Genomic DNA, 167192 nt, shown 5'->3' on the forward strand with positions numbered 1-167192 from the left:
CGATAATGCTTTCATACGTAGACGCCCAGAAACCAAGCGCCAACGCGACAATCAGCGATGCGCCGGAAATGCGCACCATCTTCTTGTCAGAATCAGGCATCAGAGACGCGATGAACGCATCTTGTGTTTGTTTTGTCGTTTTCATGATTTTATCCTCCCTTTTGCAGGAAATTGGATGTTTTTGTTTTTTAGGTATCAGCAAACCAACTACTCCGTGAGCGGAGCATCAATTTGCCGAATGGCAACACTTCGGAATAAGGCTTCCCGAACAAGCCTTTATTGCGAAGTTCCACGCGATACAGTCACACGAATCTACTTCGTAATTTCTTACGAATCCAAACTCGAATGTTCAAAAATCGTTTAAGTAATTTCAGAAAAATTAATTACAAAATAATTTTATTTACTTTGTATAACCTCTTACTTTTTATTCATTTATTTGAAAGTAAGTTGTAATCCACATCCTTACCACACCCATAAAGTACCAATAAAAAAAACGCAAAAACCACAACAAAACAGTAAAGAAAATTTCATACGGAACATTGTAAACTTAGATAAGATAAGGCTTTGCCCGTAGTTATTGGGTTCGCTCGCATTTTTCGATTTTTTCTCAGCCCAAGATTTTTACAAAACTTAGCCCAGCGTAATTTATTCCAATTTGGAATTAATAGCGTTCCAAGAAGCAACTATTAACATGTAACCGTATGGATTCTCGCTTAGCGAAGACTATCGACCAAATTTTCATCCATCTACGCCCAGGTCCAACGCGTATTCTAAAAACTTGACTATATTATGACTATCATGAAACTTTTAGCTACTCCTCCTGACTTAAATAAGATTGCTCGCCCGAACTGGATTGAAATCAACCTAGACGCCCTCTGCAACAACATTCAATTTATCAGAAGCCAGATTCCGGCTTCCACGAAGATTTTGCTCCCCGTCAAGGCCGACTCTTACGGCCACGGAAGCCTCGCCTGTTCATTCGCCGCCAAGGCTGGCGGTGCCGACTACCTCGGCGTCGCCCACATCAGCGAAGGCATGCTGCTTCGCCAGTACGGCATGGACTTGCCGATTCTCGTGCTCGGCCCCTGCACACCATCTGACTTCGCCTACTTTGTCGAATACCAGCTGACCGCAGCCATAACGGACCTCCGCACCGCAGTTGCTTTTGACCAGTTCCTCGGTGAGACTGGCACAGAATGCAAGGCTCACCTCGCCATCGATACTGGCATGAACCGCTACGGTTTTGACGCCGAGGACTTCAACAACATCCGTGCAGCCCTCACCCTCAAGCATCTCAAGTTCGAAGGCATGTTCACGCATCTCGCTACAGCCGACATGCCGGGCAACCCGAAAACTGAAATCCAGATTCAGCGCTTTACGCGACTCGTCGATGTGCTTGACGCAGACGGACTCCGCCCGCCTATCTGCCATTGCTCCAGTTCTGCAGGAACGCTCACGCACCCCGAAAGCCACTTCGACATGGTGCGCCCAGGTCTCACGCTTTACGGCTACAACTGCATGGGCGCCGTCCCAAGCACTTTGCCGATCAAGCCGGTCATGAAAATCAAGTCCACCATCCGCCACGTGCACGACGTGAAGCCCGGCGAAACCGTCAGCTACGGCGGTTACTGGGCCGCCCAGCAGCTCACGCGCATTGCAACCATCGCTATCGGTTACGGCGACGGTTACCTCCGCGGCGAATACAACAAGGGCTTTGTCTTCATTCGCGGACAGCTCTGCCCGATTCTCGGACGCGTCTGCATGGATGCAACCATGGTCGATGTAAGCCACATTCCGGACGTGCAAGTTGGCGAAACCGTTGACGTCGTGAACGGCGAACTCGACTTCCGCATTTCGATGGAAAGCGTAGCCGAAGAACACCACACGATTCCGTACGAAATCACTAGCCGCGTGGCTCGCCGTCTGTACCGCAAGTACTACTGGAAGAACCGCCTCGTGCGCTGGGACTACCTCAAGGAAGAATTCGGCGTCAAGGATTTCAAGGAATATCCATTGCGCTAGGAGAAGTACCACATGGTATGAAGTTTGATGACCCGAAATTCACAAAGATAAGCCACCGGAATGTCTGGGGCGAATGGACCTTTATCTTCGAAGGATCAAAACTTTGTGGCCTAAAATTTCGGGAAACTTCAGACGAAGTAAAAGCGACTCCGAGCAATGTACAGGCTTGCGCCTATGCAAGCCCCGACATGGAAACGGAATTGAACAATCGTGTTCGCAACGCCTACCGCAAGGCGGTGAACGAACTTAATTTGTACCTCGCAGGCAAGATCTGCGAGTTTTCTATTCCCATAAAAATCTACGGCACCGACTTCCAGAAAAAAACTCTCGAAGTCACACGTCAAATTCCATACGGTAAAACTTGTACGTACAAACAAATTGCCAAAATAATTGGCCACCCACAAGCAGTCCGTGCCGTCGGGAATGTTCTGCATAGGAATCCGATTCAAGTCGTCATCCCCTGCCATCGCGTAATTGACAGCCGCGGTCGCCTGAGCGGCTATGCACTTGGCGTCGGATTAAAAAGAAGGCTCCTCTGCATGGAGGGAGCCATTCCGAATGAATTAATACTGGAATAACAAACAATATTCAAAAATGCGAATGGTTGATTTAAAATGAACCAAAAAAAAACAGGCGACCCCCAAAGTAGGAAGGCCGCCTAATATCTTTGGACTTTCACTTCGGTCAAGTCCCAAATGCTAGGCTCAGAAATGATCCCGCAAGCGGTCCCGCTTCATTCGCCTTACGCATTTGTCGTCTATAGTCTTTAGTCTCTCGTCTAAACTATGCGCACTGCAGTGCACCGAGCATGTCATAGACTTGAGCTTCGACACTCAGGAGTTCCATGTCGTAATTCGGTGCCCATTCAAGAATTGGCACATTTTTATTTTGAGCATATTCGCGAAAAAGACTTGCATCGCGAACAGAGTGACTCAGAAGAACCGGGCAGGCGTTGTTATGAATGTTCAAGCCCTCAATGAGCTTGTCGGATGTGCAACCATAAGACAAATTGAACACGAAGTCGGCATTGGCACAAGCTTCGTCGATGATATCTTTGTCGGATTCTGCATCACAGGCAAAGATCTCCCCAATTTCAATGTTACCGATAGCGTTAAAAACACCATCCTTGATATCCTTGAGCATGGACAAGAGACCATGGCCCAAAATCGTATCGGCTCCCCAGATTAAAACATTCATACACTCACCTTCTTTTTTACGAATCAAGCAATGTTCGCCGCGAAGCGTTCATTACTTTTTTCTTACGCGTCGCATATATAGAAAAATTTACTCTATTTTGGAATAAAAAGTTAAAAAAATCATACAAAAATTTGACTTTTATCACATTTTGTAAATAAATAAAGCCCTGATTTTATACTTAACTAGCGAGGCTTAATATACAAATGTATACAAAGCTTATCGTTGTGAGAATAAAAGCGTCGGCCACAACCTTAAAAGGCGAGTGCCGCGACCATACTTGTATGGTCATGGTCGAGCCGTAAGGTTGGCGCTTGCGCCAGGATGGGTTTAAGTTTTTCCGAGCTGGGGGCCCGCCCGCATGACGTACTTTTGGTTCTTGAAAAGAATAATTACTATATTTACGCCGGAATTTTAACCAAAAACCCGCCTTTTTGCGGGATTAACAAAAGGAATAAACAATGTCCGAAAATCTCTCTGTACTGACCAAGGCCCGTCAGGCCTATCAGCCGAAGCTCCCGGTCTCCCTCAAGAATGGAGCCCTGAGCGTGAAGATTAACAAGGGTGCAGCTACCGAATCCGTTAGCGACCAGGCCAAGATCAAGGAACTCTTCCCGAACACCTACGGTCTTCCGGTTGTTCAGTTCGAAGCAGCCGAAGCCAAGGCTGGCAAGGCTCTCCGCATGGGCGTGGTTCTCTCTGGTGGCCAGGCTCCGGGTGGACATAACGTTATCGCCGGTATCTACGACGGCATCAAGTCCGTTTCCAAGGATTCCGTCCTTTTCGGTTTCCTCGGCGGCCCCTCCGGTCTCGAAAACGGCAAGTACATTGAAATTGACGACGCCAAGATGGACGCCTACCGCAACGCTGGTGGCTTCGACATGATCCAGTCTGGCCGTACCAAGCTCGAAACTGAAGAACAGTTCAACAAGTGCATTGCTGTTGCCAACAAGCTCGACCTCGACGCTATCGTTATCATCGGTGGTGACGACTCCAACACGAACGCAGCTGTTCTCGGTGAATACTTCCAGTCCAAGGGCGTCAAGACCTGCGTTTGCGGTTGCCCGAAGACCATCGACGGTGACTTGAAGAACGAATTCATCGAAACCTCTTTCGGTTTCGACACCGCTGTGAAGACCTACTCTGAACTCATCGGCAACATCATGCGCGATGCTAACTCCGCTCAGAAGTACTGGCACTTCATCAAGCTCATGGGCCGCTCTGCTTCCCATATCGCTCTCGAAGCTGCTCTCCAGACCCACCCGAACATCTGCCTTATCTCTGAAGAAGTCAAGGCAAAGCAGATGAAGCTCAAGGACGTGATCAAGCAGGTTGCTGACGTTGTTTACGCTCGTGCAGCACAGGGCAAGAACTTCGGTGTCGCCCTCATTCCGGAAGGCCTCCTCGAATTCATCCCGGACGTTGGCGTCCTTATCTCTGAACTTTCTGAAGCCCTCGCCCACCACGAAGCCGAAGTCGAAGGTCTCGACACGGCTGCCAAGGTCGAAAAGCTCTGCGCATGGGTCAGCGCTGAATCCGCTGAAGTCCTCAAGAGCCTCCCGGCCGGCATCCAGGCCCAGCTCATGCTCGAACGCGACAGCCATGGCAACGTTCAGGTTTCCCTCATCGAAACTGAAAAGCTCATCATTGAAATGGTCAAGAAGGAACTCAAGAACCGTGGTGACTTCAAGGGCAAGTTCTCTGCTCTCAACCACTTCTTCGGTTACGAAGGCCGTTGCGCAGCTCCGTCCAACTTCGACGCTGACTACTGCTACAGCCTCGGCTTTGCAGCCTCTGTTCTCGCCCTCAACGGCATGAACGGCTACATGAGCTCTGTCCGCAACGTCACCAAGGGTATCGAAAACTGGGTCGCTGGCGGCCTTCCGATCACCATGATGATGAACATCGAACGCCGTCACGGTGCCGACAAGCCGGTTATCCGCAAGGCTCTCGTTGAACTCGATGGCCCGATGAGCGCTCCGTTTAAGTACTTCGCCGCTCGCCGCGACGAATGGGCTAAGACTGAATCCTACACCTACCCGGGTCCGATCCAGTACTGGGGTCCGAGCGAAGTTTGCGACATCACGAACTTCACGATCAAGCTCGAACGCGGTGCAATGAAGTAATTTTTACTTCAAAACAGCATTAAAAAATAAGATGCTCCTGGCTTCCACCGGGAGCATTTTTATTGTATATTAAAAAAATCACAATCAACAAAAGGTGTCAAAAAATGGCTTGTGCAAATTGCAAACTCCGCGCTCAATACGACAAAAACCCCAAGTCGCTGATTGGACGCATTTGGCGATTCCATATAAACTTTTGCCCAGGCTGGAAAAGCTATATCAAGAGCCTTTCCGAAGAAGAGCGCATCGCTGTCAAGGAAAAGTACAACTTAAAATAAAAGAAAAATGGCGGGCAATGCCCGCCACTTTTAACTTTAAAGGATCCTTCTCTTCGCTCAAGTCCCAAACGTTAACTTCGATTATGTCAAAAAACATTGGACATTCTCTCGTCTTTCGTCTATAGCGAGCCTTGCGAGCGTTCTTTCGTCTAATTACTGCTTATTCGCTTCGCTTGTGCTTAGCAAGTAAGCGTCGATGAACGGCTTGATCTTTCCGTCAAGTACGCCTGCGGTATCAGACGTTTCAACGCCTGTGCGGAGGTCCTTCACAAGCTGGTACGGCTGCAACACGTAGCTGCGGATCTGGCTACCCCATTCGACCTTCTTCTTCTCGGCCATGCGGGCATCGCGCTTCGCTTCTTCTTCCAAACGGTAGTGTTCTGCAACCATGGTCTTGAGCATCTTGTAGCAGGTTTCGCGGTTCTGGATCTGGCTGCGTTCCGTCTGGCAGCTCGCCATGATGCCTGTCGGCAAGTGGGTCATACGCACTGCGGAATCCGTCTTGTTGATGTACTGGCCGCCGGCACCGCTACTGCGGTACGTGTCCACGCGCACTTCGGACATGTCAAGATCAAATTCCACGTCTTCGTGTTCGGGGTACAGATAAACGGCGGTAAAGCTTGTATGGCGGCGGGCGTTCGCATCGAATGGGCTGATTCGCACCAAACGATGAACACCAATTTCAGAACGGAGTAATCCGTAAGCGTTTTCGCAAGTGACTTCAATCGTTGCACTCTTGAGGCCAGCGTCTTCGGCTTCCTGGAAGTCCACCACCTTGAAGTCCATCTTTTCGCGTTCAAAGAAGTGCGTGTACATGCGGAAAAGCATAAGCGCCCAATCCTGGGACTCCGTGCCACCTGCACCCGGATGGATAGACATGAGGCATGCACAGGCATCGTCCGGGCCGTTCAGCATCTTCTTGAATTCCATCGCTTCGACTCTGGACTTGAGGTCTGCAATGTCGGATTCGAGCGTCGCCGTGAGATCGGCAGATTCCTCGTCCTTGCTCATTTCGTAAAGCTCGGCAAGGTCGTCGCACGTCTGGGAAACTTCTTTCCAGGAATCAATAAGACCCTTGAGGTTCCCAATCTTTTTCATCATCGCCTGCGCCTTTTCCTGATCGTTCCACAGGTTCGGGTCGCCAGAATCCTTTTCAAGGACGTAGAGTTCTTCGGTCTTTGCCTCTAAGTCAAAGATACCCCCAGAGTTTATCGATGCGGCTGCGCAACTCGATAAGCCCGGTGTGAGTAGTGTTGAATGCCATATAAACCTCTATATATCAGCTAATTAAAAAAGAAGTGTCATCCTGAGTGCAGAACCGTAGGTCCGAAATCGAAGGATCCAAAAGATCCCTGGATTCTTCGACTTCGCTACGCTTCGCTCAGAATGACACGTACAAACAATTCGTGCTATTACTTAGCAGCGCCGATTGCCTGAGGCGGTTCGTACTTCTTGTCGAGGTACTGGACCTTGTAAGTCTTGCCAAGTTCGTCGAGGTAAGCCTTGAGCTTAGCCTGGCGTTCCTGTTCGCGCTGTACACGCAAGATGTAGTCGATCTGGTGCTTGTAGCTATCAAACTTGCCGTCATTCTTTTCGGTAAGCATGAAGATAGACACGCCGTCATTTTCCGTAATGACTTCAGAGATTTCACCGACCTTGATCTTGCCAACAGCCTTGGCAAAAGCAGCACTCTTGGACTTGGCGAGGAACTTGTTCATGATACCGCCAGTCTTCTTGGCTTCCTTATCGTCGCTATACATAGCGGCGAGCTGAGCAAACGTAGCCTTCTTGGAACGAACCTGGGCTGCAAGACCCTTTAACATGTCCTTGGCATCGCTGATTTCCTGAGCGCTCTTACCCTTGGTAGAGATGAAGATGCGAGCACCGCTAATGGTATCGTTGATTGCAACCTTGGACTGATTGAGCTGCCAGAAAGCCTTGAGATCTTCTTCGGTCGGATCCTTCGGATACGGAACCTTCTTTTCGAGAATCTGTTCGCTCTTGAGCTGATCTTCAATCTTGGACTTGAACTGAGCCATCGTCGTGTTGGACTTCTTGAGTTCCTTCTGGAAGGCTTCTTCGCTCGGGAACTGCTTCTTGAAGAGGTTGGTCAAGCTATCGACCTTACCGGCAGACACCTTGATCCCCATCTTCTTAGCTTCGAGCTTGATGAGTTCCTGACCCACAAGATTATCTACAACTGCATAGCGAAGTTGAGTCATCATTTCGTCAGTCAACTTCTGGCCCGGAGCTTGCTGTTGGCCAAGCATCGTTGCAAGGCTGTCGATCTTACCAGCAGAAATACCCGTCTTTTCGACGCGGATGACGTCGAGACTTTTCGAATTCATCAACTGAGCAGAGGCAATGCCAGCCGTCAAAAGAACAGCGGCTGCACCACGAGAAATGAGTTTAAGAGACATTATTTATCCTTTTATTAAAAAATCAAGGGTTATAAAAATTCAAGGGTTAATATAGAAAACTTACAACAAGCAAAAGCTCCCCCTATGTGATTTTACGCAAACAAAACAATGTTCTTACAAAAAATTGAAGTTATCACTCGTTTTTGCTAAATTATTGCACATGAACAAGATTAAAGTATACACGTTGCAAGGCAAATGGACCGGGGATTTCGATTCCAATAACAAGTGGTACAAGGACGAAGCGCTCAAGCTCAAGGGCAAAAACATCGATTTGCTCGTCCTCCCCGAACTTTTCCACACTCCGTACTTTCCGTTCGAAGAAAACGCTGACTTTTTCGACTTGGCGATTGAAAAGGATCACCCGATTGTCGCCGAATGGCAAGCAATTGCAAAGGAACTGAACGCCGTTGTCGTGTTTCCGTTCTTCGAAAAGCGCGCCCGTGGTATTTACCACAACTCGGCTTTCGTATTTGAACGCGACGGAAGCATCGCAGGGCTTTACCGCAAGAGCCACATTCCCGATGATCCCGCCTTCTACGAAAAGTATTACTTTATTCCAGGTGACACCGGCTTTGAGCCGATCAAGACTAGCGCAGGGACGCTCGGTGTGCTTATTTGCTGGGACCAGTGGTTCCCCGAAGCAGCCCGCATCATGAGCCTCAAGGGTGCCGACGTGCTCATCTACCCGACTGCTATTGGCTGGATGGATTCTGAACCCAAGGAAATTTACCCGCGACAGCAGGATAGCTGGATGACGGTCATGCGCGGACACGCGATTGCTAACCGCACATTCGTGATTGCAGCAAACCGCTCGGGCGTCGAAGGACACCTCACGTTCTGGGGCACAAGCTTTGTTGCCGCACCGGACGGATACATCTTGCAAAAGTGCGATCCTGAATTCTTAGGTGCAAGCTATGTCGAACTCGACCTTGCCGAAACCGAAGAAAATCGCCGCTGGTGGCCGCATTTCCGCGACAGACGCGTGGACTTGTACAAGGACATTTTGAAGATTTGGGCAGAGAAGTAGTTACTAAGCGCCTACGGCGCAGTTACTAGTTAATAGTTACTAGATATTGCTATATAATCACTTCTTGCAACTCAGAACTATAAACTAAAAAATAGTTGCAAAGCAACCTAGTAACTAGTAACTTAGAACTAGAAACTAGACCTTTATCTATCACATGGAATTTTTTATGACAACAAAAAAATCTGTACGTTATCCGGCGGAATGGGAAAAGCAGAGTGCCACGTGGCTTGCTTTCCCGCACAACAAGACGAACTGGTATGGTGAACGCGGCATCAACATCCGCAAGTTCTATGTAGAACTTATCCGTAACATCACGGAATTCCAGCCGGTGAATCTGTTGCTTCCCGCCAAGAACTTCTTGACCGACGAAGAAAAAGCGGCACTCGTAAACCGCCCGTTCCCGGTGAACTTTATTGTCATCAAGACAAACGACATCTGGATTCGCGACTACGGTCCGTTCTTTATGAAGAAGGGCGACAAGAAAGTCGTCACGGAAACGCAGTTTAACGCCTGGGGCGCCAAGTTCCCGCCATGGGGACTCGACAACGCCATTCCGCAGAAGATTGCCGAAAAGCAAGGACTCCCGCTCAACGAAAGCGTTCCGTTCATTTTTGAAGGCGGCGCTATCGAAGTCAACGGCGACGGTCTCGGCATCACGACTGAAGATTGCCTCGTTGGTAAGAACCGCAATGACGAGAAGGATTTGAAGAAAGTCGTGAAGGCCCTCTGCAAGGCTTTCGGCCTCAAGGAAATGCTCGTGCTCCCGCACGGATTGCATGGAGACCACACGGACGGCCATATCGATAACGTTGCTCGCTTTGTCGAAAAAGACAGAGTCGTCATGTGCATGACGGACAACAAGCGCTCCCCCAACTACGCGATATTGACCGAAGCCAAGCAGTTCATCGAAAGCTGGCTCAAGGAACATTACGAAACCGCCAAGGTCGATACGCTCCCGCTCCCGCCGCAACGTGTGCTCGATGACGGACAAATTCTCCCGGCATCGTACATGAACTACATCTACGTGAACGGAGGCCTCATCTTCCCGAAATACAAGTGTCCAAACGATGCGAAAGCCAAGAAGTATTTCGAGAGCGTGTACCCAGATCGCAAAGTGATTGGCATTGATTGCCGCACCGTGATCGAAGAAGGTGGCAGCCTCCACTGCATGAGCAAGCACGAAAGTGAATAAAGTAGGAAGTTAGAAGTAGACAGTTAGAAGGGAATGCAAAAAAAATTCTTCCTACTTCCTACTACTGTCTACCGCCTACTTTTCTTGTTTTCGTGACGTGTTTTTGCTAGTTTATTTATATGCTCTTTTCTTTTGACGCACGAATATATTTTGTACGCACGTTGCCAGTTATTCTCTTTATGTCTTGCTTAGGATTTGCAGAAACAACTGAGAATGACGTTTGCGATTTTGACGATTCCCTCGCCGTCCTGTTAACCAGAAGCGTCCAATCTCATACCAGCCATAGCGAAGTTCTCGATTACATCCTGCAAAACAGTCTCTCCGTAAACCATGTAGAGTGCAAGGACGAATACAAAGTCCAAGCCATTTCGGCAAAAGTGAAGGGCCTGTTCAACACAAGCAAAACAGCCAAGAATGTTAAAGTAGACGATATCGTCTACACAAAATACGAGCATTTTTCAGGCAAAGAAGAGGACGGCAAAACTCTTTCTGACGAAGACAATGCGGCGTTCAACATCGTCTTGGATTGCATCATCGCCAAATACGACAAGCATTTCGCAAACGTCAAGCGCAACATGCTCACGGTGGCCCTTAGCAGGAAAAATTCCGTTTACGGATTCGATTCCAAACTAGACGCGTTGCTCGACGAACTGCAAATATCCAGAATATCGATGATTGAAGGTATATCAAAATCCGCACTCCGATGGCAATGCGAACGCTCGTGGGCCAGATTATGGATTCAAGATGATGTTCCCTCTTTAAAAAAGTACAACGAGAACAACTATGAATGGCTACAAACAACTTCTCGGAATTTCATAAAACAATACCCGGAAAGTCCATATACGCCCGTTTTACAAGCCCTAATTAACGACTCGTTAATGCAGTCTCTTGTAAACAACGAAGAAAAACTCGACATCCAGCTTTATGAAGAAGACAATAGGCATCTAGCATTCGGGCTTGGATTTTTAATCGGGAAACCGTTGTTGGGAGCAGGTCTAGAAGCTGAAAAAACAACATTTTCTGCCGGTATAGCACAAGGTCGATTGCAGATTATGCGTTTCGTAGCGCAAGTGCAATGCGACATGTATTTCAACAGTAAAGCGTCAGCCGTCGGGCTAAACGGGCTTTTTGGATACAACCTCGAATTTGGCGATTACGGATTGGATTTGCTAACAGGAATCGGCATACAACAGTTTTTGGAAGATAAAGATTCCACCGTTTACAAAGCCTATTCATTCGGTTTGCAGGGCTACAAGAGAATCTTTTTTACGGGATTAGGTGCAATCACTCCCCAGATTCAATGGACTTTGAAAACATTCAAATACAAATCTCCCGAAACAAGCCGCAGGAGACGAGTCTATATCAACCAGTTCTATATAGGCGCAATCCTTGATTTCGTCATACCATTTTCTGAAATACATTAATAGAGAATTAAGAATATGCACCGATTGAGTTTCATTTTTCTCCTGATTTTATCGACTTGCAGCCTGATTTGCCATGCCGAAGAAATTGACGCCTGTGAATTTGACCAATACGTCCTTGGAATGCTTAATGAAAATGCCGTTTCGGACAATTCCTCAAGGCATCTAGAATTGCTGGATTTCATCGCCGAACATGGACACAAGACGAATGCAGAAATCTGCGCCGATAAAGGACAACGCGAGAAACTGATCCGAATCGCCTATACACTTTATGACGAAAAAAAAGGCGACAACGAATTTAAAAACGTTTATCCAAAATACGCTTTTTTCGCAGGTCAAGAAGAAGAAGGCAGAATCGCGACAAACGAAGACAATACGATGTACAACCTGCTTTTGGACTACATGATCGCAAAATACGACAACCAGTACGCTTTTCAGAAAAAAGAAATGCTGAAAAAAAATCCAGACGGTTCAAAGATTCTCGCATCCAGTATCGCCCAGAAACTCTTTACTGCCGAAAGGCTCATGAATATTGCTACCAGTTTGGCCAAAAGCACGTCCGAACTGGCTTTGGACCTGTCTACATCTTGGGCGGAGCTATGGTTCCAGGACGAAAGCCCGCTAGGACACCACGAAAAATTTGATTACGACTACTCATGGATATTGAACACTCGCGACAAGTTCTTGCAAAAATACCCCAACAGCCGTTACAAGACTGCCATTATGGCAATCATGGACGACAACATTTCTAACCAATTTACTCAATACGACAGGAACGACAGCTACTTCAGTTTCGGCTTTGGATTTTCTTTAGGGAAATCCTTAAAAAGTTCCTCGTTAAAGAAAGTAGGTGAAACCTTTACAGCAGGGTTTCCTGAAGGACGTTTGCAAATTCACAATTTTGTTATCCAATTCCAGAATGACCTTTTCGTTGCTAAAAAGGCGTCTCCCAGTTTTGACTTGTTCTTGGGATACTCTTTTGATTTCTACAAATTCAGAGCCGATGTCATGGGCGGCATTGGATTAACATCGTTCAGCTTTGATAATGATACGACAAACAACATGTCGTTCTTTGGAAGCGCTCAGATAGTCAAAAAGCTCCCTGTGGGCGACATACTCTATCTTTCTCCCAAATTTCAATGGATTGTAAAGGGAGTCCGTTTTGACGATCCGTTTTCCAACCGCAAACGCTGGGGCTTAATCAATCATTTTCTATTCGGACTAATTTTCGAAGCCCAAATGCCGTTGTCAAAGTTGAACACCAAGGACAGCGGCAAAAATCACGACCTCATCCGAAGAACAAGCATCCGAATATAGAAGAAAGCGCTACTAAAAAATTCTTCCTACTTCCTACCGCCTACCGTCTACTATTCTTCGCCTTCGCGATTGCTTCTTTTGCTAATTTATCTACAAGTTCATTCCACTTGACGCCAGTATGGGCGGCGACCTTTTCGAACTGCACTCGGTTGAGATAAGGTTTTGCAGCCGCCACATACATCTTCGCGATGTTGCTCTTGGCCTGCCATTCGCCCTTTGCCCAACGCGCAATGCCTTCGTAGTCATGGCAGATGACGCCCTTCATATCGTGCGCGTCTAGCCATTTCATCGCCTGGAACGAAGCCATCACTTCCCCATCGATATTGCGGCTTTCAGCATCGAATGCCGTAATTCCCGAGCCACGGGCAAGTTCCTTGTCGTCTTCAGTTACAACAAACGCCCAGCCGGCAGGGCCAAATCCCGGCGAAAACGAACCATCGACAAAAACACGGATCCCATCGGGCGCAGGAGCCTCCATTCCGTCGAGCCAAGCCTCCGCTTCTTCGCGGGAACCGAAGGATTTGAACAAAACACCTTTAACCCCATGCGTGAGCTTAAGGCATTCATCCCACGTGGTTACAATTTTCTTTTCATTTTCGCTTTTTACGGCATAGAACTTCTGTTTAGGCATGGCGCAAATTTATATATTTTTGTCGAATTTAAATTAGGAGTTCAATTGTTTTCTTCACGGTACTTCGCCGATAGCAAGAAATATTTTGCCATGCGCTTACTTTGCAAGCCATTACTGTATCGATGGTTTGCGTATAAGGCGCGGAAAACAAGGAGTTCCAAGACATTTTCATTCCCCAAATGCCTGCAAGACCATGAAAAGACTGTGTTCTTCATGCCAGAAGAGAAGGAAATCGCAAAGATTATCCTGAACGAACTTCCCGAAGAAAGCCTAAAAAAAATCCTGTTCATCGCACATGGCGATCTAGAGATTCTTTTTTCAAAGAAATCAGCTCAAGTATCTTACTACACAGACAAGGGATGCAGATACGGCGAAACGAATTTTGAAAAACTTGAATACCAAGTCAAAACATACGCCCCAGTCGCTTGCGTCTATCCAGGCCCTTACAAGCCACAATTTTTATACCTAGCCCTGATCAGCGGCGCTACTTGTCGAGTCGGTTTTGAATGCGTCAAGGAGTACCCATTCTTAAACGTGAGTCTCCACCAGCTTAAAACGATTTCGCCAGCCAAGATGATCGCTCGCTATTTTATAAAGGGTAAAAAAGGCTAGCCATGCAAAAGATGTTTTCGACAATCATCACTGAAAATGGCGGCTATGCAGACTTGCACATGCACACCAAGCTTTCCGATGGCACTCTATCCGTTGATGAGTTGCTCATGCTCTGCAAGCGCAAGGGACTTCGTTGCATATCCATCACGGACCACGACAATCTCGATAGCTACAAGCTCGCCGAAGAACCGGCCAAGGAAATCGGTCTCGAAATCATCCCGGGAATTGAAATTTCAGCCGTTTGGCAAGGCAAGGACATCCATATTCTCGGATACTTCTGTGACCCGACGAACCTCGCCTTGAACATGGAACTCGAAGATTTCGCAAAGCAGCGCATCGCCCGCGTCAAGGCGATCATCAAGAAGCTGAACGCGCTCGGCATCGGCATCACGTTCGAAAAAGTGCATTCATACTGCAAGGGTAAAATCATCGGTCGCCCGCATATCGCGATGTCGCTCGTCGATGAAGAATACATTTCGAACTTTTCCGAAGCGTTTACGAAATACCTCGGGGATGGCTGTATCGCCTTTGTAGAAAAGAAGGGCCTTAACCCGCAAGAAACAATCCGCTTGATAGAAAATGCAGGCGGCATCGCCGTCCTTGCGCACCCATACAAGTCCGGCCTCAGCGACCAGTTCATCGAAAACATGGTGGAATGGGGCATACAGGGCATGGAAGTCTACAGCCCGGCACAAAAGGGTGCTGTTGGCCGCAAGTACAAGGAAATGGCGCAAAAGTTCGGACTTGTGGGAACAGGCGGTTCCGACTTTCACACCGAAAGTGGAACCTACCCCCCTGGTTGCATGAAAATGCCATACACTGTTGTCCAGGCACTCCGAGAAAGGCGCGAAAAATCTCGTGCAGAATGGTTCTAATGAATCGTGGAATTCTTCTAATTGCTGTTTTGTCTACGCTTGTCTCAAGCGTTTTTGCTGACGTTATTCACGCTAAGCAGAGCAAGCTCCCCGCTCCGCAAGACTCCGTTTTTGAAACGCCGAACTCCCCAGACCCAGCTCCGCGAGAAACCGACGCTGGACGTTGGGTCATTCCGCTGCGCGAAGTCATGCAGCGCACGTACGACGTCTCGGGTCAAAAGTCCGAATGGGTGCTAGGCACATCCATCCTCGGAAGTCCAGAACTCCCCGCCAAAGCTCTCGGCATCGGGAGTCTCAGCAAGCGTTACCCGAGCAAGCTTGCCGGCATTTACACCACGCGTTTAAGCTTCGACGCATCCACTCTCGCTCTCAATGGCGAAAACGGCATTCTCTTTGAAGAACGACACGGCATCCCGGTCGACACGCCCATTACAGACGTGAACTGGGAACGTGGAGCATTTGAAGGCAACGCTTTGCGACTCGAATTTCGCCGTCTCATTACGGACTCCGTGACGCTGGACCTCGGTGTGGCAAGCCATTCCGACTTGCTCTCCAAGCCGTATGAATACCAACCCGTAACGCATTCGCCTTTCTTCGCCCTGGGCCGCGACTCCACAGAAATTCCATTTGGCGGTCGCAATATCGCCATGAACAGCATGCACATCCAGCCAATACTCACATGGCGATTCGGCTACGGCAAGGCGTTCTTTAAGATAAACTATTTAAGTATTGATAACGCAGACAACACCTCCCACAAAGTTCTGCTGGATACGCTCGACCCGACAGTTCGCGATTTCCAGACCGATCCATACAAAATCAAAATCGAGACGCGCACGTATGGCGGTGGAGTCGAATTCTATCCTGCAAAAGACTTGACGCTTGGTACAGAACTACATTATGGCAATCACGAAATGGATTTGCGCAAGTTATCGAAAATACGGAAAGGCGTCGATACCGTTTTCAACGAATTAAAACGCCCTGTAGTGACTTACAGCTATTACGATACAACAAAAGACCGTAACCACGAAACCATTCTTGGGAATTTTGAAGCACGTTACAACATGTTGCTGAATCCAAGGCTGCGCTTTGAATACGAATTTTTAAATACCGAAGAATCAGGCCACGATAACGAAACGCATAAATACTATCAGGACAGGGAAATCGGCTACGCCGAGGTTTCCGATACGCTTTTCGGGAAGGCTTTATTCCGCATACAGGCAGGAATGCAGCGCAACAGTTCTGTCCTGGATTCTGTCGAATTTGCGCCAGCTTTTTCTCTCGATGGTACATACCTCCTCCCCTATCACCTGATGGCAACGGCATCGTACCGCCACGACAACAAGTTTCCCGACGTCAACCAACTCAAGCTTGTTGAAACCGGTCGAGTCGCATTCCCTAACGAGAACCTCAAACACGAAGTTCGCGACCGCGCGACAGCCAATCTCGTATGGCAAAAACGCGATGTCTTTTACGGTCTTGGCCTGCGCTATGAACATGCCAACAACCTGATCAAGCCCAAATGGGCTGTAAATCGCGGCATTGATACGACATACACCTACGACGAACTGTACGATACGACCTACGCAAACGTGGTTGACTCCATTCCATCGGCTTTCCGCTATGAGAACTTTGACCACGCCCATACGCTCGACTGGATCATGCAAGTCGGGTTCCGTCTCGCCAACTGGAAATTTTACCTGGAACGCGGTCAAAGAATCACGAGAACAAAGCTAATAGACACCCCATCGCTCTACTACAAAGGCAGCATCCACTGGCAAAACAGATTTGTCAAAGACAGGCTTGGTGTAAGCGTCCGTGTTGATTTTCAGTGGTTTAATGATCGCTACGACTGCACGATCAACAAGAATGGTGAACCTGAACTATTCAGGCTAAAGCATTATCTTGCTATGGATTTCGAAGCCCGCATGCAGATTCTTACATTTGAACTCTACAACCGCATCGAGAATTTCAACCACAGCATTTACATGCCGGAATCAGGATACACCCCCGAAGGGTTGCGCTTTGCCTACGGCATCGTCTGGACATTCGGGAACTAATCCGCACGTCACTGGACGCCAACACACTCGTCATCCTGAACGAATGTGAAGGATCCAGTCAAATCGAGCCTATGCAACTCAAGAAATGATTGGATTCTTCATTCCAAACGTATATACTAGAAATAATGGTTTCTATCGGCACTCAGTGCCTCCAGAATGACAGGTCGCTCAGAATGACGTTAAAAAACTAAACAGCCTGGATTCCGAGCAGCACAAGATACGCAACATACAAGCTCAAAAAGAGAGCACCGCCGATTCTTCCAAAACCGCTCACCCGCTTGCCATTCTTTTTCTTGACTGGAATGCAAATCAAGAAAAGCAAAAGCGTCAGTGCCGACATGATCGGCACATCACGGTTCATCACTGCTGGATCGGCAGCCTTGATCGGAGCAATGACAGATGCAAGCCCGACCACGACAAGCGTGTTAAAAATATTGGAACCAATTATGTTACCGACAGCGAGGTCATTCTCGCCACGGCGAGCCGCCGCAATAGAACTTGCAAGTTCCGGAAGCGATGTCCCGACAGCAACAATCGTAAGGCCAATCAGCAAGTCACTAACACCAAGCGCATGCGCCATATAAACAGCGCCCCACACCAGCATACGCGAACTTACAATCAAAAGAACGAGTCCCACAAGCAAACTCAAAACAGCCTTGCCAATGGACACGCCTTCAGCAGGAATTTCTTCAACTTCAGAAATATCGGAAGCTCCGCCAGACTTTCGACGCTTGCGCTTTGCCTTCAATTCACTTAAAATATTAAAGCCCATAATTGCCACAAAAGCAACGAGCAACACGGCTCCATCTATTAAAGAAACATTCCCGTCCACAAGCAACAGGACGGTCAACGCCGTCATGGCAATCAGAACGGGAATATCCCGCGACATAGCCTGCTTTTGGACGACAACAGGAGCAATAAGCGCCGTCACGCCAAGAATAAGCGCGATGTTTGCAATGTTTGAACCATAAGCATTGCCCAAGGCAAGCTGCGGTGTATCGTTCATTGCAGACAAAATGGAAACAACCATTTCAGGAGCGGAAGTTCCAAATCCCACGATCACCATCCCGATAAGGAAGGTGCTCATACCAAAAAATCGGGCTACGCCGACAGCCCCATCTACAAAACGGTCTGCACTCCAGACCAGGAGAAAAAGGCCAACGACGATAGCCACAATTGAAAGAATCATGTTATACTAGAAAGCGTAGAAGGAAGCACCGATGGAGAACGATTTATAGGACAGATTGTTGATTGCCCATTCGTTATAGTCATCATACTGATTGGTAAGGCCCCAATTGAATCGGGCATCGAAACCAACATAACGGTTCGCACGGATGCCAAAGCCAAGAACAATCGACCAGTCCACAATCTGACGGCAGTCATTATCCATCATGTCATCCTTGCGATTGATTTTGTTGTTCTTCGGATCTCTCGAATACTTAAACTTAAACTTGTCCGCAACAGCAAAAGAAGGCTGGACACCCACATCAAAGAACAGATTTGACGTAGCACTCTTCAAAGAAAGAAGCATCGGAACAGCAATGCGATACTGACTGAAGGAGAATCGATATTCGCCAAAAGTTTCCTTATATGTTTCATTGAATGAATTGCTCACCTTGTCGTGTTCGAAGAGGACGCCTGTTTTGAACGCCATGTTGTATTCGTCCAACGGGACAAGTGCAAACGCGCCGACATTCCAAGCCAAGCCGGAATAACGGTCATAATCATAGCGGCCATTATCGCCCGAGAGGAATCCGGCTCCAATAAACGCCTGGACGCCAAACGTAAATTTCAACGGATGACGCCCGCGAAGCTGATCCATGTCAATTGTATCCGCGCTCGGGACTTCGGAAACGTAAACGGTCTTTACAAAGCCACCGCTCGTTTCGACATCAGACGGAGAATAAACCGGCTGATAGACAAATTTCTTTGCGGTCTTCTGTGCAACAGGCTTTGCCGCATTTTCACCACGAACGGCAGTCGGTTCCGAAAAAAGATTTTCCGGAGCAAGTTCTTTTTCGACCTCCGCAAACTTATCTTGCGGAGCCGCTTGTGCAGCAGGAGCAACTTCTGCCACAGGAACATTCTGTTCAGGGGCCGCCACAGGAGCGGTAGGCACAGCCGTTTCTGCGGGAGCCACTTCCTGAGCCATCGCTGCGGAAACCGCAAGAGCTGTCAAAATTCCAGTGTACTTCAGATTCATATTAATCCTCCAATAGAAATCTTGTAATATTATAGTATTTTTGTATTCAAAAAACCAATACAAAATACAAGCGTCTCATCCATAAAATACTAGATTACGCTATATGAAAACAAATATTGTCTCTACTGCTACGGGCAAAGCCAATGCATACGCCCTATTTTTCGTCAAAAAATCCATCCAATTTTCCAACATCCTTTCGGAAGAAGCCGAAAAGCAAGTCGAATCCGTATTAAACGGGATGAATGACGGACCGTTTGAGGATCTAGAGTTCCTGGAAATCGACAACCAGCCCACAATCTTTGTAGATGCGGCCAAGGAACGAGGTCTTTCGTCACTGGACCACCTGCGTATGGCAGCATACCGCCTCGCCAAGAAAGCAAGCAAGCGCCAGATTCCGGTCGTTTCCATCATGCTTGCCGATGCCGCTCCAGAACAGTTCAAGAGCTTTTTGCTTGGATTGCATTACGCAGACTACAAGTTCGACGCCTACAAGAGCAAGCATAAGGAAGCTTTCCAGGTCACGTTCGAAATTGTCGCTGGTGAACAGGTCGCTGAATTCAAGAAGATTGCAGAAGTTGCAGCTATTGAAAACAAGGCAATCGTCCTCACCAAGAATTTGATCAACACAAGCGCATCCGACCTTACACCTGCTGAATTTGTCGAAAACGCAAACACGATTGCGAAGTTCACTCCGGGGCTTTCGATCAAAGTTCGCAACATGAAGCAGCTCGAAAAGGAAGGCTTCATGGGACATGTGACTGTCGGCAAGGGCAGCTCGCACGAGCCGTACATGATTACGCTTAGCTACGACGGAAGCAAGGGTGCTCGTGGGACTAAAGCTGCTGGTAAAAACGCAAATAAAAATGTGCGCACATCCGCAGACCATTTGGTCTTTGTCGGCAAAGGCCTCACGTTTGATACGGGCGGTCTCTGCCTCAAGCCGCCTAAATCCATGCCCGAGATGATTAGCGATATGAGCGGAGCCGCTACCGTACTTGCCGCGATCCAGGCCATCGCAACTCTTGAACTACCGATCAAGGTGAGCGCCGTGTGCTGCCTCGCCGAAAACGCCATCGGCAACAAGTCCGTATTGCCAGGCGACATCTTTACCGCCAAGAACGGAAAGACGGTCATGGTCGATAACACCGATGCCGAAGGACGCCTCGTGCTCAGCGACGGCCTTGCCGAAGCAGGCCTCATCGGAGCCACACACATTGTGGATCTCGCGACCCTCACAGGTGCCATGGTACGCGCTCTCGGATACGCCGTTGCCGGATTCTTCTGCAATGACGACGCCCTCGCCTTGAACGTCATCAACTGCGGCGAAGCCTGCTGCGAAAAGTTCTGGAGCATGCCGCTCGAAGAAGAATACGCCGACGCCTTGAAGGATCACTTTGCTGACCTCAAGAACACCGGAAGCGACGCGGGCGCCATTGCCGCCGCCCTCTTCTTGCAAGAGTTTGTTCCTGAAAACACCGCCTGGGCACACTGGGATATCGCAGGGACCGCATTTGTAAGCAAGGCCTGGAAGTACACCGACTTTGGCGCAACAGGCTTTGGTGTGCAAACGCTCATCGAACTTGCAAGACGTATGTCTAGCGCAAGCGACGAAAGCGAAGACGCAGCAAACGAAGATGCTGACGGAGAATACGCTACAGTAGAAGTGTAGTTTTCGCTGGTAGTACATGATTTGCAAAAAATGCGGACAGGAATATCCGGACGACATGTTGAATTGTCTGTGGTGCGATGCACCCAACGACCAGCATGTCGCTCCAGAAGCGCCTGAAACAATCGACTTAGCAAGTGCGCTTGATGTTCAAAAAAATATCGACACTATCATCCTTCGCCGAATAGACAAAGACATTGCCGCCCCGGACTCCGAAGAGGTCCAGAAAAAAATCGATAAGCACCCTGCCGGGAACTTTATGTGGTGCGCCGCCATTCTTGGAACAGGTGGTTTGTTTTCTGTATTGTTCGCGCCATTCTACATATACTTTTTCCACAAAATAGAAATCCGCAAGAATCACTCCATAGGGAAATTCACTTCAGCATGCTTGTCTTCGACTATAGCGCTGAAAGTTTTAGTCAACGGACTTGCGAAATTAGCGAGAAAAATATCGGAAATCCATTTCTTCCGGGAAGACATTGCAAGCCTAATCAATTTTTGCATAGACGCAGGACAAATCCTACTCCATTTTTTGGTTTGCGGTTATGTCGCAGCGTTTATCATCAAAAGAGTCACGCCGGATTATGATAAGTCCGAATACAAGGTTACATCAGCTTCTGCAACGATTTATTCCATCCCCATTATGATTGTATTATCGATGGCATCATTTTACCTTTTTAAACAATAAACTAGGAAAAGCCTAGCAAAATTTCTATCTTTGCAATGTATGAAAAACGTTGATACTATTGCCGTTTTGGACTTTGGTGGGCAGTACGCTCACTTGATTGCCAACCGTGTACGCCGTCTTGGCGTGTTTACCGAAATCCACTCCCCCGCCGCCCCGGTTTCTGAACTCGAAGGCGTGAAGGGCATCATTTACAGTGGCGGTCCGTCTAGCGTTTATGCGGCTGACGCTCCGGAATACAATCCTGAAATTTTGAACCTCCCGGTGCCGAAGCTCGGCATCTGCTACGGTCACCAGCTCATCGCCCAGCAGTTGGGCGGTCACGTTGAACCGGGCAAGGTCAAGGAATACGGCATTGCAGACCTCATCGTCGGCGACGAAAAGTGCCCGATTTTGAAGGATCTCCCGAAGGCCTCCCCCATGTGGATGAGCCACGGCGACCAGGTCACCAAGCTCCCCAAAGGCTACAAGATTGTGGCCAGCACCAAGGACTGCGAAATCGCCGCCGTCGCTTTTGACAGCGACAAGCCCGAACGCCAGATTTTCGGCATCCAGTTCCATCCGGAAGTCACGCACAGTAAGTTCGGCATGAAGCTTCTCGAAAACTTCGTCGACTTTACGGGTGCCAAGAAGACTTGGAACATGAAGAGCTACTTGCCACTTATCACGCAGCGCATCAAGGACCAGGTCAAGGACCGCAAGGTGTTCTTGCTCGTGTCTGGTGGTGTGGACTCTACTGTGGCCTTCGTGCTTTTGAACCGCGTACTCGGACCGGAAAAGGTTCTCGGCTTGCACGTGGATAACGGCATGATGCGCCTCGGCGAATCCCAGAAGATTATGGACTTCCTCACGAAGGAAGGAATGAACAACCTCAAGATCCGCGACGCAAGCGAACACTTCCTTGCAAAGCTCAAGGGCGTGACTGCGCCGGAAACCAAACGCGGTATCATCGGTAAGGAATTCTTGACGGTCAAGGACGAGGAAATGGCTAAGCTCAACCTCGATCCGAACGAATGGATGATGGCTCAGGGCACCATCTACCCCGACACCATTGAAAGCGGCGGCACCAAGAACGCCGACAAGATCAAGACGCACCACAACCGCGTGCAAGAAGTCTTGGACCTCATGGAAAAGGGTCTCGTCTTGGAACCGCTCGCCGACTTGTACAAGGACGAAGTCCGTGCTCTCGGCGAAGAACTCGGCATTCCGCACAACCTCGTGTGGCGCCACCCGTTCCCGGGTCCGGGTCTCGGCGTTCGTTTGCTCTGCAGCGAAGGCAAGCTCACAAGCGACATGGTGAAGTTCGAAGACGTGAAGGACACTGCAGGCCAGTCCCTCGCCGATTACCTCAAGGCGAACAACATTGCAGGCCGCATGCTCCCGATCAAGAGCGTTGGCGTTCAGGGTGACGGCCGTACTTACGCACAGCCGTTCCTCATCACGACTCCGGGCCTAAGCTGGAAGGACTGCGAAAAGTTCTCTACGGAACTTGCCAACCGCTTCAAGGCCATCAATCGCGTGATTTACCAGATTGGCAGCATTGCTGATGAAGATCCGAAGCTTGTCGAACAGTACGCCACCCGCGAAAACTTCGATACACTCCGCAAGTTCGACAACATCTGTACCGAATTCTTGCAGGCAAACGACCTGTACGAAAAGATTTGGCAGATGCCGGTCGTGCTCGTTCCGCTCCGCACGGCTAACAAGCCCTGCATCGTGATGCGCCCGGTGAACTCCACCGAAGCTATGACGGCAAACTTCGCCGAAATCGATCAAGGCATGCTCGCCGGTCTCTGGCGCAAGTTCGAAGCCGAAGGCGCAGGCTCGCTGTGGTACGACGTGACCCACAAGCCGCCCGGAACTATTGAATGGGAATAAGGCGAGAGTCGCGACAAAAAGCTGGCTTTTTGTCATGACCGAGCCGCGTGAACACGCGCTTGAACAAAGTGAAAGCGCCGTGGGAGTAGTGCGGAGCCGAGTGTCGCAAAAATGAGCTTGCTCATTTTTATGACCGAGGCGAACAAGCAGACGCTGAAGCCGTAAGCGTAAGCGTCAGTAAGCCGAGTGCTGCGAAAACATGCTCGCATGTTTTCATAGCCGAGCCGCGCGAACATGCGACAAGCGTAGCGCAGTCGCAATGGGAACAAACTAAGCGTTTAGAGCTAAAAAAAAATCCGAATGAGTTTACTCATTCGGCTTTTTTTATCTAGAAAATCTTACTCGCAATCCAAGCAGGTCCATTCCACCACACCATCGCCATTGCCGTCAAAGCGTTCGCGGGTGTATTTTTCGATGTCGATGAGGAATCCAATTTCGCCAGCATTTTCAGTGCAGCATCCATCGCAATCACTGTCGGAACACATATCGTAAACCACGGCGTCAATCGTGGAGCCGTTCATGCGGAGCCTAAAAGTCTTAAGCTTATACTGGTTCCAGTCCTTTTCGTGAACAGCAATGATGTTGTGCTGGCTCACCCACTCTTCAGTCATTTGGCCTTCAACGCCAGCAAAGTAGCCGGCCCAGGTGCAGCCGTTGTATTCGATGCATTCTTCGCTACCCGGTTCCGGCCAGGAGGTATACCAGGTAAGATTCGCCTGATGCCAGACCGTGTCAGCTGCAGATTCGCTTGAAGATGATGGTGCGCTTGCGGAAGACGAGGATTCCGCGATATTTTCTGAGCTACTAGAAGGTGATTCCGCCCCGGACGAAGACTCCGCAACAGTCACGCTAGACGAAGATTCCGCGACATTCCACACAATGGGAGCATTTTCATCGCTACAAGCAACGATTGAAAAGACTCCCGCAATCGCGAAAAGAGCTATACGATTCATCAGTGCACATCCATTTTAGAGAACAGGTTCAGTACTACGACTCCCGACACAATCAGGATCAAGCCAATATAAGCTCCAATATCCGGCACCTGCTTAAACGCTACAATTCCGATTACAGTAATAAAAGCGACCCCGAGTGCAGACCAAATCGCATAAGCAACAGCTATCGGGATAGCTTTTAAACACACGCTCAAGAAATATAGCGCAGCGATATAGCAAATGAGCGAAGCTACCGTCGGGACAAGGCGCGTGAACTGTTCCGAGAATTTCAGAAGCGTCGTTCCTGCAGTTTCACAGACTATCGCAAGCAAGAGCATCAGGTAGTACATAGCTTAACCCCATTTACCACAAGTTAAAGCCAAGTGAAAGGCCAAATTCCTGATGAACGGCTCCATATTTAGGAGAATATTCGCCACCATTGCTTACCGTGCTGCTTTCGGCCGTACCAAACATAATCTTGTACTTAAAGCGCAAAATCCATGCCGTTGATATAGCCCCTATACGCGAGGGATTCGTGGAAAAGAATCGGAAATCAACATTCGATCCAATAATCCAATCTGGTCCAATAGAATATTCGCCAAATCTCTCATTTTCCATTGAAGGCATGTAAGTTGCGCCGACACCCACAAACGGTTCCACGCGCAAATAATGAGAATCGTAAGCCGTAAAGCCAACGGTTACACCAAACGTCTCATCAACGGTATCATTATCATCATCATCATAAAAACGATCCAGCTTGCTGTTCGTCTCTTTATATCTAACAATCATGCCCAATTGCAAGAACGCCGAAAGCGAAATCCGTTTCACCCGGAATTCAACTTCAGCCTGGAACGGAGTGCCCATTTCCGTTTCAGTAACATCAGAAATTTCACCACACAAAAATCCAAGCCAAGAACCCAGATATATTCCAAATCCGCTAGTATAGTACTTGTGCGCAATAGGATCTCTGCGGAACTCTCTCTGTTTATCCATGTAATTCTGTACAAAAGGAACGACCTGATCTTTCAAATACTGAGCATGAACAGTATGCGAATATTTGCGGATATAGCTCTTTGCATGATTCAGGAAGTCTTCTGCGGCCATCGTATCGGCGATAACCCTATATGCAAACCCGCTACCGTCATTGAACCTGTAAGTACGCAAGCCAACAATGAGTTCTGCGTAAATAAGCGTTGTAAAAAGCTCCTTGTTTTCCTCTTTGGCATTGGAGTTTTGAACAACATTCACCATAGAATCGACAACAGTCTTGTTGAACGGACTGAACGCACGATAAAGATAGAGATGAAGAGGGTCGTCTTCAGGATTGACGCGAACTTTCTGCTTTGGATGATAAGAGGTATCAAGCACAATGCGGCGGGTATTGGCGTAAATATCGATACCTTCATCATATTCGCCCATTTCCATAAGCGCAAGGTACTCTTCAAAATCCCATAAGGGCGCCCCCTCGTCAAGATTCGCCTTAAGGTATTCAATAGCCTGCCTAGATCGTTCATAATCCTGCTGTTCAAGCGACGTCTTTAACGCATCACGAGCACGGGAGAAGAGTTCTTTTTTAGATGGATTTGCAAACGCTCCACCAAAAGCAAGCAACAGGGAAATTGCAACTAGAATTTTTTTCATAATGATTTACCAGAAATAAACGCCTAAGCCAATGGCAAAAAATGCGTCCAAGCCAGAGCCTCGCACAAGAGGTTCTCCATCACTCAAATCGAGATAGGACAGCCCGATCTTGCCAACGATCGAGAACGACACAAGTTTTGAATTTGAAAGAAACAGATACGCCGTGCCAAACTTAAAATCGACATTCGCCCCGATCGTAATCGCAGAACCCATATCCCAATGTTCAAACGATTCATTAGGGGAAAGGCCATAGTCACTATCCTTGGGGAAATAATACGGATTTACAACCGTACCATTAAACATGCTGCCCGAAAAACCTAAATACGGGCGAACTTTCAGATACCGGCTATCATAAGCGACAAAGCCAAAAGAAAAACCAAAGTTTATAAGACCTTCATGACCTGAATTGATCATTTCAAAAGAAACGGAAACACGACGAATCTGTAGGTAAAGTTCAAAGTTAATCGGATAGCTTTCGGGTTTTACAAGATCCTCACGATAGTAGTTTCCAAAGCCAAAGCCCAATCCAGGACTTAAATAAAGATTTAAGCCAAAGCCGCCCGTGTATAATTTATTTTCAATGACGGATTCCTTTTTCTCAGCACGATCCGTATAATACAAATCGCTCACGTCCATTCTATTCAGGGGATCAAGAATACTCTTTTTCACCCATGAAGCATCAGGATGGTCCGGGAAATTATCAACAAAGTCTTTTGCATAATTTCTGACAGAAGCATTGTCAGAGTCATCCTTATATGCAAAATGAAGATTCATCAAAAGCTTCAATTCGCTTTTTTCAGCTTCGCTCAAATCAGACCTGTTTACATTGGATTCAATGTCCTGATAATCATGGTTTGATATCTTGTGCTTTTCAAGATAATCTTTTGTATAAACCATGAGGCCATCATTTTCAGCACGTTGGGCATTTACGGTTTTATCGAATTCATATGCAGACTTATAATGATGGACGAGCATTTTAAGCAAAGCCCGGTACATTTTAAGATCTTTGTAAAAACATAATTTTTCGGTATCGTGCAAAGGTATTATCGAATGAGTTTGCATACCTTCGAGTTGCGCGACCTTCAAGGAAACCGTAGCAGTATCCTTATTCCTGATTGCATCAAGCAAGTCTTCACGGGCCCTATAAACAGGCTCCATTTCAGAACTACTTTGCCCCATGAGGGATTGTTCAAAATCACTAGAAGACGACGCTTCTACTTTAGACGAGTCAATACTTGCATCAGATTTATTTTCACCCATCAACGAGCGTTCAAAATCACTCATTCCAAAGGATTTGTTGCTTGTGGCATACGCTGATACCGAAAGAACAAGAGAGGCAGCCAAAATCAATTTTTTCATTTTGCACCCCATTCTTCGACATTAAAGTAATCCACCAATGCAACTTTGCAAATTCTTGACATTGTCATCATACCATTCGAATAAATAAAATTAATAGTCTTTACATTTTTAATGTAAACCATATTAGCCCCCAGCGAGCGCGCTTTTTCAACCAGCAGCTCTGCGGTATTTTCAACAGAACAATCTGCAGAAGGTTCTGTCTGCATCGTTCCCAAATAGGTGCTATTTTCGGGAACCACGGGGATTTCAGTGGCATCGACAATGCGAACCAAATCGTCTTTAGAAAGCGGTTTCGGATTTACCGGGTTTCCAACAAGAGTGTGCGGAGTAGAGCTGCAAGCCGAGAAAACAAGCAAGGCAGCAATAGCAAATAAACTTTCAACAAATTTCATAATTAGTCCTTTAGGCAGCGGATGGCGTAACCATCGGAGATATGTTCTCTTTGTATTCTGACTTGAGGATCATCTTGATTGAACAAAACGGCATAAGCATTTGAAGAACTGGTAAATGTCGATGTCCAAAACGGAGCAAAACTGTCCGCTAACGAATACCGATCCCTAGAATAAGAGGCGTCAGAATCATAGTAGCCCGATGGATAAATGGAAAAACTATAGGAGTCTTTCGATATACCGTCATTTGCCTGAAGCGCTAGACCCGCATTTTCATAGCCGCCAACTTTTTTAATCAAAATGTCCCAATCATCTTTAGAGGGTACATGGAAGCCATTCGGACAAAGATCATCTGGAGACAAGTCCGCATTCATTACATTTCTCCAAGTATACAAGCAGCCTCTGCTCCCAGACGTCATAAAGCAAATACCGTTGTAATCTTCATAACTAGAATACCCGTATTCCAAGTTCTCGGCAAACCATTCCTGATTTCCGATTTTCACTGTACGATATGTAATCCCGTCACGGTGATCTACAACATAGCCTTTTTCCACTAGGATATCAGATCCCTTTTCGGCTACCGGAGTATACTTAGGAACAGCATCAGTCTCCTCCTTGGAGGCATCCCTAAGGTATATCCACATTTTATCGGAGCAAACGAAAAGCTTATCTGAACTAAACGCCCGTACGACAAAAACAATCCCTTCCATTTTTTCATCACAATCAGGCAAGTCGCCCCTATAATCGCATTTATAAGAGGGAATACGATTCGTAGAGTATGGAGGAGGATTGACGCCACTATCAGTATGGCACCCAACCAACACGGAACAAACGATAGGAATAAGATGTTGTACTTTCATAATTTTATCTTATATCAATTTTAATAAAATATAGCATATCCCCAAAAACATCCAATACAAGCTTATTCTATATATACAAAAAAAGAACCCGCGAACGGATTCTTTTTAGACAAGAGACGAGAGACGAAAGACGAGGGATAAATCAATTATACAATGCGCGAAGCGCCATTATAATTCTTTCGTCTCTAGTCTGTAGGTCCACAGGACCGTCCTTTCGTCTAACCTTAGCAGCCGAGCTTTTCGAAGAGGTAAGCTTCGAGCTTGTCGATAGCGACGAGTTCCTGCTTCATGGAGTCGCGTTCACGAACAGTCACGTAGCCGAGCTTTGCCGGATCGGATTCACCCTCGCCCACCGTGTCGAAGTCAACAGTCACGCAGAACGGCGTACCGAGTTCGTCCTGACGGCGGTAGCGCTTACCGATGGACTGCGTTTCGTCGTATTCGACGTTCCAGCGGTTGAGGAGCTTCTGGTAGAGTTCTTCGGCCTTTTCCTTGACCTTGCCCTTCTTCACGAGCGGGAGAACAGCAACCTTGACCGGAGCAACCTTCGGATCGAAGTGCAAGACGGTACGTTCGTCGTTTTCGAGCTTTTCGACTTCGTAAGCGTTGCAGAGAAGCACGAGGAGCAAACGTTCCACACCGAGAGACGGTTCGACAACGTACGGGATGTAGCGCTTGTTCTGGACCGGGTCGATGTATTCCTGCTTGACCTTGGATTCGTTCTGGTGCTGCGTGAGGTCGTAGTTCGTACGAGAAGCGATACCCCAGAGTTCGCCCCAGCCGAACGGGAATTCGTATTCGACGTCGGTAGTGCCGTTACTGTAGTGAGAAAGTTCTTCCTTGGCATGTTCGCGGAGGCGGAGCTTTTCCTTCTTCACGCCGAGATCGTTCACGAGCCATTCGAAGCAGTACTTACGCCAGAAGTCGTACCATTCGAGTTCGGTACCCGGTTCGCAGAAGTATTCGAGTTCCATCTGTTCGAATTCGCGAGTACGGAAGATGAAGTTACCCGGAGTAATTTCGTTACGGAAAGACTTACCGATCTGGCCGACACCGAACGGGATGCGTGGGCGGACGTTGTCAACGATGTTGCGGAAGTCCACGAAGATACCCTGAGCGGTTTCCGGACGGAGATAAACCTTGTTGCCTTCGCCTTCAATCACACCGATTTCAGTCTGGAACATGAGGTTGAAAGCACGCGGTTTTGTCCAATCGGTCTTACCGCAAGTCGGGCATTCGATCTTGTTGTCCACCATCATCTGGTGAACTTCGTCAAAATTCTTGCCAGCGCAGCAGCCTTCGCCGAGCTTTTCTTCGAGGAGCTGGTCAGCGCGGAAACGTTCGTGGCAAGCGAGGCAGTCCACGAGCGGGTCAGAGAAGTTACCCACGTGGCCAGAAGCCTTCCAAACGCGCGGGTTCAAAAGAATAGAGCTATCGAGACCAAGCACATCGTGGCGGGAAGTCACGAACTTCTTCCACCAGAGATTCTTGATGTTGCGCTTGAGTTCCACGCCATACGGACCGTAGTCCCAAGTGTTGGCGAGGCCATCGTAAATTTCGGAGCCGGGGAAAATGAAGCCGCGGCGTTTGCAGAGGGAGATGATGTCCTTAAGGGCATCCTGAACTTTCTTTGCCATTATATATCCTTTATCGGCCGTGCCCATGAGGCGTGTTTTGGCCGGACTAGGAACCTACCTGGATGATAGGCCCTGACGGGTGCAAATTTAGAAAAAAGACGAGAGACGAGAGACGAGAGATAGAAAAATTTTATTGCAAAAAAGACCCCGCTTGCGCAGGGTCTCATTCACTCAGGGAGTCCTAAAACAATTCACTTATCGAGCATTCACGATTCTCTGTTGTGCCCCAACGCGAAGCACATAGGATCCGCTACGAGGAACATTCATCGAGAAGCTCATCGTATTGACGCGACCGTTGTAAATCACTCGACCTTGCATATCGAGTAAATTAACATTTGCGCCAATCCTTGCGCCAGAGACCTGTAGACTGCGACCATTCACAAACGCAGAGAACTTAGGCACCAAAACAACATCGGCAAGCTTCAGACTCGGGTCAAACTTTGTCCACATTCTGCTCTTGCAAACAAAGACAGTCTTCAAGGTGGTTACATAGAACGTCATATTTTCGCGCTTTGCAGTGCAGCTAGGCATATCTTCTTCGGTGCCCACAGCTTCAACAACAATTTCGCTTGAACTAGACGACGGCTTTGCACTCGATGAAGAAGCTTTTTTGCTGCTAGACGATGAAGGCTTTGCGCTAGAGCTAGACGAAGCTTTTTGACTGCTAGACGAAACGGGCTTTGCACTTGAGCTGGACGAGGCTTTTTGACTGCTAGAAGACGACGGCTTCGCACTAGAGCTAGACGATTTAACAGCGCTGCTTGATGCCGGCTTGGCGCTCGACGAAGAAGCCTTTTCGGAAGAACTGGAAGAAGGTTTAGCACTGGAACTAGAAGCGACAGCACTGCTAGACTTAGGCGTTTCGCTGCTCGAAGAAACCTGTACCGCACTTGAGCTAGAAGCGACATCTACGCTACTGCTTGCAGGAACCGGAGCAGCGCTTGAGCTGGACGAAACCGCCACACTGCTTGATACAGGAGCAACACTGGAGCTAGAAGCAAGAACACTGCTGGAAGAAGCCGCATCAACACTAGAAGAGTAGAGTTCTACAGCCTCTTCGTCCTTGGAGCTGCTGGATGCAACAGCAACATCGCTCGAAGAGAACAGTTCTACAGCATCTTCATCTTCAGAGCTGCTAGACAAGGTCACCGCACTGGAACTAGAAACGCTAGCCACGTAAGCAACCCACATGACCCCATTGCAGACAGAATCCTGATTTGCTGAATTGCTATGGAACAGGGCACAATTCAGACTCGAAGTACACTGAGGCAATTTTCCATCAACGGCAATCGCCTTCTGTTCCGGGCAAACGCCCTTTTCAGTCCAGATGGCATAGACGCGTTTATCGACACAAGAAGAGCCATCCAGACGATCCAGGGCATAATAGACATTATCAAGCTTATTTTCCAGAGACCAGCCAATAAAATCATAACCGTTCTTCGTCGGAACAGGGAGTTTTGCAGTCGAATCGCAAGAGAAGGACTGCGTAAACGCATCCGGAAGAGCACCGCCATTCAATTCATAGAACACGTTAAAACGATTGTTTCCGTTTTTCTGTTCCGGAGCACTTTCAGCGGTAAACACAGCCGACACTTCAACATCAAAATTCGGCATTTCAAACGTGCAACGGCCATCAACAGCGTTTTCATCCACGCCCGGCATTCCAGCACGAGCTGTATCAACCTTCGTACATGTTACCGTCGTTTTTGCATCAAGGTACTTGCTCACGATGACTGATGCAACTTTAAAGCCGTCTGCCGCATTCGGGTTTACCGTAACCTTCACCCCAGGTTTTGTACGATCCCTATAGCGATCACTGAAAGACAGCGAAACACTTCCGTTATCCGTATTCTTTACAGTAAGATAATAGCGTAGGGATTCGTAAGAAGCCGTCACATAAACATCATGATCTGGCATCAGGAACTGCAAGTCTTTTGTTTCGGTATTCGAGACTTTACGTTCACTTTGAGATGTTCCATATTGGTCATAAACGGTAAATCCCTTAAAGACTTTTCCGCTGGGAACAATTGGATTAACATAAAGCCAGGAACCAGCAGAAGCTTCTGATACCGTTTTTTGATTCAGCAAGACATCAAACGATTTCTGTTCATCGCTCCCGACTTTATTGATTTTGTATTCTTGTGCATGAACGCCCACTGAGAAAGCAAGCGTCATTCCCAGCCCCAATATGATTTTTTTTCTCATACTCTACCCTATTTTTGTACCCTAAAATTTAGTATAAATTTTTATTTTCATCATGTCTAACAATAAATGAAATATTACAAATAAGCAAATTATATACAAATAAACAATGTAAATCATTCAAAATAGCGCATTTTTAAGGCATTGAGATTGCCTCAACGAATTTCGTAAAGTAAAAAATCTATTACAACCTTTTACAGCTGAAAAAAAGATTTTCCAAGCATTGGCAAGCTTAACGAATTGTCATTTTTTGATATATTTCTACCGGGTCTTTATCAGAAAGAAAACATGGAACAACCAAGAAACAAAGGCATCAAGCCAGTCGAGCACAAGAAAGAACAGGAACGATGCATTCTAGTGGGCATCGCAACACCCAAAATTCGCCCATGGCTTGCAGGCGAGCAGCTCGCTGAACTAGGACGCCTCGCCGAAACCGCAGGAGCGTTTGTCACACGCAGCTTTTTGCAGCGAGTGCAAAACTTCAGCCCGGCAACGCTCATTGGCGAAGGCAAAGTGAACGAAGTCAAACGCGCTCTCGAAGAAGACAACGCCAAGATGGTCGTGTTTGACGACGACCTCTCGGGTTCACAAGTGCGCAACCTCGAAGAACGCATGCCCGGCATCAAGGTTCTCGACCGCACAGGACTTATTCTTGACATCTTTGCAAAACACGCCGTCACTGCAGAAAGCCGCCTGATGGTCGAAGTGGCACAGCTCCAGTACATGATGCCGCGCCTCACCGGTGCGTGGACGCACCTTTGCCGCCAGCACAACGGCGGCATCGGCACCAAGGGGCCGGGTGAGACGCAGCTCGAAACGGACCGCCGCATGATCCGCAAGCGCATCCAGGAACTCAAGAAAAAGCTCGAGAAAATCGAAGACGCCCGCGAGCAGCAAGCAGACAAGCGAAACGATATTTTCCAGGTCGGCATCGTCGGTTACACGAACGCCGGCAAGTCTACACTCACGAACCGCTTGACAGGTGCCGACGTCTATGTTGAAGACAAGCTCTTTGCTACGCTTGACAGCACCACGCGAAAGCTATTCCTCGACGGCGAAAACATCATCTTAAGCGATACGGTCGGATTCATCCGCAAGCTCCCCCACAACTTGATCGAAACGTTCAAGAGTACGCTCGGCGTGGCCGCCCACGCGGACTGCATCCTGGAAGTCGTTGACGGGAGCGCCCCGGACTACCGCGATCATTTGGAAGTCACGCACAAGACGCTCGAAAGCATTATTGCCAAGGACACGCCGAGACTCCGCGTCTTCAACAAGGTCGAAGTAGCAAGCGAAGCGCGCCGCACAGAACTCTTGCAGAACTATCCTGACGCCATCCAAATCAGTGCAAAAGAAAACATCGGCATGGAACGCTTACGCGCAGCCTTCAAGGAACAGCTCGAACGCTGGCACGAGAAGCGCGCCGTCGCAGAAGCCAAAGAAAAAGAAATTGCAGAAGCGCCATGGCCGGAGGTAGGGGGATGAGGTATGAGCACGGAGCTGAAGCTCCTCTGAGTACGCTTCGCTTTGAGCAAACGACCATTCCCCCTAACCCCTAACCACTGTTTACCAACCACTTCATCATGAACAAACAAGAACTTAAAGAAAAGTATGGCAAGAAGCGTGTTCCGCACGAATGGCGAAAGACGGACAAATTGACCGCCCTCATTGTAACATTTTTCGGCTCGGGAATGAGCCCGAAAGCACCCGGCACCATGGGAAGCCTCGCCGCAGCAATTGTCGCCTACCCCATGGCATGGCTCGCATTGCGCCTATTTGGATACTACTACGAATGGAAGATTCCCATCATAGGGTACGTAAACCAAGTTTTTCTTGCTGCCGCCCTAATCGTATTTTTTGTCGCCATCCCCTTTGTGAAAAAAGCGATGAAAGATACCGGCTCCGAAGACCCAGGCTGGATCGTGATTGACGAAGTCTGCGGGATTTTCATGAGCCTCGCATTCTATCCTACAGAAACCATCGTCGTCCACCCTTGGATTTTAGCCATCGCATTCGGGCTGTTCCGCTTTTTCGATATTCTCAAGCCACTCGGCATCCATAAAATGGAAAAACTCCCCGGAGCCTGGGGAGTCATGGCCGATGATTTACTCGGCGGAATTTACGCCGGCATCCTGCTCTGGCTCAGTACAGCCGGAATCTACGCTTTATTTCTGAAATATATTTAGAACGGATTAAACGTCACTCCTGCCTTGACCGATTTTCTTATATCCATTTTTGTATTTTGAGGCTGAGGATCATCACTTTATTCGCAGAGTATTGGAATGAAAATAAAATTGTTGTTTTTCGGGCTGGTTTGCATTGCAATCTTGTTTTCATACACTAGCTACAAAGTCATCAGCCAAACAAACGTTACTGACACTACTAACGAAAATTCGGCTATTCAAACCGATAACTCGGCAAGTAAACTCGAACTCATTTCTCTAAATGATACAATCCTCGAGCAAATAATACACAAACCTTTAACACGATATCGAGCTCTTAATTTTAACAAAGATACGACAGTTTGGGATACGTCAGACTGTAAGATTGGTAAATCGACTTTTTCCTGCAATCATATCGAACGGCATAACTACTCATTTGGCGTAAGGGATGATATTCGTCTTGAAATATTTGGGGATAAGTTTAAAAAACGCTCCAGTCACAAAAAAATCATTTACGATACAACTTATATAGATATAAACTTTGGAAAAAATGCACTAGTCCACTACACTCCAATTGCAGAAATCCCTAAACTCAATAGAGATGCCGTAGCAAAAGCACTTTCCAAGCTATCCGGCAAGCGGTGCTCTCAAATTTTTGAATTTAGATCCAATTACAATCTTGAGGTTATTGGTCTTTCGGGATTTTCATGGAAAAATCGAAAAGATGAGATATTAGGGTATGATGCATACATTGATAGGAATGATTCCGATCAAGAGATGTGCTCTGTTCAAGGTTCTCGTGATCAGTACACTATGAGTTCACATTATTCTCTTATCTATAGAAAGTCTCTTCCCGAACAACTTGACGACAAGAGACTCCAATTTTTCAATGGCACTCTTAAATCATTCCAAGATACGACTATTTCTTGGAAGTTAGTGTACACAGACCAATACCATCGTACGGATACGTTGAACATAACCACTAAATTTGAATACGATGACTCCGATTCTTTATCTAGTTTTCGCAATAGAGCCTGCTACGACGCAATCAAGCCATCTAATTGTAAATAACATTTACACACAAGACATACTCAAACCGCTCCGCCACAGATTTAAAAATCTTGTGATATATTTAGAGCGGATTAAACGTCACGCCAGCCTTGATAGCAACCGAAGACCAATCGGCCAAACCGTCTGCAAATTTTTCATTGAACTTGTGATAGAACTTGGCATCCAAAAGCAAGTCTAAAAAGATTCGTTCATTGACACGGAAGCCCACGCCCAAAAGCATGCTAAATTCCATAGACGAGTCCAGTTCCTTATCGTGTGCACCATCTAACTCCAGCTTATCAAAAAGCGGTATGGAGATCTGGGAACCAAATTCGAACGACACAAAGCTAGACCGCGGCTTGACCGCAAAAAGAATCGGGAACGCAATCCGCCCCTGCGACAAGCCACCATCAGAGACACGCTTGTATTCCCCATTACCATCTTCAATGTATAATGGCTCCGACAAATACAGCGGTGCATATTCAAACAGCACGCCAAGCCTTACCGCCAAATGATATTTCAGCAAGGGCCATTGAACAGACGCTCCAGCTTGAAAAAAAAGCACCCTCAAAAAAGACAATCCGTTCCACCTTTTCGTAACGGTTCAACTGCGTTTCGTTATTGATAACTTTAAAGCCCAAATTCATCGTCATCCCGACTAAGAAATCGAACGGGACCGAATTTTTCTGAATCATTTCCGCTTGCTTGATGCTATCGCGGTGCGCTTTCGCCTGCATCCAACGATCATATTCGTTAACACTTTCGTCTTGAGCGAAAGCAAAAGCAGCAAGCAACAGAACTAGTCCAAAAACGCGAAACATATCACAGCCCTTGATAAACGCAATTCAACAACGAACCGTCTTTAATCTATACAAAACTTTGTACAAAAAGTGATGTTCTTATAAACATCCCGACCAAAAGCAATATGACAAGATGAACTGTAAAAAAAAGTAAAGCCGGCACAGAGACCGGCATAACAATGGACACGAGAATAGCTTTTTCCTAACCACTAATTATTCAAATATCTTGTTGTACAAGCTCGGGGCGAATTTCTGCATATAACCGAGCACGAAAATCACGGAAATGATAATCGGCAGGCCCCACTTAAAGTAGAGGTGCAAAATCTTCAACTTCGGGAACTTCATGCCAACGCCCAAATTTGCTTCGGCAATGAACTTGAACTGTCCCCAACCATAGCGGGAGTTGCAGAACAACACAAAAATAAGCGAACCCAGCGGCAAAAGTGTATTCGAAACGAGGAAGTCTTCCAAATCCAAAACGCAGCTGCCAGGGCCAAACGGTTCAAAGCCCGAAAGCACATTAAAGCCAAGCGCACACGGGAGCGACAAAATCGTAATTGCGACAAAGTTCCACTTCACCGCCTTCTTGCGTTCCACATTGCGCACATCCATCCAGTAAGCGACAATGTTTTCGAACACGGCAACAAGCGTCGAAAGAGCCGCAAAAGACATAAAGAGGAAGAACGCCGCACCGCAAATACGGCCTGCTGGCATCTGCGCAAACACGTTCGGAAGCGTTGCAAAAATAAGCCCCGGACCAGCATCCGGCTTGAGTCCAAAAGCAAAGCAAGACGGAATGATGATAAGCCCTGCAATCAAGGCGACACCCGTATCGAGCACACAAATATGGGCAGCTTCGGTCAAGAGCGAATGCTTTTTCTTGATATAGCTACCGAAAATGCTCATGGAACCAATGCCAAGGCTCAGCGTAAAGAACGACTGGCCAAGAGCCGCAAAAACAACTTCGCCAATTCCCGCTTCCTTGAGTTTTGCGAAATCCGGCAGCAAATAGAACCTGAGGCCTTCGCCTGCTCCCGGGAGCGTGAGCACACGAACCATCAAGATGAGCATAATGATAAGGAGCGCAGACATCATCGTCTTCGTGATGCGTTCCACGCCGCGCTGGAGTCCAAGCGCCACAATCGAAAGCCCCGCAAAAGTCGCGACCACCATCCAGAACGAGAGCAGCGGGCCATTCCCAAGCATATTCGTAAATTCCGCACCAACTTCAGCAGGCGACATGTTCATAAGATCGCCCATAGTCACCATGCGATAGAAGTAGTAGAGCATCCACCCCGTCACCGTCGTATAAAACATCATGAGGAGGTAGTTACCGGCAATCATCGGGATACCCGCATAATGCCACTTGTGCCCAGGCTTTTCAAGGATGGCAAAGGAACGACCCACGCCACGCTTGGACGAGCGCCCGACCGCAAATTCCATCACGAGAATCGGGAAACCGAAAATCAAGAGAAAGAAGAGATAAATCAGAACAAAAGCGGCACCGCCATATTGCCCCGTGATAAACGGGAAACGCCAAACGTTTCCAAGCCCAATCGCGCAACCGGCAGCAATCAGAATAAAGCCTAAGCGAGATTTAAAATTCTCTCTTTCTGTCATCTTTTACCTCATACACAAATTTAAAACTTGATCGGGTACAGCAAGTACCAATGGAACTCCGGATACACCTGAATCGTCGGCGCCGGGAGCTTAAAGTAGTTCAACGCCTTGATAATCGTACGGGCGAGCCTGCTCTGCGGACGGAACGCTTCCAGGTCATAATCAAGGGCGATATAAACTTCACGATGCGGATGAGGTTCATTTTTAAACACCCGGTCATCGATGCTCAACCCAACCGCAATCGCAAGCCAGCTCGGATAATACTTACGGGCCGCTTCAGGCAACATCCTGTACGGCTTCAACGAGAGCCAGTACGTGTGATTCACATAGTCATCGGTAAAAATACCGCCAGACGCCTGATGAGGCTGATTGTAATAAGCGTCGGAATTAATCCAATAGCTCCATTTTAAATCAATATACTTGAATACAGGGACATAGCGCTCCGCCATCGGCAGAAAGCCGCCAAGACCGCCCGAAAGCACATCAAAAATACTAAAGCCCCAATAGGGAGCAAAGCCATCTTTGATGTCAATCGCTATATGGGTCGCAAGAGCGGTCAAACCTCCATACAAGTAAGACTGAAACTCACTAGCCCCCGCCCAGCGGTATCCCTCGTAAAAGAGTTCGCCAATGGCAACACCTGCGGCAAAATGCCCAATCTTGTCCAGATTCAAGGCATAGTCAAAATCATTCTGGAAATGAAAGCCGCGTTCTTCGCTATCCCACCAGCCTTTCTTTAAAACGAAACCATAGGCAGCGCCATAAGCAAGCAACGTCAAAGAGGCGACCCCCGCAAGACGCAAAGGCTTGATTTCGGGATCGATATTTGTGGGATCTTCACTTCGGTAATCCCAGGTAGAATCACGCCACGTGAGCGGATCCCCCGGAGACGACAAAGCTGCCGCCGGGAACACCAGCGACAGCAAAAGCAAAAACGCACAGATTTTAGCGTTTATTTTACGAGAAGCGAAAGAGCCAATAGCAGAACTGTTGGCCTTACGCATTAATTCCTCGCAAAAATGATAACTCCATTTTGGCCTCCGAAGCCAAAGCCGTTGCTCATAGCGTAGTCAATCTTCTGGTTGACAGCGCCATTTGCGCAGACATCAAGGTGAATAGCTGGATCCTGTTCGAACACGTTGAGTGTACCATGAATCTTCTGGTTCATAACAGACATGATGGTCACGACGGATTCGAGAGCACCAGCGGCACCCAAGCAGTGACCAAGCATGGACTTCGTCGAGTTGACCTTGAGGTTGTCGAGAGCCGATGCAGAAGACTGCTTGAAGAGCGTTTCGATGGCAGAGCATTCAGCAATGTCACCGAGCGGTGTGGATGTACCGTGAGTGTTAATATAGCTAATATCCTTAGCTTCGATGCCAGCTTCCTTGATGGCGTTAGCCATTGCGAGCATCACACCCTTGCCATCCGGACGCGGAGCGGAGATGTGGTGAGCGTCAGAGCTTGCACCGACACCGGCGATACGGGCGAGAATCTTTGCACCACGAGCCTTAGCGTGAGATTCGCTTTCGAGCACGAGGACAGCAGCACCTTCACCGATCACGAAACCATCGCGGTCCTTGTCGAACGGGCGGGAAGCCTGTTCCGGAGCGTCGTTGCGCTTGCTGACGGCCTTCATGCTGGTAAAGCCAGCGAGGCTGAGCGGGTTCACCGTTTCGTCGGCACCACCAGCGAGCATCACATCGCAGCGGCCGAGACGAATCATGTCATAGGCATTGGCGATGGAGTGGTTGGAAGTTGCGCAAGCGGAAGTGACCGTGTAGGACGGACCCATCCAGCCAGTCTTGTTGCAAACTTCACCAGCCGGCATATTCACGATGGCCATCGGAATATAGAACGGGGAAACGCGGGACGGGCCACGATTGCTGAGAGCAACAGCGGCATCATAGCAATACTGCAAACCACCGATACTGCTACCAATGATAGCACCGCAGCGTTCCGGATTTTCGTTTTCCGGAGCAATGCCAGCCATCTTCAAGGCCTGGAATGCCGAGTAAACGGCATACTGGATGCAGCGGGAGAACCTAGACTGGTCTCTGGTGCTGTAAATCTCCGAAGCGTCAAACTCACGGATTTCGCTAGCCATGCGAGAAGTGTAAGCAGAAGCGTCGAAGCGCTGAATGGGAGCGATGCCAGACTTGCCCTGGAGCAAGTTCTGCCACAATAATTCGGGGGAGTTTCCAAGAGAGGAAACGCAGCCCATACCTGTAATAACAACATTTTCCATAATGCGCCAAATATAACAAAAAAAACGGTAATATTTTCGTAAGTGCGGTAAGAAAAAGACAATTTGTAACAAAAAATTACATTTTAGCAAAGTTTTTTATAGTTTTGGAAGAATTTATCCATATATATAGCATTTTCTTTTATTTTAGATACATAATACTTACACAAGATTAGTAGGAAGTAGGCAGTAGACAGTAGGAAGAGAATGCTTGGTGTGGGCTATGAGCAATCGCTCAAAACGGAGTGAGCCCAGAGCGAGTTTACGAGCGACCCCATAGCCGATTTACCTAAATTACTATTTACTATTTTTTTCACATGCCAAAGAGTTCTCGAAATTTAGTTTGGATGGACCTGGAAATGTCTGGTCTACATCCAGAAAAAGATGTCATTCTCGAAATTGCGACCATTGTTACCGACGCCAACTTGAACATTCTCGCCGAAGGACCCGTTATCGCCATCCACCAGCCCGAAAACGTTTTCGAAAGCATGGACGAGTGGAATACAAGGCACCACAACCAGAGCGGTCTCGTAGACCGTTGCCGACGTTCGCAATATTCCCTCAAGGACGCCGAACAGGAAACGCTCCGATTCATCAAGCCTTTTACCGAAAAAACAAAGAACCTCCTCTGCGGAAACTCCATCACGCAGGACAGGCGTTTTTTGTACAAGTACATGCCCGAAATTTCGGAATGGCTCTGCTACAGGAATATCGACGTGAGTTCCATCAAGGAACTCTCTTACCGCTGGTATCCGAACCTCGAAGATTTTCAAAAAGAAAAGCGACACGAAGCTTTAAACGATATCCGCGAAAGCATCGCAGAACTTGCCTACTATAGAAAGACCATCTTCAAGTAATCTCATGGAAAGACTCCCCTACGCCCAGAGAATGCGCAACCGCTGCATTGCGATTACCGTCCTCGTTTCGATTATTGTAGCCATTGTCCACTGTTCCTCAAATGACGATCCCGAATCTGCGAATGCAACTACCGAGCATTCTGTAGCAACCGCTGTAGATTCGATCGCCGAAGCCGCCGCATTTGCAGACACGAATGCCTTTGATTCAGTCGTTACCGAAAACCCGAACGGACTTGCCGCCCTGAAAGGCATCGAAGATGAAGACTTCGACAACGCCCCCGCTGTAAATGCAGCCAATGCCACAAGCGAAAGCACGGAGAGCGTCCGCGACACGGCCCACATTAAATCGCAAAAGGATCCATTCCTCGCCGACAAAATCGACATTCTTCTGCGCCGCTATCACCCGGACCTGGGCGTCATCCTCGTCGTAAACACAAGGACAAACGAAATCATCGCCTGGGGCGAGCGCCGTGACGGAAAGGTACAGAATAAACCCGACTACATCGGACGCGCCACCTTCCCCGCCGCATCGCTTGCAAAGCTCGTGACGATTGCCGCCGCCATGGAAAGCAACCGCTATTCGCTTAACACGCCAATCCCGATGATCGGGCGCCACCACACGCTTTACCTAAACCAACTTCGCGTCCCTGAAAAATACAACGGACCCACGATGGAACTTTCCGAAGCATTCGCCCGCTCCGCAAACCCGCCAATGGCCATCGTCGGTAAAAACGTCGGTGCCAGAAGGCTCAATGCCGCAGCCGCAAAGCTTGGCTACAACAAGCGCTTCCCCGGAAACGCCCCCAATGCATCAAGCTACACAGCCCCGGACACGGGCTACGGTCTTGCCGAAGTCGCTTGCGGCTTTACGACCTCGACCACGCTCACGCCGCTTCTCGCCGCAGCGCAAGTCCGTGCAGTCCTCACCAAGAAACCTCTTGAAATTCCGTGGGCACGGGACATGTCGCCATTCGCCCCGCAAAAGCCACTTGCACTCGATATCGGAAAGTTCAGCGAAAACACGTATTACGGACTTCGCGAATCGATGCTCCGCTCCGTGACGCAAGGGACAGCCCACAAGCACATGTCCACAAAGAACATGGCGCGCAAGAACTTCGAAGCGCTCCGCCTCGGCGGAAAAACCGGCTCTCTCGATGGCACAGACCCCGTAGGCCGTTACGACTGGTTCATGGGTTTTGCCGAATCCAAAGCCGATCCGAGCAAGTCCATCGTCGTTATCGTGATGCAGATGCACAAGGAAATCCGTTCACAACCGGCAACTCAGGTAGCCGCAACAGTCATCAATTACTGGGCGCACCAGAACATCAATCCCAAAAAATAATTTAGATTTAAACACAAAAGAAAAAGGCTTATTATGGAATTATCTTGGTGGAACTTAATACCGACTTATTTTGATGGAACCGCATTCCAACTTGGGAACTTCCCAGTGCGCTGGTACGGCATCATGTACATTTTTGCGTTCGTGACCGCCTACATCACCATGTGGAAAATCAACCAGAAAGAAAAAATGGGGATCACCAAGGACCAGCTCGACAATCTGTTTACTTGGGTCATCGCAGGCATCCTCCTCGGAGCACGCTTTGGCTACGTCTTCTTTTACAAGGCTAGCTACTACCTTTCGAACCCATCCGAAATCCTGTTCCCCATGATCCACGACGACCTCGGCTACCATTTTGTCGGTATTTCAGGAATGTCTTACCACGGAGGTCTCGTACTGGGACTCCTGTTCATGTACATCGGAGCAAAGCGAAACAACCTCGACATCTGGAAGACATTCAACCTCGCCTTCCTGGCTGCACCGCTTGCATATACCTGGGGACGTTATGGCAATTTCATCAACGGTGAACTTTTTGGCGAAGCAACTACGAGTTCCATCGGCATGTGGTTCCCGCTAGCTCACGACAGCACTCTTGCAAACCCGATCCTTCACCATCCAAGCCAGCTTTACGAAATGCTTTTCGAAGGCATCATCCTCTTTGCGCTCATGTACAATCTGCGCAAGATTCCAAAGCTTCACGACAAGATGCCATGCCTCTATTTGATGGGATACGGCCTATTCCGCTTTTTCATCGAATTCTTCCGCAAGCCAGACGCCCACCTCGGACGCGTAGACCTCTTTGGCATGAGCCGCGGCCAGACGCTTTGCTCGATAATGATCATCGCAGGTCTTGCATGGATGATCTATTTGTTCTATCGAGAGAAAAAAGCTAATAACCCTTAAACAGATTTTCCCAGAGGTTTCGTTCTTCCTCGAACTTCTGGGCAAACAGCTTGCAGACTTTCTTATAAACGGCCTTGATATGAGCCGCCAGTTCGTCGGTCACATACTTTTCGGCCTTGCCATCGTCGGCAGCAGCTTCATTCATGAGTTTCATCCACTGGCTTTCCTGATTCTTGCTGCCAAGCGTTGCCGAAAGTGAAGAATCTTCGAAGCACTTCTTGCTCATGTAGGATTTCCAGACCGACAGAGGAATCGCCTCAAGGAAATTTTTGAGGAACGGTTCCGCATTCGTCGAATAACCGTAGGAGTTTCCAATCAGGCAAATCAGCGGCACGTTGACCACGCGACCCACATTTACTTCACTCCAGGATTTATCCGTCATTTCTTGCGTTGCATTAAACAGGTCTTCAGCAGGCTTCGGTTCATTGTAGAAGTTGTCAATTCCCAGATGCGCATCGCGTAAGCGATTCAGATAATCCGACAACGGCGAAGAATCTTCCACAGCAGAAGATTCTTGAACCCCGGCATTCACCGCAGACGCAAGCGAAGCCGTCCGACCATCAACATGCTCTGCATTTTTCGATGCAATTTCACTGACTTCAGCGGCATCGCACTTATCCATCACCGTCGAATCAAACATCGGAGAGACGCGGAACTTATAATAGAAACGGACATTGCCTTCTTGCGACTGGAAGTAAAGCGCCTTGTAGCATTCGTTGTCCTTGAACAAATTAGCAAGGGCCCTATAGGCACGGTGCCTTGCGCCACCCGACGTAAACTTACCGCGATGGATGGAGACAAAGCAATGGAACGCACGCACACAACCGTTCGTGTCAATCACCGTAATGCCATCGTAATTGAGCATCGAAATGAACATCTTACGGATAAAATTCTGCTCATACAGATCACGGAACGTCTGCGAATCTAGCATGGAATCCGGCTTAATCTGCATCTCCTTATAGTCGTCAAAGACGATCTTACCGGCATCAAAATTTTCGTCGTCATTACCATTCCAGGACGGATCGACAAACAGGCAAATCGTACCGTGGACATCCCTCTTGATTTGCGAGAAAAGCCCGGCCCAGAATCCATTCGGGTAAGACTCGAAATCCCGATCTTCCAAATTATCGGAGAACTCGTTTTCATCCAGGTCGAAGCGGATAAGCAAATGATCGCTAACGCCCGACGACGTATGTGAATTTATACAAATCTTGGAACGGTTGACACATTCAATCAGCAAAAAACCTTTTTCAAGAAGCGCTCGTTCCGTTTCCCCGGCATTTCCAATGTCCGACTGGAAAACCCCAACCTGAATGGAAGCCTCCGCTTTTTCACGGGCAGGCATTTGCTGGATAATCAAATCACAGCCACTTTTGCAAAAATGAATGACGTCTTTCAGACACGCTTTGACGCGTTCCTTAAAAAGATTTTCAAGAGCATCACCAGAAAATTCATAGATACGCCGGTTCCAGCCCATTGGCGGATTACCGTTACCCATGATGATTCTAAATGTGAAATGGTCGTTTTCCTCTTGATAGTGCGGAACACTTGGCAATATCTCAATAATAGCATCAATAACAGCTTCCTTCATCTCAGGAAGCTTGCGCAAAAAGAATTCCTTAATTCTCTTTCGGTCGAGTCCAATAACGCTCGAAGAATTGTCTGTTTCGCCGCTCATAAAAACCCAATATGATTCTTATTTATAATATACATTGCTATCGTGATTTTTGGAAAAATTTTCCCATTTTTTTCCTCCAAATTACGTTATTTCTGCACAAAAACTCAAAAAAAATTATCTTTAGACAAGCTTTTAGCAGGAGTTTTACAATGGCAGGAATCACTTACGAAATTGACGACAAAAATCTTGTTGAGCAAATCAAGTCTGATGCCATGAAAGTTGCAGCAGAACTTGTTGAAGCGGCACACCTCACAAAAGGCGACATCGTCGTTGTCGGCTGTAGCACAAGCGAAACCTTAGGCAACCAAGTCGGCAGCCACTCCGTACCGGAAGTCGGCAAGGCCATTTACGACGGACTCCAAAGCGTCTTCGGTGCAAACGGCATCTACATCGCAGCCCAGTGCTGTGAGCACTTGAACCGCGCAATCATCATCGAACATGAAGCAGTCCCGAATGCAGAAATCGTGAATGTCGTGCCACAGCCCAAAGCCGGCGGTTCCTTCGCTACAGCTTGCTACGCAAGCTTCAAGGCTCCCGTAGCACTTGAACACATCAAGGCAAACGCAGGTATCGATATCGGCGGGACCCTTATCGGTATGCACCTCCGCGAAGTCGCTGTCCCCGTGCGCTTAAAGCAGAACCACATCGGCAAGGCGATTATCATTGCCGCCCGCACCCGCCCCAAGTTCATCGGCGGCGAACGCGCCCACTACAATGAAGCGCTCAAGGACGGGTATCCGGAGTTTTAGCAATTTTTTTTTGCTTTTTCATTTTAATTTCTTACATTTACCGTATATGGATAGACGATTTGCAATACTCTTCGTTGTTTTTGGTGTATTCTTAGCAATTTGTACCGGCTGTAAAGGTTTCTCACAAGAACCGCTTACATTAGCCTCGAAAGGCAATTCCTCAAAGTACACGATCGGTGTCGAAGAAAATTCAAGCACACAAGAGGCTGTAATCAATCAATTTCCAAACGCCCAAATCAAGCAGTATCCTGACCTGATCACAGCATACTTTGCACTCCAGGTCGGCGATATAGATGTTTTAGCCTACAACGACATTATCATCACCCACACATTTAACGACAGCATGAGTGGGCTAACCTTTATCGAAAACGACGTCGGCATGTCCGAGGAAATCGTCATCGGCATGAACAAGCACAGCACCATCCCTGATTTAAAAGGGATTATCAACAGACTCATCGACAGCTTAAACGCAGCAGGCACATTAAGCGAACTCAACGAGCACTGGCATGAAAAATTAAAGACAAACCCGCTCATCAGCACCAAGGAAAGCAATTCCGATCAGGTTTTAAGGATTGCGACATCAGCCGATGTTCCTCCATTTTCCTTTACAAGCGAAAACCAAATTATCGGCCTCGACATCGATATCGTGAAGCTTCTCGAAGAAAAACTGAACGTCAAGACCTCTCTTATCAAGACTGACCGAAACAAGCTTGTATCCAAGCTCAAGAACAACGAAGCCGATCTCATCATTTCGGCATTCACACCGACAAAGAAGCTTCAAAACGAAATCGACTTTTCAAAGCCCTATTACATCGGGAAAACGGCTTTTGCCATCCGCCAAAACGACTTCACCAAAGAAGCGACATTAAGCAAGGTTCCGCAGATGACCTATCTCGAACCCAAGAAACCTGACGAAATCTACAAGCTTGCAGACTTGTCCGGTAAATTTGTCGGCGTCCAGACAGGAACGACTCTCGACGAACAAGTTCAGCAGCTCATCAAGCTTCCACGCATCCAGTACTTTACGAACATTCCCGAAATGACCAAGGCTCTGGAGCAGAGGAACCTAGACGGCATCGCCGTGGATTATTCCGTTGCAGAAATCATACTCAAGCATCATTCCGATTTTTCCATTCTAAAGGATCGACTGAACAAGGATGAATTTGGCATCGCCATGAGCAAGAACAGTCCGCTTAAGGCAAGCATTGATTCATGCATTAAGGTCTTGCAGAAAAAAGGCGAAATACAGAAAATCAAGGATAAATGGTCAAAGAACAAATCTGCTGTTCGAGTAATCCAGCAAGACTGGATTGGAAGCGACACGCTTGTTGTCGGTACGGAAGCGCTTTACGCGCCTTACGAATTTTACCAGTGGGGCGAGCTTTCCGGCATTGACATTGACATCATGTACACGATCGGCAAGATGCTGAACAAGAACATCAAATTTGCAGATATGAATTTCGATGTACTTATCCCTTCCCTTGTCAACGAAAAGACGGACCTTTGCATCGCGGCTATAAGCATTACCGAAGAGCGCAGCAATTCTATCGACTTTTCGATTCCCTACGACAAGAACGAATCCGTAATTGTCGTCCATACGCCGCAACATGCCATAGAACGAATCGGCGACTCCACAGGTGCATTGAGCCGATTCTTCCAGAAGATTCAGGACATTTTTAATTAATTCAGAGTTAGGAAGTAGGAATTATTTAATTTGGCGGCTTCGCCGCGATTATTTAAACTCCGAATTTCACATTCCGCATTCCGAATTGCTACAAAGCCTTGTGGAGCCTCATGGCGCGGATATTTCGTGGCAGGACTTCCTTGTGCCACTTGATCCATTCATCATAATAGATATAGCGTTTTTCGCGCTGGCGGAACTCTCGGCCATGTACAATGCGGCGTCCTCCCCGTTCTTCGACAGGAATGACGATATGCAGGCACTCGTGGTAGACGACACCTGCAATGGCGTACAATGGGCAATTAGCAGCATCGTAACCACGGCTAATGCTGATCAGATGGAAACTTTCGCCTGTCACCGGGTCCTTGCGAATAGAATGGAAACTGAGTCCTCCCACGCGATTGCTCCAGGTAATGCGGCAAGTAAGCGAACCATCAAAATACGTGTTATTGATAGCCGCAAGCACATCCGTCAAGTTATGATGCACCCCCTGCGGGCGAATCGGCGGCAACCGGCCCTTACTTGCAAGAGGGGTTTCACCTTTATCTGTAAAAATCTGGTCCACCGTTTGCCAAAAGCGGTTTACCAAATCCTTTATAACGGCCTTGTTCTTTTGCGTTTTTCGGCGTACGGCATGCTCGGCCCATTCCGCAGCAAGTTCACGGGCCGCAGCAAATTCGGGTGCTTTCATGTACGCAGGCAGTAAGACTTCCGGGTGCCCAAAGAGGAACCCGCCCTTGCAACGGATGCTCTTTTTCATCAGCGGATTGTACTTGAAATGCACGAGTCCGTTTTGGGAGCAGTCCGGCGATGGGGCCTTCGTTTCAGGCTCCTTATTACTCGCAACAAAACCGAACAAGTCAAGCTGTCCGTCAAATGCTAGCGGTTCTTTCTCGTTTTCAGCAAACGGATTCACGCGCCAAGCACTCCTTCATAGCCGTTCAGCGCCAAAAGACCGCCAAAAAAACTCTCAGGCAAATCCAACGCTGCATAATGCTCCGAGATTCCATAGACGGCATCTTCAACAACATCTGGCATATAAACTATATAGCTATCGTTCTTTTCCGTCTGAAGCATGTCTGGAGTGCAGTACTTCGGGTCTGTCTCGCTAAAGTACATACGGCAGGAGACCGTTCGAAGCGGATAGACCGTACAGTCCCCCACCCCGTTCGAGAACGGACAAGAACGCCACCAGGCAAAGTAATCGTGCAAAGCCCTGTCTTCGGCATCGTCTTCAGAAAGGCCCTCATCCTTGCGCATTTCGAACAAAGATTCAAACTTGTCCGAGCGCATCTGGCAGGCTTCCATCAACGACAGGAGGTCGTCCCGCTTGCGCAGTTCGCTGTACATGAAAATCAATTCGAACGGCTCCACCGACATCGGGTAATGGTGGCAGCAGTTTCCGCAGGCGGGTCTGCATTGAATAGGGCGCGGCTGTTGCACAAGGACCGCTTTAAGATACTGATCGTATGCCGTATGATAGGCTTCTGTAAACTTGAGTATTTCAGGCAACTGTTCCCGCAAGTTATCAGGACCAATAGCAGATTCACGCCCCAAAGCAGCGGCAATTTCATCAAGACGATCCCGTTCTGTCCGAAGCAAGGCAGACAGACGCATCTCCGCAATGCGGTAGGCTTTCGTCGGAAAATACTCTTTATAAGCATTCATCGAGCGCAAATATATTTTTTTACGAGATTACCGTAAAAAAAGCTCTTAAAAAAAAGCAAAATATTCATTTTGGTTAGAATGATGTTATTTTATAACCTAGAGTATGAAATAGTTTTCAGGATCGGCAACATGAGAAAAATTTCGCAAAGTAAATGGATGTGGTCTGTAGCAATCGCATTGTCTTTGGGAGTCGCAGGATGCAACCTGTTCCACCCCACGGGAAGCCGTGACGCTGATAACGACGACGCAGCAGCCCTGACTCACGACGGCTACATAGAATTTCAAAAATCAAACTTCGATGCGGCCCGCAAATTTTTCAACAAAGCCATACAGGCTGACTCCGGCTATTCGGAAGCCTGGATCGGTCTTAGCAAAACCGTTCTTAAAATGCAGGAAGGCATAGACGTATTCGAACTCGCCTCCTACGCCCAAAAGACCGAAAAAGACGGCAAGAGTTCCAACGGCTTTCTCGACATGTCTAACGAAAAGGCGGATTCAATTTCAAGAGGGATCGATTCCGTCCTGATCTTCGTCAACAAGTTCATCGACCGAGATACAACCGACAAGACCGACAAGAAGATTCGGTTTAGCGACATTGCCGACAGCTATACAATCCTCCAGCTTACCAAAGCGGCCCTTCGTATAAGGTCCGTACAGACTCAGCTTTCATCAATTGTCTCTGCCGACAATGCAGGCATGATGATGAACCTGGACGCATTGAACGATCTCGGCGACAGCCTCAAGCCGTTCCTTAACGACATGGCATCAGCAGCTGAAGCGATCAAGTCCTCCCCAGAAAGTGCAGCAGAAATCATCAAGGCATATCTGCCAGACTCCACACGCCAGTTCTTTGACGAAGAAGACTATGCAGACGTAACCGTCGGACTTGCAAACTCAGTCATCCAGATGAATGACCGAGCACAGACAATTGAAAAAGACCGCAACGATGTTTTCTTTAAGTTCGGAAACGCAATAGACGATGACGGCGATGGCTGCGTTGACGAAGAAGTCATTGACAATTACGACAACGATGGCGATGGAGAAATCGACGAAGACGCCCGCGACAGCCGTTCAATTGTCCTCGTCAAGAAGAGACCGACCAACATCGAAGAGGTCAAGTCTATCGGCCAGGACCCGACAACCTACGACCTGACAAAGGCACAGATCGATTCCCTCAGCGTCCTTGAAAAGTACAACACCATCGATATTGATATGGATGGAAAGACGACTCAAGATGATTTAGACGAATGGCAATTCATTTATCGAGACCCCAATGATCGCGATGAGAAAAAGAATCACCGTTTGAAATTCACAAATAAAATAAGCTTCAATTTTACTTCAGACGGAAGATTCCCTGAAAACATGAAAGAAGACGAGCAGGCCAAACGAGATTCCTTAATTGCCAAAAAAGAACTGATTCGCAAAGACACTGACATAAACAATATCAAATATAAGTTGAAAGACAGACAGGAAATGGTTGGTGGATGCTGGGATAACTATACGGAAGAGCAATTCATCAAGTGGTTCGAAGGGAGAAGCGCAAAATGAATAAATTAACCTTATTTGCAGTTCTCGCTCTTACTTGGTCAGTCGCTTTAGCAAAATCACCGACACACTTTTCTCTCCGTGCAGAATCTATGGGCGGAGCCCATGTTGCCGTCGTAGATGACAAGGAAGCTATTCATTACAACTATGCCGGATTGAGCCAAATCAACAGGCTCGGTAATTACGACAAGCGCCCAGAACAAGGGTACTATCCACGTAACTGGATTGGCGATATGCGCCTGACCTTCGGCGGTGCCGGCGATATTTTCAAGTTCCTTTCGACATACAACGATGTGAAAGAAGTCCAGGACTTGTTCCGTGACGCCCAAAACGAAGCTAACGCCATAACCAAGGACCACCCTCAAATAACCAGCAAAACAAGCGCAATCCTCGATTCCCTTGTCAAGAATCCCAAATACGTCAAGACCATCAGCTCTTACGACCATAAAACAATGGAAGCAAGGGTCAAGTTCGATGCAGAACTGGCGTTCCATAACTTCGGTGCGGCATTCTGGATGAACGGAAGCGTAGCGCCTTACATTGATGCAGGACTTATCCTCCCCTACGTGGTTGTAGATACATTCGTGATCGATGCCGTTGCGCAAATGGGCGGCGCCTATGAAATCATTCCGAACGCACTATCCGTAGGTGCAGGCGCAAAGATTGTCAAACGCCATAAGACAAACATGGTAACTGTAGGTCTTGCAAATTACAGTTCCATCGTCGATACACTTAAGGACCAGCTTGGTGACGCGACAGACGACTTCTTCGATTCCAAGACATTCTCAATAGGCCTGGATTTGGGCGTACTCTACCAGTTCAATCGTGAAGTGCGATTCGGCGCATCGCTACGCGACATCTATTTAAAATCTCTCGCTGGAGAAACCCTAATCCCGAATTTCACGATGGGCGTCAACTACAGCCCCCGATTCATGAACAGCAATACGGGATATGGCCGTAAATTCAATGTAGCTCTAGATTTTGCCGACATGTTCAACAATGACCGAAACTACAAGTTCTTTACCCACTTGAATTTTGGTTTTGAGTTCGAACAGACACTAGCCGCAATTCCAGGACTCAACAACGAATTCCGCTTTATCGTGCTGCGACTCGCAGGTGGCTTTAGAGGCGGTTACCCTTCTGCGGGTGTCGGGCTTGAGGTGTTACGATTCTTCTCGATCGAAGCGGCCACCTGGGGCGAAGAACGCGGCTACTACACCGGCCAGGACGAGAACCGAATTTACATGGTTCAAGCAAGCATCGGCTTTTAGTTTAGACGAGCAAAGGCGGAGTTGAACTCCGCCTTTGCGTATGAAGTTAGGGATGACTTATTTCTTGACTTTCACGACTCTCGCCTGCGGGTTCTGCTTGCCAAGCAAATCGTAAGTGCGGGAGGTGCGTAGGCTGCGGGACTGTGCCGGGCGATTGCGCTTGAAAATGGAAATCGTTCCATCATCGGTCTTGAAGTTTTCCACATGCGTAATGCCGTTGTTCACGTAATCCGCAAGGCCATAAGCGTGACGCATAATGTTCAAGATTTCCATATCGAACACGGAGCCATCCGGTTCTGTCTGGCGACGGATAATAGTCATGTTGTTTTCGCCTTCGTGACCGGTATCCCAAGCAATCGGCACCACCTTGTTTTGTTTTGCTAGTTTCATAACAGCATCGTAATAAGCGAGGCGGCCCTTGCGGTGTTTCGCATAATTGTCGCCGGTCAACACCCCCACGCGGTCATTCGCACCGAACTCGCCGATAATCACAGGCACACCCTTATCGACAAAATTTGTCTTCATCTTGCCGAACTGGTCCTGAATCTGGGCACTGGTACACTTGTCGCCCATGGCACCTGCCCAGGCATTGTAGCCGCAGTTATGCACAATATCCGCACCAGTCGCGAGGTCGTCGCCCCAGTAGTACTGCGGGTAAACCTGCGCGCCCCAATCAACAACGTCATTCAACAGCGTGTAGGTATAAGGGTCATAGAAATGCACTTCGACCATCAGGCGGTCGGCAATAACATCTTTCGGGAGCTTACTCACAGGCATCACTTCGCAACTGCGGTCCACACTCGTCGAAGGTCCCTGAATCACCAGCGTACGGCTAGCATTATTGCCACCCGTCGCACGCACCGCATCCACAAACGTCTGGTGGTACGTCATCAAGATTTCGGTTTCGTGCTTGTAATTTGCGTCAGTTGTGGCAGGCTCGTTTGCGCTTGCGAAAAGCAAGTTTTCGTTGTAGTTCTTGAAGCGGTTTGCGATTTGCGTCCAGAAATCCTTCTGGCGGGCGTTCACCTTGTCCTTTTCTGAATCGTTCAAATTCCCTTCGAGCCAGCCATTGTCCCAATGGATGTTCAGAATCGTCACGAGGCCTGCGCGCATGCACATGTCCACGACCGTCTGCACCGAATCCATCCAACTAGACGCAATTTCGTTCGGGCCACCGCCCGGAACAATGTCTGCCCTGCTAGAATCGCGAGACAAGGCATTCGAATGGCTGTACCACGCGCACGGAATGCGAATCGTGCTAAAGCCCGCCGCCTTGACCGAATCAATGTACGCCTCGGTCGGGAACTTATTGCCCCACCACGTCGGATTCTGAGGAACTTCCATCGTGTTCCCGATGTTTATGCCAAAGCCCATCTTGGCAAACATTTCGTTTGCCGTCGGCAAATCAGCCGCGAAGGAATTTGACGCCAATGCAAAAGAGAACGCGCTGCAAAGAGCAGCAACGCGAATGTGCTGTTTCAACATAGTTAATCCTTTGGTTCTATGCCATTCGCGTTTTATCCCCAAACAACGAAAGACCATACACCAAACCTAAATATACATCTATGCTCAGCAAAAGCCCAAGTTTTGCCGTTAAAAGTGTTGACGATTTGTCAAACAGGTATGGGCTATGGGGTCGCTACGCTCTGAGCTATGGGGCAACACCTGTTTAAGTGGGAATTTCTATCCCATTTTAAGAGAATTATTCTTTCACAAAGCAGGCCGGAATTTTAAGCTTCACGACTTGATTTAAAGAAAGGTCTTCTTTGACGTACATAGCATGATATCGATCAAACAGCTCAAATGATTGCGCTGGTTTAACAGGCATTTTAGGGAACTGCGGATCTCTTTTAGCCACCCCTTTTATACATTCCAAATAATTAATTCCACCCGTAGCCAAGTCCTTCGTAAATCGGATTTCATCACAATGTTCTTTGATAATGCCAGAATAACCGGCAATCTCAACAGAATCTTTTTCACTTCCCTCTCCCTTACATTCCAATCGGAAATATTCTCTAGAAAACGAAAGATGGACCTTTTCTGACTTGACAATTTCTTGTGCAGCGACATAACTCCAAATATTCCGTGATTGTAATTCCGGAGGCAAATTATCAGAGAAATACATACAAGGAAGCGGATCCATAAGACGAGTTTGCACCGTTGGCGGCATCCAAGCACAATACAAAATAGACTTGACTTCTTCCAAGAAATCTTTATACTCAGAATGTTCCGTATCCATCGAAACATTCGTAACGCGACCGCTATCGCCAAATGTAATCGTAGCATCAACAGAAAGATTAAAGCCCTCTTTATAATATCGTTTGAGAGCTCGTTCAAGCCGCCAGCCACAAGGTTTCTTTACACTTTGAATAAGGCCCGTTTCAAATTCCCTTGGCGGCATCGTATCACCAAGAAATTTCTCTTCTTTAAGTTCGAATGTATCAACGTATATATCCACATTCAACACGGGTAGATTCGGGCGGGTATTGAATTCCGCCGTTTCACCCTCTGTAGAAATTTTTCGTTCCTTGAAAAACGCATAAATAGGATCCATTTTTTTCATTCTGCCGCTACCTTGTAACGAATATACAACGCCATCAAACACAGTATCCCCAGAATAAGGATTTTCATAGTAGAACAAATAATCAATCAGTTTCCCTTTTTGAAATAAGCTAACAGATAAATTCGCTTCATCTTCAGAAACATATCTGAGACTTCTATCATATTCAACATATTCTTCATCAAGCACTGCAGCCTTGGCAAATTTTTTGATTTCCTTCAAGCTATTCGTTGTGTAGGCCAAGCCCTGCGCGTTATAAACAACCATAGAATCCGCAAGCGCTAAAGATTCTTGCATAGGTCGCGGTTTTCCAGGAATAAAATCTGCAGAAACATTATCACGTTCCTGTTCGCAAGAGAGCAAAATACATGCGGTAAGGACGAAGAAAAGGAATTTACAAAGGCTATGCATAATAACAATATAAAAACATAGCCTTATGGAAATTTTATAACAATAAGTAAATTAATGTACAAAAAGGAGATTCCCGATCAAGTCGGGAATGACAGCTCCGAGGATGACAAATTGGGAATGACATACTGCATTTCGTCATCCTGAGCAACAGCGAAGGATCCAGTAAATTCTTGTAATGCGATTGCAGAAATTAACTGGATGTTTCGCGGCTATTCGCCACTCAACATGACGTATAGCACTTCGTCATTATGACATTACTTATTACCATTCATTATGGTGGCGAGGTCGGCACCACTCAAATTCGTCTTTTCGTTGAGGGCGGCGGCGATTGCGGTAAGCGACTTTTGGCATGCCATCATAAGGTTGTAAACTTGTTCGACAACGCTTGTTTCGGCAAGTTGGTAGTAATAGCAGGCCGCCTGAAAGCTTTGGTAATCGGGATCGCTCCTGTAAAGTTCCATCGGAAGTTTCTTCATGACGGTATCGAGGTCGCAAGCGAAATTTTTTCGGATTAAAAAGTCCGACATGTGTCCCGCAATGGCAATGTGGGCAGCACCATCGAGCGAGCTCCCGGGCATGCGCGTCGCGCTCGGTTTTTCCTTGGAATTGTTGATTCTGACGTAATCAATCTGGCGCTTGAACAGGAATGCGATTAGAGCGTGGCCCGCCTCGTGGCGGCAAAGTTTTTCAAATTCTTGTTCACCGAAAAATTCAATTAAGGTTTCGCGAGTTAATGTTTGTTCTGACATTTTTCAATCCACCTGTCTAAAAATTGCATCTGATCGTCGGTATGGAACCAATGTTCGCCGCCTTGCATAATCGTAAGCGATGCACCCACTTTTTGAGCAAAGTCTTGCATCGTTTCGAGGTCGGTCAAATTGTCATTGGAGCCGTACAAAATATGCGTCGGGATATTCCATTGGATGGGATTATCTCGCACGTAGCAAAGGTATTTCCAAGAAAGCGTCTCGCCAAAGTTCGTCGCGATTTCACCTTTTTCGCGGAGTTCATCTTCGGAGACGTTAGCCCATTGCATCATATTGCAAATGAGCTTTTCCAAGTTCACCATCGGCGAAATGAAGAGCGCCTGCTTGATGCGTTTTTCACCAAAAGCGTTCATTGAAAAGAACGCACCAATGCTATTCGCGATAAGCACGACTTCGTCGTAATTTGCAGCAACCGAATCAAAATAGGCAGAGAATTCCTGCTTGGCAACCCATGGGGTTTCCGACTTGTAATCAAAACCGATGACATCATAATCCGGGAAAAGGAGCTTGTAATGATTGGCCTCGTCGGCATTGCCGCCTTTCCCATGAATGTAAATAACGAGCTTTTCCATTTCTTTTTCGCTTTTTTCGCCTAGAAAATACAAAAATCTACACCAAACGGCTAGAGATAGGGATTGACTTTACCAAACCTAGCAACTGTTCCTTGGTCACAAGGTTCAGTACCGAAAACGCCGTCATTTTACAGCCTAAATCCATAATTGACGCCCCAACATGATATACAGTTTCGTCTACAATGATAAATCTGTCATGAACTTCACGCATTGTCCGCAATTCAACAGTTGGAAACTGGCGATTTATACGGTCAACTTCATCCTTCATCATACGCGTAATTCGAGCGGAGTAAATGACGGCATTGACACCAGCAACTCGTTTTGCAACAAGCGAAAGCGATGTATCATTAGCAAACGGATCGATAATTATAATTTCTTTTTTCGCGGAGCGAACTAACTGCACCGCAAATTCATAACCACTCCAACGTGCATTAGCAGGTATAACGCCTTCACTAGGAGGAATATTTGCTTTGACAAAGAAGTCCACCTGTTTTTCAAGGTTAACGACACGAGAGTCTAGATTCTCAATTTTATTTTCTTGAGAAATCAATCGTTGATTAACGCTATATCCCTTGAGCAAATGCTCTTTAAGAACTTGGTTCGCCCATCGACGGAAATTGATTCCATTAGCAGATTTGACTCGATACCCCACTGACAATATGACATCTAAATCATAATGCTCAACTTGGTAAATTTTCCCATCATCCGCAGTTGTCGCAAATTTTGCGACAACTGCGTTTTGACATTCTTCCTTCAATGCATTTCCGATGTGTTTGCCAATCGTCTTGACATCTCGTTCAAAAAGAATTGACATTTGTTGGCGATTTAACCATACGGTTTCGTTTTCTACGCGAACTTCAATGTGAAATTCACCGCCCTCCGGCTGATAAACAATAATTTCGTCTTTCTCACCGTTATTATTTTTCTTGTCAATTAACGAAAAATTGTTCTTATTCATAAAACCTCCAGCCACCTACAAGCAAAAAAGGCGGCATAAATTTATTCAAGAATTAATATAGACATTTACAATGTCATATTATGACATATTGTAATTCTCGCAAAAAAAATCCGCCCCTGCGGTAAAGCAAGAAGCGGATTTGTCTAGACTTAACTGGATCCTTCGAGGCTATTCGCTGCTCAGGAAGACACAGCTAAGGCAATTACCCTACGAAGATACGGCCGTTGCGGAACAGCTGCATCCACGGACCATCTTCGCCCCATTCAGCCGGGTGCCAGGAGTACTGGCAGGTACGGAACACGCGTTCGGGGTGCGGCATCATCACGAGAGCGCGACCGTCTTCAGAGCAGAGGCCGTTGATGCCAAACGGAGAACCGTTCGGGTTGAGCGGATAGCGTTCGGTGTATTCGTGCTTGCCATCGACATAGCGGAGAGCCACGAGACCTGTCTTGAGGCAGGCTTCGGCAGCTTCGCGGCTTGCGAATTCGGCACGACCTTCGCCGTGAGCAACTGCAATCGGAAGCACAGAACCAGCCATGCCCTTGAGGAGCACAGCCGGCGTATCTTCAACCTTCAAAGAGCAGTAGCGAGCTTCGAAACGTTCGGAGATGTTCTGCACAAAGCGCGGCCAGTGCTTAGCGCCCGGAATCAAATCCTTGAGGTTCGAGACCATCTGGCAGCCGTTGCAAACGCCGAGCGTGAAGGTATCCTTGCGATTGAAGTAAGCTTCGAATTCGCTACGAGCCTTCGGGTTGAACAAGATGCTCTTGGCCCAGCCTTCGCCTGCACCGAGAACGTCACCGTAGCTAAAGCCACCGCAAGCGACGAGACCGTTGAAATCCTTGAGGCTTACGCGACCGGAGAGAATATCCGTCATGTGAACGTCGATAGATTCGAAGCCAGCCTTTGCAAATGCAGCAGCCATTTCGAGTTCGCCGTTGACGCCCTGTTCACGGAGAATAGCCATCTTCGGGCGGCTTGCGTAATCCTTGATGACCTTGGCGCTAGCAGCGAGATCGAAGGTGACCTTCGGCGTGATACCCGGATCGTCCTGTTCGAGCTTGAGCTTGTATTCGCTTTCGGCACATTCCGGATTGTCACGGAGAGCGGCAATGCGGCGAGTCGTATCACTCCAGATGGCGCGGAGGTCAGAGAGGCCTTCGGCGTAGTCGCCAATCACAATGTTGTACGTATCGTTGAGCTTACCGATTTCAGAAACGGTATCGCCGAGACCGACAGCTTCAAATGCGGCCTTCACAGCAGCGAGGTCTGCGTTTGCAACCTGGAGAACGGCACCGAGTTCTTCGTTGAACAAAGCGTCAATCACATTGCCCTTGAGAGCAGTAGCGTCGAGCGTCACGCCCACGTGACCGGCAAATGCCATTTCGACAACCGTCGTGAAGAGGCCGCCATCGCTCTTGTCGTGGTAAGCCATAATCTTGCCATCGGCGTTGAGCTTCTGGATGGTTTCGAAGAAGGCGCGGAGTTCCTTAGCGGAATCGACATCCGGAGCCTTGTCACCGAGGAGGTTGTAAACCTGAGCGGCAATGGATGCGCCCATGCGATTCTTGCCACGAGCGAGGTCCACGAGCACAAGCGTCGTATCCTTCTTCTGCAAAAGCTGCGGCGTGAGAGTCTTGCGAACGTCAGCGCACGGAGCAAAGGCACTAATCACAAGAGAAATCGGAGCGGTCACGCGGTGGCTACCCTTTTCGTCCTGCCACACGGTGCTCATGCTCATGGAGTCCTTACCGACCGGAATCGTAATGCCAAGTTCCGGGCAGAGTTCCATACCGATGGACTTCACAGCTTCGTAAAGGTCAGCGCCATCGCCTTCGTAATTCGGCGTAGCCATCCAGTTTGCGGACAAGTTTACGCGGCCCATATCCGGGACGCAAGCGGCAGCCATGTTCGTGAGGGATTCAGCAACCGTCATGCGGGCTGCAGCGGCCGGAGAAATGAGAGCGATCGGAGCGCGTTCGCCCATACTCATGACTTCGCCTTCGTAAGTGTCGAGCGTTGCACTCGTCACGGCGCAGTCAGCAACCGGCACCTGCCACGGACCAACCATCTGGTCACGGCAAATCATACCCGTCACGGAACGGTCACCGATAGAAATCAAGAACGTCTTATCAGCAACGGTCGGGTTAGCAAGCACGCGATGTGCAAGGTCCTTCACCGTCACACCAGCCGGCACCACCTGAGAAGAGAGCGGGCGCTTCTGGGACTTTTCATTGCGGATCATGCGAGGCGGCTTACCGAGGAGCACGCCGAGCGGCATGTCAATCGGAGTCGTGCCGAAGTGCTTGTCAGTGAGCGTGAGGTGCTTTTCAGGGATGGCCTCGCCCACCACTGCGTACGGGCAGCGTTCACGCTTACAGATAGCGTCGAACACGTCGAGTTTGTCACCAGCAATAGCGATAACATAACGTTCCTGGGATTCGTTACTCCAGATTTCGAACGGGCTCATGCCCGGTTCGTCGTTCGGCACATTGCGGAGTTCAAACTTACCGCCGAGGCCGCCATCGTTCACGAGTTCCGGGAAGGCGTTCGAAAGTCCACCTGCACCCACGTCATGAATAAACGTAATCGGGTTTTCTTCGTTCATCGCCCAGCAGCGGTCGATGACTTCCTGGCAGCGGCGTTCCATTTCCGGGTTTTCACGCTGCACAGAAGCAAAGTCGAGAGATTCGTTACCGGCACCGTTAGCAACAGAGCTAGCTGCACCGCCACCAAGACCAATGAGCATAGCCGGACCACCGAGAACGATCAAGTGGTCACCCGGGTCGATGTGACCCTTTTCGATGTGCTGGTGCTTGATGTTGCCAAGACCGCCAGCAAGCATAATCGGCTTGTGGTAACCGCGAACTTCGGTACCCTTTTCAGAAGAAACTTCCTGTTCGAACGTACGGAAGTAACCGAGGATGTTCGGACGGCCGTATTCGTTGTTAAATGCGGCACCACCGAGCGGGCCATCAATCATGATGTCGAGAGCGGAAGCAATGCGAGACGGGCTACCAAAGTCCTTTTCCCACGGCTGAACTGCACCCGGAAGCTTGAGGTTCGAAACGCTGAAGCCCGTAAGGCCAGCCTTCGGCTTGGAACCCTTACCCGTTGCACCTTCGTCACGGATTTCACCACCACTACCCGTAGCGGCACCCGGGAACGGAGAAATAGCCGTCGGATGGTTGTGGGTTTCGACCTTCATGAGGATGTCGACTTCTTCGTTGTGGAAGTCATACTTGTTGTTGCGCGGGTCAGCGTAGAAGCGGCCAGCTGTTGCACCCTTCATCACAGCAGCGTTATCCTTGTAAGCGCTGAAGATGTTGGAATTGTGGAGCTGGTAAGTGTTCTTGATCATCTGGAACAAGGACTTGTCCTGCTTCACGCCGTCGATGGTCCATTCGGCACCGAACACCTTGTGGCGGCAGTGTTCCGAGTTGGCCTGAGCGAACATGTAAAGTTCAACATCGGTCGGGTTGCGCTTGAGTTCAGTGAAATTCTTGACGAGATAATCGATTTCGTCGGCGGAAAGGGCAAGGCCCATTTCCTTGTCAGCCTTCACGAGAGCGTCGCGGCCTTCAGTGAGCACCGGAATCACATTGAGCGGACGCGGTTCTTCCTTGCTGAAGAGAACTTCGAGAGCGGCAGTATCAGCAAACACGGCCTGAGTCATGCGGTCGTGAATCTTGGCAGAAATCTTTTCACGTGCGCCAGCTGGAGCTGCACCTTCAAACTTCACGTAGTAAGCAATAGCGCGTTCGATGCGCTTGATCGCCGGGAGGCCGCAAATGTGAGCGATATCGGTAGCCTTCGAGCTCCACGGGCTGATCGTACCCGGACGCGGGCAGACCACAAAGAGTTCACCTTCGAGCGCCTTGACTTCGCGCATCGGGCCGTAATGAAGGACCTTTTCGAGCGTTTCCTTTTCGGAAGCGGTCAGGTCGGCGGACAAATCCACCACATGGAGGAATTCCGCATACACAGATGCAACCGGAATCCCAGCGGCCTTAAAATCAGATGAAAGCTTTTGCAGACGGAAATCCGACAGAGCCGGAGTACCACGAAGAATGAGCATTTTGACCTCTTTTAGCCTAAATATTTACCGCCCCAAATATAGCAATTTGAGGATATTTTCAAACGGAAAAAGCTCCGCAAAATGCGGAGCCTTTCACAAATGCGTCTTTTAATTACAGTCTCTTGAGAACTGCGGCGGCGTGGTGGATAAAGCCTTCTTCGTTCGCCACGACAGCGATGGCCTTCGCATTCTTCTTGATCGCCTTTTCGGAGTACTTGATGATGCTCATGCGCTTGAGGAAATCATAGACGCCAAGCGGGCTGAAGAAGCGCCCCGTGCCGTTCGTGGGGAGAACGTGGTTGGGGCCTGCAAAGTAGTCGCCCACCGGTTCAGAAGACCACGGGCCAATAAACACGGCACCCGCATTTTCAATCTGGGCTGCCATCGATTCGGCTTCGTCCGTCATGATTTCCATGTGTTCCGGAGCAATGGCATTAGCAATGGCCACACCGTCGAACCAATCCTTCACCACGAGGATGCGACCGAAGTTGTCGAGCACCTTTTGGAGCAATTCGCGTTTCGGGGAATTTTCCACCTGGATATCGACGCATTCGCTAATCATCTGTGCGGTTTCCATGTTGTCCGTAATGCAAATAGCGGCTTCAAAGCCAGAACCGTGTTCTGCCTGGCTCAAGAGGTCAGCAGCGACAAAGTCCGGATCGCAGGTGTTGTCTGCAAGCACGAGCACTTCGGACGGGCCTGCCACCATGTCGATATCGACAATGCCAAAAACTTCCTTCTTGGCGACAGCGGCAAAGACGTTACCCGGCCCCACAATCTTGTCGACGCGTTCCACGACAACCTTGCCCTTGCCATCCTTGGCACCGTAAGCAAGGAGGCCGATAGCCTGAGCGCCACCGATGTGGTAAACTTCGGTAATGCCGAGTTCGCAAAGCACAAAAGCTACAGCGCGATTGATTTCGCCCTTGATCGGAGTCACGACAACGATGTCCTTGACACCAGCGACAATAGCCGGAACCGCATTCATAATGACGGTACTCGGATAAATGCCAGCACCACCCGGAACATAGAGACCCACGCGCTTCATCGGGCGGATACGCTGGCCGAGAACCACGCCGTCCTTCCCTTCCATGAGCCAAGAATCTTCCATCTGGTTCACGTGGAAATCGCGAACATTCTTGATAGCCTGCTTGAGCGCACGCTGCATTTCGGGCGGGCACTTGGCGGCAGACTTCTTGATTTCGGCTTCGGACACGCGGAGGTTCTTGCCTTTGAGACCATCGAACTTCTGGGCGTATTCAACAGCCTTGGCATAACCGCCGTTCTTGATGTCGGCGAGAATGTCCATGACCTTGTCGTGAATTTCCTTGCTCGGAGCTACTTCACGACCACAAATTCTTTCGATTTCTTGAGACTTCGGAGTGACTTTTACGATTTTCATTTTAACAGACCTTCTATTTTTAAAACTCTTAAACCCGGCGCAGTTCAGCGAATTTAGACGGACGCCACATCCAAATGCTTGTATGCATTCGGGATAACGTTGTCTTCAAGTAAAATCTTGTACGTAAGGCCATCGACAAAAGCAGTCCAGCAGGCCTCAATGATGTTACTCGAAACGCCGACCATGTTCCAGTAGCCGTGTTCATCGCCAAACGTCGTCCACACACGAACCGTAGCATCGGATGCCACATTGGAACCGAGCACGCGAACCTTGAAGTCGTCCAGACGCACACTTCCCATGCACGGGAAGAACGGCAAAAGCGCCTTGCGGAGTGCGGCATCGAGTGCGTTCACCGGGCCATCGCCTTCGCTCACCTGATGGCTAATCTGGTCGCCCACCTGGAGCTTGACCGTAGCCTGCGACACAGAAACGCCCTGCGGAGTCTTATCTTCGATCACGCGGTAGTTGAGCACCTTGAACGGTTCCTTGACCATTCCCAAATGGCGATACACGAGCAACTTGAAGCTTGCTTCGGCACTGTCAAAATGCCAGCCAGCGTTTTCGCGTTCCTTGATTTCTTTGAGGAGGCTTGCAACCAACGGATCCTTCTTGTCGATACCCGGTTTGATGGCCTTGAGCTTTTCGACAACGAGAGATCCACCCGCCTGGTCGCTCGTCACGAACACGCGGTCGTTGCCCACGGTATGCGGGTCGATATGTTCAAAGCTGCGGCTAACCTTCATGACGCCATCGATGTGGGCACCACCCTTATGGGCAAAGGCAGCATCACCCACATACGGAGCATGCACGTCACTCGGCAAGTTCACAATCTGGTCGATATTGCTGCTCAGCTGGCGCAAGTGCGAGAGCTTCTTTGCGGCAGTAAAATCGCAGTCCATCTTGAACTTCAAATCGGCGGCAATCGTCGTGAGGTTTGCGTTACCGCAGCGTTCGCCGTAGCCATTCACCACGCCCTGCACCATCACGCAGCCCGCCTTCACAGCGTAAATCGAGTTTGCCACGGCAAGGCCACTGTCGTTATGCACATGGATGCCAAGCGGCGTCGAAATACGCTTTTGCACTTCCGCAATAATCTGTTCAATCTCCCAGGGCATCGTTCCGCCGTTCGTATCGCAAAGCACGATGCAATCGGCATGGCCAAGTTCGGCCGCCTTGAGCGTTTCGAGCGCATATTCCGGATTCGCCTTGTAGCCATCGAAAAAATGTTCCGCATCGTAAATCACCTCTTCGGAATGTTCCTTGAGGTATGCGACAGAAGACTCGATCATGTCGAGGTTTTCTTCGAGAGTCGTGCGGATAACGTCCGTCACATGCAAATCCCAGCTCTTACCAAAAATCGTCTTGACCGGAGCTTCGGACTTGATGAGCGCCTGCAAAAGCGGGTCGTTCTCGGGCAAAATTCCCGGACGACGCGTAGAACCAAATGCGGCAATCTTCGCGTGCTTGAGCTTTACATCTTTAATAAGCTTAAAAAATTCTTCGTCAGTCGGATTACTCGGGTTCGGCCAACCGCCCTCGATATAATCAAATCCAAAATGGTCCAAAATTCGTGCAATCTGCACCTTGTCGGCTAGAGAGAGACTTATTTTACGGTCTTGGTTACCGTCACGGAGAGTTGTATCGTATAAAAGGACTTTTTTAGAAGAATTCATGATTGTAAAGATAGAAAAAAAGAGTAGACAGTAGGAAGTAGACGGTAGGAAGTTGTTAGGTGGGGGAAGTCTCCCCCTGATTTCTGTTTCGTCAGGCTAATGACATAGAAAAGGTTGGTGAGCCTGCCGAACCATCCATCACCCTCTCTAGCGGGCTTCAGACGCCAGCCCGCAACGCCCGGCTTATCGCAGTAATCGCTATTCCTTGTCGTCAAAGGCTTCGGCGTCTTCGGGTTCTTCGACGGTCCATTCGCGGATGTGCTTAGCAAGTTCAGTTGCTCCAGCGCGTTCCACCTCATCCGAAATCGCATTCAGCTCAGACGCTTCAAGGCCCGGCAAATCGCGTTCGTAATGATTCACGTAGCTTTCGAGCAATTCGAACTTCTTGAGATTTGCAAGGAGCATCATCAAGCTCGTGTCGCACTTGCCGCTATCGCGGTACTTGATGTGATCGAATAAAAGCTTATCGACGCCAGCATCGTCCTTGAGCATGCAGAGTCTCGAAAGGTTCATGACCTTCGGATAGCATTCGTACAAACGCGTGGCGTACTTGAGGCAATCCGTCTTGCGGCCTTCGCGGTCAGCAATGGCTGCCTGCAAATCGAGGAACGCCTCTTCGTCTTCGGCACCCGGATCTTTCACGTCACCGAGCCACTGCTTTGCCATAGAAATGTTGCCTGCGACAAAGTAAGAGTTTGCAATGTCGATGAGCGTTGCATTGCTCTTGTCCGGATCCTTGTAAAGCGAAGCCTTCGCAAAGTTTTCAGTATCCTTGATGGCATCGGCCATATCGCAAATGGCATCGAGAACGTCTTCACGATTTTCAAGTTCCGTCGCATCAATCACGCCCAGGAGTTCTTCAATCAAAGCCTTTGCGCGTTCAACCGGCATCACATCTTCAATCGAGAGGAACACGACTTCGCGACCTTCCCCGCCCACGTGGCGCACCGCCAAATCGTGAATCAAGTCCGCAATGTAATCCTTGTCGTCATAAGTCTTCGCGACTTCGATAAAGAACGTTCCGGCATCGTAGAACAAGTCGTTCCACGTATCCATTTCTTCGTCGTCAGCCTTGAACGCCAAGAAGTCGCAGCGAAGCGTCCAAGCCAAAAGTTCAAGCTGGAGCTTCGCATCCTTGATTTTTTCAATATCGTCAAGACCGTTCGCAATCGCCTCGTACAGTTCGTCCGGGCGGTGCAACAAACGGCTTTGTCCGTTCACAATTTCGCAAAGAGTCTTGCGAAGACGGTCTTCTTTACCACGAAAAGCCGCCTCGGCAGAAGGCGACTTCCAAAATTTTTTCTTTTTAGCCATGTTCTAAATGTAGAAATTACTCAAGCCAAGCAAAGACAGGATAGCCGCCAAACGCAGCCGAACCCGCTTTCCAGACATTTCCAGAACCATTCAGTGTCGCAATAAACGTAGCTGCCTTCATATCTTCGGTAGAAAGGCCACTCGGAACATTTACCAGCATGTGATCGGCAATTTCAAGGCAACCTGCACCAACCGTTTTGTCAAAATAAGCATCTTTGATGTCTTCCGTTGCAGAAACTCTACCAATAACAGCTCCAGAATAATTTTCATTAGGAATTTTACCCGCGTTATAACTAGAACTCAACTTGGAATCACTACCGTCAACAATCCCAACAATGCCACCCATTGTTTTTCCATAGACGCTACCCGCAACCTCGCCAATATTGAACATATTTGTAGCGGTCGAATATTTCAAGCTGCCAACAACGCCACCAGCGGCCATAGCCTTCTTTGCAGTAACCGTAGCAACATTGAAGATTTCATTCAAGACGGACTTGTTAGAAGCGACAGCAACAACACCGCCGACATTGCTCATCTTATTATCATCTGCGGTTACAGTGCCGTAGTTTCCAGATTTTTCCAATTTGCTGCCAGAAAGCGAGGCGATAACACCGCCAACATCTTTCGATCCAACGACAGCGCCATGGTTGAATGCAGAACTAATCACGCCTTCGCTGCTCACACTTGCAAAAGAACCAACAACACCGCCAACGGTAGATGTTCCCGTTACGCTAGAATTATTCGAAGCATCCGTAATCGAGCCATCCTGAGCAAAGCCCACAAGACCACCAACAATACTTGAGCCTTGAACGGTTCCTGCGCCAGAAACGCCAACAATCTTAGTATGGGCTGCAGCACCGACAAGCCCTCCGACGCGGTCAGCTCCAGAAATTTCAACATTTTCAAACGTACAATTTTCAATCGTTGTCGAATCTACTTTACCAGCAACGGAACCCGCATAGGCTCCCACGCTCATATAGACATTCTTTAAAACAACATTGCTGATATGCGCACCAAGAGTATAGCCGAACAAGCCACTATAGCTTGCCGTATCAGAGATGCTCAAGCCTGTAATTGTCTTGGAACCACCATCAAAGGAGCCGCTAAAGGGACGTTTAGAAAGACCTTCAAGATTCTTGCCCCAAAGGCCAATCGGTTTCCAGGCTTTTTTAAGAACGATATCCGCCGTCTGCTTAAAGAACTTGTCCCTAAAGCTCATCGAAGAATCATCCACATAGAATGAAAGATTCGAAAGGTCTTCTTCGCTTGCAATCTGGTAAGGATTTTCAGCCGTGCCTTCGCCATTCCAAACTTTAGAAAAGTCTCTCGTGATGGGACTCAGCAAGCTATCGGGAATATTTGGAGGAATAGAATCTTTGGGCTGATCCTGTGGATTATCGTCACCAGGAGGTGGTGTAATGTGCATACAGTCACCGCCACAGGCATAGAAAAACATTGGCAAAGTAGCCACTGATAAAATTTTTGCAAAGCGCATATCCAACCTCTAGTGAAAATTCCACAACTCCTTACTTTAAATTAAATAAAAAAAGACCGGAACGTACGTCCGGTTCCAGTCTTTTTTTTCAATTTTTTTGAAGGAGGGCTGTAGACCCAAAGCAAGGCGTTACTTGCCGTGGTGTTCGGCATGGTGTTCGCAGCCGCAACCGCCATTGCCATCGCAGTTTTCCTTGTGACCGCCGCATTCGCATTCATGGTCTTCGCCATCGTGACCACCACAGCAGCAGTGGTGTTCGAACGGCTTGAGGTCTTCTTCGGAAGCTTCACGGACAGAGACAACTTCAATCGCAAAGTTGAGGTTCTTGCCTGCAAGTTCGTGGTTGGCATCGATGACAGCAGTCTTTTCGCCAACAGACTTGATGCGAATCGGCATCGGGCCATTCGGAGTCTGGGCATAGAACATCATGCCAGCTTCAACATGATCGACACCCTGGAAAACGTTCAGCGGAACTTCCTGAGTCATGCGTTCATCGTATTCGCCGTAACCTTCGGCCGGGATGACGACAACGTCAAACTTGTCGCCCACGTCGTGACCGACCATGGCCTTTTCGAGGCCCGGAACGATCATGTGCATGCCCTGGATGTACTGAAGCGGTTCGCGACCTGCGGAGGAATCGACGACAGCACCTTCGTCAGACTTGAGGGTGTAATGCATCTGGACGACTGTTTTTTCTGCAATTTTCATAAATATCCTTTAGAATCGCGAGCGCACCCGCGGTTGAATCTTGAAGCCCAAATGTAGAAAAATTAGTAGGCAGTAGGAAGTAGGCAGTAGACAGACTAACCACTCACCTGGCTTTCGCGGTATTCGCCGCCAAAGGCGTGTCCGCTCACCGAAAGAATCGGCGGGAACTGGATGCGCTTTGCCAAGGCAAGTCCCTTGAATCTACGGTACCAGAACCGCATGTCCTCAAGAGCGGCTTCGACCGACGGGAGATGAGCCTTGAAGTAGGCGGCATCCACACCAAGCGTTTCGCAGAGAGTCCCTTCCATCGCAAGCCTTTCGGTATGCGCAAGGCTTACACCCTTCTCGACCCACATCGCAAAGAGCTTGTCGTGGTACGGGTAAAGAATCGGGTCGCCCTTACCTTCATCGACATTCATCGCTTCAGATAGTTCCGCACTCGCCGGAATATCGATCGACGCCTTCGGGATGATTTCGGAATCTCGATTGATGTAACGGGCAAGCGCATAGACCTGCGTTTTCCACAAGTCGCCAAGTGCGCACATCACACCGCAAGTGTCGCCGTACAAAGTGCAGTAGCCGACCATCGCTTCGCTCTTGTTGCCATTGCAAGTCACGCCAGCGCCCACCACGGATGCCACCGTCGAAAGGATCGAAGCCGAGCGCGTCCTCGCCTGCAAGTTCTCGTGGTTGATCCCTGCAATTTTCATCACAGTGTCGTTGCGGACAAAGGAGCAACGTTCAAGCGTATGGCAGACAGATTCAATAATGTCAGAAATCGGGGCGACCATGTACGGCGTTCCGAGGTTCTCGGCCAAGTCACGAGCCGCATTCTTCGTCGTATCCGAATTGAAGCGCGTCGGCATGTTCACGAGATACACATTCTGCGGTCCAATCGCTTCGGCATAAAGTGCTGCAGATACAGCGCTATCGATACCGCCACTTGCGCCAATGACCATGCGCGAGATATGGAACATCTTCAAGTTCTCTCGGATCATGAAAACGAGCGCATCGTGAATCTCGGCGATTTCACTCGTGTACGGCTTTGATGATTCCGCATAAACTTGCACATTGCCATCGACAAATTCAACGACCGCCTCGGCCTCGCTAAAGAGAGGCATTTCAAAGACGATTCTTCCATCGCAGTCAAACACACGGCTGCCGCCAGCAAGCGCATAGATGTTCTTACCAGTATTGTCAGTCCCGACACCGTTCAGGCAAATGACCGGCATAGCGCAGTCCTTCGCCAAGTGCGACAGTTCCTTGTTTTCGGCTTCACGACGACCGATCACATAAAAGTCGCTGCCATGGGTCACATGAGCCACGTTCAAAAGCGGCGTATCGTCAAGCACGTCACCGCACAAGAAGAACGGCATGTTGCCCGCATACTTGCGGATCTCGGCCCAGTCTACAGGGAGAGCCTTATTCGAAGGCCCCGTCAAAGCATTTCGTGGAAACACAACGCAATCTACATCGGCAGCCTTAGCGCGGTCAAAAGCGGCCTTCATCGTTTGCATATTCGCCGAGACATTGCCCGGCAAAATTTTCATCTGTACCACATAAAGTTTCATTTTAATATCCTCTGCACTAGAAAATAAAAAAATGCACCGCCCATGAGCGATGCAATTTTTTAAACGCGCGTCCTAAACCCTACTCGTACTGCGGAGCATCGAAAGAGGTCGGGATCTTTGGCGTATCCGTGCCATTATGGATAAACGAGAAGCCACTGATCTTGCCGGTTTCACGATCGACAGGCCCCGTCTGGAGCTGGCCATGAACACTTGTGCATTTTTCAGGATGCAAGCAACCGCTGTTACGCAATATCATATGGTAGCCATAAATATCCCAGAAGCCCGCCTTGGCCTCGACATTCTTGTTACCTTCAAAAGCGGCTAAGTCAAATGTACCATCAGCATTTAAGGTGAATTCCCAATCTATACCATCTTTCGATGCCTGCCATTCACCCACAAAATCGCTTGCCTTTTCGTATTCATATTCGCTGGATTCGGCATTGCAGCTCATAGCCGCGCCATCCGACGGAGCAATCGAGTTATCCGTTCCCACAGAATAAGTATACATGGAGTAAGCGGACTTGCTAAAATAATCCGGGCGCATCAAGAGCGTACTGCGCTGGATATCATAGTGCCCAGCAACCCAGTATGCAAGTTTTTTGCCAGCAGAGACATCAACGATAAACGAATTGTCAAAGAACGTGAACGTCCTTGTCGTATCGCCATCGGAGCATTCGAAAATTTTGTTCTGAATGTCAGCAGCCTTGGAAACCTTGCCCTTCTGAACGGCAACGCTAGCCTTTACAGCTTCGCTATATTCCTTCGAGCCGCCGACAGCGTACTTGACCGTACCATCCTCATCGACAATGAACGAAATATCGAAACCATCCTTGAGTTTTCCCAAGATCTTTTTTGTAGCGTCTGTTTCAGAATATTGCTTGCCTGTATTGTCATCGTTAAACGACACAATGCCATTTGCAAAATCCGTATAGGTCACCACCCACAGTTCATCCGGGATGCGCAAAGCCACAAAGCCCTGCTTGCTACCGGTCGAAAGGTAGACGGTCTGATCGAACAGCTTGAGTTCATAGTTCTTTTCGAGGTCCGCAAGCTTTGCCGTACGGGTTCCTTTAGGAACTTCAACTGAAGACGAAGACTTCGGCGCATCAGCACTAGAAGAGGACTTCGCGTCATTCTTTACAGAAGAGGAAGAGTTTTTATCATCCTTAGCGGAGCTTGAAGAACTCTTTTTGTCCTTGGAGTCAGAAGACTTCTTTTGATTGTCCTTGGAATCAGAGGACTTCTTGTCGCCGGATTTCGAGGAAGAGGACTTTGCGTCGCATTCATCGGAATCGCAATCATCTTCTTCGGAAGAAGATGACGAAATTTCTTTATCGTTGTTGGGTGAAACCGGATCATCCTCATTGCAAGCTGCAAAAAGGAATGCGGAGGCGACCAAAAGGGCAAGCAATTTTTTCTTATTCATGCTTAGTAATATAATTTATTTAGTCCAATTTAGACCAATAAAAGTTTACAATTTACACTCGTAAAAAGTCCCCAAACGCCAAATTTTTGAGGAAATGTATTATATAGACCTGGAAAATGCAAAAACAAGAAACAAGTTGATAGTTACTAGTTATTAGTTAATAGAATATCTTAATAAGAAATTCTCTAGTAACTAGTAACTCAGAACTCTTAACTCAGAAAGGGCAGCCCGGATGGTAGTCGAGGTCATGTTCGGCATCTTCGATAGACGGGGCGGCATCGTACAAAAATCCAGCCAAAGCCTGCTCGGCAGACACGCGCTTGCCTCCAATCCAGTTTTTCAGGACAGCAAGGCGCTTCGAAATCCACCACGGGAGAGGAAACATCAGGTGGTGCATCCCGGCATCCGTCAATACGTGCTTCGCCATCTCCGCCATCGTCATGACCGTCGAGCCCGCAAGGGCGTAAGTCTTCCCCACCGCACATGGCATAAGCCCTGCCACGGCAATTCCCTTGACCAAATCCACACTGCGAACCGGGCGTTTCAAGCACTTGCCGCCACCCGGCATAAAATAGACCGGGAAACGCTTCACGTAATCGCGGAACATGTTGAACTCGACACCGCCCCCATCGCCAATCACAAGCGTCGGGCGCACAATCGTCCAGTCAAGTCCGGAGGCATGCACCAAAGCCTCGCCCTTCTTTTTGCTTTCGCCATACGGCGTGAGTATCGGGTACGTCACCGAGATGCTTGAAACATAGAGGAAACGGCGAACGCCTGCAAGCTTGCTTACTTCGAGCACATTTCGTGTGCCGTCCGTATTCACGTGTTCAAAAGCACCGCGTTTTGTCGATAAAAGAATTGCCGCCAAGTGATAGACGACATCGACGTTCTCGAACGCCCCCCGGATAGAATCAAAATCAGTCACATCGCCATAACGGACGTCCACCTCGCTCGGTAAGGACTTCGCCAAAGAATCGCCCGGAAGCGTCAAGACGCGGACACACACTCCCCGTGCTATTAGTTCCCGGCACAACGCCTTCCCTACGACGCCGGCGCCACCCGTTAAAAGAGCAATCATGCTAGGCTTCCAGCATATAACGGATATCTTGAACGCGCCTTGCGAGGGACGCATCCGTTTCCATCTGCTTTTTGAGGGAATTTATGGCGGCGATTACAGTGGCATAGTCCCTGCAGAACATCGCACCGATATTCTGGAGCGAATCGGTCGTGAGTTCGCGGCAAAGGAACATCGCCACCTTGCGGGGCATAGAAATCGCGGCAGACTGGCGCTTGGACGAAAGTTCACAGACTTCGACACGGTAATCCAGCGCAACTGCTTCAATAATATTCTTGGCCGTGAGTTCCACATGGCCGCCGTGTTCCGACGGAGCCACGAGGCGCTTCACGCCATTCAAGTTCAAATCAGCCTTGCAGAACATGTTCATCGCGCCGAGGAAATTCAGGAGACCTTCAATCAGGCGAACGTTCTTACGCGGCTGCATCGAAAGGTAACGGCAAATTTCTTCACGGTCAGCCTTTGCAAACGGCAAGTCCTCGGACTTCTTGCTGATCAAGTTCATGCGGGTTGCAAGGTCCGGTTCGTCAATGCCCACAGCCACACAGGAGGCCAGCGGAGCAAGGAGCTTCTTGGAAATGCTCGGGATCGAAGACCTCGAAGAACCGCGGGATTCATTATCCGTATCGACCACCCTAAACAGGTTCGGATGGCGGTCGCAAGAAATCACGACCTGCTTGCCTTCGGCGCGCAAATGCTTAATCAGGATAGCAAGGCGGTCCTGCGTCCAGAGGCCCTTTTCCAAGAGCTGCACATCGTCGAGCAAAAGCACATCGCAAAGCTCATAGCGTTCACGGAACTTTTCAGCAAGTTCGCGCACATTGCCCGTTTTGTTGTGGAGAGCCGACGCCATAGCCGTCGCATCACGCAAAAAGTCATAAGCATGGCAATAGACAATGGATGCTTCAGGGCGGCTCTTCTGGATTTTAGCGGCAATGGACTGCAACAAGTGCGTCTTGCCAAGACCGCTCTCGCCATAGACAAAAAGCGGATTCAAAGCCGGGTCGCCCGGATTTTCAGCAACCGCCTGGCAGGCGCGGAAAGCCGTGGAATTGCACTCCCCTTCAACAAAGTTTTCAAAAGTGTAGCGGGCATAAAGAGCCAACGGCTGCTTCGGGCGCTTGACTTCGGCCTTCTTCTTCTCGGGACGCGGAATAACAGGCATCGTGAGCTTGATTTCGGGAATCGGGTCCGAAGGAGCAATTTGACGGATGCGGTAATCGACAAATTCACTACCAAATACAGCCGTAAAGGACTTGCGCAGCAAATCGCCATAGTGGGAATTCACCCAGTTCTCGCGAAGCTCGTCGGGAACAGTGAGCAAGGCATAGCCATTGCACATTCCCTCATAACCAAGAGCGTCGAGAATGACGGCACCAAAAAAGTCCTTACATTCCGAACGCACACGGTCGAGCACCTGTTGCCAGGGCGACGACGCAATATCCAACAAAGAAACAGTATTATCCACGATCTAAAAAACCAGTCAAGAGTATAAAAGAGCAAGCAAAAAATAAGAAAGGATATTTGAAGAAAAAGCACCCCAATAGAAAAAAAATATAAATGTCCATTTTTGGCTCAAAAAAGGCAGAAATCGTGAAAAAATATTTTTTGTCAATATTTTTCCAATTTACACCACCCTTACGAACGCATGTGTAACAAAACTATCACTTATCATCAGCACAAGTTATCAACAGGTATTTTTTCAAACATCCCTTGACAAGATTTTTCTTACATTAAACATACAAAATCTCACACAAATGGCGAAATTCGCTCAAAAACGCCATTTTTTTGTCATAAGAAAAATGTAACTTGATGAAAATCAACAAGTTACATGCGGTGATTAGTTATTGAATTTTGGTTATTAGTCAATAGTCATTAGTCAGTAGTTTTTTTGCTAATGACCTAATTAATTCTAGACGTTTTGCGACTCGTTGCTTGGAGTGGACTGAGACTCAGCCTTATTCTCACCAAGCTTTTCTTGCAGATGGTCGATCCGGTTTTCGAGCAACTTTTCGATTTCTGGGAGCAAGCGGTCCTTCACGCGATCGAGATACAAGCACTGCAGCTGGATCATGCGGTTGCGATGGCGACCAGCAAATTCCTGAATCCAGTGGCTCACGGCCTGCTGGCGGTCCTGAATCTTGTCGTGCAACGAACGCTGGATGAATGTCCTCTGGACTTCCATATAGCGCTGCATGTTGAACGGCATGCGGTAAGTACGAATAAACTGCTTTAGCAATACCAGCAAGCAAAGATGATCATTGCACTGATGATCGTGAATGAACTGCTGCAACTCTTCAAGATGTTTCTGGAAGAATGGCACAATCGCTTTATCATCAATCTGATAAAGTTCAAGTTCATCCTGTTCTTTAGTCGCTTTATCGACAGCCATGTTCCAAATCTATTTTTTTACCGAATCTTATGCTTTTGCCCGCTTCACAAGGAAGCTGAATTTGGCGTTTTTTTCGTTATTTAAGGTACTTTTTCCCAGAAAAACGCGTCCTTCCGTTCCCGGATTCAACCGATCCGCAGCGGCGCCGCGGAAATCTAGCATTTCCTCGACTTCGCACTTCTGCATGCCATCAGGAGTCATCAGCTCCAAGGAATCGTCCATGGAAAACGGATTTTTCACGTTCACGAGGCAGGCTCCCGTTGTTTCATCGAAATCCTTAATCTGGGCAGCAACGCAGCCACCAGCGGCATCCACATGCGTCGCTTCATAGTTCTGCGGCAACGGTCCGCGCAAGAATCCCGGCATAAAACCTCGCCCATCGACAAACGTAATCGCACGGCGGCTTTCTTCGGGTACGGGATTTCCTTCTGCCACGGCGTCAATCGCCATGCGGTATGCGCGCACGACCTGGCTCAAGTAGTACACCGAACGCGTACGGCCTTCAATCTTGAAGGAATCGAGTCCGCCAGCTACGAGTTCCGGAATCACGTCCAAGGCGCAAAGGTCTCGGCTACTCATAAAGTACGTGCCCCACGTATCTTCGTCGAGCGCAATCGGGTCAAGTTCCGGGCGGTCGGTGCGCTGGAGCGCAAAAGAGCCTTCATGTTCACGATAGTCCTCGACCTGCGGACCGGAGTTCGCATACAAGCGATAAGGCATACGGCAGCTGTTGTCGCAGGCGCCCTGGTTTGCATCGCGGTGCGTCACCCAGTTCGAAAGCATGCAGCGACCGGACATGGCCATACAAACTGCACCATGGACGAACACTTCAAGTTCAAGGTCCGGGACCTGTTTCTTTATCTCCAAAACTTCAGACAAGCGAAGTTCTCGGCTCAAGATGATACGGCGTACACCCAAGTTCTTCCAGAACGAGGCTGCAAGATAGTTTGTCGTATTCGCCTGCACGGACAGGTGAACTTCCGTTTCCGGGTGTTCCTTCAAAAGCCAGCCCACAAAGCCCGGATCCGCAACAATCAAGGCGTCTGGCTTGAGTTCAAGCGCCGCATTCAAAGCTCTCTGGAACGATTCGACCTTCACGTTACGCGGAATCACGTTACTCGTGAGGTAAAACTTCTTGCCATGTTCATGCGCATACGCAATGCCTTCGGCAAGGTCATCGAGGTTCTTGAATCCGTTTTCGCGAGCGCGCAGCGAGAACGCCGGCTGCCCAGCATAGACAGCATCAGCCCCGTAGGCAAATGCATACTTCATTCGTACAAGGTCACCCGCAGGTGCTAAAAGTTCAGGCTTTTTCATTTTTAGGCGTTAGGTATTAGGTTTTAGGTCTTAGAATTTAAATCCCGCGCGTATATACGCTTTTTTATCATCAATCAAAGTCAGTTCACCCAGGAACGAGAAACGCCTACCTTCGTAGCTAACCGCAGGCGTAAGCATGTACTGGAGTTTTGCTCCGCCAAGGAACTTCTTGGGGAGTTTCATATGGTTCGATCCCGGAGTCGTATCGTTCACAGCGCTACCGTAATCCGTTCCCTTCCAGAACCACGTCTGGCGAACAGAAGCAAAGATACAGCCATCCAGACGGGCAAAGACATTCCAGTCAATCGTACGGCTGTTCGGGCCGCCCTGGTTGCCTAGCGGGAATCCGAGATGCGCCACCTGTGCCGTATTTTTCTTGAAATGCGAATACACATAAGGTTCTACACGGGCGTATTCAAAAATCGTACCCGTCTCGATCTTGTGCCCCTTATAGTAAAAGTTGTGACCCGCCTGGAAACCGGCCATCCAAGCCCACTTGGCTTCAATGTTGTCGTTTCGGATGAGGCTAATCGGGGATTCCATATCGTCCAGAAAAAATTCCGTATAAAGGCGCACCGCGTTAAACAGGCGGTAGTTGAAATCAAATGAAATAGAGCCGTTATTGCTGGGTTCCGAATAATTCCCTTTTTCCATGAACAACGGGGCCGTCGGGACAAACAGCCAAGGTTTCATGTCGTCATAAAGGACCGTCAGTTCGCTGATACCGAACGTCGCATTCCCCACGGCAAGTTCATAACGGTGGCCAAACAGGTTTCGCGTATTATCCTTGTTCGACGAACTCATGCTGTTATAGATACGCAAGTCCCCATAAAAGCTCATCACGCGGAGAGGCCCAATCATCATGTCAAGACTCAGCATATTGTACGGAAGCGAGAACTGGTTCAAGGACAAGTTATTGTAGTAACCCGGCCCCCAGTGCATCACGTCACGGCCAAAGTCAAGACGCAGCCAGTCGTAGTTAAAAGCGAAATGCGTACGGTAGCGCGCATAGCTTGTATATTCCACGCCGGAATTGTTTTCCTCTCTCTGGACTTCCAGAAATTCACCATCATAGGATTTCGGACACGATATCGAACTTCCATTGCGCAAGCATCTAGCCGAGTGCCCTTCATTGTAAATGCGGGCATCCAACACGAAGTCTACGGAATCTATGTAGCCTCGCAAATAAAGACCTCCATCAATCCCCGGCCAGATCGTATCGCCCATTGATTTTTTTTCGACGCGGTAATCACGTCCCGACCAAACCTGATCGCCAAGCGATTCTCCACCTCGATAATCAATACCGCCGACAATACTTGCGGCAATGCCAAAACGAGGAATCACGGTATCAGGAGAACCAAGTCCATTCCCTAAAATGCCGGCACCGCGCTCGCTATCGTAATAAAGCAGTGCATCACTTTCCGTTTTCGTGAAGTTCTTGCGAAAAGTCGTGTCCCTGCGCGGATACGTAAAGTACTGGCGTTCATTGCCCGTCGTCTGGCGATGGTATTCAAACAGCATCGGTGCCATTTCCAGAGTTCGCAAGTTGCGGGAATGTTCAGGTTCAATGACCGGAGAGGCCGCAAAAGATCCACTTGCAGCAACAAGGAATGCGCATGATACAAAAAGGAAAGCCTTCTTCAAAATCATTTTGCAAATTTAGCATTTTCGATAGCAAGATTCGCTAAATTGCAGAAATTTGAGCCATTTCGTTCCGTATGGAACTTTTCGTTCCGATTAGACATGTGATAAAAATCTTAAACCGCATTTTGAACATTCAAATATGATCCATCAAATAATAGGTTTTAAGAAAATGTTGAATGGGAGAATTTCTATGAATAAAAAACTTCTGACAATAAGCTGCATTTCAAGCCTTTCATTAACAATGTATACAGGCTGTTCGGATTCAACTTCAGCAGCGGACTTTTACAACGCAGGTGAAGAAATCGACGCCAGCTCCAGTAGCGCAAGCGATAACCAGACAACGCCAACATTAGATAGCAGCGATTCAAGTATATCAAGCTCCAGCGAATTACCTCCTGACGATTCAACTCCAGGCAGTTCCGCAAATGTTCCTGCGAGCAGCTCGGAAGCATCCCCCGCAAGCAGCAACAGCAACGGCACAAGCAGTGCGACCATAGCCTACTCGAGCACTCCGGCCGCGCAAAGCTCTTCCAGCGCACAGCCCGAACAAGTTAACGAAAACCCAGGAGATCGCCCCGTCATCGCCTACGCTGCAAGTGGCGCCACAGTCACAAACGCAGGCAACTGCGTCACCGTTACAGGCGGTACAGTCACCATCAAGTGCGGTGGCGAATACGACTTCAGCGGCTCCTACAGCGGTAGCGACGCCCAGATTCTCGTGAACACCGCTAAGACGGACTCCTCCGTTTACCTGAACATGAAGGGCCTCACGCTGACAAACACGGCAGACGCCCCAATCTACATTCAAAAGGCAAGCAAGGCATTCGTTGTCGCCAAGAACGGCACGACCAACACGTTCACGGACGCATCTTCGAGAGCAAAGACTTACTCCTACACCAACGACGCCGGCGAAGCCAAGACCGATACGACTGGCGCATGCATTTACTCCAAGGACGACCTCACCATCAAAGGCGAAGGAACGCTTATCGTCAAGGCGAACTACAACAACGGTATCCATACCAGCAACGACTTGAAGGTGAAAAACGGCCTCATCACCGTGAACGCCAAGAACAACGGCCTCAAGGGTAAAGGCTCCGTCGAAATCAGCGGCGGTACAATCAACATCACCACAACCGAAGGAGACGGCATCAAGAGCGATACCGAAGACGCAACAGATTTGGCATCCGGCAAGGGTTCCATAGAAATCACGGGCGGCACAATCACCGTAACGTCCGCATTTGACGGCATCACGGCAGCAAACGCCGTTGTCGTCGCGAATGGCGAATCCGAAAAACCGACGATTAAGATCATAACTGGCGGCGGACATAGCTGCCTTAGTGACCCCACCACAGCCAGCAGCAGCACTGGTCGCGGCGGGTTCGGCGGCGGTGGATTCCCAGGCGGCATGGGCGGAAGCTCCTGCTCCACAACCGAAAGCATGAAGGGCATCAAGGGCGATTCGAGCATCGCCGTTAGCGGTGGCGTCATCGACATCAACAGCCGCGATGACGGTCTCCATAGTGGCGGCACCATCACACTCAGCGGCGGCACAATGACCATCGCTACAGACGACGACGGTGTTCACGCCGAAAAAGCACTCTATGTCAAGGACAACGCCAACGTGAGCGTGACCATCGCATACGAAGGCATGGAATCCCCGGACATGAACTTTGAAGGCGGCATCACGAGCGTCATCACCACAGACGACGGCTGGAATGCGGCTGGCGGCACAAGCACCACAACCGGCGGCAACACTGGTCGCGGCGGCTGGGGCGGAGCAGGCGGAGGCATGGGCGGTAGCACCGGGAATCTCAAGGTCTCTGGCGGTTACCACTACGTTTACGTGGGCACAGGCGACACGGACGGCATAGACAGCAATGGCGGCATCAGCATCACCGGCGGCGTCATCATCGTGGAATGCCGCATGAACGGTGGCATGGGCGGCATGGTCGATTCCGACGGAACAACCACCATTTCGAGCAATGCAAAGCTTCTCGGATTCGGGACGAACAATTCCGAAGAAGGTACGCAGTACAGTGTCAGTTTCAACACCAACAGCTACTACGGAACTTCGGATATCGCATTCAAGCCAAGCTTCTCGGGAAGCAAGATGGTCTCTAGCGTAGGCCAGCCGGGCGTCGTGAACAGCGTGAGCGGCATGACCAAGACCTGCTTCGGGAACAGCACCGATCGCTGCGTTTATACGAAGTAGGGAGTAGGAAGTTAGAAGTAGGAAGTAGACAGTAAAAAGCATAAAGGCGAGCACATTTGCTCGCCTTTTTCAAATTCAGAAATCGTGAATTTATTGCTGCAACTTTCTGCCTACTGTCTACTAACCACTGTCTACTAATTACATCCAGCCGCGATCAGATGTGCCAGAAATACCACGAATCTTAAGATCGAAGTCATCGCGGTTCGTCGCAGCGTTCATAGCCGTTTCGAGCGAAATCTGCTCATTCTGGTAAAGCTCCAGGAGCGCCTGGTCGAACGTCTGGCTATGGTATTGAATGTGACCTTCAGCAACAGCCTGTTCCACCATGTCAATCTTGTTCTTATCCTGGATATATTCCTTGATGGCGCCCGTATTCACGAGAATCTCGGCTGCCGGGACTCGCCCCTTGCCATCCTTCGTCGGCAAAAGGCGCAGCGAAATGATGCCAGCCAAGACTTCTGCAAGCAACAAACGCACTTCGTCATGCTGATGCGGCGGATACATCGAAAGCACACGGTGAATCGTTTCAACAGCATTCGTCGTATGGATGGTCGCAAAGACCATGTGGCCCGTATCGGCAGCCGTAAGCGCAATCTGCATCGTCTCAAGGTCACGAATTTCGCCCACGAGGAGCACATCCGGGTCCTGACGGAGAGCTGCTCGAAGCGCGTTCGCATAAGAAAGCGTATCCACGCCGATTTCACGCTGCGAGATAATCGCCACGTTATCTTTATAAAGATATTCAATCGGGTCTTCGACGGTAATGACGTTTACGGATTCCTTGTGGTTGATGTAGTCAATCATCGAGGCAAGCGTCGTCGACTTACCAGAACCCGTCGTACCCGTCACAAGCACAAGGCCACGCTTGGTCAAGGCCAAATCGCGAATGACTTCGGGCAAATGCAATTCTTCGAACGGCGGAATCACAGCCTTGATATGACGAATGACAACAGCGATCGAACCACGCTGACGGAACACGTTCACACGGAAACGCCCCATGTCGCGGGCGCCCACGGCAAAGTCACATTCCTTGTTCGCTTCAAAACGCTGCTTCTGATCGCGATTCATGATATCATCCAAGAATGAATCCATCATGGCGCTATCGATGCGCACGTCAAAAAGCCTCTGTAAAGCACCATTGATACGATAAACAGGCGGAACGCCAACTCGCAAATGCAAGTCAGACGCCTTGCGGTTTACCATTTCACGCAAGAGCTGTTCAATGCGAAGTTCAGCCATATTAGACTTCTCCAAACTTTTCGCGGCAGAGTTTCTTTACTTCTTCCAAACGAGATTGAATTTCAGCATTATCCGGATTTTTCTTGGCGAGATCCGAATAAATATCAAGAGCCTTGTCGTAGACGCCCTGTTCCATATAAATGTCCGCCAGCGTACGCGTGTTCAGACTGTCATCCAGATCAGCAGCGCCACGAGAGAGCGGAGCTTCTGCATTTTCAACAAGGCTTGCAGAAACTTCATCATCGGAATCGCCGGACATCAGGTAGTCTACGCCGTTGTTGTTCGGTTCATCGGACTCCGGCAGGGAATCGTCTTCGTCGAACAATCCCTTGAAAGCATTCGAGACTTCGGAATCGATGGAATCGAGTTCAGCAGACGGAGCAGTCTCTTCTACAGCCTGTTCTGCGACGGGAGCTGCAACAGGTTCTTCCGGCAAATCCAAATCATCGTCTTTGCCGAAAATGCTATCAAAGGATTCTTCGACGCCCTTTTCTACATTTTCCTTTACAGCGCTCTCTTCAAGTTCTGCACTTGTCGCTTCCTGGCTCAAAGATTCTTCGGCAGGAGTTTCTTCGACCGAATTTTCAGAAGGCACAGATTCCGCAGGTGCAGAATCGTCCTTGTCACCGAACATGGAAGCAAAAGCACCACCCATTTCCTGAGCAAGGCTTTCTTCTTTCGGCTGTTCTGCGACAGATTCTTCAGCAACAGGTTCTTCAGCTGGAGCATTTTCTACAGGAGCTTCATCATCGCCAAAAAGCGCATCAAAAGCACCGTCAACGTCTTCGGCAGCCGATTCTTCCGCAGCCGATTCTTCATCCTTTTTTTCAGATTCGCTAGATTCATCCAGATTCAAGACAAAATCATCTTCAGGCTTGGACAGGTCCTCTTCGTCCGAGAAATCCATATGAGAAGTCGGAACTAGACCTTCTGCCGGAGCAATATTCTCGGCAGCTTCCGTTGGCGTAAATTCAGGAGCCTTTTCAACAACATCATCGGTCGCTGTATCAGCCAAAGTACCCTGGTCCATGCTAAAGTCGGCATCGGCAGACTTTTCGAACAAGCCACCCAAAGATTCCCCAGAAGCAGGTTCTTCCAGCGGTTCCGTTTCAGGAGCCTTTTCATCAGAGGATGCTGCTACAGAACCCGTTGTTTCCGTCGAAACATCATCGTTCATGTTGAAGTCGGCATCGGCGGATTTTTCGAACAAGCTCCCAAACGAATTTTCATCGGACTCTGAAGCTACAGAAGCATGTTCTTCAGGGAGTTCATCATCACCCAAAAGCGACGAGAAAGCATCATCAACATTCGTTCCGGCATCTTCAGTCTTTGGCGCCACCTCTTCCGGTTTTTCATCTAGATTAAGATCATCCGATTCGATGGCGTCGGCTTCATCCGAGAAATCCATATGCGATGTAGGGATGCCGTTTTCAGAAGTTTCACCAGCGAGATTTTCCTTTTCTGTCGGATTTTCATCTGGCACATCCAGGCTTTCGGCAACCGGCTTCTCTTCATTTAACTCAGGGCTGGACGCAGTATCAGCCGTAGACTCTTCCGGGAGTTCATCGTCGCCAAGCAGAGAAGAGAAAGCATCGTCAACATTCGTTGATTTTTTATCTGCATCCAGCGGTTCATCCAAGCTATCAAGACTAAGTTCGCTATCGTCAAGCTTTTCTTCAGAAATTTTTTCGAGCGGTTCATCAATCAGTTCATCAGCAACGCTTTCCTGCTTGGATTCTTCTTCATCAACCTTTTCATCATCCGAGAAATGAGAGAAGAGAGATGACGTTGCCGGTTCTTCTTCGGCAACAGCCTTCTTGCCTGAATCCACAACATCGAGGTCGTCATCGCCACCCAGAATGCCAGAAATGGCAGAAGAAACTTCCGAGGAGTTCAGCACATGATCAAAATCCGGAATCTCAGAACCATCTGGATTCTTGGAAAGATCATCAGAAGCAAAATTCAGGGAATTGCGCAAAGCCTCCATTGAAGAATTGTCTTCTTCATCAGTATTCGGAAGCGATGCCGCAAGGTTTGCAAAGATATTGTCTTCACCGCTGATTTCTGCATTTTCAGCATCATCGTTCACGTCCATCGTAAACGAACTTTCGTCCATCGGTGGCGGCACGAGACTTGCCTGTTCTTCTTCTGGGAGAACATCGTATTCCTCTTTCCAGAACGGATCCAGCGGGTCCATATCGTGAACACGGCGGAAACAGGCATTGCGCTCAGCAACCTTACCAAGCTTATCGTAGGATTCACCCATTCTCTTATGAGCAGAGAGGCAGAACGGATCCTTGGCAAGCACCTTCTTATATTGCGAGATGCTCCCCGCATAATCCTGCTGACCCGCCAAGACCTTTGCACGGACCAACATTGCAGGAACATCGGAAGGTGAAGCCGCAAGAGCCGTATCGACAATTTTCAAGGCAGCTTCGTAATCACCCGAAGCACGTTCCATGTCGGCAAGCCAGGCAAGAGCCTGAGAACGCCCCTTATTCTTTTTTACAGCCTTTCTGAGAGAATCCAACGATATAGCCATCATTTCTCCAATGGAAGAAGAACAGCTTCATCCGCCAAAAGTACAGGTATACCGTCACGAACCGGATAGACACGGGAACCATCAGGTGTCGTAAGCGCTTCGGTCAGGGGTTCAGTAATAGCTTCGCCAGCTGCGTTTTTGAGAGAGCCGGCACTAATAGCATTGTTCAAAAGAGCGATGCAATCCTCGCCCGCTTGAGAAAGAGGTTGACGTGTTTCCGGGCAGCAAAGAATACTTAACAATTTAGAATCGAGCATAAGACCTTTTAAATGTGTTATTTCATCAAAAAAATAACACATTTTTACAAAAAAGGGCAAATTTTAACGAAGATATTTAAGGTTTACAAGGGCAAAATTGCCATTTTTGCCATTTCCAATAAGCAAATACACACACATTCCCAATTTATCGAGCCAGTTGATGTTGAATTCCTCGCGATAACCCGAGAAATTCGAGACCACCAAAAGCTCACGGCAACCCGTGCGGTTGCGAATGGACTCCATGTCCGAAAGCGGTCCAAGGAGATGCTTGCGGTTCTCTTCGGAGAGCTTTTCGGGTTCAGAACTCACGCAACCGAGAATTTCAATGCCCGGGATCACGTTGTAGCTATCGAACCAGTTATTGAGGGAATCTTCACGACCGCCAAGCAGAATGGAGCGGTGGCGTTTTTTCGCAAAGATACGGTAGAAATAGTTTATCCAGAATGCAACGCGGCGCCAAGCAAGGAGAACAAACGGGATAAAGAGACTGGAACAGACAGCATAGATGCACCACCCAATACTGGGATAGATTGTAGACTTGTCTCCCGGGACATAAGAAAATTGGGCAAAGTAACGGAATACCTCATACCCACCAACAGCAAGAAGGTTCAGTGGCACAAGGTACTGCAAGAACTTTTCGCCCTTGAGGCTGGATTCCGTGTATTCCCCACGGAAAATAAGAAAGACCATATTAACAATGGCGACCAAGCCAACAAGCCACCAGTCTTCAAAAGTCGTTATCACCCCGATGGATTCCTTAATGGATGTAAAAATGCATCCGTCGTTTCCCAAACCGGGCAAAAATACAAGTGCCCACACGGCAATCACGCCCAAGTCGAGGAACATCTTCCAAAACTTCGGGATGAGGCGCGAGAACATGCCCACAAAAGCGGCAAAAAGGATACCGAACGACACCAGGAAATTCGGGACAAAATAAAGGTCCTTGTGCTTTTTCACAAAGATCAGCATCGCCTTGTAGAAATCCACATACGAACCCCAACGGCGCGTACGGCAGCTCTGTCCCTTGAAATGCAAAATATTCGTGACCGGCGTGTAATAATTGTGGAGACCCATTTCCTTGGTGCGGAAACAGAGGTCCAAGTCTTCGCCGTACATGAAGAAGTCTTCGTCAAAGCCGTTCAGCTTTTCGTAGACATCGCGGCGGATGCAGAAGAACGAGCCGCTAATGGCATCGACTTCAATCATCTCGTCCGGGTCAGCGTATGTCATGTTATAGCTTGCAAGTGTCTTGCTTTTCGGAAAGAGCGAAGCAAGGCCAATTGTCTTGGAAACAGCAGAAACAATCGTCGGGAACGAACGGCGGCATGCCCACTGCAGCGTTCCGTCTTCGTTCAAGATACGGCAACCGACCGTGCCTGCATCCGGATGCTCTTCCATGAACTGGAGCATTTCGCGGAAAGCGTTCTTTGAAATGATCGTATCCGGGTTGATGAAGAACAAGTATGGCTTGGTCGCATGCTTTTCGGCAAGGTTGCAGCCTTTGCCAAAGCCCAGATTTTCCTTGGAGTCAATCCATTCCACTTCCGGGAAGAAGTTCTTGATTTCGGGAATGATCGGCTCGGTAGAACCGTTATCCAGAACGATAATCTGCGAATCGATCCCTTCGCATGCGTCACGGACGGACTTGAGGCATGCCGGAATGAAGTCGCAAGAGTTATAAGCAATGATAATGACAGAACAGGAAAGCATAGGCTAGTTGGAAGTAGGAAGTAGACGGTAGGAAGTGGGCGTTAAGCCAATCCCAATCGCAGTTTCAGCACGAGGAAGAACGCTTCGGAGATGATTCCGCCGCTCATCTTGGAAGTGCCGCGAGTGCGGTCCGTAAAGATGATGGGGATTTCTTTCACGCGGAGGCCCTTCTTCCAAATCTTGAACGTCGTCTCGATCTGGAAGCAGTAACCGTCGCTCTTCATCTTGTCGAGGTTAAGCGCCTGCAACGCTTCACGGCGGAAGCACTTGAAACCGCCCGTCGCATCGCTGATCGGGAGGCCCGTCACAAGTCGCGTATAGACATTCGCGCCATAGCTCAAAATCAGGCGGCGCAAATCCCAGTTCACCACGCTGATGCGGTGATCCTGATAACGGCTACCTAGCACAAGGTCGGCATCTTCGGCAGTTTCCAGGAATCGGTTCAGATCCGTCGGGCTATGGCTAAAGTCGGCGTCCATTTCGAAAACGCGCTCGTAATCGCGTTCAAGCGCCCACTTGAAACCCATCACATAGGCAGAGCCAAGACCCATCTTACCCTTGCGGCGGATCAAGTGGATTCTGGGATTCTTGTCGGCTTCGGCCTGGACGAGGTCGCCAGTACCATCCGGAGAACCATCATCCACCACCAAGATTTCTAAGCAATCATTCTGTTCCAAAATGGCCGACATAATGAGGAGAATATTCTCCTTTTCATTGTAGGTCGGAACAATAACCAAACTCTTAGGGAACGCCATAAAATACCTCTCTAAACACAAATCTACACAAATTACAATTCGCCAATGGTATCAGAAACGGGATAAGAGCGTTTTTTGTTGCCATTCATCATCTCGCCAAGAAGTCCAAGCGAAAAGAACTGAACACTCATGACAAGCGAGAAGGCGCCTGCCAACAGAAGCGGACGCACATGCATCGCCCCGGTCTCACACCATTCATAGCCAAAATAACCGCAAGTGCCAAGACCGAAAAGCATCAAAATAAGCCCAATCAGCCCAAAGAAATGGAGCGGTTTCGAAGAGAAGCTACGCATGAACATGAGGGATACCAAGTCCAAAAAGCCACTCACCAGGCGGGAAACGCCGTACTTCGAGACGCCATGGACGCGGGCGCGGTGCGCCACCGGCATTTCCGTAATGCGAAAGCCCTGCCACTTGGCCATCACCGGGATAAAGCGGTGGTAGTCGCCGTAAAGCTGGATAAAGCGGACAACGGAGCTGCGGTAAGCCTTGATGCCGCAGTTGAAATCGTGCAGGCGCTTGCCACAGACCATCGACACGGTCAAGTTGAAAAGCTTGGAAGGCATCGTCTTGTGCCAAGGGTCAAGACGGCGAATCTTCCAGCCAGAGACAAGGTCGTAACCGCTTTCGAGGATCTTGATCATCTTCGGGATTTCGAGCGGGTCATCCTGCAAGTCGCCATCAAGCGTAGCGACATACTTGCCACGAGCCTTGGAAAAACCAAGGGCAAGTGCGGCGGCCTTGCCGCAGTTGAACTGGAAACGGAACGCACTCATCGAAGATCCAGGTTTTACACCATATTCCTTGGCGAGACCTTCGACAACTTCCCATGTATTATCGCGGCTACCATCATCAATGATGATCACCTCGAATTCCATACCGGTCGGTTCGATTGCAGCCCAAATTTCCTTCATCAACTCAGGAAGATTTTCACTTTCTTCCTTAACAGGGATAACCAAGCTCAAATCCATGACAATACCTCAAGAACTAATTTGCAGCATCGGCAGCCGGTGCCGGTTCTTCATCAACCTTAAGCGATTCGTCCGTAATAGATTCGATCTGCTGGAGGCTCATCGTAAGGCGGCTCTTACCCGGAGCATCGTAAGCCGGAATGTTTTCGAGACCGCGCTTCACAACATCGATAGCCTTAGCCTTCATGCCCGCAGAAGCATAGACATAGGAAGCAGCCCAGTAGTTGCGCCATTCTCTCGGGAACTGATAAATGCCCAGTTCAAGGTACTTGGCGGCATCGTTGGCAATACGTTCGACTTCAGCCTTGTCTGCCTTGGTGAACGGCTTCTTCGTGATGAGGGCCGAAATCTTTTCACGGGCGTCAAACGAGATCTGCAAATAGAGCGAGACGTAGCTGCTGAGCAAACGTTCCGTTTCGGAATTGATGTACGCAGAGCCATCGCCAAGACCGCGGAACTTATACACGCTATCAATGAGAGCGGCGGTCTTCTGAGCATCAAATGCATTCTGCTTCGGCGTGAGGTCACCCTTTACAAAATTGTAGACCATGCCTTCCTGGACCATGTACTTTTCAAGACCCATGAAGTTCGAAGTTCCGACAGTCGTCGAAATTTCAATCGGCTTGTCCATATTCTGGAGAGCAAGATCAATCACGAGCTTGTACTGCGTGAGCATCATGCTAGAACGGTTTCTCTTCGCCCAATCCAGGAATGCGTCCCAGACCTGGTAGTTCACCTTGAACTGGAGAAGCTTGGCAGAATCAGCCTGGGAGAGATTTCCGGCAGCTTCCATCTGGTCGATGCGTTCCTTGAGCTTCGGCTTCAGGGATTCCGCACGGCGCACCCAAGTCGAAACAAGGTGGTTCGGGTTGTTGGCACTGCTATTGTCAAGGACCAAGTCGTTATCGATGGTTTCCTTGGTATAGGAAAGCTTGAGAATCGGTTCATTCACGAGCATCTGCTTGATGTACCAGTCCGTATTGCCCAAGGAGAGGTTCACCACGCGGACGTCCTTACGAATACCAGCGACTTCCTGAGCAAACCACAGCGGGAACGTGTCGTTATCGCCATTCGTGAAAAGAATTGCATTCGGGCGGCAGCTGTTGAGGAGGTTGTAGGCATAATCCCAGGGAACCCAGAGGCCGGAACGGTCATGTTCCTTGTAGTTCGAAATGCTCGGAACAAGAAGCGAAACAAGTACAAGAGCGGCAGCAATCGGAGAAGCGAAGGCGGCCGTTCCTGCGGCCGTCGCGGCAAGCAGCACGAGAATACCAGCGCCAATACCATAAATCATGCTCATGAAGATAAATGCCGGCGTGTAGAAGTAGTCACGTTCACGGACTTCCATGTGGACCGCTTCCGGGAACGGAGCGCGCTGTCCAAAACGGGCGAAGCTTTCTTCAATCTTCTGCCAGTTTCTCCAGGCAGACGTATTTTCGGCATCGCTAATCTTCTTTTCGAATTCAGCAATTCGGGATGCCGGAGCGTTACGCATGCGAAGACGTTCAATCGCAAGCTTGGAATAATCAATCGTCTGGCGGAGGTCGATGAGTTCGTTCGGATCCGGAAGAGAGGTAATGCCAGCACCGGCATTGTTCAAATCCGCCACGTTGCGAGTCATGGCGCTAACCCAATAGTCACGGTCGCGCTGTTCCATGCGAGTGCCATCGGCAAAGTTGATATAGAACAGGAGGCCAAGCGAGCAAAGGGCGTAAAGCGTCGAGACAAAGATTCCGAGATGCTTGTTACGCTTATAGACATAAACGCAGGTAGCAACAATAAGACCGTTAAACAGCAAGAAGAAGAAAAGCTGCATAAAGGTGTTGTCGCCCATAAACGACATCTGCGTCGGGAACTTGAAGCCCAAACGCTCGACCGGTTCATTTTCGGAAGCGTCAAACGTGTAGACACCGTTGGCGTAGTTCACCCCACCGACCTTTGTCGGCAAGTACTGGGCCATCTGGTAACCACCATAGCTCATGCTCGGGAAGGAGAGCACCTGGTGGGCAATGCGGGAACGGCGATAGAAAGCACGGGAAATCATGCTTTCGGAACCGTACTGCTTACGTTCGATAAATGCGTTGAAGGCATCCCAGTTCTTGGCTTCGAAAAGGTTTCCGAGCTGGAGGTTGCCCTGTTCGTCACGGATGTTGAGTTCCGGATCGTTTTCATCAATCGTCGGGTTGAGTTCAGAACGGATCGGGATGTAAAGGTGGGTGCTATAGCCGACCAAAGCAAAGAACGCAAAAGCGAAAGAAAGAAGGAAGCTACGCTTAAAACCAGCTTCACAACGCCTGAATACGCCCTGGCTAATGCCAGCATAACCCAAACCAGCAACAATCAAAGTACCAATGATCGTAATAGGCCAGCTATCCGTAATCATCAACAAGGCGGCAGCGACAAGAATCGACAAACCGGCCACAGCCGTCTGCTGGAACGGGAACCTTTTGCTGAACAGAAGGACAAGCCCCAGAACAAGAACACAAATCAGGGAAATTTCAATAAAGCTAGACACCATGTAGATGACGGAGCAGAGGAGCGTACCCGTAATCCAGATGGGAATGCGTTCGACAATCTTTTTCGGCTGAGCGACAAGGAGGAGCACAAACACGGCCGGGACGGTAAGCATCGTATAGAGGTGTGCGCCCACTCCGAGGAATGCGATATAGCAAATGAAGATGAGAAGCTTATCGCTGCCCGATTCTTCGCGCTTGTTGTACCACACGAGACCAAAGTAAGAGACGAGCATCAAAATGAGCATCGCAACGCCATAGACTTCGGCTTCGACCGCGTTGAACCAGAACGTATCGGAGAACGTGAGGAGGAATCCGGCCACGAGAGCGGCAGTGCCAAGTACAAACGTGCGCATCTTTTCAGAAATCTTTTCGGCCAAGGCGTCCGTCTTGAGGACCGTTGCCAAAAGTTCCCAGGCAAAGAGAGCCGTCACATAGACCGTCGCGGCAGAACTCACCACGGAGATGTAGTTCACGCGCTTTGCGATTTCACCCACGAACGGCAAAAGAAGAATGACCGCACGGGCAAAGAACACGAAGAACGGCGTTCCAGGAGGATGCGGAATACCAAGCGTGTTAGCGCAAGCGACGAATTCACCACAGTCCCAGAAAGAGACCGTCGGGGCCATCGTCATCATGTAAACGACCAAAGCAATAAAGCCAGCGATACCGGCAAAGATGTGCTTATGCCACTTCTCGTTAATCTTCATAAAAATTAAGCATCCTTCTTAGTATTGTTTGCAACCATGCCACGCTTCTGCAAGAATCCGGCGAGGAGTCCGTTCACGAACGTGCCCGAAGAATCCGTACTGAACTTGGCAGCAACCTGAACAGCTTCAGAGATGACCACCTTCATCGGGATTTCAGGAACATACAAAAGTTCAACCATCGCGATGCGCAGCACAATCCTATCGAGAGTCGCCATGCGCTCAATTCCCCAATGAGCGGAGCAGGCTTCGATTTCAGAATCGAGTTCGGCCTTGTGAGCAAGGACCAAGTCGACAAGCTTCATGCCGTACTTTTTCATGTTGTCCTGGAGCGGCTGGGCTTCCAAAACGCCCGGGAGTGCATCAGCGACCGTGCCGCCAGAAATTTCCATTGCGTAAAGCAACTGCATCGCAAAGACGCGAGCAGGTCTAAAACTTACTTGTGCCATAATTATTTCCCAATCTGCTTGTAAAGATTTACCATTTCAACGGCAGTTCTTGCCCAATTGCAGCCGAGGTTTCCGGCCTTGAGGCCAGCGCGGTTCATCGCCTGGTCAACCGTGTCGGTCGTTAAGATTCCGAGAATCACCGGAACCTTGCCTTCGGCAGCGAGCGATGCGATTCCGCCCGTAGAATTGTTCACGACTACGTCGTAGTGCCCCGTTTCGCCACGGATAACGGCACCGAGAGCCATCACTGCATCGTACTTGCCAGAATCCACAAATCTGCGGCAGAGGCCCGGCAGTTCAAAAGCACCCGGCACATGAGCCACAGCGATATCATCGCTATCGACACCGAGCGTTTCGAGTTCGCGGACAGCGCCTTCGAGAAGCTTGTCAGTCACCACTTCGTTGAAGCGGGCGACTGCAATCGCGACCTTCATACCAGAACCATTGAGGGAATTTTTGAATTCTTTCATCTTATTTTCCTTCATCTAAAACTTCAGCTGCGCCATGATCCGCATTGTCGAGATGGAGTTCGTGGCCCATCTTTTCTTTCTTGGTGCGCAGATAAAAACGGTTGATTTCATTGGGTTTGATTTCGATCGGCACGCGTTCCACGATCTTGAGACCGTAAGCGGAAATGCCAGAAATCTTGCTCGGGTTGTTCGTGAGGAGTCGCATTTCCTTCACGCCGAGGTCCGCCAAAATCTGAGCGCCCGTACCGTACTGGCGCAAGTCGGACTTGAACCCAAGGTGGAGGTTCGCCTCGACCGTGTCGAGACCCTTTTCTTGGAGTTCGTAAGCGCGGAGCTTGTTGCAAAGACCGATGCCACGGCCTTCCTGACCGCGCATGTAGAGGAACACGCCGCCATGTTCGCCAATGAACTTCATGGCTGCGGCAAGCTGGTCTCCGCAATCGCAACGGAGGCTACCAAAGATATCGCCCGTGAGGCATTCGCTGTGGACGCGCACATAGACAGGCTTGCTGAAGTCCGGATTACCGGCAACCCAGGCCACATGTTCGACGCCATCGGTCTTGCTGCGGTAGGCATAAGCCGTGAAATCGCCGTACTTGGTCGAAACGTGCGGAGCGGCCACGCGCTGCACAAGCTTTTCCGTTTTCAGGCGGTAGTCAATCAAGTCGCGGATGGAGATAATCTTGAGGTCGAACTTCTTGGCGACTTCCTGGAGCTGCGGCATACGGGCCATCGTGCCGTCTTCGTTCATGATTTCGATGAGAGCGGCAGCCGGGCGGAGACCGGCGAGCTTGGCGAGGTCCACAGCAGCTTCGGTGTGGCCAGCACGGCGCAGAACGCCTTCTTCCTGGGCGTAAAGCGGAGAAATGTGCCCCGGACGGCCAAAGTCCGAGGGCTTGGAATTCGGATCGGCGAGAGCCTGGATCGTTGCGGCACGGTCATGGGCAGAAACACCCGTGGTGCAGCCTTCGAGCTTATCGACCATGACGGTGAACGGAGTGCCGAGCATGGAAGTGTTTTCGGCAGTCTGACGCGTGAGATTCAATTCGCGGCAGCGAGAAATCGGAAGCGGGCAGCAAAGCACGCCACGCCCCTCGTGGAGCATGAAGTTCACCTTTTCGGGAGTAATCTTTTCGGCGGCGATAATGAAATCGCCCTCATTTTCACGGTCTTCGTCATCAACCACGACCAAGAACTTACCGTTCTTGAAATCTTCAATGGCCTCTTCAATCGTATTAAGCAAGGTCACGTTCCTTTAGATAGTTTTCAATATATTTGCCGAGCATATCGACTTCCACATTCACCACGGTGCCAGGCACCCAGTTCCTGAGATTCGTGCGGGCTAAGGTCTCGGGGATAATGCAGACGCGGATGTAATCCTCCCCTTTTTCGGCCACCGTAAGGCTAATGCCGTTCAAGGTGATAGATCCACGACGGATGACATAGCGGCGCAAGTCTTTAGGCAAAGCCAAATCGACCTCGACACCCGTTTCACGCGGAGTAACGCGCAAAACTTCGGTGGTGCAATCGACATGCCCCATCACAAAGTGACCGCCCATAAAGCTATCGGCACGGCAAGGATACTCGAGATTCACGAGATCCCCGACTTTTGCCTGCTGAAAAGACGTATTCACGACAGTCTGGTGCATGAGACAGAACGTTGCTTCGTCATCGGTACAGTTTTCAACGGAGAGGCATACGCCGTTATTGGCAATGCTGTCGCCCAGTTTGCTGTTTTTGAAAAATCCCGGCGACTTCATGCGCATGGTAAGCGCATCTCCCCTGTTTTCGAGGGAAATGATTTCGCCGGTTGCTTGAATTATACCCGTAAACATACGCGGCAAATTTAGCAATTTAGACGAGAGACGAGAGACGAAAGACGAAAGAGGAGAAGCGTTTAAGGCATCAAAAGTGGTCTTTGGCAGTATTCGTAAGTCTGTAACGCCAAGCTCTAAGCGTCAAAAGAGAACAGCACAACAATCGTTCACTAAGTGCGAACCATTAGCTATTCTTTTCCTTCTAAACAATCATGATTCGTTTTTGCTGAAGATATAATTTTTTCACACGTAAAGGGTTCTACAAAATCCGGGTAACATGAAAATTCAACAACATAGGGATAATAATATTTGTTGTTTAATCGTCGTTTGGCTTGCAGTACGACAATTTGTCTTTTTAAGATTCTCCCATGAGGGCCATCTGAAATAGTATCAGTTTTCGTATCAAGAGTAAAATCTTTTGTTAAAGAATCTACATCAAAATCGTGACTATGTCCTGATTTTGATCGCAAAGCAAAATCAAAAAACATAAACACCGTATCTTTAGGATTTTTTACAGCATAATAAAGGTCACCCATTTCCCAATGAGTCAGGAATTCCGCATGAAAAGATTCCGGCAATTCTATGGTCATGCAATCGGCCACAAAAAGATTGTTTTCGGCATGGTGTCTTTTCTTTAATTTATTTATAAGTTTTTCTATAGGAAGACGACTATCCGGAGTATCTAATTCCAACTCAAATAAATCGATTTTTTTATTCCTATAGTTATCATCCTCTTTCGTGCACGATATCAAACAAACAAAACAAAATACAATAACTAACCATTTTTTCATTATTTAACCTCTCTAATGTCATTCGCCTTATAACACTGTTCCATAAACAAACATCGTGCATCCATGATGGATCTTAAAATTAGCTTATCTTATAATCATCAATAATACTTCAATCCTTTTTTTTAATTTTCAAAAAAACATACGCACTTACGCCACTTAAAACTAAAATTCCCGGCAAATAAAGTTGTATATCTTCTAAAGGAATCGGAGCACTAGGAGTATTCCCTATACCAAAATGATTACAAAAAATATAGAGTCCCGACAAGAAAAAGGTTAGAAACAGCCAAATAAAAAAATTTCTCATCAATTTACTGCGGATAATACACCGTCAAGACATCGGGGCCGATGACGGCGGATTCTTTGGCGACGATGTTGGCCGGCAATTCGGGATATTCGAGGCCAGCCTTGACGGCGCCAGACTCGATGAGATTTTCGAGGGCGATATCAACGGAAGAATCAGTGGAACGCCAAAGATCGAGGCGGTTCCATAAAGGCTGCGTATTTTGCGTTTGCGAGAGATTGCGAGATTCGTCTTTAAAAAGTTCGCGAGCGAGAGCTGCGCCGGGTTCCACCATCAAGCGGTGCATTCCACGAGCAGACAAGTCATCAACCATCGCGCACCAATTTTCAGCAAACGAATCGTGAAGTAACACAACGCAATCGGCAACATTCACCAAATTCGGTTGCGCCACGCACGAAAACACGATTGGCGTTACATCGCCAGCACTGAAGATTTTCAAACGCGAAATTTCATCGGCGCTAAATTCGTGATGCCCCGCCCAGACGATTTTCACAGGATTGTTGCCTGCGGCATAACGCACGTCAAGTCCCGGATTATCAGCAAGGAGCGTGCCCGCACCAACAAGAACAGCATCACTCATCGCACGGAGTTCATGATTCCAACAGTTTGCGCCTTGCTTTGTAATTGCTAGCGGCAAATGGTTCCCCGCCTTATCCACGCAGCCCATAAAGCCATCCTGAGAAACAGCAGACTTGACTTCGACAAAGGTGCGTTTGGTGCGTACAAAATAATCATACGCTTCAAAATAGCGTTCCACTTCGGCAAAGACGGCTCGGCCTTCAGCTTCACGAGCTGCCCTGTCTTGAGGTGAAAGACTCGTAAATTCAAAAACGCGGCATTCCGTACAAGATTCACCGTTCGAGCATTCCTCGACGCAAGCGAGAATGCAAGCATCCACGCCCTCGTGCACTTCAATTCCCGCATCCTCAAGAATCTTGCGAGATTTCCCATGCACAAGAGGATTCGGGTCGGAATGTGCGAAATAGACTTTCTGGATTCCTGCCTCGATAATCGCCTTGGTGCAAGGCGGCGTTCGACCGTAATGGCAACACGGTTCCAGTGTCACAAAAATAGAGGCTCCGCGAGCGAGTTCCCCCGCATCGCGTAACGCCATGACTTCGGCATGAGCACTCCCAGGGCGCTGAGTGCGCCCCTTCCCCACGACAATTCCATCTTTGACGACAACGGCACCGACCGCCGGATTCGGGCGGCTCTCGCCTATCGCAAAGAACGCTTGCTCTAAGGCAAACTGCATGTAGTTTGTGATTTCTGGGGGCATTACAAAGCCATTTAAATTTCACTGGATCCTGCTCCTTCGAACCTAAGAATTGTAAGGTAATAAATTACCAACAATTCTATATCAACCCTTACGGGTTTCAGGATGACGAGTCTGGATGACAGGGTTTCAGGATGACGTTAACGTTTAGTTCTGCGGCGGGAGAGCGAGGATGCCACCTTCGACGTTGAACACTCGGGTATAGCCGTTTTCAACGAGGAACTTGGATGCGGCCATGCTGCGCTTGCCACTGCGGCAGTAAATCAGCAAGTCCTTATCCTTCGGGAATTCGCTCAAGCGCTGCGGCATTTCCTGAAGCGGGATGTTAATTGCAGTTGCTGCAGCCATGCCCTTAGCCACTTCAGCCGGGGTGCGCACGTCAATGAGGACGGCACCAGCCTTGTGCATATCCAAAGCCTTCTGCCAATCAATCGTCGTAATCGTCGCTACTTTCTGTTCAACAACAGCAGCCGGTTGTACAGCTTCAACTTTCTTTACAGCAGCCTGCGCTTTCTGTTCTTCAGAAGATTCGCAAGCCGTAGCAAGCAACATAGCACAAAAAGAAATCGCCAATAATTTATTCATTTACGTACTCCTTGAAATTTCAAAATAAAAGATAACTGTTTTTTAAAACATCATATAAAATAGACACTGGATTCTTCACCCCTTTGGGGTTCTGAATGACGTAAAGCCTTCAAAAATTAATCTTTCTTCACATGAGCGTCAATAAAGCTAAATGCATCTTGGTATGCCTTGTCGCGAACGTCCTTACGCGAGAGGAACAAATCATGAAGGCCGCCAGGAATCGTCGTCGTCGTTACGGAATCTCCAAGATACGGCGCCCACTCTTCAATATGATCCACATCCAGGACCCCATCGCAATGCAAATAATCATCCGTCCATTCTTCACCTTTTGCGCTACAGTCTCCATGCATAACCAGCACCGGAGACTTGATATTCAACCTAGAGTGGACTCGGCCTTGACCGTTCATAACCGCGCGGAGCCAGCCGAAATACATATCTGGACGGGAGGAACTTTTCAAGGTTTCATTGAACTCCCATTCGCCCTTTTCACTTTTCAAAAGTGAATAGGCATAATTCGGATCGCCCGTGGAACCTACACAGAAATCAGGCCAGAAAAGTCCCATTTCAGAAACAAGCGGAAGCCCTATTTTTCGCAAGAACCAATTATAGTTCATATCAAAAAAGGGGCTGTTCAACACAAGGGCCGCAAAGCGCTGTTCGCTACGATCATTCGCATAAAGTGCCGATATCAAGCCTCCCAGAGAATGACCAATAATCACAAAAGGAACATGTTCCGCCTCTTCGTAGTCATCTACAGCAATTTTCTTGCTGAGTTCAACAGCAACATCAAGTTCTGCATAAAATTCCTTGATGTTACGCATGTCACTACGGGGTTCATCAGACACAAACGAGCGACCGCAATAATGCAAATCAATCGCAAAGAACGCAAAGCCTGCGGAATCCGCTTTTTCGGCCAGTTCCTTCTGGAAAAAATAATCATTGTACCCATGCACATAAAGGACTATACCACGCAAGCTCACGTTATTCTGCGAATCCGCACGAGGAGAACTCCCAAACGGGTATTCTATAAGCGTCGAGTGAAAAACAGCATGGCTATCAGGACTCGTCTCTATCGGATAGACCTTAAAAGGTTCACCAAGTTCCATGTCAGTCTGCACCTGGGACATCGATTTTTCAATCACATCAGGATGCACATCGATAATAGAAGTGCTATCTAACTTCACTTCCTGCATAGCTTCGGCGTTCGCAAAATACACATAAACCGCCCATGCGATAAAGAAAAGCACCAGCGGAATAATCATGACGATTATTTTAACCTTTTTCATGCGCTACATAATACAAAAAATTAAAAGCTCTCAGTATTTACGATAAGATTTGCATCACGTCTTTTGCAACCTGAGCCGGATTCAAGTGATTTTTTTCACAGAGATCCGCAAAAATAACCTTGTCGTAGAACTCCTTGGAAAGCCCGCGCACAAGCACTTTCGCACCTGTATCGCCAAGAGCTGCCGCCACCTTCTGGCCAAAACCGCCCTCGACCACGCCATTTTCGAGCGTGACAAACACATCGTGAGTCTTTGCAAGTTCCAAAAGCAAGTCCTTATCCACACCGCTTGCATAACGCGGATTCACAAGCGTCGCATCAATACCTTCACGACGCAGTTCAAGCGCCACAGCTGCGGCACGCTGGTAAAAATCGCCAAGGCCGATCAGAGCCACGCGCTCGCCACGATGCACGACCTTGAACTTGTTGAGGTTAGAATAATCCTTTTCAAAAATGTCGCTGCGGTGGTGCACGGCGTTCGGTATGCGAATCGCCACCGGATGTTCCGTCTGATCAATCGCCCAGTCCGCCATCGTCTTGAATTCCTCAACGCACGTCGGGCACAGATAAACTAGATTCGGAATATTCGAAAGCATCGGGATATCAAAGATGCAGAGGTGCGTCGTATCGTTCATGCCATCGGCACCAGACATCGTCACAAGAATCGTTGCTGGATTGTTATTTGCACACAGATCCTGCGAAAGCTGGTCGTAGGTGCGCTGAATGAACGTGCCATGAGTGCTATAAATCGGCTTAGCGCCACCCTTTGCAAGCCCGGATGCAAGCGCAACCGCATGTTCTTCGGCAATGCCCACGTCGATGTATTGCTTACCCGCCTCCTTACGGCGAGCCGCATGGAATCCAATTCCCGCCGGAACAGCCGAATGAATCACGACAACCTTCGGGTCACTCTTGATTTTTGCCATGAGGTAGAGCCCGAGAATTTCACTGTAGCTTTCGCCACTGCCCCAGTTGATTTCGCCCGTTTCGATGTTGAACGGAGCCGCCCAATGCCAGCCTTCGCGGTTCTGTTCGGCATAGGAATAGCCACGGCCTTTTTGCGTATGCAGATGCACCACGACCGGGCGCGTCGAGCCTTTCACGGACTTGAAAATTTCAATGAGCGAAGCGATATCATTACCTTGTTCAAGATACTTGTAATCAAAGCCAAGCGACTTAAAGTAATTGTTTTCAGACTTGCCCGCAGTCGCGCGAAGTTCTGCCAGGGACTTGTAAAGCCCGCCGTGGTTTTCGGCAATGGACATTTCGTTATCGTTCACCACAACGATAAAATTCGTCGCATATTCGCCCGCATTATCAAGACCTTCAAACGCTTCGCCACCGCTCAAGGAACCATCGCCAATCACAGCAATCACATTGCCCAATTCACGCAGCACATCGCGAGCGGTCGCAAGGCCAAGCGCAAGGCTTACCGACGTAGAGGTATGCCCCACCATAAAAAAGTCGTGTTCGCTTTCGGTCGGTTCGCTATAGCCCGTCACATCGCCGTAATGCGATTCGTCCAAGAACGCTTGGGCACGGCCCGTGAGCATCTTGTGGCTGTAGCTCTGGTGACTCACGTCATAGACAATCTTGTCCTTTGGAGAATCGAAAACGTAGTGGAGCGCAATCGTCCCTTCGACAAAGCCGAGGTTCGGCGCCACGTGACCGCCACGCTTAGAAAGCTTTTTAAGGAGTGCTGTGCGCATTTCGGCGGCAAGCTGTTCGAGACTCTTGATGTCCAACGCTTTCACGTCGGCAGGGGACTTGATTTTTTCTAGGAGCATGAGACCTCATGATGCCCGTCAAGCGGGGATAATACATTGCGGTAGAAAAACTTTTAAAATAATATATACAAAAAACGCCCGCAAAAATTGAGATTTCCGCGGGATTTTGTTACATAAGTGTACAGAAGCTACAGCACGTAAAGCGCAAGAACAACAACGAGTGCAATAAACGGGAGCGCAAAAAGCGCAAGGAATCGCAAGCAATAAAGAGCGACTTTCGCATTCCAGAAGAAAAGGCGCCACCGTCCCTGCTTAGTCTTGCGGATTTCCGCCTGACAATCAGGGCAAATATTGCCGATTTTATTGCGATAACGAATGGCAAGGTTACTTTCCATCGGGGACATCCCCACCTTGTCATTAAATTCCTTTTTGCAAATTGAACATGTACTTAGCATGCTGCTAATATAACAATTTAGTTATTAGTCATTAGTCTTTAGTCAGTAGATTTAAGTTTGGCGCCAATGGCGCGGTTATAAAACCATTGACGATTAACCAATGACCAAAGTCTAAATACCCTTAAACAGCGTAGTTATTTCTAACGAGTCGCGATTTCCTTCAAAATTATGACCACCGGAATATCTATATCTCAATTTCCATGTAATCAAAGTGTCTTTTTCCAAAGGCGATTCAAGATTATTCCAAAGATAGAATGGCTTTTTGTTGTAAAGCGTTGGATAAGTCGTAAGCATTGATATTGGACGAAGAATATCTTGATAAATACAGATACGTGAAGAATCTACCGTCGTACATTTAGTATTATTCGATGCCCAGTCCGGCAACCCATCCACCGTAATGGTATATCCTGAGAACAAAGTATCTATTCCGAAGATTGGCTTTTGCGTATCGAGAGTGTCCAACGCTTTGCGGAATGTAGCCGTATCAAAAGCAGGCGCATTGATGGCAGGAACATAATCCGTCCATGCAGTTGGACCATAATTCAGGAATGTTGTGTCACGGGCAATCGTTCGTAATGTTGTATGGAAAGCATCATGGAAAACAGTATCACGCACACAGCGATACCCCGGTTCAGAGCACACAGTATTCACAACTATTACAGTTGAATCATAATGCATATCCGGCATACGAACAGTTGCGACCTGGGCTGAACTCGTTGCAATATCATCAGCTAGATTATACATGTAACAAATGCCAGCCTGCGAGCAATTAAACGTCTTTTCTACATCAGAAGAATCTAGATTGCAATAAATAGGCACGCTACCGCAAGGACCTGATGCCCCGCTTTTTTCTGCAGTGAGACTGACAAGCGTATCGTTTTTTTCCGTATAACGGTCAAAGTAAATAAAGCTGGTGTACTTTTCATTGCTTGTAATCAAAGTATCATCGTAAACGGTGTCCTTATAAATATCTACGACTCTACGGACAAAAATGGTGTCGCAAAAAGTACGCAACGAGTCCAACTGTTCTTGCTTTTTAGCGTCAAACCATCCAATCGTGCATTCGCCATCCGGAGTGTAACCGATCGGTTCTGGAGCAGATGTAGAAATATTGCACGACACAAACAGAGCCGCAACCGAAGAAAGCAAAAGAGTTTGAACTAAATTTTTCATGTAAATAAAATTACAAACACGGCCGTTAAAAAGTTCCGGAAAAATGAGGAAAAAACGTAGAAATTTGCGGGAATTGTCGCCCCAAAAGTACAAAATGTATTATATAGGACTTAGTTGTTTGTAATAGGTCACTAGTCAATAGTCATTAGTCAGTAGATTTTAGTTTGGCACCTACGGTGCGACTATTCTACTTTTTCACGGCAATAAGCACAACGGAGCCGAGGATTAAAATGATTCCAGCGACAAGGCGGGTGGTAAGAGTTTCACCGAAAACAGTTACGCCGATCGCTACAGCGGTCACGGGTTCCAAAGCGCCAAAAATCGCCGTCGGCGTAGAGCCGATGATTTTCACGGCCTTGACCATAAAAATAAGCGAGAGCACCGTCGGCACAAGGCCCAGCATAAAGCCCCAACCCCACGAACTTGCCTGCGTAAAAACCGGTGGAAACCCAGAGCCAAGCGTCACGGAATAAAGCAACAAAAAACATAGGCAAAAACAGATGGCGTAAAAAGTCATCTTCACGGAACCCATCTGGAGGTTCACGCGGTTCGCCATGACGATGTAAATGGCGTAAGTAAAAGACGAAATAAAGACCAACAGCCAGCCGATGGAACTTACAGAAAAGCCGCTATCGCCATTGTACAAAAGCGAGACGCCCACCATCGAAACTGCGATAGACGCTATCACGCTCTTTTTCATTTTTTCTTTGAAAAATAGCGACATGATGACCGCGACTTCAAGCGGATACAAGAAGAGGAGCGTTGAGGCAAGCCCCGCATCCATGTACTTGAACGAGGCGTAATACGTGAGCGAACTCACCGCAAACAGGAATCCGAATGCGACAAGCGCGCGGAACTCGCGAAAAGAAATCTTGAAATACGAGCCTTTCGCGAGAATCACAGCAAAAAGGAGAATTGCTGCCGTAAAAAAGCGGTAAAACAAGACCGTTTCGGGCGAGTAATTCTGAGCGTACAAATGCAACGCACCCAGCGGATTCGTGCCGTAGCAAATGGCGGACGCCGCCGCGAGAGCGAAACCTTTCAGAGAAGGCAGACGAGAGACGAAAGACGAGAGGAACATAAAACTTTACTGGATCCTTCGACTACGATGCTACGCATCTTCGCTCAGGATGACAAAAAAACGACAATAGAGCCGAGCGGTCTAGAAATCGTGAGCCACAAGCGGCACTGAGCAAACGTGCCGTGGTGGCGAGAGCGAGGCGAAGAAGGAATTTTTCCATCAGTGATAGAGCCGAGCGGTCTATATAGCAAACTTAGTTGCGTCGGCGAGCTGCACACTAGCGATGCGGGAAATACCCTTGATTTCCTGCGTCACGCCGTAGAGCATATCGGCTTCGGCCATGGTACGCTTGTTATGCGTCACGACGATGAACAAGGTCTGCTTACTGAATTCACGGAGGAGCGCCATAAAGCGACCGACGTTAGCGTCATCAAGCGGACCGTCAACTTCGTCCAGCACGCAGTACGGAGACGGCTTTTCCATGTAAATAGCGAACAAAAGCGCCGTTGCCGTAAGTGCGTGTTCACCACCGGAAAGCGCCTTGATACCGCGCATCTTCTTGCCAGTCGGGCGGACGTTGATTTCGATGTCGGCATCGAGAATGTCCATCGGCTTGCCCATTTCATCCACGCGTTCCACGAGGTTCATCTTCGTTTCGCCATTGAGGAACAGCTTGCTGAACACGAACTGGAAGTTCTTCTGGATGCGTGCAAACGTATCCAGGTAGCGCTGGCGGGCAATGTCGTCAAGCTTTGTGATGGTGCGGTCAAGCGATGCACGGGCGCGATCAAGGTCGTCGAACTGTTTTTCGACTTCTTCGAGACGCTTCTTTTCGTCTTCGTAATCTTCCATCACGTTGATGTTGATCGGGCCTAGCTCCTTAATCTTGCCGCGGAGTTCACGAATCTCGCGGTCGGCTTCTGGCTGCGTGTATTCCACACGTTCAACGTTCTCGGGATTGTCCAAATCGACAGTCCATTCATTCGTGATGCGTTCGCGGAGGCGGTCGAGATTGTTCTGGAGGGATTCCTGACGACGTCCGACGTCATTCAGTTCCTTCATCTTTTCAATCATGTCATCGCGGAGGCGGTTGACTTCGTCGCGCCATCCTTCAAGGTCGCCGCTCACGAGGTCATAGCGTTCACGAGCAAGGTCGCGGTTGCGTTCAAGTTCACGGAGCGCGTTATCTTTCACTTGCGCTTCGTCGGAGAGCTTGTTGCAATCCGTCTCAAACTTTTCAATAGAAACTGTATTCTTTTCGATTTCGTCACGGCGGTTGCGAATCGTATTGTCCAAAAATTCCATCTGGTCGGCAATGGCGACCACGCGGTTCTGGTTCTGCTTCAAGCGAGAAGTCTTGTCTTGCGCACTGCGTTCGAGTTCGCGGACATCTTCTTCTTTTTCGCGGAGCATCGTCTCGTTTTCACCCAGCTGGTCCGAAATCGTCTGGTAACGTTCTTCGACCTTTTCGACTTCGGCTTCGGCTTCGGCAAGTTCAGCATCGCTGTTCTTGGACTGCGCCGCCGCTTCAATTCTGTTCTGCGCATTCGTCACTTCGCCATTGAGCTGGTTCAAGCGACGGGTGCAGTTTTCAACCGTATTCCGGTGGATGCGGATAGAAGCATCGCCACCACGCAGAGAATCACGCTTTTCGCGAATTTCATCGACCAGGGACGAAAGCATTTGCGCGTCTTCTTCGGTGAGTTCTCGCAAGCGGTCCACATTCTCTTCGCCCGCCAAAATATCGCCTTGCACTTTTTCCAAAAGCGCTTCGGCATCTGCAATTTCGTTCTTGCGGGAGAGTGCCCCCGACGTCGAAACGCCAAACGACACAAGGCCGCTTGTACGCACAATCGTATCGGCGGTGACAAAATTCAAGTTTTCGCCACGGTATTCCTTCGCCAGATTCAGCGCAGTCTGCAAAGAATCTACAACAAAATAGCGAGAGAGGATTCCGGAGAGCCACGGAGAAACTTCATCATCCGTCTTGACAAAATCCTTGAGCGAACCGACAACGCCCGGATTGTTCACCGGCTTGTCGTAAGCAGGAGCCGCACTCGAGACAAGCGACATGAGCACCTTGCCCACGTTTTCGCTCTTGAGCGCATTTACAATTTCATTGACAGCATCGTCGCCATTCACGACAACAGAATCAAGGATTTCACCGAGAGCAGCTTCGACGCTCGATGCGTATTCCGGCGTAGCCTCGATGCGTTCCGAAACAAGACCGCCAATGAGGTGTGCCTTGTTTTCCTTGAGGTAACGGTTGGCGTCCGAGCCTTCGTTCATCACGCTCTGGAGCACGTCAATTCGAGACTGCAAGCGGGCTTCTTCGTTCTTCAAGCCCTGCAATTTCTGCTGCGCCTCGGAGAGTTCGGCACGTTCCGTTTCCAAACGTTCTTCACGCGTGGCGCGCTGTTCTTCGAGATTCTCGATTTCGCGATTCGTGTCTTCGATGCCCGCCTGGATTTCGGCGATGTTCGCTTCTGCATCGGACTTTTGCTTGTCGAGACCTTCAATTTCGGTCTGCCACTTCGCAATGTTCGACTGGAGCATGTTGACTTCGGCGTCCATACGTTCGAAGCGCCCGCGGAGGGAGTTCACGCGGTTTGTGGCCTGCAAGCGTTCGTTCGAAAGTTCACGCGACTGCGTACGCAAGTCATCGACCTTGTCGCGCATAACCTGGAGTGTTTCGCGCTCGCGTTCCAAAAGCGCATTCAGCTCGTCCATGTCGTTTTCGCTACCGAGAACGGCAATTTCTTCTTCGAGGCGAGCTTTTTCTTCGGAGAGTTCCTGCGACTTCTGTTCGCTACGTTCGATTTCGCCCTGAGCCTTTTCGTTCGAGGATTCAAGGGCCGCCATGGAATCGCGCAAACGCATAATGTTGTTGTTCAGGTCATTTAAGGCAATCGTTGCCGCCTGGACATTGCGTTCCAAATCGCGGTAGGTATTTTCGTCTTCGCTAATTGCAAGCTTCTTTTCTTCAATCTTAGCTTGCAATTCCGTCGCCTGCGTCTTGGAAGATTCCACTTCGTGGTTCATGCGCTTGGTCGTAGAATCAAGCGTAGCGAGACCTTCCTTATAGTCCTCAAACTTGTCCAAACTGACAGACAAATCGAGTTCGCGGAGGCGTGTATTTAATTTCTTGTAAGCATTGACCTTTTCGGCCTGAGTTTCATAGAGACGGACAGAACGGCGCACACTGCGCAAGTTGTCTTCGACACGTTCCATGTCCATCTGCACGCGTTCGAGCTGGCGGCGCGTTTCCTTGCGCTGCTGTTTGTACTTGCTCACGCCAGCGGCTTCTTCGAAAAGCACTCGGCGGTCGTCCGCCTTGTCCGAAAGCACCGCCTTGATCATGTCGGCGTTCATCTGCGAATACGTGCTGGAACCAAGGCCCGAGTCAAAGAGCAAAGCGTGAACGTCACGCAGACGGCATTCCTGGTTATTGATGAGGTATTCGCCCGAACCATCGCGGTGCACACGGCGGGTCACGATGACTTCGGAATAATCAGAAGCAAGAGTGCCATCGCTATTATCGATGACGATAGAAACTTCGGCAAGACTCATAGCGGCACGTTCTTCGGTACCGCTAAAGATAACGTCTTGCATCTTGCCCATACGCAAAGCGGCTGCCTTCTGTTCGCCAAGCACCCAGCGGATGGCGTCCGTAATATTGGACTTGCCACAGCCGTTCGGCCCAACGACAGCCGTAAGACCCTTCGTCGGGAAGTTAATTTCCGTCCTCTGCGCGAAGGATTTAAAACCAAAAATCTTTAACTTAGTTATCTGCACTGGAGCAAAATGTAGTAAAAAAGTAGGAAGTAGGCGGTTAGCAGAGCTTAGTTACTAAGTGCCTTCGGCACAGTTATTAGTTAATAGTTACTAGTGAATTTCATCTTAATACTTTCTAGTAACTAGTAACTTAGAACTATTAACTAGATTTTCTACTTCAGCTTAAAAGCAACATTCCCGTCTTCGTCTTGCGAGACAACAAGGTACTGGCTGCCGCCTTCGAAGTCGAGAATTGTTTCAGTATAGATCATATGAACATCTTCTTCGCCGCAGCCTTTTACATCTTTTTCAAAGACATTCGGTTCGCCTTGTTTGGCTAAAGTATTATACACTCTGTTGGGTGTGCTATAAGTAGCACAAACCTTCCCTATACTCGCAAGCAACTTGCCATTCCACTTGTCAAAACGCACACGAACCTTAAATTTCCCGACCCAGTCTTCTTCGACAACCTTGCTCTTTTCGCCCGGTTCAATCGCATCGCGAATCCACGGCTGCACAGACGTTCCGTCTTCCGAAATAATATCAAGCCCAAGAATCGTAACATCAGTCTTGTTTTCGACCTGGAGCCTGGTCGTCGTATCAATAAACAAGTGACTCATGCAAGCCGTCAAAGAAAAAGCAACCAGACAAAGGAATAAACGCAAATACTTCATTAGTGACCTCCCTGAGTTGCATCCACTTTTTCGTAGCGAATTCCCTTCGCCTCGATAACCTTATTGCCTTGAGCATCCACAGTCGGGGTATTCACATTTTGCTGTTCAGACTGAACCTTCAAGAATTTTTTCAAGTCATATCTGCGGTCAGTCGTCTGCATCGGAGCTTCTTGAGCCGCACCGCGTCCAAAGAAACTGTTACCGATCTTACCCAAGCTAATCTTGATTTCGGCAAGGAATGTTCCCTTGGCATGGAACATATTCTCGTAATCAAACGCAGCATTGTAACCCAGGCGAACGAAGAACAAATCTACAGCACCACCCCAAAGCAAGTCCCTCGCGCCAGCACGTTCATGGCGGCGAATGCAAGAGGCTTCAATTGCCCCCAGACGAGCCGAACCCAAGTAATATTTCAATGTTGCAGAACGGAAACCATTATCCGGGAAATCAAATGACACTTCGGAATACAAAATTTGTTTATAAAGATTTTGTTCCCAATTCAAACGAACAAAGTTATCATCATCGCCATTCGTCTTGCGTCGGTATATCGTAGCATTCAAGTTCGGCAAAAAAGTCTTGAAACCGCTCGTTGCCCCACCGTAAAGAGACCGCGATTCCAAATCAAGCGAGAGACGAATCGTCTGGAACGTATTGCGATAGAAGCTTGCCTGTACGCTCACGTTCTTGTAACGCGCATGAGCCCAGTAAAACAGCAAGGAATCCGACTCGTTCGGATAAACTTTGCGGCTTGCAAGTTCAAGATTCTGGTGCTGCAAACCCAAGGCAAATGTTGCGTCGTATGCGGAATTCGTATAAGAAAAGCCCCAGGTGAGCGCCGAAGAAATGTGCGCAAAATCGCCGTAATGCGGAAAGAAGAAAAAGTCCTGCGAATCCCAGCCCGTACGGTCAAACCACGTGAGGAATCCCAAATGATTCGTAGAATCCAGCACCCAACTACCAAAAATGCCATAATGGTGCCTAAAAGCAAAACCGTCATGCACACCGTACTTGCTTTTTAAAGGCAACTGTCCAGACGAAGGCGTGTAAGTATAACCAATATCGATAAAACCACCTCGCCCGCCGCGCATCACAAGACCGATATCGCGGAGTTGACGGTCACGCATCACAAGGCCACCCTGAGTCAAAGCTTCAGCAGGAATCGGGTCAGCAAAGGCAACACCAGCCGCCATCGCAAGCATGAGAAAAATTTTATTCACACCAAATTTCATGGATGATAATATAGTAAAGGAAATATGAGTGGGTTAGTAAACAGTAGGAAGTAGGAAGTAGGAAGAAAGCGTCATCCTCGAAGCGAAGCGTAGGGGATCCATACAGTTCGAACCGCGATTAAAACGTTCTTTTTACATTCCTGTCTACTGCCTACCGTCCACTGTCTACTGCGGCTTCGCCGCTAGAACTGGAAATAAAGGAACGGGTTGTAGCTCTGGGTAAAGAGCGCAAGCGTTGCCAAAATAAACAAGCCAAGCGCAATGAGAGACTTTTTGAACGAGACATCAATGCACCAGTCATAGCTGCGGTACTTCCAGAACGAAAGCAAGCCAGCCAGCAACATGAACACAATGCACGTCGGCGTGAAAATTTCAGCAGACAAAATCACGTCGGAAGCAGCCGTAGCACCAAGCCCAACCATATTCTTCCACATGCGGACGGCATCGCCAATAGAATCGGCGCGGAAGAGCACCCAGCCAAAGAGCACAATCACCTGCGTCAAAAGGATTTGCACCACGCGAGGAGCCTTGTAGTACCAAGCGTTCTTGTTGTTTGCACGTTCAACAATCATGAAGAACGCGTGATAAAGGCCCCAGCACACGAACGTCCAGTTCGCACCGTGCCAAACGCCACTCACGAACATCACGAGGAAAAGGTTGAAGTACATGCGACCCGTCGGCACGCGGTTTCCGCCCAGCGGGATGTACAGGTAATCGCGGAACCAGCTCGTGAGCGAAATATGCCAGCGCTTCCAGAAGTCCGTAATGCTGACTGAGCGGTACGGGCCGTTGAAGTTGCGCGGGAAATGGAACCCGAGCATAAGGCCAAGACCAATCGCCATATTAGAATAGGCCGAGAAGTCAAAGTAAATCTGGAACATGTACGCAAGCGAACCCCACCAGCTGTTGATGACGCCCGGAGCATCGGCCGCAAAAACGCGGTCTGCGATAATGCCCACCTGGTTTGCAAGGAAGATCTTTTCGGTAAAGCCAAAGCAGAAAAACAGGATGCCACGCACAAAATTTTCAAGCGTATGCGTACGGGTTTCAAGTTCTTCGGCGACCGTATTGTAACGCACAATCGGGCCAGCCACAAGCTGCGGGAAAAGCGCCACGTAGCATGCGAACGTTGCAAAGTTCTTGACCGGAGGAGCAGAACCGCGATAAACGTCAATCGCGTAACTCATGGACTGGAACGAGTAGAACGAAATGCCCACCGGCAAAAGAACCGTCATAATCGAGAACGGCTCACAGCCGAGCATGGTCGCAAAATCGTTCACGATCCCCATGCCGAACATGTAATACTTGAAGAACCCGAGCGCCCCGAGATTCACCGCAATTGCAGTCCACAGGGCAACCTTTCGCTGCAAGGAACTTGCATTCGGCGCCGAGATGAACCGCCCAGCCACGTACACGACAAGCGTACAGCCGAACATGAGGAACACGAGCCACGGTTCGAGCCAGCCGTAAAAAACGTAACTGAAGATGGTAATGAACAAGTTCAGGAACGAATGCTTAGCCCCGAGCTTGAAGAGAACAAAGTAGCCAACCAAGAACGTCGGCAAGAAGTAGAAAAGGAAAATCTGGGAAGAGAATACCATGGATTAGTAGGAAGTAGGAAGTAGGAAGTAGACAGTAGGCAGTGAGGTATGGGGTATGGGCTCGGTCGCCTTCGGCTCCCTTTGGGCTATATCGCATTTGCACAAAGGCTCGTAGAGCCGACCTCAAAGCGGAGCGACCTCATAGGAGCTTTAGCTCCGTGCCCATAACTCAATGACCTTTTTTCATTCATTCACTTCAATTGCCAAATAGCGCGGGGATTCGTCGTCAAAGTATTCGTCTTCGACTGCACCGTCCCAGTTGCCCTCGAGCGGGATGAGCTTGAGCGTGTGCTTCGCCTTAGCCTTGAATTCACCGACGTTGCCCTTGGACTTGTCGGCCATCTTGTCCTTGACCTTGCCACGGGCGATGAGCGGATTATAGACGCCCACGAGAACGTCCTTGGCATCAAGCTTGCCCGAAACCACCTTTTGGACCTTGTACTTAAATACATAGACATAGCTATATAAGTCATTGCTCGGCATTTTTCCCGGAATTTCGGTCAAACGCCCTTCAATGGTGATCGGGTCGGCGGCGAACACGAATGCAGCCGCAAGAATCAGCGAGAGAAAAATCTTTTTAATCATAATTACAAATTAGAAAATTTTATGGCGAGAGATTAGAGCGAGGCTGGTCTTTGGCCATTGGTCATTAGTCAATTGTCATTAGTTATTAGTGAAAGGCAAATAGGATTACGGAGATATTTTTCGCATACTCGCCAAAATTTTCACATTATTTTGAACATAAAATGAACCAAACAGCAAATTTTAGCTCAAAAATCTTCAATTTTTACTTTACATCAATTTACCAAATTCAAACTTTTAACAAAAATCGTTAATTTTTACATTTTTTAGACTTTAAAAATTAAAATTTTCACCAAAAATTTCAAAAATTTTCACAAAAGTCGGCTTTTACCTCTTGCCACCCTCAAAAATTACTCCTATATTTCAGCCCATCTAAATTTTCATCTATTCTTTAAAAGACAGGATAAATTATGGCAAATAAGACCTTAAGTGGTGCCGAAGTGATTATCGAATGCCTCAAGCGTGAAGGCGTTGATACAATTTTCGGCTATCCCGGTGGATCGGCCATTCCGATGTTCGATGCCATCCTCGACTCCAGCATCAAAGTTGTGCTCAGCCGTCATGAACAGGGCGCAACCCACATGGCTGACGGTTATGCCCGCCAGACCGGTAAGGTCGGTGTAGCTCTTGTCACTAGCGGTCCGGGTGCAACGAACACGTTTACAGGTATTTATACAGCTCTCATGGATTCTAGCCCGATTGTCGTGCTCACAGCACAGACGACGACTCCGAACTTGGGCAAGGACGCCTTCCAGGAATGCGATACAAGCGGTATGACTTTTGCAACCGTGAAGCATTCTTACTTGGTGAAGGACACGAACGACCTCCCGCGCGTGATGAAGGAAGCGTTCCACATCGCACGTTCTGGCCGTCCGGGTCCGGTGCTTATCGACCTTCCGAAGGACGTGACTGCAGGCCCCTGCACCGCTCCGTTCACGGACCAGATGGACCTTCCGGGTTACAAGATCCCGACCTACGCTTCTACCGAAAGCGTTGAAAAGGCCGCAGAATACCTCAAGAATTCCAAGAAGCCGCTTTTACTCGTGGGCCACGGTGCCATGATTTCTGGCGCACACCGCCAGGTGAAGGAACTCGCCGAAAAGCTCGGCGCTCCGGTTTGCTGCACGATGCTTGGCCTCGGCGCATTCCCGACCGATCACGAACTTTCGCTCGGCATGCTCGGCATGCACGGCACGATTTACGCCAACAAGGCTGTTCTCGAATGCGACCTCATTCTCTCTATCGGTAGCCGTTGGGACGACCGCATTACCGGTAAGCTCAGCGAATTCTGCAAGAACGCCGTGAAGATGCACATCGACATCGACCCTGCCGAAGAAGGCAAGGTTTTGCAGCCGGATGTGTTCATGTGCGGTGACGCCAAGCTCGTCTTGGAACAGCTCCTCCCGATGGTGAACAAGCTCGATACCGCCGACTGGATCAAGACTTGCCAGACTTGGAAGAAGCGCTACCCGCTTACTTACGCCAAGCAGGGCGGCCTCCGTATGCAGCACATCGTTGCTACCGTGAGCGAACTTACGCAGGGCAAGGCAATCGTCACGACGGACGTGGGCCAGCACCAGATGTGGGTTGCACAGTTCTTCCACATCAACTATCCGCGTCAGCTCCACTCCAGCGGTGGCGCAGGCACGATGGGCTTTGGCTTCCCGGCTGCTATCGGTGCCGCATTCGGCAACGAAACCGGTTGGCCGGTTTGCAGCTTCAGCGGTGACGGTGGTTTCCAGATGACCGAAGCAGAACTTGCAACGGCCGCCATCCACAAGCTCCCCATCAAGATTTTCGTGATGGACAACAAGTACCTCGGCATGGTGCGCCAGTGGCAGGAACTCTTCTATGACCACCGCTATTCCAGCGTGGACATGAGAGGCAACCCGGACTTCGTGAAGCTCGCCGAAGCTTATGGCATCCCGGGTCTCCGTATCAAGCGCCCGGCAGACGCCGAACGCGTGATCCAGAAGGCTTTGGACTACAACGACGGCCCGATTCTCATCCACTGCGAATGCGAAAAGGAAGACAACGTGTTCCCGATGATTCCGGCAGGCGCTCCGATCACTAGCATGATCACCGAACAGCCGAAGACGCAGCTCGAAAAACCCACCGGATCGACGTAATAGGAGAATTTGAAAATGAAAGATATTGCACATTCTATTAGCTTGTTAGTGGCAAACCGCCCGGGCGTGCTCGTGCGTATTGCACTCGTGTTCTCCCGCCGTGGCTACAACATCGATTCTCTCGTCGTCTCCCCCACGCTCGACCCGAACTTCAGCCGCATGAACATCATCGCTCACGGCAATCCCGAAATCTTGATGCAGATCATCAAGCAGCTCGAAAAGCTCGTGGACGTGGTTCAGGCCAAGGACCATACCGGTACGGACGCCGTGGAAAAGGAACTCGCACTCATCAAGGTTCGTTGCACTGCAGAACAGCGCACCGAAATCTTGCAGCTTTGCGACCATTTCCACGCCAACACGGTGGATATGACGATGACTTCCATGATTATCCAGATTACGGGCAACAGCACGAAGGTCGATACCCTCAAGAGCTTGTTGCAGAAGTTCGAAATCGTAGAATACATCCGCACGGGCAAGGTCATCATGCTCCGCGGCGAAGACAAGACGTAGTCACTAGTCATTAGTCACTAGTCTTTAGAATAATAGCTGTAATGCCGGCCTTCGGGTCGGCATTTGTTGTTTATGGAACTACGGTGGCCTATATGCAACGCATGCAACAAAATCATACAAGCCCCAAGATTAAAACAAGCTAAAAGTGGTCTATATACTCCAAAACAAACTATATTAAGGTAGAGTGTTAAGGTTGAAGGAGATTTCTATGAAAATCGAGAAGAAGAAAATCATCAATAGTTCACGTTTGTCCAGCACCACTAAAGCTGGAATCGCATCAATGCTCGGCATGTCCGCCGTCTTGATGAGCGGCTGCCTAGGCGAAGCCGAAAGCGGTCAAGTTGTCGGCCCTATTGAGCCGGACAACAACAACCCGAACAGCAGCGACGATTCCGAAGGCCCAGAAATTGCATCCAGCTCCTCTGTAGCCGATATTCCGCTGAGCCACGAACACCTCAGTAGCGAAGCGGTCGAAGCGCTTTCTTCTTCGGCCATGGATACGCCGAACAGCTCGTCCGAGAACCTCGCCAGCTCTTCTTCAGAAGCCCCCACCAGCTCAGCAGAAGAAGTCCTCAGCAGTTCTTCCGAAAATTCCAGCAGTTCTTTTGTGGAAAAGCCACTCAGCTCATCAAGTGACTCAGTCGTCCCTCCATGGCCAAGAGAAAAAACATGCGAAACGGTAGACTCCACAGGAATCCACGTCATTATGTGCCATGACGATGATCGCGGCATGATGGCAAGCATGGTTTCCACATACGAAATGCTTGACTTGTCCTAATTGAATTTTGTAGTCTGGGATAATTATGAAGATCGAGAAGAAAAAAGTCGTTAAAAGCTCAAAATTGAGCAATTTTGCTAAAAGCGCGGTCGCAGCCGCACTCGGAATCGCAGCATCCATCGGGACAACAGCCTGCGATGACAGCATATCCGCCATCGGCGGCGACAAAAAGCAAGAACCCGAACCGACATGCGGTGAAGTCGAATGCGGAAGCGAGTTCAGCAGCTCTAGCTACACCGACATTTCTTCAAGCGGCGAGCACCTCAGCAGCGAAGCCATTGAAGCACTTTCGTCTGCCAAACAGCCCAAAAGCAGTTCTTCAATAATCTCGGCAGGCATCCCTCACACTTATTCGTCATCGTCCGTCAAACAACCTAGCAGTTCGTCTTACGAGCCGCCCCTACAAGCGGGCATCCTCCCGCCGTACGAAGATTCTTCTTCAAGCGAAACGCCATCAAGCTCGTCCGAGGAAAAGTCTAGTAGCAGCGAAGCCGATATCCCAGATCCACGGATTATACCTGTCATAGACACGCTCAGCCCCCGCATCCACCTCTGCGAAGATCCAAACGATCCACGCTGCCTTATCGAAAGCATGGTGACGACATTCGAACAAGATGACATCCAAGCATGAATTTAGTCCTTTGCCTTACAGAACAGTGTAATTTACGTTGTACCTACTGCTATTACAAGGAATCGCAAGCGGACCGCAAAACGGTCATGGACGATGCAACCCTCGAGCAGGCCATCAAAATTGCCCTCGACCGCACGATATTCTTTAAGCAGTCGTACTTGAACATCACGTTCTTTGGGGGGGAGCCGCTTTTGCGAAGAGATGCTATTTATAAAGGTGTCGAATTCGCAAAGGCGGTTGTCGATGATGCGATGGATAGTGGCAAAATTTCCAAGAACTTCAGGTTGCAATTTGCGGTCAACACGAACGGTACGCTTTTTGACGATGAATTCTTTGATTTTTGCGAAAAGGAACATTTCCGCATTTATCTTTCCCTCGACGGGCCAGAAAAACATCACGACATCGCCCGACGCACTGTAAGCGGAACCGGAAGTTTCAAGGCAATCGAAAAGCACATTCCCCGATTTGCAAAACTCGGCGCAGTCGCATTGAGCACTGTTACACGCGCTCACGTCAGCACAATTTTCGAAAGTGTCAAATGGCTTCACGAACAAGGTTTCCAGAGCCTCACGACGAGCGTCGATTTTGACGGCAAATGGACAAGCGAAGATTTCGACAAGCTCGCCTTGCAATACCAGAAAATGGCTGAGTACTGGAGAGCATGCCGCGAGAAAGGCGACAAGTTCTTCCTTGGTACAATCCACGACAAAATAAAGATAACGCTCATAAATTCGCGATACAGATTGTATTCTTGCCATGTGTATAATGGCGCAATCGGCGTCGCGACAAACGGAAATATGTTCCCCTGCACGCGATTTATAACATCAAACCCAAACACCCATTACGTGCAGGGGAATGTATTCACAGGCTTTGACGAAAAAGCATGTGAAGAGATTCGTCAGTTCCTAGACAGCGACAAGAAAGAATGCGAAGGGTGCGACATCCGCTACCGCTGTTGCGCCCACGAATGCGCATGCACCAGCTTCTACACGACAGGAACAATTGAAGGCGTATCGCCCGAAGTGTGCACACACGAAAGAATGCTCGCAGATATTTGCGATACGCTGCTAGAGAAGATGGCACAAAACTAAAAGCAAACGCCCATCCCGGACTTAAATCGGGATGACAGCGCCAAAAGGGGGAACGGGACTCAGGGTGATGACAAAGAAGGATATCATCCTGGGTCCCTAATTATTTTAGCGAACTGAAATTTTACGGGAATAGACCTGCGAACGGCTCCTGGCCTTGACAATGTAAATTCCACTTTGGCCGCGTGTTTTCCAGAAGAAATCCTTGCCCGAAGCATTCGCTACGACATGACCGTTCAAGTCAAAGATTTCCCAACAAGCATCCACTGGAACAGACATCAGCACAGCGCCGTCCAGATGAGCAACCTTAATGCCCGCCGAATTTGCAAGACGGCGCTTGACAGCTTCAATCGAAGTTCTAGAAAGCGAAGAAGAATCCCCAACAGTAGCCGCCTTCGGATTATCAATTGCATCGACGACATTCACAAAAGCACCGCTCATCATTGACGTTCCAAACCAGGCAAGGAACTGGTCAAAATACATTTCATTGTGAAGCGTATCTTCGAGCGCTCCAGATTCATCCCTAGATTTTCCGAAGAAATCGCCTCCTTCATAGAACTTGCCCATTTCTTCACTGAATGCAATGCGGTCTTCTTTCTCGCCCACAGCCATTGCTGCTGTCGCCCACATGCCAATCGTCAAATGGCTATGTTCACTGCGGTAACGCCAAGTCGTCTTATCCTTGGAATTATTGAAATCAAACCACTTGTCATCAGCAGGCAACAGTTCGCCGGCATTTTCAATCTGGTAGAAGTTTGCCGCCTTAGCGCCACCCTTCGAATTGATAAACGTCAAGGCATTCTTGAGGAACGCCTTTGCGCGTTCTTCGTCAAACCAGATAGCGTCAATAGCGACACGCCACAAAATGCGAATGGCATCCTTGAAAAAGGCGCGGCTTTCAAAATAGGCATTGTAGCCAAGCCCCGCAGAACCAACCCAGCCACCTTCTGGAGTCATCCAATCCGGCACCATGCCCATGCTATAGCCCGGACTTTTAGAAATAATTTCATAGGACTTATCTACGACTGTATTCCAACGGTCTCCATTCGAATCAAACTTGGCAAAAATTTTGTACCAAGCCGGAGAGAAATAGCCCGGATTCACAAAACTATAGCCACCCCAGCCAGCGCCCGGAGCCAAAATTCCATCACTTGTAACCTGCTTGGAACTCCACATGCAATCAAGAATTTTCTGTGCATGCGTCTTATAGTCGGAGCCAAGCTTTGCCGAAGTGTAAGGTTGCCACTTGCCCGCAGAAACAAGCTTATCGGCAAAAATCAAGGTCAGAGCGACATCTTCTTCGGCATCGGAGGCAGCCCCCGTACCCGAAATTTTTCCTTCAGGATTCATTTGCCAGTTGTAATAGCAGCCGCCCCACATCGAAGAATTCGCTTCTTCCCAGATTTTATTAAACGAAGCCTGATCATTGGCATAAAGCGAGACAAGCATGCCATAACCGACACCTTCGCTCACGGCATCGCCCGGAGTTTCGCTTTTTGGACGGTGAATAAGCCCGGCACCTGCACTATACGGCTGGATATTTCGACGGATCAGCCCTTGCCAGGTACTATCGAGAGCCTTGTTCCAATAGGCTTCATCGACCTTTGGCTGCGCATTAGGCAAATCAAGGACTGCAAATGAAGTGGTGAATGCTGCCGCCATACAGAACGGCACAATACGAGAAATAAACATAAAACCTCCACACACCAATCAAATCCATTATATATTTAGAAATTCGGTAAAAAAAATGCAAGTAAAAAAAGCGAATCAACATTCCCCTTTACCATTCATTTAGCTTTTATCACACAAAAAAACGCCAAATAAACCCTTTATCATAAATTTTTCAAATAAGCATCATCCAAATGTACGCTTTGTTATATTTACGTTAGATGAAAACATTATTATCAATCCTATTACTTTGCGTCACGGCATTCTCTGCAAATCCAAAAATGCACGATACCGTTTTTGTGGAACAAATTGTCCGCGATACCGTTTACATTCCGATAAAACAAAAAACGGATACCATTTTCATAAAAAATGATATTCCCCAAGGCGTCACGCAAAAGAAATGTTGCGCACCGACAGAAGAGAACCCGCTCGGTCAAGATACAACAAAATATCTTCGCAACGACACAAACTATGCCCACCATTCCGTTTATCTTCATTTCGACATCATTTCGTTATTCCTGCTCGTGGGAGATTCTACACTGACTTCTGTTGGCGGGAACCTAGAAATTTCACCAAGCCGTAAAAATTCGCTTATGGTAAATTTCCGATACAGCAAGAAAATGCCTACCATTTCTGGAGACATGTTCAACGACATATACGAAGGATACATAGCACAGTACGACATTGGCTTTGGCTATCGACATTACTTCAGGTCTTCAAAATACAGCAGCTACATTGACGTCGGCGGAAACATTCTCATCCGCAAGCACGACTACGACAACACATGGGATGGAAAGAATTTAATCAACGAAAGGCCGCACAGCAGGCACGAAACAGCTTATTCATTCGCGCCCTACCTCCACCACGGTCACATCTTTAGAGGAAACATAAACGTATTCGGCATCGAATATGGACTCGCCTATAATTTTTCAGACAAAGAGTTGTTAAAAAAACAAATGACGTATATCACAGGCGGCGTCCAACTTGACTTTAGATTAAACTTTGGCGTGGGGATTTTCTAATGAAGTTCAATCGTATTGGTTTGATTTTTGCAGTATTTTTTGCAATTGCAATTAGTCCCGCATTGGGAGTGACCGACACGGTCTATGTCCAAAAAAGAATTACGGATACGCTCTATGTAGTATCTCCGCCGGACACGGTCTACATCCAGGAATCAAGCGTTCAGGCGCAATCAGCACCGGTAACGTACGAAAATACGGCCAAGCCAGCAAAGAACGAATTCATCACGGATTACAGCACGGACACCATTCCGCCGACAAACAAATTTTACATCGGTGGCGTAACGGCATTCACTTTAATTTCATTATGGTTCGGTGTGCCCATGTTTGATCTTGATTATGAAATAGAGAACTCGTTCAGAGGCTCGCTTGTATTTAATTTATCAGGAATATTCGAATTTTACGAATACTCATTACATCACGAAGATCCAACCTGGGAAGGATTTAGAAGCATCATCAGTCCAGGAGTCGGGTACCGCCAATACATGCTTACATTTATAACAAGCAAAGTCAACCCCAAAAAACTTCCCATAAAATTCAGAAACACCCCGTTAAACAGTCTTTCACTTTACCTTCAAGCCATGGCAAGCCCATCATTCAAACTCGCCTACGATAAGGCTTACAAAAAAGACGATTTTAAAAGCGGAAGCTTCGATGCTGGTTTTGCCGCTAGCGCCTCCTTTGGCACTGTATGGAATTTAAACAACATTCTCTGGGAATTTGGTTTTACATCAGGCTACCAATATTGGAGTGACAAGTCACGCAAATACCTCACCAAAGATCTAAACACGGGGAAAACCAAATACCGCTATCTCAATGGATGGTGCGCCAAGGGCTTTTTCATAGGAACCGACTTCAAGATTGGATTCTAACATGCGTAACACAATCATTTTTATTCTCGTCATCATCGCCTGCGCATTTTCCCAAGACCGAATCATAGATACGGTCTACACGGACTCGCACAAGGTAACATACGTTATTGACACGGCCAAGGCAACTTCACAACGCACGGAACTTAGCGCAGCATCCACGCCACAACAAGAAGCTCTCCCGCAACAAGAGGAAGTTGCAGACACATTCGGATTAAGCGCCCCACCCAACAATTCAAACAGAGTGACGCTTCTTTTGGTCGCACAAAGTTTAAGTTTTTCTTTAAGCTATGAACATTTATTCGCCGACTTCTGGAGTTTTGCTTTGCGATTCGGTTATGACGGATTCAACAGCAAGGACATTCGCGAGAACACAGACGCCGAAGGGACTATCCAAACATTCGCCATGCCGATAGCCCTGAGATGGCATTGGGGTCGCCGAAACATCGGCAGTTATAGCTACGTAGGCACCACAAGCGAAAACCACCACAAAAACAATCGTCAAGTAGAAGGTTTTATCCAGGCACAAATTGCCCCGATCTTATATAATGTCGATCTGCATCGAGACTCCAGTTCTTACAAACCGCAACTCGACCTAAATGAAAAAGAGTATGCGCTTTATTACACTCTTGGTTTTGGCTTCAATTACTGCTACGAACATTTCATTTTCAGCGTAGAAATGAACATCGGGACTTTTATGCAAAAGCCCAAATTCCAAGAGAACACACAAATTTACAAAAACAGATATGGCACAAGACTTTTGGACAAGACCATCGCCGAAAGCAGTCTTGCTATCGGCTGGATGTTCTAAGCGTTTTTAGAATCCCAGAACGGCTTCGGAGATTTCATTCGCTTCGTCAGAGCCGTCATCAGCACGGTCGGCATTGAACTCGCCCCAGCCCTCGCTCGTGCCGCAACCAACACCCACATCCATCGTAGACCACTTGAATACCGCATAAACGCGTTCAAAGCGTTCCAGGATTTCAGTCAAGATATCCTCGGGAGGTTCGTTTTCAACGATGAATGTGCCATCAATCGCGTACAGTTCAGATTGCGGTAGTTCCTCGAAACGGCATTCATATTCATCAGTCATGTATTCTTCAACAGAATACCACTCGCCAGAATCGATACTAGGCAATTCAGCCTCTGGAAAATGCTCCATAAACTGATTCCACAAAGCATCCAGATCCTCTTGAACACCTATGAAACGAACTAAGATTCTGCAATCCATACAACCTCCGTTTGGATTTTAATTTAGAAACATTTCAAGGGATGTAGTCCTCCCCCTCCTCTTAAGAATATAATTTATTTTTCTTTTGAAGAGAGCAAAAGACAAGAAACCCCGGCCAAAGACACGCAAAAGCGAATTTTGGCCGGGGTAAATATTATTTCAATCGTCCAACAACTTGCTTAGCGCTAGCCATGGCGCGAACCACAAGCGAAGCACCGTTAGCACAGTCACCGACTGCGTAAATGTTACGTGCAGGGTCTGGGATGATTGCCGTACGCGGCGTGAGTTTCAATCCCAAGTCGTTCACGAGGCCTTCAGCCGGAACGCCTGTGAAGCCCATGGCGAGCACGACCAAATCAGCTTCGATGATTTCCGTGGAATTCGGAACTTCATTCGGCTTGAGCGGCTTGCCGAGCGGAGACATATCCCATTCGACACGGACAGCTTCGACACCAGCCACGTGACCGTCCTTGACAATAAACTGCTTGGACGAAACATTCCAGCGACGTTCGCCGCCTTCGTGGTGTGCGTAGCTTGTGCGCAGCAAGTACGGCCAATCCGGCCACGGCGTAGAGGGTGAACGAGTCTCAGGCGGCTTCGGCATGAATTCCACCTGGAGAACGCTCTTGCATCCTTCACGGATTGCTTTACCCACGCAGTCGTTACCCGTATCGCCACCGCCAATGATCAAGACTTTTTTGCCCTTGGCATTGTACTTTTCCGGATCATTGCAATCAGGCATTTCGGCACCGTGCAAGTAATCGAGAGCGAGGTAAATGCCTTCGGCTTCGCGGCCCGGGATTTTCAAGTCGCGGGCGTTCGGCGTACCAATGGCGAGGAATGTGTAATCGAAATTGCGGTGGATGTATTCAGCAGAAATATCCTTGCCGATTTCAGTATTGCAAACAAACTTGATGCCAGCAGCTTCGAGAAGAGCTACGCGGCGATCAATCACCTGCTTTTCAAGCTTCCAGTTCGGAATGCCGTAACGCAGAAGTCCACCCGGCTTTTCGTGCTTTTCATAAACGGTCACGGCAAAGCCTTTTCGACGGAGCGCTTCGGCGGCAAACAAGCCCGCAGGGCCAGCGCCAATCACGGCGGCGGTCTTTCCGTTCGGTTCAGCCGTCGGGAGGCTCACCCAGCCTTCTTCGAAGGCTGTTTCGATCATGAACTTTTCGACCTGACGGACCATCACAGCATCGTCATTCAAGTTACGTGTGCAGCAAGATTCGCAAAGAGCCGGACAAACGCGTCCCGTGAATTCCGGGAAGAAAGCCGTCTTGCTAATGATATCGTAACCTTTGTGAATGTCGCCTGCGGCAACCGCTTCGTTAAATTCAGGAACGAGGTTTCCGAGCGGGCAACCTGCGCCATGGCAGAAAGGCACACCGCAATTCGAGCAGCGGCCGGCCTGAGCCACAATTTCAACGGCAGTCAGCGGGCGTTCAACTTCTTTTACGTCCTTGACACGTTCATCAACCGGACGGTAAACATCTTGTATTCTCTGTACTGTTTCCATTATATCCTCCGTACCGGTTTACTTCTGAGTGTGCATAGCTAAAGCGTGACGGTATTCAACCGGGAATACCTTTACAAATTTCGGACGGGCATCGTTCCAGTCTTCGAGAATGCGCTTGCCCTTTGCAGAACCAGTAGCTTCGACGTGCTGCTTGATGATGTCGAGGAGTTCCTTTTCGCTTTCCGTTCCCGGAAGCACACTTTCGAGGTCCACAGAATCCACGTTGCAGCTCAAGTCAAAGTGACCCGTTTCGTCGTAGACGTAAGCGAGACCACCCGTCATACCGGCAGCGAAGTTCACGCCCACGCGACCGAGCACGACCACGCGACCACCCGTCATGTATTCGCAACCATGGTCACCCACGCCTTCAGAAACGAGAAGCATACCGGAGTTACGGATACCGAAGCGTTCGCCAGCGAGACCGTTGATGAACACCTTACCGCTTGTACCACCGTAACCGATGACGTTACCAGCGATGACGTTGTCTTCGGCCTTGAACGTTGCGTTGTGCGGCGGGCGAACGATAATCTTACCACCGCTGAGTCCCTTAGCCATAAAGTCGTTGACTTCACCTTCAAGGTCAAGCGTAACACCCGGAGCGAGGAATGCACCGAAGCTCTGGCCGGCAACACCCTGCAAATGAATCTTGATCGTATCTTCCGGGAGACCCTTTGCACCGTAGAAGTCATCCACGTAGCCGGAGGTTTCAGTACCGACCGTGCGGTCCGTGTTGTGGATCATGGCGCAAAGTTCCACCGACTTGCCTTCCTTGAAGGAATCCTGCACGAACGGGAGAATTTCGCGGCGGTCAAAGTTGACGAGTTCTTCGGGTTCATAATTTTCATCGAAGGACTTGCAACCTTCAACAGTCTGGAAGACCTTGCTAAAGTCGAGGTGCTTTGCCTTGTAGAATTCAATAGCGTGGTTTACATCGAGCAAGTCGCTACGGCCGCAGGCTTCATGGAGGCTCTTGAGACCGAGGCTTGCGAGGATTTCACGGACTTCGTCGGCAATGAAGAACAAGAAGTTCTTGACGTATTCCGGCTTGCCCTTGAAGTGCTTGCGGAGTTCCGGATCCTGCGTGGCAAGGCCCATCGGGCACTGGTTCGTATGGCAGCGGCGGTCCATAATGCAACCGAGCGATACGAGCAAGTTCGTGGCAAAGCCAAATTCTTCGGCACCGAGGAGAGCGCCAATCACGACGTCACGACCGGTCTTGAGCTGACCATCGACCTGGAGCTTCACGCGACCACGGAGGTTGTTCAAGACGAGAGTCTGTTCAGCTTCAGCAATACCAAGTTCCCACGGAAGTCCCGCATGCTTAATGGAAGTGAGCGGAGATGCGCCCGTACCGCCATCGTGACCAGAGATGAGAACGACGTTTGCGTGAGCCTTGGCAACACCGGCAGCAATCGTACCGACACCGACTTCAGACACGAGCTTCACAGAAACACGAGCCTTCGGGTTGGAGTTGTGCAAGTCGTAAATGAGCTGAGCCAAGTCTTCGATGGAGTAAATATCGTGGTGCGGCGGCGGAGAAATGAGCGACACGTTCGGGATGGAGTGACGCACGCGAGCCACAAATTCGTTCACCTTACGAGCAGGGAGCTGACCACCTTCACCCGGCTTTGCACCCTGAGCCATCTTGATCTGCAAATCCTTAGCGTGACGGAGATAGTCGATCGTCACACCGAAACGACCAGAAGCGATCTGGCGAATAGCAGAGCTGCGGATTTCACCGTTCGGCCCCGGAGTATTGCGATCCGGGTCTTCACCACCTTCACCGCAGTTGCTCATGGCACCCACGCTGTTCATGGCGATAGCGATTGTTTCGTGAGCTTCCGGGCTCAAGGAGCCAAGGCTCATAGCGCCAGCGACAAAGTGCTTGACGATGCTTTCACGAGATTCGACTTCGGAAATGTCAATCGGAGTCGTTTCCTTGAACTTGAAAAGGCCGCGGAGCGTTGCTAGGCGTTCGGACTGATCGTCAATGAGCTTGGAGTAAGCCTTGAACTTTTCGTAATCGCCCATCTGCACGGCCTGGCGGAATGCAGCGATGGACTGCGGAGTCCACAAGTGGCGTTCGCCTTCGCTGCGATAGCGGTACTGACCGCCTTCCTTGAGGACGCTGCTAGCATCGGCAAGAGCGATATGGCAACGAGCGTCGATTTCCTGAGCGATTTCCTTGAGACCGATACCTTCGATGCGGCTTGCAGTACCCGGGAGGTACTTGTCGATAAATTCGCGGTTGAGACCGACGGCTTCGAAAATTTGAGCGCTGCGGTAGCTGCGGAGCGTAGAGATACCCATCTTGGACATGATCTTCAAGAGGCCCTTGTCCACAGCCTTGATGTAGTTGGCCGCTGCCGTGACCGGGTCCACATCGAGTTCGCCGGTATGGCACATGTTCGTAATGCTTTCGAGAGCGAGGTACGGGTTGATGACCGTTGCACCATAGCCGAGCAAAAGGGCAAAATGCATGACTTCGCGAACTTCACCAGACTGCACAATCAAACCGATTTCAGGACGGACACCAGCTTCGACGAGCGAACGGTTCACGCAAGCGGTTGCCAAAAGCGACGGCATCGGGACATAGCCCCAATCCACATTCTTGTCGGAAAGGACGATGATGTTGAAGCCGTCCTGCACAGCGCGGATAGCGTCGCCAGCGAGCTTCTGCAAAGCTTCTTCGAGAACTTCGCCATTGCCGCCAATCGGGAACTGCATCTTAAGGACTTTAGCCTTGAAGCTCTTGTCACCAATGTTTTCAAAACGGCGGATTTCGTCTTCGGTTACAACCGGACGCGGAATCTTGATGAGGTGAGCCTGTTCCGGAGTTTCTTCGAGAATGTTGCCGTGGTTACCGATGTAGGTCGTAAGGCTCATCACGAGTTCTTCACGAATCGGGTCAATCGGCGGGTTCGTCACCTGTGCGAACAGCTGCTTGAAGTAGTTGAACAGCGGCTGCGGCTTGTCAGAAAGCACGGCGAGAGCGGCGTCGTTACCCATGGAGCCGAGCGGTTCTGCACCAGTCTTTGCCATCGGCTGCAAAATCACGCTCAAGTCTTCGGCAGAGTAGCCAAAGCGCTTCTGCTGGATAAGCAAATCAGCCGGGACATCAGACGGATTGATTTCGCTGAAGAGGCCACGAACGCTCATCTTGTTTTCGGCAACCCAGCGGCGGTACGGCTTGCTGCGGGCGACGAGAGCCTTCATTTCCGCATTCTTCAAGATGCGGTGGTTTTCAATATCGAGGTAAATGATTTCACCCGGTTTTAAACGACCCTTTTCTTCAACCTGGTCGTCGTCGATGTCGAGCACACCCGTTTCGGATGCCATGACAAACAAACCGTCTTTACATAAAGTGTAACGTGCCGGACGGAGACCGTTGCGGTCCAAAATGGCACCTGCGTTCACGCCGTCGGAGAATGCGACGGCTGCCGGACCATCCCACGGTTCCATCAACATGGATTCGTATTCGAAGAAACCACGCACATCGCGGCCGAGGTAATGCTTTGCACCCCAAGCCTGCGGCATCATCATGAGCATCGCGTGCGGGAGGCTACGGCCTGCGGCCACCAAAAGTTCAAACATGTTGTCGAGGCTAGCGGAGTCGCTCTGGCCTGCGGCAATCAGCGGCAAGCACTTCTGCAAATCTTCGCCAATGCGGTCGCTCTTGAGGTACGGTTCACGAGCCTTGAGGCTGTTCAAGTTTCCGCGGAGCGTATTGATTTCGCCGTTGTGAGCGAGGTAGCGGAACGGATGGGCCAAAGGCCAGGTCGGGAACGTGTTGGTCGAATAACGCTGGTGGACAAGCGCAATAGCACTTTCGAAATCGTTATCCTTCAAATCCTTGTAGAAACCTTCGATCTGCGTTGCAAGCAAAAGGCCCTTATAGACAATCGTCTTGGAGCTGCAAGAGCAGATGTAGAGGTTTTTGACAGACTTTTCGATCAAGCGGCGGAGCACAAACAGCTTGATTTCGAATGCTTCGTTCGATTCGAACTTTGAGCCGTCAAAAATGTACTGACGGATGTGCGGAAGCGTTTCGCGAGCCGTGTGACCGATGGCGGACGGATCCACCGGAACTTCACGAATCTTGACGACCGGAGCACCTTCAGCTGCGGCAAGCTTTTCAATTTCAGCATCAGCAGAATCGGCAGCCACCGTATTTTCGACAAAGACCATCGCCACGCCGTAACGGTTCGGAAGATCATTGTAGATCTTGTGGAAGAACTTGTGCGGCATCGAAAGCAGAAGGCCGGCACCATCACCCGTTTCCGGGTCGCCACCCGTTGCACCACGATGGAGGAGGCGCTTTAATACGGTGATACCCTGGACAACAATCTGGTGAGAAGCGATATTATTTATATTGGCGACCAAGCCGACGCCGCAGGCGTCATGTTCGTTGGCTGGATCGTAAAGAGCTTGTGCTTGCATAGAAATCCTTTTTAGTTTTTGCGCCCTATATGCAAAAACTGTGCCAACTCGCTACAAAATGCGTAAACCCCGCTTCAATTCATGAAAAAGCGGTTAAAAATGTAAAAGAAGGAATTTTATGTAGAAAATAACGCAAGATCGCCGCCGCCTAGATTTACAATTTCTGAAATTAAATTTCGAATTTTTACAAAATACGTAAATCCAAATTTGAGCCATTCGCTCTTGTTAGACTTCTTTGAAAATTGCGTAATATCTTTTCGAATTATTTATTTTCCAATTTCATCTTTTCTGTCTAAAAATGCATTTTTTAAGTATCGCTGGTGTTTTCAGGTCTATTTTTACATTTCTAGCTAAAAGATTATCGTATATAAATACTGTTTTTTCGCAAAAAACGCCTTCAGAATCATAAAGTATCGAAAATTTAAGTTTTATAACAGATTTGTAGACAAAAATTGGAAAATGAACGCTGATTAAAAATTTTAAATTTGGCGCCATGATTAATTTTATTAAGTCTATTTACTCCGGTTTGTGCATTGGACTCGGCGGAACGGTTTACCTTTCTTGCGACAATAAGATCCTCGGGTCGTTCTTGTTCGGCCTCGGACTTTTTACGATTTTGAATTTCGGCTTCAACCTTTTTACAGGCAAGGTCGGCTATTTCGTCAATAACAAGATTAATTACTGGGGCTTTTTGGGAACAGTCTGGCTCGGGAATTTTGTCGGAACTTTCGTTTTCGCAAAGTTGATGGCGGCGACTCGCTATGGTGCGGCACTTCAAGCGAAAGCAAATGCTCTTTGCGTCATCAAGGACGGTGATGGCTTTGCAAGTTTGCTTGTGCTCGGGATTTTCTGCGGGATGCTCATGTTCATCGCCGCGGACGGCTACAAGACCGTTGAAAATCAGGTCGGTAAAGTATTTATCGTGTTTCTCCCGGTAATGGTCTTTATCTTGAGTGGTTTCGAGCACTGCATTGCAGACATGTTCTACTTCTCGCTTGCAGGCGATTTTTCAATGACCATGCTCAAGGCTCTTGTCGCAATTACAATAGGCAATTCCATTGGCGGCGGACTCATCCCGCTCATGCAAAAGCTGAACGCCAAGTCCGCGAAAGCATAAATTACCTCACGGCATCAAATTATAGGCTAAAACATCACCCTATAAGGAATTTGTTTGTCAAAGCGGCGGCCTTTCAAATCGAAATAGCCATTGTGAACCGGGACATCAATCTTGCGGGCCACACGATTGGAACCAGGAATCGCAACTGAGCTTGTATCCGCCTTGCCAAATTTGATGTTCCCGACAAGCGTTTCGCTACCGAGACCTTCAGCGGTCAGGTAAAAATCCTGTACGCCTTTGAGTTTAGGCAAGTTCGAACATTTCACGTCATTCCACTTGGAATCGCCAGCGGCAGGCAATTCGCACTTGGAAATCACATCACCTTTTTTGCTTTCGGTGCGAAGCGATAGTGTGCCGCCAGCGCTATTTTTCACCTGGACACTCACGCCAACATCTACGATAGAGTCGGTAATCACGTTTTCAAAAATGGCATAGCCGCCGTCCTTAATCGCAAATTCATCCTTATCGGTGAGGCGTACACGAATGCCATTGTCAAAGCCATTCGCCGGAATCGTATCGCGGATGATGCGCAAAAAGTCGAGACGGTCGAGTTCTGCGTAATGCTTGCCCTTCGTGATTTCAATGAAGTTCGAACCGCGTTTGAGCTTTGTCGGGATGTACACGACGGATTTTTCCGGGAAATCGCTCCATGCGCCGGTCAGCGGCAGTTCAACTTCACGAGTTTTGCCATTGATGTCCACGAAATGCGAACTGCCGTTTGCGCCATCTTCGGTCCAGTTGTTGTCGTAACGGTAACGGATAAGGTAATCGCCCGCCTGCGGGATAATCATCGGCAAACGAATCTTGCTATCGTCATAATTGATGTAAGCACAAAATTCTCCGTTCGAAGCCTTGGAACTGCTAGAAATATCGACATGCGTGAGGATGCCGTGTTCCGCTTCGGCGCTCAGATAACGCCCCATAAATGGCTGACCAAGTTCCGGCCAGTTGTCGTCCGTCCACACGATATCGCGCACTTGTATGTAAGAATTGCCACCGTCATTTTTATCGTAATAATGGTTCACAAAACGCTGACGGTTCACGTCTTCGAAAGCTTCTCCGCCCGCAGGCCCGTAATAGCGACCATAGCGACTCAGAAGAATCGTGCCACCGCCATCCAGGAGCGCCTTGCCCGAACGGTCTACATAGCCGCCGTTAATGCGGTTGGAACGCCCGACGGTCGTCTTGTAAGAATTGTTTTCAAGATCCGCGCCCTTCTTGCAGCAATTGTCCCAAGCGGTAAAGAGGAAGTACTTGCCGTTGTGTTCAATGAGGCTTGCGCCTTCGACACCTGCCCCACCGCGGTTGGCAATGTTCTGCATTTTAGCGCCGTCTTTCACCTTGCCCGTTTTTTCGTCCAGTTCGAGAATGTGAATGCCCGTACCCCAGGAGCCAAAAGCCATCCAGACTTTTCCATCGAGGTCCTTGAGCACCGCCGCGTCAATGGCGTTGTACGAATCGCTCTTAACCGTGTGAATCACCTCACCCTGGTCCGTCCATCCGTATCCAGGCTTTGTCGGGTCGATTTCCTTACTTGACATGAATCCCATGCCCGACGAGCGGATGCCCATCTCGGAACCGCAATAGTACATGCGGTATTCACCGCCGATGTAATGAATATCCGGCGCCCAGATGTCAATCATGTTCGGAGCGTATTTGTAAAGCCACTTCGAGAACTCGGGCATGGCGGGGTCGCCATTTTTCCAGTTCAAAGCATCCTCGGAGAACTGCATGAGCATGTGGTTATCCGTCGTCGCAAGCGCGTAGCCATCTTCATAGCGGATAATGTCCGGGTCATGGCCTGCCCAGCGGGTTTCCTTGGCAAACCAATCGGCAGCAAACGAAATCTCAAGCGAGAGGCCCGCAAAAACGAACGCAAAGGTGCAAATTCTGGAAAAACGAATCATACGACTCCTTCATCCACACACCAGCATACACTACATAATCTAAATATTCAAAAGCCCTTTTGAAACAAATTTATTGGAAAAATTCCATTACAGTCATACAAAAAAAAACAGCACCATCGTAAACGAAAGTGCTGCTTTCAGTAAAAACAATCCTAGATTTTCTACTTCACGGTCATCTGGAACTTCTTATCGCCTGCGTTGACCTGATAATAGCCCTTGAAGCCGCGGAACTTGGCTTCGCCATTTTCGTCGGCAGTTGCATAGAGATCCGTTGTCCAGACCTTGTGCCACAAGTCGTACACACGCTTTGCGGCAGGCTTTTCGCGGCCGTCAGAAGCAATCATGCCGCCGTTCTTGACCCAGTGACGGTTGTCCCAGAAGCCCCAGAACACGATACCGTTCACAGCAGGATGGCTAAATGCCGTACGGAGGAAGGTTTCGAACTTTTCGGCCTGGACTTCTTCGGTATCGTTCATCCCCATCTGCCAGTCGCCCACGTCAAATTCAGTGACCTTGATCGGGAGGCCGAGAGAAGCGAGCTTGTCCAAGCGTTCCTTGATAAGGCCCGGCACAACCGGACGCAGACCAAAGTGGCACTGCACACCGATGCCCATCACAGGCACCTTGCGTTCGAGCATACCCTTGATCAAGCCATAATAGCGATCCGTTTCGCCAGCAGCCACGACGTTGTAATCGTTGATGTAAAGGAAAGCACTCGGGTCAGCCTTGTGCGCCCAAATGAAGGCACTGTCGAGAATGCCCCAGCCGCACTTGTTGAACGTCCAGGATTCGTGAATCGGTTCGTTCCACACGTCATATTCGGTAATCTTGCCCTTGTATTCCTTGAGGTCGCGATTAATGCGGGCCTTGAGCTTTTCGGCCATTTCTTCACAGCTACCCTTGTTGCTGTAATGCTTGTCAAAACCGTAGCCCTGATGGCTCCACATGAGCGCGTGACCGCGAAGCTTCCAATGATTCTGGGCGGTGAAGTCCGTGTATTCCTTCATTTCATCACGCTTGATCTTGCCCTTCTTTGGTTCATATTCCGGCCACTTGAACTGGTTTTCAGAAACGCCGTGCCAGAAGTACTTCTTGGCGGCATTGCGGTACCAATTTTCAGTGCTATCCTTGGTATCGTAGAGTGCAAGCGCAGTACCGAACGGGAACGAATGACGCAACAACTTCACGTGAACCTTTTCGCCCGGATTTGCCTTGACCGTGAAATCCACCTTGCGGAGGCTATCGATACGGGCATCGGCATTGTTATACCAGGACGGGTCAGACATTTCGTCCATCTTCTCGACTTCGACATCATCGAGCTGGATCCAGCCCTTCTTGAGGCCAATCTGGAACGTAATGTTGTTGAGGCCATACCCCTTCTGGTCGGCAAGGAAAATCATTTCATAAGTCTGCCACTTGTCCGTCAAGTCAAACGAAGCGCTTTCTTTTTGGCGGTAGTCTGGAGGGCCGCCCTGCACCACGGAATTGATAGGCATATTGCCTTTTGCCTTGAATGTGAGCTTATAAAAACCAGAATCAGCAAGCCACTTGGGCGGCTGGAGCTGCAAGCCCCACCACGGATTCGGCAAGTCCTTCACCACGACCTTAGCGCCCTGGGATCCATCGACACCGAGTCCCTGCACGGCAATTTGCGATTCGGCTACAGCTGGACCATCAGGATTGTTCCACAGATACCAGCCGCCGTCACCATACTCCATATCACCATTATTCAACTGTGCAAAAGACGGCACAGAAAGCGCCATGGCAACGGTCGCCGCAATCGCAAGAGCTTTCTTATTCATAAAATTCATGAGGACACCTCGGTTATAATTCTACGGGCTTTTATTTTCAGGTTAAATATATACTCAACGACCTTTTTTCGGGCGATTTAGGGCATATTTTAGGCCGACTATAACACAAATGAGATAAAAAGTGTAACAAGTGTATCAAAGGATAAATTCATCCATCATTTTGAAGTCCCCCGCCCCAATACTTAAAAATTACGGAATTTCAACGAGATATTGTTCTTCAATATGCATGTTTTCATATTTTTCTCTTTTATCCCTATACCATCCTGTATAATGGTAAAGAGTGTCATTTGAACCATCAAACACAATCGGCTTCATTTTACTCCAATCAATATTATAATTCAACCGATCTCTATATTTTGCAGTATCAGTTCCCAAATATACCTGTGTTAGCAAAACAGAGCGAAAATAGGCATCCATATTAATAGTCTTTTTCTCTAATAAAATACTACGCCCCGTTACTTCACTTTTCAGAAATACTTCCACATTAACTTCACCTCTCAAAATGTATCTACAACAAAACACATCCGCAGCAGGAAATATAACATTACAAAAGCCTTGCCAAAATCTTTTTATCACCTTTTGAACAGCACCATTTTCATCCTCTTCAATCATCAACAATATAGGAACATCAGCAGTATCTCCATTAAACCGATACACCAACGTATAATCAGAGGTTTCACCGAGATCATAATTATTTTTTCGATCACTATCACTATCAAGAAGACCCATCATAAAAATTCTTTCCGCATTGTTATAATAACTAAAACACGACGAAAGCAAAAATGGCAGAATCCCAATCATTATATATTTAAACATTAGATATCTATTCCTTATCCTAGCAACAATAAATATAAATTAATATTAATTTCACCAATAAACAAAAAACGACATTTTGTCTATTTCCTAGGCTACATAGACTCTACAAAACGAACACTTGTAAAATTTAGTACGACTATCGAGGAATAATTATCTATTTTATAGCCATGCATTACAAACCTTATCGCGATTTACTTTTGGAGCTTTTCCCCAATTACCTCAAGGTGCGCAAGCTCCCGCTGAATGGCGGCATGAGCTGCCCGAACCTCGATGGAACCAAGGGATTTTCGGGATGCAGCTACTGCAACAACCGCAGCTTCAGCCCTGTCTTTGACGAAGCTAAAGTCTCGATTCAGGAACAGCTCGAAAAGTACGTTCCGAAGCTTCGCGACAAGTACCCGAATGCGGGCATCCTCGCCTACTTGCAGCCGTACACGAATACGCACGCGCCGCTTGAACATCTGCGCGAAATCATCGATCCGATTATTAAGCATAAAGAAATTGCAGGGCTTGCGATTGGTACACGCCCAGATTGCCTTGAAGACGAAAAGATTGAATACCTTGCGGAACTCAACCGCAAAAAGCCGATTATCGTTGAAATCGGGCTCCAGACCGCAAACGACTTGACGCTCGCGGGCATCAATCGCAGGCATACGCTTGCGGAATTTGAAGATGCCGTAAAGCGCTGTCAGGCCGCTGGTCTCACCGTCACGACGCACGTGATTGTTGGGCTTCCCGGCGAAAAGATGGAAGACTTTAAGCACACGGCACAAGTCGTTCACGATTTAAAACTTGCAGCAGTCAAGATCCACCCGCTGCACATTGTCGTGGGCACGGTCATGGCGCAAGATTTTGCCAATGGCGAAGTCAAATTGCTTTCGTTCGAGGAATACTGCGAAGCGGTTGCCGAGATGATCAAGATTATCGGCAAGGATATCGCAATCGAACGTTTCAGCGGCGAAAGCCCAAGCGAACTCTTGATTGCACCGAACTGGTGCGGAGAACGCGACAAGATCATTGCTACAGTCGAAAAATTGTTAGATAGTCATTAGCAATAACGAGATGGCGATTCCGGCTCGGAGGCCGGAATGACAATGACGCCTGAGCAAGAAATAACTGGATTCGTCGCTTCGCTCTGAATGACGAAGACGTAAAAAACGAGAGGGGAAAATGAAACGTATTGAAGATTACATTATTGCTGTTCCGGACTTTCCAAAGCCGGGAGTTTTGTTCCGTGACATCACGGGAATTTTGAGCGATCCCGATGGGCTGAAGCTCACGCTTGATGCATTCTATAAAACGTTTGAAAATGTTGATTTTGACGTTGTCGTAGGTCTCGAAGCGCGCGGATTTTTATTTGGAGTTCCGATTGCAGAACACTTTCACAAGCCGTTTGTCCCTGAACGCAAGAAAGGCAAACTCCCCCGCGAAACCGTAGAAATCACTTACAATCTCGAATACGGAACCGCCTGTATGGAAGTCCATAAGGATGCGATAAAGCCGGGGCAACGCGTTGTTATCGTCGATGACTTGCTCGCCACCGGTGGCACTGCAAAAGCAGCGGCCCATCTCGTAGAAAAAATGGGCGGCAAAGTTGAATGTTTTGCATTTGTCATTGAGCTTGCTGGCCTTAAAGGCCGCGAAGTTCTTGATGGCTATCGTGTAGAATCGCTGACAAAGTTTTGACCTTAAACGGCGAAATTTTGTTAAAAATCGTCAAATTAGGCATTCTAGCGCCATTTTCATTCCATTCGTCATAAAAAATTTACTTAAGGGGTAAAAACAGGTTTTCTTTTTACCTTATATTTAGTATTTTAATCGTCAAGAAGGACTTTTTTAACAAAAGGACATTCAAGATGAAACATATCAAAAAGCTTTTAGCCATAGCGCTTACATTCGCAGCGTCTATTTACGCGGCCGAACGCGTCTACTTGGCCCCCATTAGCGCCGTCGGTATCAACGAAAACATCGGCATCGCTGCAGAAAAGCTCATGAACGCCTACATTGACGAAAACAATCGTTATGTACTCATCAGCTATTCCGAAGAAGATTCTATCAAAGTCGGTGACCGCGAATCCATAAATAAGAAGGCAAAAGAAAAGAACTGCACCAAGTTCATCATGGCCGAATTTACACGTCTTGGCGAGAATGTCATTACATCATTCAAGCTCTACAACGTAAACAGCGAAGTTCCCGTTTGGAGCGACCGCCTCAAGGCCAACAATCCCGAAGATATCGACCCGATTGTCCAGCGCGTAGCCCGTAATATCGGCACCAGCCAAAAAGCGACTCGCGACAACGACATCTATACCGTCACTCAACAAGAAACAAAAACGCCTAAAAAGAAAGGCATCAACACATACGGCGGCGTCAAAGTTATCGGCACACTCCCGCTCAACCCAGATCCAATGCTTGATGCAGGACTTGGTATTTTCCTGTTCTGCGACGCCAAAGATTACTTTTTCAACGCAGAAGCTTCTATAGTCAACATCGGCGAAGCTTCCGACAGGCCCACGCTTGCAAATATCATGCTTTCCCTGATGTACCCGTTTGGAACTTCAAGCACATCTCCGTTCATCGGTGGCGGCCTCGCATTCGGCTATAGAGAAGGCGTTATCAAAGACAACATTAATGATGTAAAAGCCGAAACGTCGGGCTTGTCATTGGAAGCTGGCGGTGGTGTTGTTTTCAACAGAGCTAGCCGCGTTATGGCAATCGCGCAAGTCAATTACTTTGTCGACTTTTTCACAACACCGTTTTTTGAAGCTAAAAAAGATACAAAGGGAAACTCTGCCGGTATCAAAAAGAACCATTACATGAACGGATTCAAGTTTAGCCTTGGTCTTGCTCTCGGTGTGTAAAAATGAAATCAAGGGTACTCTCATATTTGCTAATCGCATCTGCGTCATTAAGCTTGACGGGATGTTTTTGGGGACAAACCCATATTACGGCTAGTGAGTACTCTTCTAAGCCCTACGAAATCTATAAAGACGGCGAACACATTTGCACAATGCAATCCGATAACGATTGCACCATCTCTAAGCATGGCGCTTCAACATCAGCAGGAATACTCGAAGCATACCAGGACGGTCAAAAAGTCGGAACCATAAGAATCAAACGGCAAGTCACATTCTCCTCGCTGCTCTGGATTCCGCTCACCTACGGACTTTCGTACTGGCTTTACAGAGCTTACCCAAGCAATGTCGAAATTCCTGTTTACCCATTGTATAAAACCACCAACAACGGGAATGCAGGCAGTTCATGGGATGATCCTTTGCCCACAGAAAAGAGCGTCTGGGACTAACAAAATACTCTAAAAATTTTTATCTTTTGCCGAGAAATCATAGCCGATTTCCCGGCTTTTTATTTGAGGTTTACAATGGCTAAGAAGAAAGATACCCAGACTAACATGTGGACGGGCCGTTTTGCGAGTGGCATGGCTCAGAGCATGGTCGATTTAAGTTTCAGCTTGCAGTTTGATGCAGAACTCATCGAAGAAGATATCGAAGGGAGCATCGGACATGGCAAGGGTCTTGTGGAATCTGGAGTTCTTTCGAAGGCCGACTACAAGAAGATTTGCGATGGCCTCAAGAGCATTCTCGACGACTACCACGCCGGCAAGAATCTCTGGTGCGATAGCGACGAAGACATCCACATGGCCGTGGAACGCGTACTCACCGAACGCATCGGCGCACTCGGCAAGAAGATTCACACAGGCCGTAGCCGCAATGACCAGGTCTGCACGGACTTCAAGCTTTACATGCGTCACCGCGCTGCAGAAATCCGCCAGCTCGAAATTGAACTTATGGAAACGGTTTTGGACCTTTCCAAGAAGTACTTTGGCAAGATGATGCCGGGCTACACGCACTTGCAGCAGGCACAGCCGATTTACTTTAGCCATTACCTCATGAGCATGTTCTTTGCCGTGAGCCGTGACGTGAAGCGCCTCGACAACTTCCTCGAATTGCATAGCCAGCTCCCACTTGGCAGTGGCGCCATGGCTGGTTCTGCATTCCCGTACCACCGCGCACTCGTTGCCGAAGCCCTTGGCTTTAAGGACGTAAGTCCGAACAGCATTGACGCCGTAAGCCATCGCGACATGATGCTCGAATTCAACGCCGACCTCGCCATCATCGCAAACACGATGAGCCGTTATGCCGAAGACTTTGTGAACTGGAGCTCTAGCGAATTTGGCTACCTCACATTGCACGACGCATTCTCCAGCGGTTCTTCGATGATGCCGCAGAAGAAGAATCCGGACTCCATGGAACTTATCCGTGGAAAGTCTGGCCGCATGCTCGGGAACTTCACTGCACTTTACACGCTCGCGAAGGGCGCCCCGCTCAGCTACAGCCGCGACTTGCAAGAAGACAAGGAACCGGTCTTTGACAGTGTCCACAACGTGAAGGTGATTCTCCGCGTGATGAAGGAAGCTTTGGAAACCGCACGATTCAACTTTGAAACGATGCACTCGAAGATGCTCCCGGCACTCCTTGCTACCGATCTTGCAGATTTGCTCGTGGAAGCAGGCGTTCCGTTCCGCGACGCCCACCACGTCGTGGGAAGCCTCGTCGGCGATGCAGCACGTGCAGGCAAGCAGTTTACGGAACTTTCTGACGAGGCTTGGGCCGCCGCAGGCGTCCCGGACGTCGCCAAGATGAAGAAGACGCTTACGTTCGAATACAGCATAAGCAAGCGCAACATCGAAGGCGGTACAGGTCCGAAGTCCGTGAAGCAGCAGTTCACGAAAGCCGCCGCCCTCCTCAAGAAGCTCAAGAAGTAAGAGGGTCTGTGTAAGGTGATCCCGCCCCGGAACTAGTCCAAGGTGACAAGGTGGCAGGCATGACTGCTGAACGAGATGTGACTGGACCCTTCGCTTTGCTCAGGGTGACAAGATTGTTGTTCAGAATGACAAGTTCTATTTAAAATGCCGCGCAATTAATGCGCGGCATTTTGCATACTTTTATAATAAAATAGCAAGGCGTAGCGTACTTAAACGTACGTGAGCCTTGCCGAGAGGAAGTAATGCGAAGTTTATCGGCGAATTTTACACCTTGAGTTCGCCAGCGTCGATAGAATCCCATGCCGGAATCGCTTCGATAGCCGGACGGACTTCTTCCGTAACGAACTTCACGACCTGTCCCGGAGCGCGACCCACGAACTTGCGGAGGTCGAGGATTTCCTTGAGCTTTTCTTCGGTAATGCCGAGCTTCTGGAACTTTTCGTTCTTCAAGACACGTTCGAGCAAGTCGTTGTCCTTGCCCTGTTCCTTCACGACCTTGCCAGCTTCCATGGACATCACGCGGATTTCTTCGTGGAGTTCCTGACGGTCGCCGCCATTCTTCACACCTTCCATGATGATGTTTTCAGTTGCCATGAACGGGAGTTCGGCCATGATGCGCTTTTCGATAACCTTCGGATAAACAACGAGACCGTTCGTGACGTTTTCAGCGATGATGAGCATGGCGTCCATAGCGAGGAATGCTTCAGGAATTGCCAAGCGCTTGTTCGCACTATCGTCGAGCGTACGTTCGAACCACTGCGTTGCCTGCGTGAAGGCGGTGCTGTTGACCTGAGCCATCACGAAACGAGCGAGGGAGCAGATACGTTCGCTGCGCATCGGATTACGCTTGTAAGCCATGGCGCTGGAGCCGATCTGAGTCTTTTCGAACGGTTCTTCCACTTCTTTGACGCCCTGCATGAGGCGCATGTCGGTAGCGAACTTGTGCAAACTCTGAGCGATGGAGCTGAGCACCTGGTTCACGCGGTTGTCCCACTTACGGGTGTAGGTCTGGCCGGTGATGGTGAGCACGCGCTTGAAGCCTGCCTTGGCGGTCACGCGGCGGTCGAGTTCCATAATCTTTTCTTCGTCGCCGTTGAACAGGTCCATGAAGCTGGCCTGCGTACCGGTCGTGCCCTTCACGCCGCGGAACGGAAGCACTTCAATGAGGAAGTTCAATTCTTCGAGGTCGATGAGCATGTCCTGGAGCCAGAGGCAAGCGCGCTTGCCGACAGTCGTGAGCTGTGCTGCCTGGAAGTGCGTAGCGCCGAGCTGAGCCATGTCCTTGTATTCCATCGCAAACTTGGAAAGCTTGTCCATCACGCGGCAAAGACGCTTGCGCACGAGGATCATAGCCTGCTGCATCTGGATAAGGTCGGTGTTGTCGCCCACGAATGCAGACGTTGCACCGAGGTGGATGATGCCCTTGGCCTTGGGGCACTGGACGCCGTAAGCGTAAACGTGGCTCATCACGTCGTGACGGCGGCGCTTTTCTTCTTCTTCGGCGACTTCGAAGTTGATGTCCTTTTCGTGGGCCTTCAGTTCGTCCACCTGCTCCTGCGTAATCGGAAGGCCGAGTTCCATTTCGGATTCGGCGAGGTAAATCCAGAGCCTCCGCCAAGTCTGGAACTTGTACTGCGGGCTGAAGATGAAACTCATTTCCTTGCTAGCATAACGCTTGATAAGCGGGCTTTCGAATTGATCACGCATAAAAAATGTCCTTGTTAAATTTAACAAGGACAAATATAGAAAAAAAGGAGAATTACCTTCTCTGGTACGCATCCGGAAGTTCCAGGAAATTATAGCCTAGCAGCACACGACCGCCCAGGTTTTCACCCATCCCTTCTTTTCGTTCAATGATAATTTCCAAGTCTCCTCCACTTTCAGCCGCAAAATCAACCAATTCAAACGGATTTGATGTTGATTCCGATCTTGCAATCGTTCTGCCATTTTGCTTTACCTTGAGGTTTATATCTTGCGGAAGCCTTCCATACTGCGCAACGGCAGTTCCACTTGAAAGCCAAGCAATAGCAATACGATATTTCTTCCCGCTTTGAATACCACTTTCAGTAAATGAAATCTTTCCGTTCTTGAAAAAATCCTCATTATTGCCATTCCAAAAACGGGAGCGATTCTTTTCAAACATGGCTCTGCCATCAGGAACACCCATAGCATAATCACCATTATCGGGATCATGATCCTTCGCCCCAATAATTTTCTTGATACTGGATGTCAGTAAAAGCGCCTTCACGACCTCAGGGTGCCACCTATAAAACGGATAACGCTCCAACAAAAGGGCTATGGAAGCAGTTGTATAAGGAGTCGAAGAACTTGTCTGGGTAAAATAAGGTGTAAGCACTTGGTACTCAGAATCATAATGTTTATTTAGTATCCCTGCTGCACCTTTATCCGGGAAAAGGATATCAGAGAAATTTGCTATTTCTGGTTTGACATACGCTTCCCCACTAAAAGAAGGATCGCCTTTTTTGGAATACTTGGGATTAGCCCAACTAGACGTCTGATGATATGTCAAATTATTATGTACAGCCCCAACCGAAATAACATTGACTCCTGTCGCAATTTCCGATATTTGAGCTGCAGTTGCTTTTTTGTAGCCAAGATTTCCCGCACTAGCAACTTCAATCGTTCTTGTCGCATAAATAAAATCATCAATATATGTTGCACTATAATAGAAAGAACCATCCCCATACGAATGATTACCAATATATATCTTGGGACTCTTTTTGTAACCATCTACCGGAACAGTTTTTCCACATGCCTCATGAAGTCCATAAAGAGTTGCGTCCGATGCGACATGATTTATTACCCAACTAGTTTTTGTTCCATGAATAATACTAGAAGCTATTTCTAGTCCATTATTTGTAATCACAAAATATTTATCACTTGGAACATGCTCATATTCCACAAAGGGAACGCCAATATCCGTCACTGATATACCAATATTATGGCCACTATAGTTCCGTGTAACTTGGAGTAAGTTTGAATTATTTATTACAGACTCATAATTCCAAAAATCTATCGTTTCACTAATAGTACGATCTAAAGATGGTGGCCCAGCAAGTTTTATATTTTTAACCGTACAAAAATCTTTTCCAACACATTCATCCGACGCTTTAACGACAGAATAATTTGATAAATCTCTTATATTTGAACAAGTATATTTTGTTTTATCTTCATCTTCAAATTTCTTTCTCGCCGTATCCTTATCTTCTATTTCATTAATCTTCTTCAAATACTCCGATTCTGGTATATCATTTTTATTATTAAGAGAATACCACCTTTTTCCATTACGGTGTTCAAAAATACCATAAGTCTTTGCAATTCCCGCCTCTGACGGATAATTAGCATCCTTAGCCAATGATTTCGTTTTAACCATATCGGACTTCTGATTAACCGATTTCTTGACATCCTTTATATAGGCTTTCGGTATATTACGCGTGGACGTGACATGGCGTCCAAGCACATCAGCCTTCATGGTCGCATCCTGATCTGCCGCTTGTGCACTCATAGCGAGTGCACCGCAAACAACCAACATTGATATATTTTTATTCATACTTATCTCCAAAAAATTAAGGAAGCTATCACACGGAAGCTCCCTTGTCATTTGTACAATACATTTAACATTGTACATGGAACGTAATTTAAACAAAATCAAAAAAAATTATTATAGAAAATTAATATTTTTTTCTTCCAAAAACACACTACATAATATTACTTTATTTCGGCAGTCGCAATTATTCACCACTATTTTTCACCGCAATCCTCCCCTGCGGCTTTCGGTAAGCTTCGGGGATTTCGTCACCCAAGCTTTTCAAAAATTTCACCATGGCATCGCTATCGGTCATGACCTTATCCATGACGATTTCACTTTCGCGGAATGCCGTAATTTCACCGCCTTCGTACGCCACATAAGACGACAATCCGACCGTATAAAGCGCATTTTCATCAATAGCGACAAAACCTTTATCAGTTTCCACTTGAACATTTTCAATGCGCACTCGCGTTGCTGCGATTTCCGATTTTTCAACGACAACCGTATAACGTAAGCCCGAAACTTGCAAGAATCCGCCGGATTCCTCAGGCAATTTCGAAGCGCCTTGTGCAAGCGCCTCCTTAATTTGGCGCCCAGTCGCACGAATCAAGCACATTCCGTTTGCAAAAGGCATCACATTCAGAATGTCTTGATATTTCACTGCGCCCGCAGGGATCGTCACGCGGACACTCCCGCCATTTTCGATTCCAATTTGCGCCCCCACAGAAAAACGCATGGCATCGGCCGCCAAGTCGCCCAAGTTTGTTTCGCCCTTGCGAACCAAACGCTTTCCGTCATCACCATTGATCGTCAAATCAAATTTCGTATTCGAGACAACCTTCTGTAAATCGGCGGCAGTCAATGCAAGCAAGCTATCGTGAACAGCCGCGACTTTACGGTTCACAGCAACTACACTATCCATCGAAATCAACCGAGAATGGGATTTCCCGTCGGGATAAATATCCAGCATTCCGACATTCTGGAATTTTGTTCCCGTCTGCGACACAAGAACACTGTCGCCATCAGAATTTAAAACAAATTTTTCACCAACAATACTATGCGAATGTCCGTCTAGCACAGCGTCAATCCCCGTCGTTTTCTGGACAACCTCAACGGAACTCACCGGCGGCACAAACCCCAAGTGCGAAAGCAAAATCACGTAATCTGCGCCTGCTTTACGCGCATCATCAACCGCCAACTGCACCAAATTGAAAATATCCTTTGCAGGAATGTCATACAAAGTCTTTAGCGATTCATCCGTAAACGCGTAAGCCTCCCCCACTAAAGTTTGCGGTGTCAGCACTCCGACAAATGCAATCTTTTTTGCGCCAATCTGCTTTAAAACATAGGGCTTAAACAGCGGCGTCAAAGTTCCTTTCTGCACAAGGTTCGCACAAACAATTGCTGCGTTCATGGAATCAGAAAGTTCCATCAAGCGCGGAATCTTATAATCAAATTCATGGTTACCAAGCGTCACGACATCGTAACCGACTGCGTTCATCATGGATACAACATAGCCGCCACGAGAGATGCTCCCCATCGCACCGCCCTGCAAAAAATCGCCAGAGGAAACCGTCACGACATCAGCCGTATCCGCAATCGCATCACGAAGGCCTGCAAACTTTGCATAGCCCTCCATATTGCAATGAACATCGTTTTCGTAAACGACAACAATACTCCGGGGCGAAGCCAAAACCTGTTTATCGCCCGACACCTGAGGCTGTTTCCCTGAACAAGAAAACACGCCAAAAACAACCAAAGGCAACAAGTACTTTAGCTTATTCATAACCCCTCTATAATTGCAAATTTTTGCCCGTATTAAAGCTTTTCGGCAAATTCATTCATCGGCTTACGCAAGTCATGTCGCGGCGAAGGAACGCCATTGACCGGATCGGCATAGCCAATGTCCAAAAGGCAAGCAAGCTTGATGTTCGATTCAAAACCGAATTCATGTTCGATGTGGGAAGCGTTGAAGCCACGAGCCCAAAGCGTTGCAAGCCCGAGGTCAGTCGCCTGCATCATCATCGAAGTCGTAACAATGCTGGAATCCATGATACCGCTTTTGAAATCGTCCATATACGCGGTCGGTGAATAGACCTTATTGTCGTCATAGCAGACCATCAACACAACTGGAGCATTATACGCCATACGCGTGAGAGAACGGACCTTCTTGAGAGCTTCAGGGGACTGGAGAACCTTGACAAACACAGGCTGACCGTTTACCGCCGTCGGCGAGATGCGCCCCGCTTCGAGCACCTGCATCAGTTTTTCGGGTTCAACTTCCTGGTCGCTAAACGCACGGCAACTAAAACGATCTCTAGCCAAATCAATAAAAGACATAAGTACCTCTGGTTTTATAACAATAATATAAGCAAATTGAGTTACCAGTTAATAGTTAGTAGTTACTAGAGATGTAAAAAAAGACACGTTTATAAGAGATTGCCGCGCACTTCGTGCTCACAAAGACTCCCCATCTTTCGTCTAATTTCTATATTGGCGCCCCTTCGGGCCGCATTTAGTACGGCTCGGCCATGTCAAAGTAACAAGTTACTTTGCCGCGTCGCTCGCCTTTTACTAAATTTGCGCACATGAAAAATTTTTACGTCACCACTCCGATTTATTACGTCAATGATGCCCCGCATATCGGGCATTCCTACACGACCGTTCTTGCTGATATCCTTACCCGCTTCCACAAGATCATCGGCTACCAGACATTTTTCTTGACCGGTACCGACGAACACGGCCAGAAGGTGCAGCGCGCCGCTGCCAAGCGTAACGTGACTCCGCAAGAACACGTGGACGAATACTACCACCGCTTCGAAGACCTCTGGAAGAAGATGAACATCCAGAACGACTTCTTCATCCGCACAACGATGCCGGAACACAAGGCTTTTGTGCAGGAATGTTTGCAGAAGCTCTGGGACAAGGGCGAAATTTACTCGAAGGAATACGAAGGCTGGTACTCCGTCGGCGAAGAACGCTTCTTCAGCGAAGACGAACTCGACGAAAACAAGTGCGATCCGATCAGCCATCGCCCGGTGGAATGGCTCAAGGAAAAGAACTACTTCTTCAAAATGGGTTCTTACCAGCAGAAGTTGATTGACTTCTTGGAAAGCCACAAGGACTGGATTGTGCCGGACTACCGCTGGAACGAAATCCGCGGATTCCTCCGCCAGCCGCTGAACGACCTCTGCATCAGCCGTCCGAAGATCCGCCTCAGCTGGGGCATTCCGCTGCCGTTCGACCCGGACTACGTGACTTACGTCTGGTTTGACGCTCTCCTCAACTATGTGAGCGCCTCCACCGCCTTCCACAAGACTTATGCTGACGGCACTCCGATTTGGCCAGCCTCTTACCACCTCATCGGTAAGGACATTTTGACGACCCATAGCGTCTATTGGCCGACCATGCTCATGGCTCTCGACATTCCGCTCCCGCAGCACATCCTCGCCCACGGCTGGTGGCTCGTGAACGGAGGCGAAAAGATGAGTAAGTCCGCAGGTAACGTCGTGAACCCGATGGACTACATGGAAAAGTACGGCATCGACGCCTTCCGCTACTTTCTCGCTCGAGAAATGGTTGTCGGTCAAGACGCGAACTTCACGCACGAAGGCTTTGTCCGCCGCATCAACAGCGACCTCGCCAACGACCTCGGTAACGTCTTGAACCGCGTCCACCGCTTGGTGCTCACGAACTTCGGCGGCGTACTCCCGGCTCCGAACGCTCTCGACGATGCAGCAAACGAAGTGATTTCGATTGCAAACCGCGTCCGCACGAACGTGATGGAATGGGTTCCACAGGTCAAGCTCTCGCAGGTCGTCGAAGAAATCATGACGCTTGTCCGCAGCGTGAACCGCTACCTCGAAATCAAGGCTCCATGGAAGCTCGCGAAGGATCCGAACGCCAAGGACGAACTTGCAACAGTGCTTTACATTTCTGCTGAAGCCGTGCGTCTCTCGCTCAGCATGCTCTGGCCGGTCATCCCGGGCAAGAGCGAAGAAGGTCTCGCCATGATCGGTAGCAAGTTCACCGACCAGAACGACCTCGTGTGGGGCATCCTCAAGGGTGGTGAAAAGTTCGGCGAAGGCAAGCCGCTCTTCCCGCGTATCGAAGAAGAAGTCAAGAAAGCAGAACCGCAGCAGGCCAAGCCGAAGCAGAACAAGCCGCTGATGGCAGCTGACGTTCCGGCCGCTATGGACCTCCGTGTTGCACAAATTAAGGAAGTTGCCGATCACCCGGATGCAAGCAGCTTGTACGTACTCAAGGTCGATGCAGGCGAAGGCGAACTCCGCACGATTTGCAGTGGCCTCAAGAGCAGCTACCAGGCAAACGAACTCCAGGACCGCAAGATTCTCTTGTTCGCAAACTTGAAACCGAGCGCCCTCCGTGGTATCATGAGCCAGGGTATGCTCTTTGCAGGCGACCTCGAACCGGAAACGCACAAGTGCAGACTCGTGAGCGTTCCGGAAGACGCCAAGCCGGGTGACCGTGCTTTGTTCAAGGGTGTTACCCCGAGCGAACCGCGCGAACTCAAGGTCAAGGACTTCGAAAAGATTGCCCTTACCGCAAAGGGTGGCGCTGTGTTCTGTGACGCGCTCGCTCTTGAAGTGAACGGCAATCCTGTGACCTGCGACGTCGCAGACGGCGCGGGCATTCACTAAGTCGCTTATGACTCACAGAGAGACAAGCTTTTACTAATTTACAGACTCGCTTCGGCGAGTCTTTTTTCGTCTAAAAAAAGCAAAAATCGAAAAAACGTCTAAATTTACGTCAAAATAGCCCCCAAAATCCATTTTTTGACGTAAAATTTCGAACAAACTGTGCTAATATTTACACGTTAAGCAGAAAAAAAGAGTTGTAAGCGAAAAAAGCATCGAAATTCGACTGCTTTTTGTCCAGCAATTCAGCGTTTCAAGGCATTTTTGCCCCTAAAAATCAAATTGCGGTTCCGAAAATAGCATACAAACTAAAAATTTTACGTTAAAAATTGCACAAAAGCCCACTTTTTGACGTAAAAAGCGCGCATTTTCCACAATCAGCTTTTATTCGCCTTCAAATCACTATTTTTTCAAATTCAGCTTTTTATCAAAGCGCAAAAACCTTACAATAATTTTGTATATTGAACAGCATGAAAGAAAGAATTCAGAAGATTTATCAAGACGTCCTCGTCTACCTCAAGTCCTTAAATTGGATTGTCCTGCTCGGCATTGCCGCATTCAGTATTGCGCTTGCCATCATCAACAACATCCGCGTCGATGACGCCAAATCCGTCGATTGGATAGGCTCGCAAGAAATTCTTGAAAAACCGGCAGACATTCTTTAAGGAGCATCCATGAAAAACACCATTATTGCAGGCGTTCTTCTCCTCATCGCGACATTCTTTGTGACCGTCGGCGTTGCTGAAATCAGCTTCCCGGAAACATTCCTCACATTCACCGACCAGGATTGGCTCCTGAACATTTGGCCGAAGGCTTACCGTTACAACATCCACGTTGGCATCGGCGCAGTCGTCATCGCATGTGCCCTGATCGTCCCCGCGATCAAGATTCAAAAGGATTTCGCGATCCGCGCTCTTGAAACGCTTTGCCGCGTAGGCATTGGCGGCATGTTCATCTTTGCATCGGTCTACAAGATCCAGGACCCGCACCAGTTCGCTACTCTCGTTGCGCAGTACCAGTTCTTCTCGGCACTGCACCTGGACTTCGTGAATAACTTCTTTGCGCTTGTCTATCCGCAATTTGAGTTCTGGTTTGGCCTCGCCATGATCGTATCGCCGTTCGTCAAAGAATCGGCATTTGCAATTTTCTGGATGTTCGTAAGCTTCATCATCGCACTCGCCTGGGCGCTCTGGAACGACCTCGGCATCACCTGCGGCTGCTTTGAACTCGAAGACGGCAACGCCCACGACAAGGCAGAAGCCTGGACAAGCCTCATCCGCGACCTCATCCTCATCTGGCCGACCCTCTGGCTTGCCACAAGAAAGAATCGCAGCTTGATTAAAATCTGGAAGAAATAGAGTTCAAGAACTCAAGAACTCGCTTACTGAAAGAATTCATAGAGCAGTGGCCCAAAAGGGCCGCTGCTTTTTTCTCGTCTATGACATTTTCACCCGCAAGAACGCGGTCTAAAACACGGGCATACGCTTCGGCATCTGTCGGCGGATCCACCAGCGGGCATACCCCTTCTAGATTTTCCTTGACTGCAGAAGTCGCAGCGCCAACAGCAGGAATACCGCAGGCAATTGCCTCGATTGGCGGCAACCCAAAACCTTCCAAAAGCGACGGATAGACCATCAAGTCAGCATGGCGATAAAAATCGCGCAATACATCCGCATTGAAATTGCTGAAATGATAGACGTTGTAGAGTTTCTTCTCATTTACGATTCCACGGAGCCGATCCGAAAACTTACCGATGCGGACAAAGGCTATATCCGGCCGAAGACTCGCCATTTCAAAATAAGTCTCGATGTTTTTTCGCGGCTCATCAAGGCTTACGTTCAAGCACATCCCGTCAAAATTTCTAATGCCGTACTTGCGCGCAAATGCTTTCTTTTCTGAAGCAGAGGGTTTGACTTCAGGCTTATTGAACAAGTCTCTATCAATCGGGCACCCAATAACGCAGCCGGGCTTGCTCGACATTTTCACGCCGAAATGCAAAGCAGCCTGTTCACGAGTCCAGTTCGAATTATAGACAAAGAAATCAGCTTCAACGGTCGGGCGAATGTAAAACAAGTTTAGAAGCCTGAACTTGAGCGAATTCGGATAGAGTGTTTCAGCAAAGGTATCATGCACAAACATCACCGTTTGAGCCATACCCTTGACCACCGGCACCAAAAAACCCAGTTCCGGACGAATGAAGAAAACCACCTGAGGTTGAAGCGTTTTCACCAGATTTTTTAGCGGACTACGGAACGAAACAAAACCAGAATACAGCGATTTCGCCCACACCTCATGCGATGTGTAAATAGAATGTTCTCCTGCGGCTTCACAGGATGTGCGCGCTCCAAAAAACTTGGGAGTCTTGAGCCACAATACGTGAGGTTCGTATTCCCCAGCAACAGCCTTGACCAAGTTCATGGTCAAGCGTCCAAAACTGGTACATTCATTCTTATCGCAAACAAAAAGTATTTTCTGCTTCATGGTGATTCCATAAATATAGAATTAAAAGTTACAAATTCTGCAACAATTCACCAACCACTAATTACTATATTCACAACATGGCTAAAATCGGGATAGTCCTTGCAACTTACAACGGCGAAAAGTATCTCTCGCAGATGCTCGATTCGCTCATAGCACAAAAGCGACCCGCCGATTTCATTGTGGCGGTCGATGACGGTTCAAAAGACAGCACTCCAGAAATCCTCAAAAGTTACGAAGGGCGCCTCCCCCTGCAAGTGACTTGCCTACCCCAAAACACGGGCCACCGCGCCGCATTTTCAAAGGCGCTTGAACTTGCAGCACCGCAACTAGGCGAAAATGACCTTATTGCACTTGCAGATCAGGACGACGTCTGGCTACCTGCAAAATTGCAAACTCTTGAAGCGGCCATTCAGGAAGATCCTAAAACAAATCTCGTCTTTGGGGATGCCCAGGTCATCGATGGCGAAGGAAACCTCACCGGAGAATCCTGGCGGAAAATGGACGGCGTCCCGGAGCACCTCACATTAAGGGCAATCTTAACAGGATTTACCAATGTCACAGGATGCATGACGCTATTCAGATCAAAACTTCTGAAGCAGATTCTCCCCATTCCAGAGCAAGTCCCCGTCCATGACCAATGGATAACTTTTTGCGCAAGCCTCGAAGATCACGACGCCTGCGTAAAATCCATCAGCGAAGCCGTCATCCAGTACCGCATTCACGGACAAAACGCAATCGGACTCGGCGATACGCACACCTGGACAGGGAACCTGAAACTGAACTTGCAATGGGCCAAGATGATTTTGCAGACGCCGCATTTTAATGCGCTCTCAACAAGCAACCAAAAATTCTTAAAGCGCTATATCGCCTACACCGAAGATAGGCTCCACAAAAAGTTTATCCCGCAATACCTCGTGTGGGTCATCATGAATGTCGCAAGCCTTTACCCGTATGTCAAAAATATCACCGGATTTATCCCGCGCATTCTGCACGGCATTATCGGTGCTCCTGTCATCACCAAGTTTTTCGGTAAAAAATAATGACCGACGTCTGCGCAATTCTCGTTAACTTCAAGAACGACAAAAAAACAACCGACTGTGTGCGTTCTCTCGAAAAAAATACTGTAAAGCCAGTATGCGTTTATGTCATCAACAATGCATCTACCGAAGCTTCGCAAAAATATTTCGAGAGTCTAAATTTTTCAATTGACGTCCGCTGGATCTGGAACAAGGAAAATCGCGGCTTTGCAGCAGGCTGCAATCAGGGAATCAAGGCCGCAACCGAAGAACACGCAGGCTGCTACATCTGGCTCCTGAACAACGACACAGAAGCAACGCCGACAGCACTCGAAAAGCTCCTCGAAAAAGCGCAATCCACAAACGCAGGAATCACAGGATCGCTCATCAAAAAAGCAAATGGAGAATTTTCAGGCGGAGTCGGCTTCATCCATCCGAAATTCGCATCTGTGCGACGCCCGAAATCATCTGGCGAACAGGGCTTTGACTATGTAGAAGGCTCATCGTTTTTCATTTCGCCTGAATGCTTACAGAAAACAGGGCTTTTAAGCGAGGAGTTTTTTCTGTACTTCGAAGAAAGCGACTACTGCTTAAAGGCTAAGCAAAACGGATTCAAGCTGGCCTGGGCAACCGACAGCATCATCTTACATGACATCGGTTCATCGACCGGGAGCGAAATTGCAAAAGGCGGTGTTCCCTATTTTATCGACTGCCTCATGATTCGAAATCGAATCTACTTTGCATTAAAAAACGGTTTTCCAATCTTTGGAGTACTCATCGGATTTGCAATCAGCCTTGCACTCCGCATCAAAAGATGTCAAATCAAAAGAGTTTTTACAATTTTGAAAATCACCTTATCGAAGAAATCATTTCAAAGATTCATCGAAAGAAACGGGGGATTCTATGAAATTCGAGATTAATTTATTTAAGTGGACTTTCTGGAGTGCCATTGCACTTGCAAGCTCGGCATTTTCAGCCGAAATGACGCACCACATAACCTTCTCGGATTCAGCACACTCAAAAGAACTGAACATCAACGTACAGTTCATGGATTCTGTCGCGGTCACGAATCTCACAAATGCAAAAACGCATTACGATAATTCGATGTCCGTACGACTTTTCGCCAACGGTAAATTTACAGATAAATTCCTTTTCGATACACGTGTAAAGATCAGCACGGATTACACAAACCGATACATCAACTTTAATTATTACAATCCTGACGAAGGCATTCCCTTTAACAAGCAAAGCGAAAACAAGCGTACATGGGATTTGTTTGCCGCAAACGTCAGCTACGATCTCAAGCCTGTGCAGCTCCTCGCCGGATTCGATTTTCTGGAATGGGGGCCTGCCCGCCGCAACCATGTCATATTGCGAGGAGAACGAAACATCTACCGTCCTTGGCAAGACAGCTCGAGCCGCATCTCTGACGCAGCACCAACACCTTATTTCGGTTATCAATTCAAGCTTGGCCCAATCGAGTACACGCAATATGCAGCCAAGCTTTTTGAAAAGAAAGGCTTGGGCAAATATTTCCATGCCCACCGCCTCAACTTAAATCTCCCGAAAGAAATCACGCTTGGAATCTCGGAAACATCGCTTTACGGATCAACAACAGAACTCGCCGGTACAAATCCCAATATCGATGGCGACAGCACGGGCCGCGAATTTGAATGGGCGTACGCCATTCCATTCATCCCCTACGTTTTCCAGGAGCACCTGCAAGGCGATCAGGACAACATATCGCTTGCTTTTGACTTGAGCGTAAAAACAATTCCAAACTGGGAATTTTACGCCGAACTTTTATGGGACGACATGAAATCCCCGACAAGCATGTTCGATGACAGCTGGTGGGGCAACAAGTGGGCAACAACGCTCGGCGTTGCGCGCGACAGTCTTGAAATCGGTCCCGTAAATTTAGACTGGATGTTTGAATACACCAGAATCGAACCGTGGGTCTATACACACCACAAAGGCGGCGGCTACACATATGCAAGCTACGCCCAGAGCCTCGGAAGCGATCTCGGCCCCAACAGCCAGGAAATCCACACCGAAGTCACTGCTACATATAAATTTGTAAAAGCGACGCTTTTCCTTGGCGCAGTCGCCAAAGACACCGCCTTCGGCGGGAACCTCACCGACCTCCACACGCCCGAAAGCAGAACCGACAAAAAGTTCCTTAGCAAAAAAACAACCCAGCGCTACAAGGAACTGGGATTCAATTTAAATCTAACCCCGTGGGACTGGTTCAGCTTTAGAACCAGCTACACAAGGTTTTTCGGGGATTACGAAGGATACCGCGCCTACGCCGCCGGCAGCGTACAATGGTAATGTTTTTGTCATGCCCGCCTTGAGCTCTTTGATCACTTAGTGCTTTAGCACTTATGTGAGCATGATCCGCGTATGGGGAGGGCATCTCCATCTCAGAACATTTTCTTAAGCACTTCCTCGTCGGTTGCGGCGAGGACTTTTTCTTTCCACTCAGGGTCAAGCAAAAGCTTTGCCACATTCGCAATAGCTACAGTATGCGCCATAGCCGATTCCGCCGGAGAAAGCAGTACGCACATAAACTGTGCCACTTCGTCATTACGGGTTTTAACGCCCGTAATTCCCTCACGGGCAACGACAAAAGCCATCAGCGGTCCCTGCAAACCAGGAACACGCGTATGCGGGAGCAAAAGCCCCTGCCCCATATAAATGCCCTGGGCTACACGTTCCGAAAGCCCTTTCCAAGCCGACAAAGCGTCAAACCGATAAGGCCCTTTCACCAAAGCGTCGTAAGCATAGCCAAGAGCACGATTGAATTCAACAGGCTGCGCGTAAATACGCGTATAAATAGGAGCCATTAGGAAAGCGCCCAATCCATAAACTTGAAGACTTCCGGATCCGTAGCCTTGGCGATAAGCTTGAATTCACCAAACAACGTACGGAGCTGAGCCTTGCCCGGTTCAATGTATTGTTCGAACTTTTCAATTTTTTTCACCTTGGAAAGGAAGCAGTATGCACCGAGAGCCTGCATCAAGCGCTGCAAGCTGGCATGCACAAAGCCATCCCAGGCATCGTCCTTCGTATAAATTCTAGTTCCACGGTACTGGCTGCGCCAATATTCGAAGAAATCCTTAATCATCGGCAGCGGGAGACAAACATACGGATCCCACAAGAGCGATGCGATATCATAGAACATAGAACCGCGACGAGCACCTTGATAATCCACAAAAGCGACTTCAGAATTCGGGCGGATCATGATGTTCTGGCTCTGGAAATCGCGATGCATCAGAACCTTTGTCTGCGCTTCAACAGAAACAGCCACGAGCGAATAGAAGTTACGCACCGATTCTGGAATCTCGGTAATGCCCTTGTGGAGCTTCAGGTAATTTTCGGTAAAGTAATCCGATTCCCACTTAAGCGCCGAAAAATCAAAACGGCGAAGCCAAATCTCGGTGTGATGGCTGAACAGCTGATGGCTTGCATTCTGCCACTGGATAAGCGCATCAATCACTTCAGGGTACAGAATACGGACACTGCCCGAAAGCGCCTGCGCACCGTTCGGGAAAGCCTCGTCCAAGAGACTGCGCTTGCCCAAGTCCTCTTGCAAGACCTGGCAAGTACTCTCGTCAACGCAATAAACGCGCGGAACCGGCAAACCATATTCCCTGAACGTTTTGGAATACTCGACAAAGTGCTTGAAATCATCGTTCACTTCGGCACTCACCTGCAAGACGCTCTGGCGTTCGCCACCAGCGATACGGAAATAGCGCCTTCCAGAACCGGCACCGGCAATGGGAGTCACAGTAAAGTTTTCAGTATAGCCATGAGTCAAGAGAAACTCATGAATACTCGGAGAAATTTTAATCATATCGTTTTGCATACTTTTAATATACTTAAAGAAAGAGGAAAATGACAAAGAAAATGTAGGTTATTAGTCATTGGTCTCTAGTTATTGGTCATTAAAGCATTGTTCTTAACGCCAAACCAACATCTAACGGCTAAAGACTATTGACTAACGACTACTGACTATCCTACGAGAACTTGATTCGCGGGTCAACGAGCGTATAAAGTATATCGCTGAAGAGGCGCCCGACCATCGCCATAAGGCTGCTGAGGAAGATAATCCCCATCACCACATTGTAATCGCGGTTGACCATTGAATTGTAATACAAAAGCCCCATGCCATCGATATCAAAGACCTTCTCGATGAGGAGCGCACCTGCAAACATGAGAGTGCAGATTTCAGAAAGGCGGGTCGCAATCGGAATAAGCGCGTTGCGGAGAGCATGACGCACAAGAGCCTGCTTGAAGCTCAAGCCCTTTGCCAAAGCCGTTCGCATGTAGTCGCGGCCCAGTTCCTCGAGCGCAGAGTTTTTCATAAGGAACGTGAGGAACGCAAACTCGCTAATCATGTAGCAGAAAATCGGAAGCGCCAAATGCTGCGCCAAGTCAAAAACTTTCCCGAAAAACGAGAAATCCTCGAAGTCATCGCTCGTAAGCCCACCGAGCGGGAAAATGTCCAAGTACGAACCACCCGCCAAAAAGATGATGAGCAAAATGCCAAGCGCATAACCCGGCATCACGTAACCCGAGAAAATAAGACCGCTCGTAAAAGAATCAAGCTTGCTGCCGTGATGCACCGCCTTCCAGAGTCCAAGCGGAATGCAGATAAGGTAGCTCAAGAAAAACGACGTCACGCCAAAGAACAAAGAAATCGGGAAACGGCTTACAATCACGTCCCAGACCGGGAGTCCGTACGTGTAGCTTTCCCCGAGGTTCAAGTGCAACACGTTCCAAAGCCACGTGAGGTAGCGTTTCCACGCGGGCTGGTCAAAACCAAAGTATGCCTGGATTTGCGCAATCTGGTCCGGCGAAAGCGCCTTGGATGCATCTACGCCACCCTTCATCGAAGCGGCCTGCTGCGCACGAGAAATCAGCTCTTCCACAGGGCCTCCCGGCAAGAGCTGAATCAGGATAAAGCACACCAATGAAATCCCGATTAATGTCGGGATCATCAGCAGCAAACGACGAAGGATATACGAACGCATGGTAAATAGGTATGGGGTATGGGGTCGCTCGTGCCACTCGCTTTGGGGTCGTCCGCCTGCGGCGTCCTTTGAGGAATTTCTTTCGAAAAGCTCAAAGCGTAGCGACCTCAAAGCACCGAAGGTGCGCGCTCATAGCTCAAAGCACGAAGTGCGACCTCTAACGCATTTTTCCAGAGCGCAGGACGTCCATCATGTTGAACGGCTTTGCGGTGCCTGCAGCAATCTGGTCGGCAAGGAAGTTCACGGCATCGACCGTGCCTTCGGCATAGATCTTGCGGCCGCAAACATTGTGCTGGAATTCAAAGTGAACCGTACCGTCGGCGCTATCGAGGCTGTAGGTATGGAATGCGTGACCGCCGAGATATTCTTCGGGCACGTGCATGCGTTCCATCTGTTCCTTTTCGTTACGGACCTTTTCGATATCGTCCGGTGTGTAGTCAAAACCCATCTTCTGGAACGTACCGACGACAGCACGAGCCGTACCGCTCGTATCAGCCTTGGTCTTCTGGTGGCTTTCGACAACGGAAAGCTTGTAGCCATTAAATGCTGTCGGGAATTCCTTGGCAAGATATTCAATCATCATCTGGAAAGCGACAATCTGCTTTGCCATGTTCGGAGCAATCACGCTCGGATGGTTTGCATCGGCAACGAGTTTTGCAAGAGCTTCACGGTCACCGCCGGTTGTGCCCATAACAAACGGAATCTTGTGATTCACGTAGAAGGCGGCATTGTCGTTCACGGCGCTCGGGTGCGTGTAGTCAATGCAAATCATGTTCGGATACTTGGCAAGCACTTCGCCAATGCGGGCTTCGCGGTTGGAAGGCTTCAAGAGCTGAATCGTCTTGCCCGCCACTTCGGCTTCGTTTTCGACAATAATTTCACCCGTCAAAGAATACGGGACAAGTTCCAAACCGCGGGCAACGCAAGTTTCGGCCACGATGCGGCCCATGTTACCCGGAATACCATTAACCATCACTTGAACGGACATAAAATCTCCTGTTGTTTTTCCGTTTGACAAGATAGAAAAAAAGGGCGGGCTTTAAGCCCGTCCTGTAAATTCAAGCAGAAAAGATTCGCTTATCTGCCACGAGAATCGAGCTTATACTTTGCAGTATTCTTAGCACCGACCTTCTTCAAAGCCTTGATGAGGCGAGTATAACCTTCGTTCGTTGCCCAGTCGAGTACAGAATAGCCCTGACCGCACTTGGCGTTCACATCGACACCCTTCTTGATGAGGAACATCATGGCGTCATAGTTACCAGACTTGACTGCCCAGTGAATCGGCATGTAGCCATCCGGGCTGCGGTTTTCAAGCGGAGCGCCTGCATCAGCAAGAACTTCGAGCATGTCAGCCTTGCCAGTCTTTGCAGCAATAAGCACAGCCGTTGCGAGGTTCTGCGGTTCAACGCCTTCCTTCTTGAGCTGCTGCAAAATGCGGACGACAACTTCCTTGTTGCCCATCATCACTGCATTATCAATAACCGGTTCACCATTGCCATTGTTGACATTGGCCTTTGCGCCATGATCGAACAAGTAGTTGAGCACCATCATGTTGCCCTTATTGGCGGCAATGGCGACAGCATTATTGCCGTTATCAGCCGGCTGGTCAATTTCGAAAGAAGCCTGGAGGAACAACGTCATCTTGGCGGTATCGCTGTTGACCGCGTAAGAAACAAACTGATTCGGCGTAAAACCGATCTGCTTTTTCGTCAAATACCTACGAACAGACTGCGGATCGTTCGGGTCCATGGTTTCTTCACAACCGGTCAGGGAAAAAATGAGACCAGCAGCACAGAGAGCCAAGATTTTCTTCTTCATATTATACTCCAGTGATTTTTGATTTTTCAAGTTAAAACTACACTATTTTTTTCAATATATAACATAAAAAACACGAATTTACACATTTTTTTATCAAAAAACATCGTTTCAACGCCTTCTAGAAATTGCAGCCCCGCCCTAAGCAGGCTTTCCCCTCGTTTAATGCTATCATTTTTTCGGTTTCTTGGTCGTCTTGATTTTTAGTTTCTCGTTTATTTTGATTTTCGTGTCTTTTAAGCCGTTCCATTTGACAATATCTTCAATCGTTACGCCGTACTGTCGGGAAATATCCCAAAGACCTTCGCCCTTCTTGACAACGTGAGTAATTTCCTCGACTTTTGGAGAGCTTGCCGCAGGCTTTGCAGCTCCGGGGATCTTTAGCTTCTGGCCGATTTTGATATTCGAGGAATTGCCCATGTCGTTCATTTCGCGAATGGCGGCAACAGTCGTGGAGTACTTCTTGGCGATGGCAAAGAGATTGTCACCGGCTTCGACAGTATAAATGATCGTTGTATTGACCGGTTCCTTCTTCGAGGATTTCGAAGGTTCAGAAGACTTTTCGGCCGGCTTCTTAGACGACTTACTTGACTTTTTAGAATCCTGCTCGACAGATTTAGCCAATTCCACAGGAATTTCATCTTCGTTCGCCTTGGACATCTTGCGCGGCGGACGGACGTAGGCTGGAATAGCAAGAGAATCACCGATAGTCAAGCGTTTAGTAAAGCCGCTATTTGCCTGCAACAGAAGGAACACAGGGACCTTATACTTCTTTGCGATTTCGGCATAAGTATCCCCCGCCTTGACCACGTACTTTTCGCCCTTCTTGAGGGCCACGCGCTGCTGAATAAAGCTTGACGGCTTCAAATCTGGCTTCGAGACAAAAATGGTATCGCCCTTTTTCACGTTATACCCAGTCTCAATATTATTCCAGATGCGCAATGATTCCTGGGAAACGCCAAACCGACGGGAGATGGAACCGAGGTTGTCGCCCAGCTGAACCACATACGTACGGACCTTCGTCGGCTTTTTACCTGTAGATCTGCGAGGAGCGACCTTGACAGGAATCAAAAGCGTACGCCCAGGCTTGAGCTTCGTCTTTTTCATGTCGTTTGCACGCTGGATCTCGGCCACGCGGACACCGTACTGTTGCGCAATCACCCCTATCGATTCGCCCTTACGAACCTTGTGCTGTTTCCAGCTCGAGAATCCGTTCTTTTCCATGCGGTCATAATTCTGCACAAAGGCGGCACGAGTCCCATACGGCAATCGGAGCAAATAGGCATCGCGGTTTGGCGGAGTGCACCACATGGTAAGTTCCATGTTCAACGTGCGGAGCGTATCTTCAGGAACCTTCAGGAACTTTGCAATTTCATCGAGAGAGAACGAATCGTAAACGGTAACCGTATCGTAAGCCGGCAGCTGACGCTTGTTGATCGCCACGTCGTAATGGTCCGGGAAGTGACCAATCACCATAGCGGCAAGGATTCGAGGCACGTAATGCATGGTTTCTTGCGGAAGCTGCAAGTCCCAATACGTTACAGGACGGTTGCCCCACGTTGAATCAGCCTTCTTTTCCCGAATCAACCGGCGAATTCGGCCTTCACCGCAGTTGTAAGCGGCCATGGACAAGAGCCAATCGCCAAATTCAGCGTACAAAGTCGAGAGATAGCTCAAGGCGGCCTCGGTCGCCATTTCCGGATTGCGGCGCATATCCACCCAGAAATCGACTTCAAGACCATAGCGGATGCCGGTTTCCGGGATAAACTGCCACATGCCAGCCGCCTTTGCACGGCTGTACGCCTTGACGTTAAAGCCAGATTCCACCAAAGCGAGATAAATAAGGTCACGCGGCATGCGCTTCTGCGCAAGCTTTGTATAAATCAAGGAATCATAAGCCGTCTTACGGGAGAGCGAACGCGTAATAAAGCCACGTGCAGATGTCGTCATGTAGTAGATTTCCTGCATGACACGCTCGTTGAAGCGGATCGGGAGAGAAAAACGCCCAGCATCCACCGTATCGAGGAAATTTTCAATGACGCGCATGGACGCACTGTCCGCCGTATTTTCATCGTAAGCGTCCACGCCATCAATGGTAAGGCTATCTTGAGATGTAGAATCCCCGCCCGCTTCCGAGAGGTTCGGGTAAACGTCCTCCAAAGCAAGGACAATGCGCACAGGCATCTGCATCTTGTAAATAGAATCTTCGGAACGGGTAAGCTTGCTCTTGGTCGAGTCGTACTTTTCGGTCACGAGCAATCGCAGCGATTCTTCAAGATAATGCTTGGAAACGGCCCATTCATTATTATCCATCGCCTGGAGGCCATACTGGTAATAGACCCATGAAGGTCTTGTAGAATCCCCGACGATTTCCTTGCCTGGATTTGGTCCGGGCACATCAATAGAAACCTTCTCCGGCTGGATAGGTTTTCCCTGAGATGACGCGGCAAGCTTCGCCTGCTTGGGAGCGCAGGCGGTCAAAAATAAAGGAACTAATGCAAAGCCGAGTCTAACGAATTTATCCGACCAAATCACTGGTCGAAATCCATATCCTCGCCGTAGTCAGACCAGATTGGGTTACGGCCAAAAGAGGGCTTGTCAAAATCGACTTCTTCGTCAACTTCTTCTTCCTGCGGTTCTTCTTCTTCCTTGATCAGATCATCTTCTTCGCCCAAGAAAGTCGGATCCGGGGTATCATCGAACGCATCACTCTTAGGACGACGACCACAATAGTAAGCCTTATTCATATAAGCTTTCCTCCAGTTTATTGCATCAATCTGTTCATGCCATATAGGATAACCCCACACATCACAAATGCGGTCACGATTTGCAGAATGATGATCACTCTGTTAATCTTATACGCCTTTTGCGACTTACGATGCCATGATGGCAATTTATTTGCGGAGTTATTGTTTCTCACTTCGGAAGTGAAATATATACATAAATTTGAAAATGCAAACAGTTAAACAAAAAAAATGTCTAAATTCTTTATGAAAAATGAAACAATTTCTATTATCCATTCTCGCATGCGCCGTTTTCCTGTTTGCGCAGTCCGGATTTTCCTTCAATAGTACCGGAATCCATGTTCCTGGAGCACGAACGATCGGTCCAGGAGACCTTTTTATCATGGGCGGATTTGAAATGGCTAGCAGCAGCAAGCCAGCCAGTATTGAAGGCTACATACTCGATGAGTATGATCATAAAAAATCCCTTTCCGACGACTCCCCTTCGAACTCGGTCCTTGGCTATGTGGGATACGGACTCCTCAACTATCTGGAAGTCGGCCTCAACATCAGCGTCCACTACGACGGCAATGCCGGCGGTACAAAACTTAAAGGCCCTGGTTTTGGAGACCTCGGACTATTGGTCAAGGCTCAACTTCCCAACCAGTCTCCAAAGGATCTTTTTAATTTCGCCGCAGCGCTAGAACTCTTTATACCCAGCGGAACTAACGAGAAAGGGCTACGTCCAAGACACCTTTGGTACATTCACAAGAATGAAATTACACACCCTTATTCCTCTGCTGATTTTTCCGTCGCCGGCACTCTTTACATGACGATGAACCTCCATAAGATTATCAGCTGGAATAACTATGCAGGTGTCCTTAGAAATCTGCAAAACAGCGAAAACATCTTTGTATGGGGTTCGGGAATTCAGCTGTTCCCTTATGAATGGGTGTCGCTCGTTCTTGAAGCCTCAGGAGAAACATGGATCCGCACAAAAGATGTGTGGCAAGGATTCCTGAACGACCAGCTGAGGTTTTCCCCGGGCTTAAAAATCAGGCTACCCAAATTCACGACGCTTTCGGTTAACGCAGACCTCGGCATGGACCTTTTCAGAAAACAGAAGATTGGCCGAGGACACCAGATTACCGTATTAACCGAAGGGAAAAAATATTCCTATACCGTACCCGGAAGTCCAACGATTGCAGCATCCATCAAGCTCAGCCGAACATTCGACCTCAGCGGAAAGATTGAAGACTTCAAAAAGCGAATGGACGCATGCCCCAAGTCCGGCCGAACATTCAAGGAAAATAAATACCGATGCGCTCCAGACGCCGACAAAGACGGCATCGCAGACGACTTAGACCAATGCCCCAACACACCGCCCGAAGTCCTCATCGACGACAAGGGTTGCCCTTTTGACAACGACAACGACGGCGTACCAGACTACAAGGACAAGTGCCCTCAGACAAAGAACGGTCACCCAGTTGATGAATTTGGATGTATTCACGACATCGACAACGACGGTGTGCCAGATGAATTCGACAAATGTAATGACAGTGCTCCAGACGAAGTCGTCAATGATTTCGGATGTATTCTGGACACTGACGAAGATAGCGTACCAGACATCCTTGACTCATGCCCCAACACCCCCGCAGGACTCACAGTCAATAAATACGGGTGTTTTTTGGACAAGGACAAGGACGGCGTCCCTGACGAATGGGACAAATGCCCAAACAGCGCACCCAACGAAATTGTAAACATGTACGGCTGCCCAATCGATTCTGACGAAGACGGCATTCCAGACTTTATGGACAAATGCGAAAACACACCATCAGGAGTAATGGTCGATAGCATAGGTTGCCGAATAGACCTGGACCACGACGGCGTTTTCGAAGAAGACGACAAATGTCCAGACACGCCCGAAGACGCGCCCGTAGATTCTACAGGATGCCCGATAGATTCCGACAAGGATGGCATTGTAGATTACCTCGACAACTGCCCGAACACACTTGAACGCACAGAAGTTGATTCGAGCGGATGCCCTATTCGCGAAAAATTAAACTTGGATAAAATAGCAAGGCGCATCCAGTTCCATAAAGGCATGGACAAACCGCTCAACTCCTCTTATACAGCGTTGAGTGACGTTGTTTCAATTATGCGACACAACAAGCAAATCGCCATTGAAATCCAGTGCAGCGTCAAATCGGGCGAAGCAATGGTCCCACAGGCACTTTCTGATGCGCGTGCGACATTCATCTACGAGTTCCTCATAAACAAAGGAATCAAGGAAGAACGCCTTAATGCTAAAGGCTATGGGTTGCAATTGCCCGCAAATGTCCGTGGACATGCAAAATTGAATCCCGTAGGAGTCAGACTGCTGCCGTACAACATGAAGGAAGAGTAGTTTTTAGCTGGCTGAGCTTAAACTAGTCTTTATCATTTTTGTTGAACACGAAAGCGATGATTAGCGCAACAATAAAATAAAGCGCTACCGCAGAAAGAAGCCCAAGAATCTCCGAGCCAGAAAGCGTCTCCACCTTGATGTAAAGGAGAACAGAACACGGCATAGCGAGTAAAAAAAGGATTCCTGGGATTTTCTGATTCATAGAATGTAAGATAGAAAATTGAATCGTCGTCTTTTGACAAGAAGACGATAACCTACTTCATCTTGATAATGTATCTGCCCTTGGGAAGGTTATTAAACTCAATATCGGTACCGTAAGCTTTTTTATGGGAGACAATTTGCCCCATCGGATTCAAGAGGTAAGCCTGATGAACGCCAGCGTTATCGAAGTGTACGCGGTAACCGTTAGGAATCTTGGATACCTTGTAGTTCAATGATGGACGAACTGTCGGAAGCGCTACAGAAGATTCGCTCGAACTGCTCACAGCAATTTCACTAGAGCTGGATTCGGCCGGAACGCTGCTAGAGCTTGACGCCGGAATGTTCGACTTGAACATAATGTTTCCGACAACGGTTTCGCCCGCAAGACCGCTTGCTGTCAGGTAAAAGTCCTTAATGCCGTTTACTTTAATCGTTCCGCAGCTTGCTTCGGACCAGCCGTTTGCAGAAGCTTTGGCAGTCGAGAGGTCGCATTCGGCAAGGACGGTTCCGTCCTTTTTGCCGTCGCGAATAGCAAGCTTGCCTGCGGCTGCGTTTTTCACCTGAATAGAGACGTTCGTATTGCTCTTGAGAGAATCCGTCACGACGTTTTCGAAAATCGCATAGCCACCGTCCTTGATGGCAAATTCATCCTTGTCGGTGAGGCGTACGCGGATGCCGTTGTCAAAGCCATTTGCCGGAATCGTATCGCGAATCACGCGCAAGAAGTCGATGCGGTCAAGTTCCGAGAAGAATCCATTCGGCTGCGGCTCGATTTCAATGAAGTTGCCACCGCGCTTGAGCGTAGCCGGAATCATCGCGACAGACTTTTCCGGGAACGTGCCCCAGGAACCTGTCGGCGGAAGCGTTACGGTTTGCGACTTGCCATTGACTGTGACTTTGTGCGTAGCATCGCCTTCGCCGCCGTTTGCATAGCGGTAACGCAACAGGTACTCACCAGCCTGCATGATGTTCATCGGCAAGCGAATCTTGGAACCTGCGGTATTGATATAAGCAAGATATTCGCCATTCGAAGCAGTATTGCTGCGCGTAATTGCAAGATCGCCCGAAACAGCTCGCGTCAAAACGCCGTGTTCGACTTCGGCACTCAAATAACGCCCGAGGAAGGGCTGTCCCATCTCAGCCCAATTGTCATCCGTAAAGACCACATCGCGAATATGGATGTGGTTGAACTTGTCACCATTGAGATCGTAATAGTGGTGCACAAAGCGTACACGGTTCAAGTCCTGGAATGCTTCGCCGCCGCCCGGACCCACGTAACGGCCATAGCGTTCCATAAGGATTGTGCCTCCGCCATTAGCCATATCGTAACCCGCACGGTCCTTATACGGACCCGTTACCTTATCTGCACGTCCATAAGCTGTTTTGTAAGTCGTCTTTTCAATATCATTGCCCTGCTGGCAGCAAATATCCCAAGCCGTAAACAAGAAATACTGGCCACCGTGTTCAATCAAGCTCGGACCTTCTTCGGCACCGTTACTGGCCTTGCTCGTGCGGCGAGCAATGTTGTAAACAGTTTTGTCATCGTTTGCCTGATAGCCCGTCTTTGCATCCAACTTAATCAACTGGATTCCAAGTCCGAACGAGCCAAACGCCATCCAGTAATTGCCCTCGGTATCGCGAACGACATCGGCATCAATCGCATTGTACTTGTCCGACGCCACCGTATGGAAAACATGGCCATGGTCTGTCCAGCCGTAGCCCGTTGTGCCAGGCATGATCGACTTTGTGGACTGATAACCGATAGCAGACGTGCGCTTGCCGAAAACGGAGACGCAGTAATACACGCGATATTCGCCGTTCATGTAGTAAACGTCAGGCGCCCAAATGCCTTCGGTCGTTGGCGCATACGTGTAAGCCCACTGCGGGATTTTACTCACCGTTGACTTGTGGTCACGCCAGGTGTAGGCATCTTCGGATGTCCACAGTTGCAAATTATTGTTTGTGCTCATGAGGGCGTAACCGTCTTCAAAGCGCACCATGCTCGGGTCATGACCCGGCTGCAAGTTGTCCTTGGCGTACCAATCGGCAGCCGAAACCGCAGAGACGCCAAAGGCGCCAATCGTTGCGAGAGTCGCGCATTTCACGAAAGCAACGAGAGTCGCGCCGTTCACAAGATTCGTAAAATTCAAAACCTTCATTTCCATACTCCTTAAAAATTCAATCTAATAAAACTTTACTGGATCCTTCCGCCTTCGGCGTCAGGATGACGGTGGGGCAAGACTTCACTGGATGGGGCATAGCCCCTACTCCTTGGCTCGGTTATAAAAATGAGTGAACTCATTTTTGCAACACTCGCCTTCTGAGTAGTCTTCGCTTCGCTCAGGATGACGGAGAAGCAAGCAATCATCTTACCAAAACCTTTGCGGTGGTGAGGACGGTGCGGACAAAGTACATTCCCGAATGGACGGAACGCACTTGGATTTCACGGCCATAACCACGACGCACAACAACACCGTTCACATCAAGCAAAGCCCAAGACGCATCAACGGCCAAACGAATCACGCGAGCAGATGCATCGTAGCGAACCTGCTGCAAAGCCGGCGCATTCAACGCATCCATAAAACCGCGCGAGCCATGCGCAATCCCTGTTGTCCCACCATTGCCGGAATCTGTCGGCGGTTCAACCTTCGGCAGTTCCGCTTTCGTAAATTGCACCTTCTGGTTATCCGTTCCCGTGCGAACCCACGTGATAACCGGCATCCCGACGTCCTTCGAAATGTTCAGTACATCGCCAAGATAATCGCTATCGTAATCCGCAAACAGATAATAGCCCTTTTCCTTCGATGCGTTTTCGATACGGATTTCGCAAGGCGTCGATTTAGTCGTTACAGTATCCAAGAGCGTTTTGGACGGGCAATAATAGCGGCCCGTTGCAAAATTTTTAAGCGTGTAATAACGCGCCGAATCGCCATTCGCAAGCACCCAAAGCTGCGCTTCGTTCTTTTCGTCCGCAACCTGCTGCACCACGATACCATCTTTATCTTCAAGAGCCAAATTGCTGTGCGAAACCGTCAAGCGATAACCGCCTTCTTCGATAAGCGCGTTGTTGACCGGATCGACGCCATCCGTATGCTTGATTTTCTGGATTAAGCCATCGCGGTCGTAATAGAGGTAATCGATATTCACGGAACGGCGGTACGTCCAGCCGCCCGGAGAATTTGCGCCATGGTACATGAAATACCAATGCCCGAGATACTTGAAAATCGCCTGATGGTTCGTCTCGGAATTATCCATTTTGTCGTTGATGACGCCTTTTTGCGTCCACGGTCCGTTCAGGCTCGGAGCCATGGAATAATTCGTCGTCGAGGGGTAACCCGAAGCATAGCTGAAGTAATAATTGCCACGGAAATAGTGCATCCACGGAGCTTCAAAAAAATCCTTAATCTTGATATCTTCAGGAGTCCCCGCAAGCTCGATCATATTTTCCTTGAGTTTCACGCGGCGGCCCGCATTCCACGAACCCCAATACATCCAGATATCGTCACCATCGTAAAAAATCGCAGGGTCAATGTTCAATTTCACGTCGTTCGGCGTATTGTCAGTGATAAGCGCCTGCCCGATGGCGTCTTTCCACGGTCCGGACGGATGATCAGCCACAGCAACGCCAATCGCAAAGCCTTCACTCCCGTTTTCCTTGATGGTTCCATGATGGACGGCCACATACCAGTAAAACTTGCCATTTCGGTATTCGCAGTGACCCGCAAAAGCGCTAGCATTCGCCCATTTGAACGTCTTGACGCTCAAAACAGCCCCGTAATCGTGATAATGCTCCATATCGTCGGTCACGAGCACATGCCAGTCATTCATGATGAATGCTTTATTGTTGTTGCCTTGCGGCCCCTGTTCATCATGTCCTGCAAAGATAAAGAGCGAGTCGTTATGCACAAGGGCGGCAGCATCCGCAGAATAAAAGTCCGTCGTGAGCGGATTTGCGGCAAAAGCCGATTGCACTCCAAATAGGCAAAAAACGCCCAAAACGGCACATTCCAACTTCGTAAAAAATACAGAAAGCCTCGTTCCCATAAACATCTCCATATCCACACCAACAACAATTTAAAATATATATCAAAAACCATAAAAAGTCCACATATTTATTTGTGACATCACATAATTTTAGTGTAAAACCTATAAATATTCCACAATTTTACGAATTAAATGTCCACATTTTGCAAAAAACGGCAAAAGCGGTCATAATCACCCATCATTCCAACAAAAACCAATAACGAATGTCCAATGGCTAATGGCCATATAGTACAAGAAGTATCATTAAGACACTACATGTTTAATCCGCAGGGAAAAACATTCGTTTATTTGAAAATTTCGATAGCTAGCCTTAGGAAAAGTAATTAGATTTCATATTGTGTAAATTTGATTAGGAGAGTGGATCATGAAAAAATTTTTGTTGGCCGCACTTTGCGTCACGTCAGCCATTTACGCAGGTCCGTTTATCACATGGAACGGAGCTGATGACGACGCCCCCGACCAGATTCAAACAGGACTCGACAACGGAACAGGAACGAGTGGATTCTGGTTCACCTACACAGACTATGTTGACGGAGGACAATCCATAGTCCATTGGGACATCGACATAAACCCTGAGCCACCATTCACACTAGAACCCATCATCTATGAATGCAAAGGAATATGCGGGACGGCTCGCCTCAGTAAAGGAACTTCAGCTTACAACCCATTTGTGGGTTTAGGCTTCAATGTTGCCGGAGAAATTTCAGAAAAAGATCGGACACTAGCCACTGGTGACGCTTCTACTTGGGGCGGACTCTGCGTGACCTACACATCGGATACAGACATAGCCCTGGAACTCGGCCTTGGCGAAAAAATTGACTCCACAATGAATTACGCAAACCCAGCCGTAACCCTCCCCGCCTCCCAAACGGACAAAAGAGTTGTTGTGTCGTGGTCCGACTTTAAGCAACCTTCATCGTACGATGGAGCTGTCAAATTCGATGGCGAAGCTGCGGCAAAGCAACTCGCTATGGTCAGGTTCAAGATACAAGCAGAGGACGGCGATTACCGTTTTAACATTTGTGCTGTTGGTCCAAAAGATGGAACTTGCCCAGAAAAATGCGGCATCCCCACCCCGCCGAACGATATCAAGATCGCTCGCGGAGTTTCTACAGTCAACGCTATTTTGGACGGTCGTGCACTCGGATTCACCGGAATTAAGTCCACTGCTACCGTTGAAGTGATAAATTCTCTTGGGCAAGTCGTGATGAAAGGCGCCATCAACAATGCGACGAGTAACGCAGCAACGCTTAACCTCGCCGCACTCGACGCAGGAATTTACATGGTACGCGTAAACGGGAAAAACGTCAATTTTGCAAAGAAGATTGTACTGAGGTAAAACAGCACGAGATGGAGATTCCCGGTCAAGCCGGGAATGACATAGGAGGCGATGATGAAAAAGATTACATTAGCAGCACTTTGCGTAGCAACGGCAACTTTTGCAGGCACTTTCGAAACCTGGAACGGAGCCGATGGAGTTCCCGCAGTAGAAACAGGACTAGGCAACGAAACCAATACCTACGGAATATGGTACGATTTTAATGACTCCTTCAGTGGCGGTGAATCAAAAATTATATATCCAGTTCCTCCATGTCACGAATATGAAACATGCGAACCTCACTATATGGATGCGGTTATCGCGCATTGTGAAGGAATATGCGGAACTGCCACTCTTAATAGCGGCACATTGACAACAAAACCGTTCTCCGGCATAGGATTTAACATAGTCGGAGAAACCTCAACCACAGACAAGACTTTAGTCGCGGGCAACGCCTCCGCCTGGGCTGGACTCTGCGTGACCTACACGTCGGATACGGACATATCCCTGGAACTCGGGCTTGGCGAAAAAATTGATTCAACGATGAATTACGCAAACCCAGCCGTAACCCTCCCCGCCTCCCAAACGGACAAAAGGGTTGTTGTATCTTGGTCCGACTTTAAGCAACCTTCATGGTACGATGGCTCCGTCAAATTCGACGGAGAAACAGCTGCCAAACAGCTTGTCGGAGTTCATTTTAAGATTCAGGCAGAACCGGGCGAATACGAATTCAGAATTTGTGCTGTTGGTCCAAAAGATGGGACTTGCCCAGAAAAATGCGGCATTCCCACCCCGCCGGACGATATCAAGATCGCTCGCGGAACATCCGCAGTAAGCGCAGTTTTGAACGGGCGCATGCTCGGATTCACGGGCATCAAGACCTCCGCAACCGTCGAAGTGATGAACTCGCTCGGGCAAGTCGTGACGAAGGGCGCCATCAACAACGCGACGCTTAACCTCGCCCACCTTGACGCTGGAATTTACATGATCCACGTTACGGGTAAAGCCGTTAATTTCACAAACAGGATTGTGGTAAGGTAATCTCATGAACAAGAAAAACGCTTTAGCCATCGCTCTTTGGGCAGCTTCATCAACGACATTTGCCGCAGGGCAGTTTGTCACTTGGAATTGTGCAGACGACAACATAACAGAAAACATTCAAACAGGACTTGGGAACGAAACCGAAACAAGCGGTTACTGGTTTGATTATCGAGACGACAACGATGGCGGCGAGTCCGCATTTATTTGTCCCTTTACAATAGATCCACCCTTTATATACTGTTCCGCAGGAATTATGATCGAAGAATGCGGAGGTTTTTGTGGAACAGCGGACCTCGCCAAAGGATCAATGACCTCAAGCCCTTATATAGGTTTTGGATTCAATATCGTCGGTGAAAAATCCTCTACAGACCCCACTCCCTTAGCAGGCGACGCTTCAACATGGGGAGGACTATGCGTCACCTATTCTTCTGATGCAGACTTGAAACTCGAACTAGGTCTCGGTCCTGTAGTAGATTCAACCATCAATTACGCAAATCCGTCGGTTACACTCCCCGCTGCAAAAGCTCCCAACATGTTAAGAGGAAATACAAATCACGGCAACAAGGTAGTCGTCAGCTGGTCCGACTTCAAGCAGCCCTCCTGGTACGATGGTTCCGTAAAGATTGATGGCGAGACCGCAGCCAAGCAACTCGTAGCCGTCAAATTCAAGCTTCAAGCAGACCCGGGCCGCTACAATTTCAATATCTGTGCAGTCGGCCCCAAAGATGGAACCTGCCCAGAAAAATGCGGCATTCCCACCCCACCAGAAGCCATCAAGGTCACTCGCGGAACATCCGCAGTAAGCGCAGTTTTGAACGGGCGCATGCTCGGATTCACGGGCATCAAGACCTCCGCAACCGTCGAAGTGATGAACTCGCTCGGGCAAGTCGTGACGAAGGGCGCCATCAACAACGC

136 protein-coding genes (1 of these 136 only partly in view) are annotated in these 167192 nt (G+C 48.7%); 49 read left to right on the forward strand and 87 right to left on the reverse strand.

What is annotated here, in order from left to right; all coding sequences use genetic code 11:
- Positions 1-145: the beginning of an AgmX/PglI C-terminal domain-containing protein gene (locus B7990_RS04400; RefSeq protein ID WP_088639788.1), read on the reverse strand. The gene continues 797 nt to the left of window position 1, outside the view; only the first 145 of its 942 coding nucleotides appear in the window; it begins with the start codon at positions 143-145; its stop codon lies off the left edge, out of view.
- Between the two features lie 653 nt (positions 146-798).
- Here B7990_RS04400 and alr point away from each other — a divergent pair.
- Both alr and B7990_RS04410 read left to right on the forward strand, forming a co-directional pair.
- Positions 799-2022 carry an alanine racemase gene (gene alr, locus B7990_RS04405; protein WP_088639789.1) on the forward strand — a complete coding sequence of 408 codons (1224 nt, stop codon included), beginning with the start codon at positions 799-801 and terminating at the stop codon, positions 2020-2022.
- A 17-nt stretch (positions 2023-2039) separates the two neighbouring features.
- Entirely contained in the window at positions 2040-2600 is a 561-nt protein-coding gene (locus B7990_RS04410) for a methylated-DNA--[protein]-cysteine S-methyltransferase (protein WP_088639790.1), read from the forward strand.
- A 205-nt stretch (positions 2601-2805) separates the two neighbouring features.
- Here B7990_RS04410 and B7990_RS04415 read toward each other — a convergent pair whose 3' ends face one another.
- Entirely contained in the window at positions 2806-3219 is a 414-nt protein-coding gene (locus tag B7990_RS04415; protein ID WP_088639791.1) for a hypothetical protein, read from the reverse strand.
- Positions 3220-3677: 458 nt separating this feature from the next.
- On the opposite strand from B7990_RS04415, the gene B7990_RS04420 reads away from it, so the two are divergent.
- Both B7990_RS04420 and B7990_RS14920 read left to right on the forward strand, forming a co-directional pair.
- Complete coding sequence (locus B7990_RS04420) at positions 3678-5342, forward strand: diphosphate--fructose-6-phosphate 1-phosphotransferase (protein ID WP_014545075.1); 1665 nt, start codon at positions 3678-3680, stop codon at positions 5340-5342.
- A 104-nt stretch (positions 5343-5446) separates the two neighbouring features.
- Entirely contained in the window at positions 5447-5617 is a 171-nt protein-coding gene (locus B7990_RS14920) for a hypothetical protein (protein WP_170861513.1), read from the forward strand.
- 153 nt (positions 5618-5770) lie between these two features.
- Here B7990_RS14920 and prfB read toward each other — a convergent pair.
- Together prfB and B7990_RS04430 are read right to left on the reverse strand one after the other, a co-directional pair.
- Positions 5771-6881, reverse strand: a protein-coding gene (gene prfB, locus B7990_RS04425; protein ID WP_141099210.1) for a peptide chain release factor 2 whose coding sequence is annotated in 2 segments (ribosomal slippage) — positions 5771-6808 and positions 6810-6881 — 1110 coding nt in all. Because the reading frame shifts where the segments join, the coding sequence is not laid out codon by codon here.
- 148 nt (positions 6882-7029) lie between these two features.
- The gene (locus B7990_RS04430; protein ID WP_088639793.1) at positions 7030-8037 is read right to left on the reverse strand and encodes a peptidylprolyl isomerase; all 1008 of its coding nucleotides are present in this window, start codon (positions 8035-8037) and stop codon (positions 7030-7032) included.
- Between the two features lie 160 nt (positions 8038-8197).
- On the opposite strand from B7990_RS04430, the gene B7990_RS04435 reads away from it, so the two are divergent.
- From B7990_RS04435 to B7990_RS04450, 4 genes are all read left to right on the forward strand, one after another.
- A complete protein-coding gene (locus B7990_RS04435) occupies positions 8198-9064 on the forward strand; it encodes a carbon-nitrogen hydrolase (protein ID WP_088639794.1) in 867 nt (288 codons plus the stop codon).
- A gap of 166 nt (positions 9065-9230) precedes the next feature.
- On the forward strand, positions 9231-10256 hold the full coding sequence (locus B7990_RS04440; RefSeq protein WP_088639795.1) for an agmatine/peptidylarginine deiminase: 1026 nt from the start codon (positions 9231-9233) through the stop codon (positions 10254-10256).
- A 179-nt stretch (positions 10257-10435) separates the two neighbouring features.
- Positions 10436-11680 (forward strand): hypothetical protein, encoded by a 1245-nt coding sequence (locus tag B7990_RS04445; RefSeq protein ID WP_088639796.1) that lies wholly within the window; start codon positions 10436-10438, stop codon positions 11678-11680.
- A 24-nt stretch (positions 11681-11704) separates the two neighbouring features.
- A complete protein-coding gene (locus B7990_RS04450) occupies positions 11705-12994 on the forward strand; it encodes a hypothetical protein (RefSeq protein WP_141099211.1) in 1290 nt (429 codons plus the stop codon).
- 40 nt (positions 12995-13034) lie between these two features.
- Here B7990_RS04450 and B7990_RS04455 read toward each other — a convergent pair whose 3' ends face one another.
- Entirely contained in the window at positions 13035-13625 is a 591-nt protein-coding gene (locus B7990_RS04455; RefSeq protein ID WP_088639798.1) for a viroplasmin family protein, read from the reverse strand.
- A gap of 213 nt (positions 13626-13838) precedes the next feature.
- Between B7990_RS04455 and B7990_RS04460 the strand changes: the two genes are divergently transcribed.
- The 3 genes from B7990_RS04460 to B7990_RS04470 are packed head-to-tail and all read left to right on the forward strand — an operon-like array spanning position 13839 to position 17169.
- Positions 13839-14237 carry a hypothetical protein gene (locus B7990_RS04460; RefSeq protein ID WP_254917317.1) on the forward strand — a complete coding sequence of 133 codons (399 nt, stop codon included), beginning with the start codon at positions 13839-13841 and terminating at the stop codon, positions 14235-14237.
- Positions 14238-14239: 2 nt separating this feature from the next.
- Positions 14240-15112: a PHP domain-containing protein gene (locus B7990_RS04465; RefSeq protein ID WP_072828682.1), complete on the forward strand. Its 873-nt coding sequence runs from the start codon at positions 14240-14242 to the stop codon at positions 15110-15112.
- Complete coding sequence (locus B7990_RS04470) at positions 15112-17169, forward strand: hypothetical protein (protein ID WP_254917318.1); 2058 nt, start codon at positions 15112-15114, stop codon at positions 17167-17169. The genes B7990_RS04465 and B7990_RS04470 overlap by 1 nt, the downstream gene beginning before the upstream one ends.
- A 187-nt stretch (positions 17170-17356) precedes the next feature.
- Here the strand turns inward: B7990_RS04470 and B7990_RS04475 are convergent, their stop codons facing one another.
- Both B7990_RS04475 and B7990_RS04480 read right to left on the reverse strand, forming a co-directional pair.
- Entirely contained in the window at positions 17357-18358 is a 1002-nt protein-coding gene (locus tag B7990_RS04475; RefSeq protein ID WP_088639800.1) for a calcium/sodium antiporter, read from the reverse strand.
- A 6-nt stretch (positions 18359-18364) separates the two neighbouring features.
- Positions 18365-19372 carry a porin family protein gene (locus tag B7990_RS04480; RefSeq protein ID WP_088639801.1) on the reverse strand — a complete coding sequence of 336 codons (1008 nt, stop codon included), beginning with the start codon at positions 19370-19372 and terminating at the stop codon, positions 18365-18367.
- A gap of 103 nt (positions 19373-19475) precedes the next feature.
- Between B7990_RS04480 and B7990_RS04485 the strand changes: the two genes are divergently transcribed.
- The 3 genes from B7990_RS04485 to guaA are packed head-to-tail and all read left to right on the forward strand — an operon-like array spanning position 19476 to position 23601.
- Positions 19476-21041 carry a M17 family metallopeptidase gene (locus B7990_RS04485; protein WP_088639802.1) on the forward strand — a complete coding sequence of 522 codons (1566 nt, stop codon included), beginning with the start codon at positions 19476-19478 and terminating at the stop codon, positions 21039-21041.
- Between the two features lie 16 nt (positions 21042-21057).
- The gene (locus tag B7990_RS04490) at positions 21058-21726 is read left to right on the forward strand and encodes a hypothetical protein (protein WP_088639803.1); all 669 of its coding nucleotides are present in this window, start codon (positions 21058-21060) and stop codon (positions 21724-21726) included.
- A gap of 39 nt (positions 21727-21765) precedes the next feature.
- Positions 21766-23601 carry a glutamine-hydrolyzing GMP synthase gene (gene guaA, locus B7990_RS04495; RefSeq protein ID WP_088639804.1) on the forward strand — a complete coding sequence of 612 codons (1836 nt, stop codon included), beginning with the start codon at positions 21766-21768 and terminating at the stop codon, positions 23599-23601.
- 338 nt (positions 23602-23939) lie between these two features.
- On the opposite strand, the gene B7990_RS04500 is transcribed toward guaA, so the two are convergent.
- The 8 genes from B7990_RS04500 to B7990_RS04535 form a co-directional block, all read right to left on the reverse strand.
- Positions 23940-24554 carry a hypothetical protein gene (locus B7990_RS04500; RefSeq protein ID WP_254917319.1) on the reverse strand — a complete coding sequence of 205 codons (615 nt, stop codon included), beginning with the start codon at positions 24552-24554 and terminating at the stop codon, positions 23940-23942.
- A complete protein-coding gene (locus B7990_RS04505; RefSeq protein ID WP_088639805.1) occupies positions 24554-24883 on the reverse strand; it encodes a multidrug efflux SMR transporter in 330 nt (109 codons plus the stop codon). Before B7990_RS04505 ends, B7990_RS04500 begins: the two co-directional genes overlap by 1 nt.
- Before the next feature lie 13 nt (positions 24884-24896).
- Positions 24897-26174 (reverse strand): hypothetical protein, encoded by a 1278-nt coding sequence (locus B7990_RS04510; protein WP_088639806.1) that lies wholly within the window; start codon positions 26172-26174, stop codon positions 24897-24899.
- Between the two features lie 6 nt (positions 26175-26180).
- Positions 26181-27533: a hypothetical protein gene (locus B7990_RS04515; protein WP_088639807.1), complete on the reverse strand. Its 1353-nt coding sequence runs from the start codon at positions 27531-27533 to the stop codon at positions 26181-26183.
- Positions 27530-27925 (reverse strand): hypothetical protein, encoded by a 396-nt coding sequence (locus tag B7990_RS04520; RefSeq protein WP_088639808.1) that lies wholly within the window; start codon positions 27923-27925, stop codon positions 27530-27532. Before B7990_RS04520 ends, B7990_RS04515 begins: the two co-directional genes overlap by 4 nt.
- A 2-nt stretch (positions 27926-27927) precedes the next feature.
- On the reverse strand, positions 27928-28782 hold the full coding sequence (locus tag B7990_RS04525) for an FISUMP domain-containing protein (protein WP_088639809.1): 855 nt from the start codon (positions 28780-28782) through the stop codon (positions 27928-27930).
- Between the two features lie 224 nt (positions 28783-29006).
- Positions 29007-30419, reverse strand: coding sequence for a glycine--tRNA ligase (locus tag B7990_RS04530; protein WP_088639810.1), 1413 nt, complete (start codon positions 30417-30419; stop codon positions 29007-29009).
- 195 nt (positions 30420-30614) lie between these two features.
- Positions 30615-32624: an InlB B-repeat-containing protein gene (locus B7990_RS04535; RefSeq protein ID WP_088639811.1), complete on the reverse strand. Its 2010-nt coding sequence runs from the start codon at positions 32622-32624 to the stop codon at positions 30615-30617.
- A 285-nt stretch (positions 32625-32909) separates the two neighbouring features.
- On the opposite strand from B7990_RS04535, the gene hflX reads away from it, so the two are divergent.
- The 3 genes from hflX to B7990_RS04550 all read left to right on the forward strand — a co-directional run bounded on the left by hflX (position 32910) and on the right by B7990_RS04550 (position 35854).
- Positions 32910-34106, forward strand: a complete 1197-nt coding sequence (gene hflX / locus B7990_RS04540) for a GTPase HflX (protein ID WP_088639812.1) — start codon at positions 32910-32912, stop codon at positions 34104-34106.
- A gap of 98 nt (positions 34107-34204) precedes the next feature.
- Positions 34205-34807, forward strand: coding sequence for a phosphatidylglycerophosphatase A (locus tag B7990_RS04545; RefSeq protein ID WP_088639813.1), 603 nt, complete (start codon positions 34205-34207; stop codon positions 34805-34807).
- Positions 34808-34903: 96 nt separating this feature from the next.
- Positions 34904-35854: a hypothetical protein gene (locus B7990_RS04550; RefSeq protein WP_088639814.1), complete on the forward strand. Its 951-nt coding sequence runs from the start codon at positions 34904-34906 to the stop codon at positions 35852-35854.
- A 61-nt stretch (positions 35855-35915) separates the two neighbouring features.
- Here B7990_RS04550 and B7990_RS15080 read toward each other — a convergent pair whose 3' ends face one another.
- From B7990_RS15080 to fabF, 5 genes are all read right to left on the reverse strand, one after another.
- On the reverse strand, positions 35916-36326 hold the full coding sequence (locus B7990_RS15080; protein ID WP_254917320.1) for a hypothetical protein: 411 nt from the start codon (positions 36324-36326) through the stop codon (positions 35916-35918).
- Positions 36316-36654, reverse strand: a complete 339-nt coding sequence (locus tag B7990_RS15085) for a hypothetical protein (protein ID WP_254917321.1) — start codon at positions 36652-36654, stop codon at positions 36316-36318. The genes B7990_RS15080 and B7990_RS15085 overlap by 11 nt, the downstream gene beginning before the upstream one ends.
- Positions 36655-36846: 192 nt before the next feature.
- On the reverse strand, positions 36847-38253 hold the full coding sequence (locus B7990_RS04560; RefSeq protein WP_088639815.1) for a sodium-dependent transporter: 1407 nt from the start codon (positions 38251-38253) through the stop codon (positions 36847-36849).
- Between the two features lie 20 nt (positions 38254-38273).
- The gene (locus B7990_RS04565; protein ID WP_088639816.1) at positions 38274-39257 is read right to left on the reverse strand and encodes a hypothetical protein; all 984 of its coding nucleotides are present in this window, start codon (positions 39255-39257) and stop codon (positions 38274-38276) included.
- Complete coding sequence (fabF, locus tag B7990_RS04570; RefSeq protein WP_088639817.1) at positions 39257-40501, reverse strand: beta-ketoacyl-ACP synthase II; 1245 nt, start codon at positions 40499-40501, stop codon at positions 39257-39259. Before fabF ends, B7990_RS04565 begins: the two co-directional genes overlap by 1 nt.
- A gap of 314 nt (positions 40502-40815) precedes the next feature.
- On the opposite strand from fabF, the gene orn reads away from it, so the two are divergent.
- The 3 genes from orn to lgt are packed head-to-tail and all read left to right on the forward strand — an operon-like array spanning position 40816 to position 43597.
- A complete protein-coding gene (gene orn, locus B7990_RS04575) occupies positions 40816-41355 on the forward strand; it encodes an oligoribonuclease (RefSeq protein ID WP_088639818.1) in 540 nt (179 codons plus the stop codon).
- 4 nt (positions 41356-41359) lie between these two features.
- Positions 41360-42697, forward strand: coding sequence for a penicillin-binding transpeptidase domain-containing protein (locus tag B7990_RS04580; RefSeq protein WP_088639819.1), 1338 nt, complete (start codon positions 41360-41362; stop codon positions 42695-42697).
- A gap of 33 nt (positions 42698-42730) precedes the next feature.
- Entirely contained in the window at positions 42731-43597 is an 867-nt protein-coding gene (gene lgt, locus B7990_RS04585) for a prolipoprotein diacylglyceryl transferase (RefSeq protein WP_088639820.1), read from the forward strand.
- Here the strand turns inward: lgt and B7990_RS04590 are convergent.
- Positions 43584-45275, reverse strand: a complete 1692-nt coding sequence (locus tag B7990_RS04590; RefSeq protein ID WP_088639821.1) for a hypothetical protein — start codon at positions 45273-45275, stop codon at positions 43584-43586. The genes lgt and B7990_RS04590 overlap by 14 nt on opposite strands.
- Before the next feature lie 149 nt (positions 45276-45424).
- Here B7990_RS04590 and B7990_RS04595 point away from each other — a divergent pair, with 149 nt between their 5' ends.
- Both B7990_RS04595 and B7990_RS04600 read left to right on the forward strand, forming a co-directional pair.
- Positions 45425-46024, forward strand: coding sequence for a TIGR01440 family protein (locus B7990_RS04595; RefSeq protein ID WP_088639822.1), 600 nt, complete (start codon positions 45425-45427; stop codon positions 46022-46024).
- A gap of 46 nt (positions 46025-46070) precedes the next feature.
- Positions 46071-47708, forward strand: a complete 1638-nt coding sequence (locus tag B7990_RS04600; RefSeq protein ID WP_088639823.1) for a transporter substrate-binding domain-containing protein — start codon at positions 46071-46073, stop codon at positions 47706-47708.
- Between the two features lie 88 nt (positions 47709-47796).
- Here the strand turns inward: B7990_RS04600 and B7990_RS04605 are convergent, their stop codons facing one another.
- Positions 47797-48621, reverse strand: a complete 825-nt coding sequence (locus B7990_RS04605; protein WP_088639824.1) for a hypothetical protein — start codon at positions 48619-48621, stop codon at positions 47797-47799.
- Positions 48618-49373 carry a hypothetical protein gene (locus B7990_RS04610; protein WP_088639825.1) on the reverse strand — a complete coding sequence of 252 codons (756 nt, stop codon included), beginning with the start codon at positions 49371-49373 and terminating at the stop codon, positions 48618-48620. Before B7990_RS04610 ends, B7990_RS04605 begins: the two co-directional genes overlap by 4 nt.
- Before the next feature lie 129 nt (positions 49374-49502).
- Here B7990_RS04610 and B7990_RS04615 point away from each other — a divergent pair, with 129 nt between their 5' ends.
- Complete coding sequence (locus B7990_RS04615) at positions 49503-50921, forward strand: hypothetical protein (protein WP_088639826.1); 1419 nt, start codon at positions 49503-49505, stop codon at positions 50919-50921.
- Positions 50918-52189 carry a hypothetical protein gene (locus tag B7990_RS04620; protein WP_088639827.1) on the forward strand — a complete coding sequence of 424 codons (1272 nt, stop codon included), beginning with the start codon at positions 50918-50920 and terminating at the stop codon, positions 52187-52189. The genes B7990_RS04615 and B7990_RS04620 overlap by 4 nt, the downstream gene beginning before the upstream one ends.
- Positions 52190-52246: 57 nt before the next feature.
- Here the strand turns inward: B7990_RS04620 and B7990_RS04625 are convergent, their stop codons facing one another.
- The 18 genes from B7990_RS04625 to B7990_RS04710 form a co-directional block, all read right to left on the reverse strand.
- Positions 52247-53674 (reverse strand): glycoside hydrolase family 5 protein, encoded by a 1428-nt coding sequence (locus B7990_RS04625; RefSeq protein ID WP_088639828.1) that lies wholly within the window; start codon positions 53672-53674, stop codon positions 52247-52249.
- A gap of 217 nt (positions 53675-53891) precedes the next feature.
- Positions 53892-55046, reverse strand: a complete 1155-nt coding sequence (locus B7990_RS04630; protein WP_254917322.1) for a hypothetical protein — start codon at positions 55044-55046, stop codon at positions 53892-53894.
- 368 nt (positions 55047-55414) lie between these two features.
- Entirely contained in the window at positions 55415-55909 is a 495-nt protein-coding gene (locus tag B7990_RS04635) for a hypothetical protein (protein WP_088639830.1), read from the reverse strand.
- On the reverse strand, positions 55891-56499 hold the full coding sequence (locus B7990_RS04640; RefSeq protein ID WP_088639949.1) for a carboxylesterase: 609 nt from the start codon (positions 56497-56499) through the stop codon (positions 55891-55893). The genes B7990_RS04635 and B7990_RS04640 overlap by 19 nt, the downstream gene beginning before the upstream one ends.
- A gap of 37 nt (positions 56500-56536) precedes the next feature.
- Positions 56537-57457 (reverse strand): virulence RhuM family protein, encoded by a 921-nt coding sequence (gene rhuM / locus B7990_RS04645; protein ID WP_088639831.1) that lies wholly within the window; start codon positions 57455-57457, stop codon positions 56537-56539.
- A 202-nt stretch (positions 57458-57659) separates the two neighbouring features.
- On the reverse strand, positions 57660-61535 hold the full coding sequence (gene purL / locus B7990_RS04650; protein ID WP_088639832.1) for a phosphoribosylformylglycinamidine synthase: 3876 nt from the start codon (positions 61533-61535) through the stop codon (positions 57660-57662).
- A gap of 112 nt (positions 61536-61647) precedes the next feature.
- On the reverse strand, positions 61648-62937 hold the full coding sequence (hisD, locus tag B7990_RS04655; RefSeq protein ID WP_088639833.1) for a histidinol dehydrogenase: 1290 nt from the start codon (positions 62935-62937) through the stop codon (positions 61648-61650).
- A gap of 53 nt (positions 62938-62990) precedes the next feature.
- The gene (gene cimA / locus B7990_RS04660) at positions 62991-64610 is read right to left on the reverse strand and encodes a citramalate synthase (protein WP_088639834.1); all 1620 of its coding nucleotides are present in this window, start codon (positions 64608-64610) and stop codon (positions 62991-62993) included.
- A gap of 198 nt (positions 64611-64808) precedes the next feature.
- Positions 64809-65924 carry a hypothetical protein gene (locus tag B7990_RS04665; RefSeq protein WP_088639835.1) on the reverse strand — a complete coding sequence of 372 codons (1116 nt, stop codon included), beginning with the start codon at positions 65922-65924 and terminating at the stop codon, positions 64809-64811.
- Between the two features lie 16 nt (positions 65925-65940).
- Complete coding sequence (locus tag B7990_RS04670; RefSeq protein ID WP_254917323.1) at positions 65941-67350, reverse strand: hypothetical protein; 1410 nt, start codon at positions 67348-67350, stop codon at positions 65941-65943.
- A gap of 198 nt (positions 67351-67548) precedes the next feature.
- Positions 67549-68127 (reverse strand): peptidylprolyl isomerase, encoded by a 579-nt coding sequence (locus tag B7990_RS04675; protein ID WP_088639837.1) that lies wholly within the window; start codon positions 68125-68127, stop codon positions 67549-67551.
- 95 nt (positions 68128-68222) lie between these two features.
- Positions 68223-69698 carry an NAD(+) synthase gene (nadE, locus tag B7990_RS04680; RefSeq protein ID WP_088639838.1) on the reverse strand — a complete coding sequence of 492 codons (1476 nt, stop codon included), beginning with the start codon at positions 69696-69698 and terminating at the stop codon, positions 68223-68225.
- 79 nt (positions 69699-69777) lie between these two features.
- The gene (locus tag B7990_RS04685) at positions 69778-71124 is read right to left on the reverse strand and encodes a hypothetical protein (protein ID WP_088639839.1); all 1347 of its coding nucleotides are present in this window, start codon (positions 71122-71124) and stop codon (positions 69778-69780) included.
- Between the two features lie 214 nt (positions 71125-71338).
- On the reverse strand, positions 71339-72205 hold the full coding sequence (locus tag B7990_RS04690; protein ID WP_176407192.1) for an NAD(P)H-binding protein: 867 nt from the start codon (positions 72203-72205) through the stop codon (positions 71339-71341).
- 1 nt (position 72206) lies between these two features.
- Positions 72207-73670 carry a DnaA/Hda family protein gene (locus tag B7990_RS04695; protein ID WP_088639841.1) on the reverse strand — a complete coding sequence of 488 codons (1464 nt, stop codon included), beginning with the start codon at positions 73668-73670 and terminating at the stop codon, positions 72207-72209.
- Positions 73671-74114: 444 nt separating this feature from the next.
- Positions 74115-74594, reverse strand: a complete 480-nt coding sequence (locus tag B7990_RS04700) for a hypothetical protein (protein ID WP_088639842.1) — start codon at positions 74592-74594, stop codon at positions 74115-74117.
- Positions 74595-74621: 27 nt separating this feature from the next.
- The gene (locus tag B7990_RS04705) at positions 74622-75911 is read right to left on the reverse strand and encodes a U32 family peptidase C-terminal domain-containing protein (protein ID WP_088639843.1); all 1290 of its coding nucleotides are present in this window, start codon (positions 75909-75911) and stop codon (positions 74622-74624) included.
- Positions 75912-75941: 30 nt separating this feature from the next.
- Positions 75942-77561, reverse strand: a complete 1620-nt coding sequence (locus B7990_RS04710; RefSeq protein WP_088639844.1) for a hypothetical protein — start codon at positions 77559-77561, stop codon at positions 75942-75944.
- Between the two features lie 184 nt (positions 77562-77745).
- Between B7990_RS04710 and B7990_RS04715 the strand changes: the two genes are divergently transcribed.
- Complete coding sequence (locus B7990_RS04715; RefSeq protein WP_088639845.1) at positions 77746-79767, forward strand: carbohydrate-binding domain-containing protein; 2022 nt, start codon at positions 77746-77748, stop codon at positions 79765-79767.
- Between the two features lie 138 nt (positions 79768-79905).
- On the opposite strand, the gene B7990_RS04720 is transcribed toward B7990_RS04715, so the two are convergent.
- The 24 genes from B7990_RS04720 to B7990_RS04835 form a co-directional block, all read right to left on the reverse strand.
- Positions 79906-81006 carry a type IV pilus twitching motility protein PilT gene (locus tag B7990_RS04720; protein WP_088639846.1) on the reverse strand — a complete coding sequence of 367 codons (1101 nt, stop codon included), beginning with the start codon at positions 81004-81006 and terminating at the stop codon, positions 79906-79908.
- A 1-nt stretch (position 81007) separates the two neighbouring features.
- Complete coding sequence (locus B7990_RS04725; protein ID WP_088639847.1) at positions 81008-83551, reverse strand: tetratricopeptide repeat protein; 2544 nt, start codon at positions 83549-83551, stop codon at positions 81008-81010.
- A complete protein-coding gene (locus tag B7990_RS04730) occupies positions 83548-83805 on the reverse strand; it encodes a Trm112 family protein (protein WP_173353554.1) in 258 nt (85 codons plus the stop codon). Before B7990_RS04730 ends, B7990_RS04725 begins: the two co-directional genes overlap by 4 nt.
- Before the next feature lie 63 nt (positions 83806-83868).
- A complete protein-coding gene (locus tag B7990_RS04735) occupies positions 83869-85515 on the reverse strand; it encodes a glycosyltransferase family 2 protein (protein WP_088639849.1) in 1647 nt (548 codons plus the stop codon).
- A 41-nt stretch (positions 85516-85556) separates the two neighbouring features.
- Positions 85557-86270 carry a polyprenol monophosphomannose synthase gene (locus B7990_RS04740; protein ID WP_088639850.1) on the reverse strand — a complete coding sequence of 238 codons (714 nt, stop codon included), beginning with the start codon at positions 86268-86270 and terminating at the stop codon, positions 85557-85559.
- 32 nt (positions 86271-86302) lie between these two features.
- On the reverse strand, positions 86303-87241 hold the full coding sequence (locus tag B7990_RS04745; protein ID WP_088639851.1) for a glycosyltransferase family 2 protein: 939 nt from the start codon (positions 87239-87241) through the stop codon (positions 86303-86305).
- Positions 87242-87257: 16 nt separating this feature from the next.
- Positions 87258-90464: a DUF2723 domain-containing protein gene (locus tag B7990_RS04750; RefSeq protein WP_088639852.1), complete on the reverse strand. Its 3207-nt coding sequence runs from the start codon at positions 90462-90464 to the stop codon at positions 87258-87260.
- Between the two features lie 5 nt (positions 90465-90469).
- Positions 90470-90910 (reverse strand): transcription antitermination factor NusB, encoded by a 441-nt coding sequence (gene nusB, locus B7990_RS04755; RefSeq protein WP_014547329.1) that lies wholly within the window; start codon positions 90908-90910, stop codon positions 90470-90472.
- Positions 90911-90912: 2 nt separating this feature from the next.
- Complete coding sequence (gene ribH, locus B7990_RS04760; RefSeq protein WP_088639950.1) at positions 90913-91380, reverse strand: 6,7-dimethyl-8-ribityllumazine synthase; 468 nt, start codon at positions 91378-91380, stop codon at positions 90913-90915.
- A gap of 1 nt (position 91381) precedes the next feature.
- Positions 91382-92629, reverse strand: a complete 1248-nt coding sequence (locus B7990_RS04765) for a bifunctional 3,4-dihydroxy-2-butanone-4-phosphate synthase/GTP cyclohydrolase II (RefSeq protein WP_088639853.1) — start codon at positions 92627-92629, stop codon at positions 91382-91384.
- On the reverse strand, positions 92616-93215 hold the full coding sequence (locus B7990_RS04770) for a riboflavin synthase (RefSeq protein ID WP_088639854.1): 600 nt from the start codon (positions 93213-93215) through the stop codon (positions 92616-92618). Before B7990_RS04770 ends, B7990_RS04765 begins: the two co-directional genes overlap by 14 nt.
- Positions 93216-93385: 170 nt before the next feature.
- On the reverse strand, positions 93386-93988 hold the full coding sequence (locus tag B7990_RS04775; protein ID WP_088639855.1) for a hypothetical protein: 603 nt from the start codon (positions 93986-93988) through the stop codon (positions 93386-93388).
- A gap of 308 nt (positions 93989-94296) precedes the next feature.
- Positions 94297-95568: a bifunctional diaminohydroxyphosphoribosylaminopyrimidine deaminase/5-amino-6-(5-phosphoribosylamino)uracil reductase RibD gene (gene ribD / locus B7990_RS04780; protein WP_088639856.1), complete on the reverse strand. Its 1272-nt coding sequence runs from the start codon at positions 95566-95568 to the stop codon at positions 94297-94299.
- A 144-nt stretch (positions 95569-95712) separates the two neighbouring features.
- A complete protein-coding gene (locus B7990_RS15090; protein ID WP_088639857.1) occupies positions 95713-96150 on the reverse strand; it encodes a rhodanese-like domain-containing protein in 438 nt (145 codons plus the stop codon).
- 116 nt (positions 96151-96266) lie between these two features.
- Positions 96267-97436: an alpha/beta hydrolase gene (locus B7990_RS04790; RefSeq protein ID WP_088639858.1), complete on the reverse strand. Its 1170-nt coding sequence runs from the start codon at positions 97434-97436 to the stop codon at positions 96267-96269.
- Between the two features lie 37 nt (positions 97437-97473).
- Entirely contained in the window at positions 97474-99222 is a 1749-nt protein-coding gene (locus tag B7990_RS04795) for a 1-deoxy-D-xylulose-5-phosphate synthase (protein WP_088639859.1), read from the reverse strand.
- A 128-nt stretch (positions 99223-99350) separates the two neighbouring features.
- Positions 99351-99557 (reverse strand): hypothetical protein, encoded by a 207-nt coding sequence (locus tag B7990_RS04800; RefSeq protein ID WP_074208581.1) that lies wholly within the window; start codon positions 99555-99557, stop codon positions 99351-99353.
- A gap of 171 nt (positions 99558-99728) precedes the next feature.
- Positions 99729-100790 (reverse strand): hypothetical protein, encoded by a 1062-nt coding sequence (locus B7990_RS04805; RefSeq protein ID WP_088639951.1) that lies wholly within the window; start codon positions 100788-100790, stop codon positions 99729-99731.
- 187 nt (positions 100791-100977) lie between these two features.
- Entirely contained in the window at positions 100978-101871 is an 894-nt protein-coding gene (locus B7990_RS04810) for a DMT family transporter (protein ID WP_088639860.1), read from the reverse strand.
- 180 nt (positions 101872-102051) lie between these two features.
- Entirely contained in the window at positions 102052-105606 is a 3555-nt protein-coding gene (gene smc / locus B7990_RS04815) for a chromosome segregation protein SMC (RefSeq protein WP_088639861.1), read from the reverse strand.
- Positions 105607-105758: 152 nt separating this feature from the next.
- Entirely contained in the window at positions 105759-106205 is a 447-nt protein-coding gene (locus tag B7990_RS04820) for a hypothetical protein (protein ID WP_254917324.1), read from the reverse strand.
- Between the two features lie 53 nt (positions 106206-106258).
- Positions 106259-107476 carry a hypothetical protein gene (locus B7990_RS04825; RefSeq protein WP_254917325.1) on the reverse strand — a complete coding sequence of 406 codons (1218 nt, stop codon included), beginning with the start codon at positions 107474-107476 and terminating at the stop codon, positions 106259-106261.
- 194 nt (positions 107477-107670) lie between these two features.
- Positions 107671-109089: an MBOAT family protein gene (locus B7990_RS04830; RefSeq protein ID WP_088639864.1), complete on the reverse strand. Its 1419-nt coding sequence runs from the start codon at positions 109087-109089 to the stop codon at positions 107671-107673.
- 183 nt (positions 109090-109272) lie between these two features.
- Complete coding sequence (locus B7990_RS04835; RefSeq protein ID WP_088639865.1) at positions 109273-109674, reverse strand: hypothetical protein; 402 nt, start codon at positions 109672-109674, stop codon at positions 109273-109275.
- A gap of 407 nt (positions 109675-110081) precedes the next feature.
- Here B7990_RS04835 and ilvB point away from each other — a divergent pair, with 407 nt between their 5' ends.
- The 5 genes from ilvB to B7990_RS04860 all read left to right on the forward strand — a co-directional run bounded on the left by ilvB (position 110082) and on the right by B7990_RS04860 (position 114810).
- Entirely contained in the window at positions 110082-111800 is a 1719-nt protein-coding gene (gene ilvB / locus B7990_RS04840) for a biosynthetic-type acetolactate synthase large subunit (RefSeq protein WP_014547308.1), read from the forward strand.
- Positions 111801-111815: 15 nt separating this feature from the next.
- Complete coding sequence (gene ilvN, locus B7990_RS04845; protein WP_088629071.1) at positions 111816-112310, forward strand: acetolactate synthase small subunit; 495 nt, start codon at positions 111816-111818, stop codon at positions 112308-112310.
- Between the two features lie 208 nt (positions 112311-112518).
- Positions 112519-113088: a hypothetical protein gene (locus tag B7990_RS04850; RefSeq protein WP_088639866.1), complete on the forward strand. Its 570-nt coding sequence runs from the start codon at positions 112519-112521 to the stop codon at positions 113086-113088.
- A 25-nt stretch (positions 113089-113113) separates the two neighbouring features.
- Complete coding sequence (locus B7990_RS04855; protein WP_088639867.1) at positions 113114-113719, forward strand: hypothetical protein; 606 nt, start codon at positions 113114-113116, stop codon at positions 113717-113719.
- Positions 113716-114810: a radical SAM protein gene (locus B7990_RS04860; protein WP_088639868.1), complete on the forward strand. Its 1095-nt coding sequence runs from the start codon at positions 113716-113718 to the stop codon at positions 114808-114810. The genes B7990_RS04855 and B7990_RS04860 overlap by 4 nt, the downstream gene beginning before the upstream one ends.
- 105 nt (positions 114811-114915) lie before the next feature.
- On the opposite strand, the gene B7990_RS04865 is transcribed toward B7990_RS04860, so the two are convergent.
- Positions 114916-116499 carry a glycosyl hydrolase family 8 gene (locus B7990_RS04865; RefSeq protein ID WP_088639869.1) on the reverse strand — a complete coding sequence of 528 codons (1584 nt, stop codon included), beginning with the start codon at positions 116497-116499 and terminating at the stop codon, positions 114916-114918.
- A 197-nt stretch (positions 116500-116696) separates the two neighbouring features.
- On the opposite strand from B7990_RS04865, the gene B7990_RS04870 reads away from it, so the two are divergent.
- Genes B7990_RS04870 through B7990_RS04880 form a run of 3 tightly spaced genes read left to right on the forward strand, consistent with a single transcriptional unit; the run spans position 116697 to position 119174 of the window.
- Complete coding sequence (locus tag B7990_RS04870; protein WP_141099213.1) at positions 116697-117497, forward strand: hypothetical protein; 801 nt, start codon at positions 116697-116699, stop codon at positions 117495-117497.
- Positions 117497-118366 (forward strand): hypothetical protein, encoded by an 870-nt coding sequence (locus B7990_RS04875; protein WP_088639871.1) that lies wholly within the window; start codon positions 117497-117499, stop codon positions 118364-118366. The genes B7990_RS04870 and B7990_RS04875 overlap by 1 nt, the downstream gene beginning before the upstream one ends.
- Before the next feature lies 1 nt (position 118367).
- Positions 118368-119174, forward strand: coding sequence for a hypothetical protein (locus B7990_RS04880; protein ID WP_088639872.1), 807 nt, complete (start codon positions 118368-118370; stop codon positions 119172-119174).
- Between the two features lie 6 nt (positions 119175-119180).
- On the opposite strand, the gene B7990_RS04885 is transcribed toward B7990_RS04880, so the two are convergent.
- The 3 genes from B7990_RS04885 to gltB form a co-directional block, all read right to left on the reverse strand.
- Positions 119181-119594 (reverse strand): hypothetical protein, encoded by a 414-nt coding sequence (locus B7990_RS04885; RefSeq protein WP_088639873.1) that lies wholly within the window; start codon positions 119592-119594, stop codon positions 119181-119183.
- Positions 119595-119748: 154 nt separating this feature from the next.
- Positions 119749-121113: a glutamate synthase subunit beta gene (locus B7990_RS04890; protein ID WP_088639874.1), complete on the reverse strand. Its 1365-nt coding sequence runs from the start codon at positions 121111-121113 to the stop codon at positions 119749-119751.
- A gap of 18 nt (positions 121114-121131) precedes the next feature.
- Positions 121132-125553, reverse strand: coding sequence for a glutamate synthase large subunit (gene gltB / locus B7990_RS04895; protein ID WP_088639875.1), 4422 nt, complete (start codon positions 125551-125553; stop codon positions 121132-121134).
- A 493-nt stretch (positions 125554-126046) separates the two neighbouring features.
- Between gltB and B7990_RS04905 the strand changes: the two genes are divergently transcribed.
- A complete protein-coding gene (locus tag B7990_RS04905) occupies positions 126047-126670 on the forward strand; it encodes a formate/nitrite transporter family protein (RefSeq protein WP_088639877.1) in 624 nt (207 codons plus the stop codon).
- Between the two features lie 26 nt (positions 126671-126696).
- Here B7990_RS04905 and B7990_RS04910 read toward each other — a convergent pair whose 3' ends face one another.
- From B7990_RS04910 to B7990_RS04920, 3 genes are all read right to left on the reverse strand, one after another.
- Positions 126697-128577 carry a family 43 glycosylhydrolase gene (locus B7990_RS04910; protein WP_254917326.1) on the reverse strand — a complete coding sequence of 627 codons (1881 nt, stop codon included), beginning with the start codon at positions 128575-128577 and terminating at the stop codon, positions 126697-126699.
- Positions 128578-128738: 161 nt separating this feature from the next.
- A complete protein-coding gene (locus B7990_RS04915; protein ID WP_088639878.1) occupies positions 128739-130388 on the reverse strand; it encodes an endo-1,4-beta-xylanase in 1650 nt (549 codons plus the stop codon).
- Positions 130389-130577: 189 nt separating this feature from the next.
- Positions 130578-131120 carry a hypothetical protein gene (locus B7990_RS04920; RefSeq protein WP_173467754.1) on the reverse strand — a complete coding sequence of 181 codons (543 nt, stop codon included), beginning with the start codon at positions 131118-131120 and terminating at the stop codon, positions 130578-130580.
- Between the two features lie 251 nt (positions 131121-131371).
- Here B7990_RS04920 and B7990_RS04925 point away from each other — a divergent pair, with 251 nt between their 5' ends.
- From B7990_RS04925 to argH, 5 genes are all read left to right on the forward strand, one after another.
- Positions 131372-132256 (forward strand): TIGR01212 family radical SAM protein, encoded by an 885-nt coding sequence (locus B7990_RS04925; RefSeq protein ID WP_254917327.1) that lies wholly within the window; start codon positions 131372-131374, stop codon positions 132254-132256.
- Positions 132257-132374: 118 nt separating this feature from the next.
- Positions 132375-132890 (forward strand): adenine phosphoribosyltransferase, encoded by a 516-nt coding sequence (locus B7990_RS04930; protein ID WP_088639881.1) that lies wholly within the window; start codon positions 132375-132377, stop codon positions 132888-132890.
- Positions 132891-133060: 170 nt separating this feature from the next.
- Positions 133061-134065: a hypothetical protein gene (locus B7990_RS04935; protein WP_088639882.1), complete on the forward strand. Its 1005-nt coding sequence runs from the start codon at positions 133061-133063 to the stop codon at positions 134063-134065.
- Between the two features lie 2 nt (positions 134066-134067).
- Entirely contained in the window at positions 134068-134508 is a 441-nt protein-coding gene (locus tag B7990_RS14820; RefSeq protein ID WP_141099214.1) for a hypothetical protein, read from the forward strand.
- Between the two features lie 75 nt (positions 134509-134583).
- Positions 134584-135987 (forward strand): argininosuccinate lyase, encoded by a 1404-nt coding sequence (argH, locus tag B7990_RS04940; protein ID WP_088639883.1) that lies wholly within the window; start codon positions 134584-134586, stop codon positions 135985-135987.
- Between the two features lie 264 nt (positions 135988-136251).
- Here argH and purB read toward each other — a convergent pair whose 3' ends face one another.
- The 4 genes from purB to B7990_RS04960 all read right to left on the reverse strand — a co-directional run bounded on the left by purB (position 136252) and on the right by B7990_RS04960 (position 141877).
- On the reverse strand, positions 136252-137694 hold the full coding sequence (purB, locus tag B7990_RS04945) for an adenylosuccinate lyase (protein ID WP_088639884.1): 1443 nt from the start codon (positions 137692-137694) through the stop codon (positions 136252-136254).
- Between the two features lie 52 nt (positions 137695-137746).
- Positions 137747-139558: a S8 family serine peptidase gene (locus B7990_RS04950; protein ID WP_176407194.1), complete on the reverse strand. Its 1812-nt coding sequence runs from the start codon at positions 139556-139558 to the stop codon at positions 137747-137749.
- A 181-nt stretch (positions 139559-139739) separates the two neighbouring features.
- Positions 139740-141323 (reverse strand): bifunctional UDP-sugar hydrolase/5'-nucleotidase, encoded by a 1584-nt coding sequence (locus B7990_RS04955; protein ID WP_088639886.1) that lies wholly within the window; start codon positions 141321-141323, stop codon positions 139740-139742.
- 32 nt (positions 141324-141355) lie between these two features.
- Entirely contained in the window at positions 141356-141877 is a 522-nt protein-coding gene (locus B7990_RS04960; protein ID WP_088639887.1) for a nitroreductase family protein, read from the reverse strand.
- Between the two features lie 248 nt (positions 141878-142125).
- Between B7990_RS04960 and metG the strand changes: the two genes are divergently transcribed.
- From metG to B7990_RS04975, 3 genes are all read left to right on the forward strand, one after another.
- On the forward strand, positions 142126-144198 hold the full coding sequence (metG, locus tag B7990_RS04965) for a methionine--tRNA ligase (RefSeq protein ID WP_088639888.1): 2073 nt from the start codon (positions 142126-142128) through the stop codon (positions 144196-144198).
- A gap of 467 nt (positions 144199-144665) precedes the next feature.
- Positions 144666-144860 carry a hypothetical protein gene (locus tag B7990_RS04970; protein WP_088639889.1) on the forward strand — a complete coding sequence of 65 codons (195 nt, stop codon included), beginning with the start codon at positions 144666-144668 and terminating at the stop codon, positions 144858-144860.
- Between the two features lie 9 nt (positions 144861-144869).
- Positions 144870-145553: a MauE/DoxX family redox-associated membrane protein gene (locus B7990_RS04975; protein ID WP_088639890.1), complete on the forward strand. Its 684-nt coding sequence runs from the start codon at positions 144870-144872 to the stop codon at positions 145551-145553.
- Here the strand turns inward: B7990_RS04975 and B7990_RS04980 are convergent.
- Positions 145534-146676: a glycosyltransferase gene (locus B7990_RS04980; RefSeq protein ID WP_088639891.1), complete on the reverse strand. Its 1143-nt coding sequence runs from the start codon at positions 146674-146676 to the stop codon at positions 145534-145536. The genes B7990_RS04975 and B7990_RS04980 overlap by 20 nt on opposite strands.
- A 77-nt stretch (positions 146677-146753) precedes the next feature.
- Here B7990_RS04980 and B7990_RS04985 point away from each other — a divergent pair, with 77 nt between their 5' ends.
- The 3 genes from B7990_RS04985 to B7990_RS04995 are packed head-to-tail and all read left to right on the forward strand — an operon-like array spanning position 146754 to position 150023.
- A complete protein-coding gene (locus B7990_RS04985; RefSeq protein ID WP_088639892.1) occupies positions 146754-147716 on the forward strand; it encodes a glycosyltransferase in 963 nt (320 codons plus the stop codon).
- Positions 147716-148612: a glycosyltransferase family 2 protein gene (locus B7990_RS04990; protein WP_088639893.1), complete on the forward strand. Its 897-nt coding sequence runs from the start codon at positions 147716-147718 to the stop codon at positions 148610-148612. The genes B7990_RS04985 and B7990_RS04990 overlap by 1 nt, the downstream gene beginning before the upstream one ends.
- Complete coding sequence (locus tag B7990_RS04995) at positions 148596-150023, forward strand: hypothetical protein (RefSeq protein ID WP_088639894.1); 1428 nt, start codon at positions 148596-148598, stop codon at positions 150021-150023. Before B7990_RS04990 ends, B7990_RS04995 begins: the two co-directional genes overlap by 17 nt.
- A 92-nt stretch (positions 150024-150115) precedes the next feature.
- Here the strand turns inward: B7990_RS04995 and B7990_RS05000 are convergent, their stop codons facing one another.
- The 7 genes from B7990_RS05000 to B7990_RS05030 form a co-directional block, all read right to left on the reverse strand.
- Positions 150116-150538 (reverse strand): PTS sugar transporter subunit IIA, encoded by a 423-nt coding sequence (locus B7990_RS05000; protein ID WP_088639895.1) that lies wholly within the window; start codon positions 150536-150538, stop codon positions 150116-150118.
- Positions 150538-151548 (reverse strand): aminoglycoside phosphotransferase family protein, encoded by a 1011-nt coding sequence (locus B7990_RS05005; protein ID WP_254917328.1) that lies wholly within the window; start codon positions 151546-151548, stop codon positions 150538-150540. The genes B7990_RS05000 and B7990_RS05005 overlap by 1 nt, the downstream gene beginning before the upstream one ends.
- 163 nt (positions 151549-151711) lie before the next feature.
- A complete protein-coding gene (locus tag B7990_RS05010; protein WP_088639897.1) occupies positions 151712-152728 on the reverse strand; it encodes an ABC transporter permease subunit in 1017 nt (338 codons plus the stop codon).
- A 157-nt stretch (positions 152729-152885) separates the two neighbouring features.
- The gene (dapB, locus tag B7990_RS05015; protein ID WP_088639898.1) at positions 152886-153716 is read right to left on the reverse strand and encodes a dihydrodipicolinate reductase; all 831 of its coding nucleotides are present in this window, start codon (positions 153714-153716) and stop codon (positions 152886-152888) included.
- An 89-nt stretch (positions 153717-153805) separates the two neighbouring features.
- Positions 153806-154546, reverse strand: coding sequence for an ankyrin repeat domain-containing protein (locus tag B7990_RS05020; RefSeq protein ID WP_088639899.1), 741 nt, complete (start codon positions 154544-154546; stop codon positions 153806-153808).
- A gap of 168 nt (positions 154547-154714) precedes the next feature.
- Complete coding sequence (locus B7990_RS05025; protein ID WP_088639900.1) at positions 154715-157078, reverse strand: LysM peptidoglycan-binding domain-containing protein; 2364 nt, start codon at positions 157076-157078, stop codon at positions 154715-154717.
- Positions 157075-157290 carry a hypothetical protein gene (locus B7990_RS05030; RefSeq protein ID WP_088639901.1) on the reverse strand — a complete coding sequence of 72 codons (216 nt, stop codon included), beginning with the start codon at positions 157288-157290 and terminating at the stop codon, positions 157075-157077. The genes B7990_RS05025 and B7990_RS05030 overlap by 4 nt, the downstream gene beginning before the upstream one ends.
- A gap of 250 nt (positions 157291-157540) precedes the next feature.
- On the opposite strand from B7990_RS05030, the gene B7990_RS05035 reads away from it, so the two are divergent.
- Entirely contained in the window at positions 157541-159673 is a 2133-nt protein-coding gene (locus B7990_RS05035; RefSeq protein ID WP_088639902.1) for a thrombospondin type 3 repeat-containing protein, read from the forward strand.
- A gap of 22 nt (positions 159674-159695) precedes the next feature.
- Here the strand turns inward: B7990_RS05035 and B7990_RS05040 are convergent, their stop codons facing one another.
- From B7990_RS05040 to B7990_RS05050, 3 genes are all read right to left on the reverse strand, one after another.
- Positions 159696-159875: a hypothetical protein gene (locus B7990_RS05040; protein WP_088639903.1), complete on the reverse strand. Its 180-nt coding sequence runs from the start codon at positions 159873-159875 to the stop codon at positions 159696-159698.
- A 52-nt stretch (positions 159876-159927) separates the two neighbouring features.
- Entirely contained in the window at positions 159928-162039 is a 2112-nt protein-coding gene (locus B7990_RS05045) for a family 43 glycosylhydrolase (RefSeq protein ID WP_254917329.1), read from the reverse strand.
- Positions 162040-162238: 199 nt separating this feature from the next.
- Positions 162239-163918: a family 43 glycosylhydrolase gene (locus B7990_RS05050; protein WP_088639904.1), complete on the reverse strand. Its 1680-nt coding sequence runs from the start codon at positions 163916-163918 to the stop codon at positions 162239-162241.
- 364 nt (positions 163919-164282) lie between these two features.
- Here B7990_RS05050 and B7990_RS05055 point away from each other — a divergent pair, with 364 nt between their 5' ends.
- The 3 genes from B7990_RS05055 to B7990_RS05065 all read left to right on the forward strand — a co-directional run.
- Complete coding sequence (locus B7990_RS05055) at positions 164283-165257, forward strand: T9SS type A sorting domain-containing protein (RefSeq protein ID WP_088639905.1); 975 nt, start codon at positions 164283-164285, stop codon at positions 165255-165257.
- A gap of 54 nt (positions 165258-165311) precedes the next feature.
- Entirely contained in the window at positions 165312-166277 is a 966-nt protein-coding gene (locus tag B7990_RS05060) for a T9SS type A sorting domain-containing protein (RefSeq protein ID WP_088639906.1), read from the forward strand.
- 4 nt (positions 166278-166281) lie between these two features.
- Positions 166282-167192: hypothetical protein (locus tag B7990_RS05065; protein WP_088639907.1), on the forward strand; the 911-nt coding region annotated here is incomplete at its 3' end.

This window comes from Fibrobacter sp. UWB4, assembly GCF_002210345.1.
Lineage (GTDB): Bacteria > Fibrobacterota > Fibrobacteria > Fibrobacterales > Fibrobacteraceae > Fibrobacter.

Excerpts from the sequence above, each read along its gene's own strand:
- alr (WP_088639789.1), top strand. The coding sequence starts at position 799 with ATGAAACTTTTAGCTACTCCTCCTGACTTAAATAAGATTGCTCGCCCG.
- B7990_RS04410 (WP_088639790.1), top strand. The coding sequence starts at position 2,040 with ATGAAGTTTGATGACCCGAAATTCACAAAGATAAGCCACCGGAATGTC.
- B7990_RS04415 (WP_088639791.1), bottom strand. The coding sequence starts at position 3,219 with ATGAATGTTTTAATCTGGGGAGCCGATACGATTTTGGGCCATGGTCTC.
- B7990_RS04420 (WP_014545075.1), top strand. The coding sequence starts at position 3,678 with ATGTCCGAAAATCTCTCTGTACTGACCAAGGCCCGTCAGGCCTATCAG.
- B7990_RS14920 (WP_170861513.1), top strand. The coding sequence starts at position 5,447 with ATGGCTTGTGCAAATTGCAAACTCCGCGCTCAATACGACAAAAACCCC.
- B7990_RS04430 (WP_088639793.1), bottom strand. The coding sequence starts at position 8,037 with ATGTCTCTTAAACTCATTTCTCGTGGTGCAGCCGCTGTTCTTTTGACG.
- B7990_RS04435 (WP_088639794.1), top strand. The coding sequence starts at position 8,198 with ATGAACAAGATTAAAGTATACACGTTGCAAGGCAAATGGACCGGGGAT.
- B7990_RS04440 (WP_088639795.1), top strand. The coding sequence starts at position 9,231 with ATGACAACAAAAAAATCTGTACGTTATCCGGCGGAATGGGAAAAGCAG.
- B7990_RS04445 (WP_088639796.1), top strand. The coding sequence starts at position 10,436 with ATGTCTTGCTTAGGATTTGCAGAAACAACTGAGAATGACGTTTGCGAT.
- B7990_RS04455 (WP_088639798.1), bottom strand. The coding sequence starts at position 13,625 with ATGCCTAAACAGAAGTTCTATGCCGTAAAAAGCGAAAATGAAAAGAAA.
- B7990_RS04460 (WP_254917317.1), top strand. The coding sequence starts at position 13,839 with ATGCCAGAAGAGAAGGAAATCGCAAAGATTATCCTGAACGAACTTCCC.
- B7990_RS04465 (WP_072828682.1), top strand. The coding sequence starts at position 14,240 with ATGCAAAAGATGTTTTCGACAATCATCACTGAAAATGGCGGCTATGCA.
- B7990_RS04470 (WP_254917318.1), top strand. The coding sequence starts at position 15,112 with ATGAATCGTGGAATTCTTCTAATTGCTGTTTTGTCTACGCTTGTCTCA.
- B7990_RS04475 (WP_088639800.1), bottom strand. The coding sequence starts at position 18,358 with ATGATTCTTTCAATTGTGGCTATCGTCGTTGGCCTTTTTCTCCTGGTC.
- B7990_RS04480 (WP_088639801.1), bottom strand. The coding sequence starts at position 19,372 with ATGAATCTGAAGTACACTGGAATTTTGACAGCTCTTGCGGTTTCCGCA.
- B7990_RS04485 (WP_088639802.1), top strand. The coding sequence starts at position 19,476 with ATGAAAACAAATATTGTCTCTACTGCTACGGGCAAAGCCAATGCATAC.
- B7990_RS04490 (WP_088639803.1), top strand. The coding sequence starts at position 21,058 with ATGATTTGCAAAAAATGCGGACAGGAATATCCGGACGACATGTTGAAT.
- guaA (WP_088639804.1), top strand. The coding sequence starts at position 21,766 with ATGAAAAACGTTGATACTATTGCCGTTTTGGACTTTGGTGGGCAGTAC.
- B7990_RS04500 (WP_254917319.1), bottom strand. The coding sequence starts at position 24,554 with ATGAATCGTATAGCTCTTTTCGCGATTGCGGGAGTCTTTTCAATCGTT.
- B7990_RS04505 (WP_088639805.1), bottom strand. The coding sequence starts at position 24,883 with ATGTACTACCTGATGCTCTTGCTTGCGATAGTCTGTGAAACTGCAGGA.
- B7990_RS04510 (WP_088639806.1), bottom strand. The coding sequence starts at position 26,174 with ATGAAAAAAATTCTAGTTGCAATTTCCCTGTTGCTTGCTTTTGGTGGA.
- B7990_RS04515 (WP_088639807.1), bottom strand. The coding sequence starts at position 27,533 with ATGAAAAAATTGATTTTGGCTGCCTCTCTTGTTCTTTCGGTATCAGCG.
- B7990_RS04520 (WP_088639808.1), bottom strand. The coding sequence starts at position 27,925 with ATGAAATTTGTTGAAAGTTTATTTGCTATTGCTGCCTTGCTTGTTTTC.
- B7990_RS04525 (WP_088639809.1), bottom strand. The coding sequence starts at position 28,782 with ATGAAAGTACAACATCTTATTCCTATCGTTTGTTCCGTGTTGGTTGGG.
- B7990_RS04530 (WP_088639810.1), bottom strand. The coding sequence starts at position 30,419 with ATGGCAAAGAAAGTTCAGGATGCCCTTAAGGACATCATCTCCCTCTGC.
- B7990_RS04535 (WP_088639811.1), bottom strand. The coding sequence starts at position 32,624 with ATGAGAAAAAAAATCATATTGGGGCTGGGAATGACGCTTGCTTTCTCA.
- hflX (WP_088639812.1), top strand. The coding sequence starts at position 32,910 with ATGGAACAACCAAGAAACAAAGGCATCAAGCCAGTCGAGCACAAGAAA.
- B7990_RS04545 (WP_088639813.1), top strand. The coding sequence starts at position 34,205 with ATGAACAAACAAGAACTTAAAGAAAAGTATGGCAAGAAGCGTGTTCCG.
- B7990_RS04550 (WP_088639814.1), top strand. The coding sequence starts at position 34,904 with ATGAAAATAAAATTGTTGTTTTTCGGGCTGGTTTGCATTGCAATCTTG.
- B7990_RS15085 (WP_254917321.1), bottom strand. The coding sequence starts at position 36,654 with ATGTTTCGCGTTTTTGGACTAGTTCTGTTGCTTGCTGCTTTTGCTTTC.
- B7990_RS04560 (WP_088639815.1), bottom strand. The coding sequence starts at position 38,253 with ATGACAGAAAGAGAGAATTTTAAATCTCGCTTAGGCTTTATTCTGATT.
- B7990_RS04565 (WP_088639816.1), bottom strand. The coding sequence starts at position 39,257 with ATGCGTAAGGCCAACAGTTCTGCTATTGGCTCTTTCGCTTCTCGTAAA.
- fabF (WP_088639817.1), bottom strand. The coding sequence starts at position 40,501 with ATGGAAAATGTTGTTATTACAGGTATGGGCTGCGTTTCCTCTCTTGGA.
- orn (WP_088639818.1), top strand. The coding sequence starts at position 40,816 with ATGCCAAAGAGTTCTCGAAATTTAGTTTGGATGGACCTGGAAATGTCT.
- B7990_RS04580 (WP_088639819.1), top strand. The coding sequence starts at position 41,360 with ATGGAAAGACTCCCCTACGCCCAGAGAATGCGCAACCGCTGCATTGCG.
- lgt (WP_088639820.1), top strand. The coding sequence starts at position 42,731 with ATGGAATTATCTTGGTGGAACTTAATACCGACTTATTTTGATGGAACC.
- B7990_RS04590 (WP_088639821.1), bottom strand. The coding sequence starts at position 45,275 with ATGAGCGGCGAAACAGACAATTCTTCGAGCGTTATTGGACTCGACCGA.
- B7990_RS04595 (WP_088639822.1), top strand. The coding sequence starts at position 45,425 with ATGGCAGGAATCACTTACGAAATTGACGACAAAAATCTTGTTGAGCAA.
- B7990_RS04600 (WP_088639823.1), top strand. The coding sequence starts at position 46,071 with ATGGATAGACGATTTGCAATACTCTTCGTTGTTTTTGGTGTATTCTTA.
- B7990_RS04610 (WP_088639825.1), bottom strand. The coding sequence starts at position 49,373 with ATGAATGCTTATAAAGAGTATTTTCCGACGAAAGCCTACCGCATTGCG.
- B7990_RS04615 (WP_088639826.1), top strand. The coding sequence starts at position 49,503 with ATGAGAAAAATTTCGCAAAGTAAATGGATGTGGTCTGTAGCAATCGCA.
- B7990_RS04620 (WP_088639827.1), top strand. The coding sequence starts at position 50,918 with ATGAATAAATTAACCTTATTTGCAGTTCTCGCTCTTACTTGGTCAGTC.
- B7990_RS04625 (WP_088639828.1), bottom strand. The coding sequence starts at position 53,674 with ATGTTGAAACAGCACATTCGCGTTGCTGCTCTTTGCAGCGCGTTCTCT.
- B7990_RS04630 (WP_254917322.1), bottom strand. The coding sequence starts at position 55,046 with ATGCAAGAATCTTTAGCGCTTGCGGATTCTATGGTTGTTTATAACGCG.
- B7990_RS04635 (WP_088639830.1), bottom strand. The coding sequence starts at position 55,909 with ATGTCAGAACAAACATTAACTCGCGAAACCTTAATTGAATTTTTCGGT.
- B7990_RS04640 (WP_088639949.1), bottom strand. The coding sequence starts at position 56,499 with ATGGAAAAGCTCGTTATTTACATTCATGGGAAAGGCGGCAATGCCGAC.
- rhuM (WP_088639831.1), bottom strand. The coding sequence starts at position 57,457 with ATGAATAAGAACAATTTTTCGTTAATTGACAAGAAAAATAATAACGGT.
- purL (WP_088639832.1), bottom strand. The coding sequence starts at position 61,535 with ATGCTCATTCTTCGTGGTACTCCGGCTCTGTCGGATTTCCGTCTGCAA.
- hisD (WP_088639833.1), bottom strand. The coding sequence starts at position 62,937 with ATGAAAATCGTAAAAGTCACTCCGAAGTCTCAAGAAATCGAAAGAATT.
- cimA (WP_088639834.1), bottom strand. The coding sequence starts at position 64,610 with ATGAATTCTTCTAAAAAAGTCCTTTTATACGATACAACTCTCCGTGAC.
- B7990_RS04665 (WP_088639835.1), bottom strand. The coding sequence starts at position 65,924 with ATGGCTAAAAAGAAAAAATTTTGGAAGTCGCCTTCTGCCGAGGCGGCT.
- B7990_RS04670 (WP_254917323.1), bottom strand. The coding sequence starts at position 67,350 with ATGCACATTACACCACCTCCTGGTGACGATAATCCACAGGATCAGCCC.
- B7990_RS04675 (WP_088639837.1), bottom strand. The coding sequence starts at position 68,127 with ATGAAAATTGCAGAAAAAACAGTCGTCCAGATGCATTACACCCTCAAG.
- nadE (WP_088639838.1), bottom strand. The coding sequence starts at position 69,698 with ATGAAACTTTATGTGGTACAGATGAAAATTTTGCCGGGCAATGTCTCG.
- B7990_RS04685 (WP_088639839.1), bottom strand. The coding sequence starts at position 71,124 with ATGAATAAGAAAAAATTGCTTGCCCTTTTGGTCGCCTCCGCATTCCTT.
- B7990_RS04690 (WP_176407192.1), bottom strand. The coding sequence starts at position 72,205 with ATGATTGCTCTTTTAACGGGTGGCGCCGGCGTCGTAGGGAAGGCGTTG.
- B7990_RS04700 (WP_088639842.1), bottom strand. The coding sequence starts at position 74,594 with ATGGCTGTCGATAAAGCGACTAAAGAACAGGATGAACTTGAACTTTAT.
- B7990_RS04705 (WP_088639843.1), bottom strand. The coding sequence starts at position 75,911 with ATGAAAAAGCCTGAACTTTTAGCACCTGCGGGTGACCTTGTACGAATG.
- B7990_RS04710 (WP_088639844.1), bottom strand. The coding sequence starts at position 77,561 with ATGATTTTGAAGAAGGCTTTCCTTTTTGTATCATGCGCATTCCTTGTT.
- B7990_RS04715 (WP_088639845.1), top strand. The coding sequence starts at position 77,746 with ATGAATAAAAAACTTCTGACAATAAGCTGCATTTCAAGCCTTTCATTA.
- B7990_RS04720 (WP_088639846.1), bottom strand. The coding sequence starts at position 81,006 with ATGGCTGAACTTCGCATTGAACAGCTCTTGCGTGAAATGGTAAACCGC.
- B7990_RS04725 (WP_088639847.1), bottom strand. The coding sequence starts at position 83,551 with ATGATGGCTATATCGTTGGATTCTCTCAGAAAGGCTGTAAAAAAGAAT.
- B7990_RS04730 (WP_173353554.1), bottom strand. The coding sequence starts at position 83,805 with ATGCTCGATTCTAAATTGTTAAGTATTCTTTGCTGCCCGGAAACACGT.
- B7990_RS04735 (WP_088639849.1), bottom strand. The coding sequence starts at position 85,515 with ATGCTTTCCTGTTCTGTCATTATCATTGCTTATAACTCTTGCGACTTC.
- B7990_RS04740 (WP_088639850.1), bottom strand. The coding sequence starts at position 86,270 with ATGGCGTTCCCTAAGAGTTTGGTTATTGTTCCGACCTACAATGAAAAG.
- B7990_RS04745 (WP_088639851.1), bottom strand. The coding sequence starts at position 87,241 with ATGGATTTGAGCTTGGTTATCCCTGTTAAGGAAGAAAGTGAAAATCTT.
- B7990_RS04750 (WP_088639852.1), bottom strand. The coding sequence starts at position 90,464 with ATGAAGATTAACGAGAAGTGGCATAAGCACATCTTTGCCGGTATCGCT.
- nusB (WP_014547329.1), bottom strand. The coding sequence starts at position 90,910 with ATGGCACAAGTAAGTTTTAGACCTGCTCGCGTCTTTGCGATGCAGTTG.
- ribH (WP_088639950.1), bottom strand. The coding sequence starts at position 91,380 with ATGAAAGAATTCAAAAATTCCCTCAATGGTTCTGGTATGAAGGTCGCG.
- B7990_RS04770 (WP_088639854.1), bottom strand. The coding sequence starts at position 93,215 with ATGTTTACGGGTATAATTCAAGCAACCGGCGAAATCATTTCCCTCGAA.
- B7990_RS04775 (WP_088639855.1), bottom strand. The coding sequence starts at position 93,988 with ATGAAAAAATGGTTAGTTATTGTATTTTGTTTTGTTTGTTTGATATCG.
- ribD (WP_088639856.1), bottom strand. The coding sequence starts at position 95,568 with ATGCCCCCAGAAATCACAAACTACATGCAGTTTGCCTTAGAGCAAGCG.
- B7990_RS15090 (WP_088639857.1), bottom strand. The coding sequence starts at position 96,150 with ATGAATAAATTATTGGCGATTTCTTTTTGTGCTATGTTGCTTGCTACG.
- B7990_RS04790 (WP_088639858.1), bottom strand. The coding sequence starts at position 97,436 with ATGAAAAAGGTTAAAATAATCGTCATGATTATTCCGCTGGTGCTTTTC.
- B7990_RS04795 (WP_088639859.1), bottom strand. The coding sequence starts at position 99,222 with ATGCTCCTAGAAAAAATCAAGTCCCCTGCCGACGTGAAAGCGTTGGAC.
- B7990_RS04800 (WP_074208581.1), bottom strand. The coding sequence starts at position 99,557 with ATGGAAAGTAACCTTGCCATTCGTTATCGCAATAAAATCGGCAATATT.
- B7990_RS04805 (WP_088639951.1), bottom strand. The coding sequence starts at position 100,790 with ATGAAAAATTTAGTTCAAACTCTTTTGCTTTCTTCGGTTGCGGCTCTG.
- B7990_RS04810 (WP_088639860.1), bottom strand. The coding sequence starts at position 101,871 with ATGTTCCTCTCGTCTTTCGTCTCTCGTCTGCCTTCTCTGAAAGGTTTC.
- B7990_RS04820 (WP_254917324.1), bottom strand. The coding sequence starts at position 106,205 with ATGAGTCACTTGTTTATTGATACGACGACCAGGCTCCAGGTCGAAAAC.
- B7990_RS04830 (WP_088639864.1), bottom strand. The coding sequence starts at position 109,089 with ATGGTATTCTCTTCCCAGATTTTCCTTTTCTACTTCTTGCCGACGTTC.
- B7990_RS04835 (WP_088639865.1), bottom strand. The coding sequence starts at position 109,674 with ATGATTAAAAAGATTTTTCTCTCGCTGATTCTTGCGGCTGCATTCGTG.
- ilvB (WP_014547308.1), top strand. The coding sequence starts at position 110,082 with ATGGCAAATAAGACCTTAAGTGGTGCCGAAGTGATTATCGAATGCCTC.
- ilvN (WP_088629071.1), top strand. The coding sequence starts at position 111,816 with ATGAAAGATATTGCACATTCTATTAGCTTGTTAGTGGCAAACCGCCCG.
- B7990_RS04850 (WP_088639866.1), top strand. The coding sequence starts at position 112,519 with ATGAAAATCGAGAAGAAGAAAATCATCAATAGTTCACGTTTGTCCAGC.
- B7990_RS04855 (WP_088639867.1), top strand. The coding sequence starts at position 113,114 with ATGAAGATCGAGAAGAAAAAAGTCGTTAAAAGCTCAAAATTGAGCAAT.
- B7990_RS04860 (WP_088639868.1), top strand. The coding sequence starts at position 113,716 with ATGAATTTAGTCCTTTGCCTTACAGAACAGTGTAATTTACGTTGTACC.
- B7990_RS04865 (WP_088639869.1), bottom strand. The coding sequence starts at position 116,499 with ATGTTTATTTCTCGTATTGTGCCGTTCTGTATGGCGGCAGCATTCACC.
- B7990_RS04870 (WP_141099213.1), top strand. The coding sequence starts at position 116,697 with ATGAAAACATTATTATCAATCCTATTACTTTGCGTCACGGCATTCTCT.
- B7990_RS04875 (WP_088639871.1), top strand. The coding sequence starts at position 117,497 with ATGAAGTTCAATCGTATTGGTTTGATTTTTGCAGTATTTTTTGCAATT.
- B7990_RS04880 (WP_088639872.1), top strand. The coding sequence starts at position 118,368 with ATGCGTAACACAATCATTTTTATTCTCGTCATCATCGCCTGCGCATTT.
- B7990_RS04885 (WP_088639873.1), bottom strand. The coding sequence starts at position 119,594 with ATGGATTGCAGAATCTTAGTTCGTTTCATAGGTGTTCAAGAGGATCTG.
- B7990_RS04890 (WP_088639874.1), bottom strand. The coding sequence starts at position 121,113 with ATGGAAACAGTACAGAGAATACAAGATGTTTACCGTCCGGTTGATGAA.
- gltB (WP_088639875.1), bottom strand. The coding sequence starts at position 125,553 with ATGCAAGCACAAGCTCTTTACGATCCAGCCAACGAACATGACGCCTGC.
- B7990_RS04905 (WP_088639877.1), top strand. The coding sequence starts at position 126,047 with ATGATTAATTTTATTAAGTCTATTTACTCCGGTTTGTGCATTGGACTC.
- B7990_RS04910 (WP_254917326.1), bottom strand. The coding sequence starts at position 128,577 with ATGATTCGTTTTTCCAGAATTTGCACCTTTGCGTTCGTTTTTGCGGGC.
- B7990_RS04915 (WP_088639878.1), bottom strand. The coding sequence starts at position 130,388 with ATGAATTTTATGAATAAGAAAGCTCTTGCGATTGCGGCGACCGTTGCC.
- B7990_RS04920 (WP_173467754.1), bottom strand. The coding sequence starts at position 131,120 with ATGATGGGTCTTCTTGATAGTGATAGTGATCGAAAAAATAATTATGAT.
- B7990_RS04925 (WP_254917327.1), top strand. The coding sequence starts at position 131,372 with ATGCATTACAAACCTTATCGCGATTTACTTTTGGAGCTTTTCCCCAAT.
- B7990_RS04930 (WP_088639881.1), top strand. The coding sequence starts at position 132,375 with ATGAAACGTATTGAAGATTACATTATTGCTGTTCCGGACTTTCCAAAG.
- B7990_RS04935 (WP_088639882.1), top strand. The coding sequence starts at position 133,061 with ATGAAACATATCAAAAAGCTTTTAGCCATAGCGCTTACATTCGCAGCG.
- B7990_RS14820 (WP_141099214.1), top strand. The coding sequence starts at position 134,068 with ATGAAATCAAGGGTACTCTCATATTTGCTAATCGCATCTGCGTCATTA.
- argH (WP_088639883.1), top strand. The coding sequence starts at position 134,584 with ATGGCTAAGAAGAAAGATACCCAGACTAACATGTGGACGGGCCGTTTT.
- purB (WP_088639884.1), bottom strand. The coding sequence starts at position 137,694 with ATGCGTGATCAATTCGAAAGCCCGCTTATCAAGCGTTATGCTAGCAAG.
- B7990_RS04950 (WP_176407194.1), bottom strand. The coding sequence starts at position 139,558 with ATGAATAAAAATATATCAATGTTGGTTGTTTGCGGTGCACTCGCTATG.
- B7990_RS04955 (WP_088639886.1), bottom strand. The coding sequence starts at position 141,323 with ATGAATAAGCTAAAGTACTTGTTGCCTTTGGTTGTTTTTGGCGTGTTT.
- B7990_RS04960 (WP_088639887.1), bottom strand. The coding sequence starts at position 141,877 with ATGTCTTTTATTGATTTGGCTAGAGATCGTTTTAGTTGCCGTGCGTTT.
- metG (WP_088639888.1), top strand. The coding sequence starts at position 142,126 with ATGAAAAATTTTTACGTCACCACTCCGATTTATTACGTCAATGATGCC.
- B7990_RS04970 (WP_088639889.1), top strand. The coding sequence starts at position 144,666 with ATGAAAGAAAGAATTCAGAAGATTTATCAAGACGTCCTCGTCTACCTC.
- B7990_RS04975 (WP_088639890.1), top strand. The coding sequence starts at position 144,870 with ATGAAAAACACCATTATTGCAGGCGTTCTTCTCCTCATCGCGACATTC.
- B7990_RS04980 (WP_088639891.1), bottom strand. The coding sequence starts at position 146,676 with ATGAAGCAGAAAATACTTTTTGTTTGCGATAAGAATGAATGTACCAGT.
- B7990_RS04985 (WP_088639892.1), top strand. The coding sequence starts at position 146,754 with ATGGCTAAAATCGGGATAGTCCTTGCAACTTACAACGGCGAAAAGTAT.
- B7990_RS04990 (WP_088639893.1), top strand. The coding sequence starts at position 147,716 with ATGACCGACGTCTGCGCAATTCTCGTTAACTTCAAGAACGACAAAAAA.
- B7990_RS04995 (WP_088639894.1), top strand. The coding sequence starts at position 148,596 with ATGAAATTCGAGATTAATTTATTTAAGTGGACTTTCTGGAGTGCCATT.
- B7990_RS05000 (WP_088639895.1), bottom strand. The coding sequence starts at position 150,538 with ATGGCTCCTATTTATACGCGTATTTACGCGCAGCCTGTTGAATTCAAT.
- B7990_RS05005 (WP_254917328.1), bottom strand. The coding sequence starts at position 151,548 with ATGATTAAAATTTCTCCGAGTATTCATGAGTTTCTCTTGACTCATGGC.
- B7990_RS05010 (WP_088639897.1), bottom strand. The coding sequence starts at position 152,728 with ATGCGTTCGTATATCCTTCGTCGTTTGCTGCTGATGATCCCGACATTA.
- dapB (WP_088639898.1), bottom strand. The coding sequence starts at position 153,716 with ATGTCCGTTCAAGTGATGGTTAATGGTATTCCGGGTAACATGGGCCGC.
- B7990_RS05020 (WP_088639899.1), bottom strand. The coding sequence starts at position 154,546 with ATGAAGAAGAAAATCTTGGCTCTCTGTGCTGCTGGTCTCATTTTTTCC.
- B7990_RS05030 (WP_088639901.1), bottom strand. The coding sequence starts at position 157,290 with ATGAATAAGGCTTACTATTGTGGTCGTCGTCCTAAGAGTGATGCGTTC.
- B7990_RS05035 (WP_088639902.1), top strand. The coding sequence starts at position 157,541 with ATGAAACAATTTCTATTATCCATTCTCGCATGCGCCGTTTTCCTGTTT.
- B7990_RS05040 (WP_088639903.1), bottom strand. The coding sequence starts at position 159,875 with ATGAATCAGAAAATCCCAGGAATCCTTTTTTTACTCGCTATGCCGTGT.
- B7990_RS05045 (WP_254917329.1), bottom strand. The coding sequence starts at position 162,039 with ATGGAAATGAAGGTTTTGAATTTTACGAATCTTGTGAACGGCGCGACT.
- B7990_RS05050 (WP_088639904.1), bottom strand. The coding sequence starts at position 163,918 with ATGGGAACGAGGCTTTCTGTATTTTTTACGAAGTTGGAATGTGCCGTT.
- B7990_RS05055 (WP_088639905.1), top strand. The coding sequence starts at position 164,283 with ATGAAAAAATTTTTGTTGGCCGCACTTTGCGTCACGTCAGCCATTTAC.
- B7990_RS05060 (WP_088639906.1), top strand. The coding sequence starts at position 165,312 with ATGAAAAAGATTACATTAGCAGCACTTTGCGTAGCAACGGCAACTTTT.